General features: G+C 39.6%; 201 protein-coding genes, 13 pseudogenes and 2 riboswitches (2 of these 216 only partly in view). Of the genes and pseudogenes, 147 read left to right on the top strand and 67 right to left on the bottom strand.

What is annotated here, in order from left to right; translation table 11 throughout:
* Positions 1-335, bottom strand: a pseudogene (locus NSU19_RS06185) (multicopper oxidase domain-containing protein) (its annotated part extends 259 nt beyond the left edge of the window); the annotation flags it as partial.
* A gap of 160 nt (positions 336-495) precedes the next feature.
* On the bottom strand, positions 496-1,365 hold the full coding sequence (locus tag NSU19_RS06190) for a C39 family peptidase (RefSeq protein ID WP_094245385.1): 870 nt from the start codon (positions 1,363-1,365) through the stop codon (positions 496-498).
* Positions 1,366-1,642: 277 nt separating this feature from the next.
* Here NSU19_RS06190 and NSU19_RS06195 point away from each other — a divergent pair, with 277 nt between their 5' ends.
* Complete coding sequence (locus tag NSU19_RS06195) at positions 1,643-2,893, top strand: IS4 family transposase (RefSeq protein ID WP_339192832.1); 1,251 nt, start codon at positions 1,643-1,645, stop codon at positions 2,891-2,893.
* Positions 2,894-3,250: 357 nt separating this feature from the next.
* The gene (asnB, locus tag NSU19_RS06200) at positions 3,251-5,149 is read left to right on the top strand and encodes an asparagine synthase (glutamine-hydrolyzing) (protein WP_339199281.1); all 1,899 of its coding nucleotides are present in this window, start codon (positions 3,251-3,253) and stop codon (positions 5,147-5,149) included.
* Between the two features lie 232 nt (positions 5,150-5,381).
* Here the strand turns inward: asnB and NSU19_RS06205 are convergent, their stop codons facing one another.
* The 5 genes from NSU19_RS06205 to NSU19_RS06225 all read right to left on the bottom strand — a co-directional run bounded on the left by NSU19_RS06205 (position 5,382) and on the right by NSU19_RS06225 (position 10,142).
* Positions 5,382-6,956: an IS66 family transposase gene (locus NSU19_RS06205; RefSeq protein WP_339199974.1), complete on the bottom strand. Its 1,575-nt coding sequence runs from the start codon at positions 6,954-6,956 to the stop codon at positions 5,382-5,384.
* A 447-nt stretch (positions 6,957-7,403) separates the two neighbouring features.
* The gene (locus NSU19_RS06210) at positions 7,404-8,981 is read right to left on the bottom strand and encodes an IS66 family transposase (RefSeq protein ID WP_094245431.1); all 1,578 of its coding nucleotides are present in this window, start codon (positions 8,979-8,981) and stop codon (positions 7,404-7,406) included.
* A 61-nt stretch (positions 8,982-9,042) separates the two neighbouring features.
* Positions 9,043-9,399, bottom strand: coding sequence for an IS66 family insertion sequence element accessory protein TnpB (gene tnpB, locus NSU19_RS06215; protein ID WP_003352857.1), 357 nt, complete (start codon positions 9,397-9,399; stop codon positions 9,043-9,045).
* Positions 9,393-9,713: a hypothetical protein gene (locus NSU19_RS06220; protein ID WP_003352856.1), complete on the bottom strand. Its 321-nt coding sequence runs from the start codon at positions 9,711-9,713 to the stop codon at positions 9,393-9,395. Before NSU19_RS06220 ends, tnpB begins: the two co-directional genes overlap by 7 nt.
* A 105-nt stretch (positions 9,714-9,818) precedes the next feature.
* Positions 9,819-10,142 carry a hypothetical protein gene (locus tag NSU19_RS06225; RefSeq protein ID WP_066247376.1) on the bottom strand — a complete coding sequence of 108 codons (324 nt, stop codon included), beginning with the start codon at positions 10,140-10,142 and terminating at the stop codon, positions 9,819-9,821.
* Between the two features lie 335 nt (positions 10,143-10,477).
* Between NSU19_RS06225 and NSU19_RS06230 the strand changes: the two genes are divergently transcribed.
* The gene (locus NSU19_RS06230; RefSeq protein ID WP_339199283.1) at positions 10,478-10,702 is read left to right on the top strand and encodes a hypothetical protein; all 225 of its coding nucleotides are present in this window, start codon (positions 10,478-10,480) and stop codon (positions 10,700-10,702) included.
* Positions 10,703-10,793: 91 nt separating this feature from the next.
* Here the strand turns inward: NSU19_RS06230 and NSU19_RS06235 are convergent, their stop codons facing one another.
* The 7 genes from NSU19_RS06235 to NSU19_RS06265 form a co-directional block, all read right to left on the bottom strand.
* Positions 10,794-11,039, bottom strand: coding sequence for a DNA-binding protein (locus tag NSU19_RS06235; RefSeq protein ID WP_117017593.1), 246 nt, complete (start codon positions 11,037-11,039; stop codon positions 10,794-10,796).
* A 90-nt stretch (positions 11,040-11,129) separates the two neighbouring features.
* Positions 11,130-11,432 carry a contact-dependent growth inhibition system immunity protein gene (locus NSU19_RS06240; protein WP_063389303.1) on the bottom strand — a complete coding sequence of 101 codons (303 nt, stop codon included), beginning with the start codon at positions 11,430-11,432 and terminating at the stop codon, positions 11,130-11,132.
* A 618-nt stretch (positions 11,433-12,050) separates the two neighbouring features.
* Positions 12,051-12,512, bottom strand: coding sequence for an Imm30 family immunity protein (locus tag NSU19_RS06245; protein ID WP_339199286.1), 462 nt, complete (start codon positions 12,510-12,512; stop codon positions 12,051-12,053).
* 84 nt (positions 12,513-12,596) lie between these two features.
* Positions 12,597-12,878: a hypothetical protein gene (locus NSU19_RS06250; RefSeq protein WP_094245393.1), complete on the bottom strand. Its 282-nt coding sequence runs from the start codon at positions 12,876-12,878 to the stop codon at positions 12,597-12,599.
* A 7-nt stretch (positions 12,879-12,885) separates the two neighbouring features.
* A complete protein-coding gene (locus tag NSU19_RS06255) occupies positions 12,886-13,323 on the bottom strand; it encodes a hypothetical protein (RefSeq protein ID WP_232515500.1) in 438 nt (145 codons plus the stop codon).
* A gap of 325 nt (positions 13,324-13,648) precedes the next feature.
* Positions 13,649-13,942: a hypothetical protein gene (locus NSU19_RS06260; RefSeq protein WP_066249852.1), complete on the bottom strand. Its 294-nt coding sequence runs from the start codon at positions 13,940-13,942 to the stop codon at positions 13,649-13,651.
* Positions 13,943-13,992: 50 nt separating this feature from the next.
* Positions 13,993-14,328, bottom strand: a complete 336-nt coding sequence (locus tag NSU19_RS06265; protein WP_339199289.1) for a hypothetical protein — start codon at positions 14,326-14,328, stop codon at positions 13,993-13,995.
* A gap of 257 nt (positions 14,329-14,585) precedes the next feature.
* Here NSU19_RS06265 and NSU19_RS06270 point away from each other — a divergent pair.
* Positions 14,586-15,747: pseudogene (locus NSU19_RS06270) on the top strand (IS3 family transposase).
* A gap of 178 nt (positions 15,748-15,925) precedes the next feature.
* On the opposite strand, the gene NSU19_RS06275 reads toward NSU19_RS06270, so the two are convergent.
* Together NSU19_RS06275 and NSU19_RS06280 are read right to left on the bottom strand one after the other, a co-directional pair.
* Entirely contained in the window at positions 15,926-16,459 is a 534-nt protein-coding gene (locus NSU19_RS06275) for a hypothetical protein (RefSeq protein ID WP_066249858.1), read from the bottom strand.
* A 12-nt stretch (positions 16,460-16,471) separates the two neighbouring features.
* A complete protein-coding gene (locus NSU19_RS06280; protein WP_339199291.1) occupies positions 16,472-17,980 on the bottom strand; it encodes a hypothetical protein in 1,509 nt (502 codons plus the stop codon).
* Between the two features lie 512 nt (positions 17,981-18,492).
* Between NSU19_RS06280 and NSU19_RS06285 the strand changes: the two genes are divergently transcribed.
* The 7 genes and pseudogenes from NSU19_RS06285 to NSU19_RS06315 all read left to right on the top strand — a co-directional run bounded on the left by NSU19_RS06285 (position 18,493) and on the right by NSU19_RS06315 (position 25,297).
* Positions 18,493-18,978, top strand: a complete 486-nt coding sequence (locus tag NSU19_RS06285) for a PTS glucose transporter subunit IIA (protein ID WP_063386461.1) — start codon at positions 18,493-18,495, stop codon at positions 18,976-18,978.
* A gap of 35 nt (positions 18,979-19,013) precedes the next feature.
* On the top strand, positions 19,014-20,429 hold the full coding sequence (treP, locus tag NSU19_RS06290; RefSeq protein WP_339199294.1) for a PTS system trehalose-specific EIIBC component: 1,416 nt from the start codon (positions 19,014-19,016) through the stop codon (positions 20,427-20,429).
* Positions 20,430-20,546: 117 nt separating this feature from the next.
* On the top strand, positions 20,547-22,232 hold the full coding sequence (gene treC / locus NSU19_RS06295) for an alpha,alpha-phosphotrehalase (RefSeq protein WP_339199297.1): 1,686 nt from the start codon (positions 20,547-20,549) through the stop codon (positions 22,230-22,232).
* 23 nt (positions 22,233-22,255) lie between these two features.
* On the top strand, positions 22,256-23,002 hold the full coding sequence (gene treR, locus NSU19_RS06300) for a trehalose operon repressor (protein ID WP_063386458.1): 747 nt from the start codon (positions 22,256-22,258) through the stop codon (positions 23,000-23,002).
* Positions 23,003-23,314: 312 nt separating this feature from the next.
* On the top strand, positions 23,315-23,632 hold the full coding sequence (locus NSU19_RS06305) for a hypothetical protein (protein ID WP_339194802.1): 318 nt from the start codon (positions 23,315-23,317) through the stop codon (positions 23,630-23,632).
* 71 nt (positions 23,633-23,703) lie between these two features.
* Positions 23,704-24,207: pseudogene (locus NSU19_RS06310) on the top strand (transposase).
* Between the two features lie 262 nt (positions 24,208-24,469).
* Complete coding sequence (locus NSU19_RS06315) at positions 24,470-25,297, top strand: hypothetical protein (RefSeq protein ID WP_339199300.1); 828 nt, start codon at positions 24,470-24,472, stop codon at positions 25,295-25,297.
* A gap of 725 nt (positions 25,298-26,022) precedes the next feature.
* On the opposite strand, the gene NSU19_RS06320 is transcribed toward NSU19_RS06315, so the two are convergent.
* From NSU19_RS06320 to NSU19_RS06335, 4 genes are all read right to left on the bottom strand, one after another.
* A complete protein-coding gene (locus NSU19_RS06320; protein WP_063386457.1) occupies positions 26,023-26,418 on the bottom strand; it encodes a hypothetical protein in 396 nt (131 codons plus the stop codon).
* Positions 26,419-26,438: 20 nt separating this feature from the next.
* Entirely contained in the window at positions 26,439-27,341 is a 903-nt protein-coding gene (locus NSU19_RS06325; RefSeq protein ID WP_339199302.1) for a transposase, read from the bottom strand.
* 159 nt (positions 27,342-27,500) lie between these two features.
* Positions 27,501-27,917: an immunity 70 family protein gene (locus tag NSU19_RS06330; RefSeq protein ID WP_181556890.1), complete on the bottom strand. Its 417-nt coding sequence runs from the start codon at positions 27,915-27,917 to the stop codon at positions 27,501-27,503.
* Positions 27,918-27,927: 10 nt separating this feature from the next.
* Positions 27,928-29,586 (bottom strand): hypothetical protein, encoded by a 1,659-nt coding sequence (locus NSU19_RS06335; RefSeq protein ID WP_339199304.1) that lies wholly within the window; start codon positions 29,584-29,586, stop codon positions 27,928-27,930.
* 1,090 nt (positions 29,587-30,676) lie between these two features.
* Between NSU19_RS06335 and NSU19_RS06340 the strand changes: the two genes are divergently transcribed.
* The 5 genes from NSU19_RS06340 (at position 30,677) to NSU19_RS06360 (ending at position 37,079) form a co-directional block, all read left to right on the top strand.
* On the top strand, positions 30,677-31,804 hold the full coding sequence (locus NSU19_RS06340; RefSeq protein WP_094244858.1) for an IS110 family transposase: 1,128 nt from the start codon (positions 30,677-30,679) through the stop codon (positions 31,802-31,804).
* A 188-nt stretch (positions 31,805-31,992) separates the two neighbouring features.
* Positions 31,993-32,991 (top strand): LacI family DNA-binding transcriptional regulator, encoded by a 999-nt coding sequence (locus NSU19_RS06345; RefSeq protein ID WP_066249868.1) that lies wholly within the window; start codon positions 31,993-31,995, stop codon positions 32,989-32,991.
* 96 nt (positions 32,992-33,087) lie between these two features.
* Complete coding sequence (locus NSU19_RS06350; RefSeq protein WP_339199307.1) at positions 33,088-34,530, top strand: sucrose-specific PTS transporter subunit IIBC; 1,443 nt, start codon at positions 33,088-33,090, stop codon at positions 34,528-34,530.
* A 79-nt stretch (positions 34,531-34,609) separates the two neighbouring features.
* A complete protein-coding gene (locus NSU19_RS06355) occupies positions 34,610-36,091 on the top strand; it encodes a sucrose-6-phosphate hydrolase (RefSeq protein ID WP_339199309.1) in 1,482 nt (493 codons plus the stop codon).
* Positions 36,092-36,107: 16 nt separating this feature from the next.
* A complete protein-coding gene (locus tag NSU19_RS06360; protein WP_339199311.1) occupies positions 36,108-37,079 on the top strand; it encodes a carbohydrate kinase in 972 nt (323 codons plus the stop codon).
* A gap of 698 nt (positions 37,080-37,777) precedes the next feature.
* Here the strand turns inward: NSU19_RS06360 and bioA are convergent.
* The 3 genes from bioA to NSU19_RS06375 are packed head-to-tail and all read right to left on the bottom strand — an operon-like array spanning position 37,778 to position 40,426.
* The gene (gene bioA / locus NSU19_RS06365; RefSeq protein ID WP_339199313.1) at positions 37,778-39,151 is read right to left on the bottom strand and encodes an adenosylmethionine--8-amino-7-oxononanoate transaminase; all 1,374 of its coding nucleotides are present in this window, start codon (positions 39,149-39,151) and stop codon (positions 37,778-37,780) included.
* Entirely contained in the window at positions 39,141-39,863 is a 723-nt protein-coding gene (gene bioD, locus NSU19_RS06370; RefSeq protein ID WP_339199315.1) for a dethiobiotin synthase, read from the bottom strand. Before bioD ends, bioA begins: the two co-directional genes overlap by 11 nt.
* The gene (locus tag NSU19_RS06375; protein WP_339199317.1) at positions 39,863-40,426 is read right to left on the bottom strand and encodes a biotin transporter BioY; all 564 of its coding nucleotides are present in this window, start codon (positions 40,424-40,426) and stop codon (positions 39,863-39,865) included. Before NSU19_RS06375 ends, bioD begins: the two co-directional genes overlap by 1 nt.
* 215 nt (positions 40,427-40,641) lie before the next feature.
* Here NSU19_RS06375 and NSU19_RS06380 point away from each other — a divergent pair, with 215 nt between their 5' ends.
* The 9 genes from NSU19_RS06380 to NSU19_RS06420 all read left to right on the top strand — a co-directional run bounded on the left by NSU19_RS06380 (position 40,642) and on the right by NSU19_RS06420 (position 49,845).
* Positions 40,642-41,445: a transposase gene (locus NSU19_RS06380; RefSeq protein ID WP_339199319.1), complete on the top strand. Its 804-nt coding sequence runs from the start codon at positions 40,642-40,644 to the stop codon at positions 41,443-41,445.
* A 357-nt stretch (positions 41,446-41,802) separates the two neighbouring features.
* Positions 41,803-43,056, top strand: a complete 1,254-nt coding sequence (locus NSU19_RS06385; protein ID WP_339199321.1) for an MFS transporter — start codon at positions 41,803-41,805, stop codon at positions 43,054-43,056.
* 46 nt (positions 43,057-43,102) lie between these two features.
* On the top strand, positions 43,103-43,876 hold the full coding sequence (locus NSU19_RS06390) for an IclR family transcriptional regulator (protein WP_339199323.1): 774 nt from the start codon (positions 43,103-43,105) through the stop codon (positions 43,874-43,876).
* A gap of 92 nt (positions 43,877-43,968) precedes the next feature.
* Positions 43,969-45,237, top strand: a complete 1,269-nt coding sequence (locus tag NSU19_RS06395; protein WP_339199326.1) for a M20 family metallo-hydrolase — start codon at positions 43,969-43,971, stop codon at positions 45,235-45,237.
* Positions 45,219-46,004, top strand: coding sequence for a dihydroorotate dehydrogenase electron transfer subunit (locus NSU19_RS06400; RefSeq protein ID WP_339199328.1), 786 nt, complete (start codon positions 45,219-45,221; stop codon positions 46,002-46,004). The genes NSU19_RS06395 and NSU19_RS06400 overlap by 19 nt, the downstream gene beginning before the upstream one ends.
* Entirely contained in the window at positions 46,001-46,924 is a 924-nt protein-coding gene (locus tag NSU19_RS06405; protein WP_339199330.1) for a dihydroorotate dehydrogenase, read from the top strand. The genes NSU19_RS06400 and NSU19_RS06405 overlap by 4 nt, the downstream gene beginning before the upstream one ends.
* 18 nt (positions 46,925-46,942) lie before the next feature.
* A complete protein-coding gene (gene allB / locus NSU19_RS06410) occupies positions 46,943-48,343 on the top strand; it encodes an allantoinase AllB (RefSeq protein ID WP_339199332.1) in 1,401 nt (466 codons plus the stop codon).
* Positions 48,344-48,358: 15 nt separating this feature from the next.
* Positions 48,359-49,645 carry a CapA family protein gene (locus NSU19_RS06415; protein ID WP_339199334.1) on the top strand — a complete coding sequence of 429 codons (1,287 nt, stop codon included), beginning with the start codon at positions 48,359-48,361 and terminating at the stop codon, positions 49,643-49,645.
* A gap of 47 nt (positions 49,646-49,692) precedes the next feature.
* Positions 49,693-49,845, top strand: coding sequence for a hypothetical protein (locus tag NSU19_RS06420; protein ID WP_339199336.1), 153 nt, complete (start codon positions 49,693-49,695; stop codon positions 49,843-49,845).
* Positions 49,846-49,872: 27 nt separating this feature from the next.
* Here NSU19_RS06420 and dcd read toward each other — a convergent pair.
* A pseudogene (dcd, locus tag NSU19_RS06425) lies at positions 49,873-50,319 on the bottom strand (dCTP deaminase); the annotation flags it as partial.
* Positions 50,320-50,339: 20 nt separating this feature from the next.
* Entirely contained in the window at positions 50,340-51,539 is a 1,200-nt protein-coding gene (locus NSU19_RS06430; protein WP_339199338.1) for a GTP-binding protein, read from the bottom strand.
* Between the two features lie 408 nt (positions 51,540-51,947).
* Here NSU19_RS06430 and NSU19_RS06435 point away from each other — a divergent pair.
* The 4 genes and pseudogenes from NSU19_RS06435 to NSU19_RS06450 all read left to right on the top strand — a co-directional run.
* Positions 51,948-52,118 (top strand): annotated as a pseudogene (locus NSU19_RS06435) (NAD(P)-binding domain-containing protein); the annotation flags it as partial.
* A 266-nt stretch (positions 52,119-52,384) separates the two neighbouring features.
* Positions 52,385-53,413, top strand: a complete 1,029-nt coding sequence (locus NSU19_RS06440) for an amidohydrolase family protein (RefSeq protein ID WP_235600398.1) — start codon at positions 52,385-52,387, stop codon at positions 53,411-53,413.
* Positions 53,414-53,465: 52 nt separating this feature from the next.
* Positions 53,466-54,176 (top strand): iron-sulfur cluster assembly protein, encoded by a 711-nt coding sequence (locus tag NSU19_RS06445; RefSeq protein ID WP_339199341.1) that lies wholly within the window; start codon positions 53,466-53,468, stop codon positions 54,174-54,176.
* A gap of 56 nt (positions 54,177-54,232) precedes the next feature.
* Positions 54,233-54,805 (top strand): DJ-1/PfpI family protein, encoded by a 573-nt coding sequence (locus NSU19_RS06450; protein ID WP_063386439.1) that lies wholly within the window; start codon positions 54,233-54,235, stop codon positions 54,803-54,805.
* 397 nt (positions 54,806-55,202) lie between these two features.
* Here NSU19_RS06450 and NSU19_RS06455 read toward each other — a convergent pair whose 3' ends face one another.
* Positions 55,203-56,333 (bottom strand): sugar diacid recognition domain-containing protein, encoded by a 1,131-nt coding sequence (locus tag NSU19_RS06455; RefSeq protein WP_339194820.1) that lies wholly within the window; start codon positions 56,331-56,333, stop codon positions 55,203-55,205.
* Between the two features lie 134 nt (positions 56,334-56,467).
* Here NSU19_RS06455 and glcD point away from each other — a divergent pair, with 134 nt between their 5' ends.
* Positions 56,468-57,880, top strand: coding sequence for a glycolate oxidase subunit GlcD (glcD, locus tag NSU19_RS06460; protein ID WP_063386437.1), 1,413 nt, complete (start codon positions 56,468-56,470; stop codon positions 57,878-57,880).
* A complete protein-coding gene (locus NSU19_RS06465) occupies positions 57,880-59,196 on the top strand; it encodes a (Fe-S)-binding protein (RefSeq protein ID WP_339195704.1) in 1,317 nt (438 codons plus the stop codon). Before glcD ends, NSU19_RS06465 begins: the two co-directional genes overlap by 1 nt.
* A 648-nt stretch (positions 59,197-59,844) precedes the next feature.
* Here NSU19_RS06465 and NSU19_RS06470 read toward each other — a convergent pair.
* Positions 59,845-60,183 carry a thioredoxin family protein gene (locus NSU19_RS06470; RefSeq protein WP_144597540.1) on the bottom strand — a complete coding sequence of 113 codons (339 nt, stop codon included), beginning with the start codon at positions 60,181-60,183 and terminating at the stop codon, positions 59,845-59,847.
* 255 nt (positions 60,184-60,438) lie between these two features.
* Between NSU19_RS06470 and tnpA the strand changes: the two genes are divergently transcribed.
* From tnpA to NSU19_RS06540, 14 genes are all read left to right on the top strand, one after another.
* Positions 60,439-60,855, top strand: a complete 417-nt coding sequence (gene tnpA / locus NSU19_RS06475) for an IS200/IS605 family transposase (RefSeq protein WP_094246129.1) — start codon at positions 60,439-60,441, stop codon at positions 60,853-60,855.
* A complete protein-coding gene (locus NSU19_RS06480) occupies positions 60,856-62,136 on the top strand; it encodes an RNA-guided endonuclease TnpB family protein (RefSeq protein WP_094246128.1) in 1,281 nt (426 codons plus the stop codon).
* Positions 62,137-62,709: 573 nt separating this feature from the next.
* Positions 62,710-62,943: a UPF0236 family protein gene (locus NSU19_RS06485; RefSeq protein WP_240326833.1), complete on the top strand. Its 234-nt coding sequence runs from the start codon at positions 62,710-62,712 to the stop codon at positions 62,941-62,943.
* On the top strand, positions 62,894-63,085 hold the full coding sequence (locus tag NSU19_RS06490) for a UPF0236 family protein (RefSeq protein WP_240326831.1): 192 nt from the start codon (positions 62,894-62,896) through the stop codon (positions 63,083-63,085). The genes NSU19_RS06485 and NSU19_RS06490 overlap by 50 nt, the downstream gene beginning before the upstream one ends.
* A 283-nt stretch (positions 63,086-63,368) precedes the next feature.
* On the top strand, positions 63,369-63,632 hold the full coding sequence (locus tag NSU19_RS06495) for a hypothetical protein (protein WP_339199347.1): 264 nt from the start codon (positions 63,369-63,371) through the stop codon (positions 63,630-63,632).
* Between the two features lie 18 nt (positions 63,633-63,650).
* Positions 63,651-65,147 (top strand): TIGR02677 family protein, encoded by a 1,497-nt coding sequence (locus NSU19_RS06500; RefSeq protein WP_339199350.1) that lies wholly within the window; start codon positions 63,651-63,653, stop codon positions 65,145-65,147.
* Between the two features lie 47 nt (positions 65,148-65,194).
* Positions 65,195-66,325 carry a TIGR02678 family protein gene (locus NSU19_RS06505; RefSeq protein ID WP_117017513.1) on the top strand — a complete coding sequence of 377 codons (1,131 nt, stop codon included), beginning with the start codon at positions 65,195-65,197 and terminating at the stop codon, positions 66,323-66,325.
* Positions 66,315-70,466, top strand: coding sequence for a TIGR02680 family protein (locus NSU19_RS06510; protein WP_339199352.1), 4,152 nt, complete (start codon positions 66,315-66,317; stop codon positions 70,464-70,466). The genes NSU19_RS06505 and NSU19_RS06510 overlap by 11 nt, the downstream gene beginning before the upstream one ends.
* 12 nt (positions 70,467-70,478) lie before the next feature.
* A complete protein-coding gene (locus tag NSU19_RS06515) occupies positions 70,479-71,771 on the top strand; it encodes a TIGR02679 family protein (RefSeq protein ID WP_339199356.1) in 1,293 nt (430 codons plus the stop codon).
* Positions 71,772-72,562: 791 nt separating this feature from the next.
* A complete protein-coding gene (gene hsdR, locus NSU19_RS06520; protein WP_339199358.1) occupies positions 72,563-75,808 on the top strand; it encodes a type I restriction-modification system endonuclease in 3,246 nt (1,081 codons plus the stop codon).
* Positions 75,809-77,290, top strand: coding sequence for an N-6 DNA methylase (locus NSU19_RS06525; RefSeq protein WP_339199361.1), 1,482 nt, complete (start codon positions 75,809-75,811; stop codon positions 77,288-77,290).
* Positions 77,287-78,735 (top strand): restriction endonuclease subunit S, encoded by a 1,449-nt coding sequence (locus NSU19_RS06530; protein WP_339199364.1) that lies wholly within the window; start codon positions 77,287-77,289, stop codon positions 78,733-78,735. The genes NSU19_RS06525 and NSU19_RS06530 overlap by 4 nt, the downstream gene beginning before the upstream one ends.
* A 914-nt stretch (positions 78,736-79,649) precedes the next feature.
* A complete protein-coding gene (locus tag NSU19_RS06535; protein WP_327848799.1) occupies positions 79,650-79,904 on the top strand; it encodes a hypothetical protein in 255 nt (84 codons plus the stop codon).
* A complete protein-coding gene (locus tag NSU19_RS06540; RefSeq protein WP_339199367.1) occupies positions 79,894-80,280 on the top strand; it encodes a retropepsin-like aspartic protease in 387 nt (128 codons plus the stop codon). The genes NSU19_RS06535 and NSU19_RS06540 overlap by 11 nt, the downstream gene beginning before the upstream one ends.
* Positions 80,281-80,765: 485 nt before the next feature.
* Here NSU19_RS06540 and NSU19_RS06545 read toward each other — a convergent pair whose 3' ends face one another.
* A complete protein-coding gene (locus NSU19_RS06545) occupies positions 80,766-81,629 on the bottom strand; it encodes an SDR family oxidoreductase (RefSeq protein ID WP_066249957.1) in 864 nt (287 codons plus the stop codon).
* Positions 81,630-82,910: 1,281 nt separating this feature from the next.
* On the opposite strand from NSU19_RS06545, the gene NSU19_RS06550 reads away from it, so the two are divergent.
* The 3 genes from NSU19_RS06550 to NSU19_RS06560 are packed head-to-tail and all read left to right on the top strand — an operon-like array spanning position 82,911 to position 83,897.
* Positions 82,911-83,078, top strand: a complete 168-nt coding sequence (locus NSU19_RS06550; protein WP_235600397.1) for a hypothetical protein — start codon at positions 82,911-82,913, stop codon at positions 83,076-83,078.
* The gene (locus NSU19_RS06555) at positions 83,063-83,524 is read left to right on the top strand and encodes an SRPBCC domain-containing protein (protein ID WP_066249963.1); all 462 of its coding nucleotides are present in this window, start codon (positions 83,063-83,065) and stop codon (positions 83,522-83,524) included. Before NSU19_RS06550 ends, NSU19_RS06555 begins: the two co-directional genes overlap by 16 nt.
* Positions 83,517-83,897 (top strand): VOC family protein, encoded by a 381-nt coding sequence (locus tag NSU19_RS06560; RefSeq protein WP_066249966.1) that lies wholly within the window; start codon positions 83,517-83,519, stop codon positions 83,895-83,897. Before NSU19_RS06555 ends, NSU19_RS06560 begins: the two co-directional genes overlap by 8 nt.
* A gap of 65 nt (positions 83,898-83,962) precedes the next feature.
* Here NSU19_RS06560 and NSU19_RS06565 read toward each other — a convergent pair whose 3' ends face one another.
* The gene (locus tag NSU19_RS06565) at positions 83,963-85,006 is read right to left on the bottom strand and encodes an LLM class flavin-dependent oxidoreductase (protein ID WP_063386411.1); all 1,044 of its coding nucleotides are present in this window, start codon (positions 85,004-85,006) and stop codon (positions 83,963-83,965) included.
* A 578-nt stretch (positions 85,007-85,584) separates the two neighbouring features.
* Between NSU19_RS06565 and NSU19_RS06570 the strand changes: the two genes are divergently transcribed.
* Positions 85,585-85,779 (top strand): hypothetical protein, encoded by a 195-nt coding sequence (locus tag NSU19_RS06570; protein WP_063386410.1) that lies wholly within the window; start codon positions 85,585-85,587, stop codon positions 85,777-85,779.
* 85 nt (positions 85,780-85,864) lie between these two features.
* Here NSU19_RS06570 and NSU19_RS06575 read toward each other — a convergent pair.
* Both NSU19_RS06575 and NSU19_RS06580 read right to left on the bottom strand, forming a co-directional pair.
* A pseudogene (locus tag NSU19_RS06575) lies at positions 85,865-86,009 on the bottom strand (ectoine/hydroxyectoine ABC transporter ATP-binding protein EhuA); the annotation flags it as partial.
* Positions 86,010-86,535: 526 nt separating this feature from the next.
* Positions 86,536-87,786: an IS4 family transposase gene (locus NSU19_RS06580; RefSeq protein WP_339197272.1), complete on the bottom strand. Its 1,251-nt coding sequence runs from the start codon at positions 87,784-87,786 to the stop codon at positions 86,536-86,538.
* Positions 87,787-88,350: 564 nt separating this feature from the next.
* Positions 88,351-88,440: riboswitch (cyclic di-GMP riboswitch) on the top strand.
* A 514-nt stretch (positions 88,441-88,954) separates the two neighbouring features.
* Here NSU19_RS06580 and NSU19_RS06585 point away from each other — a divergent pair.
* From NSU19_RS06585 to NSU19_RS06605, 5 genes are all read left to right on the top strand, one after another.
* Entirely contained in the window at positions 88,955-90,232 is a 1,278-nt protein-coding gene (locus NSU19_RS06585; RefSeq protein WP_339199370.1) for a HAMP domain-containing methyl-accepting chemotaxis protein, read from the top strand.
* Positions 90,233-90,658: 426 nt separating this feature from the next.
* Positions 90,659-90,796 carry a hypothetical protein gene (locus tag NSU19_RS06590; RefSeq protein WP_311067083.1) on the top strand — a complete coding sequence of 46 codons (138 nt, stop codon included), beginning with the start codon at positions 90,659-90,661 and terminating at the stop codon, positions 90,794-90,796.
* A gap of 218 nt (positions 90,797-91,014) precedes the next feature.
* Positions 91,015-91,323 carry a hypothetical protein gene (locus NSU19_RS06595; protein ID WP_063386406.1) on the top strand — a complete coding sequence of 103 codons (309 nt, stop codon included), beginning with the start codon at positions 91,015-91,017 and terminating at the stop codon, positions 91,321-91,323.
* A gap of 616 nt (positions 91,324-91,939) precedes the next feature.
* On the top strand, positions 91,940-93,514 hold the full coding sequence (locus tag NSU19_RS06600) for a class I SAM-dependent DNA methyltransferase (protein ID WP_063386404.1): 1,575 nt from the start codon (positions 91,940-91,942) through the stop codon (positions 93,512-93,514).
* A 244-nt stretch (positions 93,515-93,758) separates the two neighbouring features.
* On the top strand, positions 93,759-94,523 hold the full coding sequence (locus NSU19_RS06605; RefSeq protein WP_339199374.1) for a hypothetical protein: 765 nt from the start codon (positions 93,759-93,761) through the stop codon (positions 94,521-94,523).
* 131 nt (positions 94,524-94,654) lie between these two features.
* Here the strand turns inward: NSU19_RS06605 and NSU19_RS06610 are convergent, their stop codons facing one another.
* Positions 94,655-94,948, bottom strand: coding sequence for a YxcD family protein (locus NSU19_RS06610; protein WP_066251682.1), 294 nt, complete (start codon positions 94,946-94,948; stop codon positions 94,655-94,657).
* On the bottom strand, positions 94,936-95,370 hold the full coding sequence (locus NSU19_RS06615; protein WP_117017355.1) for a hypothetical protein: 435 nt from the start codon (positions 95,368-95,370) through the stop codon (positions 94,936-94,938). Before NSU19_RS06615 ends, NSU19_RS06610 begins: the two co-directional genes overlap by 13 nt.
* Positions 95,371-95,720: 350 nt before the next feature.
* Between NSU19_RS06615 and cydD the strand changes: the two genes are divergently transcribed.
* Positions 95,721-97,454: a thiol reductant ABC exporter subunit CydD gene (gene cydD, locus NSU19_RS06620; RefSeq protein ID WP_339199377.1), complete on the top strand. Its 1,734-nt coding sequence runs from the start codon at positions 95,721-95,723 to the stop codon at positions 97,452-97,454.
* The gene (gene cydC / locus NSU19_RS06625) at positions 97,451-99,172 is read left to right on the top strand and encodes a thiol reductant ABC exporter subunit CydC (protein ID WP_339199380.1); all 1,722 of its coding nucleotides are present in this window, start codon (positions 97,451-97,453) and stop codon (positions 99,170-99,172) included. The genes cydD and cydC overlap by 4 nt, the downstream gene beginning before the upstream one ends.
* 185 nt (positions 99,173-99,357) lie before the next feature.
* Here the strand turns inward: cydC and NSU19_RS06630 are convergent, their stop codons facing one another.
* The 3 genes from NSU19_RS06630 to NSU19_RS06640 form a co-directional block, all read right to left on the bottom strand.
* Entirely contained in the window at positions 99,358-100,377 is a 1,020-nt protein-coding gene (locus NSU19_RS06630) for a cytochrome d ubiquinol oxidase subunit II (protein ID WP_063386398.1), read from the bottom strand.
* Positions 100,374-101,714, bottom strand: a complete 1,341-nt coding sequence (locus tag NSU19_RS06635) for a cytochrome ubiquinol oxidase subunit I (RefSeq protein ID WP_144597509.1) — start codon at positions 101,712-101,714, stop codon at positions 100,374-100,376. Before NSU19_RS06635 ends, NSU19_RS06630 begins: the two co-directional genes overlap by 4 nt.
* Before the next feature lie 370 nt (positions 101,715-102,084).
* Positions 102,085-102,276, bottom strand: coding sequence for a hypothetical protein (locus NSU19_RS06640; protein ID WP_339199383.1), 192 nt, complete (start codon positions 102,274-102,276; stop codon positions 102,085-102,087).
* 145 nt (positions 102,277-102,421) lie between these two features.
* Here NSU19_RS06640 and NSU19_RS06645 point away from each other — a divergent pair, with 145 nt between their 5' ends.
* The 10 genes from NSU19_RS06645 to NSU19_RS06690 all read left to right on the top strand — a co-directional run bounded on the left by NSU19_RS06645 (position 102,422) and on the right by NSU19_RS06690 (position 115,198).
* Positions 102,422-102,718: a DUF3219 family protein gene (locus NSU19_RS06645; protein WP_094245447.1), complete on the top strand. Its 297-nt coding sequence runs from the start codon at positions 102,422-102,424 to the stop codon at positions 102,716-102,718.
* A gap of 57 nt (positions 102,719-102,775) precedes the next feature.
* The gene (locus NSU19_RS06650; RefSeq protein WP_339199386.1) at positions 102,776-103,756 is read left to right on the top strand and encodes an ATP-binding cassette domain-containing protein; all 981 of its coding nucleotides are present in this window, start codon (positions 102,776-102,778) and stop codon (positions 103,754-103,756) included.
* The gene (locus NSU19_RS06655; protein ID WP_339199388.1) at positions 103,746-104,522 is read left to right on the top strand and encodes an ABC-2 family transporter protein; all 777 of its coding nucleotides are present in this window, start codon (positions 103,746-103,748) and stop codon (positions 104,520-104,522) included. The genes NSU19_RS06650 and NSU19_RS06655 overlap by 11 nt, the downstream gene beginning before the upstream one ends.
* Before the next feature lies 1 nt (position 104,523).
* Positions 104,524-105,312 carry an ABC-2 family transporter protein gene (locus NSU19_RS06660; protein ID WP_327863096.1) on the top strand — a complete coding sequence of 263 codons (789 nt, stop codon included), beginning with the start codon at positions 104,524-104,526 and terminating at the stop codon, positions 105,310-105,312.
* Between the two features lie 400 nt (positions 105,313-105,712).
* On the top strand, positions 105,713-106,501 hold the full coding sequence (gene fdhD / locus NSU19_RS06665; RefSeq protein WP_063386392.1) for a formate dehydrogenase accessory sulfurtransferase FdhD: 789 nt from the start codon (positions 105,713-105,715) through the stop codon (positions 106,499-106,501).
* 12 nt (positions 106,502-106,513) lie between these two features.
* On the top strand, positions 106,514-109,459 hold the full coding sequence (gene fdhF / locus NSU19_RS06670) for a formate dehydrogenase subunit alpha (protein ID WP_144597505.1): 2,946 nt from the start codon (positions 106,514-106,516) through the stop codon (positions 109,457-109,459).
* Complete coding sequence (locus tag NSU19_RS06675; RefSeq protein ID WP_063386390.1) at positions 109,452-109,922, top strand: DUF1641 domain-containing protein; 471 nt, start codon at positions 109,452-109,454, stop codon at positions 109,920-109,922. The genes fdhF and NSU19_RS06675 overlap by 8 nt, the downstream gene beginning before the upstream one ends.
* 304 nt (positions 109,923-110,226) lie before the next feature.
* A complete protein-coding gene (htpG, locus tag NSU19_RS06680) occupies positions 110,227-112,101 on the top strand; it encodes a molecular chaperone HtpG (RefSeq protein WP_339199392.1) in 1,875 nt (624 codons plus the stop codon).
* Between the two features lie 385 nt (positions 112,102-112,486).
* On the top strand, positions 112,487-113,302 hold the full coding sequence (locus NSU19_RS06685; protein WP_327874004.1) for a metallophosphoesterase: 816 nt from the start codon (positions 112,487-112,489) through the stop codon (positions 113,300-113,302).
* A gap of 1,401 nt (positions 113,303-114,703) precedes the next feature.
* Positions 114,704-115,198 carry a hypothetical protein gene (locus tag NSU19_RS06690; RefSeq protein ID WP_339194877.1) on the top strand — a complete coding sequence of 165 codons (495 nt, stop codon included), beginning with the start codon at positions 114,704-114,706 and terminating at the stop codon, positions 115,196-115,198.
* A gap of 130 nt (positions 115,199-115,328) precedes the next feature.
* On the opposite strand, the gene NSU19_RS06695 is transcribed toward NSU19_RS06690, so the two are convergent.
* The 3 genes and pseudogenes from NSU19_RS06695 to NSU19_RS06705 all read right to left on the bottom strand — a co-directional run.
* The gene (locus NSU19_RS06695) at positions 115,329-116,549 is read right to left on the bottom strand and encodes an MFS transporter (protein ID WP_339199395.1); all 1,221 of its coding nucleotides are present in this window, start codon (positions 116,547-116,549) and stop codon (positions 115,329-115,331) included.
* Positions 116,550-116,754: 205 nt separating this feature from the next.
* Positions 116,755-117,945, bottom strand: coding sequence for an FAD-dependent monooxygenase (locus NSU19_RS06700; RefSeq protein ID WP_339199397.1), 1,191 nt, complete (start codon positions 117,943-117,945; stop codon positions 116,755-116,757).
* A gap of 95 nt (positions 117,946-118,040) precedes the next feature.
* Positions 118,041-118,312 (bottom strand): annotated as a pseudogene (locus NSU19_RS06705) (cupin); the annotation flags it as partial.
* 357 nt (positions 118,313-118,669) lie between these two features.
* On the opposite strand from NSU19_RS06705, the gene NSU19_RS06710 reads away from it, so the two are divergent.
* The 8 genes from NSU19_RS06710 (at position 118,670) to NSU19_RS06745 (ending at position 127,352) form a co-directional block, all read left to right on the top strand.
* A complete protein-coding gene (locus tag NSU19_RS06710) occupies positions 118,670-119,443 on the top strand; it encodes an IclR family transcriptional regulator (RefSeq protein ID WP_063386385.1) in 774 nt (257 codons plus the stop codon).
* A gap of 219 nt (positions 119,444-119,662) precedes the next feature.
* Complete coding sequence (locus NSU19_RS06715) at positions 119,663-120,688, top strand: TRAP transporter substrate-binding protein (RefSeq protein WP_339199400.1); 1,026 nt, start codon at positions 119,663-119,665, stop codon at positions 120,686-120,688.
* A 13-nt stretch (positions 120,689-120,701) separates the two neighbouring features.
* Entirely contained in the window at positions 120,702-121,193 is a 492-nt protein-coding gene (locus tag NSU19_RS06720; RefSeq protein WP_066251662.1) for a TRAP transporter small permease, read from the top strand.
* A gap of 1 nt (position 121,194) precedes the next feature.
* Complete coding sequence (locus tag NSU19_RS06725) at positions 121,195-122,469, top strand: TRAP transporter large permease (RefSeq protein WP_066251657.1); 1,275 nt, start codon at positions 121,195-121,197, stop codon at positions 122,467-122,469.
* 767 nt (positions 122,470-123,236) lie between these two features.
* Complete coding sequence (locus tag NSU19_RS06730) at positions 123,237-124,352, top strand: cupin domain-containing protein (protein ID WP_066251654.1); 1,116 nt, start codon at positions 123,237-123,239, stop codon at positions 124,350-124,352.
* Between the two features lie 46 nt (positions 124,353-124,398).
* Positions 124,399-125,247, top strand: coding sequence for a fumarylacetoacetate hydrolase family protein (locus NSU19_RS06735; RefSeq protein WP_063386379.1), 849 nt, complete (start codon positions 124,399-124,401; stop codon positions 125,245-125,247).
* Positions 125,248-125,258: 11 nt separating this feature from the next.
* Complete coding sequence (locus tag NSU19_RS06740; protein WP_339199403.1) at positions 125,259-125,660, top strand: thioesterase family protein; 402 nt, start codon at positions 125,259-125,261, stop codon at positions 125,658-125,660.
* 102 nt (positions 125,661-125,762) lie between these two features.
* Positions 125,763-127,352, top strand: a complete 1,590-nt coding sequence (locus NSU19_RS06745; protein ID WP_339199407.1) for a class I adenylate-forming enzyme family protein — start codon at positions 125,763-125,765, stop codon at positions 127,350-127,352.
* A gap of 346 nt (positions 127,353-127,698) precedes the next feature.
* Here NSU19_RS06745 and NSU19_RS06750 read toward each other — a convergent pair whose 3' ends face one another.
* The 3 genes from NSU19_RS06750 to NSU19_RS06760 form a co-directional block, all read right to left on the bottom strand.
* Entirely contained in the window at positions 127,699-128,025 is a 327-nt protein-coding gene (locus tag NSU19_RS06750; protein ID WP_339199409.1) for a hypothetical protein, read from the bottom strand.
* Positions 128,015-128,353 (bottom strand): ATP-binding cassette domain-containing protein, encoded by a 339-nt coding sequence (locus NSU19_RS06755; protein WP_339199412.1) that lies wholly within the window; start codon positions 128,351-128,353, stop codon positions 128,015-128,017. Before NSU19_RS06755 ends, NSU19_RS06750 begins: the two co-directional genes overlap by 11 nt.
* Before the next feature lie 164 nt (positions 128,354-128,517).
* Positions 128,518-129,664, bottom strand: a protein-coding gene (locus tag NSU19_RS06760) for an IS3 family transposase (protein WP_339199415.1) whose coding sequence is annotated in 2 segments (ribosomal slippage) — positions 128,518-129,393 and positions 129,395-129,664 — 1,146 coding nt in all. Because the reading frame shifts where the segments join, the coding sequence is not laid out codon by codon here.
* A gap of 43 nt (positions 129,665-129,707) precedes the next feature.
* On the opposite strand from NSU19_RS06760, the gene NSU19_RS06765 reads away from it, so the two are divergent.
* A complete protein-coding gene (locus NSU19_RS06765; RefSeq protein WP_186439253.1) occupies positions 129,708-129,884 on the top strand; it encodes a hypothetical protein in 177 nt (58 codons plus the stop codon).
* Positions 129,885-129,931: 47 nt separating this feature from the next.
* On the opposite strand, the gene NSU19_RS06770 is transcribed toward NSU19_RS06765, so the two are convergent.
* On the bottom strand, positions 129,932-131,107 hold the full coding sequence (locus tag NSU19_RS06770; RefSeq protein ID WP_339199417.1) for a transposase: 1,176 nt from the start codon (positions 131,105-131,107) through the stop codon (positions 129,932-129,934).
* 139 nt (positions 131,108-131,246) lie between these two features.
* Between NSU19_RS06770 and NSU19_RS06775 the strand changes: the two genes are divergently transcribed.
* Positions 131,247-132,620, top strand: coding sequence for an IS1380-like element ISGsp2 family transposase (locus NSU19_RS06775; RefSeq protein WP_327847978.1), 1,374 nt, complete (start codon positions 131,247-131,249; stop codon positions 132,618-132,620).
* Between the two features lie 194 nt (positions 132,621-132,814).
* Here the strand turns inward: NSU19_RS06775 and NSU19_RS06780 are convergent, their stop codons facing one another.
* The 5 genes and pseudogenes from NSU19_RS06780 to NSU19_RS06800 form a co-directional block, all read right to left on the bottom strand.
* Positions 132,815-132,976 carry a hypothetical protein gene (locus NSU19_RS06780; protein WP_339199421.1) on the bottom strand — a complete coding sequence of 54 codons (162 nt, stop codon included), beginning with the start codon at positions 132,974-132,976 and terminating at the stop codon, positions 132,815-132,817.
* A gap of 231 nt (positions 132,977-133,207) precedes the next feature.
* Entirely contained in the window at positions 133,208-133,699 is a 492-nt protein-coding gene (locus tag NSU19_RS06785) for a hypothetical protein (RefSeq protein WP_066246766.1), read from the bottom strand.
* 45 nt (positions 133,700-133,744) lie between these two features.
* Positions 133,745-133,897: pseudogene (locus tag NSU19_RS06790) on the bottom strand (transposase); the annotation flags it as partial.
* Positions 133,869-134,111 carry a hypothetical protein gene (locus NSU19_RS06795; RefSeq protein WP_311067102.1) on the bottom strand — a complete coding sequence of 81 codons (243 nt, stop codon included), beginning with the start codon at positions 134,109-134,111 and terminating at the stop codon, positions 133,869-133,871. The pseudogene NSU19_RS06790 and the gene NSU19_RS06795, both read right to left, overlap by 29 nt.
* Positions 134,101-134,562: an ATP-binding cassette domain-containing protein gene (locus NSU19_RS06800; protein WP_339199977.1), complete on the bottom strand. Its 462-nt coding sequence runs from the start codon at positions 134,560-134,562 to the stop codon at positions 134,101-134,103. The genes NSU19_RS06795 and NSU19_RS06800 overlap by 11 nt, the downstream gene beginning before the upstream one ends.
* A gap of 652 nt (positions 134,563-135,214) precedes the next feature.
* Between NSU19_RS06800 and NSU19_RS06805 the strand changes: the two genes are divergently transcribed.
* From NSU19_RS06805 to NSU19_RS06865, 13 genes and pseudogenes are all read left to right on the top strand, one after another.
* Positions 135,215-135,376 (top strand): hypothetical protein, encoded by a 162-nt coding sequence (locus NSU19_RS06805; protein WP_161939838.1) that lies wholly within the window; start codon positions 135,215-135,217, stop codon positions 135,374-135,376.
* A 269-nt stretch (positions 135,377-135,645) separates the two neighbouring features.
* A complete protein-coding gene (locus NSU19_RS06810; protein ID WP_311067105.1) occupies positions 135,646-136,344 on the top strand; it encodes a helix-turn-helix transcriptional regulator in 699 nt (232 codons plus the stop codon).
* A gap of 933 nt (positions 136,345-137,277) precedes the next feature.
* Positions 137,278-138,030 (top strand): IclR family transcriptional regulator, encoded by a 753-nt coding sequence (locus NSU19_RS06815; RefSeq protein WP_063389445.1) that lies wholly within the window; start codon positions 137,278-137,280, stop codon positions 138,028-138,030.
* Positions 138,031-138,202: 172 nt separating this feature from the next.
* A complete protein-coding gene (locus NSU19_RS06820) occupies positions 138,203-139,099 on the top strand; it encodes a hypothetical protein (RefSeq protein WP_339199425.1) in 897 nt (298 codons plus the stop codon).
* Positions 139,087-139,794, top strand: coding sequence for a hypothetical protein (locus NSU19_RS06825; protein ID WP_063389443.1), 708 nt, complete (start codon positions 139,087-139,089; stop codon positions 139,792-139,794). The genes NSU19_RS06820 and NSU19_RS06825 overlap by 13 nt, the downstream gene beginning before the upstream one ends.
* Positions 139,776-141,134: an FMN-binding glutamate synthase family protein gene (locus tag NSU19_RS06830; protein ID WP_063389442.1), complete on the top strand. Its 1,359-nt coding sequence runs from the start codon at positions 139,776-139,778 to the stop codon at positions 141,132-141,134. The genes NSU19_RS06825 and NSU19_RS06830 overlap by 19 nt, the downstream gene beginning before the upstream one ends.
* Before the next feature lie 23 nt (positions 141,135-141,157).
* On the top strand, positions 141,158-141,907 hold the full coding sequence (locus tag NSU19_RS06835) for a hypothetical protein (protein ID WP_339199428.1): 750 nt from the start codon (positions 141,158-141,160) through the stop codon (positions 141,905-141,907).
* Entirely contained in the window at positions 141,885-142,493 is a 609-nt protein-coding gene (locus NSU19_RS06840; RefSeq protein WP_339199430.1) for a hypothetical protein, read from the top strand. Before NSU19_RS06835 ends, NSU19_RS06840 begins: the two co-directional genes overlap by 23 nt.
* Positions 142,494-142,528: 35 nt before the next feature.
* Complete coding sequence (solA, locus tag NSU19_RS06845; RefSeq protein ID WP_339199433.1) at positions 142,529-143,686, top strand: N-methyl-L-tryptophan oxidase; 1,158 nt, start codon at positions 142,529-142,531, stop codon at positions 143,684-143,686.
* Between the two features lie 31 nt (positions 143,687-143,717).
* Positions 143,718-145,100, top strand: coding sequence for an ammonium transporter (locus tag NSU19_RS06850; RefSeq protein WP_339199435.1), 1,383 nt, complete (start codon positions 143,718-143,720; stop codon positions 145,098-145,100).
* A 428-nt stretch (positions 145,101-145,528) separates the two neighbouring features.
* Positions 145,529-145,798, top strand: a complete 270-nt coding sequence (locus NSU19_RS06855; RefSeq protein WP_339199438.1) for a hypothetical protein — start codon at positions 145,529-145,531, stop codon at positions 145,796-145,798.
* Entirely contained in the window at positions 145,786-146,439 is a 654-nt protein-coding gene (locus tag NSU19_RS06860) for a transposase (protein WP_339199441.1), read from the top strand. The genes NSU19_RS06855 and NSU19_RS06860 overlap by 13 nt, the downstream gene beginning before the upstream one ends.
* Positions 146,340-146,555: pseudogene (locus tag NSU19_RS06865) on the top strand (transposase); the annotation flags it as partial. The gene NSU19_RS06860 and the pseudogene NSU19_RS06865, both read left to right, overlap by 100 nt.
* 139 nt (positions 146,556-146,694) lie before the next feature.
* On the opposite strand, the gene NSU19_RS06870 reads toward NSU19_RS06865, so the two are convergent.
* Positions 146,695-146,922, bottom strand: a complete 228-nt coding sequence (locus tag NSU19_RS06870; RefSeq protein ID WP_339199444.1) for a hypothetical protein — start codon at positions 146,920-146,922, stop codon at positions 146,695-146,697.
* A gap of 194 nt (positions 146,923-147,116) precedes the next feature.
* On the bottom strand, positions 147,117-148,337 hold the full coding sequence (locus NSU19_RS06875) for an acyl-CoA dehydrogenase family protein (RefSeq protein ID WP_082830405.1): 1,221 nt from the start codon (positions 148,335-148,337) through the stop codon (positions 147,117-147,119).
* A 432-nt stretch (positions 148,338-148,769) separates the two neighbouring features.
* Here NSU19_RS06875 and NSU19_RS06880 point away from each other — a divergent pair, with 432 nt between their 5' ends.
* The 8 genes from NSU19_RS06880 to NSU19_RS06915 all read left to right on the top strand — a co-directional run bounded on the left by NSU19_RS06880 (position 148,770) and on the right by NSU19_RS06915 (position 156,320).
* Entirely contained in the window at positions 148,770-149,999 is a 1,230-nt protein-coding gene (locus NSU19_RS06880; protein ID WP_027725928.1) for an IS110 family transposase, read from the top strand.
* 616 nt (positions 150,000-150,615) lie between these two features.
* Positions 150,616-151,032, top strand: coding sequence for a hypothetical protein (locus NSU19_RS06885; RefSeq protein ID WP_066251087.1), 417 nt, complete (start codon positions 150,616-150,618; stop codon positions 151,030-151,032).
* A gap of 87 nt (positions 151,033-151,119) precedes the next feature.
* On the top strand, positions 151,120-152,094 hold the full coding sequence (locus tag NSU19_RS06890) for a DUF3445 domain-containing protein (RefSeq protein ID WP_339199447.1): 975 nt from the start codon (positions 151,120-151,122) through the stop codon (positions 152,092-152,094).
* A gap of 71 nt (positions 152,095-152,165) precedes the next feature.
* The gene (locus tag NSU19_RS06895; protein WP_339199449.1) at positions 152,166-153,122 is read left to right on the top strand and encodes a PDR/VanB family oxidoreductase; all 957 of its coding nucleotides are present in this window, start codon (positions 152,166-152,168) and stop codon (positions 153,120-153,122) included.
* 29 nt (positions 153,123-153,151) lie between these two features.
* The gene (locus tag NSU19_RS06900; protein ID WP_339199452.1) at positions 153,152-153,883 is read left to right on the top strand and encodes a hypothetical protein; all 732 of its coding nucleotides are present in this window, start codon (positions 153,152-153,154) and stop codon (positions 153,881-153,883) included.
* Positions 153,884-154,056: 173 nt separating this feature from the next.
* Positions 154,057-154,644 (top strand): dimethylamine monooxygenase subunit DmmA family protein, encoded by a 588-nt coding sequence (locus tag NSU19_RS06905; RefSeq protein ID WP_339199455.1) that lies wholly within the window; start codon positions 154,057-154,059, stop codon positions 154,642-154,644.
* Positions 154,645-154,715: 71 nt separating this feature from the next.
* Entirely contained in the window at positions 154,716-156,035 is a 1,320-nt protein-coding gene (locus NSU19_RS06910) for a hypothetical protein (RefSeq protein ID WP_339199457.1), read from the top strand.
* 33 nt (positions 156,036-156,068) lie between these two features.
* Complete coding sequence (locus NSU19_RS06915) at positions 156,069-156,320, top strand: hypothetical protein (protein ID WP_327847659.1); 252 nt, start codon at positions 156,069-156,071, stop codon at positions 156,318-156,320.
* A 216-nt stretch (positions 156,321-156,536) separates the two neighbouring features.
* On the opposite strand, the pseudogene NSU19_RS06920 reads toward NSU19_RS06915, so the two are convergent.
* Positions 156,537-157,664 (bottom strand): annotated as a pseudogene (locus NSU19_RS06920) (IS110 family transposase).
* Between the two features lie 617 nt (positions 157,665-158,281).
* The gene (locus NSU19_RS06925) at positions 158,282-159,046 is read right to left on the bottom strand and encodes an IclR family transcriptional regulator (RefSeq protein WP_094245469.1); all 765 of its coding nucleotides are present in this window, start codon (positions 159,044-159,046) and stop codon (positions 158,282-158,284) included.
* A gap of 601 nt (positions 159,047-159,647) precedes the next feature.
* On the opposite strand from NSU19_RS06925, the gene NSU19_RS06930 reads away from it, so the two are divergent.
* The 4 genes from NSU19_RS06930 to NSU19_RS06945 all read left to right on the top strand — a co-directional run bounded on the left by NSU19_RS06930 (position 159,648) and on the right by NSU19_RS06945 (position 165,168).
* Entirely contained in the window at positions 159,648-160,940 is a 1,293-nt protein-coding gene (locus NSU19_RS06930) for a homocysteine synthase (protein WP_327873741.1), read from the top strand.
* A 1,370-nt stretch (positions 160,941-162,310) separates the two neighbouring features.
* The gene (locus NSU19_RS06935) at positions 162,311-163,168 is read left to right on the top strand and encodes a 3-hydroxyacyl-CoA dehydrogenase NAD-binding domain-containing protein (protein ID WP_339199464.1); all 858 of its coding nucleotides are present in this window, start codon (positions 162,311-162,313) and stop codon (positions 163,166-163,168) included.
* Positions 163,158-163,883: a 3-hydroxyacyl-CoA dehydrogenase family protein gene (locus NSU19_RS06940; RefSeq protein ID WP_066251107.1), complete on the top strand. Its 726-nt coding sequence runs from the start codon at positions 163,158-163,160 to the stop codon at positions 163,881-163,883. The genes NSU19_RS06935 and NSU19_RS06940 overlap by 11 nt, the downstream gene beginning before the upstream one ends.
* Positions 163,884-163,968: 85 nt before the next feature.
* Positions 163,969-165,168 (top strand): thiolase family protein, encoded by a 1,200-nt coding sequence (locus NSU19_RS06945; RefSeq protein WP_063389429.1) that lies wholly within the window; start codon positions 163,969-163,971, stop codon positions 165,166-165,168.
* Between the two features lie 155 nt (positions 165,169-165,323).
* Here the strand turns inward: NSU19_RS06945 and NSU19_RS06950 are convergent, their stop codons facing one another.
* On the bottom strand, positions 165,324-166,553 hold the full coding sequence (locus NSU19_RS06950; RefSeq protein ID WP_027725928.1) for an IS110 family transposase: 1,230 nt from the start codon (positions 166,551-166,553) through the stop codon (positions 165,324-165,326).
* 423 nt (positions 166,554-166,976) lie between these two features.
* Here NSU19_RS06950 and NSU19_RS06955 point away from each other — a divergent pair, with 423 nt between their 5' ends.
* From NSU19_RS06955 to NSU19_RS07020, 14 genes are all read left to right on the top strand, one after another.
* Positions 166,977-168,461 carry an aldehyde dehydrogenase family protein gene (locus NSU19_RS06955; RefSeq protein ID WP_339199467.1) on the top strand — a complete coding sequence of 495 codons (1,485 nt, stop codon included), beginning with the start codon at positions 166,977-166,979 and terminating at the stop codon, positions 168,459-168,461.
* 121 nt (positions 168,462-168,582) lie between these two features.
* The gene (locus NSU19_RS06960; RefSeq protein ID WP_339199470.1) at positions 168,583-169,383 is read left to right on the top strand and encodes an enoyl-CoA hydratase/isomerase family protein; all 801 of its coding nucleotides are present in this window, start codon (positions 168,583-168,585) and stop codon (positions 169,381-169,383) included.
* Between the two features lie 266 nt (positions 169,384-169,649).
* Positions 169,650-170,525: a PaaX family transcriptional regulator C-terminal domain-containing protein gene (locus NSU19_RS06965; protein WP_066251023.1), complete on the top strand. Its 876-nt coding sequence runs from the start codon at positions 169,650-169,652 to the stop codon at positions 170,523-170,525.
* A gap of 22 nt (positions 170,526-170,547) precedes the next feature.
* Positions 170,548-171,522 carry an MBL fold metallo-hydrolase gene (locus NSU19_RS06970; protein ID WP_311067109.1) on the top strand — a complete coding sequence of 325 codons (975 nt, stop codon included), beginning with the start codon at positions 170,548-170,550 and terminating at the stop codon, positions 171,520-171,522.
* A gap of 207 nt (positions 171,523-171,729) precedes the next feature.
* A complete protein-coding gene (locus NSU19_RS06975) occupies positions 171,730-172,665 on the top strand; it encodes a Phenylacetic acid catabolic protein (protein WP_066251026.1) in 936 nt (311 codons plus the stop codon).
* A complete protein-coding gene (locus NSU19_RS06980) occupies positions 172,665-172,991 on the top strand; it encodes a metal-sulfur cluster assembly factor (RefSeq protein WP_066251029.1) in 327 nt (108 codons plus the stop codon). The genes NSU19_RS06975 and NSU19_RS06980 overlap by 1 nt, the downstream gene beginning before the upstream one ends.
* Positions 172,988-173,218: a hypothetical protein gene (locus NSU19_RS06985; protein ID WP_063388948.1), complete on the top strand. Its 231-nt coding sequence runs from the start codon at positions 172,988-172,990 to the stop codon at positions 173,216-173,218. Before NSU19_RS06980 ends, NSU19_RS06985 begins: the two co-directional genes overlap by 4 nt.
* Positions 173,219-173,223: 5 nt before the next feature.
* Positions 173,224-173,859, top strand: a complete 636-nt coding sequence (locus NSU19_RS06990) for a Phenylacetic acid catabolic protein (RefSeq protein ID WP_066251115.1) — start codon at positions 173,224-173,226, stop codon at positions 173,857-173,859.
* A gap of 9 nt (positions 173,860-173,868) precedes the next feature.
* Positions 173,869-174,654 carry an enoyl-CoA hydratase-related protein gene (locus NSU19_RS06995; protein ID WP_339194940.1) on the top strand — a complete coding sequence of 262 codons (786 nt, stop codon included), beginning with the start codon at positions 173,869-173,871 and terminating at the stop codon, positions 174,652-174,654.
* Positions 174,655-174,671: 17 nt separating this feature from the next.
* Positions 174,672-175,472 carry an enoyl-CoA hydratase/isomerase family protein gene (locus NSU19_RS07000; protein ID WP_339199473.1) on the top strand — a complete coding sequence of 267 codons (801 nt, stop codon included), beginning with the start codon at positions 174,672-174,674 and terminating at the stop codon, positions 175,470-175,472.
* Between the two features lie 109 nt (positions 175,473-175,581).
* On the top strand, positions 175,582-177,165 hold the full coding sequence (locus tag NSU19_RS07005; protein ID WP_339199476.1) for a benzoate-CoA ligase family protein: 1,584 nt from the start codon (positions 175,582-175,584) through the stop codon (positions 177,163-177,165).
* Positions 177,166-177,198: 33 nt separating this feature from the next.
* Positions 177,199-177,648 carry a thioesterase family protein gene (locus NSU19_RS07010; RefSeq protein ID WP_063389426.1) on the top strand — a complete coding sequence of 150 codons (450 nt, stop codon included), beginning with the start codon at positions 177,199-177,201 and terminating at the stop codon, positions 177,646-177,648.
* A gap of 35 nt (positions 177,649-177,683) precedes the next feature.
* Complete coding sequence (locus tag NSU19_RS07015; RefSeq protein WP_339199479.1) at positions 177,684-179,252, top strand: long-chain-fatty-acid--CoA ligase; 1,569 nt, start codon at positions 177,684-177,686, stop codon at positions 179,250-179,252.
* Positions 179,253-179,395: 143 nt separating this feature from the next.
* On the top strand, positions 179,396-181,174 hold the full coding sequence (locus NSU19_RS07020) for an adenine deaminase C-terminal domain-containing protein (protein ID WP_066251041.1): 1,779 nt from the start codon (positions 179,396-179,398) through the stop codon (positions 181,172-181,174).
* Positions 181,175-181,634: 460 nt separating this feature from the next.
* Here NSU19_RS07020 and NSU19_RS07025 read toward each other — a convergent pair.
* Positions 181,635-181,862 (bottom strand): annotated as a pseudogene (locus NSU19_RS07025) (hypothetical protein); the annotation flags it as partial.
* 832 nt (positions 181,863-182,694) lie between these two features.
* Here NSU19_RS07025 and NSU19_RS07030 point away from each other — a divergent pair.
* The 4 genes from NSU19_RS07030 to NSU19_RS07045 are packed head-to-tail and all read left to right on the top strand — an operon-like array spanning position 182,695 to position 186,433.
* Positions 182,695-183,084 carry a GntR family transcriptional regulator gene (locus tag NSU19_RS07030; RefSeq protein WP_063389422.1) on the top strand — a complete coding sequence of 130 codons (390 nt, stop codon included), beginning with the start codon at positions 182,695-182,697 and terminating at the stop codon, positions 183,082-183,084.
* On the top strand, positions 183,077-183,976 hold the full coding sequence (locus NSU19_RS07035; RefSeq protein ID WP_063389421.1) for an ATP-binding cassette domain-containing protein: 900 nt from the start codon (positions 183,077-183,079) through the stop codon (positions 183,974-183,976). Before NSU19_RS07030 ends, NSU19_RS07035 begins: the two co-directional genes overlap by 8 nt.
* On the top strand, positions 183,951-185,909 hold the full coding sequence (locus tag NSU19_RS07040; protein ID WP_339199482.1) for a DUF6449 domain-containing protein: 1,959 nt from the start codon (positions 183,951-183,953) through the stop codon (positions 185,907-185,909). Before NSU19_RS07035 ends, NSU19_RS07040 begins: the two co-directional genes overlap by 26 nt.
* Before the next feature lie 17 nt (positions 185,910-185,926).
* Positions 185,927-186,433, top strand: coding sequence for a sigma-70 family RNA polymerase sigma factor (locus NSU19_RS07045; protein WP_339199485.1), 507 nt, complete (start codon positions 185,927-185,929; stop codon positions 186,431-186,433).
* Between the two features lie 63 nt (positions 186,434-186,496).
* Here the strand turns inward: NSU19_RS07045 and NSU19_RS07050 are convergent, their stop codons facing one another.
* Complete coding sequence (locus tag NSU19_RS07050; RefSeq protein WP_339199488.1) at positions 186,497-186,862, bottom strand: DUF4395 domain-containing protein; 366 nt, start codon at positions 186,860-186,862, stop codon at positions 186,497-186,499.
* Positions 186,863-187,060: 198 nt separating this feature from the next.
* Here NSU19_RS07050 and dat point away from each other — a divergent pair, with 198 nt between their 5' ends.
* The 3 genes from dat (at position 187,061) to NSU19_RS07065 (ending at position 189,966) form a co-directional block, all read left to right on the top strand.
* Positions 187,061-187,900, top strand: coding sequence for a D-amino-acid transaminase (gene dat / locus NSU19_RS07055; protein WP_339199491.1), 840 nt, complete (start codon positions 187,061-187,063; stop codon positions 187,898-187,900).
* 78 nt (positions 187,901-187,978) lie between these two features.
* Positions 187,979-188,905, top strand: coding sequence for a dipeptidase (locus NSU19_RS07060; protein WP_066251054.1), 927 nt, complete (start codon positions 187,979-187,981; stop codon positions 188,903-188,905).
* A 122-nt stretch (positions 188,906-189,027) separates the two neighbouring features.
* Positions 189,028-189,966, top strand: a complete 939-nt coding sequence (locus NSU19_RS07065) for an alpha/beta fold hydrolase (protein WP_339199495.1) — start codon at positions 189,028-189,030, stop codon at positions 189,964-189,966.
* 572 nt (positions 189,967-190,538) lie between these two features.
* On the opposite strand, the gene NSU19_RS07070 is transcribed toward NSU19_RS07065, so the two are convergent.
* The gene (locus NSU19_RS07070; protein ID WP_339199498.1) at positions 190,539-191,096 is read right to left on the bottom strand and encodes a DUF420 domain-containing protein; all 558 of its coding nucleotides are present in this window, start codon (positions 191,094-191,096) and stop codon (positions 190,539-190,541) included.
* Between the two features lie 171 nt (positions 191,097-191,267).
* Here NSU19_RS07070 and NSU19_RS07075 point away from each other — a divergent pair, with 171 nt between their 5' ends.
* Positions 191,268-191,684, top strand: a complete 417-nt coding sequence (locus tag NSU19_RS07075) for a universal stress protein (RefSeq protein WP_339199501.1) — start codon at positions 191,268-191,270, stop codon at positions 191,682-191,684.
* Positions 191,685-192,388: 704 nt separating this feature from the next.
* Here NSU19_RS07075 and NSU19_RS07080 read toward each other — a convergent pair.
* On the bottom strand, positions 192,389-193,780 hold the full coding sequence (locus NSU19_RS07080) for a polysaccharide deacetylase family protein (RefSeq protein WP_339199505.1): 1,392 nt from the start codon (positions 193,778-193,780) through the stop codon (positions 192,389-192,391).
* Positions 193,781-194,776: 996 nt separating this feature from the next.
* On the opposite strand from NSU19_RS07080, the gene NSU19_RS07085 reads away from it, so the two are divergent.
* Together NSU19_RS07085 and NSU19_RS07090 are read left to right on the top strand one after the other, a co-directional pair.
* Entirely contained in the window at positions 194,777-195,340 is a 564-nt protein-coding gene (locus NSU19_RS07085) for an FAD-dependent oxidoreductase (protein WP_339199508.1), read from the top strand.
* Between the two features lie 891 nt (positions 195,341-196,231).
* Positions 196,232-196,615, top strand: coding sequence for a DUF4183 domain-containing protein (locus tag NSU19_RS07090; protein WP_311067116.1), 384 nt, complete (start codon positions 196,232-196,234; stop codon positions 196,613-196,615).
* Between the two features lie 75 nt (positions 196,616-196,690).
* On the opposite strand, the gene NSU19_RS07095 is transcribed toward NSU19_RS07090, so the two are convergent.
* Both NSU19_RS07095 and splB read right to left on the bottom strand, forming a co-directional pair.
* Positions 196,691-197,053 (bottom strand): DUF4183 domain-containing protein, encoded by a 363-nt coding sequence (locus tag NSU19_RS07095; RefSeq protein WP_339199510.1) that lies wholly within the window; start codon positions 197,051-197,053, stop codon positions 196,691-196,693.
* Between the two features lie 135 nt (positions 197,054-197,188).
* On the bottom strand, positions 197,189-198,205 hold the full coding sequence (splB, locus tag NSU19_RS07100) for a spore photoproduct lyase (RefSeq protein WP_339199512.1): 1,017 nt from the start codon (positions 198,203-198,205) through the stop codon (positions 197,189-197,191).
* Between the two features lie 232 nt (positions 198,206-198,437).
* On the opposite strand from splB, the pseudogene NSU19_RS07105 reads away from it, so the two are divergent.
* Positions 198,438-199,000: pseudogene (locus NSU19_RS07105) on the top strand (FAD-dependent oxidoreductase).
* A 92-nt stretch (positions 199,001-199,092) separates the two neighbouring features.
* Here NSU19_RS07105 and NSU19_RS07110 read toward each other — a convergent pair.
* The gene (locus NSU19_RS07110; RefSeq protein WP_339199515.1) at positions 199,093-199,722 is read right to left on the bottom strand and encodes a transposase family protein; all 630 of its coding nucleotides are present in this window, start codon (positions 199,720-199,722) and stop codon (positions 199,093-199,095) included.
* A 166-nt stretch (positions 199,723-199,888) separates the two neighbouring features.
* Between NSU19_RS07110 and NSU19_RS07115 the strand changes: the two are divergent.
* Positions 199,889-200,269: pseudogene (locus NSU19_RS07115) on the top strand (cell wall hydrolase); the annotation flags it as partial.
* Positions 200,270-200,613: 344 nt separating this feature from the next.
* Positions 200,614-200,772 carry a DUF1540 domain-containing protein gene (locus NSU19_RS07120; protein WP_339199517.1) on the top strand — a complete coding sequence of 53 codons (159 nt, stop codon included), beginning with the start codon at positions 200,614-200,616 and terminating at the stop codon, positions 200,770-200,772.
* An 82-nt stretch (positions 200,773-200,854) separates the two neighbouring features.
* Here NSU19_RS07120 and NSU19_RS07125 read toward each other — a convergent pair whose 3' ends face one another.
* Positions 200,855-202,300, bottom strand: a complete 1,446-nt coding sequence (locus tag NSU19_RS07125; protein ID WP_339199520.1) for an N-acetylmuramoyl-L-alanine amidase — start codon at positions 202,298-202,300, stop codon at positions 200,855-200,857.
* 205 nt (positions 202,301-202,505) lie between these two features.
* Positions 202,506-202,687: riboswitch (cobalamin riboswitch) on the top strand.
* Positions 202,688-202,790: 103 nt separating this feature from the next.
* On the opposite strand from NSU19_RS07125, the gene NSU19_RS07130 reads away from it, so the two are divergent.
* The 14 genes from NSU19_RS07130 to NSU19_RS07195 all read left to right on the top strand — a co-directional run bounded on the left by NSU19_RS07130 (position 202,791) and on the right by NSU19_RS07195 (position 215,440).
* Positions 202,791-203,765, top strand: coding sequence for an ABC transporter substrate-binding protein (locus NSU19_RS07130; RefSeq protein WP_339195713.1), 975 nt, complete (start codon positions 202,791-202,793; stop codon positions 203,763-203,765).
* Complete coding sequence (locus NSU19_RS07135; protein ID WP_339194959.1) at positions 203,728-204,789, top strand: iron ABC transporter permease; 1,062 nt, start codon at positions 203,728-203,730, stop codon at positions 204,787-204,789. Before NSU19_RS07130 ends, NSU19_RS07135 begins: the two co-directional genes overlap by 38 nt.
* A gap of 1 nt (position 204,790) precedes the next feature.
* Positions 204,791-206,254, top strand: coding sequence for an adenosylcobinamide amidohydrolase (locus NSU19_RS07140; RefSeq protein WP_063389405.1), 1,464 nt, complete (start codon positions 204,791-204,793; stop codon positions 206,252-206,254).
* Positions 206,251-207,234: an adenosylcobinamide-phosphate synthase CbiB gene (gene cbiB / locus NSU19_RS07145; RefSeq protein WP_339199523.1), complete on the top strand. Its 984-nt coding sequence runs from the start codon at positions 206,251-206,253 to the stop codon at positions 207,232-207,234. The genes NSU19_RS07140 and cbiB overlap by 4 nt, the downstream gene beginning before the upstream one ends.
* On the top strand, positions 207,194-208,273 hold the full coding sequence (gene cobD, locus NSU19_RS07150; RefSeq protein ID WP_339199526.1) for a threonine-phosphate decarboxylase CobD: 1,080 nt from the start codon (positions 207,194-207,196) through the stop codon (positions 208,271-208,273). The genes cbiB and cobD overlap by 41 nt, the downstream gene beginning before the upstream one ends.
* Entirely contained in the window at positions 208,267-208,836 is a 570-nt protein-coding gene (locus tag NSU19_RS07155) for a bifunctional adenosylcobinamide kinase/adenosylcobinamide-phosphate guanylyltransferase (RefSeq protein ID WP_339199528.1), read from the top strand. The genes cobD and NSU19_RS07155 overlap by 7 nt, the downstream gene beginning before the upstream one ends.
* Positions 208,833-210,335, top strand: coding sequence for a cobyric acid synthase (locus tag NSU19_RS07160; protein ID WP_339199530.1), 1,503 nt, complete (start codon positions 208,833-208,835; stop codon positions 210,333-210,335). Before NSU19_RS07155 ends, NSU19_RS07160 begins: the two co-directional genes overlap by 4 nt.
* Position 210,336: 1 nt before the next feature.
* Positions 210,337-211,134: an adenosylcobinamide-GDP ribazoletransferase gene (gene cobS, locus NSU19_RS07165; RefSeq protein WP_339199533.1), complete on the top strand. Its 798-nt coding sequence runs from the start codon at positions 210,337-210,339 to the stop codon at positions 211,132-211,134.
* Positions 211,092-211,715, top strand: a complete 624-nt coding sequence (locus NSU19_RS07170; protein ID WP_339199535.1) for a histidine phosphatase family protein — start codon at positions 211,092-211,094, stop codon at positions 211,713-211,715. Before cobS ends, NSU19_RS07170 begins: the two co-directional genes overlap by 43 nt.
* On the top strand, positions 211,667-212,101 hold the full coding sequence (locus NSU19_RS07175) for a bifunctional adenosylcobinamide kinase/adenosylcobinamide-phosphate guanylyltransferase (RefSeq protein ID WP_311067123.1): 435 nt from the start codon (positions 211,667-211,669) through the stop codon (positions 212,099-212,101). The genes NSU19_RS07170 and NSU19_RS07175 overlap by 49 nt, the downstream gene beginning before the upstream one ends.
* Before the next feature lie 73 nt (positions 212,102-212,174).
* Entirely contained in the window at positions 212,175-212,684 is a 510-nt protein-coding gene (locus tag NSU19_RS07180) for an ECF transporter S component (RefSeq protein ID WP_311067124.1), read from the top strand.
* Positions 212,650-213,369, top strand: a complete 720-nt coding sequence (locus NSU19_RS07185; RefSeq protein ID WP_063389397.1) for an AIR synthase related protein — start codon at positions 212,650-212,652, stop codon at positions 213,367-213,369. The genes NSU19_RS07180 and NSU19_RS07185 overlap by 35 nt, the downstream gene beginning before the upstream one ends.
* Positions 213,370-213,698: 329 nt before the next feature.
* Entirely contained in the window at positions 213,699-214,058 is a 360-nt protein-coding gene (locus NSU19_RS07190; protein ID WP_311067331.1) for a MerR family transcriptional regulator, read from the top strand.
* 86 nt (positions 214,059-214,144) lie between these two features.
* On the top strand, positions 214,145-215,440 hold the full coding sequence (locus NSU19_RS07195) for a hemolysin family protein (RefSeq protein WP_311067126.1): 1,296 nt from the start codon (positions 214,145-214,147) through the stop codon (positions 215,438-215,440).
* A gap of 594 nt (positions 215,441-216,034) precedes the next feature.
* Here the strand turns inward: NSU19_RS07195 and NSU19_RS07200 are convergent.
* From NSU19_RS07200 to NSU19_RS07210, 3 genes are all read right to left on the bottom strand, one after another.
* Positions 216,035-218,680 carry a DUF2309 domain-containing protein gene (locus NSU19_RS07200; protein ID WP_339199540.1) on the bottom strand — a complete coding sequence of 882 codons (2,646 nt, stop codon included), beginning with the start codon at positions 218,678-218,680 and terminating at the stop codon, positions 216,035-216,037.
* Entirely contained in the window at positions 218,673-220,172 is a 1,500-nt protein-coding gene (locus NSU19_RS07205; RefSeq protein ID WP_339199980.1) for an NADH dehydrogenase subunit 5, read from the bottom strand. Before NSU19_RS07205 ends, NSU19_RS07200 begins: the two co-directional genes overlap by 8 nt.
* A gap of 349 nt (positions 220,173-220,521) precedes the next feature.
* Entirely contained in the window at positions 220,522-220,890 is a 369-nt protein-coding gene (locus NSU19_RS07210) for a DUF2294 domain-containing protein (RefSeq protein WP_311067132.1), read from the bottom strand.
* Between the two features lie 771 nt (positions 220,891-221,661).
* Between NSU19_RS07210 and NSU19_RS07215 the strand changes: the two genes are divergently transcribed.
* The 4 genes from NSU19_RS07215 to NSU19_RS07230 all read left to right on the top strand — a co-directional run bounded on the left by NSU19_RS07215 (position 221,662) and on the right by NSU19_RS07230 (position 227,583).
* Positions 221,662-223,017: an aspartate kinase gene (locus NSU19_RS07215; RefSeq protein WP_339199543.1), complete on the top strand. Its 1,356-nt coding sequence runs from the start codon at positions 221,662-221,664 to the stop codon at positions 223,015-223,017.
* A 419-nt stretch (positions 223,018-223,436) separates the two neighbouring features.
* On the top strand, positions 223,437-225,164 hold the full coding sequence (locus NSU19_RS07220) for a methyl-accepting chemotaxis protein (protein WP_339199546.1): 1,728 nt from the start codon (positions 223,437-223,439) through the stop codon (positions 225,162-225,164).
* Positions 225,165-225,374: 210 nt separating this feature from the next.
* The gene (locus tag NSU19_RS07225) at positions 225,375-225,836 is read left to right on the top strand and encodes a MarR family transcriptional regulator (RefSeq protein ID WP_063389390.1); all 462 of its coding nucleotides are present in this window, start codon (positions 225,375-225,377) and stop codon (positions 225,834-225,836) included.
* Between the two features lie 94 nt (positions 225,837-225,930).
* Positions 225,931-227,583 carry a bifunctional diguanylate cyclase/phosphodiesterase gene (locus NSU19_RS07230; protein WP_339199548.1) on the top strand — a complete coding sequence of 551 codons (1,653 nt, stop codon included), beginning with the start codon at positions 225,931-225,933 and terminating at the stop codon, positions 227,581-227,583.
* Positions 227,584-227,716: 133 nt separating this feature from the next.
* Here the strand turns inward: NSU19_RS07230 and NSU19_RS07235 are convergent, their stop codons facing one another.
* Both NSU19_RS07235 and NSU19_RS07240 read right to left on the bottom strand, forming a co-directional pair.
* On the bottom strand, positions 227,717-227,815 hold the full coding sequence (locus NSU19_RS07235; protein ID WP_063389388.1) for a YjcZ family sporulation protein: 99 nt from the start codon (positions 227,813-227,815) through the stop codon (positions 227,717-227,719).
* A gap of 75 nt (positions 227,816-227,890) precedes the next feature.
* Complete coding sequence (locus NSU19_RS07240; RefSeq protein ID WP_339199550.1) at positions 227,891-229,690, bottom strand: DNA ligase D; 1,800 nt, start codon at positions 229,688-229,690, stop codon at positions 227,891-227,893.
* Between the two features lie 33 nt (positions 229,691-229,723).
* Here NSU19_RS07240 and NSU19_RS07245 point away from each other — a divergent pair, with 33 nt between their 5' ends.
* Complete coding sequence (locus tag NSU19_RS07245; protein WP_063389386.1) at positions 229,724-230,251, top strand: HAD family hydrolase; 528 nt, start codon at positions 229,724-229,726, stop codon at positions 230,249-230,251.
* Here NSU19_RS07245 and NSU19_RS07250 read toward each other — a convergent pair.
* Positions 230,248-230,686, bottom strand: the 3' portion of a protein-coding gene (locus NSU19_RS07250) for a Ku protein (protein ID WP_063389385.1). The gene runs 404 nt beyond the window's last position; only the last 439 of its 843 coding nucleotides appear in the window; its start codon lies off the right edge, out of view; it ends in the stop codon at positions 230,248-230,250. The genes NSU19_RS07245 and NSU19_RS07250 overlap by 4 nt on opposite strands.

The raw sequence follows: 230,686 nt of genomic DNA on the forward strand, positions 1-230,686 counted from the left end.
TTCAAATTGATTTTAACAGTCTCCCCCTGTTTAATACTCATTTGCGCTCCGGGAACCGATCCATCGTACGTATAGACCGGAAGTTTTACTTTATCATTTATTTGTAATAATGCTTCCTTAGCAGTAAGATTAATCTCTTTACCGGATAAAACTTCTGTATTTGTTACCAAATTCAGTTGCTCATTGACTTCAGAGGTTTTGGATGTTTTTTCCTCATTTTTATTCATGTTTGACATATCGTGTCCTTGCATAGAACTGTGCGAAGCGTTATTTGAGCAGGCTGCACTAATCGCAACGACTCCCGCTAAAATGGTTCCAAACAATAATTTTTTCATGTATTTTCCTCCATAAACTTTCATCATAAAAAATAAATGTGCAAAATTTATGGAGAAAGAGTTATATAAATAATTTTCCACAAAGTAATTTAGAGAAAATAATTATTCGATGTTAATGGAGGATATGAAACAAAAAAGACAAACCACTATCTATAACCGGTTAATTGTGGTTATAGGTAATAGCTTGTTTGCCCATTTGTATCCAAGCGTTTATAAATTCAGACTTAGGTGCTTTTTTATTTTTCGTACCTGTCAACGGGTCATTAAAATAAATATATTGCTCATCATATCCGGTGATTAACACGGAATGCTCCCAGTATGTAATTTTTAAAGGACCTTGCGGGGTCTGCCATTCAATAAATTCAGAAGGAGGAAGTACACGAAAGGTTGTGTTAGTAATAACCCAAACTGGAGTACCTTTAGACAAATATTTATATATTTCTTCAAATGACTGTCCTGTTAAATCAATGATTTGGTTAGGTAAATAACTCTCGGCTAATTCTTTTATAGGTTTATGATAGACACCGTATCCCGGTTTCTTTTTTGTATACATGTCACCAACAAACCCTTCATTTGGATGTCCATAAAATACTTTTCCATTATGTATTCGATAAGGAGTTGGGTTTTTCTTTATTTGCTTCGCTAGTGTCATCTTGTCTACTTTGATTCCCGCGTGATTCAAAAGCATTGCCAGACTTGTTACCTCGCACCCCCTTGGTAGTTCTGGAAGTTGCGAGAGAAGGGGGGCATCAATGAGAGCTGATTTAACCGGGACTTGTTCTTTTGAATTAGATGACGAATTTCTCTCTTCAACTTTATTTTTATATGATGTTTTCTGTACTTGATTTTTTATAGCATCGATCATATTTTCAGAATTTACATAATGGACAAATAGAGTTAAAAACAATAGGAAAAAAGCGGTATAGAACCCTATAGCTAGTTTATATAACTTTTCATTGGTTGGCTTTCGTAAAAGAAAAATAGAAAGTGAAACAATCATAAAGGCTAAAAAAAGTATAATCCCTAACATGACAGCTGCACCCCTTTGTTAAACTTGCTGTTTTTATATTATCAACTAAATATGCAGAAACAATGGAGGTGATTCTTATCATGTAATTATGTAACAATTTCGAAAAAATCCATAATTTTTCCACATTTTATTGTTATAATCAGTAGCATTGCATTAAGTTAATTTTAATTTGTCAAGCCCAATTTTATGTTAAATTTCATCTTTTTGGATATAAAAAAACTCCTTATAATTAGGATTGGCAGTCCTATCCAAATCCTAAGAATAAGGAGAAACCATTATGGATAAGAATACCACAGAATCCACAATAAATGAACTATTTAAAGAGATCGATCCAATAACTTTTTCAAAACTAATTAATGTGATTGACGTTGACAAATACATTAAAAAATTAACGGCGTATAAGTTTTTACAACTTTGTATCATCGCTCAGTTAAACGAATTGGAAAGCTTAACAAAATTGGCCAAACATTTGAAAGACAAGGAAGAGTTGCAGACATATCTGGAATTTGATGCAATTAGTACTTCGCAACTTTCTCGCAAATTAGGCCAATTATCCCCTCAACTGTTTGAAAAAGTATTTAAATATCTGGTCTTAAAGATCCAAGGGCAAATGAAAAATGCCCCGATCATCCGAAACATTGGTCGTCTTCTGGTCATTGATTCTACCACGATGAGCATGAGTTTGAGCCAATATCCATGGGCAACTTTTCGTAAGACAAAGGCTGGTGTTCGACTCCATTTAAAGGTTGTTGTAACGAAGGATATCACTGTTCCGGATCAAGGGATTATCTTACCCGCGAAACATGCCGATCGCACACAGATGGACGAACTCATTGAAATCGATCCAAATGCGATTTACTTGTTTGATCGAGGGTATGTCGATTACAAACAGTTCGACCGCTTATGCCGAGAAGGGGTGCGATTCATTACCCGGCTTAAAAAGAACGCAGAGATTGAAGTTTTATCGGAACGGATTCCCAATCCAGAACGTTTGATTTATAGGGATCAGATTGTCATTTTAGGAAATGACCGTAATCATACCAAAATGACTCATCCTCTCCGATTGATCGAAACGGTCGACAGCGAAGGGAATCCCGTGATCATCATAACCAATTGCTTTGATCTTTCTGCGGAAGAGATTGCAGATTTATACCGATATCGCTGGAAGATAGAGACCTTCTTTAAATGGATGAAACAGCACCTTAAGATAAAAAGATTTTATGGAAAAAGTCAAAATGCCGTTTACAATCAAATTTGGATCGCCCTAATCACCTATTGCTTACAGGCCATGCTCCAATTAAAAGTGAATCACGATGGTCCTTTATTAGAGATCAAGCGAACTTTACAGAATCTGCTTTTTAAAGGTTTTGACTGTTTTGTTCGCTCCCTTTTTAAAAAGCCAATTCGAACGTCCAACGGTCGGAAAAAATACCATTGGGAAAAAGATTTTGAAACCATCGTGTACCAATTTGAAGAAGGGGAGGTGGAACACCTAGACGATTTAGTTTATGATCCAATGTTTCTGTAATATATTACCAAATTGTGGAAATGGACTGCCGATTAAGACGTCATTGTCCTTTTAAGCTTGCTTAGAAAGATTGTATGTCTGAATATTCAGTTACATGAAATAACTGGAATTTTTATTGAGCTTGACAAACATTAAATTTTTTTATGCAACGCTACTGTGTTATAATATATTAAAGGAATGAAAATATCGCAAGCAGGTTTCAGGAGGAATAATTAAAGTTCATTATAGGAACCTATAGATGGTATAAAAATAGAGTTTGTTACATTTAAATAAGATCAAAATATTATATTTTGCTAACCCAAGTCTTGATACAATCTATAAAATTTAAATTTGATAAAGTGAGGGAATAGCAATATCATGTGCGGTTTTATTTGTAGTATTCATGATCATCCAAGAATCATTGATGAAAAATGGAAAGAAACGTTTCAAGAAATGAATGATATCATTACTCATCGCGGTCCTGATGATGGTGGTTATTTTTTTGATGAATATGTGAATTTTGGATTTCGACGTTTGAGTATTATCGATCTTGAGACAGGGCACCAGCCATTGTCCTATGAAAATGAACGATATTGGATCATATTTAATGGGGAAATCTACAACTATGTGGAATTGCGAGAAGAATTGCTTGCAAAGGGATATAAATTTACTACTCATTCCGATACAGAAGTCATTATTGCTCTTTATAGTGCTGAAAAAGAAAAAGCTGTAGAAAAGCTTCGAGGTATGTTTGCTTTCGTCATCTGGGACAAACAAGAGAAAACGATTTTTGCGGCACGTGACCCGTTTGGCATAAAACCATTTTTCTATATGGAACAGGGCGACCGTACGTTTTTTGCTTCCGAGAAGAAAAGTATTTTGCTCGCTCTTAAAAATGATTTATTAGACTATGATTCACTGCAGCATTATTTAACATTCCAATATGTACCTGAACCAATGACGATGTCTGATGGTATTAAAAAGTTAGAACCGGGTCATTATATTAAGAAAAAAATCGGTGAAAAATTAACCATTCATCGCTATTGGAAAGCCAAATTCCAACCTATCATCAAATCAGAAGATGAACTTGTCAAAGAAATTCGCAACGCGCTGTTCGATTCCGTGCAAGTGCATATGCGCAGCGATGTGCCGGTAGGTTCTTTTTTATCAGGAGGAATTGATTCATCCTTCATTGCAGCGATTGCGAAACAATTTAACCCTCATATCAAGACATTTTCTGTCGGCTTTGATCGGGAAGGATTCAGTGAAATTGATGTGGCAAAAGAAACAGCGGACAAGTTAGGCGTTGAGAATATTAGCTATGTCATTTCACCAGAGGAATATATGGAGGAATTGCCGAAAATTATGTGGCATATGGATGATCCACTTGCCGACCCTGCTGCAGTGCCGCTTTATTTTGTCGCCCGGGAAGCAAGAAAGCATGTAACGGTCGTTCTTTCCGGTGAGGGAGCAGACGAGCTGTTTGGGGGTTATAATATTTATCGTGAGCCGCAGTCATTGGAACTCTTTGAGCGAATGCCAAATGCAGTTAAATCAGCCTTGAGAGTGATTGCAGGAATACTCCCGGAAGGAATAAAAGGAAAAAGTTTTATTGAGCGTGGTACAACACCCATGGAAGAACGATATATCGGCAATGCGAAAATGTATAGCGAGGCAGAAAAACAAAAGCTGCTAAAAGGATATAAGAGGGGATTAGAATATACAAATATTACAGCTCCTTTTTATAGAGAAACAACCCATTATCCTCCTGTAAACCGGATGCAATATATTGATATTCATACATGGCTGCGTGGCGATATTTTATTAAAAGCGGACAAAATGACAATGGCCCATTCATTAGAATTGCGGGTTCCATTTTTAGATAAAGCAGTGTTTGAAGTAGCGGCAAAAATTCCTCCAGAGATGAAGACAGCAAATAATACGACGAAATACATTTTGCGCAGAGCAGCGGAGGGTATTGTGCCAGATCATGTTTTACATCGAAAAAAATTAGGGTTTCCCGTGCCAATACGTCATTGGTTGAAAAACGAAATGTATGACTGGTCGAAAAATATTATAAAAGAAAGTGCAACAGATCATTTATTTAATAAAAATCTATTGTACCGTTTACTAGACGAGCATTGTAGCGATAAGGCAGATCACAGCCGAAAAATTTGGACCGTTCTTATCTTTATGATTTGGCACCAAGTATATGTGGAAAAGAAATACGATTTTACAAATGTATATAAAAAAGACAAGCAGCTGCTATCAATCTAATTTGATTAATTTGTGATTTCCTGTCTTCTTATTTGCACCCAAGCTTCTAAAATTCAGCTTTTGGGTGCTCTTTTATTTTTCGTACCTGTCAACGGATTATTAAAATAAATATGTTAATCATCATCCCATCAAGGAATTACAAGATCAGATTATTACATGCAATCAATGAAATAATTGTAAGCGTAAAATAGTCCACACCTACCTTTAGATGTGGACTATTGTTATGATTTATTTAGCTTTTATTAGGAACACGACATTCTTCTGGAATTGTTGTGGACCAAGGAAGGAGTTGATCTAATTTTTCTTTGTCAGTCAGATTAATATTTGGAAGCTGTTCAAATAAATATTTAAGGTAATTGAATGGGTTTAATCCGTTTTCCTTCGCAGTCTCCACAATGCTATAAATGATTGCGCTGGATTTAGCCCCCTTTATGGTATTGCTAAACAGCCAGTTTTTCCTCCCGATTACAAACGGTTTAATGGATCGTTCTGCGCGGTTGTTATCAATTTCTAAACGACCATCCTCTAAAAAAGCTACTAAACGGTCCCATTGATTACGACAATATTTAATGGCTTGCCCAAGTGCACTTTTTGGCAACACTCTTGGGGCTTGTTCATGAAGCCATGCCAAAAAAGCCTCCAATACCGGTTGGCTGCGTTCTAAACGTTTCTTATAACGTTCTTCAGGACTAACGTCCTTTAAATCCCGTTCTATCGAGAAAAGTTGATTACAGAATGCAAGACCTTCTTTGGCTTTAACGTGAGTAGTTTTAGCCGATTCAGGAAGAGCCTGCAAAGCTTCTGTGAATTTACGTCTGGCATGAGCCCAACAACCGACCAGACTGACATCAGGGATTCCGTTATAACCGGCATACCCGTCCACATGTAAATATCCACGGAAACCTTCCAAAAATCGTAAAGGATGTTTGGATGCACGGGTTCGCTGGTAGTCATACAAAACAATTGGAGGCCCCATTCGTCCTGTCCGATAAAGCCACATAAATGATTTGGAAGTCGCTCGTCGGTCAGGTTCTGAAAGAACCTGTAAGGTGGTCTCATCCGCATGGAGGATATCCTGATTCAATAGATGGTTACGCATTCGGTCGTAAACAGGACTCAACCAGGTGTCGGCTCCATACAAAATCCAATTGGATAAAGTTTGCCTGGAAATGAATATGCCAAATCGCTCCAGATGTTTTTCCTGGCGATACAAAGGCATACTTTCAACGTATTTCTGCGTCATCGTATAAGCCATTGACGATGGAGATGCCAGACTTCCCGGAAAAACAGGAGCCGGCATTTTCGCCGTGACAATAGGCGTTTCTATTTCATGGCGTTCACAATGACGGCAACTATAAACATATTGGACATGCTTTTTCACTTTTACTTGTGCTGGAATAACTTCTATTTCTCTGCGTACTTGCGTACTCATTTCGTGTAGAGGTCCAGCGCAACACGAACAAACCTGTTCCTCAGCTGGCAAACGGTATTCCACCGTTTCAGTAGGCAGGTTTTCTAGTTTTTCATCTCGACGATTTCGCTCCTTCTTGCGTGTATATGTAATGGTTTCAATCGTCGGTTCTTCATCATCAGGATTTGCGGTAGCTTCAGCTTCATTGAAAAGGGACAGTTGGTCTGAATTGGTCTTCTCACTGGAAGAACCAAAACGACGTTGTTGACTTAACCGAAATTGCTCCTCATACCATTTTAGCTTCGCTTCCAAAGCTTCCTTTTCTATTTCAAGCTTTTCGTTACGCGCTTTATAGTATTCAATTGTTTCCTGAATTTTTGTGTCCGTGTTTTTCATAGTTCCAGTATACGCAAAAGAATCCGGCTTGACCAGTCGGATTCTCAAGTTTTTTAATTTCATAGAATCGTGCGTGCTTTCACTGTGGGATGGGCTTGTTTTTGTTCGATGGATAAGCCATCTAATAACCAGCGTAGCTGACGAGGACTGATATCCATCGGCACTCCTTCTTGTTCAGATGGCCAGTTGAAAGTTCCTCTTTCTAATCTTCGATAATGGAGCCAAAACCCATTATTATCCCACTGTAGAATTTTAAGTTTATCCCTTTTCCGATTACAGAAAACAAATAAACAAGGGGAAAATGGATCCAAATCGAAGCATTCTTTGACGATGACTGCGAGACCATCAATCGATTTCCGGAGATCGGTGCTTCCACGTGCAAGGTACACTCGTTCAAAAGTAAGCGTAAAATAATCCCCACCTTTTAATGATAGGGATTAAATACTATTATTGTGATAAGTTATTAAAAACCCGACAATTCAAAGGAATTGTTTTGGACCAAGGAAGTAGTTGATCAAGCTCATCCATATTGCTTATATCCATATTGGGAAGCCTTTCAAATAAGTAGCGAAGATAATAAAATGGATTTAATTTATTCTCTTTTGCTGTCTCCACAATACTGTAAATGATTGAGCTGGCCTTAGCTCCTTTCGGAGTATTGCTAAAAATCCAGTTCTTCCTTCCGATCACAAATGGTTTAATGGATCGTTCACTTCGATTATTATCGATTTCTAATCGTCCATCCTCTAAAAATGCCACGAGTTTTTCCCATTGGTTGAGGCAGTATGTAATGGCTTGACCTAATAGACTCTTTGGTAAAACATTGCTTTTCTCTGTTTTTAGCCATGCTGAAAAAGCCTCCAACAATGGTTGGCTGTGTTTAAGTCGTTTTTTATATCGTTCTTCTGGTGTACATTCTTTCAAATCACGCTCGATGGCAAATAGCTGATTACAGAAATTGAGTCCTTCCCGAGCTGTGACTGCTGAATGACGTTTGGATTCAGGAAGTACGTTTAAAGCCTCATCGAACTTTCTGCGGGCATGAGCCCAACATCCAACTAATGTTACGCCGGATACCTTATGGTATCCTGCATATCCATCGACATGCAGGTATCCTTTAAACCCTTTTAGGAATTCTTTGGCATGTTCTCCTGCTCTAGTTTCCTGATAGTCATAAAGGACAAGTGGTGGATCCTCTCTTCCAGTCCGATAAAGCCACATGTAAGATTTCGATGTGCTTGACCTTCCAGGTTCATGTAAAACCTGAACAGTTGTTTCATCCGCATGTAGAATGTCTTTAGAGAGGAGATGCTCTTTCATTCGTTGATAAATTGGCGCAAGCCATTTTTCGGCACCATAAAGCATCCAATTGGCCATGGTTTGCCTGGATAAGATCACACCTAATCGTTTGAACTGTTGTTCTTGGCGATATAGAGGTAGCCCCTCTACATATTTTTGATTCATAATATATGCCATGCTTGACGGTGAAGCTAAACTTTTTGGATACACAGATTTTGGGGCAGGTGCTGTAACGATTGGTGTCTCTATTTCATTACGCTCACAATGACGGCATCCATAGACATATCGAACGTGTTTTAAAACTTTGACTTGAGCCGGAATAATCACTAATTCTTGTCGTACTTCTGTGCTCATTTCGTGTGTTTTTTCACCGCAACACGAACAGACCTGCTCTTCTTCGGGTAAACGATATTCAATCGTTTCCATAGGCAGGTTTTCAAACGTAGCTTGACGTTGACCACGTTTCTTTTTACGACGATATGTAATTGTTTCAACAGTTGGCTCTTCGGCTTTTACATTAGACTCTACCTCTGCTTCATTGAATAAAGGTAGTTCTAATTGATTAGGATTTGTTTTTTCGCTTGAAGAGCCAAATTTTCGTTTTTGACTAAGACGATACTGTTCTTCATACCATTGTAATTTCGCCGTCAATTCAACGATTTGCTGTTGAAGTTTTTCAATTAATTCAAATGGGTTTTGGTTAGGATTCTTTAAATTTTTCATCATGTAGTAATAATTCGACGGTTTTAGCTATTTTCCTCCAAGGTTTTTGTTAAAAGTAAAAAATTCATATAACTGTTCTAGCCTTTACTTCTGGGTGTGCTTTCTTTTGCTCCATTGCAAGACCATCCAATAACCAGCGTAATTGCCGATAACTAATTTGTATCGTTCCAGTGTCATTTTCATTTGGCCATTGAAATTTTCCTTTTTCCAATCGACGATAATAAAGCCAAAAACCATTATAGTCCCAGTGAAGAATTTTTAATTTATCTCGCTTTCGATTACAGAACACAAAATAGCTTGATGAAAAGGGATCTAAATCAAATCCCTCTTTCACCAAAGCAGCTAATCCATCAATGGATTTTCTCAAATCAGTACTTCCTTTTGCCAAGTAAACTCGTTCAGCTCTTGTACCAACTAACATGTTGATTTCAACGTCCTAACCACTTCTGAAAGAAAGGCCGGATCGAAACCAGGTTTTACTTCAATTGAAATCCCACTAATTTCAATCCGTAATGAATTTTCAACTGTTTGTGAATGATCTTCTAGGGTAACGGATGCCCATTTTGTAGACTTTCCTTGATTTTTTATTGGATTTTCAATTTTTCTTAACCAGTATTTAAACTGGTGAATACTCCATTGATTTTCCTTGCACCAGTTTACTTGAGTTTGACCGCTTTTACGATAGTCAGCGATTCGTTGTTCCCAAACCTTTCGTAATTCAGGATTCTTAGGCATAAAAAAACCTCCTTCAATTTCATCTTGAGGAGATTATCTCATGAAATTAGCACATCAAGAAGGTGTGCAAGATTTGACGCTTACGTTCAAAATTTGCGTTAGATATCATCGATTTTGAATCACACGCACTACATCGGAAAGTAGATTCAAATCGGTGCCTGGACGTACTTCGATGGACAGTGCACCGTAATGAATAAGCACAGATTCCTGACCCGTATGATGGGAGGAGATTTCTTGGACATCCACCGTCAACCATTTTGATTGATGCTCGTTCGTAGAAATTTCTTCCTCACGAAACTTTCGAATCCAGTAGTACATCTGATGTATTTTTACATCATTGATGCGAGACCACTCAGCAGCACTCAATCCACTTGTTTTCCAAGCATCATACCTGGATTTCCATTCTATTCTTTTGTCAGCATCATTCATAGCATAACCTCCAGCATTTTTTCTATGGAGATTATCTCATGTAACATTCACAACTAGAAGGTGCTGAGTATTTGACGCTTACAAATAATTAATAAATGAGTGATGAACCGTCAACTTAATAGATTGGCGGTATTTCTAAAGAAGAGGGATATTTTTTATTATTTCCTCTACATAAATTCTGCAAATTTATTTATTAAGATATATTTATCTAGTTATTAGAATCGTTATAATGCTCCCATAAGGTGAGACACATGAGCGTGATAAATAAGTTATAATGATACATGAAAAAAAGAAACCGATATACCGCAGAATTTAAAGCTAAGGTGGTTCTTGAGGTGTTGCGTGAAGAGCAAACCGTCAATGAAATAGCCGCCAAATATGAATTAAGCCCAGTCATGGTCAGTCGTTGGAAAGCAGAATTTCTAGAACGATCCTCGATGGTCTTTGAAAAAGGCTCAAGCGAAGTGGATAAAATCCGTAAAGAATATGACGCGGTTCTTGTGAAATACAAAAATCGCATTTTTCTTGTGCGTCCGGCATGGATCCATTCTATAGGGTGAGAGGCACGAACCATGAAGGCAGTTGTAGAGTTAGCTTTAAAATAGAAAAACCTTGAAAGGCTTGTAACCAATCAAGGTTATTTAACGCTTTTTAATTGCTATACTTGTTTATCCAATCTATAATGTCTTGTTCTACATGTAGATATTCATTTGGACTATCTTTTAAATCAATTCCGGAAACAATTTGTAAAAGTTCCCAAACAGTTTCTTCTGATATATTTGGCTCATCCTGCATGACATATTTTGAAGCCCAATCTGCTACTTCTTCTCGTGTTAGCTTTCCTTGTAAAATCATTTTTAATTTATTAATTATTTCTTCTTTTGTTGGTTGTTTCATTTTTTCACCACTTTCCAATATAATTCCCATTGCTAGAAAAAAACCTTGAAAGAGTTTTTACTCAATCAAGGTACTCAAGAATTTGTAGTTCTATTCTGCTTTTACAGCTTCTTTTAATTGTTCTACTACACTTTTTAGCCATTGAATTGGAGTTAGCTCAAGATCAGGAAAATATACTCCGTCTGCACAGTGTTGAATGTATTCATTCTTTTCATCATCCGAATACTCACTATTGATGAATTCTGTTAAAAATACAATAGCAGATTTAAGATATTCTTTACTTTCCTCTGTTAACAATTCTTGTAATGCCTCTTCAGGTGAATCTGCATCTTGATGAAAAGTCCCAGCCAAGAACTGAAAAACTGGATCTTCTGGATTATTTTTGACTAACAAGCATTTTTCCCTCCATTCCATTATTTGGTTGGATAACCAGTTAAAATAAAATTCCCTGCTTCATCCTTCTTTAATACTATGTTAGCATTCCCTCATCCTTAAACACACGTAAGAGAGTGTATCCTTGTGCCTTTAATTTCATCTTCTTGGTAGGCAAGGCTGATCCATCTTTGGCTTACCCTTGTGTGGAAACTCGGATATATCCAATCACATTCATGATACCTTCCCCCCTCCGTTACGCAAATTCAGATTAACGTAACGCTTGTTAACAATGACGAGTATTATACGACCGTCTTTAGTGAAAATACAATACAAAAATAATTTGCCAGCTCTTATTGTCACAGTCAGTTAAAAGTTTATACCCTCTTTCTCGCCACGAGAAAGCTTTCTCTCGTGTTTTAAAGCGTACTCGAAGGGTATTAGTGGCGTTATCACTTTACCATGCATTGCAGCCAAACTCATAGTAGGCGGAACCATTATGAAGTCTGAATTAAAATGTTGGTAAAAACGATATATAAATTTTCTCGTAATTGCACTTTATTATTTGATACATCTGTTAGTTTTAAAATAAAAAAACTTGAAAGGCATAAAGCCAATCAAGGTTTTCATAATTAGTTCTTAAATATTATCTAATACCTCATCTACTGACTCACCAAACAATTCTGGATCTTCTTTCTTTATATCTCCTAACAAATCTTTAATAATATTTCTTGTTTTGATGTCGATATTCTCCAAAACTTTTACATAAATTGTACGTACATGGGGGTGATTTAATATTCTGTAATGTAAAATTTCTATCCATTCCCTCCCATAACTTATAACCGTTGGCACAGAAGTAGCAATTAGTTTTAACCCTTCCTCTATTTTATTCTTATATAAATGCTCAATAGTATGCACCAAGTTAAACATTACCTCATGGTGTTCAGTATTATCATCAAAAGCTAAAATTAAATCTTTAATAATTGATACCTCACCATATTCATATATATTTTTTAAAGCTTGCTCAAATTCTTCCACTTGTTTTTCTGTCTTAAGCAGACGGTTATCGTATACCTTTTTTATTTCCGACTTAATATCCAAAAATATTCCCTCCTTAGCTGTTAGATTTAAATTAGAAAAAACTTGAAAGGCTTGTAGCCAATCAAGGTTTTTGTTCTAAATCAGTTACCTCCATCTCCAATTTATTTCCCAGTCTTCATACACAGCCGGCAAATAAATTCCTCTTTTATATTGATGATCATTCACAATAAACCAATTTTCATCCTTCAGCCATTCTTCATTATATTCACTCTCTTTAAAATCGTTTTCTTCATCCATCAGAGCCTTAAAAAACTCTTTAAACTTTACTATATTTTGATTAGGTATAAGTTTACCATACATCCACATGCCTTCAGTGTTGATATCTTGTATTTCGCCTAGACATTCATCTTGGAAATATAAAAACATAATATACTCACTCCTTAGGAGAAATTTTTATGAATTTGCTAGGTATCTCTCCTCTGATCAAATATTCATTGTCTCTTGTAGTCCAAGTTAACGCTCTATTTTTCCAAAAATCAGAAGAAGAGCTATCTCTCTCAATTAATTTTCGAATCTGTTTTGGGGATAAAATGGCTACATTTTTAACTTCTCCTGATCTAATCGCTTTTCTCAAAGAAGAAATATCTAATTCTATTAAGTAATCCCCATAATTTCCAATAATACCTTTATTACCAGTGAAACTAATATAAGGGCTATTTGATTTTGCTCCCCTTCTGTAACCTCCTAAAATATGCTCTATAACAGTAACTTGTCGATTTTTGTATATACCTTTACTATTTGCAGGAACTAAATTACCTGAATCTGATATAAATGGCTTACCAATTCCATTAGATCTTTTAGGTGAATGCAATAAACTATCTCCTCTATAAAGTTTACCAGTACCCTTATTATTGTTTTTAATTTGGCTTCTCTATTTCTCCTTCAACGGTTCATTATGTAAAAAATGACCCCAACTGTACTGGAGTCATCTTTAGCTGTATATGCATTTTGAACTGTCTATTTTTTGATGTCATAACTATACGAAGATAATAATTTTTAAATACTTAGTAAATTTTTTGTTTATACTACCCAATATTAAATTTAGAGGAAACATATTTTTAAAATTCCTGGTCCTTCCCCCCATTAAATTCTTTGGAATAAATATGTTCCGTGTAGATATTAAATAAAAAAACACTTTAATTCGTCTTCTGTTGCAACATTACTTCTAATTTATCTAACTCAATTACTAGTGGTTCATCGTAACTCTCAACTAAGTTGGTATCAAAATACGCTCTCAAGGCTCCTTTTAGCTTAGAATCTTTCCTTAATTCATCAATATTGCTATTGGTATTTACAGTTTCTGATAATTCTTTCAACTTATCTATTAATGTATCTAAAAATTTATGTTCCCTCTGACTTTTTTTTTCATAAACTAAATCCATAACCTTTTGTATTTGAATTTTAATATTATCCATTTCTTCGTTTTGCATAACAAAACCTCCTATTTTGAAGGTATTGGCCTAATTTCCTTTATCCATTCTCAAGAATAATTTAAAGGTAATAAAATTTGGTCAGCATCCCCTTTTAGAATACTACCGGTTTTAGTAATTTGTTTTTCAGCTCTGCCAATATTCAATATAGTTCCTTTTGGAATTTCAATTACGGCTTCATAGTTCCTCGTATTTTTCCATTCTGGGAGTAAAGCTAAGTCAATTTTAGTTTGTATCCTATTTACAGCCGGAGAAGTTGTAGCAAATGTTCCGCCTGCATCTGCATGCCCGCCAAATACTCTATAGACTGTAACATTCTCTTTTGTAATCACTGTTCTATAATTTGAATCTTTAAATGTAGTAGCAATACTCGAAGGTAAAGGCATTTTTTCAATTTCCTCTACCTGATTGTCAATACGAGTTGAGTAATCTTTTCCTTTTTCAACTGTTTTTTTACCAGTACCCTTAGGAAATTATAAAAATGTACTTTATAAATGGGCGGCAGTTTCACTAACCATCACCCATTATATCAACTGACTTTCCGTTCAGGCATGATATAAGCGTGATGTTAGTCTAAAAATTGGACACGGAGAACAGGGAGATTATAATAAACTTAATTACAATAGGTTCGAGGTGTTCAATCATGAAAAAGAGAACATTTGATCAAGAATACAAGATTCAAGCTGTTGAGTTATGCTTGGAGGGGGACAAGTCCATCGCCCAAGTGGCAAAAGAACTAGGTTTGGCTTACAACACTCTTCATCGTTGGGTCAAAGAATACAAAGAAAGCAATGGAACAAGCTTTGTAGGTTCAGGCAACATCAAGCCACAAAATCAAGAAATCATCGAGTTACGCCGTCGCAATCAAGAGTTGGAGGAGGAATTAGCGATCCTAAAAAAGGCGTTAGGCATCTTCACCAGAAGTAATTTACGCCTTCATTTTTCAACACCATAATGAATTTCTTGTTGTGAAGATGTGCCAAGTTTTCGGTGTTTCAAGAAGTGGGTATTACGACTGGCTCAAGCGTGTGAAAAGTAAACAGAAAGAACGAAAAGAACAACTCACTCAACAAATTCGAAATGAGTATCTAAAGTCCCGTAAGATTTACGGAAGCCCAAAAATTACGCAAGAACTACGCAAACAAGGGATTCGTGTTTCTCAAAAGAATGTCGCTCGCATCATGAGCGAAGAAGGCTTGAGATCCATTACCGTCCGTAAATTCAAAGCCACTACGAACAGTAACCATCCTTACAACGTATATGCCAATCTATTGAAACAGAACTTCCAAGCAACGGCTCCTAATGAAATATGGATGGCAGATATTACGTACATTCCTACCGACGAAGGCTGGTTGTATTTAGCGAGTATCATGGATTTATATACTCGTAAGATTGTAGGATGGTATATCGATACACGAATGACGAAAGAGTTAGTCATCAAAGCGTTACAACGGGCTCTAAACAGCGAAAAACCAACGGGACGAGTGATTCATCATTCGGATCGTGGAAGCCAGTATGCTTCGAATGACTATCAGCGACTTTTACAGGAACATCATTTTCAAGTGAGCATGTCGAGACGTGGGAACTGTTACGATAACGCTTGTATAGAGTCATTTCATAGCCTCATCAAGAAAGAGTGCATTTATCTGAATCGATTCCGTACGCGAAAAGAAGCGAAACAAGCCATTTTTGAGTACATCGAATGCTTCTACAACCGCAAAAGAAGTCATTCAGCCCTTGGCTATGTATCGCCATGTGAATTTGAAGCTGCATATTACGCTAACCAGAGAAAAGTAGCTGCCTAAATTCAGCTATTTCTCTCTGTTTAACGTGTCCGTTTTCTTGACATAACACCACATAGAGTTTAAAATTTACTTTATCTTTTAAAAACTCCAAAACTAATGCTCTCATTGTCTTCGTTGTTCAAATAATCTACAACCATTAAAGTCTCTTGCTTAATGCCAATCCAAGTATAATTTCTTTTTAATAACTATCTTCAAATAGGCAATGAAATACTGTTACCTTTTCCTCTCTAAGTTCTAACGAAATATTAGGTACTTCTATTTCTAATAAGCTTTTTTCAAGAACTTCTATCCCCTCATTCTCTAATAATTTCAAAATATCTTTGCCGATTCGTTCTGTTTCTTCATCGAATGGCTGGTATTGTTCTTGCATTTCAATCTCTCCATCAACATATTCATACCTAACATATTTTATTGCTGCGAATGGAGCAATTGCCGAAATATAAACCAATAATCCGTTTAAATAAGTGTGTTCTCTGATATATGCTCTAAATTCATCCGTACCAATTTTTATCTTAGGATGGATCGAAGGCATAATATATAATGTGAAACATTTTGAATAATTAAAATCTGTTAAATTCTCAACGTTTATTCCTTTTATTTCATGAGTGATTTTATTAGCCCAAACATTAGTATCGACATAATTCAATAAAACATATCCAAAATCACCATGGTGATATAATTGTTCAATTGTATTTAATACATTTTGTTTCATGATATACCTCCGTTATTTTACTGGGTAACCATGGATGTTTCCTTTTTTATCCATATGAACTTTTACTCTAGTTTCTCCATTCACCCCAATTGGTTTGTGAAAGTCATAAATTTTAACACTACCATCTGGCTTAACTACAGTTCCCTTTACCCATGCTTCTTGAGTCAATTTAACTCCATCTTCTCCTTCTGGCCATTGAGTTTTCTTACCAGGCATACTATTAGGATGACCTAAAACATGCTTTCCTTGCTTACCAGCATCTACTTTTGGTGCTCCCGGAACGCCTGCATCCACCGTCCCTTGGCTTGGTAGCTTAACAGTTTTACCCGTACCCTTAGTGCCAAGTTCAACGCCATCGTTGCCTGCTTTACTTCCGCCTAAATTTACCCCCGTCTTCTCACTTAGATAAGCTCGAACTTTATTCTCCAATCCTTTGGTGTTTTCGGGCGGAACCTTAACATTCCCAACCCCTTCTATGGCCAATCCCATTTGCCGGCTTGGCAGGAGGTGTCTTAAGTTTGTTGCGGCGTTGTCTACGAACCGACCGACTTGCAACGAACCTTTTTTTGCACCGGTTTTTAAATGCTGCGTCATTTCTTTCGTCCATGCCTTGGCACTCCTGATGCGGGCCAATATGCTGTTTTCCGCATGGACAACCAGGTCGCAGGCACGTTGTGATTTCTGGTGCAATCCAGCTTTCAAGCTTGTAAATAGCTTGGGATCCATTGCTTCTAGAAGAGGTGCGAACCGGGCGGCACTGCTGAATTTCGAAAGCGCGCTGATGCCAGGGACGATATCCAATGGGGCGAGGGCACCGCGGAATACTCTTTCGCCTGTTCCCAGTTCCCTCCCTGAAATCCAGTCTTTTCCGGAAACGGCCGAGCTTAATTCCAGTGTACCATAGGCCATGCCCAATGCCATCCCTGCCGGCGGACAAATAAATGAGACGCCGACAATCACGACGAGCGCCGCTATTTGCCCCCAGAATTCTTTATTCAACTGTCCTTCTTTGATCGATTCATACTGAAAAGCATGGGAATTCAATGTCGTCTGTATATATTCTTTTTTCGAAAAGTCATGGCGGGTGTTCAGTTCTTTCCATGAGGCGTATTCCCGTTCCATTAGCCTGGCATAGTAGTTGCTGCCGCTGAACAGATCTTCCAGTCCAACTTCCGCTTTCGGCACTTCGATCGTCTCCTGTGAGCCATAAGTTCCTGGAACGACGATTATTTCTTTAACACCGATGTGGTTTTTCGTCTTGATCTTTGATATCGATAAGTCGCGCATCGCTTCGACAAAAGCATCGATATCTTGATAAAACGGCTCATCGATGGTGCGGTCGACAATATCTCCGATGCGGCCGCTAAAGCGGTGCATGACAAGAAAATCCTCATATAAGCTTTGATATTGGCTTTTGCGATCGGTATGGGTGAAAGAGATGACACCATCGCTGTCATATTTGGCTATGTCTGACTGGGCGTCTTCCAAAAGATCGCTGATATCTTTTAAGTTGTCGATCATGCCTTTTCCCCATGCGCCAAGGCCGATCAGATCGCCAATGCCTTTCTTGGTCCTTTCCCATTCTAAGGTATATAGTTGACATTCACTGTATCCATGCCTCCGATTGAAACGAAATGGATTCCATCAAGTGGAAAAGCTTTTTGTTTCATTATAAGACAGATAAAGGAATTTTTAGTAAATAGAAATGAAAAAAGGGAATTTTAAGAAAAAACTACCAAGAGGTTTCTAGATTATTTTCTTATTTAGGTAATAGAGACTGATTATATTGTCTCGAATAAAAATGCCCTTTATGGAATATAGGACCAAAGCCGTATAAAGCAACTTTTATTATTTCCACTGTAAACTTGACAGGGGGAAGTTCAAAATTAGGAACTCTTTTATTAAATAAAGTACTTTTTCAGTGGTGACGATGTATACGGGCAACTTTTTTATTGACGAACTTGTATATACAGGTTAAAATAAAAGCATCTTGTATATACAAGTTTTGAAAGCGGTTAAAAGGAGAGTTCACAATGTTAAAAAAATGGTTTCGAAAAAAAGAGGAAACGCTCTTAGCACCTTTAACCGGAAAAATAGTCGAGATCGAACAAGTTCCTGATCCAGCATTTTCCCAAAAGCTCATGGGGGATGGAGTGGCTATTGATCCTGCAGACGGAATTGTCGTTTCGCCGGTCAATGGGGAAGTTATTCAATTTTTCCATACGAAGCATGCGATTGGTATTCGTTCTGAGACGGGACTGGAGCTATTGATCCACATCGGTTTAGACACCGTTATGATGAACGGTGAAGGATTTGTTGGACATGTGAAGGTCGGTGACAAAGTCAAGGCGGGCGACAGTTTACTGACATTCGATCTTGCATTGATCAAAGAAAAAGCAGCAAGCACGATCACACCGATTGTCATCACCAATATGGATGCCGTTCAATCACTCGAAAAGAAGTCGCTCGAAAGCGTGCAGGCAGGAACGGATTCATTTATGGTTGTCGTAGCAAAATAACACTTGTTTTGTAAACGATTACGGGGGGGATCATCATGAATATCAGCAAACAATCAGTTGAAAAGATTGTTGAGTCTGTTGGAGGAAAAGAGAATATTGTAGCGGCAACACATTGTGTTACCCGGTTAAGATTTGCATTAAAGGATGAGGGAAAAGTAGATAAAGAGGCTTTGGAAAGCATTGATCTCGTCAAAGGCTCCTTTTCGGCAAACGGTCAATTTCAAGTCGTGATTGGACAAGGGCTTGTCGATAAAGTGTACAACGAAATGGTGGAGTTGACGGGGATTGACCGCGCGACAAAGCAAGAGATTAAAGATGCAGCGGAAGCGAAGCTAAACCCGCTTCAGCGTGCGATTAAAACATTAGCTGATATTTTTATTCCGATTTTGCCGGCGATTGTGACAGCAGGTTTGTTGATGGGAATTAATAATATCCTGACAGGCCAAGATATTTTTTATGAAGGCAAATCATTTGTGGAAGTGCATAGAGAGTGGGCCGATCTTGCCAGCATTATTAACTTAATTGCCAATACGGCGTTCGTCTTTCTGCCAGGTTTAATCGGTTGGTCAGCGGTAACGAAATTCGGCGGCAGTCCATTGCTTGGTATTGTGCTAGGCTTAATGCTTGTTCACCCAGATTTGTTAAACGCATGGGGCTGGGGAGCAGCGAAAGAAGAAGGAAACATTCCTGTATGGAATTTGTTCGGATTGGATGTTCAAAAGGTAGGATATCAGGGTCAAGTATTGCCTGTGTTAGTGGCATCGTACGTGCTGGCGAAAACAGAGCTGTTTTGGCGCAAACGAATTCCCGATGCGTTTCAGTTGCTGTTAGTCGCTCCGCTTTCACTGCTATTTACCGGTTTTTTAGCGTTTATTGCAATCGGACCGATTACATTTGCAATCGGCAACGGGATTACAAGTGTATTTGTTTCAGTGTTTCATAATGTTCCAGCAATTGGCGGGCTTCTATATGGAGCGATATATGCCCCTCTTGTTGTCACGGGGATGCATCATACGTTCTTGCCGGTTGATTTGCAGCTGATCACCAACACTGGCGGAACATTTTTATGGCCGATTCTCGTTCTTTCTAATATCGCTCAAGGTTCGGCGGCGTTAGCGATGATGTTTTTAGCAAAAGATGAAAAACTGAAAGGGCTGTCATTCACATCTGCCGTTTCAGCTTATTTGGGTATCACGGAACCGGCCATGTTTGGAGTGAATTTACGCTACCGTTATCCATTTATTTCTGCGATGATAGGAGCAGCAATTGGCGGAATGTTCATTACGCTTAATAAAGTGATCGCATTTTCTATTGGTGTTGGCGGTCTTCCTGGGTTTTTATCAATCGTTCAGCAAAAATGGGCGCCGTTTTTCATTGGAATGGCGATCGCGATTGTGCTGCCATTTGCCCTTACATTTGTGTTAGGAAAAATTCGCAAAGATTATAATTAATAGAACTGTGTTCTAAATAATAAATATGAATAATCAAAGATTCATACCATTGGTGAATAACCGCCAATGGTATCGTTTTTCCCGATAGTCTCAAAATTATAAACGAGGTGATATTCATTGAAGCAGCCATGGTGGAAAAAAGCCGTTGTTTATCAAATTTATCCGAAAAGCTTTAAAGACACGACGGGAAATGGAATAGGAGATTTGCAAGGGATTATCGAGAAATTAGACTATTTAAAGACATTAGGGATTGACGTCATTTGGCTGACGCCTATTTATGCTTCGCCGCAGCGAGATAACGGCTATGATATTAGTGATTATTTTAGCATTCATCAAGATTATGGAACAATGGAGGATTTCGAGCGTTTGCTTGCTGAAGCCCATCGGCGCGGTATCAAAGTGATAATGGACATGGTCGTAAACCATACCTCGACCGATCATGAGTGGTTTCAGCAGGCGCGTTCGTCAAAAGAAAACCGCTACCGCCATTTTTATATTTGGAAGGATCCTAAACCAGACGGCAGCCCTCCAACAAACTGGACGTCCAAATTTGGCGGATCGGCTTGGGAGTATGATGAGCAAACGGGACAATATTATCTGCACTTGTTTGATGTAACTCAGGCGGACTTAAATTGGGAAAATGAAGAGCTGCGCAAAACGATTTATGAAATGATGCATTTTTGGTTTCAAAAGGGAATTGATGGCTTTCGCTTAGATGTCATTAATTTGATTTCGAAAGATCAACGTTTTCTCGATGATGACGAATCCCTGCCATTGGGTGACGGCCGCCGATTTTATACAGACGGTCCGCGCATCCATGAGTTTTTGCAGGAAATGAATAGGGAAGTATTTTCTAAATATGATATTATGACAGTCGGTGAGATGTCATCGACCACCATTGACCATTGCATTCAATATACTAATCCAGCACGAAACGAATTGAATATGACGTTTAACTTCCACCATTTAAAGGTAGACTACCCAAATGGTGAAAAATGGGTGGCAGCTCCATTCGATTTTCTGGCTCTAAAACGAATTTTATCTACTTGGCAAGTGGAGATGAATAAAGGCGGAGGCTGGAATGCGCTCTTCTGGTGCAACCATGACCAGCCGAGAATTGTGTCGCGCTATGGCAATGATGGAGCATATCATAAAGAATCGGCGAAGATGCTGGCAACAGTTATTCATATGATGCAAGGAACACCATATATTTACCAAGGTGAAGAAATTGGCATGACCAACCCGAAGTTTGAGCGAATTGAAGAATACCGAGATGTGGAAACATTAAATATGTATAAAATTTTGCTTGAGCAAGGAAAAACAGAAGCAGAGGTGCTTGAAATTTTAAAATGTAAATCGCGCGATAATTCACGGACACCTATGCAATGGGACGACAGTCCGCATGCCGGATTCACAACTGGGACTCCTTGGATTCATGTCGCGCCGAATTTTAAAGAGATTAATGTGAAAAAAGCATTAGAGGATCCAACATCGATTTTTTACCATTACAAACGTTTGATTGAATTGCGAAAGAACTATGACATTATTACAACAGGAAACTATCAGCTATTGTTAGAGGATCATCCGCAAATTTTTGCTTATGTGCGCAATGGAGATGGTGAAAAGCTTCTAGTAGTGGCCAACTTTTTTGGCGGCCAAACAGAATTTGTTTTGCCGAATGAGCTTGATATAAACGGATATACAAGCCGTATCCTGCTTTCCAACTATAATGACTCTTCTGAACATGTACAAGAAATCATGTTGCGTCCATATGAAGCGATTGTGTATCATTTAACAAAATGATACTATACAATTCGGTGATGACTATGAAGGAAAATAAATTTATGGCGATTTACAACGACCTTTTGCTTCATATTCGCAAAGGCATTTTTCAGCCGAACGAAAAGCTGCCTTCTGAAAATGAATTGTCCCAGCGGTATCAAACATCGCGTGAGACGATTCGCAAAGCGCTCAATCTTCTATCAGAGCATGGCTATATTCAAAAAATAAAAGGAAAAGGTTCGATTGTGTTAGATGTAGGAAAATATGATTTTCCTGTCTCTGGACTTGTCAGCTTTAAAGAATTGGCGCAAAAAATGAACAAGCCGGCAAGAACGATCGTACATGAACTGGAATTGATCGAGCCTGATGAATATATTAAAAGACAATTGGAAACCGAAAATAAGGAAAAAGTTTGGAAAGTGATTCGTGCTAGGGAAATAGAAGAAGAGAAAATTATTTTAGACAAGGACTTTCTTTGCCAAAAATTCGTTCCAACATTGACGCGCGGCATTTGTGAAAATTCGATTTATGAATATATCGAAAATGAATTAAAGCTTCGCATTAGCTTTGCGAAAAAAGAAATGTTTGTCGACCGAGTGACAGCTGAGGATCAAAAATATATGGATTTAAACGGCTACGAGCATGTAGTAGTGGTGAAAAATTTTGTCTACTTAGAAGATGCGAGCTTGTTTCAGTATACCGAATCGAGACATCGGCTCGATAAATTTCGGTTTGTTGATTTTGCGCGGCGTACTCATCACCCGGGGATGTCCGATAAGTCCTTAAAATGAAGCCAGTGGAGAAAAACGAGTTGTTTTTCTCCACTCAGCTTGTAGACTTTGTTGACAAGCTGACCTTGAAAGAGTGTCGAACACTCATTCAAGGTGTTTATAATTACTTATATTGCACGGCTCCTAGAAATCTAAACTGATGTTTTTCATTGATATTTCCATTATATTGAAAGTTCTTCCTATTCTCAATCATTCTGTGTGTTTATTGTGCTGGTCAAACGATATCAATGCCAAAATTGTTAATCGGTATTCTCGGAGCCTTATGAGTCGATTCAACCTAATAAACACCAAACGAATAGGTATCGTGAATACTTGTTTGAATTATGTCAGGATACAACTATACAAGATGTAAGTCGAAAACAAAAGATTCCGTATTCGACCTTAGAGAGAATGTACTACTCGGTCGCTCAAGAAAAAGCTGCCCTTCATCAAAAACAAATTCATGAAGCTTTAGATAAGGATGAACTGGTTTTAAGTTTAGATGAGGTGTCTGTACGAAAAGGTCATCGATACGAAACCGTTTTGACAGAGGCGAAATTAGGCTGTGTCATCGGAATGCATAAAGACCGAGATTGTGATTCCACCATTCAACTATTCAATCAGAATGTCCTTTCCTCCCAAACGGTTTAAACCATCGTTTTTGACATTTGGGAGCCTTATCATAAAGCGTTCAATCCGTCTTTCCTTTAGCGACGATCGTCATTGATCAATACCAAGTTGTTCAAAAAGTCACACAAGCCTTAGACAAAGTTAGAAAAGGATTTGCAAAACTAAAACTAAAAAAAGCAAGATTCCTCCTGTTGAAAGGATATGAATCACTACAGGATCATCAGAAAGCACGCTTGGAAGAAATCTTAGAAGAGTACCCAGAACTTGCTTGTGCTTACGATTTAAAGGAACTATTTCGAGATTTCTATAAATTGACCGATTACAATGATGCCCATGATCTTTTAGAAGAATGGATTCAATTAGCACGGAATAGTCCTTACTAATCTTTTTATAAAGTGGCCAACACATTAGAAAAGTGGAAAGCACCCATACTCCAATATTTCTTATCTCCACACACGAATGCCCGAACAGAAGGAACCAATCATAAAATCAAACATATAAAACGGAGGGCTTATGGATATCGGAATCTAAAGCGTTTTCGACTTCGTTTATTTTTGGAATGTACAGGGAATACGAATGTTGATCAAATTGCTTAAGGGCTCTTCTTCAGCAGTTAACATGATGCAAGGTTTGTGTACAAATCACAGAAAATGGTGAAGAGACCAAAAATAATGACTTATAATACATTATGTTCGTAAAATTCAAATTTTCTCTTTTCTATTAAAATTTGATTTTTTTTATAAACTTATTTACAAGATTTTCTATATTTCACCAATTATTTGATAAAATAAAAATAAAACAAATATTTGTGAAAAATTTGTTTTTTATATCATATAAAAATATAAACGGAGGATGGTTATGCAAACTATAGATGAACATCGTAAAGAAGTACATATTCTTGAAGAAGATTCTCACAACTATAAATTCATATTAATAAAATACCCAAATAATCCGAATGAAAAAGCTGTTTATCAGTGTATAGCTGGTCACTTTTTTGAAATGAAACCTGACGAATTTCTAAAAAATAAACAATGTCCAATTTGTGAGATTGATGAAAATATTAGTCGTAAAACTAAAGAATATAACTTATATTTGCAAAAAGTAAAAAAATATAATGATGGGAAATGCGAACTTACTAACGATACTAAAAACGTTGTGGTTCATCATTTGTATAGTATAAGAAAATATCCTGAGCTTGCTTACCACCCTGATAACGCGATTTTACTCAATAAAACATTACACAAAGAATATCATCGGAAATATTCTCCATACAATACAAATGGCTATACTTTTCTTGCTTGGTTAAATGATAATATAGAAAAATTTGGTATTGCCGAAGATTCGATCAATAGACTTTCAATAAAAGTACAAAAGCTAATGAATGTATTGGAAAATGAGATTGCAAGTAAACGTGGTAACAAACTTGAAAACTCTACTCCTAAAATATTAAATTCCTCTGTTACTAATATGAAAGAATTACAAAAAATGGAGAGGAAAGCAAATAGATTAATTGAAAATATAGAGGCATTTGAAACAATTGAAATTATAGAAAACGAAGTCTACTTATTAAACAGTTATCTTGAAGCTTTTGTTATTTATAGAAATGATTTTGGCAATTGGAACGAATATAATCCAATATCTGGTTCAATACCAAAAAATGTTTTTGAAGCAGTAATGGATGTCTAGACAATTTATTATAAAAGAAAAAGTGTGAATAATTTTATCAGACGTCAATTAAGGGGGCTGAAAATGTTAACATAACCAAATAAAAACATCTACTTTGCATGTGAAGTATTATTAAAACAAAGAAAATGCTAAAAGAATTTTTAACTCTCTTGATGAAAAAAACAAAATACTTTCAAAAAGTTCCCGATTCATCATTTGTCTGAAAATCCAGAGTGGAATTTTATTTTTATGTTTTAAATTTATTATTGGTCCTGAATCTATTTTAAATATAATGACTGCCATTTAATTATCTTAGCAACAAGGGTTAAGTGTGGAAAATGGGTAACAGTCTATAGATTATTTTCCTAATCAAAAATTTATTAGACATCCAGGAGTTAATCGAGGTGGAGTAATCCTCTCGCTATAGTAATCGGTGGTAGCGAAGAAAAAGTTACGAAAAAAATTTTTATAAAATGGTGGGAAAACAAGGGTAAGGTTTTTGGCGAAAAAAACGGTAGTAACTGATAATTTTTCAGCGGGTTATATTTGATGAAAATTGTAAAATAGGGCATCTTTTTTATACACATTTTGTGCGTACAAGATAACTCTAAAAATTATCATATAGAACTTGAATAGATTACATGCACAAATTGTATCACTAGCAGCTCGTTCGGCACTACGTCACTAGTAGAAAATCCTCAAAAGAGAATTTATATTCCCCTTTTGAGGGTTAATTCAATGATATTTTACTTCAATCCTATTCTTACTTCACCGTCATGAAATATCTCAATAACATATCCTGAAGATGGTGAAAATATCCATGTATCAAAACTTACAGCAGTAACATCATCTATAACTTCAAATACTTTATTTAACTCAGATTGAATTATAGGTAATGTCCTTTCATCCCAAATAACATATATAACGTTGCTGTATTCATCAATGTTTTGGTTCAAAAAGGAGATGATCTCATCAACTGTATTCATTTTAGCATGATAAGTCACTTTCTCCCATTCAATACGCCCCCACTCAGTAAATGGAAAAGAATTCTCAAAATCTCTTAGTACTTGCTCTCCCTCACTATCAGATAAGACGTGTACATTCTCACCTAGTGCTTCAATACATTCATCAAATAAACTCATTCAAATTCCCCCTTATCTATTCAGCTGTTACGATCGCCAAAGATTTCATTCTGTTCCTTGTATTTGGCTAGTCGAGGTAAAAAATTTTCTCGAATCCGTTTTAAAGGTTTTTTCCATTTCTTGCGTTCTGCTCGTTTTTCCTTCCGAACTTTTGTATCAGATTCCTGTTCGATTTCCTCTGTTAGGATTTCGACTTTTTCTTCTAATTTTTGAGCGATGGCTTCCAAGTTCTGTTCCGTGATTTCTGGATCTTCTTTCGCCTCTTTTTGTGCTGTTCCTGCTTCTAATTGGGTTAATTCTTGAATGTACTGAAGTGTTTCTTGAATTTTTTCTCTTACCTTCGCTTCAAATTTCAAGGTTGATTTTTTCCACACGAAAGAATACTTATTGGCATTGGCTTCAATTTTAGTACCATCCAAAAAGTAGTTTTCCATCGTGATGTAATTTTCTTCAATCAGCTTCAGAATCATCGCTTCAAATAACTCATCCATTAGGACCTTCATCCGTCCGCCTCGGAATTCGTTGATTGTCCGGAAATCTGGTTGTTGCATCGCTGAAAGCCACATGGCAGGAATATTTTCTTTAACGAGTTTTTCGATTCCTCGACAAGAATAAACCTTTTGAGAATAAGCATACAGAATGATTTTCAGCATCATTTTGGGATGATAGGAACTTCTGCCGCCGCCTTTATAATGAGAAAACAATTGTTTATCTGGTATCGCCTCCATTTCGTCCACGACACGTGCCACGTGATGTTCGGGTATGAGCGATTCAATATCATAAATCATTTGAACTTGACGGTTGTCATATGGTTTGAAAGTAGGGGCTAAATTTCTTTTGGCAGGAGTTTTTTCTTCTTTTCCATCTAGAGGAAGTGTCATTTGTGTGTTATAATTTTCAGGAGTAATCATTTGATTGCTCATAAAAAATCGTCCTTTCTGTAATGTTGTGTCGCAACTTCATTTTACTAGAAAGGACGATTTTTTTGTGCATTTTTTTAAAAGTGAAAAAATGAGGGGCTCCAAAAAGTCAGTTACCTGACTTTTTGGACAGCCCCTTCAAAAATCATAGTTTAAACTTTCTTAAATACTTTCTATTTCAATGTCTGACTTTATTTTTAAAGCTTTATTTAATGCTTTTTTTAAAATAGTTATTAAATCTTCCCCATCACTTGTAACAAAATAGTTAGATAAGTCTGTAATTTCATCACTTATATTATCTCCCCATGGAGGTGTTTTTGAAAGGTCTTCGATATCCCAAACGACTTGTGATGGACTGTAATTTTTCAAACTTTCTTGAATTTCATCTATTTCTTTAATAACATCTTTAATATATTTATACTCAAGTTTACCATTATATAGTTTGTTTAATAAAAGAGGATACTTTGTTCCCCAACCATTTGGCTCTAAATGATAGCTTACTGTTGAAAAAAACGAATGTAAAAAATCACCATGACCAATTGGATACCAGTAATATTTTACTTTCAAACCTACAGCCAATTCTGTCACCTCACTCATTAGTTTTAAATCTAATATTTACTTTACCATTTGTTTTTTTCATTATTCTATCATACAAATCATCTAGTATTTCTTCCGATACGTTTTGTCCCCGTATATCGATAATAACAGTTTGTTTAGTACCTCTCGGCAAATCACTTAATCGTTTTTCAACTTGGGTAGAAATATTGTTTACTAATCTGCTTCTACCACTTGGGGTAGTAATTTTATAATTTTTTACCTCTATACTAAATCCTTCTCTATAAAAATCTGGTCTTGAGCTTCCTTTTGTCCCATAAGGTACTTCTTTTCCGTTTTTGAAAGATTTTTGAGCACTATATTCTGGATATTCTTTTCCTATGTCAATTTCTGATTGTCTCCAAGACGGTCTAGCATTACCCATACCCTTAGTGCTAAGTTCAATGCCATCGTTGCCTGCTTTACCTCCGCCTACATTTATCCCATCCATCTTACTTAACCAAGCTTGAATCTTATTCTCCACCGGAACCTTAACATTCCCAGCCCCTTCTATGGCCAATCCCATTTGCCGGCTTGGCAGGAGGTGTCTTAAGTTTGTTGCGGCGTTGTCTACGAATCGGCCGACTTGCAACGCACCGTTTGCTGCGCCGGTTTTCAAATGCTGCGGCATTTCCTTCGCCCATGCTTTCGCATTTCGAATGCGGGCAACGATGTCTTTTTCAGCATGGACAATCAGGTCGCAGGCACGTTGTGATTTCTGGTGCAAGCCAGCTTTCAAGCTTGTAAATAGCTTGGGATCCATGGCTTCTAGAAGAGGTGCGAACCGGGCGGTGCTGCTGAATTTCGAAAGCGCGCTGACGCCAGGGACGATATCCAATGGGGCGAGGACACCGCGGAATACTCTTTCGCCTGTTCCCAGTTCCCTCCCTGAAATCCAGTCTTTTCCGGAAACGGCCGAGCTTAATTCCAGTGTACCATAGGCCATGCCCAATGCCATCCCTGCCGGCGGACAAATAAATGAGACGCCGACAATCACGACGAGCGCCGCTATTTGCCCCCAGAATTCTTTATTCAACTGTCCTTCTTTGATCGATTCATACTGAAAAGCATGGGAATTCAATGTCGTCTGTATATATTCTTTTTTCGAAAAGTCATGGCGGGTGTTCAGTTCTTTCCATGAGGCGTATTCCCGTTCCATTAGCCTGGCATAGTAGTTGCTGCCGCTGAACAGATCTTCCAGTCCAACTTCCGCTTTCGGCACTTCGATCGTCTCCTGTGAGCCATAAGTTCCTGGAACGACGATTATTTCTTTAACACCGATGTGGTTTTTCGTCTTGATCTTTGATATCGATAAGTCGCGCATCGCTTCGACAAAAGCATCGATATCTTGATAAAACGGCTCATCGATGGTGCGGTCGACAATATCTCCGATGCGGCCGCTAAAGCGGTGCATGACAAGAAAATCCTCATATAAGCTTTGATATTGGCTTTTGCGATCGGTATGGGTGAAAGAGATGACACCATCGCTGTCATATTTGGCTATGTCTGACTGGGCGTCTTCCAAAAGATCGCTGATATCTTTTAAGTTGTCGATCATGCCTTTTCCCCATGCGCCAAGGCCGATCAGATCGCCAATGCCTTTCTTGGTCCTTTCCCATTCTGAAGGTATATAGTTGACATTCACTGTATCCATGCCTCCGATTGAAACGAAATGGATTCCATCAAGTGGAAAAGCTTTTTGTTTCATTATAAGACAGATAAAGGAATTTTTAGTAAATAGAAATGAAAAAAGGGAATTTTAAGAAAAAACTACCAAGAGGTTTCTAGATTATTTTCTTATTTAGGTAATAGAGACCAATCATATTGTCTTAAAATAAAAATCCCCCTTAAAATTTGAAGGGGGATAAATGATTCTGTTTTGCAGGTAATCTTGACGGCAGCTTGTCGTCGATTTTTTGGTTTTATAATATGTTTGTTGGCGTATTTTTTGTTTAAGATAAAAATAAATTTTTTGCATTCTATTAGACTATGATTTATCCTACTACTACACCTTGACAGGGTGGAGGTCACTGGTTCGAACCCAGTCGGAATCATCGAGATGAAAAGTCATAAATCCTTGAGATAAGGGCATTGACCTATTTAATGTTCAAAAGTTGAGAGTCGATCGAGTAGTGGAAACAAAAGATTGATTATTGAATCACCCGCCAAAGTGATGGAAAGGTGCGTAAAAATGTTAGGGGAAAGTAATGGAATGGCGTTTAAAAGTGATTGAATCCCTAGCCAAAGTGATGGGAAAGTGCTTAAAAGTGACTGAATCCCTAGCCAAAGTGATGGGAAAGATCCCAGAAGTGATTTAAATCCCCAGCAAAAGTGGAGGAATCAATCGATCCTAGAAGTAACCTATCAAATTTGCAGCAATCGGTGAATGACCGAGTGCTTTATTATTCGGAACACAAGGATTTTAAATCTCGAATGCTTATTTTGTTACCCCATGCATTAAAAATGGGTTTAATATTATAATAAAAACATCCATGAGTAATTTTACTCCCCACCCATGCATGAAAATCCATCATTCCTTCCCATAATGGATATGAACGCAAACAGTTTTGAAAGACGTTCTCTTTAATGGTGGTTCGACCCTGTAATAAAAACTGTTTGAGTCCATTTGGTGTTCCACCCATTGTCAGCCCTTTTCGTGTGAAAAGGTGACTACGAACAGAAAAATGCCTAACGTGCAAATGGACTCCCTGTTTGCGAATTTATCGATGGAAGGAGTAAGAATCATGGATGTTCTTTATCATCGTTGTGCAGGATTAGATATCCATGCCGAAACAATTGTCGTTTGTGCTCTTCTTGGAGAGGAAGAACACGTTCAAAAGGAAGTTGAAACATTTCCTACTTTCACGAAAGACTTGTTTCGTCTTCTGAAATGGTTAGAAGATCGTGGTGTCACTCATATTGCGATGGAGAGTACGGGCGTTTACTGGAAACCTGTGTTCAATATTTTGGAAGATTACTTTGACATTACACTTGCCAACGCTCAGCGAATCAAAAATGTACCGGGGAGAAAAACCGATGTTTCCGATGCAGAATGGATCGCCAAATTGTTGCGTTACGGATTGATCGAGAAGAGTTTCGTACCTCCTGAGAACATTCGAGAATTACGGGATTTAACTCGCTTGCGCAAAAAATGGATCGGGCAGTTAACCGCGGAGAAAAACCGCATTCAAAAAGTGTTGGAATGTTCCAATATCAAGTTAAGTTCCGTGATTTCGGATGTATTTGGTGTATCTGGGCGAAAGCTACTGGAACGTTTAATGAAACAGGGATACATCGAAGAAACCGAAGTCGATGCTTGCATTCACAGGAGTATGAAGAGGAAAAAACAACAAATTCAGGATTCTCTCTTTGGTACATTGACCAACCATCAACTGTTCATGATTCGCCAATCGTGGAAGCACATCGAATCGTTGGAAAGTTTACTTCGAGACATCGAAGAACGAATCGACCAACTCTTACAAGTATACAAACAAGAGATGGAGCTTCTTGTGACCATACCGGGGGTCAAGAAGGAAACCGCTGCCGTGATTATCGCTGAAATCGGAGTCGATATGGGACAATTTCCAACGTCTCAACACCTCGCTTCATGGGCGGGAGTCGCGCCGGGAAATCATGAAAGTGCTGGAAAACGAAAAAGTACCCGAACGACGAAGGGGAATCCGCATATCAAATCGGCGTTATGTGAGGCGGCTTGGGCTTTGTCTCGATGTAGGAATCAACGTTTGGCAGCGAAATATTGGTCATTGGCGGCACGCAGGGGAAAGAAAAAAGCACTCGTTGCGATCGCGCACCGAATGCTTACCATCATTTACTGCATCATTTCTCGAAAAGAACCGTTTCGAGAGCAGTAAATAAATTAGTATAACCAAAAAGGTTCAGAAATATACGAGATACCTAAAAATAAGGTAGCTCTGCTTTCCTATTGCCTTTTTTTGGTCGTTAATAGGGTATCCAATTTGATTGTGGGGTATACCGCTTCAGCCATGGTTAATTGATTTTCACAGAAAAAAAGAGAACTCATTTTTGAGGTGGACTAGGAATGAATAAAACTATTGCAGATATAGCAAAAATTTCGGGAGTTTCCAAAAGCACTGTATCTCGCTACTTAAATGGTGGATCTGTTAGTGAAGCAACAAAAAGAAAAATTGAACTTGCCATTAAAGAAACAGGATATACACCTAATCCTTTTGCACAAAGTTTAAAGGCTAAGAAAACATATTTTATTGGAACGATTGTTCCGCGATTAGATTCCTATGCAGCATCGCATACTTTAATTGGGATTGATGAACAATTAAAAGAGTTGAATTTTCAATTATTAATATCCAATACGAATCAGCAAATTGAACGTGAAATTGAAACGATTTATAGCTTGGCTAGTCAAAAAGTTGCGGGAATTATTTTACTTGCTACTCAAATTACACAAGTACATTTAGAGGCATTTGAAAAGGTGAACATCCCGATTCTTCTTGTTGGTCAAGAACATCCTGATGTACATAGTCTGATTCATAATGATTTGGAAGCAGGCTATGCAATTGGAAAATATGTATTAGAGAAAGGGCATCGAAAAATTGCTTACTTAGGTGTTACCGAAAAGGATGTAGCAGTTGGAGTAAGAAGAAAGGAAGGATTTAAAAGGGCAATAGCAGAAGCGGAAGGATGTGAGGTTCGTTATTTTGAAACAGGTTTTAATATGTTTGCTGCTCAACAAAGAGTAACAGAAATGCTAGAAGGATTTCAGCCAACTTGCATTGTGTGTGCAACGGATAATATTGCTCTCGGTGCTTTAAGGGCAGCACAATTAAAAGGATTGAGCATTCCAAAGGATGTTTCTATTACAGGTTTTGGAGGATATGATGTGACGGAAATTATTCACCCAGGGCTAACAACAGTAAAACTGTTTTTTAAAGAGGCTGGAAAGATGGCAGCGCAAAACATTGTAAAGCTTGTCAATGAGGAGTCAGTTCCAAAAAGAACATTATCAAAATATGAAATTATTGAACGAGAAAGCGTTGACAGCATCATTCCTAATGACTTATAATCAGACTGGAACCGGTTCCATTTCATAAAGTTTGGAACCGGTTCCTAAATCGTGAAAAATGGAACCGGTTCCACTAAATAAATGGGGGAGGAAGCTATGAAATACGATCAAATCGCAAAAGAAATTTTAGAAGCTCTTGGTGGAAAAGATAATATTTCTGCTGCAGCTCACTGTGCGACACGTTTACGTCTAGTTTTAAATGATGAAAGTAAAATAAATCAAGAAGCGCTTGACAAAATGGACGATGTAAAAGGAACTTTTTCAACGGGTGGACAGTTCCAAATTATTTTAGGGTCAGGTACAGTTAACAAAGTTTATCAAGAATTGACCAAATTAACTGGACTTCAAGAAATGTCTACAAAAGATGTGAAAGATGCTGGAGCGAAAAAATTAAATCCAATTCAACGTTTAGTGAAGCTACTTTCTGATATTTTCGTTCCGATTATTCCTGCCATTGTTGCTGGCGGTCTTTTAATGGGAATTAATAACGTATTAACGGCAAAGGATCTATTTATTGAAGGTAAGTCCCTCATTGATGCTTATCCAGAAATAGCGGACTTAGCAGCACTTATTAATACATTTGCCAATGCGGCATTTGTCTTTTTACCAATTTTAATTGGTTTCTCCGCTACACAGCGCTTTGGTGGTAACCCGTACTTAGGAGCTACTTTAGGTATGTTAATGGTTCACCCTGATTTATTAAATGGTTGGGGTTATGGTAGCGCCTTAGCGAACGGTGAAATTCCAGTTTGGAGTATTTTCGGATTTGAAATTGAAAAAGTCGGTTATCAAGGGACCGTATTACCTGTATTAGCATCATCCTTTATTTTAGCGAAAACAGAACAATTCTTACGCAAATATATTCCGTCTGCACTTGATAACTTATTAACGCCATTATTAACGATTTTTATTACAGGCATTTTAACGTTTACAGCAGTAGGACCGATTACTCGTTCTGCAGGTAACTTATTAACAGACGGACTTGTTTGGTTATATGATACTACGGGACTCATTGGTGGTGCGTTATTCGGTTTAGTTTATGCCCCAATCGTTATTACAGGTATGCATCATAGCTTTATTGCAGTTGAAACACAATTGTTAGCAGAATTTGCTAAAACAGGTGGTTCGTTTATTTTCCCTGTTGCAGCTATGTCAAACGTAGCTCAAGGTGCAGCAACATTAGCTGTTTTTATGATTATTAATGATAAGAAAATTAAAGGTATTGCATCCGCAGCTGGTATTTCGGCTCTTTTAGGAATTACAGAGCCTTCTATGTTTGGTGTTAACTTGAAGCTACGTTATCCATTTATTGGTGCTATTACAGGTGCAGCTGTATCAGCCGCATTTATTACGATCTTTAAAGTAAAAGCTGTTGCGCTTGGAGCAGCCGGTTTACCAGGTATTATTTCAATTCGTCCAGATTCCATAGCTCCATACGTAATTGGAATGGTTATTTCATTCATCGTTGCATTCGTAACAACCATCATTTTAGCGAAACGTGCAGCGAAAAAAGAACAAGCAGCAGAAAAAGCATCTTAATAAATTAAATATTGGGGTCTGATCCTTAAAAAGAGGTCAGGCCCTGTGTTTACATCGTGAAGGAGTTTGAGGTTTAAAGATGGAATGGACGAGAAAACAACGGTATCGCCGAATCGAAGAAGCGACAAAAGAAGAATTGAATGCATTAAAAGAAAAAGTCAACAAAAGCATTTGGCGTCAGAAATTTCATATTCAACCAGTAACGGGTCTTTTAAATGATCCAAATGGTTTTTCTTATTTTAACGGAGAATATCACTTGTTTTATCAATGGTTTCCGCTAGGTCCTGTTCATGGATTAAAATATTGGTATCACACAAAATCAAAAGATCTTGTCAATTGGCAAAATGTCGGAATTGGTATTAAGCCGAACGATTATTTTGATTCTCACGGAGCTTATTCAGGTAGTGCTATTTGTCATGACGGTAAGCTCCATTTAATGTATACAGGAAATACAAGAGATGAAAATTGGGTTCGTCATCCATATCAATGCTTAGCGGTAATGAATGAAAATGGACGTATTGAAAAATTACAAGAGCCGGTTATTAAAGAAGTTCCAAAAGGTTATACCGATCATTATCGCGATCCGAAAGTTTGGAAGGAAAATGACACATTTTATGCTGTTATCGGGGCACAGAGGGAAAACAAAACAGGTTGTATTGTTCTTTATTCATCACCTGACTTAAAAAATTGGACATTTGAAGGTGAGGTTCAAACAAACTTAAAGGAATTTGGATTTATGTGGGAATGTCCCGATTATTTTGAACTAGATGGAAAAGGTGTGCTGATCTTCTCACCACAAGGGTTAGAGCCAAAGGGAGATCAATTTCAAAATATCTATCAATCCGGTTATCTTTTAGGGAACACACTAGATTTAAAGACAAAAGTTTTTGAACACGGTGAGTTTGTTGAGTTAGACCGTGGATTTGACTTTTATGCACCACAAACGACAATTGACCATAAGGGACGTCGCCTTTTAGTTGGGTGGATGGGTCTTCCCGAAATCGAGTATCCAACTGATAAGGATGGGTGGGCTCATTGTTTAACATTACCGAGAGAGTTGACCGTTCAAAATGGAAAGCTTATTCAGTGTCCTGTAAAAGAACTAGAAGCATTGCGACAAGATTCGGTAAATGTGAAAGATATTCTCGATGATGAGAAAAAAATGTATGAAGGATTCAATGGGACGACGTATGAACTTATTTGTGAATTTACGAACATGGAAGCAGATGAAGTCGGGATTGAATTCCGGTCATGTAAAGATGAAAAAACGGTCATCTCCTATAACAGAAAGGAACAAAAGGTGACATTAGACCGTACCCATTCAGGGGAGGTTCCAGCTAAAGAATATGGAACAACAAGAACGTGCAGCGTTGAAGGGGATACGTTAAAGCTTCATCTGTTTGTTGATACGTCTTCTGTCGAAATTTTTATCAATGACGGCGTTGAAGTATTTACGAGCCGAATTTTTCCAAGACTTGAAAGCACAGATATTCGCTTCTTTGCACGAAACGGAAAAGTTACATTAGACACAACGAAATATAACTTATCCACTATGAATTAAAAGGGAGGTGTAGACAATGGGGCGCTTATTTTCAATTGGTGAAGTGTTAATTGATTTTATTCCAATGCAAAAAGGCAAAGCATTAAAGGATGTTCAATCTTTTAAACGTGCACCTGGGGGAGCCCCAGCAAACGTTGCAGCAGCTGTTGCGAGATTTGGAGCAGAATCTGCAATAATCACAAAGCTTGGAATGGATGCCTTTAGTGACTTTTTAATTGAAGAGTTACAAAAAATCGGTGTGAAAACAGATAAAATAAAGCGAACAAAGGAAGCGAATACAGGATTAGCATTTGTTTCACTGCTCGATGATGGTGAACGTGATTTTTCCTTCTATCGCAATCCTTCTGCAGATCTTTTGCTTTCAGAAGATGAAATTGAAGAAAGTTGGTTTGCTAAAGGAGATATTTTACATTTTTGCTCCGTCGATCTAGTCGAAAGCCCAATGAAAAAAGCCCATGAAAAAGCAATTCGACTTGTTAAAGAAAATGGGGGAATCATTAGCTTTGATCCCAACGTTCGCCTTCCACTATGGAACAGTGCAGAGGATTGTCGACAAACGATTTTAGAATTTATTCCGAAAGCACATATCATCAAAATTTCCGATGAAGAATTAGCGTTTATCACAGGAATCACTAATGAAAAAGAGGCGATTGAAAACTTATTCACAGGTGATGTAAAAGCCGTTATTTACACAAAAGGAGCTAATGGAGCCGACCTTTACACGAAGAATGCCAAATATGAATCAACTGGTTTCAAAGTTGAGGTTCAGGATACTACAGGTGCAGGAGATGCCTTTATCGGTGGCTTTTTATATAAACTACTCGAAAAAGAAGTAAACCATGATAACTTAATAGATGTATTAAATGAACACCATCAAGAAATCCTCACCTTTGCCAATGCAAGCGGTGCGATCACAACAACAGGAAAAGGTGCCATTTCATCCTTACCGACAAAAGAAGAAATCCTTAACTTCATTTCATGTAAATAAAAACATATTAAGATTAGCAGCACAGACCACGGTCAAGGTCTGTGCTGCTATTTTTTTAGTAGAAGTGGAGAAAAGGTCGTGACAGCCTAAAGAACGATAGGTTCGCAATGAAAAAACTGGCCTACTTCACGGATCTTATAAGAATCAGATTTAATATGTTGGATCCATGAGATTGTGTATAAGAAAAGGGAATCATTAAGGTTATATGAAGGCTTCTACAAATAATGGAGGAGGAATGTTTATGCAAAGTGTCATTGCCTTTGATGTTAGTAGGGGAAAGAGCTATATGGTTATCTATAATCTTGCTCAGATTTGTGTTTATGAGGGGGAAATATTACATAATCGCCTACAATTACGAAATCGCATCAGCAACTTCGTAATTGTGTAGGAAAAGTATAACATATTTGACCTGGCGAAAAAAAGCAAGAATCGTTGGGTCTATTTGGCATGCGTAAATTTATTTAGTTAGGGGCTTCTAATAAGTCGATTTTCCGGCTTATAGACGCCCCTTTAATGTTTTAGAAACGTTGATATATCAATGCTTATGATGTTTCGTTTTCAGTGGATTTTGACTTTCTGGATAACCCCTAAATAAATCCACTGAAACAAATAGTTTTACTAAAAACTCTTGACTAATTGTAAGAAGGGGATGTCTCAAAACATGAGACATCCCCTTGCAACGATAAAGTACCTTCATCTTAAAACTGCTTGATGCTAACCATTTCCGCAATCGAATCAAAAATAATATCAACAGCGGTCTTTAGCTCATCATCGGTCATCGCCAAAACAGGGATAAACGTGATGACAGGACCTAATGGTCGGATAATGAGCCCGCGCTTTCTAGCTTCTAAAATAATTTTATGCTCAATCTGCTCCGAGCGGTCGAATATTTCTTTTGTTTTCTTATCCTTGACGATTTCGATGCCAATCATGAGTCCTTTTTGACGAATATCACCGACGATCGGCAGTTCATAAAGCTTTTGCAATTTACCTGCCAACGCATGAGCTTTTCGTTGGACATCCAAAACTAAGTTTCTCTTTTCGATCAACTCAATATTTTTTAACGCAACAGAACAAGATAATTGATTTCCCGTATATGTATGACCATGGAAAAATGTTTTATTTTCATGAACATCTCCTAAAAATGCAGAATAAATTTCTTCTGTTGTCAATGTTGCCGCAAGCGGTAAATATCCTCCTGTGATGCCTTTGGCTAAGCAAACAATATCAGGCTGGACATCTTCTTGTTCGCAGGCAAATAATGTTCCGGTTCTGCCGAATCCAACAGCCACTTCATCGCAAATAAGCAAAATATTGTATTTGCGGCAAAGCTTTTCAACGCCTTTTAAAAACCCTTTCGGATGTACAATGATACCTGCCGCTCCTTGAACGAGCGGTTCGACAATCATACCCGCGACTTCTGAATGATGCTGTTCAAGCGTTTCCTCAAGCCTTGTTAAACAATAATTCACAATTTCCTTTTCATCGCCATATTCGTCCATCCTATATACATATGGGGAAGGTACTTCAATTCGTTCAAACAATAGCGGCCTAAAGATTCGATGGAATAAATCCATTCCGCCAACACTTACAGCACCAATGGTATCCCCGTGATAAGCTTCTTTTAATGAGATAAATTTGTTTTTATCCTTGTAGCGGACAGGGTCAATGTTTTGCCAGTACTGGTATGCCATCTTCAGTGCAATTTCAACGGCAGCAGCCCCTGTATCGGAATAAAATACTTTTGATAAATTTCCTCCCCAAATTTCCACTAGTTTTTTTGCTAACAAAATGGAAGGAACATTCGCGGACCCTAAAAGCGTAGAATGAGAGATTTTTTCAATTTGTTCATAAAGCACTTCGTTTATTTCAGGATCACTGTGTCCGTGAACATTTACCCATAAAGATGCATAACCGTCTAAATATTTTTTTCCTTCGACATCATAAAGGTAGCTTCCCTTTCCTCTTTCAATGATGAGCGGCTTTTCTTCGATATAAGACTTCATTTGGGTAAAAGGATGCCATACATATTGTTTATCAAGTTGTTCTAACTGTTCGTAGCTATACTTCAATTTCTAATCCCCCTGACAATACATTCTTAAGTTCTTGCTTGGATATCAATGTTTTGGCTAATTGAGTAAGACTGTCTTTAGACAACGAGTCCATTGTTGGCAATTTAGTGATAATTGGAAGATTCAACATCTTATGTATAGTCCGTACATTATCAACATGAATCATATTGTATTGGTCAAAATGGTTAAATATAAGCCCGAGGATTTTAATGTCGTGCTTTTCGGCATAATTTACAGTTGTGAGTGTATGGTGTATAGCCCCTAATCCAGCCAGAGACACGAGAATTGTTGGCAATTCACATTCTTGAATTAAATCTTTTGTCATATAAAATCCATTAGAATGTTCAATGAGCGGAACCGCGAGTCCGCCTGCTCCTTCTACTAGAACAACATCGTATTGATTTTTTAATTCTAAAATTTTATTTTTTATTTCATTTGGCAGAATCGTAGTATTTGTGATCTCTGAAGCTAAATGAGGGGAAACAGCAGGCTCCATATAATACATCCCCGTAGAGCCTTTTTCTTCTCCAATCACTTCTTCATACCAATATTGATCGGCAAAAGAATCGCTCTCTTCTACTACACCTGTTTGAATGGGTTTAAATATTTTTGTTTTCACTCCCATTTCTTTCAATACCAGAAATAGAATGGAAGTGACAATCGTTTTGCCAATTTCTGTTCCGGTCCCTGTGATAAAAATCGCTTTTCCCATTAAGATGCAACTCCTTGTTTATGAATCAAAAAGTTCGTCCGTGGAAGAATCTGCGCTGCGATGATGGAACATAGGATACATAAGAAAATATCTCCCGGTATAGGAATCACAAAACCAAATAATAATGTTTGAGCAATCGTTAACGACTTATCGAAAATAAATTTCATTGCTGCATATAACCAAAGACAGCCAAGAAGATACACTACAAGAAGGCAGGCGAAATTAGCGAGGAAAATAGAAAATGTTTTTACCAATTGCAATCTCTTAATCAACCAGCCATTGACGTATGCTCCTAACACAAAACCTAGTAAATAACCAAATGTAGGTTTAAAAATGTAACTTGGACCTCCTCCTTCCGCAAAAACAGGCGCACCTGCCAGTCCAATCAAAACGTAAACAAGCTGGCTTAACATTCCGAGTTTTGGGCCTAACAAACACCCAGCTAAATAAACAGATACAATTTGCAGCGTAAATGGGACATATGGAATAGGGATTTTAATAAACCCACCGATCGCCGTTAACGCCGCAAAAAGAGCAATTAACACCATCGATTTGATTTTCATGCTTTTCCTCCTAATACAATATTTGTTATTTATTATGCAAGAAGAATGATAGAAATGTCAACCTAGAATTTTATTTGGTTAACATATTAAAGAAGAAGGAGCATTCCTGTTAGAAGTTTTTTCGGGGACTTGAATAAAAAAAGCCCTCTTGGTATGATTCGGGGGTGTCAATCGGATGAATTGACCCCTAATTTGGATACCAAGGAGGACTATACATGAATTCTATCTCAAACAAGAAGATTAATCAAGTCACCGATCAAACACGTTGCTTTATCCCACATATGGAGAAGCTAGCCTCCACTTCATTACCGATGCCCCAAACAGTTATTGCGGATGCAGGCTATGGTAGTGAAGAAAACTATGTATATGCAGTTGGTGATGAGAAAGAGCCCCGGTTTGAGTTTCTAATTCCTTATGGGAGCTATGTAAAAGAACAAACACGTACATACAAAAAAGACATTAAAAATGCCAAAAACTGGACCTATTGTGAAGAGGATGATTGTTTTATTTGCCCGAATGGAAGGAGAGTAACGTTTAAAAAATACCAAAACAAAAAGAATCCATCTGGCTATGAACAAAGCTTCAAAATATACGAATGTGAAGATTGTACCGATTGCCCATTGAAAGCGAAATGCACAAAAGCGAAAGGCAACCGACAAGTTCACTGGAATCCCATCTTCGAAGAAATGAAAGCAAAGGCCAAAACAGCCCTTGAATGTGAAGAGAAAGCCGCTATCTACGCTCGACGCAAAGTCGAGGCAGAAAGTGTGTTCGGTCACATCAAGGGCAATCGGTCGTTCCGCAGATTTTCTTTGCGGGGCCTCGACAAGGTACATGTTGAGTTTGGGATTGTGGCATTAGCCCACAACTTCCTGAAAGTAGCCGGCATCCGCCAGCTACTTTCAGATAAAAATCGAAAAAATATAAAAGCAAGTGGAGAGAAACGAATTGTTTTTCTCCACTTGCTTCATTTTAGGGACTTATCGGACAGTCCCTTTCTTAGTGTAGCACCCCTATAAAACAGAAGAAAATCTAATTTCAAAATCTTTTTTAACCTAATAATTTTGTCTCATCACCATATTCTGTGATGTTCACACAATTCCGGTAATAAGTTAGCGAGATTGATACTCAATCTAGAGTAGCTCCTTCGTCAGCTTGATTCCTTCCAACTTGCCGATACTGCCCTTTCTCTTCGCAATGTTAAAAAAGTATGTAAGATTTTATTACATTAATATTACAAAAAAATTAACAAGAGAGTATATTAATTTACATATTCAAGACCTATTATTTTTTACTCTAAAATAGAACGATGTTCCTCTTAGCGGAACAAAATGAGTAATGAAATAAAGAGGTTCAAATTGTGAGGAGGGAATGTGATGGAACAATTGGAAATGAACAAAAATTTATCGGAACAAATAGGTATAGAGAGCAAACCTAAGATTACAAAGTATCAGTGGAAAACATTGTGGGCATCCACAATTGGCTATGCAATGGACGGACTGGATATGATGATCCTTGCATATACATTGCCTCTGATCATGGCCTTCTATGGGCTGAATCAAGCTGAAGGCGGCGCTCTCTCTACCATCACTCTGCTCGGATCGGTACTGGGGGGGATCTTTTTCGGCACTTTGGCAGATAAGTTTGGCCGAGTTAAGGTTTTTTCATGGACTATCTTAATTTTTTCGGTTTTCACTGGTCTTTGTGCTGTTGCGCCTAACGAGCAGGCCTTTGCATTTTTCCGTTTTATGGCCGGGCTTGGTCTTGGCGGAGAGTTCGGTATTGGCATGACCATTGTCAGCGAGAGCTGGCATAAAAAATATCGTTCAAGAGCAACATCGATTGTTGCAGTCGGTTTTCAGTTTGGAACCGTTCTGGCTACACTAGCCGTGTTATTTATCGCACCTGAATTTGGTTGGCAAGGTGTCTTTTTGGCAGGGGTATTGCCTTCATTGTTAGCATTCTGGTCTCGTAAAAATCTAGAAGAACCGGAAATTTGGAAGGTTTTAAAAAAGGAAAATAAAAATAAAATTGCGATTGGACAACTTTTTTCTTCTGCTAAACAAACAAAAACTACGATTGGCCTTATCATCGCGACGACTGTTCAGAACTTTGGTTTTTATGGAATCATGACCTGGATGCCGACCATGCTCGCTACTGAAATGGGTTACTCTTTTAACAAAACGACCGTTTGGACAGTAGTCACTATTATTGGCATGATTATCGGCATTATTACATTTGGCATTTTGGCAGATAAAATCGGGCGCAGACCGTCCTATATCATTTATTTATTTTCAGCTGCGACAATTGTTTGGATTTATTTTCATCAAACTTCTACAACGATTCTTCTGCTCTTGGGAGGAGTGCTCGGATTTTTTGTAAACGGCATGATGGGCGGATATGGCGCTCTGCTTGCCGAACATTATTCAACCGAAGCAAGATCGACAGCTGAAAATGTCATTTTTAACATCGGCCGGGGATTTGCCGGATTTGCGCCATGGATTATCGGTTATCTGTCATTAAATTACTCCTTAAGCTTTGCTTTAGGGCTAATTTCTCTTACGTATATAATCTCAGCGTTAAGTTTTATCTTTTTAATCCCTGAAACGAAAGGAACAGAATTGAAGTAGTCGGATCGGTTTCCGTTATTTATTTAGTAAAAAGGGGTTAATGTTTATGGAATGGTTAGATCGAATGATATCGGTCATGGACATAATCAGTGAAAAATCGGTAGAAGGTATTGGTATAACGGAATTATCCAAGCAAACCCTTATAAGTAAGGGAACTCTTCATCGGATGTTAAAAAACATGGTTGAACATAAACTGCTTACCCAGGACGCTGTTACGAAACGATATATGCTGGGGCCAAAATCAATGTTATGGGGTAGCGAATTTCTTCGCAACCAAGATCCAACAGGCTTGTTAACTCAGTATTGCAATGAAATTGGCAATAAAACCAACCTATATTCTTATATTTGCAGATTCCAATCCAATCAAGTCTATTGTACCTATACACATCAACCATCAGATGTACGCCATAAATATTTTGTCCATCTCGGCCAGAGAATGCCGCTGCACTGTACGTCAGCGGCAAAAGCAATACTGGCTTACCAGCCTCCTAATTTAGTAGATGGCCTTCTGCAAAAAGAAGATTTAATGAAGTACACCGAATACACAAAGCAGGATATTGAATTGATAAAAAGGGAATTATCCGAAATTCGCCAGGACGGTATTGCTTTTTGCAATCAAGAATTGGAAGTAGGTGTTTATGCTATGTCCGTACCGCTTTTTCATGAAAATCATAAAACGGCCATAAGTCTTAGCTTGGTCGGGGAATGCCAATATATTCAAGAAAACCGAATGCAATTCATCAAGGAACTGAAAAACATTTCCGAACAGGCAAGCGAGCATTTAATATCTATGAATCTATTAAGTTCCAATCGGATCTAGAGAAAAAGAATAGCAAAAACAAGTAGGAAAAGAGGGGTGGGAAAAACAATGGAATTATCTGAAACATTGGGGGACAGATATGAGGTGGTTTTTTGAAAATTTCCAGGGTTATGCAAACATTAGAAAAAATCAACGAGTTTGGAAAGACGGATTGCGGTATATCAAGATTAGCTTATTCAGATGAAGAACAACAGGCCAAATTCTATTTATTGGAGCAATGTCGGAATTTAGGGATGAAAATAAGCGTCGACCCGGTTGGCAATATGATCGCCCGTTATGAAGGATTGGATCATACATTGCCTGCTGTAGCTGTTGGTTCCCACTTAGATACTGTTTACAATGGGGGCAAGTTTGACGGTGTGCTGGGTGTTGTTGCAGGACTTGAAATTGTTAGGAGCATTGTGGAACAAGGGATCACGACGCTTCATCCAATTGAATTGATATGTTTTGCTTGTGAAGAATCATCCCGATTTAATTTTTCAACATTAGGCAGCAAAGCGATGATCGGCAGCTTAAACCTCGAAACCCTTAAACAGTTGAAAGATCATGATGGCATTTCCTTAGCACATGCATTTCAAAAGCAAAATTTACACCTCGAAAACTACCATATGGCGGAAAGAACAGAAAGAGAATTAAAGGCGTTTTTTGAACTTCATATCGAACAAGGCGCCAAGCTAATCGAAAGCGGAAAAAGAATAGGAATTGTTACTGGCATTGCAGCTCCATTGCGATTAGCCGTAAGTATTGAAGGGAAAAGTTCCCATTCCGGGACAACGGCGATGGGGCATCGCAAAGACGCTTTATTGGCTGCTGCCGAATTATCTTTAGCTGTGGAAGAAGCGGCATTTGCTGAAAGCGATTTTGAAACAGTGGCAACGGTGGGAGTGTTGGATGTTCATCCTTGCGCCATGAATGTGATTCCGGGATTAGCGGAATTAAAGATTGACATTCGAAGTACTGACATTGAATCTCGTAATCGGGTTTTCAAAAAAATTCAAGAAGAGATAGCATTCCTGCAGAACAAGCGGGGAGTTGTGATCAAGATAGATTGGATGATTGAAGAAGAACCGGTCATGATGGATCAAGGCATCGCTAAAACGATTGCTTCAATCTGCGAGGAGCAAGGATTGAGTTATATGTTTATGGCAAGTGGAGCTGGCCATGACTCAATGAATATGGCAAAACGCTGGCCTACTGCCTTAATTTTTGTCCCGTCAGTCGATGGTTTGAGCCATCATCCTGATGAATACACGAAACAAGAGGATATTGCAGCTGGAATAGCACTTTTAGAGCAAGCGGTCTTAACCAGCGCGATAACTTTAAGCAAGAAAGGAGATTCAGTATGGAGTCGCACCAAGTGAGAATCCTCTCAAATGAAAAAGTAAGTGAACGCTATTGGCATATGATTGTTGATGCAAGTGATATAAAAGAGAATGTGGAACCCGGCCAGTTCTTTCATTTTCTTTGCAGTAATAGTATCTATCCATTCCTGAGACGGCCGTTTAGTGTATACCGAATCGATTCGGATCGCAATACTCTTGAATTTCTTTATTTAGTAAAAGGTTTGGGAACAAAGAAAATGACTGAGCTGAAGGCTGGAGAAAAAATTGATATATTTGGCCCGCTTGGAACCGGATTTCATTTAAAAGAATCCGATTCCAATATCCTCCTTCTTGCCAGAGGTGTTGGCATTGCGACATTGGCGGCATTAGCTTATAAAGCTGTCGGCAAAAACAAAAAAGTCATTGCAATACTAAGCGCCAGATGCCGAAATGATCTCTTGGCTGCTGATTATTTAACCAGTTTTGGCGTTCAAGTGTATAAAGTGACTGATGAAGAAGGAACAAGCGATTTGCACAACGTTAAGGAATTAATCAATCAACTTCTTATTGAAAATGACATTCATGCTCTTTATACATGCGGTTCAAAAAGATTAGCTCGATTAATGCAAAGTATCGGAAAAAGGGAAGGATTGTGGGGAGAAATTGCTCTCGAAGAAAATATGGGATGTGCAATGGGAGTTTGTTTTGCATGTCTTTGTCATATACATGATGGCCATGAAGCGAAAAGTGCCCGAGTTTGTGTTGACGGTCCTGTATTTCCTTTAGAACAGGTGATCCTACAATGAAAAATGCGGCAGTGAATATGAGTGTAGATATTGGTGGATTAGTTTTGAAAAATCCGGTTATGCCAGCTTCAGGTACATTCGGCCCTGAGATGGAAAAGGTGATTGATTTTAATCGCTTAGGTGCGATTGTTCTTAAAAGCATTACGATGTTTCCGCGTGCTGGAAATTCAGCTCCACGCGTGTGTGAAACACCGGCTGGAATGATAAACTCCATTGGGATCCCAAGTAAAGGGATAGAGTATTATTTGGAAAACTCCGTCCCTTCTTATTCAAAATATGACTCACCCCTCATTTCCAGCTTATCAGCTGATTCCATTGATGAATTTGCCAAACTGGCTGAAATTGTAACAAAAAGCAATGATGTGGATGCAATAGAATTAAATATTTCCTGCCCTAATTTAAAAGGAAACGGCCTTGCATTCGGTATGGATGCAGACATCACGTTTAACCTTGTAAAGAAGGTTCGTGCTGTAACGGAAAAACCAATCATTACAAAGCTTACGCCCAATGTAACAAACATACAAGAAATAGCTGTAGCGGCTGAAGAAGCTGGGAGCGATTGTTTAAATGTCGCTAACACTTTTTTGGCGATGTCCATTGATGTTCATACGAGAAAGCCGAAGATTGGGAACATTATGGGCGGGCTGTCTGGACCCGCAACGAAACCGATCATTGTCAGACTAATTTATCAAGTTTCCCAAGTCGTTCACATTCCGATTATTGGATGTGGCGGAGTTATGTCAGGAGAAGATGCCATTGAAATGATGTTAGCTGGGGCAACTGCTGTTCAAGTCGGAACGGCAAATTTCATTCAACCTGATGCGATGATCAGAATATTGAAAGAAATTGAATCATATATGGAGCAATATCAAATAAAAGATATTCGTGAAATCATCGGACAAGTAGTAATAAATCAATAACAAGGGGTGATGGAATCAATGGAGTTCGATTTACTAATAAAAAATGGAACGATTGTGACCCCAGAAGATGCTTATAAAGGCAATATTTATATAAAAAATGGAAAAATTGCCGCTATCACAAACGATGAATTGCGGAGCGATGTAGGGGAAGTCGTGGATGCAAACGGAAAATTTGTATTTCCTGGTTTTATTGATACCCATGTGCATTCGAGGGATCCCGGTGCTACCTATAAAGAGGATTTTTACCATTCTACTCAAGCTGCCGCAGCCGGAGGTGTTACGACTGTTTTTGAAATGCCAAATACGAATCCGCCGGTAAATAATGTGGAAAATTTTCGGAAACAGGTTGCAAATTTGAAAAGTAAAGCTTTTGTTAACTTTGGCGTTTGGGGAATTTGTCTTGGGCATTTAAATATGAAAGAATACGAAAAGCTTCACCATGCTGGTGTCATTGGTTTTAAATTTTTCTGGGGATATGCTGTACATTCGGAAACATTCCAATTGATATATAACTATAAACCGGGGATGAAAGATGTAATCCCGCCATTTGCAGACGGTGAAATATATGAAATGTTTCAGGAAGTGGCAAAAACCGGGCAAATATTTGCGATTCATGCGGAAAATCATGATCTCATCCAGCGGCTGACACAAAAAGTTGAGGATCGGAATGGACGCACTTACATGGATCTGCTCGAAGGCAGACCCAGTCTTGCCGAAGAATTGACAATACAATCGGGGATAGCTATGGCAAAAAAAACCGGGGCGCGACTCCATATATTGCATGTTAGTACTGCCGAAGGGATAGAATTAGTTCGCCAGGCGCAAAAAGAAGGCTATCCAATTACCGCAGAAACATGCCCGCATTATTTGTTTTTATCAGCAGAAGATTATGATCATATAGGGCCACAGATGAAAGTTTATCCTCCGATTAAATATAAAAAAGACCAAGAAGCCCTTTGGGATGCGTTGCAAGATGGGACCATTTCTCATGTTTGTTCTGATCACGCTCCACACACTGAAGAAGAAAAAGCAGGAGATTTATGGTCAATCCCGGCAGGTATGTGTGGAGTTGAAACAATGGCTCCGCTAATGTTAAATGCAGTCAACGAAGGAAAAATTTCAATCCATGATATTGTCCACCTTCTTTCGGAAGGGCCGGCAAAATTATTTAATTTATATCCTAATAAAGGTGTTATTCGTATAGGCGCCGATGCGGATATCACGATTGTTGACATGAATAAAGAACATACAATTAAACGCAATGAGCTCCATAGCAAGAGTAAAGTTACCGCTTTTGATGGGTTTAAAGTGAAAGGGGTTCCCGAACAGACAATTGTAGGAGGTACGATTGTTATGAGGGATGGCGAAATAATTGGCCCGCCAACAGGAAAATTCATTGCACCAAATGCATCAAACTGATAAGGAGATTGGCGAATGACAGGTATGAGTTTTGTTGCGACAGGAGACAGTTTTTTAACAAGAAGGTTGTCTAAGAAAGATTATGATCGTCATCTTGCTGAATTGATTGGGAGAGCGGAATTTCGTTTTACAAATTTAGAAGTTACCCTTCACCATAACGAAGGGTATCCTTCTGCGCTAAGCGGTGGTACGTGGGCTATGGCCGATCCGGAACGGCTGGATGACTTAAAAAAGTATACATTTAATTGTATGACATGGGCCAATAACCATACGCTTGATTATTTATACGGCGGTTTGAGTGCAACGGAACGATATTTGAATGCATCTAATATCGTACATGCAGGTGCAGGAGAAAATTTGGCTGCTGCAAGTTCCCCTAAATATTTAGACTGCGAGTCAGGAAGAGTAGCTATAATTGGAGCCACTTCCACGTTCCATGATTTTTGGCGGGCTGGTGAACAACGCTCTGATATGAAAGGACGTCCTGGGGTCAATCCGCTTCGCTACAAGACTACGTATTATGTAAAACCGGAACATATGAAGGTTCTCAGGGAAATTGCTGATGTTACGGGAATGAATGCGGAAAATGATCTGGCAATTAAAGAGGGGTTTTCTGCTGAAAATGATCAGTTTAAATTTGGGGAATATACATTTTGCATAGGCGACAAAGAAGGAATGGTTAGAGTTCCCTATGAAAAGGATTTAAAGAGAATAACAAAAGCCATTCACGAAGGAAAGCGCCAGGCTGATTACGTCATCATTAGTATTCATTGCCATGAAATGAATAAGGATCGCAAAGATCAGGCGCCTGATTTTCTGGAAGCCTTTGCCCGTCATTGTATCGATGAAGGTGCTCATGCAGTGATTGGCCATGGCCCCCATATTCTTAGAGGCGTAGAAATTTATAAAAACAGACCGATTTTTTACAGTTTAGGGAATTTTATTTTTCAAAACGATTCTGTGCAGAAATTGCCTAGCGATTTCTATGAACAATATGATTTACCATTGACGGCTACTGTGGCGGATGCACTTGATAAACGAAGCAACAATAATACAAAAGGTCTTGGGGTTAATAAGGCAGTATGGGAATCTGTGGTTGCCTTTTGGGAAATGAAGGAAGGTGCTCTTACAAGTTTAACTTTTTATCCAATAGAATTAGGATATGGATTAAAACGATATCGAAGAGGCTGGCCTAAATTATCGGATAATATCGAAATATTGAAAAGGTTGGAAATATTATCGAAACAATATGGAACCAAATTTGACATTAAAGATGGAACAGCCAAAGTAATGTTAAATTAAATGTTTTTGTAATTTCCTGAGTAAGAAATATATAAAGGGTGAATAAAATGGATAAGGTAGAAAAAGTGAAAGTTTTATCACAATTATTTGACCTTATTAATTATTATTATGAGTATCGTGATCAACCAGCTGATGATCATTTTATTCAAAGTTGGCTCTCTGCTTCGGCCAGTTTTGCCCAAATTTTTGTGTCAGCGTGATCAACATTTGCAGTTGGTTAATCTTCATTTAGAAATGATAATCTGACAAATTCTTCTTCCTATCGTTAATTCAATCGGTAGGCGATTCGCGTTAAACAGTTCCAACGTGATTTGTCCTTTAAATCCCGGGTCAACCCAACCGGCATTTTGAATAAATAGCCCTAAGCGGCCGATCGAGCTTCTTCCTTCTACGAAAGCAGTAAGATTTTCCGGCAGCTCGATGGTTTCTATAGTAGTCGCAAGCAAGAAAGAGAAGGGGGGAATGACAATTTTCTCGTTTTCAGCCACTACTTCTTTATATTTCGCTTTCGCCTCTAATGATAGATGAGCATTGGCGTGCTCATCCATCACAAGAAAATGATTTCCAAGGCGCAAATCTACTGAAGCAGGTTGAATTTGCTCTTTTGTTAAGGGATCAATGACCAATTCTTTATGTTGAATTTTCTCAAGAATAGTTTTTCCAGATAAAATCATTCCTTCTTTCCTTCCTCCAGTTACACTTTTTGTAAATTCCAAGGGAATGGATCTGGAAGAGTAGACCAGTCTTGATCAAACTCAGCGTCGGTTAGTAAACATTTATCCAATTCCTTTATGATTTCTTCAGGGCGTAAATCTATTCCAATAAATACTAATTCTGTTTGCCGATCTCCGAACTGATCATCCCACTCGTCCAGCAAATGAGGGTTTTCCTTTAAAATTTGCTGCTGCTCTTCTTTCGGTAAAGAAGCGACCCAATAAGAGATCGGTTCAATACTAACAGAAGGTCCTGCCTGTGACATCAAAAGGGCAAGGTTATTTCTAGTTGCGCACCATGTAATTCCCTTTGCCCTTACAATATTTTCGGGCATGGAGTGAAGCCAATTGTAAAAGCGCTCGGAATGGAAAGGCAAACGTCTTGAATAAACAAAGGAAGAAATTCCATATTCTTCAGTTTCCGGTGTATGCTGATCATGCCCTTGCTCTAACTCCTTGATCCATCCAGCTGAAGAGCTTGCTTCCTCAAAATTGAATAGTCCAGTGTTTAAAATCTCTCGAGGATCAATCTCACCTTTGACAGTACGAATAAGTTTCGCTTTTGGCTGCAATGTTTTTAATACCTTTTCCAGCTTTGCCAATTCTTCTTCAGACACCAAGTCACACTTATTCAAGATGAGCACATCGCAAAATTCAATTTGGTCAATAAGAAGGTCTGCGATTTCACGAGTATCGTCTTCACTTAACGCTTGCTTTCTATCTAATAGCCGATCACCTGACTGGTAATCCTTCCAGAATCGATTGGCATCTACAACCGTCACCATCGTATCCAATCGACAAAAGCGCGTCAGATCGATTCCTAGTTCTTCATCAATATATGAAAAAGTCTGAGCAACTGGGATTGGCTCACTAATTCCAGTCGATTCAATAATGATATAATCGATATGTCCTTGTTTAGCGAGCCTTTCTACTTCGATTAATAGATCTTCCCTTAATGTACAGCAAATACATCCGTTTGACATTTCGACTAGCTTCTCCTCAGTTCTTGAAAGCTCTCCGCCTTGTTTGACTAATTCAGCATCAATATTGACCTCGCTCATATCGTTCACAATAACGGCTACCTTGAGCCCTTGGCGATTTTGTAAAATATGATTCAGAATGGTAGTTTTCCCTGCTCCTAAGTAGCCGCTTAAAACGGTCACAGGTATTTTTTTATTCATTGTCATCTTCCTTTCAACAATTAAAGTTTTTCTTTGACCTCAGATTGGTTCGAGATAATTGAAAACCAATTTATATAAATCGTAATCATTACGATTTATATAATATTTAAACATATTTTTTTCGTAAATGCAAAATAAACTGTGGGAGTATTGATTTAGAATGCCGCAAGCCGAATATTAAACGATATACATAAAAGCAGAACGGTTGGTGCAATCCATCCATAGCTGCCAAAAAATACTTCAGAGAAAGGTCTTCTACAAAACAATCGTACAATACACATCATGAACAATTTCTGGAAGTTTGAAATCAATGTGCACAATGCTTTTATAAATGGAAAAAAGATTATCCATTCACAAATTCCGTTTTAGATGGTATAGTTTTTACTATTATCAAAGAGTGGAAAAGAGATGAACCCTTTTATTCTAATCGTAGGAGCGGGTTCTGTCGGGATTGGAATGGGGATATTATTAAAACGATTAGGAATGAAAAATTTCGGAATTTTAGAGCGTGACCGTATTGGGTCATCGTTTATGCAATGGCCGAAGGAGATGAGATTTATTACGCCATCGTTCACAGGATAAGGATTTGGTGCATTAGATTTAAACGCTGTTTCGCTGTCTGTTTTTGATTATAAAAAATTTGTTTAATCACCCAAAAAATTGCTGGAGAAATGGTTGTTTTTTTGTTTAAGTGTATATATCAAATTGAGGATGAACCAAGTATAATTTGATTAAAATTTTCTGAATAAAAAGAAAATAAAGTATTATTACCTGATAAACATCAATGAATATTCGTGAAAAATGATAGCGTTTTCAATTATTTAATTAATCTCATGTGAGGGGGAATGAAATTGTTTAAAGCATCTAATGGTGAAGAAATTTTTATTATTGATGCACACATTGCCTTATGGGATGGAAGCAAGGAGAATCAATTGAATATCCACGGAGAACAATTTATTAGTTGTTTTTATGATTATCACAAAAATCTAAGTCCGAAAGAATATTGGTGGCCGAAAGATGAGTTTGTAAAGTATTCTCCAGAAAAACTTGTGAATGACGTGTTTATGGAAGGATATGTGGATATGGCGATTTTTCAGCCAGTTTTTCTAAAAGAGTTTTATAAAAATGGCTTTGGTAATTTTGATGCAAATGAGGAGCTTTCAAAAAAGTACCCTAATCGTTTTATTTGCAATGGAACATTCGATCCCCGGCATGGCGAACGAGGCTTAGAAAAATTAGAAGAAAACAAAGAAAAATACAACTGGCAAGGGGTCAAGTTATATACAGCTGATTGGTATGGTAATTCAAAGGGCTATAAACTATCTGATGATTGGTCAAAAAGATATCTTGAAAAATGTCAAGAACTGGGGATAAGAAACATACACATTCATAAGGGGCCGACGATCACTCCTTTAAATCGGGATGCATTTGACGTAGCAGATGTTGATGATGCAGCAAGCTGTTTCCCTGAACTGAACTTTATTGTCGAACATGTAGGGCTTCCAAGATTAGAAGATTTTTGCTGGATTGCTACACAAGAGAAAAATGTCTATGCAGGTTTGGCAGTTGCCATTGCTTTAATTCATGATCGACCTCGTTATTTTGCTCACATTATAAGTGAATTGTTGTATTGGCTTGATGAAGACCGAATCATTTTTGGAAGTGACTATGCTATATGGGAACCGAAATGGATCATTGAAAAGTTTCTTGAATTTGAGCTTCCAGAGGATATACAAGAAGAGACTGGAGTTACATTTGATTTGGAAGTGAAGAAAAAGATTTTAGCAGGAAATGCAGCGAGATTATATAACATTGATATCGAAAAACAAAAAGAAAAATTAAAAAATTGTCAATTATCCAAACGGATAGCGTGACGAATAGAGAATAGTTGATGAAAAAACTTAAAAGGGAGGTGAAAGCGAGGTAATGGATAAAGAAAAGCAAGTGTATAGCATGCTTGAAAAAGTGTATGATCCTGAACTTGATCAGCCGTTAACAGAGTTGGGATTTATCGACCATATTGTAATTAAAGACAATCATGTTGAAGTAGTCATTCGTCTTCCAACTTATTGGTGTTCTCCTAACTTTGCATACATCATGGCTGAAGATATAAGGAAATATGTATCTGAGATTGAATGGGTAAAAACGGTTCAAGTTCATTTACTCGATCATTGCGCATCCGATGAAATTAATCACGGAGCATCAGCAGGAAAATCGTTTCGCGAAGTCTTCCATAATGTATCTGACGGAGATCTTGAAGAATTGCGCAAAACTTTTGATATAAAAGCCTACTATGCAAGGCAAGAGAAACTGATGAAATATCTACTAAAAATAGGAATGTCAAAGGAAGAAATTACGTCTTTATCTCTGCAAGAACTGAATGAACTGTCCCTGCCTGAAGAGGGGAGGCTGTTAAGAGAAAAATATTTGGAGAAGAAAAAAGTATTCCATCACTCAAGTACATTTGCCATAACAACTCCAGAAGGGAAGCCATTGACTGAAGAAGAGTTTTCAGATTACTTGAAAGGCGCCAAGCTGACAAGGTTGAGCATGGAGTTTAATGCGCATTATTGCCGGGGATTGTTGGAGGCACGATATAATTTGTCTGCTGCTTATGAAGGCAGTTTGGCAAAATGATTCATAATTTTTACAGCGTACAAATAATTTCATAATAAAAGGAAAGGTGATGTAAGATGAGTAAAAATGTTCTTATTATTACTGGCGATGCTGCTGAAGCATTAGAAGTGTTTTATCCTTATTATCGTTGTATTGAAGAAAATATTAATTGTACAATTGCCTCACCTGTTAAAAAGAAGCTCCAGACGGTTGTCCATGATTTCCTTCCTGAAATGGAGACTTTTACAGAAAAATGGGCATATAAAATCGAATCTCATGCATCAGTAGATGAGATTAATCCTGCCGACTATGATGGATTAATTATACCAGGAGGGCGTGCGCCTGAATATATTCGTATGAATCCAAAGGTTCAGGAAATTGCTGCTCACTTTTTAAAAGAAAATAAACCTCTTGGGGTGATCTGTCATGGACAATTAGTCTTAACAACTGTAAGAGAATATATCAAAGGAAGAGAGATGACAGCTTACACTGCTTGTAGACCAGAAGTGGAAGCAGCAGGCGCTACTTATGTGGAAAAAATGCTTCATGTGGATGGGAACATTGTATCGGGCCACGCTTGGCCGGATTTACCGGGATTCATGAGAGAATTCTTTAAATTGTTGAATGTAAGAGAAAAGTCTGCTGTTTAAAACATAAAAGGGCTGATGTATTTGAAAATGCAACCCGAATATCGGATACTTGAAAAAAGTTCGATATTCGGGATTTTTTGTTTCATCAGGAAAAATACGTTTATCATCGAATCCAAGATGTAAGCGGAGGAAATCCAATGAGGATGATTTTGAGTGACGTTCAAATGAGACAGTTAGAGAAAATCATTGGAATGTCAAACATGTGTCCAGACGTTCTCCACATTTAGAGCAGTTCTTAATTACTTGTCTAAAAGGAAATTGCCCATTGAAAGACACTATGGAATTAATGCTTGGTGTATGGCAGCAATCCCAAAGTTTTCCTGCCGGTCGTCTCCCCGAACAACATTTGCCGATTGTCTTTTTTCATTCACTCCCGTTTCGATCAAATTATACGGACTTAACGGTTTAAAGAATTTAATAACAGTAACGATATATAAAATATGACAATTCCTTCTGTTGTTTTTGGGTTAATTCCTGTCAGCTCTTCGATTTTATTTAAACGGTAGTGCAGTGTATTAATATGGATATTCATTTCCTCTGCCGTTCTTTTGATCGATTGATTATTGTTCATATAGTGTTGTAACGTTTCGATTAGAATTTGATCTTTTTCCATCATATGAATGGTTCGCTTCAAAAAATCCTTTTGCATCTCTGTTGGGATATCATCCAAGATGATTTCTAATATAAGATCCTCATAAAATACAATGCCTTTATTTTTTCGCGCTACCTTTAATGCTTTTTGTGCTTCTTTAAAAGATTTATTGATCATGTGTTTGCAAGCTGTTTTTCCTATGCCAATAGCTAAAGTGCTTTTGTATCTGTTTTCGAATCTTTTTTTTAAATCGTTTAACTGACTGTAAAAATAATTTTGTTTATAAGAAGCATCCATCTTTTTTAATACTAAAAAGCGCTCTTGCCCCCATCGAACAATAAAATGTTTTTCTTTCCCGAAGATAGAATAAAACAATTCTATAATTTCTTTTTGAATTCGATGAATATCGTAATTATTTAATGTGTGTATCTCCAATTCCATGAGTGTGCAAACATGAGTGTCATACACAGGAATGCCTAACATAAACCCGCGCTCTAAAAAATCTTTATCCACAGATGAAGCATTGATCCATTCATAAAGATACGATTCTATTCCTCTTATTTCCCATTCGTTTCTTTCAGTATAATATGCTTCTTGTATAATGAGCTCTGTCATTCTTCTAATTAAGTCCGCATAAGGCTCCACTTGTTTCGGTTCGCCAGTTATTCCGATCACTCCAATTACCTTCTTATGAAACATAATGGGCATATTGATTCCTGCTTTGACTCCTTTCAGCACTTGTGCTTTGATTTGATCAATGTAAAGCTTTTGTTTGGACTTAATAACAATCGTAGCTCCTTCATGAAAAGAGCCGATCCGACTCTCATCAGTGGAGGATATGATGATCCCATTAATATCAACTAATATAATATCCTCTTTGACTACGTCCTGAACCTCTGAAATAATTTTAGCAGCCAGCTTTGGGGATAATTGCAACTCGTATCACCACCCTTTTGGTTAAAAAGACAATAAAATAGGCATTTTTGGTATGTTAATTATATCATCATACATAGATAATATGACTCTCATTCTTTATAATAAAACGAAAAGAATAAAAGTGAGGGGTTTGAATGATTGCTCCTGATATAAAGAGGGAATTCATAAATATTGTAGGAGAAGAAAATTTTGAAGATTCGGAAGTTGAAAGGTTAGTATATTCGTATGATGCGACTCCAAATTTTCAATCGATTCCGGATGCGGTCGTTTCGCCTAGAAATACAGAGGAAGTATCTAAAATATTGCAATTATGTAATGAAAATAAAATACCGATTGTTCCGCGGGGCTCTGGTACGAACTTATGCGCCGGCACTTGTCCTGTTGAAGGAGGAATCGTTCTTCTATTTAAACATATGAACAAAATTTTAGAGATCGATGAGGAAAACTTAACCGTCACATGTCAACCGGGAGTTATCACACTTGATTTAATCCATGCGGTGGAACAAAAAGGTTTGTTTTATCCACCAGACCCAAGCTCAATGAAAATATCTACAATTGGGGGAAATATTAACGAAAATTCTGGAGGATTAAGAGGACTGAAATATGGAGTAACTCGTGATTATGTGCTGGGGCTAGAGGCGGTTCTTCCTAATGGGGAAATTGTTCGAACAGGAGGAAAGCTAGCGAAAGATGTGGCAGGGTATGATTTAACACGCTTATTTATAGGTTCTGAAGGAACGTTAGGAGTGATTACAGAAGCGACATTAAAGCTGATCCCACTGCCTGAATCAAAAAAGACAATGCTTGCTTTATTTCAAGATTTAGAAGCTGCTGCGCGTTCCGTATCGAAAATTATTGCCAATAAAGTAATTCCGGCAACTTTAGAGTTTTTAGATCAGCCGACGCTAAAAGTAGTGGAGGACTATTCACAAATCGGACTGCCAACAGACGTTCAAGCCGTATTACTGATTGAACAAGATGGAACGCCTGAAAATGTGAGTAAAGATATGAAGGTCATGGAAGAAATATGCAGGAGTGAAAACGCCGTATCTGTACAAATTGCCCAGTCAGAAGAAGAAGCTGAAGCTTTACGAACAGCGAGACGCACCGCTTTGTCCGCCTTAGCCAGACTAGCACCAACTACTATTTTAGAAGATGCGACTGTACCAAGATCAGAAATTGCCAAAATGGTCAAAGCCATTAATGAAATAGCCGCAAAACATAACGTAAAAATATGCACGTTTGGTCATGCGGGAGACGGAAACCTTCATCCTACCTGCACGACAGATATTCGGAAGAAAGATGAGATGGAACGGGTGGAAAAAGCTTTTGCTGAAATATTTGCAAAGGCCATTGAACTGGGAGGAACAATTACTGGAGAACATGGAGTAGGAGCCATGAAAGCGCCTTATTTAGAATGGAAGCTAGGAAAATCTGGCATCGATGTGATGAAGTCGATCAAAGCTGCATTGGATCCAAACAATATTATGAATCCTGGGAAATTATTTGCAAAGGATACACGAAAACGAGTGGTGATCTCAAAATGATGACAGAATCAGAAAAGCAAAATATCCAAAGAGATTTCAAGGAACGCATGGACGAAGATGAGCTGTTAAATTGTATGAGATGCGGTTTTTGTTTGCCATCTTGCCCAACTTACATTGTGTCTGGATATAAAGAAAGCCAATCACCAAGAGGAAGAATTGCCTTAATGAAGGCAGTTTATGATGGGGTCCTTCAACCGGATGATGAATTTGAAAAGTCTTTAAACTTGTGTTTAGGATGTCGTGCGTGTGAGCCGGTTTGTCCATCGGGTGTGAATTATGGACATTTATTAGAAGAAGCAAGAGACATAATTAACCAAAATAAAAAGCATTCTTTACCTGCGCGGGCAGTTCGAAATGTAGTTTTTAAACAACTATTTCCTAAAAAAAGTAATTTAATCAACATAACTAGCTTAGTTGGATTTTATCAAAAATCTGGACTTCAAAAAGCGGCACGTAAAATAGGATTTATGAAACTGTTTCCATATCATCTCCGGGAAATGGAAAAAATATTACCTGATGTTCCTGAGAGAAAGACACTGAAACAGCGATCTGAATATTTCCCGCCAAAAGGAGAGAAAAAAGCAACTGTTGCTTTCTTTTCCGGATGTTTAATGGACACGTTGTTTCTCGAAACAAATCATGCAACCATTCAATTATTGCAAAAAGCCGGGTGTGAAATTGTTATTCCTAAAACACAAGCATGCTGCGGAGCTTTGCACGGTCATAGCGGAGAAAAAGAACTAGCGAAAGAATTAGCAAAACAAAATATTGAAGCGTTTGGAAAAAACGAAGTAGATTATATTATAACAAACGCAGGTGGCTGCGGCGCTTTCTTGATTGAATATGATCACTTATTAAAAGATGATCCGCAATGGTCAGAGCGCGCTGAAAAATTTGTTGCAAAAATAAAAGACATTACGTCCATTTTATATGAGCTTGATTTTCACAAACAATTTCGCCTTTCACTTCCTGAACAAGTCGTCACATATCAAGATTCCTGTCACCTGAGAAACGTCATGAAAACGTCAAAAGCTCCTAGAGAATTGCTTCGTTCAATTAAAGGAGTAACATTCACAGAAATGGAAAATGCCGATAGCTGCTGCGGCTCTGCAGGCATTTATAACATTGTCGAACCGAAAACATCCATGGAAATTTTAGATCAGAAAATGGAAAAAATGAAAAAAACCAAAGCCACTACAATAGTAACAGCTAATCCAGGATGTTTCATGCAAATGAAGCTAGGAATTGAAAGAGAAGGATTAAAGGATGTAAAAGCTGTTCATATTGTGGATCTATTGTTAGAAGCAGCGAAATAACGAACAAGCACTATATTTGATGTAATTTTGAAACTTAATGTGAATGTTTAATTGCTAAGCTGCAGTTTTTTGTTCAGATGATTATGGGGGAGGACTTTCTCTAAGAAGCGGACTTGTTTGAAGTAGCTTCTACTCAAGTGTCTCAGACCTTCGGAAGCATCTGTGTCTGATTTTAAGTTAAATTCAACATAAAATGAAGAAAAGAAACGGAATGTACCGCGCATGCATTCCGTTATTTCAACCGCCATCAAGATAGATTTTACGGTTGGCAAAACATTTAGATTTTCCATGAAAAAACTAAACATCTCTTTTTATTCCAGACCTCATTTTTATCATTGGAGATTTTTCTTGCGGCGTTGGCAAGTTTGCTTTCGTTTGATGATCCAGTCTAACTTTAAGCAGGCTCATTCCCTTTTAGAACAAGAACATTTTTTGGGGCTGTCCAGAAAGTCAAAATCCACTGAAAATGAAACATCATAAGCATTGATATATCAACGTTTCTAAAATATTAAAGGGGCGTCTATAAGCCGGAAAATCGACTTATTAGACAGCCCCTATGTGTAGAAGACTCCGCTCATGGAATACATTAGTTAGCATTCCGCCTCTGTGAAACGTCTCAGCCAAAAGGTGCCTTCACCCGCAAACAAGTTACGATTGCTCCGCTAAAAAATAAATTTTCTTCACTTTCTCCTTAAACTGCTCAACATGAACAAACCGCGCTTCTCGCAAAACCTCTTTTCCATCGACATACAAAATTAAAACAGGTGCGGTAAATATGGATAAGTGACCGGCTATGCTCGGAATATCATCGACGTTGATAAAGCCCATTTGAATCTTTGGAAACTCAGCCAGCACTTTTTCCACCTTTGGCAGCAAAGCATGACAAACACTGCAATTTGTTTTGGATATATATAAAAATGCCAAATGATGACTATTAATAAATTGCTCGACATCTTCTATGGAAAATAAATCATGGTTTGTCTGCAAAATTCATTTCGTCCCCTTTCATGATCAAAAAACTTACTTCATTATACCATAGGAAGGTATAAAGAAATTGAACAGATGCTTCACACGTTGAGAAGCAGGAGATTCACTTGGAGGGGCTTTAGGATAGACAAGCGAGAATCCTCCCCTTTTTAAAGGGGAGATGAATCGCTTTTTTTATATTTTATAAAGACTATATGTGGTTTATTAAAGATTGAAATAATTGGTTTTTTTGTATATTTTTGATATACTATATGTATGAAGAAAACAAATTTAATTCACGCAAGAACTTGTGTTTATAATGTCAATTATCATATTGTATGGTCTGTGAAATATCGAAAGAAGGTTTTGACACAAGAGGTTGAGTTATATCTCAAGAAAATTTTTAAAGAGATTGCAGAAGAAAAAGGTTTTCTGTTGCAGATGGTAGAGGTGGGTGAACAAGATCATATTCATGTATTTGTATCAGCTCATCCAAAAATAGCACCTTCTTATATTGTCAAAATGTTAAAAGGGATTTCAGGGAGAAAAATTTTTCTGCAATTTCCTGAAATCAAACAAAAATTATGGAAAGGAGTATTATGGAACTCTAGTTATTATATTGAAACCGTTGGCTCTATTAGTGAGGATGTCATAAAACGCTATATTGCTAACCAAAAGAAAGGTGGTGACTAAATGAAAAAGGTATCGTATTTCACCTATAAAGCGAATCGAACCAATCAAATCATCTTATATCACTTGTGTTATGCCAGTCGTAAGTTATGGAATGTGGGGAACTATGAAAAACGGAATTGGTCGAAAGAACAAGGTGTACCGTTCCCGAATTGGTATGAACAGAAAAAACGATTAAAAACACATTTTTGGTATAAACAATTACCTGCTCAATCAGCACAAGAGGTCTTAAAAGTCTTGCAAGAAGCGTGGGTGTCTTTTTTCAAACTAAAGGAAAGCAATGGAATAGATAATCCACAACCACCACGATTCAAACATCAAAACTTTAATGTCCGTTTTCTAAATAACAGTTTCAAATTGGTGGAGAACAATACCAAAATTCGTTTACCCATTCCAAAGGCTCAAAAAGCCTTTTTAAAAGAAACGTATGGATTGGAAGAAAGTTATCTTTATATCCCGATTCCGAAACATATCGAAATCGAAAAGATAAAACTGATTGAAGTGAAACCCATCAGTCGAAAAGAATATACGATTTATCTGATTCAAGAATACAAAGATGTACCATTGAAACAAAAGAATAGCACGAAATTTTTATCGATTGACTTAGGGATTGCCAATGCGATGACTTGTTATGATTATCAAGGAAAAGCACACATCATTTCAGGAAGGCAATGGCTATCCGTTGAACGCTACTTTCATAAACAAATCGCCCATTTTCAAGCGATTGGTTTCGCTCAACAATGTGCTAAAGGAATACAATACCCAAAACCTTCCAGACGTGTGTTACAACTTTATCAAAAGAAAAGAAAACAAGTGCATCACATGTTGCATTGTATGACAAGAAAAGTGATTGATATTGCTCTGCAACAAGGAGTCGAAACGATTGTGATTGGTGACATTACAGGTATACGAGAACAAGCGAAATTCAACAAGAAAACGAATCAAAAATTGCATGGTTTTCCGTATGCGAAAATCATTCAAATGATACGGTATAAAGCGCAGGAGCAAGGAATAGATGTTCGTTTATTAACCGAAGAATACACCTCTCAAGCATGTTCAGTATGCCAAATGTTCCCTTGTGAAGAAAACGCAAAGCCGAGTAATCGGATTCATCGAGGGTTATATGTATGTAACGACTGTCATACAACCATCAATGCGGATGTGAATGGTGCTATCAATATCAGCAAAAAGTATCTGAAAGAGATTAAGGCTTTATCTCAATCAGTAGTGGTGTTGGACACGCCGACTGTGTATACGTTTAACGGACAACAGTTCGTTGCGTAGAACAGGAAGCTCGTCATTTCAATGACGAGTAGTTCACATCGTTATAACGATAATATACAAACGTTAAAAGTGATGGTGCCAAACAAAACGATCTGCTAAAGTACTCATGATGAGGTTAGATCAACAACAGAAATACATAAAGGAAAGGGATGAACTTCTCACGCGGTTTCTAAAGGAATCCATGGAGACACGCAAAATGATCACTGTGGCCAAAGAGGAAGAGCAAAAGAAGAAAAAGTGTTTTGGTCTCTTCATCTCTTTTGTGATTGTTCATTTCGCATGCATCCTCTTTTCCCTCAAGTTCAGTATTCATGCGAGAATCAAAATTGTACATTTATTAAATTAGCATTCATATGCATCTTCGCTCTGTATGAGTAAAATGTTTGTTGGAGAAAGATAAGATCCTTTCCGTTAGAAGCAAGAGTTTCTCTTAAATGGTAGGGGGAAAGGCAAAATAAATGCAAAAAGGACTCTCTTCCTGTATTGTGATAAGTGCACAAACCAAACACAAGGAGAAAAGAGTGTACTATGTAAGAGTTTATCACAGGTGGGCAAACATTAAAAGAGATCGAAATGGAATTATTTTCGATGATTCAAGAAACCTTCGGGGAACTGCTTCAACAGGTGTTGGAGTACATCGATCAAGAACTAGCAAAACATCGGGATAAAAATCGTTATTACTTGAAAGATAAACGAACGGTACGAATCCAAACATTATTTGGGGAGGTGGAGGTCAGACGCAATTATTATTTGGATCGTGAGAAAACAAGCATACACCTGTTTATTGGATCATTTTCTATGCTTTGATGGAACAAAGGAGATCAGTCTATTGTTGGAGGAAACCCTCATGGAATTAGTCGTCACCGATCCTTTCCACCTCCAAGCTGCAGAGGCGTTTGAAAAGATGGCAGGGTATGCGGTAATGAACCATGAAACGATTCGCCAGTAGTTCTACAGGCGACGGTGGAGATGCATCGTCGGGTGAAGATGAGGCGCCGTGTGTTGTTTGCGGAGGCAGACGGACTGCACGTGAAACGGCAACAAAGCCGCCGAAAAGGGAATAAGAAAAGATCTTGTTGGTTCTTCAAGGCTGAGAACGAAACGGAAAACGGGTGCCCTTGGTAAACAAACGTCACTATGTGCATCAGACGAAATGAGCCGGTGTAGGAAGGGCTTGAAAGGTTTATGATGGAAGAATACAGCTATGACCCGATGATGGACTGGTTTTCTGAATGGAGATAGAACCGCGTGGATCATCGCTTGCCGGGAGTATTTCGGAAAACGGCAGGAACACCGATTTACAAGCATTAAAAGTGTTGAAAGGATTTAAAAAAACAAAAGAGGCACATACAAACAGGATGAGATGGTTGGCGAACGCTTACAAAACAGATCGTAAAAACGAAATATACCCAAAAAATCAAAACAGCAAAAAAATCCCCATCAAAATCTTGTCTCAATCTCTCTGCAAATCTATTACAATAGAAATAAAAACATAATTCATAAGGTGATGCATAATGGATTCTTCATGGCTGAAGCCGATTTCTGAGGCAAAGTATTTGGCAACGGACAATGCTTATCGCTATCGGGCGATTTTACGATATTTTTATATGCAGCATGAACGAATGCGGCAATATTTGTTTCCTGAAGAAGTATTTGCATTTTTAAAAGAGCATGAGGAGTTTCAGAACTATACGGAAGACGATCTCCAGCAGGATTTAGATCAGCTTGTCAAATGGAAAAACTTAATTGCTCGGCAAGAGACGGTGAATATTCGCACAATCGAAGAATTTAAAAAGAAACGGTTTCGTTATCAATGCAGTCCTTACACGGTTGAAATTGAGAGGATGATCCGCACGTTAGAGAAGCTAGGGGATTCATTCGGAGGATCTTTAGAAAAAACGCGTTTTGACCGTTTATACTCTTCACTCGTTCGAATAGAAAATATTATACAAAACGATTTTCAAGAAAAACGAGAAGAGATTAATCAAATTTGGGAAGAAACATTCGATTATTTCAAAAAAATCATTCAAAATTCTGCGGATTACATCGCTTACCTTAACAGTGAGAACACGGAAGAACGAATGATGTCGGAAGCCTTTCTTGTATATAAAGAAAAATTTACGACATATTTACGCGATTTCATCGTTGCCTTACAGAAAACATCGTTAAAAATTGAAAAGTTGTTGGAAGATATCGCAGAAGATGATGTTCACAAACTAGTCGCAATTGTTGCTGATTATCAAATGACGATTCCTCGATTAGAAGAAATGGAAGTGACGAAAGAACAACTTGAAGAAGATTTATTCGAAAAATGGAAAGGTCTAAAAGAATGGTTTTTAGGCAGAGAAGGACGTGAAAGTGAATTGTATTTTCTTCAGCACCAAACGAATGAAGCCATTCGCCGCATGACCCGGGTCGTGCAAAGGCTGGGGGAACGTCATCACAATTTCCGCAGCCGCAAGAAAGATTTTCTCCATTTAGCAAAGTGGTTTTCCGAGCTTCCGAGTTTAGTAGATGCCCACCGACTATCCTCTGTTGTTTTCGGCTGTTTCCATACAAAGCATCTCATAACAGAGAACGATGCAACAGAAAACTTTTATCGCGATATTTGGGAAGAAGAGCCGACAGAATGGACGGTAAAGCCTCGCGTTCGCCATTACCGTGAAAAGAAAAAGCCGGAAGCGATCGAAACACATGAAAAAGAGAAACAGGAGATGAAGGAGAAATTTTTGCTGGAGAAAAAACGTGAGAAAGAAGAGTTAGAGAACCTCATTCAAGACAATAAAATCGTATTACGAGAGTTGCCGGTGATCGAACCGCACATTCGAAAAACATTGTTAAGCTGGATAGCAAAATCAATGACAAAACAAGACGGAGTCGTAAAAACGGAAAACGGATGGAAAGTGAAAATCTTGCAAAAGGATTCTTCCTCGATTCAATTGAAAGCTGCTGACGGAACACTTACGATGCCGAATTATGAACTTTATGTCCTCGAAAAGGGAGAGATGTAACATTGGAAAAGACGGAGCAAGGGTTTGATGAAAAAGCGAAAGAAGCCATGACAGCCCTGTTTGAAAACTTCTGGATTGTCCGGGAAGAGGAACCAGAGCTTTATCAAAAGATTAGAGAACGTGAAAAAGTATTGAAACGTTACTTGCAAGAAAAGTTTGGATATCGGCTAATCATTCACCGCTATTTTGCAAAGCTCGAGAAAATCCCGGCTGAGCCAGAATCGTGGATGGGTATTCAAGATTTTCAAGATATATTAGATTATGCCCTGTTTTGCTGCTTATTAGCATATTTAGAGAGCAAAGCCGTCGATGAGAAATTTCTTCTGTCCGATTTATGTGAAGAGATTCAAGCGATGTATCCCGGGGAACTGCCAATCGATTGGACGAATTATCAACATCGGAAGTCGCTCATTCGGGTGCTGAGGACGTCGGAGCAAATTGGTATCGTAAAACGCGTCGATGGGGATCTTGAAGGGTTTGCAAATAAAGAAGACCATGAAGCACTCTATGAAGTTCCCGTTGTATCCCGCTATTTTATGAGATCATATCCGAAAGACTTGTTTCAATATGAAACGATAGAGGAGATTTTAGAAGAAGAATGGAAAGCGTCCCCGCAAGACTATCGCCGCCATCGGATATATCGGCAACTATTTTTATCGCCAGCCATTTATCGAAGACAAAAAGACGATCCTGACTTTTATTATTTAAGAAACTTTCGCCATCGCTTGCGGGAAGATATTGAAAAACATACTGATTATCACTATGAACTTTTTAAAAATGCGGCACTTTTAACTTTACCGGAACGTCAAAGCCGCTATACGCTGTTTCCAGATCAAAAAGGTACTTCGGAGATTATTCTTCATTTTTCCAAAATTATTCGCCAGCATCTTGATGTTCACATGCCTGATGAATATGGACAAATCCGCTTAACACCAAATGATTTTTTAGGTCTGTTAAAAAAATGCCGTGACGAATTTTCCGAAGGATGGAGTAAAACATACCGCGACATGACAATCTCTCAGCTTTCTGATGAAGTATTGAGTGCATTAAAGGAGTGGAAAATGGCAGAACGTGAAGCGGAGACTGGGATGATTATTCTCTACCCCCTTTTAGGTCGATTAGTCGGAACATATCCTGATGATTTTCTAATGAAAGGAACGAATGAAGATGACGAGTAAATGGGAGTTATATCGAGCGGGAGTGTTAAATTTTTGGTATTATGATGAAGAATTTTTTCATTTCGCAGACGGAAAACTTCTATTGCGTGGAAGCAACGGCTCCGGCAAATCGGTGACGATGCAAAGTTTTCTTCCGGTTCTGCTTGATGGAAAAAAGAGTCCTGATCGCCTCGATCCGTTCGGTTCCCGAGCTAGAAGAATGGAAGATTACTTGCTTGGGGAAAAAGAACTCGTCGACAGGGACGAACGAACAGGCTATTTATTTTTAGAATATAAGCGAAAAAACTCTGAACAATATATCACAACGGGTATCGGCTTACGGGCAAAACGGCAGAAAAATATGGATTTTTGGGGATTTGTCGTTTTTGACAATCGGCGCATCGGCAAAGACTTGCGTTTATATAAAGAAGAAAAGACAGACGGGAAGACGCAAAAAATTCCTTTAACGAAACGGGAGTTGATCACTGTTATTGGTGAAGGCGGTACGGTTGTTGATTCGCAACGTGAATATATGGAGTTAGTGAATAAACATATTTTTCGATTTGAGTCGCTTGATGCGTTCCACGAATTGATTGAATTACTCATTCAATTACGCAGTCCGAAGCTTTCAAAAGATTTTAAGCCAACTGTGATCTACGAAATATTAGAAAGCTCGCTGCCAGCACTTACAGATGAAGAGCTGCGACACTTGTCAGAAACGATAGAAAATATGGATCAAGCAAAACAACAATTAGAACAGCTTGAAAAAGACGAGAAGGCTCTAAAGCATCTTTGCCAGCATTATTCGACTTACAATGAGTATATGTTGGCTGAGAAAGCGAATGAATATGTAAAATCGGAAAAAAGCTTTAAAAAGTTAGCTGAAGAAAAGAAACAGTTTGTCGCACAACATCGTGAATATGAGGAAACACTTGCGACATTGAAAGAAGAGACTCAACAATTATCGATTGAACAAGAAGTGCTGCGTAAACGGGAACTTGATTTATCCAATCATGAAGTGTTTCAGGCAGAAGAAAAGCGTAATGAAACAGCGGAAAAACTGCAGAATGTAAACAAAGAGCTCAAAAAGAAAGAAAGATTTATAGATGAAAAACGAGAGCAAGAACGGAAAATTGAACAAAACTTAAACATGTATGAAGAACGTTTCGAACAGTTATTGAAAAAGCTAACAGAACAGTTAGAAATGATGCGGAACGATGCGTTAGAAAGCTCTTTTTCCGAGCATACAATCAACGAAGAAGATTTTCAGCGGAACCGAGAATATGAATTTGATTTTACCGTATGGAAGCGGGAAGCTAATGCACATTTTGATCGACTGGAGCAAATTAACGGACTTTGGAAAGAACATGATGAAATTCAATTACGTTATGAAGAAACGTATAAAGAGCTCGGCGAATTAAATAGGGAATTAGACCAACTAAAAAATGAAGAGAAAAAATGGTATGAACTGGTTGAAGACGAAAAATCCCGTTTGCAGGAAAGCGTGTTTGAATGGAGCAAAATGTATCCGGATATAAAGGTGGATGACGAAGCATTTCAAGTATTTTTACAAAGGTTGAATGAGCTATATGAGCGCTATCATTTCGAAGAGGTGAAACAACCGTTTACGAATCAATATTATCAATCTTTAGAATCGTGGAAAGCGGAAAAAATTAAAAAACAACATGAAATGAAATTGATAGAAAATGAAATTCGTGAAACGGAAGAAAAATTACGCTATTGGAAGGAACAAAAAGATCCTGAACCAGAACGAGACATGCAAACGGTGCAAACAAGGGTTTTGTTAAAAGAGAAAGGAATACCTTACGTTCCGTTTTATGCAGCTGTGGAATTTCAGGAGCACGTTTCTGAAGAGTTGCGGGAACGGATCGAATCTACATTAAATCATGCTGGATTGCTCGACGCTTTAATTGTTGAAGCGGATTTAGATATCCAATATGATCGAGTAATCATGCCAAACCCGGCAATGATGGCACACACGCTAGAGGATTATTTAAAACCTGATGTAGAGAATGACTCAGGTGTTTCTAAGGAACGAATCGAAGCGGTATTGCGCAGTATTATCGTATCGGACGAACCGCAAGAAAAGGATTATTTTGTCATAAACGAATCCGGACAATATTCACTAGGACTTTTAAAAGGACATGCCCCTGAAAGGGAAAAGGCAAAGTATATTGGAAGAGCCGCACGGAAACGGCTGCGTCTTGAGAAAATTCAGCAATTTGAGGAAGAATTACAGCTTTTAAACACTCAACTCAGAGAAAAACGAGAGCAGCTGGTAGCCATTGATGAACGAATCCGCCACATTACGGAAGGGTTTCAATTGTTTCCAACTGACAAAAATGTCAAATATGCCTATGACCAGTGGGAGCAAACGAAACTCCTGGCAGCAAGCAAAGAACAAGAAACAGTAAGGAAAAATGAAAAACTCGGACAAATCGCTCGAGAATGGCAGCAAGTGAAAAATACTTTGCGCAACAAGACAGAAGGACTGGACCTTAAGTTTTCAAAAAAAGGGTACGAAGATGCTTTGTCTTATATGAAATCATATTTAAAAGAGTTAAATGACGTACAAATTACTCATGGAAACATTGTGCACACCGATGAAATGATCAAAAATCTAAATGATCAGCTTGAAGCATTACAAAACGAAATAGACGAAGCGAAAGGCGAAATCAATGTTCTTCTCGATCAACAACAGCGGGTATCACTTGAACTTGAGCATATCGAATCGATGTTAACGAAAATGGGAGCGGAACATATTCGCCAAGAGATTCAACAGATTCGAGAACGATTAACGTTTTTAAAAACGGAAATTCCTGAGAAAATTAAGAAGCAAGCAGACATCGGGAATCAACTTTCAAACATGGAAAACAAATTAAGCAGTTTAGAGAGAAAACTGGAATTTGCAAAGGTTCTTGTCCAAGCATGGGAAGAGCTATTTGCCAAAGAATTGGAACGAGGGCTAGTGTTTGTTGACGAAAATGAAACAGGCTCACTTTTGGACAAAGCAATAGACATTTCCAAGAAATATGGTTCTGTATTAAAAGAGAATACACGACTTTCTGTCACCGAACGATTAAACCGAATATTTTTCCAAGAACAACCGAATTTAATCGAATATCGTCCGGCACAGGAACCTGCCGATTGGAACAAACAAAATCCGTTCGTCGAGCTTTCATTAGATGAGGAATCGGAGCTAAAAGCGAACGATTGGAAGGAAAAAGCAGGACGCATCATCATTTTACTAGACTACAAAGGACAACGCGTTACACCATATTATGTATTAAAAGAGATTGAAAAAGATATATTGCTGCAAAAAGAATATATTAACGAACAGGACCGCGAATTGTATGAAGATATTATTTTGAAAACGATCGGGCGAATATTGCGAAGCCGCATACAGCGTGCCGAACGCTGGGTAAAAGATATGAACGCATTAATGGAAAAACGTGATACTTCTTCAGGTCTGACATTTTCAATTCAATGGAAGCCGAAGACCGCGGAAACCGAAGAAGAAATGGACACGAAAGATTTAGTCGAATTGTTGCGAATGAATTCGCGGCTGCTAAAGGAAGAAGATTTGCAGCGGGTTACGATGCATTTCCGCTCAAAAATCAACCGAGCGAGAGAAATGCTTGAAGAACGTGGGCAAGGCAATACGCTTCACCAAGTCATTAAAGAAGTGCTCGATTACCGAAAGTGGTTCTCGTTTACGCTTTATTACCAAAAAACAAATGAACCAAAGCGGGAATTAACGAACCAAAAGTTTTATAAATTTAGCGGCGGAGAAAAGGCGATGGCGATGTATATTCCACTTTTTGCTGCGGCATATTCACGTTATCAAGAGGCTGCAGAGGATGCTCCATATATTATTTCGTTAGATGAAGCGTTTGCCGGTGTTGATGAAAATAACATTCGTGATATGTTTGCTTTAGTCGAAGAGCTTGGTTTTAACTATATCATGAACTCTCAGGCGCTTTGGGGAGACTACGACACGGTACCATCGCTTTCTATTTGCGAGCTAGTTCGCCCGAAAAATGCACCGTACGTTACGGTTATTCGTTATCATTGGGATGGAAAAGTGAAACGACTTGCGTCAAATCTGGATGAAGAATTTACTTTTACATCATCCATATAGGAAGGATGGTTCATGTTGGAACAAAAAGTAGCGGATGCTGTTGAGTTTTTTCGCGGTGAACCTGGCTTTCACCGCCTTTTTTTGCTGATGAAAAAGAAATATCAATCACTCGGGAGAATCGGCGGAACGGTCAAATTAGACGGTTTTTCCTTTGAAGAAAAAGAAGCGCTCGGGGCGTTTTTTGGGAAGGATTTTCATCAAGAATCTACTCCTTCGGTTTCATTAAAAATGTTTGCCGAACAATTAGAGAAAACGCGCTTTGCCGGTATACCGCTCGTTACGTTACTTGAGAATTATTTTGGTGAAGACATTACAACCAATCAAGAGAAGAGGGAAACAGATCGGAAGAAAAAAGAAGAATTTTTTCAAAACCTTATTCATCAATATCCCGAACAAGCAAGGCTTCTGTCTTTTATAGCTGAATCAGCTCCCCAAAACCGCTTTATTCATATCGCCTATTCGCAAGATCGGGAACATTTGGAGACTGTTTTAAAGAATGTGTGCACTGCGCTTCAGTATTTGCCGAAAAAAGGTGATTATGAACGTCTTTCAATTTTTTCACAAAAAGTGCTAAAAGATCCGCACGCATTTGACTTGCATACGTTTCAAGGAAAAGTATTTCTTCATGTACTTCAATTTTACTCTGATCAAGACTATGACTTATCATCAGTCGAGGAAGTCAATGAGCTCCTGCAATCATTTGGCATTTTACGGGAAGATATTTTAAACTTTGTGACATGTGCGGGAATTTTGACAGAAACGGAACAGGGAATTCATTCTGTGTTTGCTTCTGCTGTAAAAACGAATACAGTACTCAATGTGCCATTGCGGGAAATATTGAAGTTAAAACGTGCATATCCTGCTAAGGGGCAGACCGTATTTGTCGTTGAGAACTCAGGCGTATTTTCCGCTTTGTTGGATTTATTTCCTGACGCTTTCCCGCCGCTGATTTGCACAAATGGGCAATTTAAACTAGCGTCACTGATGTTAATAGACTTAATCATCCAAGAAGGTTGTCAAATATATTATTCTGGAGATTTTGATCCTGAAGGACTAAAAATGGCACAGCGATTAAAGGAGCGGAATCAGGAGCATATTCATTTATGGCATTTCCAATTAGAAGATTACTTAGCGTCATCTCCAGAGGTTTTGCTGTCGGATGACCGAGTAGCGAAACTAGAAACTGTTACGATCGAAGAATTGCAGCCGATCAAAGAGAAAATGCGGAAAATAAAAAAAGCTGGCTATCAAGAAGAAATCCTGAAGAAGCTTTATGAAGGTATTTGTCGCCACATGTGGGATTAGGCTGGAAACATGATTTGCGAGTCTGTTCCCATTCGATTTGCTAACAATGTGCGAATGGGGACAGGTGGTTACATAGTAAAGAAAATACTCGTTTGGATAGACGTACTTACTTTTCGAGTTTATATTAACATATTTCATTATTTGAGGTTTTAAGCTTTTTGTTGGTTTTAAATTAACTCGAATGTCTATTTCTTTTTCTATATGATGAGCTTGCTCATTTTGGTGCAAGTGGTCCATAATTCCTATGTTGAAATGGAAAGAAAAGCGAATTATTTTGCAGCTGCTCTAATTTTGCCGTGGAAGCTCTTCCTATACTCATATAAAGCTAGAGGGGTTTATTAATTGAAAGAAATTTTGGATGGTTTCTATAAATGCGATGATTGTAAGAAGTTATCATATATGTTTAATAAGTTACAATTCAATACCAATGCCAGCAAAAGCAAATGTACCAAAGGAAATAAAAACACTCAGTTGCCATTAAGTTGGACCGCCAAACTCTAATGGAGAAAAGATTTGAATGTACCAAAATAAGATTAACCTAGATTTAGAAATTTTGCATCAACTCCTTCAAGGAAATTCAAAAAATTTGCGGTTAAAATAAACCAGATTTTACAAGCTCAAGCATCTGAAAGGATCGGATTTGAAATTGGCTAGTATTTTTAGACCCATTCATTTTTACACAATTATACAGACTTAACTCTATTAAATAGATGTATGACTGGAATGATATATATTGTAAAATTTATGATAAAATAGCACTATATACATGTTCTTATGGGTGAGGTGTGTATATGTCGCACAATTTTCGCTTTTTAGAAGAAAAATGGGAAGTTCTCGCCCGTGTTGGGGAAACGGCAGAACGAAATGTCTATCAAAATCCAAATGTGGCGATAAGTGAGCTTAGAAAATTTGCTGAAACTATAACAAAATATATTTTAGCGTTAGAAGAAATAAAGGAAGAACGCAGAACTGATCAACAGGAGCGTCTGAGAATTCTTTTTTATGAGCAAATTCTGCCGAAGGAAATATATGACTTATTTACGGTCATTCGTTTGAAAGGGAATCAAGCGGTACATAATCCGAGCTATGGTGAAGTAAATGAGGCAAAAGCTTTATTGCATATGGCGTTTCGAATTGCGGTTTGGTTTATGGAAGTGTATGGCGATTGGTCATTTCAAGCTCCAGAATATATCGAACCGACACCGCAAACATCTATATCAGAAGATGAATTGAACCATGTAGTTAAGTCATACGAAGAAAAGCTTGCTCATTTGGAAACAGAGCTTGAGAAGATCCGAAAGGAACAGCTATATATTAGCAATGAAGAGAAACAAAAACGACGTGAGTACTCACAACGCGCCGTTGCCAACTTTGAATTGACGGAAGCAGAAACCCGTATTCTTATTGATCAGCAATTGCGTGATGCTGGCTGGGAGGCTGATTCAGAAAAGCTGCGTTTCTCAAAAGGAGTTCGTCCGGAAAAAGGAAAAAACATGGCGATTGCGGAGTGGCCTTTAAAACATGGTTACGCTGATTATGCTTTATTTATTGGCCCCGAGCTAGTAGGGATCATTGAAGCGAAACGTGCTAGTAAAGATATCCCATCTGACATTGAGCAAGCAAAAGAATATGCAAAACTTATTGTTCGGCATGGTCATGAAGTGATCCATGAACCATGGGGAGATTACTATGTTCCATTTTTGTTCGCAACCAATGGCCGCCCCTTTTTAAAACAGCTAGAACAAAAGTCAGGCATTTGGTTTTTAGATGCGCGGAAATCAACGAATCACCCGCGACCACTTCAAGGATGGTACACTCCTCAAGGACTGAAAAATCTATTAGAAAAAGATACGGAACGTTCGGAACAATTTTTGCGTGATGAAAAATTTGATTATCTTAAATTACGAGACTATCAAGTCAAAGCTATTCAAGCGGTCGAAAAAGCATTGGAAGAGAAAAAACGCAACATTTTAATCGCCATGGCAACCGGAACAGGGAAAACAAGAATGGCGATTGGTCTCATTTATCGATTGATCAAAGCAAAGCGTTTTAATCGTATATTATTCCTTGTCGACCGAAAAGCTCTTGGAGAACAAGCGGAAAGCGCTTTTAAAGAAAGTAAGCTGGAAAATTTCCATACGTTCACTGAAATTTATAGCTTACAATCGTTATACGATCAAAAACCAGATGATGAAACAAAAGTACATATCGCTACCGTACAAGGAATGTTAAAACGCATTTTCTACAACGAGAAAACAGAAGACATTCCATCGATTGATCAATATGATTGCATTATTGTCGATGAAGCCCATCGAGGCTATACACTAGATAAAGAGATGAATGACATAGAAATTGAAATAAGAGATCACAATGATTATGTAAGCAAATATCGAAAAGTACTTGATTACTTTGATGCCGTTCGCATCGGTTTAACAGCAACTCCTGCGCTGCATACTACAGAAATTTTTGGACCGCCGGTTTTCACTTATTCTTATCGAGAAGCAGTCGTCGATGGATATTTAGTCGACCATGAACCACCATATCAATTTGAAACGGTATTAAAAAAGGAAGGAATCACTTGGGCCAAAGGTGAAAAGGTCGACGTATATGATACGGTTTCCGGCACAATTTCACAAGAATACCTTGAAGATGAAGTGAATATTGAGGTTGCACATTTTAATACAAAAGTTATCACAGAAAGCTTTAATCGTGTTATTATACGAGAGTTGACGAATTATATTTCTCCTGACGATGAAGGCAAAACATTGATATTTGCAGCGACAGATGATCACGCAGACTTAGTCGTACGTCTTTTAAAAGAAGAATTTGAAAAAGTATACGGTGAAGTCGAAGACAATGCGATTATGAAAATTACAGGCTCCATTAAAGATCCATCAGGTGCGATTCGACGCTTTAAAAATGAAAAATATCCAACTATTGTTGTGACGGTGGATTTGCTAACGACAGGTGTCGATGTTCCAGCAATTACAAATCTCGTCTTCTTGCGCCGCGTTCGCTCTCGGATTCTTTATGAGCAAATGCTAGGCCGAGCAACGAGAAGATGTGAAGAAATCCGAAAAGATCACTTTAATATTTTCGATGCGGTTGGAATCTATGAGTCTTTAAAACCATATACAAGCATGAAGCCTGTTGTCACTCGACCAAATATTTCACTGACTCAATTAGTAGAAGAATTAGAAGGTTTAGAAAAAGAAGAACACCTTCAACATCAACAAGAACAAATTATAGCCAAAATCCAACGAAAAAAACGCCAATGGTCAGATAAGCAGCACCAAGACTTTAAAGTATTATCTGGTGGAAAAACAGTTGATGAATTTATAGATTGGGTAAAAAACTTGAATCCTGCTGAATTAACTGGACAGTTAAAAGAGTATAAATCGATGTTCCGTTATATGGATGAAAATCGCTATCGGGAAAATAAACAATATATTTCTACGCATGAAGATGAACTTATTGGAGTTAAACGCGGATATGGAAATGCGGAAAAACCGGATGATTATTTACAATCATTTGGAGAGTTTATCCGAAACAATATGAACAAAATCCCTGCGCTAATGATTGTATGTCAACGTCCAACTGAATTAACGAGAGAAGAGTTAAAAAAATTATTGCTTGAATTGGACCAGAAAGGTTTTTCCGAGAAAAAATTACAAGCAGCTTGGCGCGAGGCGAAAAATGAAGACATCGCAGCGGACATCATCGCCTTCATCCGCCAGCAGGCTTTAGGCGATCCGCTTATTAGTCATGAAGAACGAATTAAACACGCCATGAAGAAAATTTACCAAATGAAAGCGTGGCCGCCTGTTCAAAAAAAATGGCTGGAACGTATTGAAAAGCAATTACTGCAAGAATCTGTTCTTCATCCGGACCCTGAAAAGGCTTTTGAATATGAACCTTTTAAGAGCCGTGGAGGCTTTAAACAATTAAATCAAATTTTCGATGGACAATTAGCACAAATTGTTCGCGAAATTAATGATAATTTGTATAACTATCACCAAAAGAAGGAGCAAGCGTAGATGAACAACAGAGAAATCGTCCAAAAACTATGGAATTTATGTAACGTTCTTCGTGATGACGGCATTACGTATCACCAATATGTGACAGAGCTAACGTATTTGCTGTTCTTAAAAATGATGAAAGAAACCGGTCAAGAATATATGATTCCTGAAAAATATCGTTGGGATTCGTTAGTAGAAAAAGACGGGATCGAACTTAAAGAGCATTATCAACAGCTGTTGCTTGATTTAGGAAAAGAGGAAAATGAATTATTAAAACAAATTTATACAGATGCGACATCTAATATTAGAGAACCAAAGAACCTAGAAAAAATTATTCAATCGACTAATAACTTAGATTGGTACAATGCGAAGCAAGAAGGATTAGGGGATTTATACGAAGGGCTGTTAGAAAAAAACGCGAGCGAAGTGAAATCGGGAGCGGGGCAATATTTTACGCCTCGCGTCCTTATTGATGTTATTGTCGAACTTGTCAATCCCGAGCCGGGAGAACGCTGCCATGACCCTGCTGCGGGAACATTCGGCTTTATGATCGCGGCAGATCGCCATGTTCGTAAACAAACCGATGATTATTTTGACTTATCTCAAGAAGAAATCGAATTTCAAAAATACAAGGCATTCTCAGGAGTAGAGCTTGTCAGAGACACGCATCGTCTAGCGGTCATGAATGCGTTGCTTCATGATATTCATGGGGAAATCTTGTTAGGCGATACCCTCTCTTCACTAGGTGAAAGTTTGAAAAATTTTGATGTGATTTTAACGAATCCGCCTTTTGGAACAAAAAAAGGAGGCGAGCGGGCAACACGAACTGACTTCACCTTTACAACATCGAACAAACAGTTGAATTTCTTGCAGCATATTTACCGCGCTCTCAAGGCAAACGGCAAAGCTCGCGCCGCGGTTGTCCTTCCAGATAACGTCTTGTTTGAAGGCGGGGTAGGAGCCGACATTCGCCGCGACTTAATGGATAAGTGTAATTTACATACAATTTTACGCTTGCCAACTGGCATTTTCTATGCCCAAGGAGTGAAAACGAACGTTTTATTCTTCAACCGCGGGACATCAGATGTCGGCAACACAAAAGAAGTATGGGTGTACGATTTACGCACGAATATGCCTTCCTTCGGCAAACGGAATCCGCTAACGAAAGAACATTTTGAAGGATTTATCAAGGCTTATACGGCAGAAGATCGCAGCCAAGTCAAAGACGAGCGCTGGAATGTGTTCACACGTGAAGAAATTGCGAAAAAAGGCGACAGCTTGGATATTGGTCTAATTGCTGATGAATCCTTGTCCGTCTACGAAAACCTGCCGGACCCAATCGAATCTGCAGAAGAAGCGGTGGAAAAATTAGAACTAGCGATTTCGTTACTAAACGAAGTCATTGCCGAGTTAAAAGCTGTCGAACAACCTAACACCTACCAAACAGATTTTAAAGAAATGCTAAAAGTCGCAGAAACATCTGAGGTGCTTGAAAAATGAGCAAAAAGAAACAAAAATCGATAGAAGAACTACTAGAAGAAGCATTAGTGCCGGAAGAAGAACAGCCTTATAAAGTGCCGGAGAATTGGGCATATTTTTACTTCACTTCAATATTAGATATTCAGGGCGGAACACAACCTCCTAAAAGTCAATTTATAAATGAACCAAAAGAAGATTATATAAGACTAGTTCAGATCAGAGATTTTGCGTCAGATGATTATTTGACATATATTCCATACACAAGTAAGTTAAGATTAATTGAAGAAGAAGACATCTTAATAGCAAGGTATGGAGCTTCAATTGGCAGGATTTTAACAGGACTAAGCGGTGCATACAATGTTGCATTAGCTAAAGTAGTTTATCCAAAAGAACATATTTATAGAAAATACTTATATTGGTTATTACAAACAGAACATTTTCAAGGACCTTTGAAAATGATCTCTCGTTCAGCCCAAGCAGGATTTAATAAAAATGATTTGTCTAACATTAAATTACCATTACCTCCTTACAATGAACAAAAACGCATTGCTGAGAAGATTGAGCGGCTTTTTGCGAAAATTGATGAAGCGAAGTGGTTAATTGAAGAAGTAAAAGGGTCGTTTGAACTTCGCTGGGAAAGCATTTTAGACAAGGCATTTCGAGGAGAGTTAACTAAAAAATGGCGGTCTAAGAGCTCAATCATTAAAAGTGCTGATGATATTTTTAAAGAAATTCAAAATGTCTATAAAAAAAAGAACAAAAGAGATGAATACGAAATTAATCCACCTTTTCCAATCCCTCAAAATTGGAGATGGGTTAGATTAGGTGATATTGTCGATATTAACCCAGCTAGGAAGAAATTAGAGGATATTGAAGATATTCAAAGTTGCTCATTTATTCCTATGCCTTCTGTAAATGATAAAACAGGTGAAATAGAAAATCCAGAGATTAGGAAGTATGCTGAAGTCAAGAAAGGTTATACATTTTTCCTTGAGAATGACATTCTTTTTGCCAAAATAACTCCATGTATGGAAAATGGAAAAACTGCCATTGCTCATAATTTAATAAATGGTTTTGGATTTGGATCAACTGAGTTTCACGTGATTAGAACAAACCCTTATATTAACACTAAGTTAATATATTACTTACTCCGATCTAAAAAATTTAGGATGGAAGCTAAAAAGGAAATGACAGGAGCAGTAGGACAACAACGTGTACCTAAATCATTTTTAGAGAATTATTTATTTCCATTGCCACCAAAAGCAGAACAAGACAAAATTGTTGAGTTATTAGATCATTTACATGTTAAAGAAGTCGAAATTAGTAAAATAGAGGCATTAGAAGGAGAAATAGATTCACTACGTCAATCTATCCTTAACAAAGCCTTCCGCGGCGAGCTTGGTACGAACGATCTAACCGACAAACATGCGATTGAGTTGTTAAAGGAAGTGTTAAAATCTAAATAAAATATTTATGTAGGAGGGGCTGTCTAATAAGTCGTTTTTTGGCTTATTGACGGCCCCCCTTTTATGTTTTAGAAACGTTGATATATCGATGTTTATGATTTTTTGTTATCAATAGGGATTTGACTTTCTGGACAGCCCCTCTTTTTTCATTGCGCAAAGTTGTGAAGCGGGATAGTACACTCATTCAACATTGTCTTCGTCATTCTGTTATTTGTACTACGCATATTAACTACAACAGACCACATACTTACTTTCTTGCTAACACATTTGCTAACGTAATTATTTTTTTAAGTTAAATTTAATGAACGGAGTTAATTTTCAACAGCTAAAAAACCTTGATAAATCAAACTTCTTTTGCATATAATTTACAGGCTTTCTTATTCAAGGAGAACGAAAATAGGGAGAACGCTGGATTTTTGAACTTCCCCTCCTCATTGTCCGATCTGCCCGACTTGCTTCGGACGGACAACTAACATGTCATCGAAACGAAAACAATGGATTCATGGCTATACTGGGTTGAGCTTTCCATAGAAAGACATCGCTGCCAAGCCTGTTTCCTTACAGTTACTGTTTCCTATCCGGGGCTTCCGTCTCACAGTATCGCAACGGAATCGTTTCAATATTGTGGGTCGCCCAGTTACGTATCGGAAAAACGATTCAAGAAGTCGCTCGCTTGTTATAACTCGCTTACACAACAGCAGAACGCTGGTTTTATCAATATACTCCGACTCTTTGACCAACATCGAATCCTACAAGTAGTATGTACGATCGTTAAATGCATAAATGTAAAACATTCGGCGAAATGAATTTTTATCTTTCCGCTAGTGATGCATATTGCATCAGAGGTGCCTATTCTTTTTTCAGTTTTCGGGTAGTGATATAATCAATTAAAAGAACAAGTTGAGGTGATGGAGATGGAATGGCAGGAAGTGCGTTCACTGTATCCGAACCAATTTGTGAAATTACAGGTATTGAAGTCTCATTTACAGGGTGATCAGGAGATTATTGAAGAGGTGGCTGTCATTGAAACGGTTTCGGATGAGGATGCAACTCGTGAGTTACTGCAATCAAAAGGGGATCAGCTTGTTTATCACACTAGTCACAAGGAGATTGTCTTAAAAGTTCGTGGAACGATTGGTCTGAGGGGAAATTTTCGTTATGCAGATTGAATATCGTGATGGGTTGTTGTTTACATCGATAGAAATTGTTTATCAAGGAAGGTCTAAGTTGATTGATAATATGGTCATTGATACTGGTGCTGTCAAAACACTGATTTCTCAAAATGTAGTAGAGGATATTAATTTACGAGTAGAGATGGGCGATCATATTGTTACTTATTACGGAATCGGAGGAAAAGAGCACGCATTTACGAAGAAATTGGACTCTATTAAATTAGGTTCTTTTCAACTGAGAAAGTATGAGATTGATTTTAGTGGGATGGACTATGAAGGGATTAACGGTTTGTTAGGATTAGATATATTGCTAGACGCTGGACTTGTTCTAGACCTAGACAAATTAGAAATGTACCGTTCCGGTCCAAAATAAAGGATAGGTGTCTGTGATTCAAAAAAGAATTCGTGCCACTGTGCATCATCCGAAATATGTCAAAGTGCGGTAGATATCAGTAAAGAGAGCCTTTGATAAAATCATCCGACTCTTTTTTTGATTTATATTCAGAAAATTCTGTTTAAAATTCCGATCTTTTTCCTCTTCATTCCGCATTTAGCAATTGGTGAAGTAAAGATTCACTGACTTCGAAATCTGAATTATATTGAAATACCTAATCACAACATCTTCTGTTAACACTAAGTCAAATATGATTATACTTGCAACCATCTTTATCCTGTTCAATTAAAAACTCGAAACGGAATGTCCGTCCCGAGTTTTTAATTGAGCTTGATTCCTAAAAGTTTAAGCTATGTCACTCTTGACATCTCTTGTTTTTTTGCTACCGAACTAAGATAAAGCAGGTCATGAGTTTGCAGCCATTGGATGTTCTGTTTTTTCATTTTATGTCATTTGGTCAATTTTTAATTTTTCAGGGCTTGTTTTACGGTTTCCTTCAGAGGGGTCAAGGATCCGATCAGTTTTTGCAGATCATCTGATGTTTTGGACGCTTCTCCTTTGGAAATCGCGTCATAGATCGCTGCCGTAATTTCAGCAAACGGCTCAGGGACACCAGCGTTTACGAGGAAATTTTTCTCTTCTTCGAATGAGACAGGCTGATGCACGACTTTTTTGCCGGAAACCTCGGAGAGAATTTGGGCAAGTTCATCAAAGGTCCACGGTTGATTGGAAACAAGGTTATACGTTTTGTTTTCATGCCCTTCCTCTGTTAGCACCGTTGCGGCAGCCAAAGCAAGTTCATTGCGTGTTACTGAATTAACGATCCCGCTTCCCGCATTCGTAACAATTGCTCCAGATTCTATGGATGCGCGCAGCCCCTCATTTACAAAAAAGTCCGTATATAAGGCATTACGCAGGAAAGTATACGGGGTATTGGTCGTACGGATGGCATATTCCGTTGCTAAATGAACGTATGCAAGGGGAATTAATGACTCCTCAGCAAAGGCATACCCTGTGTAAGCAATATGTTTGACTCCCGCATCTCTGGCAGCTTTTACGACATTTGCATGTTGAACGATACGAAGCGTATTATCAGAATCCGGACCTGAGATAAAGAGCAGCTTGGAGACACCTGCAAAAGCCTTTTGAAGAGATTCCGGTTGATTATAGTCGCCATGGCGAACTTCCACGCCTTGATCGGCAAGAGTAGAGGCTTTTTCAACATTACGCACGATGGCAATGATTTGACTGGCGGGAACTTTTTTGAGCAAATGTTGAATCACAAGCCCACCGAGTTGACCAGTAGCACCAGTAACCGCAATTGACATAAACATTTCTCCTTTTTTTCTAAAGATTTTTTGAATAAATAACATCATCTAGGTGGCGAAGCCAAAAATAAACGAAGGCGGCCGCAATTGAAGACTGGATTGAGGAATGACTGTTTATTATGTATTTCGGCCATTCTTGCCCACCATTATAATTGCATCAGAAATGTAAATCAAATCTTATGCCTGTGCTGCTAAACAAGGTGAACGCCTCCTATCATTTTTGTCGCGCCTATCATAGATAAGGCCGTGCAATCAAAATTCTTACAAGTCAACTCCTCTTTTTAGCTTTTTAATAGTTTGCCCCTGTTGTTCAACTCATGAAAAAGTTATTTTCTCTTTCCCTAAACTAGATAAACCTATGATGCTTCGTGTTTTTTTTATATATGATAGAGATTTTTTGTCCTCTTAAACAGTTTTTGTTACATTCACATAAGGACAGGGGATCTGGGGTAAGTTCTTAAATTGAGGAAAAAATACTCCAAAACAACGGTTTAATATTCTGAATTTTCTGTTAAAATGTAGGTGAGCAATTCATAAAATTTTTTGAAGGAGAGGGCTCAACATCAGATTGCCGATCCATATTGAAATCGGTGGAGGTATTGAAACGGGGAGCTTTACTGAAAATATAGCTGAAAGCGACAAATCGATGGAAGTCTTTCAAAATCGTAAGTTATAGATCTTCTAGATAAACCTGATCCGGTTTTACGAAGTTTACAGGGGAGCCGATTGCCACTTGCCCTTTTTGTGGTGAGTTACATGTCTATTTCGATAATCCTGATTCGGTTTATTTTACGAAGTTAGTTGGAGTGAGGATTTCCATTGGTTCTCAATGTCGTATGCTATAAGTCTATTTCGATGATTCTGATTTGTTTTTACGAAGTTTGCAGGGGCAAGGATTTCTATCGGTTCTCTTTGTCATGAGTTATAAGTCTATCTCGATAATCCTGATTCTGTATATTTTGTGAAGTTTGAAGGGGCTACGATTCCTACTTGGACTCTTTGTCCCTTGAGGTTGGTGATGGCAGAAATGCAGAGCATCCGTTCGTTCATTTTGTCTGATGGAAAGAAAAAGGTTTGATCATTTAATAGAGTGATTATCCTCAAATAATGACGAAAAAGCTGGCTGCATCCAATACAAATGAACGGCCTCATCCAACTGACTTATTTGCATAGTTGCGAAGTACAACCTGTCGTGCAGTATCCATGCCGCTCAGGATGCCGTCAAAAAGATTTTGATCCTATCGTGTTTCTTTTTTCACTGAAAAGAGGGGAGGAATGAAAATGCCAGGGGCCGTTTTTCGACAGGCTGTTCAGGATGCGACGGGAATTACCTGGGAAGAATGGGTTGCCACCTTGAAACAGGCTGTGGATCCTTCTTGGTCTCACGAACATATGAAGGAGCACATATGCGAACAATTTCAGGTGTCGGATGAATGGGGGAATGGCTGACCGTCAAGTATGGACAGCTGCTCGGCAGGATTCCTGTTGGTGTCACCAAAGATGCGGGCGTTCAAATCGGCGTCCGAAAAACGATAAAGGTGGAGAAGGAAAAGGTTTGGGACTATTTGACTTCGCCGCATGGCTTGCTCTTATGGATCGGGGACGTCTCCGAGTTTCGGCTGCAAAAGGGTTACGAATTTAAATCTAAGGAAGGTATCTGCGGGAAACTTACGGTAGTTTTGCCATTTCGAAAGCTCCGCATGAAATGGAAACTTCCGGAATGGGAAAAGCCTTCCCGGCTTCAATTGTATTTGCTGCCCACGGATTCGGGCAAAACGACGATCGCCATCCATCAGGAAATGCTGGATGATGTCTATGTAAGAGAATTGATGAGACGCTTCTGGGCAGACAAGCTGGAGCAAATTAAAAATTATTTGGAGGGGCGCAATGAATAGATACAGTCATATCGATTTAAGAGTAAATTCATGGGAGAAAGTGCGCACGTTTTATGAGAATCTTCTTCCTGCATTGGGTTTTACCCGCACTTTCCATTCGGAAAAATGGAAAGTGTTTGCAGCGGAGGGAGAGCTTCCGAGCGTTCCTTATTTCGCTATCACGGAAGATCCCAATCATAAGCCAAACGAGAATTTGATCGGGTTTTGGGCGCATGACCGGGAGGAGGTGGACCGGATTGCAGAGCTTGTAGTTCGATATGGGGGCACCATCGACAGCGGCCCCTGGCAGTTCCCGATCAGCCCGACTTATTATGCGGTTTATTTTCAGGATCCTTGCGGAAACAAGTATGAAATGGTCCACCGATTAAATTGATTCAGCACCCGTTGTTGCCCAGCCGAAACCTTTTCTTGCTGCTAGCTTCTTTTAGCGGATATCGGTTACGGTTTCCGATTTGTGCGGGCAATTTCCCGCTTGACGGCCGGTGCCACTTTAGTACCCAGCAGTTCGATGGCACGCAACACTTTTTTGTGCGGCAGCGTGCCGACGGTCAATTGCAGAAGGAAGCGATCGTGGCCGAAAATTTCATGCTGGAACAAGATTTTTTCGATCACTTGCTCAGGGCTGCCGACAAAATTGGCGCCCCGTAAGGAAAGAGAGAACTCGAACTGCTCCCGGGTCAATGGCGGCCAACCGCGTTCCCGTCCCAGCCGATCCATCATCGTTTTAAACGCTGGAAATGCAATGTCAGCTGCTTCCTGCGACGAATCGGCGATAAAACCATGTGAATTGATACTGAGGTGTGGCGTTTCGTGCCCCGCCTTTTGCGCTGCCTCCCGGTGTAATTGAGCAAAGGGCGCGAACCGTTCGGGCAGACCACCGATGATGCCCAGTGCCATCGGAAGACCGAGCATGCCTGCACGGACGGCCGACTCCGGGGTTCCTCCAACGGCTATCCAAACCGGAAGCGGATTTTGCAGGGGCCGCGGATAGATCCCTAGATTGTCCAGCGACGGACGATGCTTTCCCGCCCATGTGACCCGTTCGGATTCTCGCAGTTTGAGCAGCAGATCAAGCTTTTCTTCAAAAAGCTCGTCATAATCTTTCAGGTCGTAGCCAAAAAGGGGAAAGGATTCGATAAACGAACCGCGGCCGACCATGATTTCAGCGCGGCCTTGAGTGAGCAGGTCCAAGGTGGCAAATTGTTGAAACACCCTCACCGGATCGTCAGAGCTTAAGACGTTTACTGCACTGGTCAACCGAATGCGTTTGGTGCGGGTCCCGGCAGCGGCAAGCACTACCGCTGGAGCCGATACGGTGTAGTCGGGACGATGATGTTCACCAATGCCGAACACATCCAGTCCGACTTGATCGGCTAGTTCAATTTCCTCCATCAAGTTTTGCAGCCGTTCCCCCGGGCTGATCAATTGACCGGTTTCCGGATCAACCGTCCGTTCTCCAAATGTGTAAATGCCGATTTCCATCCGTTGGCCCCTCCTTTGATTACTGTTCGTTCATACCGATGTTAGATTTATCTTACCCTATTTATTCGACGCCAGGCAATAAAAAGGGCTTAAGGCAGCAATCGCCTTTCCTCAAGGGTGTTTTGCTATGGATGGGAAGTTCGTTTCGGGCGATTTTATCGTAAAAAAAATTTAGCTGACAGGGAAGACGAGATGCCCCAAGATTTTTCCCTAATTCGCTTATGGAGAGGGAATGCTGGTGTGTTTGTCGCTGCCCCAACGTTTTTGATTCATTAGCGGAACGGGAAAACCGCACGGTGCTTTTCATATCCGTTGTTCGCTTCCAGACTGGGAATAACGCCTGTCTATTATCCAAAAGCATTTTTCTCCCGGAAACGGGCATTTTTGCGGAACCCCAAAATCATGACGTATCTTTATAGAGGCTTCTTTAGAATGCTGAGAGCGGAGGGATTCTTTCTTCCATCTATTTAAAATAAATCTTGACGTTTGCCGGATATCCAACATATGCCCATACAAAAGCCGTGACGAATGCATAAAAAATATTGAGATGTAAATTGTTACAACGGGAGGTATGGAAAATGTACCCGGAACGTCAATTTTTCGGAAGGAGACCCTTTTTCTTCGGAGGGCGGAACCCCTTTTTCTTCGGTGCGCCGTTTTTTGGCGGCTTGCTCGGCGGCTTTTTAGGTAGTGCACTGGTAGGACCGCGGCCATATCCGTTTTATCCGCCGTATTACGGAGGATTTTATGGCGGTTATCCGTACTATTGGTAAACGAAAATTTTTTCGACGAGCTGTCTTAAACGGTCATTTTAGAATGACTTTAAGGCGGCTTTTTTTATCCGCAGATTGCAAGATGTAATTCGGGATCAAAGGCAGATGTCGATTCATCATATAACATCGCTTTTGGTTCCATAGCAAGCTCTTGTGCGCTGTTGTTGTCCTCCGGAAAGTTGACTTGGGTAATAGTTCATTTTTTCAGCTAAAATCAACTTTTTTAAAATAATTCTCCGCAGTTTTACGAGCGGCTTCCTAGGAATTGTTGAGGGCTTTATCTGTACCAGCCATTTCGTCACCATTGGAGCATCGAAGGAGCCATTCTTATTTCTTTTCAAAGAGCAGCTACATACTTTTCATTAAAAAAATAATGTCCAACTATTTTAACTGTTCCTGATGTAGAAAGACATCTTATTCTATTGGGATATGCCCCGTATAGATTAAAATTCATAACTGTACCAAGCTTAAGGTTAAGGCAAAAATTTATGTTCCATTTTTCTCTGCCTTTCTTTTCTTAAACAGAGTATATTTTTCTATTTTAAGTGGTACAAAAATAAGTCCATAATCAGAGGTCATTCCCCGTCTGTATGTAAATCCAGTAGCGTTGCATAAAAAAATTTAATGTTTGTCAAGCTCAATAAAAATTCCAGTTATTTCATGTAACTGAATATTCAGACATACAATCTTTCTAAGCAAGCTTAAAAGGACAATGACGTCTTAATCGGCAGTCCATTTCCACAATTTGGTAATATATTACAGAAACATTGGATCATAAACTAAATCGTCTAGGTGTTCCACCTCCCCTTCTTCAAATTGGTACACGATGGTTTCAAAATCTTTTTCCCAATGGTATTTTTTCCGACCGTTGGACGTTCGAATTGGCTTTTTAAAAAGGGAGCGAACAAAACAGTCAAAACCTTTAAAAAGCAGATTCTGTAAAGTTCGCTTGATCTCTAATAAAGGACCATCGTGATTCACTTTTAATTGGAGCATGGCCTGTAAGCAATAGGTGATTAGGGCGATCCAAATTTGATTGTAAACGGCATTTTGACTTTTTCCATAAAATCTTTTTATCTTAAGGTGCTGTTTCATCCATTTAAAGAAGGTCTCTATCTTCCAGCGATATCGGTATAAATCTGCAATCTCTTCCGCAGAAAGATCAAAGCAATTGGTTATGATGATCACGGGATTCCCTTCGCTGTCGACCGTTTCGATCAATCGGAGAGGATGAGTCATTTTGGTATGATTACGGTCATTTCCTAAAATGACAATCTGATCCCTATAAATCAAACGTTCTGGATTGGGAATCCGTTCCGATAAAACTTCAATCTCTGCGTTCTTTTTAAGCCGGGTAATGAATCGCACCCCTTCTCGGCATAAGCGGTCGAACTGTTTGTAATCGACATACCCTCGATCAAACAAGTAAATCGCATTTGGATCGATTTCAATGAGTTCGTCCATCTGTGTGCGATCGGCATGTTTCGCGGGTAAGATAATCCCTTGATCCGGAACAGTGATATCCTTCGTTACAACAACCTTTAAATGGAGTCGAACACCAGCCTTTGTCTTACGAAAAGTTGCCCATGGATATTGGCTCAAACTCATGCTCATCGTGGTAGAATCAATGACCAGAAGACGACCAATGTTTCGGATGATCGGGGCATTTTTCATTTGCCCTTGGATCTTTAAGACCAGATATTTAAATACTTTTTCAAACAGTTGAGGGGATAATTGGCCTAATTTGCGAGAAAGTTGCGAAGTACTAATTGCATCAAATTCCAGATATGTCTGCAACTCTTCCTTGTCTTTCAAATGTTTGGCCAATTTTGTTAAGCTTTCCAATTCATTTATCTGAGCGATGATACAAAGTTGTAAAAACTTATACGCTGTTAATTTTTTAATGTATTTGTCAACGTCAATCACATTAATTAGTTTTGAAAAAGTTATTGGATCGATCTCTTTAAATAGTTCATTTATTGTGGATTCTGTGGTATTCTTATCCATAATGGTTTCTCCTTATTCTTAGGATTTGGATAGGACTGCCAATCCTAATTATAAGGAGTTTTTTTATATCCAAAAAGATGAAATTTAACATAAAATTGGGCTTGACAAATTAAAATTAACTTAATGCAATGCTACTGATGTAAATCATCAATATTCTGGAAAAGCTTTACCCGATAAGCCACAAAAATAAAGCGGACGGAAGAAAAAGAACAAGTTTTCTTCGTCCGCTTTTTGTATAGTTTTTTATTAAAAGTGGTTGGCTTTGTGTCATAGCTTCTGTCATGTAGAGAATAAATTGAAAAATTTACTGCCTTCCATAGGTCTTTTATCTTCACCAATAAAGAAATCAAGAAACTGACTATTATATGTTGGCTTGTTACTAATCAATTGATCCTAAATTTCTTGTGATTAACAGGCTAATTGTCATACATTCGATTAAAACTTTTTACCTATCGATTTTAAATATAGTTCATTTTAACTATACCATTTTGACTATAAAATTTGTTATACAATTAAGTAAGAGGTATTATTTGATAAATTCCTACAAATTTCTACAAAAATATAATTTTGTTTCGGCAAACTACTCGAAAGGGTAGGACGCAAAGCTAAAGGGGCTAAATCTATTTTAATTAGACATGCCAGCCAGCTGCCCTTCCTATAAAGAATGGTTTTGATTCTTTTTAAGAAGGTTATTAGCGGATGTATTGTCTATTCAACTGCCCTCTTTAGAATTTTTAAGGGCAGTTTTTTTATTTTTTCATAGGAAAGGAGGCTTGGTGATGGAGTAAAATAAAAATACATATTTTTTGGCAAAGTTCATTCTATTGGCCCATTGCAAAAACATCTCAGTCGTTCTAAACCCTCTGTGTCAAAAGGGAGTATGAATTTCCCAGGGAATATTCCTGAAATTGATTTGCTTCAACGTCTTCCCGGAATTTCATCTACTGATCAAACAGATTAGTGGTAGTAATAGTTAAGGAAGTAGATGTAGGAAATATTTCATGCATTAAAAGAAGTAATCGACATCAACGAAGAGCAACTCCAACCCTACACCTACTATTCCCCAAAACTATAAAAAATTTTTTTTATCACAAAATTATCCAATGGATTCAATTTTGTTTGAAATTGGTAAAAATTACTAAAATAAAACGGTGTAAGGAGGACAATAATGAAAAGTCTGCGATTAAAGATTATTAGTGGATTTGTCGTTGTTATTTTATTATTTACTACCGCAGCAATTTTTGGTTTAAATCAACTTGGGCATTTCACTGCAGATGGAACAGGAACAGGAACAGGAAATACATTTGTGCTAACTGTTATTATTATTTCTGTTCTTGTCAGCTTGACGATTGCGATTGTTCTTTCAAATCGGATTGTAAAACCAATTTTCCAAGTAGTAGATCGTATGAAAATGGTGGCAGAAGGAGATTTGTCTGCAAAACTGCTTGAAACAAAATCGAAAGATGAGATTGGTCAATTAGTTCAATCAATGAATGAAATGATTTTAAACTTGAGAAATGTTGTTGGGGAAGTAAGAAACACTGCAGAACAAGTAGCTGCATCTTCTGAAGAATTAACAGCAAGTGCCGATCAGACAACAGTTGCAACAGAACAAGTTGCTTCTGTCATTCAACAAGTAGCAAGCGGAGCTGAAACACAGACGAATGGAATAGAACGAAATGCTGCTTCTTTAGAAGAAATTGCACAAGGGGTTATCCGTGTTGCAGATAGTTCTAATCAGGTTGCAGAGCTTGCAAAACAAACTTCTCAGCAAGCTGAAGATGGTGAAAGTTCCGTTGTACGTACAGTTGACCAGATGAATTCAATCTATAAATTGGTTAAAGAGACTGATAGCATGGTAAAGTCTTTATATGAACGTTCAAAAGAAATTAGTAAAATTCTTGATGTAATTAGTGGAATTGCCGATCAAACGAATCTTCTCTCTTTAAATGCGGCAATTGAAGCAGCAAGAGCGGGAGAGCATGGAAATGGTTTTGCAGTCGTAGCCGATGAAGTGCGGAAACTAGCTGAACAATCTCAGGCATCAGCAAAGCAAATAGCAGATTTAATCTTAAAAATCCAAAGCGATACAGAAAACTCTGTTAAAGCTATGACAGAAGTAACACATAACGTCGAAAATGGTCTTGAGATCACGAAAGAAACATCTGAAAAATTTGTTCAAATCGTCCAAAATATGAAGGATATTGCACCGCAAATTGAGGATATTTCTTCAATAGCTCAACAAGTCTCAGCGGAAGTAGAAGAAATAACATCTACAGCGGATGAACTTACAACAATAGCAAAAGAAAACGCAGCAACATCCGAACAAGTAGCAGCGTCTACAGAGGAACAACTAGCTTCGATGGAGGAAATAACCTCTTCAGCAAAAATGCTTGCAACAATGGCAGAAGGAATGCAAGAATTAGTTCATAAATTCAAGCTATAAAATGGGGAATACAGCCCCATTTTATAGAACATAAGCATTCCGGATGCTGCCGTCTGTTGTTATACCGTAGTTTATAGAATATAAACCTTCGAGATGATTCAAATAAATCTGAGAATGAATATAAAACAAATATTTAGGCAATGAAAGAATCGTTGCCTCAGCTGATTTTATGGACTTCAGAATTTTGAACTTCAGCTTTTGAATGCTCATTTATGATGTTGTGAAATCTTTTCCGTATCGCCCAGCACCTTGCCTCCAAAAATTCCATTCGTGCCGTTCTGCATGAGTGATTCGTTTATTTCGACCTTTCTAACTTTCCCGCCGCATCTTTTTGAAAAAAATCCATGTTTTCACTAGAATATTTGACCAGTAAATTATTTCATTATGAATACTATATTGACAAAAGCAAGAAAGGTGGTGAAACGAATGAGTGTATGGTATCCAGACAAAGAAGAGAATAGACGCTCCGATTCAGAAAAACGTGCGAACGCAAAGGCAAAAGCTGATGTAGATTTTAAAAGTGACGTTGATGTGGATACGGACAACGAATTAGAGAATAATTAAAAAATATTGATCGTAACACAAATATTGCAAAAGTAAATAATAGCGGCAACTCAAAAGTGGAAATTGATATTCATGTTGATTCCGATTCAGATGCAAAAGTTCGGTCGAAAGCAGAATCTGATCAAGATCAAAACCAAGAGCAAAGAGATTAATTGAGCATAATTAAATGTGGGTGAGATGTCTTTTTTGTCCCACCTATAATATAGGGTGAGAATGTTATGGAACATTTAGATAAAGGAGAGTTCTCTTGGTTACGGAATGCTTCTACTCAAAGCCCTCAATCAAATAAATCTTCCATTGATTCGAGCGGTAATTCAGATGTAAATGTTGATGTAAATATTCAAGTTGATACGATACCCATTGCATTTGCCGTTCTTTACTATTTATTGGCTACTAAGCAATTATCGCACGAAGAGTTTGAGTTTGCTTTACGTAAATTATTGGAGACAACAAACAAGTATAAAAAGCTGAACCGTGACGGTTCTTCAAGAGTCAATTTGTTACATCCTAATGTATGGGGAAGGTAAAATAATAAAGGAGATTTTACTTTCCTTCATTTTTTTAAAGGGAAACATGACAGGTAACCTAGTTTTTTAAGTTTTATCGTTTGGGATTTATTTTAGCATTTGATCATTTCTGAAACTGTTATGATGATAGGGACGGTACGTTTTAAAAAAATGTGAAAATGCAAAAAATTGTAAGACTGTAAAGCATCTTCCTTTATTTGAATTCAGCCCGGGTTACGATCTAGTTATAAAATGGTGAGCACGTAAATGATCGAGAAGATTGGAAAAGAAAGCTGCTGTATGGATGCAGTGAAAGTTTAAAGATTTTGTAAATTAAATTTTTTTATCCCTTCAGCAAAAAGCACTGGCACGTTTTTCTTGATTAAAGCAGCATATGTAGAAAGGGTATTATTTTTTCAACCAAATTCAGAATTGATGAAGAACATAAATGCCCAAAAGTTTGCAGGAAGAGGATATCAATCGACAGTTCATATTGTGAAAATTCGAAAATTTATTTTGTTTCTTATTGCGGCCAAAGCATGGGCCGCTCTTTTGTTTTGAAAAAGAGGAAGACAGATTATGCTAAAATATTTTTAAAATACAATGAATCGACAGAAAGATTTAGAGGGGGAAAACCATGGCGGTTAAAGCAGAGATTGATTTCCAAAAAGAATTATTTGAAGCAGCTAATAAAATGCGCGGAAGCGTGGCTCCAGCTGACTATAAACATTATGTACTGCCGCTTATTTTTTTGCGCTATCTTTCGAATAAATATGAACAGAGCTGCAATGAGTTGGAGCAAATATTTGCGGAAAATGAAGAAATGCAGCAAGGTTTCGTTTCAGATTCTCATCAATATAGAGATAAAAATGTGTTTGTCGTCCCGAAGGAAGCAAGCTGGCACTATATAATGAAAAATGCTAAACAGCCGAATATTAAAGAAATTCTCGATAATGCGATGAAGCGAATCGAGGAAGAAAACCCAGAATTGACAGGGGTGCTGCCGCAAATTTATCAAGGCTTGAACTTACCGGTAGAAAATGTTGCTGGATTAATTGAAATTTTTTCACGTGATGTGTTTAGTGGCAGCTCGGAAGACAGCATAGATATACTCGGTCGTACTTATGAGTATTTTATTAGTTCATTTGCTTCGTCAGAAGGGAACAGAGGCGGCGAGTTTTTTACCCCATCCTGTATTGTGGAATTGCTGGTGGAGATGCTTGAACCGAAAAGAGGTATCGTGTTTGATCCAGCGTGTGGAAGCGGTGGAATGTTTATTCAAAGCGGGAGGTATGCGCCGAATAAAAAGTCTCTTTTATTTTACGGACAGGAAAATGTCGTCACGACAGTACGTCTTGGAAAAATGAACGTATTGCTTCATGGCATCAATGCGGAAATACGGCTGGGAGATTCGCTGTTGAACGATCAATTTCCTGAATTAAAGGCTGATTATGTGATTGCCAACCCGCCGTTTAATCAAAAAGATTGGGGGGCGGACAGAATATCGAAAAGCGATCCGCGCTTGATCGGGCCTGTTACAAACAGCAATGCAAACTATATGTGGATGCAGCATTTCTTATACCATTTAAATGATGCAGGATCAGCAGGGTTTGTGATGGCAAATGGCGCAATGACAACTAATGTTAAGGAAGAAAAGGAAGTGCGGAAAATATTGGTGGATGAAGGGTACATCGATTGCGTTGTCCAATTGCCGGAAAAACTGTTTTTCACAACAGGCATACCGTGCTGTTTGTTCTTTTTAAGCAAAAACCGCGATGGAAAAAACGGTTACCGTGCTCGAAGAAACAAAATTTTGTTTATCGATGCCCGAAAAATGGGAAAGCCCGTCAGCCGCAAGCAAAAAGCATTGTCTAAAGAAGAAATTGATAAAATCGCATCAGTTTATCGAGCATTTAAATATGAACATGCAAAAAGCTGCGAAAATATTGAAGGTTTCTGTAAAATTGCAAAACTTGAAGAAGTACAACAAAACGACTACAAACTGACACCAAGCATGTACGTCGGAACAGAGGCAGAAGAAGAAGAAGACATTCCTTTTGAGCAAAAAATAGCCGAACTAACGAAACGGTTGCTCGAACAATTTGAAGAATCGAACAAACTACAAGAAAAAATCAAACAAAACCTGGAGGAGCTGATGTATCGGAATGGGGAAAAGTCAAACTTAGTATTCAAAAGGGAAAAAAATGAATGATCTGAGAAAATGTGAAATTTTTTTATCGGTGCTTTCGAAAATTTCCTAATAAAGATTAATCGAGGAAAAAAGGTGGTATTAAGACCTTTCTGTCAGAGAAAAGTGTATTATAATCATTATAAAAGCAGAAGTTAATATGAAACTTTTTCTTCACAAAACCAAACATTTGTTCTATTATTTTATGTAGAAACGTTTAGAGGATAGATATTTGTTATTATAAAATGAATCATGATGGAGGTTTAATATGATGGAAGAAGCGTTAAAATTAATATTATCAGAGCTAAAAGAAATGAAAGAAGGACAATCCCGTTTAGCAGTCGAACAACAAGGTGTAAAGGAACAGCTGAAAGAGCTAAAAGAAGGTCAGTCTCGTTTAGCAGTTGAGCAAAAAGGTATGAAGGAGGAGCTGAAAGAGCTAAAAGAAGGTCAGTCTCGTTTAGCAGTTGAGCAAAAAGGTATGAAGGAAGAGCTGAAAGAGCTAAAGGAAGGTCAGTCTCGTTTAGCAGTTGAGCAAAAAGATATGAAGAAGGAGCTGAAAGAGCTAAAAGAAGGTCAGTCTCGTTTAGCAGTTGAGCAAAAAGATATGAAGAAGGAGCTGAAAGAGCTAAAGGAAGGTCAGTCTCGTTTAGCAGTTGAGCAAAAAGGTATGAAGGAAGAGCTGAAAGAGCTAAAGGAAGGTCAGTCTCGTTTAGCAGTTGAGCAAAAAGATATGAAGGAAGAGCTGAAAGAACTAAAAGAAGGACAACACCGTTTGGCAGTCGAACAACAAGGTGTAAAAGAAGAGTTGAAAGAGCTAAAAGTAGGGATGAAAGAACTAAAAGAAGGACAATCCCGATTAGAAGTAAAAATGGAAAATATCGAACGAAAAATTACAGGAATCCCTAAAACTTATGAGAATTTAGAACAATTTGTAGCACGTCAGCAGCGTGTGATTGAGGAATTGTCAGCACGTTCAGTTGAATACGGGGTAGAGATTAAAGAGATTCATCGCATTTTAAAAAATCAATAAAATAGAGTTTTTTTAGATTCAGAGTGGATTTTAATTGGAAACATGAAAAAGCGCCGAAACATTTTTCATAATGTTCCAGCGCAATCCATAGTCAGCCGAATTTGTGCTGATTATTTTTAAAGATTGTTCGTTTATCTTCCTTTGACGATGGCAATCATTCCTTCTTCATCATCCAACACAAGTTCAATCCCAGCGTACGGGTCTTCGTTTAAAAATTCATCGAGCCAAAGACGCAGAGCTTCGATGATGTTTGCGGTAATAAGTACTTGCTTTCGGTCGTTTACATACGCTTCGGCAGAAAAGCCGTAATCGTCGTCATACATCAGCTCCACTACAACTTCTTCCGGCTTTATTTGTTTTTTTCGGGAAATGTACACGCAGATGGCGTTAATAATATCTTGCTCCGGAATGATCAGCTTTTCCATGGATTAGCAGCCTCTTTTTCTTTTTTATGCTTGATCAGGACGAAAATTTTGCGAATGATCGAGATGAGAATAACGATTGCGAGCAAATTAATGAATAAACCTAAAATTGAACCGAATATACCCATGTTTGCTAGCAGTCCGCCAAATAATAATCCGGCAAGCCCTCCTAACATTAGGCCTTTGAAAAATCCTCCTGATGAGAATGTGCCTTTGGAGGCGGCAGATTGATTTTTTGGAGTGTTTGCCTTTTTATCTTGGAAATTCGAACTGTTCGTTGTAGTATTTTTATTCAAATTGAAGCTTTTTTTTCCTGATTTGTATGACTTCGCCTCTACTATCGTTGGATGATCTTGAAAAACAACATTTCCAACAGGTGAAAAAATAAGCGCGAAAGTAAACAAAGCTGCTAATAATTTTTTCAATTTCGACTTCCCCCTGTATGAAAGTATTCGTATTTTTGTGAACTCAGTTTCAATGTTATATACGATAGAAAATCAAATTAGTTTCACGATTTGATATCTTTCTATAATAAACGAATAAAAATTTTTCTTTCATCTAAGCATGTTATTCAACAATTACAAAGTTGTAAACAAGGAATAGAAGACTTTAAAAAAATGGTGAGGCCGTTGTTTTACTTGAATATATTTTATCATGTATACTTGTTTGAAAGAATTTGCGAACTGTAAAACGTTTGGACTGCCATGTTAAAAGAGTTTCTTCAAGTTTCATCAAACGTATCTATGGACGTGTTTTTTTTGGGAGGCATGAAAGGATGGTTCAGCTAAAAAAATTGGCTTTTAAGCAGAAAACAAAATTGATGTTGCTAATCGTGCTTGCTTTAATCTCTGGTGCTGCCATTATTGGACAAGCTTATTTTTTTGCGGCGATTGTCGATCGCATTTTTTTACAGAAACAGTCTTTTGCTGATGTTTTCCAGTTGCTTTTAGGTTTGTTCATTGTTCTTTTGGCCAGAACTGCATCCCATTATTTCAGCGGTTTAACAGGAATTAAAATAGCGTCCAAAGTGAAAAAAGATCTTCGCCAATCTTTATTAAATAAATTTTCAAGCAACCCGCTGCAAGTATCGCTGCAAGGGAAAACAGGACAAAAAGCAAGTGTATTGCTGGATGCGGTAGATGAAATCGACAGCTACTTTAGCATTTATATTCCAAAGGCAGTTCAAACGTCGATCATACCTCTTCTCATTCTTTTCGTTGTGTTTGCTAGCCATCCATTTACTGGATTAATCATGGTGATCACAGCGCCATTTATACCGATATTCATGATCATCATTGGCTACAAAACGAAAAAGAAATCGGAGGAGCAAATGGAGAAAATGACCGCTTTATCGGGACATTTTCTTGACACTTTGCAAGGGCTGACAACCCTTAAGCTGTTCAACCGTGCGAAACAGCAGAAAGAAGCGATCAGAAAAAGCAGCCATGGCTTTCGTGATGCGACGATGGAAGTATTGAAAATTGCTTTTACCTCTTCTTTTATGCTGGAGTTCATTTCCATGCTTAGTATGGGATTGATTGCCCTTGATGTGGCGATTCGCTTAATTATTTTTCAAAACATTTCTTTTTTTACCGCGTTTTTTATGCTGATTCTAGCTCCTGAGTTTTATAATGCACTGAAAGATTTAGGAAGCGCCTTTCATGCAGGCAGAGGAAGTATGGGGGCGGCAAGAAAGATTGAAGAGGAGCTAAACGCAATCGGAAAGCCAGTAAAATGGGGGAAGGCAGTTTTGCCAAAAGGTGAAGGACCGCCGATCATTCGTATAGAAGAAGCGGGATTTCGTTACGAGGGAGATAGGTTTGCCTTAAAAAATATAAATGCTGAAATCCGCCCGTTTGAGCAAGTGGCAATTGTCGGAAAGAGCGGCGCTGGGAAATCGACTTTATTACATGTGATTGCAGGTCTTGTTCCGCTTACTGAAGGGGAAATTTATGTGAACGGAATTCGGCGGTCTGATTTGAACGAAAAGAGCTGGTTCAATGAAATCAGCTATATTTCGCAAAATCCGTATCTTTTTTCTGGAACGATTGCGGAAAATATCGCCTTGGGAGGAAAACTCGATGCAACGAGAGAGGAAATCGAACAAGCAGCCGAAAAGGCAGGGATTTTAAAGCTTGTCCAATCACTTGAAAATGGTTTTGATACACCTATTGGAGAAGGAGGAAGGGGAATTTCCGGAGGGGAAAAACAACGAATTGCACTGGCACGAGCGTTTTTGAAAAAACCATCCATTATATTGTTTGATGAGCCGACGACCGGACTGGATCTTCAAACAGAACAAATTTTGCAGGATTCCATAAAGGAATTAGCTCAATCTTCCACCGTCATTACCGTCGCTCATCGGCTTCATACCATTATAAATGCGGATAAAATTCTTTTTTTGGAAAATGGAGAACTCATCGCATCCGGAACACATAAAGAATTGCTGAAATCAGTTGAAGCGTACAGGAAAATGACAACGCTCCAACAGGGAGGCATGGCAAAATGAAAGATTTGCTATTTATTACAAAGCTGACATTAACAGAAAAGAAAGATCTTTTTTTGTCCATTCTCTTCGGATTTATAACAGGAATCGCGACAGTGAGTTTGTTTGCTTCAAGCGGCTATTTGATTTCTAAAGCAGCTCTTGCACCGCCAATTTACACGCTGACTGTTTTCATAGCGTGTATAAAACTGTTAGGGTTTATCAGTGCCGGCAGCCGTTACGGGGAGCGTTATTTTTCTCATCGCGCCACATTCAATATATTAAGCCGGTTGCGAGTTTCTTTTTTTGAAAAGCTGGAGCCATTGGTGCCCGCGATTTTTCTTAAATATCGGAGCGGAGATCTCCTCTCCAGAATTGTCGGCGATGTGGAAACGCTGCAAAACTTCTTTTTGCGTGTTTTTTATCCGCCGATCGTATCCACTCTCATATTTTTATGGACCATTTTTTTCACTTCGTTCTTTTCCTTTTATATTGCCTTGGTGTTATGTATCGGTTTGATTTTCACCACTGTCCTAATTCCGGCTTACTTTGCTTTCAGACTAAAAAAAGTAGAGCGTCATGTTCGGCAAAGCCGCGGGAATTTATCGACAGAAGTGACGGAGTTTTTTTATGGGTTTCGCGATTTAAAAATTTATCAACAGCTTGAGCATAAACAAGAGAAGCTTACCCAACGCTCCGATGCTTATTTGAAAGAACAGGAACGTGAAGCAATCCATAACCTCTTCAGTCAATCTGTCAATACGTTTGTATCTTTAATTGTCTCTTGGATTATTCTTTTGCTTGGCGTCTATTTCGTTGCAGGCGGTCAATTAGATGGTATTTTTCTTGCCATGCTTGTAATGATTTCATTAACTGTTTTTGAACATGCGGCACCGATGGCTGCTTTTCCAAGTTATTTAGAGGACAGCCGCCAAGCTGCTGCAAGACTATCAGACGCCACGCATCAAGACTCTTCTGTAAAAACGTCTGATGAGAAAGAAATGAAGGAGCTTCCCGGTCAACAAGCTCCATCAATTGTCATGGAGAATGTCACCTTTCATTTATTTGGTGAAATTTTAAAAAATGTTTCAATTACATTTCCGGCAGGATCGAAAACAGCCATTGTCGGACCTAGTGGTTCGGGCAAATCGACCTTGCTGGCCCTTTTATTAAAAATTTATAAAAACTATCAAGGGGTGATTCGGATCAACGGCATCCCGATCGATCAATTAGATGACGATAGCCTTTGGAAAAATGCGAACGTTATTTTGCAGGACAACCACTTTTTCTACGGTACCGTTCGCGATAACCTAATGATTGCTAAAGATGCAGTGCTTGACGAAGATTTGGAAGATGTGCTGAAAAAGGTGAAGCTTGACTATCTTTCTTTGGCCGATCCGTTGTTAGAAAGAGGAGGAAATTTATCGGGCGGGGAAAAGCAAAGACTGGCGATCGCCAGGGTATTGTTGAAAAAAGCTCCGCTATGGATACTTGATGAACCGACATCATTTTTGGATGCTTTAACGGAACAGTCTATTTATCATCATCTGTTTGAAGCTGCTAAAAATGATACCGTCATCCTTGTCAGTCATCGTCTGGCCGGACTGGAAAACATGGATCAAATTATCGTTATGGACGAAGGAGCTGTTGTAGAAGCGGGAACCTACAAAGAATTGATGAACAAAAAAGGATACTTTTATCAAATGAAGCAAATTGAACAAAGTGTCTTTACAGCAAATTAAAGAAAGCCGACATGGAGCAAACTGTCGGCTTTTTTTCGATTGATTTCTAAGCTTGCTTCAATTTTTATCCTCTTTTGGATATGAGCTCATCTTTCACTGCTGTCCAAAATGATAAAGCTGCAGCAGCGAATAGCACGAGAAAGGGGGCAAACGTAATTAAAAAAGTCTTCATCGTTCCACACTCCTTATTTTGCGTTTTGCCCTTTCACATAATCTTTATCGAACAGAAACAGTTTTATTAGTAAATAAAGGGAAGGGAGCAAAAGGGCTAATCCTAAAATAAAAACGATGATCAGGGAAATGGCCATAGCTTCGTTTGTAAAACTGTCATAAATGGACAAATATGGATAAAGCAAGTACGGATAATGGGAGATTCCATATCCAAAGAAAGCTAACAGAAATTGACCTACTAACAATCCGAATGCCAATCCATAATTTTTTCTTTTCCAAATGAGCCAGACAGTCCCGACATATAAAAGAAACGATAAAGCGAACATCCACCATAAATTAAGGATGCGTTCAAAATGCTCTTGGTTGTGATAGCTCAGTTCATAAATGATGCCGCAAGCTGTTATGATTAAAGGAAATGCCCAGAAAAGAGCATATTTTCTCATTAAATTCGTTGCGTCTGTATCACCAGTTTGATTCGCGTACCATGTAAGAAAAACAGCTGAAATATAAAGGACGGCCGTAATACTTAAAACGACGATGCTCCAAGATAATGGGCTTTTAAATAATGCTACGTAGTTTAAAACTGGATGCTCATCCACCATCGAGACAAATCCGCCTTCAGAAATGGCTAAGACGACAGATAATGATGCAGGGATCAATAATCCAGACAATCCATACATAAAGGCATACCCTTTATGCCCTTTTGATGAATACGTTTCAAATGCGTAATAAGACCCGCGAATGGCAAGCAAAATAATCGCAATGCTTCCCGGAACAAGGAGAGTTGTCCCATAATAAAATGCGGTTTTTGGGAAAAAACCGACAATCCCAACAAAGAAGAAAACGAAAAATACATTGGTTACCTCCCAAACTGGAGACAGGTAGCGTTGAATAATTTTGGACAATATATGCTGCTTGCCACTCAAAATGCTGTAAGCATTAAAGAATCCAGCGCCGTAATCAATGGATCCAACGATCACATAGCCGAACAAAAAGATCCAAAGGACGGATATCCCAATAATCTCCAAGCTCATGACTGCTCACCGCCTAATCGATTTTCAAGCTCTCTTTCCACCGGATTATTTTTAAACAACCGGCGAAGAATCACAATCGTGCCGATTCCTAAAATCAAATACAAAATGGCAAAAAGAATGAGCATAAGACCTACATGGCCGCTTGAAGTTGCTGCTTCACCCGTTGTCATAATTCCGCGAAGGATCCAAGGCTGACGGCCAAATTCAGTCAACCACCAGCCAGCCTCAATCGCGATAAAAGATAGAGGCCCTCCGAGCACAATGAGCATGCGGAACCATTTTTGGTTGATGAAAGCCCATCCGCGCTTCACTCCAATCCAATAGATAAGTGCTAATAAAATCATGAAAACGCCAATGGCTACCATAATATCAAAAAAATAATGAATATAAAGCGGAGGAGATTCAAAATTTGAAAATTGGTCTAGTCCGATAACTTCTGCATTTGGATCTCCATGCGCCAAAATACTGAGCAAATATGGGAATTTAAGTGCATATTTAATGTTTTGTTCGTCATCTAAAATACCAAACATGACTAGAGGAGCATTTCCTTCTGTTTCAAAATGCCATTCCGCAGCCGCCAATTTCTCTGGCTGGTACTCAGCTAAATATTTGCCGGAAAAATCTCCGATAACAGCTGTTGCAATGGAGAAAATCAGTCCTATTTTCATAGTTAAAAACAAGGCTTTTTTATGATAAACATGGTTGGAGCCTTTTAATAATTGGCATGCTGCAATAGATGCCAGCGTAAAGGCGGCTGTCATAAAGGCGGTTGCGACTACGTGTGCGACTTTTGTCGGCATGGCCGGGTTAAAAATCGCACCCAGCGGATTGACATTGATGAGTTCACCATTTACAATGTCAAACCCTTGCGGCGCATTCATAAAAGAGTTGACGATGGTAATAAAAAAGGCAGAAAAGGCGGCGCCAAGGGAGACAGGAATCAGAAAGAGCAGGTGCTTCCGCTGATTTTTAAATCGTTCCCAAGTGTACATATAAATTCCGAGAAAGATTGCTTCAAAGAAAAAAGCAAATACTTCCATAAAAAGTGGCAATGCGATCACATTTCCGGCAAGTTCCATAAAATTCGGCCAGAGCAATGACAGCTGGAGTCCAATCGCAGTTCCTGTTACAACGCCGACAGCTACGGTGATGACATACCCCCGCGCCCAACGTCTAGCCATTAAAAGATAATGTTCGTCATTTTTTTTGATCCCAACCCACTGGGCAATCATGATCATCAACGGAACGCCTACCCCAATGGTTGCGTAAATAGCGTGAAAAGAAAGTGTAAGGATAGTCAGCATTCGACTGCTGAATACGGGGTCTTCAAATAACAATTTTATTTCCTCCTTTTGAATGGGATAAATCTTTGAAACCGGTCATGAGTATATGATCAGGATGAACCAATACAATATGATTTCATTTTACTTTATAAAAATGTGCTCTTTGTCAATTCTCTTTGACAAATGTATATAGAGAGAATGAAAAATATGTGAACATTGGCTCTTTTCGCTTAGTTTATGCCATATTATAGCATTTTAGGCAGCCTGTACCATTTGCAAAATCTGAAAAAATCAGCATTGCTCAACATATGTTTGTACAAATATTTAAAGAATATACATGATTTTCAAATCATATCGGATTATCTGCCGGGTTAAGAAAATATTGGGTTAAGTCCTGTGAAAAAAAATACATGTTTTCCCTGGCTTAAAAAGCCTGAAAGCAGCCAATAAGATTCTGTTTATGTTTGGCTGCGAAATTGGCAGAACGTTTGAATCCATAATCGAACGGATTGTTGCTGCCGCCTCTAAATGTATATTTTTTGGCAAACAAAAAACGGCTGCATTCATCTTGACTATATAAAATCAAAAATGTTACATAGTCCGTTCTAAATCGCACGGGTTTTTAGCTGCTGTTCATCTGGGTAAATAGAGTCAAAACAGCTTCGAATTTATGTTGTATATTCATAAGCATGCTAGTTTGTGGGCAGGAAGCGTTCGTGCTATGATTTTTTATAAACAGCTGCCAAGGAGGGATGGATCGTATGGTGAAGAAAGTAATATTGAATGGTGTAGAGATACAAGTAGAGGAGTATGAAGAGGAAGTGGTTCATCAACCAAACGGTGAGCCATTACATAAAATTCGTTTTGCTTTTAAGGTGAGAAGCGATGAATATCATGATATTACGACGCTGCTGTATCAGCAAACGTTTGATGTGTCAGTTCCTGAAAGAGACCTGAACTTTAGGGGGACGATACAAAATTATTCCACTTCTGTGACGAATTTGTACAAAAAAAATCAGGTTGGTGATTTTCGATTAGAATTAATTGAGACGATTTAACAATGATTGTTTCAATGGCGTAATCCCATGGTGTTCGAAGAAACAGAGGGAGGCACTATGTCAATTCAAGTAGAGCATTTGTACAAGCAATTTCGAGTTCACGTTCGGCAAGCAGGGTGGACGGGGGCTGTACGCAGTTTGTTTAAGAGGGAAATTCGTACTGTGGAAGCGGTGCGAGACATTTCATTTACTATTCCTTCGGGAGAAATTGTCGCATTTTTAGGGCCGAACGGAGCGGGGAAAACAACGACAATTAAAATGCTGGCCGGTTTGCTTTATCCAAGCTCCGGGAGCATTCAAGTTGCCGGATATGTACCGTTTGAACAAAAAGCGGAATTTAAGAAGATCATGAGTTTAGTCATGGGACAGAAAAGCCAGCTCATATGGGATATTCCGCCAATGGAAACGTTTCTCGTCAATAAAGCGATATACGAAATAGAAGACCGTGCGTTTCGGCAAACGTTGGATGAGCTTGTCGAGCTGCTGGAGTTAGAAGAGCTCTTGACGAAACCAACGCGGAGTTTGTCTCTCGGACAGCGGATGAAATGCGAATTGGCAGCCGCGCTTTTGCATCGGCCGAAGGTTTTATTTTTGGATGAACCGACGATCGGCTTGGATGTCCATACGCAGGAAAAAGTCCGCCGCTTTATAGGACAATATAACCGCGAGCACCGAACGACAGTATTGTTGACATCGCATTACATGGGCGATGTGACAGCGCTGTGCGATCGGGTGCTCATTATTAATCATGGGAAGCTGTTGTATGATGGTGAATTGGACATGTTGACGGAAAAATTGACGCCGTATAAATTGCTAGAGGTTCAGCTTTCGTCCATTCCCGATATTTCATGGGATGCATACGGCGAATTAGTCGATGCAAAAGAGGGTAAAGTAACGCTTCGTGTGCCAAGGGAACGCATTCACGAGGTATCCTCCCGATTTTTGCAGCAGTTTGATGTTCGCGATTTAAATATAGAAGATCCGCCGATGGAAGAAGTGATAACGCTCGCGTTTCAGGAGGATGCACATGTTTCGTAAATACTCTGTTCTTCTTCGCATGAAATATGTGGAGATGTTTGCCTACCGGCTGGCGACGATCGTGTGGATGACAGGAGCCATGGTTCAGCCGCTGATCACGATGATGGTCTGGATGAATATTGATCCTGATCAGGAGAATGCGTTTATTTTTTACTTTGCGGCATTGATTTTTGTTGAACGCATGACAAGCGCTTGGGACGTTTGGGAATTGGAGCGGGAAATAAGGGAGGGAACCTTTTCTTATCAAATTGTCCGTCCGTTTCACCCGATACATTGGGCCATTGCTGAAAATATCGTGTATAAAGCGTTATTTTTCGTCATTTTAATTCCGGCATGGGGCCTATTGGCGGTCTTTATTCCGGCGCTGCGGCTGGATCAAATAAGTGCGGCGCAGTGGCTGTTATTCTTTTGTGCGCTTTTATTGGCAGCGGTCATTCGTTTTTTATTCAGCTACACATTTGGTCTGTTAGGTTTTTGGGTGACAAAAGTGACGGCTTTGTACGGCATGTTTGAAGCGGTGTCTCTCTTTTTGTCGGGCCGCATTGCCCCGATGTCGCTCCTGCCGCCGTTTTTGAAAACGATCAGCTTTTATTTGCCTTTTCGATATATGGTCGGGTTTCCAATCGAAATTTTGACCGGAAGCGTCCAAGGGATGGATATTGTGTACGGATTTGGATGGGCTGCAGTTTGGTGCATGTTTTTTATGCTTGCAGTATTGTTGCTTTGGAAGGCTGGTCTAAGGAAAAACCAAGCTGTGGGGGGATAATGTGAAAAGACATTGGCGCATTTTTTGTGAATTTTTTCGGACTTGTTTAGTAGAGGAGCTCGAATATCGCAGTGAATTTTTAGGGAATTTCCTGTCGAGTTTGTTTGGCATTGGGATGGCTATTTTGACAATTCAAATATTTTTTTATCAAACAGATAACCTCGGCGGTTGGAAATATGCGGATGTTCTGCTGCTTCTTGGTATATTCAATACGCTGCAAGGATTGATTGATTTTGCCCTGCGGCCCAACATGTCCCGTCTGCTGCAGCATATTCGCATGGGAACGTTTGATTATGTATTGACAAAGCCGGTCGACAGCATGTTTTATGTCAGCTTCCGCCATTTAGTGTTTTGGCGCTTAATTGATGTGCTTCTTGGCATCGGCTTGATCATCTATGCGTTAATACAAAAACATTATATGCCGACAATAATGGATGCAGTGATGTTTTTTATTAGTATCGGATCTTCGCTTGTCCTGATTTACGCGCTGTGGATGATGCTGATGACCACCTCCTTTTGGGTTATTCGTATCGATGATCTATCGTTTGTTTTTAATTCATTTTTTGAAACAACACGGTTCCCAATCGGAATGTATAGAGGCTGGCTTCGCATCGTGCTCACATACATTTTGCCAGCTGCCTTTATTACAAGCACGCCGGCGTTGTCTTTGCTTGGAAAATGGAACGGGATGACAACAATCCTATCCGTTGTACTTGCCGGGCTGTTCTTATGGATATCGCGCCGATTCTGGCGGTATGCGCTTCGATCGTACACAAGTGCAAGCAGTTAAATATTCCGTGCATTGAAAAATGGCAGCAGAGAATGTGAAAAATTTGCTAATAATTTCAAACGGTAGATGTTGGTTAAGGAATGACCGAATAGCTTATTAGATGGATAGATGAAAAAGCAGAGGGTTTCAGTTTTTCAGTAGTTCTTCCCAAGCTGTTTGTCACGATAAAAGACATTGATCACTGGATGATTTTTTCGAACAAGCAGTCTGCCAAAGTCATCGATGTCGCTTGAAAGATATATATTTCTCCCCTCATTTTTCCCAGCCTGACCTCGCTTAGGTTTTCCAGTGAAACAGTTTACTTGTATGGACAAATAGAGAAAAAAAGAAGAAAAGGATTTTTTCTGCTTCTGTCGAATATTTTATTTTAGAGGTGTGATTAAAAAGGAAGGTTCCCATTATGGAAAAAGAAATTATTTGTAAAAGAGAAATAATCAAAATTGATCATCAAAACAAGAAAGTGGTGATAGATGAAATTGCGATAGAGTATCCGTTAACAATTTTTGTGGACAATGAGGAATTCGCCACATTAGTATGCTCGCCGTCCCATGTAGAGGAGCTTGTTTTAGGCTTTTTAGCTTCAGAAGGGATGATCCGCATAAAAGCAGATGTGAAAGCGCTTCAAATTGATGAGGATAAGGGGTTTGCCTATGTTCATTTGCATCAGCCGATAGGGGATAAGAAAGAGTTTGTTTCCAAACGCTTTATCGGCTCCTGCTGCGGAAAAAGCCGACAGTTTTATTTTTATAATGATGTGAAAACAGCGAAAACGATTATGAGCAGCATGACGATTTCTGCCGCACAATGCTTTCAGTTAATGGAAATGTTAAATGAAGCTTCATCGGCTTTTAAGCGTACTGGAGGCATTCATCATACGGCATTATGTTCAAAAGAGGGATTGATTAAGACATTTTCTGACATTGGACGACATAATGCTTTAGATAAATTATATGGCTTCTGTCTAAACGAAAGCATTTCTTTAAATGATAAAATAATCGCTTTCAGCGGGCGGATTTCCTCAGAGGTAGTGCTGAAGGTTTCGAAAATTGGGTGCGGTATACTTCTATCAAAATCGGCTCCAACAAATTTGGCACTTCAATTGGCAGAAGATTTAAACATTACGACTGTTGGGTTTATACGGGAAAATAAAATGAACATTTATACACATAGCAACAGAATAACAAAATAACAGGGGGAACGTATCGTGGGAAATGTAACGATTACGGTCAACGGGGGAGAAATAACCGCAAGGGAAAATCAATATCTTCTGCAGGCTTTGCTCGAACATGAAATGGATGTACCGCACGTTTGTTATCATGAAAGCTTGGGCGCAATTCAAACATGTGATACTTGTATGGTGGAAGTGAACGGGGAGCTTGTACGAGCCTGCAGCTACAAAGTCCAAGAAGGACTCGTTGTTGAAACAGAGACTTCTAAAGTAAAAGAATCTCAAAAATTAGCGATGGATCAAATTTTAAAAAATCATGAATTATATTGCACAGTTTGCGATAAAAACAATGGAGATTGTACAATTCATAATACGGTTAAAGCTTTAGGCATTGAACATCAAAGTATTCCGTTCCAACCAAAACCGTATGAAGTGGATTATTCAGGATCATTTTATCGATATGACCCAAATCAATGCATATTATGCGGACGCTGTGTAGAGGTGTGCCAAGATGTTCAAGTAAATGAAACATTGACGATTGATTGGAGCAGAGAGCAGCCTCGTGTGATCTGGGACAACGATGTGCCGATTGATCAGTCCAGCTGCGTCAATTGCGGCCAATGTGTAACTGTATGTCCGTGCAATGCCTTAATGGAAAAATCAATGTTAGGGGAAGCCGGCTTTTTAACAAATGTAGAACCTGGTACATTACGATCGATGATTAATTTGACGAAGGAAGTGGAAACAGGATACGGTTCGCTAATGGCCATCTCAGATACAGAAGCTGAGCTGCGCAAGGAAAGGATCAAGAAAACGAAAACAGTTTGCACATACTGCGGAGTTGGCTGTTCATTTTATATATGGACAAAAGACAGAAAAGTTTTAAAAGTTGAACCAACACCGGAATCGCCGGCAAACGGAATTTCCACTTGTGTAAAAGGGAAGTTCGGCTGGGATTATGTCAATAGTGAAGAACGGCTGACAAAACCGCTGATCCGGGAAGGCGACCATTTTAAAGAAGTTGAATGGGATGAGGCGATTCGATATGTTGCAAAACGGTTTAAAGAAATAAAAGATGCACATGGCCCTGATGCTTTAGGATTTATAGCTTCTTCCAAAGCAACGAATGAAGAATCGTATTTACTGCAAAAATTTGCCCGTCAAGTGATAGGAACGAATAATGTTGATAATTGCTCAAGATATTGTCAATCTCCAGCAACGGTCGGACTATTTCGCACTGTCGGCTATGGCGGTGATTCAGGATCTTTTTCTGACATAGCTTCCTCTGATCTTGTCATCATTATTGGCGCCAATACAGGGGAATCGCATCCGGTTTTGGCATCAAAAATCAAACGAGCGCAAAAACTTTATGGACAAAAGCTGCTCGTGTTTGACTTAAGAAAGCATGAAATGGCGGAGCGGGCCGATATGTTTATCAGGCCAAAGCCGGGAACGGATCTTGTTTGGCTGTCAGCTGTAACGAAATACATCATTGACCAAAATTGGCATGATGAAGAGTTTATCAAAGAACGAGTGAACGGCTTTGAACAATATAAAAGTAGCTTAGAGCCGTTTACGTTAGAATATGCGGAAGAAGTGACGGGAATTTCCAAGGACACGCTGATCAAGGTTGCTGAAACGATTCATCAATCTAAAACAATGGTCATTTGCTGGGCGATGGGAGTCACTCAACAGCAGCGCGGAAGTGATACGAGTACTGCCATTTCCAATTTGTTATTAGTGACAGGCAATTACGGCAAACCGGGCACTGGAGCCTATCCGCTGCGCGGCCATAACAATGTTCAAGGGTGCAGCGACTTTGGAAGCATGCCGAACTTTTTCCCGGGATATGAAAAGGTAGCGGATGAAAAAGTCCGCAGCCGTTATGAAAAAGCTTGGGGCGTGACATTGCCTAAAAATCCGGGAAAAGACAATCATCAAATGGTTAAAGCGATTCATGAAGGCGCTCTGAAGGCATTATATGTGACTGGCGAAGATATGGGGATTGTCGATGCCAATATCAATCAAGTCGGCGCCGCTTTTGAAAAGCTGGAATTTTTCGTTGTGCAGGACTTATTTTTAACAAAAACGGCCCAATATGCAGATGTTGTGCTGCCGGCCAGCCCAAGCTTAGAAAAAGAAGGAACTTTTACCAATACAGAACGCCGGATTCAGCGATTGTATGAAGCATTGCCGCCTCTTGGAGATTCGAAGCCTGATTGGCAAATTTATTGTATGCTGGCGAAAGCACTGGGCTTCAATTGGGATTATCAGCACCCTGGAGAAATTATGGAAGAAGCGGCGTCGCTCGCACCGCTTTTTGCCGGTGTTTCCTATGACCGTTTAGAAGGATTTTCAAGCTTGCAATGGCCTGTTGAGAAAGATGGAACCGACTCGCCGCTTCTTTATGAAGATCGATTCCCGTTTGCCGATGGAAAGGCACAGCTTTATCCGCTTCAAGTCGATTATTTATATGATGTAGATGAAGAGTATGATCTTCACGTGAACAACGGGCGCTTGCTAGAGCATTTCCATGAAGGGAACATGACGTATAAATCACAAGGAATCAGCCGGAAAACCCCGAACGCTTTTATAGAAATTTCGAAAGAATTGGCTGAAGAACGCCGTATTCAAGAAGGAGCCATTGTCAAGCTTATTTCTAAATACGGCTCTGTAAAAGGCCCTGTTCACATAACGGATCGCGTGCAAAAGCATGAAATCTTTATCCCATTGAATGATACGGGCGAATTGGCTATTAATCGTTTAACAGGCAATCATGCTGACCGCGATACAAACACACCGGCATATAAAGAAATTGCCGTAAAAATGGTCGTATTGAAGGAAAAAGGAGACTCCCCAATTCGTCCAAACAACCATCGAAACGGAAAAAGAAATCCGCAAATTGGGGTCAAAGTAGAGAAGAAATGGGAGCGCAGCGATTACACGTTTCCCGGAAGCAAGGTGAAAATACATGGCTAAACCAATTACAACCATCAAAAAAATCGAAGTGTCACAAGAAGAAAAAAGAAAGCAAAATTTATTAGAAATCGAGCAAGCGTTAGCAGACAATAAAGAGGCAGTTTTAGAAGGCATAGCATGTTTACGGAAGCTTCACGATGCAGGTGTTCTGGAAATCGCCAATGCCCTTTTAGCGCGGAAAGATCAAGTACTAGAAAACGTGGTTAAGGAAGTCAGCAGAAAACCGAACATTGATGTTTTAAAAAATATCGTCAATCTGTTGATGCTGCTGGGAACAATCGATCTCGAAAAGCTGCAGGTAATGACGACAAGAATGAATGCTGGAATACAAGAAGCTGCGGCAAGCGTCAATAAAGAAGAAACAACTTCTTTTTTCCAATTGCTATCGGCTTTAAAAGATCCTGACATCAACCGATCGATTACTATGCTTCTTCATTTTTTAAGAGGAATGGGGAAATCTTAAAGGATTGGCAATAAAAGTGAAGCTTGAAAGTTGCGAGGGAATGCTTTTGTGCCGAAAAACATCCTGATTGGTAAAGAAATTTGCAACCATTATGTGGAAAGACAAAGCCCTTCTCATTCGAAAACGACTGTTGCCTATCGTTCGTAAAGAAAAACTCAAGAAAAGTGCAAAGCGGTCAATCATTCGGAGTTGACATAAAATTAAATATTTGTTATTAAAAAAATGATGATTAGCACTCGATTGATTAGAGTGCTAATTTTTATCTTAATTTTGCACATACGCTTTTTAGAAAGGAGAGGCGGTCATGGAAAAAAAAGAGTTTCAAGCCGAGTCGAAAAGGTTATTAGAAATGATGATCAACTCCATTTATACAAAAAAGGAAGTTTTTTTGAGAGAGTTAATTTCAAATGCAAGCGATGCGATTGATAAAATTTATTACAAAGCACTGACTGATGATTCGTTAACCTTTCAAAAGGATCAATACTACATAAAAGTTATTCCAAATAAAGAAAAGCGGACGCTCACAATCGTTGATACAGGCATAGGCATGACAAAAGAGGAATTGGAAGAAAATCTTGGTACGATTGCAAAGAGCGGGTCGCTCGCCTTTAAAAAAGAAAACGAATTAAAAGACGGCTATGACATTATTGGACAGTTCGGCGTTGGCTTTTATGCCGCCTTTATGGTTGCGGATGTTGTCACTGTCATCAGTAAAGCGCTGGGCAGCGATCAAGCATATGAATGGGAATCAAAAGGCGCTGATGGTTTTACAATCGAACCATATGAGAAGGAAGAGGTCGGAACGGAGATCATACTAAAAATCAAAGAGAATACTGAAGATGACAACTATGACGAATTTCTTGACGAATATCGGTTAAAACAAATCATTAAAAAATATTCCGACTTCATCCGCTATCCGATCAAAATGGATGTCAAAGTACAAAAACCGAAAAATGAGAACGAGAACGAATTTGAAGAGGTTGTTGAAGAACAAACAATCAACAGCATGGTTCCGATTTGGCGGAAAAATAAAAGTGAACTGACAGATGAAGATTATGAAAACTTTTATGCCGAAAAGCATTATGGCTTTGACAAACCGTTAAAACATATTCATATTAGCGTAGATGGGACGGTTCGCTATCAGGCGATTTTATATATTCCGGAAAAAACGCCATTTAATTACTATACAGCAGAATATGAAAAAGGGCTTGAACTGTATTCCAACGGCGTGTTAATTATGAACAAGTGCCCGGATTTACTGCCTGACTACTTCAGCTTCGTTAAAGGAATGGTTGATTCTGAGGACCTATCGTTAAATATTTCAAGAGAGATGCTCCAGCATGACAAGCAATTGAAAATCATTGCGAAAAACATTCAAAACAAAATTAAACGCGAACTAGAAAACCTATTAAAAAATGAAAGAGAAAAATATGAAAAGTTTTATGAAGCATTTGGCAGACAATTAAAGTATGGCGTTTACAGCGATTTCGGCGCAAATAAAGAAACATTGCAAGACTTGCTTATGTTCTACTCTTCAAAGGAGAAAAAACTTGTCACCCTGCAAGAATATGTATCAAGAATGCCTGAGGAGCAAAAATATATTTATTATGCAACGGGCGATTCGTATGAACGAATTGAAAAGCTGCCGCAAACTGAGCTGGTTGCAGATAAAGGCTATGAAATTTTGTATTTGACAGAGGATATCGATGAATTTGCGATCAAAATGTTAATGACATATAAAGAGAAAGAATTTAAATCAGTCTCCAGCGGCGACTTAGGAATTAGCGAAGAAGAAAACAAAAAAGAAACTGAAAAAGAACATAAAGAGCTGTTCGAACAAATGAAAAGCATTTTGGGTGATAAAGTAAAGGATGTGCGAGCATCAAAACGGTTAAAAACACATCCTGTTTGTTTATCAACAGACGGCGAAATCACTATTGAAATGGAAAAAGTGTTAAATGCTATGCCGAACAGCCAAAACATTAAAGCGGAGAAAGTGCTTGAAATTAATACAGATCACGAAGTCTTTCAAACGCTAAAAGCAGCGTATGAAAACGATCAAGAGAAGCTGAAGCTGTTCACAAACATTTTATATAATCAGGCTTTGCTAATTGAAGGCCTGCCAGTCCAAGATCCTGTTGAGTTTACAAATGACATTTGTAAAATTATGGTTTCTTAAAAATCCAGGGCACATCTAGCGATTTGTCAAAGCTTGAACAATTTGCAGAGTTCAGCGCCACAACCGGAAAAACTTAGCTGGCTGAAAGGTGCACGATTTATAGATAAAGAAGCACAAAGAACCGATTGACTGATGCAAAAGAGCAGCAAGGCAGCAGCGGATGGATTTCGCAGATATGAAAATGAATGCTTGTTTTAGCTTTTAACGTATGGACATGCGCAAAATAATTAAGAAAGGCAAACCTGTCTTTCCGGCAGAGGCGGAAGGCAGGTTTGTTAATAGTTTGAGCTCTTTTGCAGCTAAGAGTTTTTTTTCAAATTCCTTTAACTCCCACTAGGATCGTTTGAGAAAGTTCGTTATACTTTGGGGAGAGAGGAGTTTGGTTATGCTATTTTTTGTTATATTATTTTTTCTTGGACTTTTCATATTTTTTTTAATAAAAGGAAGTAAAAATACAAAGGATGTAGCTGTTAAGAAAATCACAGTTCGCTGCCCCGATAGGAAAGCTTCTGCAAAGAATATAAAAATACTCCATCTATCTGATTTACACCTAGAAAACTTATCGATCAGCCCAAAGGAATTAGATGAGCTGATTTCAGCAGAACCAATTGATCTTATTGCACTGACAGGTGATTTTCTCGACCGGAAGAGAAGCATCCCAAAACTTTCCGCATACTTGGAAGTATTGAGAAAAACAAATCCAACGTACGGCACGTATGCTGTGTTCGGCAATCACGATTATGTTTTAAAGGAAGAAGACTTTGAAACTTTGAAAAAAATGCTGCAGCATTACGGGATAAAGACATTACAAAATGAGCACGTGACCATTCAGCTTGAAGAAGAATGCTTGAATATTATTGGCATTGATGATTACACGACAAACCGCAGTTATGTTCAAAAAGCTTTTCACGGAGTAGAAGAAGGAATGCGATTAGTGCTGACCCATGATCCAAGCGTTATTCTTGAAATGGAAAACATTCCGTTTGATTACTTGCTGTCCGGTCATTTCCACGGCGGACAAATCAATTTGCCAAAGCCGTACCATCTTTTTTACAAAGGCAAGCTTCCAAGAATGAACATTATTAAAGGACTCCATTACCATAACGAGCGGCCGTTTTATATTAGCGAAGGCCTAGGACAAACAGGAGTGAACATCCGAATTGGCAGCCGCCCTGAAATTACGTTTCATCAATTTTCATAGTATTTTTAACATATCTCTAAAATTGTAATGTTAAGATTGTGAAGTTTTCCCTACAATGTTGAAGATGATTCAATAGCTAAAGCAGGATGAACTCCTGCTTTTTTCTTGTGCGCCCGGCATGGGTGTAATCTATAGGGTGAAAGTCCCGAGCTGCGAAGGCAGAAGTAGCAGTTAGCTTAACGCAAGGGTGTCCGTGGTGACGCGGAATCTGAAGGAAGCGAGCGGCAAACTTCCGGTCTGAGGAACACGAACTTCATATGAGGCTAGGTATCACTGGGTGAGTTTGCAAGACAAAACAAAGCCCTTTCTGCCGAAGGTGATACAGAGTAAATGAAGCAGATGGATGGAAGGAAAGATTACACTCTTACCCGGGGAGGTCTGGCTGGCACGCCAAGTAACCTTGGTAACCTATCTAGTGATAGATAGCTGAACAGTCAGAAGTCAGCAGAGGTCATAGTATTAGTTGGTCTAGAACAACTAAGAAGGACCGAACAATTAAGAGAGAATAGCCCTTGGCATTCAGTGAGTCATGATGAACACAGAAAACGTAGTACCTCACTTGAGGGAGGAAGCGGTGAATCCCGTGGGAGATCTCTTGGAGGGTGGAGTGACCACTGGCATAAAGAGAACAGCTATTCACGGAAGTTATAAAGACTTGCGTCAATTATCTTAATTGAACCGCCGTATACGGAACCGTACGTACGGTGGTGTGAGAGGACGGGAGTTAATCGCTCCCTCCTACTCGATTTTGCAAAAAAGAGTTTTTTTTCTTGTATCTTTAATAAAGTCAGCTTTCCGTTTATTTGTTATTTATAAAAGGTTAATCACAGAATCTACTAAGATCCACATTTGCTAATAACTAAAGTTAAATTTACGCTTTTCCTCTAATAGAAATGCATGAATCGATGAAAAAATATAAAGCAATCACACCTTTTGCTCCCATTGTAAAATTGAATAAACAATACTTGCTGCTTTTCCATTGTTCAGCGTGTTGATCAATCGGAATTTTCAACGATCTTGAGTTCACAAAAAATTTTTTGTGAGCGCTTATTAGTTTTTTAACTTCATCCTTTCATTCGTTTCTCCGGTTTTTTTGTCGATGACTTTATTTCTGAACGCCTATAAACATGGTATACTCTTCCTATAAGGAGGCGGAGAAAAGATTTTTTTCACGATTGGGGTATTTAATGGAGAAAAAGCAAAAACTATTTCTAATCGCAAGCTTTAGCAGGAGCTTTAAAGGGAGAAAGTAAAGATTTCAAAAATATTTGCGGCTGCAACGTTCTTATTGCCGTTTCCCTTTGAATTGGCTGGTGATTAAATTTGTCGCCTTCTTTTTACATAGCGACGCAGTCATTGAAGCGATGACAGAAGAAATGATTTAGGAACGGAGGTTTTTTAATGCTGCCAAAAACGATCGATCAATTGGATCAAATTCGGGAAGAATGCCGTAAATTAGTGAATAGACGTTCATCTGTTTCTGCTATTGCTGCAGCTGTTCCAATTCCGGGTATTGATGTGACGGTGGATGCTGCACTTGTGAAAGATCTGCTAAATGAAATTAATCAAAAGTTTGGTTTATCAAAAGAGCAAGTTGATCAATTGGATGCGAAAACAAAAGAGCTCATTATCGTACTGGCAACTTCATTAGGAAATGAACTCATCGGAAGAACAATTGGCAAAAAATTGGTGCTGAGCTTGGTGAAAAAAGCTGCAACCCGGATGGCGGCAAAACAGACGAGCAAACTTATTCCTCTCATTGGAATAGGGGTTTCGGCCGGGATTAGCTTTGCAACGATGAAATATTTAGGAAATAAACATATTGATGATTGCTATAAATTAGTTAAACAATATATCGAACAGGAGGCGTCATCAGAAAATTTTGCTGCAAAATAGTGAGTCTGGTTAGCTGCAATATTTCTAACAATAACCCCCAAAAAGCACTGATGATGATTAATTCAACTAGATAAAATCTCAGAGTAAATAGGATTAAAGCAATGATAAAGCCCCCATTGCTTAAAGGGGGCTATTGTTGAAGAGAAGATTTTCGATCGTGCTCCAAACTTTTCGGCTTTCTGGCAAAACGATGCTGTACAAAGAGGCAATATAAAACTAAACCTACCAACACATAAAGCGAAGTGTAAAAATATAAAGATGTAAATCCAGTAAACACAACAACTGCTCCAGTTAAAAACGATCCGAGGCCGATGCCGATGTCGAAGATCGATAAAAAGGTGCTGAGAGAAGCCGCTCTTCTCTGTGGAGGGACAATTTGTATAGCCATTGTTTGGAAGCTTGGAAACAAGGTTCCCCATCCAAGACCGATAAATACTGCACTTAACAAATAGATGAAGGATGTATTTGCCATGCTCAATATAAATAATCCGAAGGCAAATGAAACGATACATGGGATAACAATGACATTTGCGCCGTATCGGTCAAACCACCTTCCGGTAAACGGCCGGGAAATGAGCAAAACGATTGCATACACGACGAAGAATAAATTCGAACCGGCGCCAAGATTCATTTTTTCCGCAAAAACGGAGACGAACGATAATACAGTCGAATAAGCAAAAGCTAAAAAGGCAGCAATCAACGCAATGCGGAATGTTGATACCTCTACAAGTTTTTCAAAGCTGAAATTCACTTTGAAAAGTTCTCTTTTATTTAGTTTCGGCTTCATTTCATGCAGGTTAACTATTCCCCCGGTCAAAAGCGCCCCAACGGAACAAATAAGGGCAATGACGAGCATGACAAAAGAACCCCAATGATCTAACGAGGTAAGCCCTAAAAACGGTCCAATCACCATGGCGACATTGGAAGATAAAATAAAATATCCCATTCCTTCTCCTTTTTTCGATTCCGGAACGATATCTGCCACAATCGCACCTGTTGCGGTTGTCGCAATCCCAAAACCAATTCCATGAAGAAAACGAATGATCAATAATAAGACAATCGAGCTCACAAACAAATAAGAAATAGATGCGATCAAGAAAATGACCAAGGAAATAATCAACATTTTTTGTTTTCCAAGTTTCTCCATAAATTGGTCGACGAACGGGCGAGTCACGATTGCAGCAAATAAATAAACCATTGCTATTAAGCCAGCCTCAGCTTCGCTGCTTTTTAAATCTTGAATGACAAAGATCGGCAAGGTGACCAGCAAATAATAATAGTTCATAAAAAGAAAAAAATTACAAATTGAAATACTAAAAAAATTTTTCGTCCATAATTTTGCTTCTTCCATATTTGTCCCTTCTTTGAAAAAAATCATTTTTTCAGACTTTTTAAACAACAAACTAATTGTACACCTTTTTTTAAAAAAATAAAAGAATCGTGCAAATGGTATGAAGAAAGCGGTGAAACGAAGGCTATCCATTGTTTTTCACCGCTTTCTATTAAAATATTTTTTATGAGATCAAATTTTTACGTCAGGCTTCTCTATTCATATATTAATTGATTTGTTTAGTCGTTTTGTCATAGCTATAAAGGAAATCGGCCACTTCATAGTCTTGTGGAGTTCTTTGTTCAAAAATAGTGTTTCTGAGCAATGTTGCAACAGGATCTTCAGTATGAAGAATTTCACCCCATGTCCGAGCGCTCGTTTGTACTTTTGCTGTACGCGGCAGCCGCTCTTTCTGAAAATCGGCGAATGCTTGCTCATAGCTGTCCGGATATTTTTTGAGCATATCTGCAAGATAAGAAGCATCTTCAAGCGCCTGGCAGCCTCCTTGAGCTAAATATTGCAGCATAGGATGAGCTGCATCGCCAAGCAATGTAACCTTCCCTTTTGTCCAATTGTTAATTGGCAGCCTGTCATACATCGGCCAGCGAATTTGCCGTTGTATAAATGTTAAGGCATTTTTCACATCCGGATGGCATCCTTTAAATCGTCTGTCCATTTCTTCAGGTGTGCCCCAATCATCGGAATTTGCCTTATAATTGTAAGATTTAAACACGACCACTTGATTATAAAGCTCTCCGCGTCTTACTGGATATTGTACTAAATGCAAATAAGGGCCGATCCACATGACGACATCGTCTAAGTTTGCGTTTGAAATTTCGGAAATCGGTATGGTTCCTCTGTAAGCAACATATTCAGAGCAAATGGGTTCGTCATCAACGAAATATTTTCTAAGCTTTGACCAAAGTCCGTCTGCTCCGATGACGGCATCAGCCGTGAACATTTCTCCGCTTTGGCTGTAAACAGAAACAACGTCATGTTCTTGCTTGACAGTCTCAATTGTTTGGTTGTTTTTGAAGCGGACCATACCTGTTTTCTTGCAAGCTTCAAGCAAAATTCGGTGGAGATCCGAACGGTGCAAAACGAGATACGGATGTTTGTATCGGGCTTTGAATGCTTCGCCAAGGTCCATTGCTGACAACTCTTTTGCCGTATAAACATCTTTTAGCACAAGACGTTTTGGAAATACAGCAACTTTTGAAATTTCCTCCATGACTCCAAATCGTTTCAGCACAGCGGTTGCATTTGGAGCCAATTGAATGCCTGCTCCGACCTCACCAAACTGAGGAGCTCTTTCTAAAACTAATGAAGTTTTTCCGGCTTCCGCTGCCGCTAGAGCAGCCGAAAGACCGCCTATCCCCCCGCCGACAATGATTAAATCTGTTTGACTGCTTTTCATATATTGATCCCCCTTATTAGAATGAAAAATGAAATGAATCGACAATTGCTTCAAGTTCACTTTTTACAAAATTCAATTTATAAGGCTGGTGTAAACTATCTTTTACTTCTTGATAACCGTTTTGACTGCTCAAACGTTTCTTCAAGTATTGGCAAATCATTTGTTGAGAATAAAATAGCTTTCTTCTTCTGCAACGTGTTCATGCCACGACCAGTTCGGGACAACGAAAAAATCTCCTTTTTCCCAGTTAAATCGAGTGCCGTCAATGATCGTATAACGGAGCATGATAAATCGATGTGTGCATATGTCTATGGGCGTTCGAATGGAACCCTTTCGGAAGCTTTTGCATCCATGCAGCAATAGTCGGGAAAATTGTATGGCCTAAAAGCATTCCTTAGGCAATACATTTTGCTTAAATTTTTAACGGCGCCTACTCTTGACCTGTGTTACTAGAAAACGTGACTAATGAAAAATTGGAAGCGCATTCAATGTTTTGAAAAATGGTAGTGTTAGCCTTTCACTTTCGGGTCATAAAATCCACTATTAGATAACATTGTTATTTAATAATAAAAATAAATAAATATTTTAAAATTGTCAACTTTAATAAAATAAAAATTTTTCAGTTATTTTATTGTGTTTGATTTTTTCAAAGTTCCTTGTTACATTCATGTTTATAAAAGAATTTGGATATTGGGTTAAAAAATGGATTAAAAGGGGAAGAGAAATGCAGCAGCAAAAAAACGTACAAATCATTCAATCGTTGCAAACTGGCGTGCAAATTTTAGAGATTATTGCAAACAATGATCATCCGTTAAAATTTACGGAAATTCAGGAGTTGTCCGGCATTACAAAAAGCAACCTCTATAAATATTTGAACACATTGACGCAGCTTGGATTGTTGTATCGGGATAAAAGACATGGAACATATTCATTGGGAGGAAAATTTATTCAATACTGTTCGGCTGCAATTGGCAGCAAAGATGTGATCGGCAGGGTGACGCCGTACTTAAGAGATATCAGCCGCTACACAGCCCAAACATCGCTGCTTACAGTTTGGACGCATGAAGGGCCGGTTATCGCAAATATTTGGAATGCCAACTACGGTCTAAATATCGGAGCGCAAATTGGAACACGGCTGCCTTTAATGTCTGCCACAGGGAAAATTTTCGCTGTTTTCAACAAAACGCCTGAAATTGAGATTAAGGAATGGAAGTTAAAAGAGTTAAGCAAATTGACGGAAGAACAACGGAAGGAATTTGAAAAGGAGCAAGTTGAAATTGAAAAAACGTACTTTGCTTACGCAGCAGAGCCTTTAGTGGAGCACGTTTCGTCATTTAGTGTGCCGATTTTAGATTTTAATCATGATCTTGTAGCCTCCATAACATTGGTAGGCTTCACGAAGCTGATCCCGCATAAGCCGACGGATGAAGTGAGCCAATACGTCATAAAATGCGCTCGCGAATTATCTGAATCCTTTGGATTTAAAAGCGGGAAGTAGCTTTCTAGCTGGAAAGCTGCTTTTTTATTTTTAATTATTAGAAAATAATAAATATTAAAAATGGTTTGACATAGAGAGCAGATAAATTATAATATAAATGAAACGAATTCACTATTTCAATAATAAATGTTTTTTAATGTTTATTATTGAAAGCGTTTCATTTTTTGGTACCTGCAAACTTTTATTAACAAAGTTGATTTAAAAAAGGGGGATTTTTACATGAAGAAAATGAGAATTATGAGGTTGCTTGTCATGCTGTCCATTTTAGTCATCATTCTTTCAGCATGCAGCGGCAATAACGCAAACGGGGATGAGAAAAGCTCTGAAAAAGGCGGTGACGTATACACTTTTAAAGTAAGCCATGTGACACAAGAATCTCACGTCTGGCATCAAACTGCTTTGAAATTCGGGGAAGAGCTGGAAAAGCTTTCAGACGGAAGAATGAAACTGGAAATTTACCCTGCTTCTCAGCTCGGACTGGAAAAAGATATGGCACAGCAGCTTGAAACTGGCTCATTAGATTTTGGTTTTCTGACAAACGCTTATATGAGTACGCGCCAAGATTCATTAAACGCTTGGTTTATGCCATTCACGTTTAAAAATTTAGAAGAAGCGGTGAAAATGAGAGAATCGGAAGCTGCAAAGCAGATGTTGGAGGATCTGAATTCACAAGGGCTTGTCGGACTTGATTTTATTTTTGCCGGAAACCGCCACATTTTGATGAAAAACGGGCATGTCTCTTCTCCGCAAGACTTGAAAGGGAAAAAAATTCGCATTATTGGCAGCCCGGCTATTCAGGAATTTTTGGAAAAAGTCGGCGCTGGTCCAACCGCAATGCCGCTTTCTGAAGTATATACTTCTTTGCAAACTGGTGTCATCGATGGAATTGACATTGATTTAGATGCGTTAGTAACGGAAAAATATTATGAAAATGCTGAAAATTTAACGTTGACAAACCATATAACGTTCCCATCTGTTATTGTGATGAGTCAAAAAACATATGACAAGCTAACGACTGAAGATCAAGAAATTGTGAAAAAAGCATTAAAAGCAGCAGCAGATTGGGGTGTTCAACAAGCAATTCAACGAGAGAATAAGAACTTGGAGGAATTAAAAAAGCATGGAGTTAAAGTAAAAGAACTTACCGATACCTCTGCTTTTGATTCGATCGCAAAAGAAGTGAAGGACAAATATGCTGAAAAATCACCGGTTATTAAAAAGTTTTTAGAGGAAGCGAAACAATAACGGAGGAGTTTTTATGAAGTTTATCCATAGTCTGAGTGAAATCTTACACAGTATTGAAAAAATTTTGGCGATCATTTTATGCATTTTAATGCTCGTTTCATTATCTTTAGGTGTTTTCTATCGCTATGTCTTAAGCTCTCCTTTAAACTGGTCAGACGAAACCGCCATTTTTTCGTTAGCATGGTTAACTTTTATTGGGGGAAGCATGAGTATTAAACGGCAGAATTCTGCTGCCGTTACTCTTTTTATGGATAAAATGACTGGAAAAACAAAAAAAGTTTTGTTTGGCATCAGTTTGCTTTCCGTCCTTCTTTTCGCCTTGTATATTTTCTATTTATCTGTCATGTGGTTGTCATCATCTAATATAATGATTCAACGCTCCAATTCGATGCAATTGCCGATGATTATTCCATATTTGAGCGTACCTGTTAGTTTTTTCTTTATTAGCATTCATTCGCTCGATTTGATTTTAAAAAATTTCCAAGGCAAAAAGGAGGCATTGTAATATGGCTATCGCACTGTTAATCTTTATTATTCTCCTCCTTTTACAAGTACCGATTGCTTTTGTACTTGGAATCACGACGATTCTCTATATATTGTTAACTGGAAATACGGGTTTGTTATCAACAGCGCCCCAACGGTTATATTCAGGCCTTGAAAGTTACGGTCTACTTGCGATTCCGCTGTTTATGATGGCAGGGGAGTTAATGAATTCCGGCGGCATAACAAAGCGTTTAATTCGCTTTGCTACGACTCTTGTTGGGCATTTTAAAGGTGGATTGGCATATGTGAATGTCGTTTCGAATATGCTACTTGCATCCATTATAGGGTCAGCTACAGCTCAAATTGCTATGATGAGCAAAATTATGGTGCCTTCAATGGAAAAGGAAGGATATTCAAGGGAATTTAGCGCCTCCACGACAGCAGCCGCAGGTCTTTTAGGTCCCATTATTCCGCCAAGCATGCTGTTTATTATCTATGGCGTTTCGTCAGGAGCATCGATCGGTTCAATGTTTTTGGCAGGAATTATGCCTGGAGTTTTATTGGGGATTGCCTTTATATTACTAATTGCATACACAGGCTACAAGCAGAAGTGGCAGACGCATGAACGCGCTAAAATATCCGTCATGTTCAAATCTTTCTTGAATGTGATTCCTGCACTGTTAGTACCGTTTATAATTATTGTCGGTATTTTAAGCGGTGTTTTTACTCCTACGGAATCAGCAGCGTTTGCATGTGTTGTAGCGTTAGTTATCGGTTTTTTTATTTATAAAGAACTGAAAATTAAAGATCTTCCAACTATTATGATTAATACAGCTATTTCAAGTGCTATCATTACCATGCTCATCGCAATGGCAAATTTATTTGGTTGGATGCTTTCATTTGAGAGAATTCCTCAAACAATTGCATCCTGGATGACTTCTTTAACTGAAAATCCGTTCCTGTTTCTTCTATTAGTTAATATTTTTCTATTAATTGTAGGAATGTTTATGGACGGAATCGCTGCATTGATTATACTTGTACCGATATTTACGCCAATCATTGCAAACTATGGAATTGATCCAATTCATTTCGGAGTAATTATTTGTATAAATTTAACAATTGGTCTCCTTACACCTCCAGTTGGAGCGGGGCTTTACCTTGCTTCTTCGTTGGGAAATGTCAAGCTGGAAGCCTTAACGAAAGCCATTTTGCCATTTTTGGTCGTGTCCATTATTGCACTGTTCATCATTACTTATTGGCCGCAGATGGTTCTTTGGCTTCCGAATATAATCAAATAATTGCCCATTAGCTCTAGTTTCAAAGATTTCTGGACATTTCGATAAACGTTTGATTTTGGGACAAACCCGTATTCAAGAAAGAGCGGGTTTGTTTTTGTTTATTGGAAAGACAAAAAGCTGGAAGTATTAGAGAGTTTTTCTTTAAAGATGCATTTTCCTTTGTGCAGAAAAATAGATGCAGCGAGGAATATCGGTTTTTCTTGAAACTGCTAAACAGTTTGCACAAATTGAAGGAAAAACCATTCCTATATTTGTCGTGTATGAGGTTCATTCACAAGATTAAAAGCGCTTTTTACCAATCATTTGCAAAGGGGTAGAGGAAAATCTAAATTTCGAGCCGTCTCATATTATGACAACTATCAAGCATCCATCACATTATGCAGGTCATATGCAGAAGCTGGCGTTGATGGAAAGTATCGGTCAGAGAAGAAATTTGGAAAAGATTATAATCAAAACAAATGAGGCTTGCATGAAAGTTTAATAGAACGAAACTTTCTGTAAGCCTTTTTTTAGCGTGATGACAAATATTAAGCAGATGAATTGAAATGAGGAAAGAATGCACGGGCACTGCTGAGTGAGGTATCCGCCCAGTTTTTAGAAAATAAATTCTGACTATTGACAATATTAATTTTATTTTTTAATATCGAATTAAGTAATTAAGTTCCCTATATCAGGAACAAATAAAAAATTTTATTTTTTTAGGATTGATGGAAACGCATACATGATCATTAGTTTTGGATCAATTTTATTTTTCGGGAGGGTTTCCTATGAGCAAAAAAGAAGTCATCACGGACACAGAATTAAAAGAATATTACGATGGGATGAAAAATAGTTATTTAGGTCCGCTATGGTATGATTTAGGACACATGGTGACAAAAGAGCCTGTTCATGATGTGGAGCCATATTTATGGAAGTGGAAAACGATCCGCGATTATGTTATGAAGGCGGGAGAAATTTTAGAACCTGGAAAAGATGCTGAGCGGCGCGTTGTTTATTTGCAAAATCCTAATCTATTAAAACATGGATTAGTCGGATATGGAACACATACGTTGTACGCCGGAATCCAGCTATTGCTGCCGGGAGAATTTGCTCCTTCGCACCACCATTCTCAAGGAGCGATCCGTTTTATTATTGAAGGTTCTGGAGCTTATACAGCTGTGAATGGGGAAAAAGTGTACATGGAACGGGGAGATATGATTCTTACTCCTGCATGGACATGGCATGAACATAAACATGAAGGAACTGAACCGATGATTTGGCTGGACGGTTTGGATGTAGGACTTGTGAAAAATTTGGCTGCTTCTTTCTTCGAGCCTTATGAAAATGGATTTTATCCTGAACAGCCGCCTGAAAATTATTCAACTGAAAAATTTGCAAAAGGTGCGTTTGTCCCGAAAGGCAAAAAAGAAAAGCCTGGGTATCCGTCTCCTATTATTGGCTACAAATGGGAGCGCGCTAAATATGTTTTAGAGCAAATGAGTAAATCGCCAAAGGAAAACGAAGATCCGTATGATGGCTATGCGATTGAATACATCAATCCGACAACAGGAGGATCGGCAGATGAAAGAATCGGTTCGATGATGCAAAGATTGCTGCCGAACCAGCATACGAAAGCGCATCGCCATGTGCACAGCGCCATTTACCATGTTCTTGAAGGAAAAGGATATACAGTCATTAACGGACAAAAATTTGAATGGGAAAGAGGAGACTTCTTCATTCTGCCGCCGTGGAGCTGGCATGAGCATGTCAATGAAGGATCGGAGGACGCCTATTTGTTCTCATTCAATGATAAGCCGGTTATGGACATTCTTGGATTAGAATATGAAGAGGCCCATCCGGAAGGACATCAAAAAATTGAAAAAGTATTTACTCCAGGCCCGTAAATAGATTAAAAATTGTGCAGAAGCGATTTAAGTGAGGAGTGTGCCTATGAAAATTGCCATTTTTAATGATAATCGATTAGGAATCGTAGCAGGCCAAAAAGTTTCAGATGTAACAACTACCGCTGACTGGGATCAAACAAAGCCGCATGAATCATTAGTAAGGCTGATGGAAAATTTTGATTCATTAAAAGATACACTGGAAAAGGCAGCTCAAGAAGGAAAACAGTACGATCTTGAAGAAGTAGTTTTTAGAGCGCCTGTCCCTTCACCAAGCAAAATATGGGCTGCTCCTGTTAACTATAAAAAGCACCAAGAGGAGATGAACAAACAATTTAACAACGCTCCGAGAACGATTGAAGAACTTGCGCTGTTCTTAAAAGCTCCGTCATCTGTTTCAGGTCCGTCCGATCCGATTTTGCTTCCATTTAAAGACAGAAGAACAGATCATGAAGCAGAACTCGGATATGTCATCGGCAAAAAAGCGAAAAATGTTAAATATGAAGATGCAAAAGATTATATTTTCGGCTATTTCGCCTTATTGGACATTTCCATCCGGGGAAATGAAGAGAGAACATGGAGAAAATCTTTTGATACATTCACACCGATCGGTCCATGGATCGTGACGGCTGATGAGATTGAAAATCCAAATGATCTTTCATTGAAGCTCTGGGTCAATGAAGAATTGCGCCAGGACGGAAGCACGAAGCATTTAATTTATGATTGCTACAAATGTTTGGAAGTCGCCTCGACTTATTCGACATTAAACCCTGGGGATATTATCGCAACCGGAACTCCTGAAGGTGTCGGACCGATCCGTGATGGAGATGTCGTCCGCATTCAAGTTGGAAGTGTGGGGGAATTTTCCGTAAACGTGAAATTTGCAGATGAGAATTAGAAGGTGGAAACATGAAAAATATTTATACGTATAGAGTAGTGTGGGGAGATACAGACGCTGCTGGCATCGTGTTTTACCCGAATTTTTACCGATGGATGGATCAAGCCTCGCATGAATTGCTGCGCTCCGCAGGCTTTCCTGTGGCGAAGCTGCAATCGGATGAAAAGATCATTACACCGCTTTTGGAAGCATTTTGCCGGTTTAAATCACCTCTTCTTTATGATGATGAGGTAGCTGTCCATTCTGAAGTAGTAGAAGTTAACAACAAAGTTTTCAAAATCAAGCATACGTTTAAAAAAGGGGATCAAGTTGTAGCAGAAGGCCATGAAGTGAGAGCATGGACATCTGTCGCAGAAGATCGGCCAAAAGCAGTGCCTGTTCCTGAACATGTCAAAAACATCCTTTTGTCTTAATTTTAAGCTGAAGGCAAAGGTTGTTTTTGACAAACTCAATCGGAAAACCGCCATTTATGTAAGAAGGCGGTTTTCCGTCTACTTTTGATGGGAGGGATTTGAATGGCAGCAAACCGGATGACTGAAAATGTGCTGATTCATGAATTGATTGAGGAATCGGCAAAAAAATTTAAAGACCGTGTTGCTTTTGCAGAAGGGGACAATTTCTATACTTTTGAAGATTTGAATCAATTGTCATTAAGATTGGCGAGGCATTTTATACAGCTAGGTTTGAAGAAAGGCGATGCCATCTCTGCACAGCTGCCCAATTGCTGGGAATTTGTTGTCGTACATCTTGCTGCATCGAGAATTGGGTTAGTGTTTAATCCGCTCAGTCCAAACTACCGGAAAAAAGAGCTGCAATATATGCTTTCACATTGTGAAGCGAAAGCGTTTGTAACAATTGACAATTGGAAGGGATTCAATCATGAACAACTTGCTCATGAATTGAAGGCTCAGCTTCCTCATTTACAGCATGTTTTGGTGGCAGGGGAAAAGAAGAATGACCGCAGCATAAGTATCACAGCTTTGCTTGAATCAGAACCTGATTCCGTTTCTGATCAAGACATACATGAAAACTTACCGGCTTTTGATGATCCGTGCATCATATTATTTACATCAGGTACAGAGTCCAATCCTAAAGGAGTTCTTCATACATTCCGGACATTTGTTCCGTGCCATCTGCTAAATGGCAAGGAGTATCAAATAACGGACAATGATACCATTTTATGTTTAACTCCATTATGCCACATGTTTTCACTGCCGATGATTATCATTAGCCTTCGATATGGAGCGAAGCATTTACTTTATCGAGAATATAAATCAAATGAAATTATCGACTTATTGAAAAAAGAACAAGTATCTTTTTTGACTGCTGCACCCGCACATTTAATTGACTTATTAAGACAGTGCGAACAGCAAAATGTAAGCGGTTTAAATCCTCGGCTTATTTTAACTGGGGGAACAAAAATACCGGCGAAAATGGTTCAAGATCTTAGGGCTACATTAAACTGCGATGTTGCTGCTCAGTGGGGCATGAGTGAAATTTGTGCAGGAACCTTTACTCGTCCGGGCGATGAAGCTTCGTTAACATGGGAAACAGTTGGCAGACCGGCACCGGTCGGGGAAGTCATCATTGTAGATGAGCGGCACAAACCGCTTCCGACGGGCGAAATAGGAGAAATCGCTTTTAAAGGAGAAAGCTTATTTATTGAATATTATAAAAATCCGCAAGTAACCGCCCAGTCGTTTACGGAAGACGGCTATTTTTTAACAGGGGATCAAGGCTGGCTTGATGAAAAAGGATACCTTCATTTCGTCGGACGGACGAAAGATACGATTAACCGCGGCGGATTAAAATATCATGCTTCAGAAATTGAAGAAGCATTGCAAATGCATCCGAAAATCAAACAAGTGGCAATCGTCAGTGTTCCGGATCCTCGTCTAGGCGAACGGGGCTGCGCTTTCGTCTCTTTGCGAGAAAATGAAACGATTGATCTGGAGGAAATTAAAGAATATTTGCAGGAAAAAGGATTTGCAAAGTATAAGTTTCCAGAATATTTAGTGATTAAAGATGAACTGCCGACCACTCCGTCCGGAAAAATTTCAAAAGGGCTTGTCAGAGCAGAAGCAGCATCCTTATCTGAAAATTAAGCATGTATCAAGGCAGACAACGAACAAAGGCTGTCTGCCTGTTTTAAACGACATGGTTCGGTCAAACGTGAGCAGAACTCACAAAAGATCAATAAAAAAGTCTGAGAAACCTTTTTTAAAAAGCTGCCCCAATGTTTGCACCAGCAGATCTTATTTTCTGAACAAAAACGCATAAGGGCTACTTTTAATAGGTGCTAGTTCATGTTTTGTGAGCTAGTTCTCTTTTTCATTTTAAAAGTTTAAACCCCATTCTTTTTTTGCCGCGGATTTTATTTCGTAATAGCATTTTGCTTTTTTTGAAGAATATGTTTATATTTTTCATCATCTGTCATTTACTTCAATTTGATTAAGTTGCGATATTTTCATCATCTATTACAATAAGACCATATGATAATTCTTTACTATAAAAAAGAGGAACCCAAACAATTAAATCCACTTTTTCTTTGCTATTACTTACTGATAAATTGGTATATGTCTGGAAAAGGGGAGCTTCATATACTGTAAGAACCATATCTGATTCGTTTTTCGCATAATCACCTAATGGGTTTTGTTCGAATCCTTTCGCATATGTTTTCACCAATTGGCCATTGGCATAAGTGTGAATGCCGAAATATAAAGCAAATATGCCAACAATTCCAATCATTATTTTTAAAAAAACTTTTTTATAATTCAATGATAACATCTCCCATCTTTTTTAATTCCTCATCGTGTGTAACCAATATAATGGTCTTTCCTAATCTATTAAGTTCTTTTACATGTTCCATCACTAGACTGGCGTTATATTTATCCAAGCTTCCTGTCGGTTCATCTGCCAATATAATACTGCATTTTTTCATAAACAGACGCGCAATGGCTACTCTTTGCTGTTCTCCACCGGACAAAGTATATATTTTTCTTTTTTCGTAACCATTCAATCCAACTTTTTCTAATACTGCTGAGACAGTGGTATTGTAATGCACCCCTTTGTCAAGACACAAATTGATAATATTTAAGTTATCCATTCTCTCCTTTCGCTATGAATGTGGTGCGTGTGCGATAAAGGCTTGACATGGAGCCTCTACGGGCACGATTTTTTGCGCTGGAGCGATGGACAGATAACATCGCATGGCTAAAACAGCCTATCATGCCCGTCTCTCCATATAAAGCCTCTCATCACGTTCGATGGTTAGGATGCTTGAACCATCTTAGGTTGCTTGTACACTGTTGCTGGCGTCAAATAGTCCAAGGATTGGTGAGGTCGGTCTGTATTATAGAACGTAACATAGCGTCGAATGCCTTTTCGCAACTCTTTAGGATTATCGAATTCATTGAGATAGATACATTCATACTTTAAAGCTCTAAAGAATCGTTCCGTACGACTATTGTCTGTTGCTCGTCCTTTGCCATCCATTGATACCTGGATGCCATACTCTTTCAACAGCCCGAGATAGTCAGCGTTTGTAAAATGGCTGCCCTGGTCACTATTGATGATGGCCGGCTTACCATGACGCAATGCCCGCTTCAGACAGTCGATGACAAATCCTTTCTCCAGCGTACTAGATAACTCGTAATCGATCACTTTGCGGCTGAACCAGTCGATGATGGTAAACAGGTACATAAAGCCCCGTCCCATACGAAGGTAGGTGATATCCACTCCCCATACATGGTTCGGACGGGTGATCTCCCATCCACGGAGCAGGTAAGGCCGGCAGTACTTGGCATGTAGCCTCTTACTAAGGTTGGGTTTTGGGTAAATAGCTTGTATACCCATAAGGCGCATGAGACGGCGTACGCGTTTACGATTCACATCAAATCCTTTCTCACGAAGTTTCGCAGTCATGCGCCTGTAGCCAAAGTAGGGATGAGCTGTATAAAGCATATCCATTTCGTGCATGAGCATGATGTTTTCTGAGCTTTCTGTTTGCCCCTTTGATTGGCGATACACGCTAGTACGATGAATACCTAATAACTGTGCCTGACGCTTGATGCTGATCGATGGGTGATTGAATTCGACCATAGCCTTTCGTTCGTCAACAGACTTATTTGAGCCCAGATTTTTTTTTCAGCCAGTCAACTTCAACCGTTAACTGACCTACCAATTTCTCTAAATTTTCTTGTTTGGCCTCATATTCTTTACGGATTTTATCCACTTCGCTTGAGCCTTTTTCAAAGACCATCGAGGATCGTTCTAGAAATTCTGCTTTCCAACGACTGACCATGACTGGGCTTAATTCATATTTGGCGGCTATTTCATTGACGGTTTGCTCTTCACGCAACACCTCAAGAACCACCTTAGCTTTAAATTCTGCGGTATATCGGTTTCTTTTTTTCATGGTATCATTATAACTTATTTATCACGCTCATGTGTCTCACCTTATGGGAGCATTATATATTGTTTCTATATTTCTTGTCGATCATAGAATGTTTTCTTCAACAGATAAAGTTTGGGCGAGGGAAGTGGATGACTTCTTTGGTTACAAAGAAAAAGACGGGCGGTATATTAAACGGTTTGCATTGAAACATTTTTCGGTAGAAGGAGAGGAAAACATATGACAGAAGAAAGTTAAAAAACCAAACCGAAAAATTCATTAATTATTAACTCAACTTTCGCACACAGAAATATTTAAGCATTGCTTGATATAATTAGGTATAGTGGCCAACCATTTATTCATTTGATTTTTAAAGATGTCCATGTTCAAAGAAACCTCGGCTTCCGCCAAAGTTTGGAAAAGGTCAATAAGTGATTGAAGGGCAGTAATAAAATCTATGTCTTTTACATCTTCGCAAAGGATGTAAAAAAGGTTGCCAATCGTCTTAGGATCCTCCTCTTTTCGCATTTGCCAAGCAATGAGAATATATCGTGTAAAAACAATGGTTGTATGGCTAATTAACATGTCGTAGGAACGTCCCTGGAATTCTTTCTCTAAATTTAAAAGGGATTTATTGCATTTGAAGAAGACTTCAATGTCCCAACGCATGCCGTAAATACGAATGATCTCTTCATTTTCTAATGTTGTATCTGTGCTGAGAATGGCAAGCCATTCGCTCCGTTTATTACGGTTTCGTACAAATAGAATTTTTACTGGAATTCCATTGTCTAAAGTAGCATAAACGGATCCGCGAATGTCTTTTTTACCCATGTGAGGTTTTGCCAATTTGTAAAGTTGATTCAGTGTGAAACGTTCACCATTGTAAACGTATCGCTGCTTTAATTGCTTCACCAAGCCAATGACAAATAACCCTTTGTTCGTAATCTTCTCAATTAAAGGCGCTTGTGTAAACCAGGAATCCATGAGAACATAGTCAGCTATAATCCCTTTTTCAAGCGCATGATCAAGTAAAGCTGAAGCCACGTCCGGTTTTGATTTCAGAGCTTCCTGGCGACGCTTATAGCCAGATGTTCGTTTATCAATATTGGTATTGATTTCTTGCAGGCGATTTTCCTTTTTCGGTGAACTTAGAAGAGCAAAATCAACGGGAATAAAAGTAAAACTATCGGTCCAGCCAAGGGTAAGCATTTGAAACCCTTTCAAGTACTGATGGGTAGAGTGATCAAAAACCTTAGCCAACAGTTCAACCGACTTACTACGGTTTCTTGAAAAGACAGAATCATCAATCACAAAAGCTGTGACACGATCTTTTGAAGTTAATGGTTGAAGCAGACGGATCATTTCACTGCTTAATGAAAGCAGAAACTTTCTCCAATGATAGGTTGGTGTATTTAAAAAGCGATAGACTGTATCCTTTCCGGGCAGATCCTGAGATCGTTTACTCATAAAAGCACGAAACCAGTTCTTATATTGGAAGACTAAAAGAAAACCTGAATCCGTGACAAAACATCTTTACAATGGTCGCAAACCGTTGATACGATAAGGGAAAACGACGTTGACGATTCTTCATCAAGTAGGTGATGTGATGAAAGATTTCCCGATTCGGTTTGTATTGACAGATGAAGCGATTACCCCAAGTGCTGGGCTTGCTCTCGTTGGCTACTTACTCCATCGAACGAAACTGGATAAACGGGTAAACGCACTTCGGCTTCCAACGGTTCGTCGAGAAGTGCACATTTCCCATAGCGATGTCATTCGCTCGATGATTGGCTTGCTTGCCACAGGAAAAACGGATTTCGATCATATCGAAGCGTATCGTCAGGACGATATCTTTTCGGCATCGATGGGGATTCAGCACGTGCCTTCCTCTCCAACCTTGCGACAACGACTCGATCAGCTCGCTTGTCTTCCGATGACCGAAACGATTCTTTGGGAGGAGTCCATACGTCTGTTGATTCAACGACATGCCACTTTGTCCCCTTGTTGGACCAAAGGAAAGACGACATGGCTTCCCCTTGATATAGATGGTTCCCCATTTGACAACTCCGATACGAAAAAAGAAGGAGTCAGTCGAACGTATAAAGGATTTGACGGTTTTACACCGTTGTTTGCGTATGCAGGGAAGGAAGGGTATCTCGTTCATGCCGAGTTGCGTCCAGGGAAACAACATGTGCAAGACAACATGCCCTCGTTTTTAGTCACCGCTATCCGTCGAGCTCGTCAACTGACTTCATCTCGTCTGCTTGTTCGCATGGATGCAGGAAACGATGCAGAAGCGAATGTGCACGTATGCCTAAAGGAAGACGTGGACTTTGTCATCAAGCGAAACTTACGCCGAGAATCGACAGCGCTTTGGTTCCAGATCGCTTCGCAAAAGGGCAAACGTGTCGATGATGGACAAAGCGAAGGAGTACAAACCTATGAGCTATGCCTTCCACAGAAGGCAGCGATCGATGGAAACACGTATACGTACGTTCAAGTCACCCAAGTGACGGAACGGACGATGGAACGCAATGGACAGCTGATGCTCGTTCCTGATTATGAAGTGGAAAGCTATTGGGTGCGGCTCAAAGGATACGAGCATGTTCGAATGAGCGATGTGCTCGCGTTGTATCATGACCATGCGACATGCGAACAGTTTCATAGCGAACTGAAGAGCGACTTAGATTTAGAGCGGCTTCCATCTGGGAAGATGAAAACGAATGCGCTCGTGTTGGTCATGGGAGCCTTCGTTTACAATCTTCTTCGTCTGATTGGACAAGATCTATTAAGCGATCCGAGACATCCGTTGCACCACAAAGTGAAACGCCGCCGCATCAAGACGATTATTCAGACGGTGATCACGATGGCAGGGCGACTCGTCCGTCGATCACGACAGATCTGGATGAAACTGACGCGAAGGAGTGGCTATAGCGAGCCCCTACTGAACGTCTATCAGAAATGGAGAGAGGCAAGATAACGAACGAATGTTCGGGCACTGATGTCCAACGTCACTCCCTGTGCTTTTTTGTCTATTTTTTTGGTTCGTATACCTAAAAAAGAGATTTGTTCCATTTTCGGAAATAGAGATGACATAGGTCATAAGCATAAAAGGGGTTTTATGGATTATCAATCCATCAAAATTACAACAAAATCAAAGTCGATTTCAATTCATCACGGATTCAGGAGAAAAATCAGTTTGAAAACAGTAAGACAAGAATACCCGGAAAGTTTCGTAATATTCGCTTTTCTTAAATGATATCCAATATTTAATTCGGAAAATCCTTGTTTAATTTCTTTTGGTAATTGCGCAAAGTAGTCTTTATTCGTTATCATAGTGGTGACACCTTTCTTTTGGATTTGGTTTCGTCACCAATATTTTACCAAAAGAATAGGTGTCTTTCTTTATGTTTTAAAAAATGTCAAATGATAATTTTGTACTTCCCAAGACCATTTACATCAAGCATTTAAACAAGATTTTGGACTGCGAAAGCTGAGTTATTAATATTAATATTTTCTTGAAAAGAGAAAGAGAGACTTGTTTAATTCAAGTCTCTCTTTTATTTGCTAATAATCATCCGAATAAGGACCTTTCATCAAAGGGATATGTTTTATGAATTTTTTCAATTCGATTCCAAAGTAATTTTCTATATCTCGTTTTAGATTTTGCTCTAATTGAATAAATTCCCTTACGATATAGTCTAAATCAAAAACATTGTACAAATCTTGCTCTGCCCAAATAGATTTCACTCTTGCTTTATTTGAAAATGGAATTAAAGACAGAATAGCACCATCTTCATAATCGTCATATTCAATCGTATAATAATGGAATTCTGGAATATGTTCATCTGTGACTCTGTTTTTCCATTCGTATAATGCTTTATAGAATTCTAAAATAGCAAGTTCTGTTTCAAAGTATAACTCATTATTGATTTTTATTGTAAGTGTAGCTTCTACCGCTAATATGGTAGGAACATCACGTTTATCTTTATTTGAAATAATTCCATTATCAACTACAAAATTGTATTCAAAAGTTATTTTACTGGAAATGCTGTCCATATCTTACCATCATATCCTATCACTATTCTTATTTTTGTTTCACCTTTTTACAATGTCTTCCTTTACCACATCCGTGATATGACTAATCGTTGTTGGGGAGTAGGCATTTCCTAGAATTCGTTCAATAAACTTGCTAATTTCACGCGTACTCATGCCACTTTGATACATGTTAATGATCGCTTCCTCGAGCCAGCACTGATAAATTGGTATATGTCTGGAAAAGGGGAGCTTCATATACTGTAAGAACCATATCTGATTCGTTTTTCGCATAATCACCTAATGGGTTTTGTTCGAATCCTTTCGCATATGTTTTCACCAATTGGCCATTGGCATAAGTGTGGATGCCAAAATATAAAGCAAATATGCCAACAATTCCAATCATTATTTTTAAAAAAACTTTTTTATAATTCAATGATAACATCTCCCATCTTTTTTAATTCCTCATCATGTGTAACCAATATAATGGTCTTTCCTAATCTATTAAGTTCTTTTACATGTTCCATCACTAGATTGGCGTTATATTTATCCAAGCTTCCTGTCGGTTCATCTGCCAATATAATACTGCATTTTTTCATAAACAGACGCGCAATGGCTACTCTTTGCTGTTCTCCACCGGACAAAGTATATATTTTTCTTTTTTCGTAACCATTCAATCCAACTTTCTCTAATACTGCTGAAACAGTGGTATTGTTTCTATATTTCTTGTCGATCATCAGAATGTTTTCTTCAACAGTCTTATTTTCTACTAATGCAAAGTTTTGAAAAAGAAATCCGAGCTTCTCTCTATATGCCTTAAGAATATCATCGTTTTTCGAAAGATCTAAGCCGTCGATAAATACTTTCCCTGCATCTACCTTTTCAATCCCTCCTTTCTATGATCATTCTGTTTCCCTATGCCGAATTTTGGTAGAATGAAAGGGAGTCATAACTATATTTGAGGACCAGAATTCGTTATGAGATGTTGATTCAAAAATCTATTGCTGATTAACTATGTCCTGGTGCTATCTCCGAAAGATTTTCATGTATAACGAGGACGGAGAAACGCAGCAGGAGCTTTTATCATCCTTAAAGCTTCATATCGACCAGATTGTTCAGGAGATTAAGCCTGCTCATCATGTTGTAAAACCAAACTGTGGACAAATAAAAGAACCAAGTTCCTCAATTCATGCCAGTACTAGCTCTATTTAGAGACTATCTATATTTCGGAGAATTTAATGCAGATGGTATTAAAAAACAGTGAAGCATTTCCATTTGTATATCTTCAACTGATTGATGTAGTTGGGAACAAGTTGTTTTCTCGATACCTCAAATTGGCAATTTTTAAAGGACATATGATTCAACAGTTTATGTATGAATTTGAATGTATTTATACAACAACTCAAAGAATTATTTTAGATAGCAAAACTCTGCTTGATGACTTCGAATGGGTATAGCAGCCTTTGATTGAGCTCGTCTATTTCTTTCATTGTTAAGATCAATAATCAGAAGGCTTTCCGGGCATAAAGAACATTTGATATGCTGCATTTTTCAGTCAGCACGCTGTACCTGTTTCATCCAAAGCATCTGCACCGGAACAACAGCTTGCTCATTCCAATCATTGGATTGCATGATATTGTTGCTGCAATGATTCAACTGCTAGTTCAGTTTCAAGGCTGCAAAAGCGGTTGTGATGATTAATATAGAGCGCGCTGATTATTCAAACGGATATATAGTCCATCGGTAACCTTCATGAAATGACCTATGACGGTTCTTTTGGACCAATGGACTAGGAAACTTACGCAGATTGTCGAACTTTTACATCTATTTACACTTTATTTTTGTTTGACAAGGTAATCGGTTACCACTTTTGATTACATTATATATTCCTATAAGACGAAAATCAACAAAATTTTCCTTTAGGACTAAAAATGTTTCTTTTAGGAAGATTATAGAGAGGTTGACAGAAAATGAGCGATTTCAAAAAGGAATTGGGCAGTCGGGTAAGACGAATTCGTAAAGAAAAAGGTTTGACACTTGAGGAAATGGCAAAAGCTACTGGTATTACGAATAGCGCACTAAGCAAAATTGAAAGAGGAGCAGTTTCAGTTTCTGCTGAGAATCTATCATTAATAAGCAGAGTTTTAGGAGTGAGTAATGATTACTTGCTATACGGCGAGGCTTATTTGACTAGTGTTCCGATTTCTGAAACTAATGATAAATTTACGTCAGATTCTTGTTTACAAGAAATGACTGACCGTGCTTCAGTTGAAGACGATAAAATTAAAAAATCTCCATTGTTTAAAAGATTTCAGGATTTGACCATAAAATGTTTGATAGGCGAAAACAGTTCGGTCAGCTTAGATCCTGAAGCACTAATGAATCTATTTAAAGCTTCAGCTGCTCTTTTTGCCGATCCATCTATAAAAGTTAGTGAAAACGAAATGATCGATCAACAAAATGACAAAAACGAACTTTCACCAGAAGAGCAGGAACTAATCGAAATCCTCCGTCAATTGGATGACGGCGACAAATTTGAAATTATGACTATTGCCAGAATGAAAAGAGACATAACTAAAAGGTATGGCAAACGAAAAAAGGGGATGTCATCTACATCGATTTCCGAAGGGGCTGCCGCATCTGAAAAACGTTATGATAAGTTTGCTTAATTTTATATTCCAAAATGGTAAGTATGTTACCATTTTTAAAAATTGAGCAGGTCTCGTATTTTCCCTTAACAGGTAGACAGTTAAATGTAATGATTTTATGCTCCTAACCGTCTACATGGGAGGGGATTTTTTTAAAGCAAAGAAAGGATAAACGTTTCAATTTTTATCAAAGCATTTATTTTATAATGAAGGTTTGGATTTATTTAGGCATTTTGTAACTGAAAGACAATATTATACAAAACCGACAATTTAAATATGTAAGTGAATTTCGAAACGGATTGACCTTATCCTAAGCGGAATTTGTTGTCAATACGAACTTTTCACGAAAGTGTAATCGAGTACACTAAAACCATTCAACTAAAGAAGAACTATTAAGGGCATCCTGGCTGGTGTACTATTCGTTTTGGCTGGTATTTTCATTACGACACGAGAGAGACATGAGACATGGGGCTGTCCAGAAAATCAAATCCCATTAAAAACAAAAATCATAAACATCGATATATCAACGTTTCTAAAACATTAAAGGGGCGTCAATAAGCCGTAAAAACGACTTATTAGACACCCCCATTTTATGAGACCTTCAGAACTAGCTGCAATTTGCGCTTTTTCAACAAGTGCATCCAAATGACGGATTATTTTGTCGTATATTGCTTGGATAATAAATTCGCAAATTGTTACATGATCCGATATACATCCCCAGTTCGCCTCTAGAGAACCACAGAAAATGGAGAAGAGAAAAATTAACTCAACTTGCTCGTTTATTAAATTCCTCCCTCAACCTCTTCCGGTAAAAAATCTCATTATATGGGAAAAAATATAAAAAGTATGTTGGCCGATCTGACAAAACAACGTTGTATCATTTTTTATTTCGTTAATATAAAAGCAAACATTCCATTCTCATTATGTAAATTTTTTTACATAGGAGGGGTTTAGATGTCAGAGGTGATTCGGAAAACGATTTTATTATTGCAAACTATTCAGCCGAACGAAAATAAAGAAGAGTGGAGTACTACGGAAATCAGTAAAAAGCTCGGTATTCCCGTTCAAACGGTGCACCGATTGCTGACTTGTTTAGAAGAGTATGGATTTGTGTATAAAAACAAACAAACGAGAAAATTCCGTCTAGGCCTTACATTGCTTCAATTAGGTCTTTCCATACGAGACAATCTATCGGTTCGTAATGCTGCAGTACCAATTATGGAAAAGCTGGCCCAAAAAACAAAGGAAAGTGTGTACTTGACCGTACCGGAAGGATGTGAAGGCGTGTTTATTGATTGTGTTGATTCGCCGCATTGGCTTAGAATTGTCGAACCGATTGGAATGCGTCTTCCATTATGCGTAGGTGCTTCGAAAAAAGTGATTTTAGCATACTTGGAAGAGAAAACAAGAAGCCAAGTGATTAAAGATCTTGTAAAAAATGGAAGGATAAAAGACGTGGATCATCTTCACCGACATTTAATGTTAATTCGAAAGCATGGATATTGTATTTCTTTCGGGGAAACAACAGAAGGAACCGCCAGTGTGGCAGCTCCTATTTTCTCTTGGGAAAATAAAGTGATCGCCTCTTTAAGTGTTGCCGGACCGGAAACGCGTTTTACGAAAGATGAGTTAGCCGGTTTAATATCTACCACAATCAGAGCCGCAAATGAAATTTCCGAAGAACTAGGCTGGGTACCAAACAGATGACCAAAGGATGAAAAAGTCCATCCTATGGAAGAAAAGGTAACATAGTTTTCGTAATTTTCCCAATATTCGATAAAACGAGCTTTTTTTTGGGAAAAAATTATGGAATATTGTATATAACCACAACCTCTCACAAAAAGTTCCAAAAATTTTTCAACGACTGGAGGGAAAAAAGATGTGCGGGATCGGTGGTGTCATCTTTAAAAATCCAAATCACAAAAGGAAAACAGGCGAAGTTATATTGGCAATGCTGGACAGTTTGTTTCGAAGAGGTCCTGATTCAACAGGAGTTGCCATACTACATCCAAAGGAAGAGAACGTCTTATATGTTGATGTGAATTATGAAACAAGGGGCAACGGGGAGAAAATCATTTCCTTCTTAAAAGATAAAGCAGATGTGCTGTATTCATCTGATCATGGCAATTACGTCAGAACAAAAATTGTCCATTCAGGAGATATCCAACATATTGTACAAGGAATCAGTCAGTTGGACGAAGACATTTCAGTCGCAAACATCGGAGAATCGATTGAAGTGTTGAAATCTTTAGGGGGAGCTCATCTTTTAGATGCGCAATTTAAACTTTCCGTATATGACGGGCAAGTTGCTGTAGGCCATACAAGAATGGCGACAGAAAGCAAAGTCGATATTTCCCATTCGCAGCCGCTCTGCTGCAATTCTTTCAAAGATTTAACGATTATTCACAATGGCCATGTGACAAACTACATTAAATTGAGAGCATACTACGAAAAGAAAGGCTATCAATTTATAACCGGAAACGATTCGGAAGTGATTGCCGTTTATTTAGTAGATGAAATGAAGAAAGGAGCCAGCTTAAAAGAAGCAATGACAGCATCTGTTCATGATTTAGACGGCTCTTTTAGCTATATTGCTGTTACGCCGACAGCAGTCGGTTTAGCAAAAGAACCTTTTAGTATGAAGCCGATTGTGCTTGCGGAAACTGATGATTTCATCGCTTTTGCTTCTGAAAGCTTAGCAATTACAAATGGCTTTGGGGAAAGCTTGCCAGTAAGAGAACCAGGGGCAGAGGAGGTATTGGTATGGAATCTGTGAAAGAAAGTATAGTAATTGATTGCAAGAGTGAAACGGTGACTTCAATTAACCAAATGATTCGGGATTTTGCGAAAAATAATATAAAGGAGGTCATCATCGAAAACCCTCTCGCACGCCATAATCTTGGAGTATGCATAACAGATCCGATTCATCTCATTTATAACGGAGATGTCGGCTACTATGCAGTGAGTTTATGTGATAAGGTGACAGCGACCATAAACGGGAATTGCGGCTGGGCAGTTGGTGAAAATTTAATGAGCGGAGAAATTGTCGTAAATGGAAATGCAGCGTCTTCCTGTGCAGCTTCGCTGAGAGGCGGTATCGTAGTTGTCAAAGGAGAGGCAGGCGCCAGGGCGGGAATCAGCATGAAGGGAGGGACTTTAATTATTGGCGGTAATACCGGATATATGACCGGTTTTATGATGCAAAAAGGAAAAATGATTATTTGTGGAGATGCTGGGAAAGCGCTGGGAGATTCCATGTATGATGGAGTGATCTATGTTGGCGGGAAAATTGCGGAGCTGGGGAATGGAACAAAGGTAGAGGAAGTGTCGGAAGAGGAAAAAGATGAGATAAAGAGTTTGCTTGATTTCTATCAAATAGAACCGCCGCCCTCTTTTCAAAAAATTGTTCCTAACGGCTTGCTTCATCATTTTAATAAAAAGGAGTTTCGCGTATGGAAAGAAATCTTATAAGAAAAAGCAAGGTGTGGAGTCCGGAAAAAATTGAAGAAATTCAAGAAAAAGCTCAGATTGGACGATATCGCATCCGCGGCCAAGCTACAAAAAGAATGGACTTACCTTCCTTTGACGATCTCGTCTTTACTCCGGCAGGACTGTCAAGGGTACCGCTGGAAGGGTATCGGGAGCGATGCGATACAAAAGTTGTTATAGGAGAAGGAAAGGTGAAACGTCCCCTCGTACTCGAAACACCGATCATGATTGCAGGGATGAGTTTTGGGGCGATTAATGCTCATTCTAAAAAAGCGCTTGGCATTGCAGCGACTAGATGCGGCATCAGTACATGTACGGGCGATGGGGGCATGCATCCGATAGAACGTGAATATTCGGAGAAATTGGTCTACCAATTGCTTCCGAGCCGCTACGGTTTAAATCCTTATGATTTGAAAAAAGCCGATGCGGTAGAAATTGTCGTGAGCCAAGGTGCCAAACCAGGTACGGGCGGAACGCTTCTTGGACATAAAGTTTCTGAAGAAGTGGCAAAAATGCGGGATCTTCCTGCAGGAGTCGATCAACGAAGCCCGTGCCGGCACCCCGATTGGATGGGGCCAGATGATTTAGGGGTAAAAGTAGAGCAAATTCGGGAAGCGACTGATTATGAAGTGCCGATCTTTATTAAAATTGGGGCCGGACGCGTTTATGATGATGTAAAGCTGGCGGCAAAGGTTGGGGTGGAAGCAGTCGTCATTGATGGAATGGAAGGAGGAACCGCTGCCTCACCGGAAATCCAATTGGATCATACAGGGATTCCGACCATTTCCGCTGTAGTTGAAGCAGCTCAAGCACTTTACGATATCGGTATGAAGCACGAAGTAAAGCTAATTATCGGCGGCGGAATCAGCAATGGCGCTGATGCAGCGAAAGCCATCGCACTAGGTGCGGATGTCGTTTATATGGGTTCAGCAATGTTAATTGCCCTTAATTGCCAGCGGCCAATTTATATAGAAGACTACCATGCCTTAGGGACAGAACCTGGTGCATGCCATCATTGCCATACGGGTAAATGCCCGGTCGGTATTGCGACACAAGATCCTGAGTTAATGGCGAGATTAGATCCTACAGCTGCCGCTGAAAGAGTGGAGAATTATATCAATTCGATCACGATGGAAATGCAAATTTTTGCAAGATCGTGCGGAAAAAGCAGAGTCAGTGATTTAGATCCTACCGATTTGCGCTCGTTAACATTAGTCACCTCCTATATTACAGGAGTTCCTCTAGTAGGATTAGGGGGCAAAAAACCGTATTTTGCAAGCCTTGACCATGGGAGTTCATTTAAAGATCTTTTAAAAGTGTAAAAAATAAGGGATGGTGATGATCATTGATCGGTATAGTGGAAAGCAATAACAAGGTGTTGGAGGAGACGTTAAAATATATCGAAGGTAAAAAGATCAAATTGGCGTTAGCCTCCTTTTCGGATTTGAACGGTTCTTTACGTGCGAAATTAATTCCTTCCTCCCGTTTACAGTCAGTCTGCCAATCAGGGGCTGGATTCGCCGGTTTTGCTGTAGGCGATCTCGGCCACGGACCGCATGATCCCGATATATTGTGCATCCCTGATTTGCGTTCTATGACTATATTACCGTGGAATAAAGAGATTGCTTGGTTTGCCGGAACTTTAACGGAAGATGGAACTCCTTGGCCGTTTTGTACGAGAACGATTTTGTTAAATGTGCTGACGCAAGCAAAAAGCATGGGATATACGATGAAAACGGGAGTGGAACCGGAATTTTTCCTTGTGAAACAGGGAGAAGACGGGAAAATTGCCCCGTTTGATGAACAGGATAAAGAATTGAAACCATGTTACCAACAGCAGGCGCTTATGAGAAATATCGAATTTTTAGGCACTTTGATTGAGTATATGAATGAATTGAAATGGAATGTCACACAAGCAGATCATGAAGATGCCAATGGACAATTTGAAATCAATTTTGATTTTTCAGATGCGGTGACGTCTGCTGATCGGCATACATTTTTTAAATATATGATTAGAACCATGGCAGAGGAACGAGGACTAATCGCCCAATCTGACCGGGAATGGCTGCCATATGCACTTAAGCTTATGGGATGAGCGGGAAGAACGAAATGTATTTGAAGATGCTCATGATCCAAAAGGCTTTGGATTGTCTGCAGTCGCGTATCATTTTATTGCAGGTATTCTCAATCATGCAAAAGCCTTGACTGCTATTGTCTGTCCAACTGTCAACTCTTACAAGCGGCTAGGAGCGTTAAATTCCTCATCTGGATCTACATGGGCTCCTAATTTTATTTCTTATGGAGGGAATAACCGCACACAGCTTATTCGCATTCCTGATGCTGGAAGGATTGAGTTTCGGGCCATGGACGGTTCCTGTAATCCGTACCTGGCGACTGCTGCGATTTTAGCAGCGGGATTGGACGGCATCGAAAAGCGGATGGATCCAGGAGATCCATTTAACGGAAATTTATACATGTTCCATTCGATAGAAAATGAATTTGACAAATTGCCTTCTACATTGAATGAAGCGATTGAAGCATTAGAAAGCGATGAAGTGTTAGTCAAGGCACTAGGGGAAACATTTATGGAGACCTTTATTAAACGAAAAAAGGCTGAATGGAAAGAATATCATGACTATGTCAGCGAATGGGAAGTTGAAAAATATTTAAAAGGCTACTAAAAACAAATCGTATTGATTTATATGGAGGAATTCGTATGAATTATGACGGGATGTACGATGTGATTGTTATTGGAGCAGGTTCTGCAGGAAGTGCTGCAGCCTATTATTTAGCCCAAAATGGTCAAAGCGTGTTGATGATTGATCAATTTTCTGTTCCAAATTCCTTTGCAAGCCACGCCGGGGAAACAAGAATGCTGCGATTTGGTTATGGCCAAGGGGAAAAATATGTTGATTTAGTTAAAGAAGCATACCGGTTATGGATGGAACTGCAAGAGCAAACAGGAAAAACGTTATTTTATCAAACAGGCACTTTAGTTGTCGGCGAACGCGATTCATCTTTTGTCAATGAAACGATTCAAAGCTCTATTCATCACAACCTCCCAATTGAAATGTTCACAGCAAGCATGGTGATGAACAAATGGCAAGGCATTCAAATTCCCGAAGATTTTACTGCCTGTTTCGACCCCCAAGCAGGATTTTTGTTATGTGAAGTATGTATTCAAACTTATAAAGAAGAAGCTTTAAAACTGGGAGCCAAACTGTTGGAAAACAATCCTGTCTTAAAGCTGTCCATTCAATCGGATATGGCGGAGGTCATTACGGAGAAGGGACGTTTTCAAGCAGCCAATTTAGTGATCACAGCTGGTGCATGGATTCCGAAATTATTGCCGGAACTCGATTTTCCGATCCAAGTGATCCGAAAACCTGTTGCATGGTTTGCACCGTTGGAGGATGGACTATATGATTTTGGTCAATTTCCTGCTTTTGTCTTTGACACAAAAGAAGGTCATTATTATGGTTTTCCGAATTTTCGGAAAACAGGTGTAAAAATAGGACGTCATGACATGGGGATTGAAAGTGATCCAGATTCCGTGAACAGACTATTTGGTTCTTACTGTGAAGATGAACGTGATGTACGAAGCTTTCTTGAAAAATATATGCCGCAGGCTGCCGGCGAGCTGACCAATGGTAAAATTTGTTTATATTCACTTACTCCTGATAGCGACTTTATTATCGATTTTCATCCAAACTTCAGCAATGTGTTGTTAGCCGGCGGATTTTCCGGACATGGGTTTAAGTTTGCCAGCATCGTTGGGAGCATTTTAGCAGATTTAGTCACGCTTGGAAAAACAAAACATGATATTTCCTTTTTTCGATTAAATCGTTTTGAACAAATCGCTACCGAAAGCTAGAGTAATGAAAAAAGTAAGGAGGAGGATTCCTATGGATGGTTTCGTAAAGAAAAGAGCTTCAATATTTTTCGTTTTTCTTCTTTATCTTTTATTCCTTTTTCCGATTTCAGCCTTTGCGCAAGAGAACGAGCCGGTGGTTGATACGGGGGATACAACTTGGTTGCTCGTAGCAGCGGCTATCGTTATTTTTATGCATGTGCCTGGTTTGGCTCTCTTTTATGGAGGGCTTGTAAACGAACGGAATGTTGTATCAACGATGATGCACAGCTTTGTCAGTCTTTTAACTGTGACCATTGTTTGGGTGCTATGGGGATACAGCCTCAGCTTTGGACAGGATGTAGGGGGAATCATTGGAAAACTGGACTACCTGGCATTTAACGGAGTAGGAGGAGAGGCTGCTTTTGGTTCATTAACCATCCCTCATTATATATTTGCCATTTTTCAAGGTGCATTTGCTGCTATAACGGTTGCGATTATTTCCGGAGGAATTGCAGGGCGTATTTCTTTTCCTGCATGGGTAATGTTTTCGGTTTTATGGATCACCTTTGTTTATGCACCAATGGCTCATTGGGTATGGGGAGGCGGATGGCTTTTTGCCATGGGCGAACTTGATTTTGCTGGAGGTACGGTTGTTCATATACTTTCCGGTGTTAGCGCATTAACAGCTGCACTCGTAATTGGGCCGAGATATGAACATATGAAGAAAAATGATGCTCCTCATAATATTGTTTTATTTCTTATTGGAGCGGCCACTCTTTGGTTTGGCTGGTTCGGTTTTAACGCAGGAAGTGCACTTAGTGCAAATGGTATTACCGCTCTTGCCTTTGCCAATACACAAGTTGCCGCAGCAGCCGGGGGCTTGGGATGGCTGATCATAGAATGGATGGTTCGCAAGCGCCCGACGCTAGTAGGAACTGCCACTGGGGCAATAGGCGGTCTTGTTGGCATAACTCCAGCAGCAGGATTTGTCACAATCCCTTCAGCTTTGATTATTGGACTTGCATCCGCCCCTATCTGCTATTTTGCTATCCATTTTGTGAAAGCACGTCTAAAATATGATGATACGTTAGATGCTTTTGGAGTACATGGCATCTGCGGAATATGGGGATCCATTGCAACAGGACTTTTTGCTACTAAGTCAGTGAATCCGGCAGGGAATAACGGTTTGTTTTATGGAAATCCTGAACAGCTGTTCCATCAGGTTATAGGAGTGATTGTGGCTGTTTTGCTTGCGGCAGTAGGAACATATATTGTTTTGAAAATTGTTTCGCTGTTTACACCGTTGCGTGTGAAAAAAGAAGACGAGCTGCTTGGCCTTGATTTAAGCTTTCATCAAGAACCGGCTTATTCAGATGTTGATCAGTCGATAGAAGAGAAGGGTAAATCAAACGATATTGCTTCTCAAATGTCCTAGCATGGCAATGTATTTTTCATTGGTTGTCAAAACGGCAAAGCTATGACCAATTCAATTGTATACGCATAAAAGAATCCTCACCTGATAAACAGTGTGAGGATTCATGTTTGTTTTGATGAATTTGTAAAAACACAACAAGTAAATTTCGACAAAGAAAAACAGCCGATTATTGTTAATTTTTTATACTGTAAAGAAAAAGGTTAAAAATCTGTCGTCATGTGATCGTTTTGTTCTCTTATTTCTTTAAAACTATTTTAAGCAAAAAATATACAAAAGGGTGTGGAGCTTGTTTCTGAAATATCTTTCGACTAAATCGGAAGGCAGGGCTCCCTCCCATAGCCATCAAGTTAAGAATTTGATCTTTTTTCAGCGCCAAAAACATGGTATCCTTTCTAACGAAAATCGTCGTTGGAAAGGATTATTTTTTGATGGCAAAAAAGATGAAGGCATGGATAAAAACGATTCGTCAACTCTTCTCCTATGAAGAACTGACCCGTCTGGCACGGAAAGTCGGATTCATTCAGCGGCAGCGTTCATTAACAGCGGAAGCCTTTCTGACGCTATGTGCTTGGGGAGACGGATCGCTCGCCTGTCAGTCGCTTCAGCGGTTGTGTGCCGATTTGGCGCTCTGGCATGATTGCTCTCTCTCGAATGAAGGACTGAATCAGCGGTTTACGCTCGTGCCGTGGCGTTTTTAAAAGAGGTCTTTTTTACTCTCCTGATGCATCAACGTCCGGCACTCTCTTCCATCACCGAAACGTATCGCGCTTGTTTCACCCGTCTGCGGATCTTAGACTCTACCAGTTTTTTACTTCCGACCGACTATGGAGAGGACTATCAAGGTTCGGTTTCATCTGGCGCCAAAATCCAATTTGAGTATGAGCTGTTATCGGGAACCTGTCTTCAGCTGTGCGTCCAACAGGCCAATGATTCCGATGCCCGTTTTGCTTATCATACCCAGCACACGATTTTACCGAATGACCTTTGCATTCGGGATCTGGGTTTTTTTTCACTCGCCACGCTGGCGGAGATCGATGCTCGAGGTGCTTATTATATTACCCGGTTGCGTTCCGATATCAAAGTCTATATCAAACAGGACGGGGAGTGGCACGAATGGGATTGGGAATCGATAGGAAATCGATTGGGCGAGGGGGAAGCCGTGGAAGTGGAACACGTGTATATCGGACACCAACGCCTGTATGTTCCGCGTCTGATTTTTCGCCGTCTCACGGCGGAAGAATGGGAAAAACGGCTGGCGTACGTGCGGAAAAAGGAAAAAAGAAAGGGAAGGCGCTGTCACGCCAAACCCTTGAACAAAAGAAATATCACATCTTACTGACCAATTTACCACAAGAATCGTTTGATGCGCAACAAGTTTATGAGCTGTATTCGCTGCGCTGGCAAGTGGAGCTGTTATTTAAGGGCTGGAAATCCTTATTTGATCTTGACCGTGTCAAAAAGATGAAGAAGGAACGATTCGAATGCCACTTATATGGGACATTGATTGCCATTTTAGTCACGCAGGCTCTTCTGTTCCAAGCCCGAAGGTATTGGCATCAACGGGAGGGAATCGAGATCAGTGAATGGAAAGCGCTTAATATCCTCCAATCGTATTGGCATCGGTTTCTTTTGCATCCCCAAGCGATGGAAACCGCCCTTCCATCTCTCCTGTCTCTGTTAAGGAAACACGCGAGGAAAGACCGAAGGAAAGGAGAGGAAACGGTATCGGATCTTTTAAAGAAATTGGGGATATGGTAGTGTGGGTCATGGATATAAATGCCAAATAACCCTCTTCTTGAGGGTTATTTGACATGCCCAGCATTTGGTTTTCTCTTCATCCTTTGATTGATTTTTCGAACATGCGTATCATCCTAAAAAATTTTATACCGCTAACTTGACGGGTATGGGGCTCCCTCCTCTCGTCAGGCGATTTATTCGGCTAACGATTCTCTTTTTTTGCATTTCAGAAACAAGTTATTGGCACAAACAGTTATATTTCAGATCAAGTGATACAAATTATTCAAACCAAGGAACACCAATTAACGTGCGGCCAATCCATTCGCGCAATATTTCGTTTGTGGGTCCCATGACTGCACCTGCTCGACCGTCACGTAAAAATTTTTCCACTTGCCCGGTTAGATATCCTCTTCCTCCAGAAACTTGTAATGCTTGATTTGTAACTTGTATGACTATATCTGCTGCATGAGTTTTGAGTTCCCAAAGCGGGTATAAGCATTCTGACAATTCTTTTCCACTATTTAAACATTGATCCATCCCTTCAGCTGTACGATAAAGCATGCTTCTTGCACTATCGATTAAAATTTGCGCTTTTGCCAATTCGTGGCGAATGACTTGGTAGCCGGCAACTGATTTTCCTGTATCTTTATGGACTTTTTTCTTTGCCTGGTCAATTGCTGCATTCAAGGCTCCTTGAGCAATACCAACCCAGCAAGCACTTGTGCCTAATAAAAAGAGCGGATCAATGACGTTTTCATTATAAACATTCATTCCGCCTTCAGTCCCAAGACGATTTTCAATAGGGACAAAGACATCTTTAAACTTCATCGGTCCGCTTGAATTTCCGCGAAGCCCCATAGCTGAAAAAGGAAAATATTCGATTCCCTTCTGATTATGATCTACAATTAAAAACATTAATGGATCGTCTTCTATGCTATTTGGATAATTGGTGCAAACAATATACCAATCCGCCTCGCCCGCACTGGTGACAAATGATTTTTCCGCATTTAACAAATATCCGTTTCCTTTGCGGGGAGCCGAACTAACAACATTCCAGAAGTGGCTTCCAGTCGCTGGTTCACTAAAGGCTAATGCGCCAATCTTTCCCTTTAGCACCCCAGGAATATAACGCTGCCGCTGCTCTCTAGTTCCAGCTGTATAAAGCGTTTGGACGGCAGCAGTGTGCATAACCCAACACATAGTAGTGGAAGCGCAATATTGAGAAAAACTTTCGGCTAACAAAGCAAATCCAGTTAGTCCAGCGCCAAGGCCTCCGTCGTCAACAGGGATTGTAACTGCTCCAAATCCAGCATCCGCAATTGCTTGTAAGCTTTCCCGAGGATAACGGCATTCCTTGTCTGAAATAGAAGCACGGGGCAGCAGCTCCTTTTTGCCTAATTCATGTGCTTTTTCAATTAGTTTTTCGAATCCTTCTGGGTAAGACCACCATTTTGGAATTTGCATAATTTCTTCCTGCAGTTCTGTCTGATTGACTACCATTGACATCACTCCTCGTATACTAAGTTTCAGAAAGTTTTTTTATCGAATTTCCAGTCCGATACGCTCCTTGACAATCGCATATCTTGGGTGGTTACCTTTGTGGGAGGGGCGCGCCCCTCCCACAAAGGGTTCAGCGTACCGGGGTTGGACTTTTCGCAATGTTCCTGGATAATGGTCTTAGGATCATCGGGGATACTCTTCTCACTCCTGTAGCTTCGACTACTTGTAAAGTCTGTCTCCCCGGCCCCTGTTTGGACGTCTAACCCGCAGGCTGTTCCCGTTGGTTTTCCCCATGCTGGAAGGAGCAGCTTCCAGGGCAGCCCATGGTCCAACGTGAGTTCTCATATGCGAGGGTGACTGGTCAACAGGCGCGATCCGGGGGCATCCCGAAGAGTCCTACCCCTCGATCCTACAACAATAGGAGGTGATCTCATGAAACTCTACGTCGGGATCGACGTGAGCTCACGCGACTTAGCCACCTGCATTATGGATCATGAAGGAAATACGTGCGCACGCTTCAAAGTGGATAATCATCTTCTGGGCGCCACCTTCCTTCGGGATCAAATCCTCCTGTGGGCTAACAAGCGAAAGCCAACCGAAATTCTGATCGGGATGGAAGCCACCTCGGTCTACAGTTGGCATCCAGCTATGTTTTTCCACCAGCAGGAGGCCTTGCAGGCTTGGAACGTCAAGGTGTTTACGATCAATCCAAAGCTCATTCGCAAGTTTAAAGAAGCCTATGTCGACTTGGAGAAAACGGATGACATCGATGCTTGGATCATTGCGGATCGGCTTCGCTTCGGCCGTCTGAAGATGACGGCTGTCCTCAAGGAGCAGTTTCTCGCGCTTCAGCGACTGACACGCATGCGATATCATCTCGTCCACCAGTTAACCCGTGAGAAACAGTATTTTCTCCAGCACTTGTTTTACAAATGCAGTTCCTTTACCCAAGAGGTGGACAGTTCGATCTTCGGACATGCCATTCTCGAACTGCTGCTTGAGTCGTGGAGCCTCGATGACATCTGCCAAATGGATGTCAAGCAGTTGGCCGACTTCCTGCGCCAAAAAGGGCGCAATCGCTTTGCCGATCCGGAATGCATCGCCAAGTCGATTCAAAAGGCGGCCCGTTCGTCGTATCGGTTGTCCAAGTGTGTCGAGGATTCCATCGACTTGCTGTTAGGGCTGTCGATTCAATCAATCCGCAGCCTGCAATCGCAGCTCAAAGAGCTCGATAAAGCCATTACCCGCCATCTTGAAGGCATTCCGAACACACTGCAAACCATCCCAGGCATCGGACCGGTTTATACCGCAGGCATCCTGGCCGAAATCGGGCAAATCGAGCGGTTTCACAATCAGGCCGCCTTGGCAAAATATGCCGGCTTGACATGGTCCAAGCACCAATCGGGCCGTTTTCAAGCCGAGGACACCTCCCTCATTCGTTCCGGCAATCGCTATCTCCGTTACTACCTAGTGGAGGCTGCCAACTCGGTACAACGGCATGATGCGACGTTTCGTGCGTACTACCGGAAGAAGTATGAGGAAGTGCCCAAACACCAACATAAACGAGCCCTCGTCCTCACCGCTAGAAAACTCGTGCGTGTGATCGATGCGCTGCTACGCAACGGTCAAATCTACACGCCAAGAAAGGGGGAAGATCGATAAGAGGATCGATCTGGTATACCAATATCAACCTTTAGACCCAGTTTATTACATGTACTAATACTGGGTTTCTTCAGTATTGCCTTTTTTCGGATCATCGGACAAGGGAATTTCCAATTTCTATGATTTTTCACCTTGACATATTACCGCAGGACTTTTTAAAGGTTACTGTTAAGAATGTTAACAAAAATTACAATATTATGAATATTGTGCTTTTATTTTTACATAGACGATTCTTTCAAAGAAACAGAGATTTCCTAAATAGTGGGAATAAATCAAAAACCTTGTCATTACATTTTACAATGATTCGGTACTCTCCCTGTCTCCTTTCCGTGTAAAACATCGTTGCTGATCTCATTATTGGCGCTAATAATGTTAAGTTCTCAAAGAAATAAAATTTCATTGCCTGCTCATGTTGAATGATCCGAAAGGAAAAGCTCTAATTGTCAGAACATTTTACAGATTTTTGCGAATATTCCCGCCATTTGAGAAAAAACGGTTGTGAGAACGTTACGGTTGTTATTATGATAGGATCATCAGAGTTATAAAATAATACATTTTTTGTTACAAAACATAACATAACTCTGATTATAAAAATTGAAAAAGGAGAGTGGAAAGAATGAGTGAATCAGCGGTAACAGCTATGGATCATCAATTTTTAAGTCAAAAGCCAGGAATTCAGCTAATAAAAGCTGGAACGTATGAAAAAATTGAGTTGAACAATGTTTTGAGTATACCGGCTTTGAAAAGTCAAATTATTGACGTTCCGATTAGCCCATTAGAGAAGCCTTTAACAATTGGATATTTCTCTATGCAAAAGTCGGAAGAGTTTGAATTTTTGTATACTTACTTAGAAGTAAAGGTAATTATAAAGGGGCAGATCATCGTCAGAGATGAACAAGGAAACAAATATGTAGGGGAAGCGGGAGATGTTTTTATCTTTACCCCTGAAACGAAAGTGATCTTTGATGCTGAAAGCGATGGAGATGCGATTTATACGGCACATCGATTGCCGGAGCCAACATTTTTAAATTAAACAAATGAAAGAATTTCCCCTTGTCGTAACGCGGCTTCATGGGGAGGTTCTTTCATCCAGTTTTGATCGTGAGGAGGAGAGAGGGCAGTGAGTGTAAAAACGACTAACCAACATATGATCAAAGAAATTCCGCTTATTAAAAGGTTCCCATTTCCATTTCAAAAGGACTCTTACAGGTATTCTAATAATGCGAGGCCTCTAGAATCCGGGAAACTTGCAGATATTACTCCCGAATATTTTGAAGAAATAGATAAAAAGCGTCAAATACTATTAAACCACCATGAACGTGCTTTTCAATCTTTAGAACATTCAATCGATGGACAGTGGGAAGTGCTGGAATTTTTAATAGATGAACTTGCCATTATTTACCCTGAGTATTTCTCGGTTATAAAAAATGGTCATGAATGGACGTTTGAAAATAAGCTTTTGGATGAGAAACATACATTTACTTTTGGCGATCTATCGACATTGCCCTACGAGCCTTTAGATTTTATCGGCAGACACGTTCAAGAGGATCTCATTTTTATGGGGCAAAGAGACGGTGATTTATATATGGATGCAGGACAATTGTGTTTTCCTGCCAATTGGTCGATTGCCTTTGATATTGGCATGACTTACACCGAGTTCCATTCTCCTGTACCGGTTTTTTTCGACAGCGGTTTAGCGAAAAAAGTCCTCAATTTTCTTTTGAGAATCGAGGCAGGGAAACCGTGGACACGGTTAAACTGGACTTTAACAGTGGAGCCAATCCTTGACACGTTCCCTGAGAATTTTGATGAATGGGGTCCAAAAAAGGAAAAGGTAACTTCAGAAAATGCCGGTCAGCTTGTGCACTTAAGAGTGGAGGATCAAAGGCTATTTCGTATGCCGCGAAGCAATGGGATTTTATTTAGTATTCATACTCATTTAATATCACTTGATGAGCTGAAAAAAAATGAAGATTGGTTGAAACGTTTTTTTCGAGTTTTAAAGGATTTACCTGACTATATGGTTGAATATAAAGGATTTAGTTTATACAAAGGAGAAATCATTCGCTATTTAGAAAAAAGCTTGACAGATTGAAATTGGGAAAATTGGAAGAAAATAGCGTGTGAAGAAGCTGTTTTTAAAAAACATGAAAGGAGGAGGATTACATGATGGCGCGAACACTTGAAGTGATTGTAGAACAAATTACGCATGAAACAGCTGCGATTAAAAGTTTTAAGCTAGTGTCAGCAGACCGTTCGCCATTGCCTCGTTTTAGTGGGGGTTCTCATATTACGACTTATTTGCAAACTGAAACAGGCTTAATCGAACGCCACTATTCTCTTACAAGTGATCTGGACAATACAGGCTACTATCGAATCGCCGTTCGCCGCAATGAGGATTCAAATGGAGGATCAATTTATTGGCACGATCATGTGAAAGAAGGGGATAAGATCTCCATTAGTTATCCGAAAAATTATTTTCCGCTAAGCTTTCAAGCAAAACGCCATTTATTTTTTGCAGCTGGGATTGGCATTACACCTTTTCTTTCGATGGCGAAGGAATTAAAAAAGAAGAAGGCTCCATTTGAAATACATTATGCCGCTCCTTCAAAGGAATTATGTGCCTTTTATCGCCATCTCTCCACTTTTTTTTCAGAGGAAACTCATTTTTATTTTTCAAAGGAAAACAAGAAAATGTCAACAAAGTTAATGGAAAATCAACCGATAGGAACCCATGTTTATTTCTGCGGTCCAGAGGCCATGATCAAAGAATTTGCCGATGCTGCCAAAGTCATTGGTTATTCTGAAAAAAGCATCCACTTTGAACTCTTTACACCGCCAAAATCAGGACCGATGCAGCCATTCCGGGTAAAACTCAATAAAAGCAACAAAGTGATTGAGGTGCCTGAAGGGAAAAGCTTGCTGGACACTTTATTACAGCTTCATATTGATGCGCCATATTCATGTAAAATCGGGGGATGCGGCAGCTGTCAGCTGCATGTTTTAAAAGGAGAAATTGACCATCGAGACTTTTTTCTTACCGAAATGGAGAAAAAAGAAAGCAATGTCATTTTAACATGTGTTTCAAGGGCAAAATCCGGCAGTCTTGTTTTAGATCTTTAAGAGCATACAAGAAAGGAGCAAATGGAATTGTGCACACAACAAAGGTTATCGGAATCGATGATTTTGAATTCAAGATAAACGACGTGAAATGTTCTTTTGAGGAGTTGCTGCCGGGATTTCATCAATATGATCGACTAGGAATAGTCGTACGGGAACCGGCAGGAAGTGCTGGTGCTAGCGCCTTGCTTATGGCAGCTGTCACCAGATTTTATGATTTTTATCGTCAGGATTTAACAGATGAGGAGGGCGGACTTCGAATTTATCCTGATTATTTCATTTTCCATGTCGGAAAACAGCACTTAGATCATTATTGGATGGATATATGGCCGCCCCATAAAGAGGTTATCGTAGAGGATGACCCTGAACAAATTTTAGAAGCGATTAACGATCGGGGCATCACCCGGCTGATTGTGGAAGATATCAAACCCGCTCATGCGACTTTTTTACAAGAAACCATCAGCAGTGCGCAGCAACGAATCGTCAGTGCGATAGCATATTCACCGTCAGGACGGGTTCATTTCGGCGATGTGAGTATTGCAAGCTGTCCAGCAGCAGAACGCTTCGTTTTTGACTCGTTTAATAGATCTAAGAAACTTTTTCAACAAACGGCTGCCCAATTAAAACAAAAACGGGAGAATCTATTTGTCAATGGGCGTGTTATTGAAACTTATCGCCGGATTCCTTTAACAGATGCTCTTTATATGCTTACTCGCTCGAACGGTCCGGGCTTCACAACTAGCCGTTATCTTTCTATGTTGTAATTTGATAGAAATCAAGTTACGGCAATGCTTTGTTTGCTTAATATTGATTCGAACTAGCTGCAGCTTATCGTTGGAGAATATCCTGATATTCGAAAAATTCGAATTGAGAAAATTACAAATTGCTTATTCGATTCGACCATGTTGAAAAACAAACAAGGAGGGAGGTTGAAAAAATGACTAAAACAGCAGATGGGAAAACAAGCGCTTCTGAAGCAGATGAATTTTTTGCGCAAAATCAGCAAGCTGGCAATCTATTTCAATTCATCACTGGGAAGCAATTTTTGTTTATCATTGATGAACCGATGATTTTGCCAACGTTGATGTTTATTAAAAAAATTCCAGAACAGACGAAGAAACAAATCTATATATTGAAGAAAAATGATAGCAGCCTTCATTCGTATCAGGGGACAGAATTTTTTCCGAATGAAGCGACTGTCCTTTCATCAACATCCAGTGAGGAAATTTACAAAATATTTGAAAGTCAGTTTATCGGTACAAAGCTATTTCTTTCAGTTCAATGGTCAATGTTAAAAGAGCTGAAAAAACTGGCATTGCGGGCCGGTTTTAATGAAGATGAGATCCAGGCACAAGGATGGGGGGAGAAAGAGGAAAGGGTATTTTGTATAAAGTGTTATCATCTGAACAAGCTGACAGCACAAAAACAAGTAACGTGTGAAAAGTGTCATGCATCGTTAGAGGTTTCAAGACACTATTCTGGGCTCCATGATGCATATTTAGGTTATTTAAAAATAATTTCATGAAACAGAAGAAGGAGGGCATGAAAAATGGTAGGTTAAAGGCTTTGAAATCTTTAGAATAAGGGGATGATCATGTGGAGGGATTTGAACACTTTGCCGCAATCCAAATAGAAGTATTCTATTGGTGGTGCATTGCAATCATGCTGCAGATCCATGCGGGGTTTTTGACTCTTGAAGTCGGCATCTCCCGTGTAAAAAACGTATTGGCAACGGCTTTGAAAAATATTATGACGTTAGCAGTCGTGTTACCTGCTTTCTATTTTGTTGGCTGGTGGATATACAATGCGTTTCCAGACGGTTTGATTCCGAGAATGAGTGAAGCGGCATTAGCTGCATTGCCTTGGAGTGAAAATATGGGTCCGAATATAACGGATCATGCGAGTGGAGTTTTCTGGGGTGCTTTTGCGCTGTTTGCAGCTACGACAGCTTCCATCTTATCCGGCGTGCTGATCGAACGGGTTCGATTAAGTGGATTTCTTATTCTTGCCGCTATTCTTGGATCAGTTATTTGGAATTTAGCTGCTTCTTGGGGCTGGCACGGAGAAGGATGGTTTTTAACGCAATTTGGCTATCATGATGTTGCCGCTGCAGGCGTTATTCATGCAATAGCTGGGTTTTTTGCATTAGGAGTCGTGGTCAATTTAGGACCTAGAATCGGCAAATATACAGGGGATGGGAAAATTGTTAATATTCTGCCGCATAATCTTCCGTCCACTTTATTAGGACTGATGCTCATTTATGTTGGTTTTTTCGGCTTCCTCGGAGGCTGTATAATCGCTGTTACAAATGGGGAATGGATGACGATTTACGGTACTCCCACCAATTTATCGGCTTTTGTATTCAATGCTTTAATGGGATTAGCGGGAGGTTTAATAGGGGCATATTTAGGTTCAAAAGGGGAACCGTTTTGGGTCGCTTCAGGCGGGCTGGCCGGGGTTATTTCAGTAGGTTCGGGTTTAGATTTATATCATCCAGCGCTTGCATTTGTTATAGCTGTCATTGGAGGATTGATGTGTCCATTCATTGGAAATTTTCTCGAAAGGAAGGGGATTGATGATCCTGTAGGTGCTATTACCGTCCACGGATTTATCGGGATCTGGTCAGTCCTTGCAGTCGGGATATTTGCCTCCGGCTATCCCAATATAAACGGCCCGGAAATCACTTTTATTGGACAACTCGTATGTGCAGCGGTTGTGATCCTTCTAGGATTTCTCCCAGGCTACTGGACATCACTGCTTTTGAAAAAGCTTAATATGTTGAGAATACCAAAGCAAGCAGAGATGCTTGGTATTGATTTAACTGAAATACCTGCAACAGCTTTTCCGGAAGGAATTCCATCTACTCAAGAAAATGGAAGATTAAAAATGATCATGTCAAAGAGCAAAACTAGTTAATAAAAGGATAAAAATGTAAAGGAGGAATAGTAAATGAATACAAGTCCAATAACAAATTGGGAGCATGTCGGTGCTTATTTTACCTTTGGCCCGCATTCTATAGGAGTTGTGTTATCGATTATAGCTGCGATCGGCATCTGTGTTGCGTTGATTTACGCAATGTTTCGACATGAGAATCAAGCTTTTTCGGAAGTAAATCTATTAGCTTCGAAAGCAGTTGATGAAAAATTGGATTTTCCGAAAGAGGGTACGTACGCAGATCCATTAATGGAAAATGTAAACTAGTATAAGAGCAGGTTGCTGTCCTGATTTATCAAAATAGGAGTTTTCATACTCAAACTCTTTTTTCTGTGAAAATCAATTAACCATGGCTGAAGCGGTATACCCCACAATCAAATTGGATACCCTATTAACGACCAAAAAAAGGAAATAGGAAAGCAGAGCTACCTTATTTTTAGGTATCTCGTATATTTCTGAACCTTTTTGGTTATACTAATTTATTTACTGCTCTCGAAACGGTTCTTTTCGAGAAATGATGCAGTAAATGATGGTAAGCATTCGGTGCGCGATCGCAACGAGTGCTTTTTTCTTTCCCCTGCGTGCCGCCAATGACCAATATTTCGCTGCCAAACGTTGATTCCTACATCGAGACAAAGCCCAAGCCGCCTCACATAACGCCGATTTGATATGCGGATTCCCCTTCGTCGTTCGGGTACTTTTTCGTTTTCCAGCACTTTCATGATTTCCCGGCGCGACTCCCGCCCATGAAGCGAGGTGTTGAGACGTTGGAAATTGTCCCATATCGACTCCGATTTCAGCGATAATCACGGCAGCGGTTTCCTTCTTGATCCCCGGTATGGTCACAAGAAGCTCCATCTCTTGTTTGTATACTTGTAAGAGTTGGTCGATTCGTTCTTCGATGTCTCGAAGTAAACTTTCCAACGATTCGATGTGCTTCCACGATTGGCGAATCATGAACAGTTGATGGTTGGTCAATGTACCAAAGAGAGAATCCTGAATTTGTTGTTTTTTCCTCTTCATACTCCTGTGAATGCAAGCATCGACTTCGGTTTCTTCGATGTATCCCTGTTTCATTAAACGTTCCAGTAGCTTTCGCCCAGATACACCAAATACATCCGAAATCACGGAACTTAACTTGATATTGGAACATTCCAACACTTTTTGAATGCGGTTTTTCTCCGCGGTTAACTGCCCGATCCATTTTTTGCGCAAGCGAGTTAAATCCCGTCATTCTCGAATGTTCTCAGGAGGTACGAAACTCTTCTCGATCAATCCGTAACGCAACAATTTGGCGATCCATTCTGCATCGGAAACATCGGTTTTTCTCCCCGGTACATTTTTGATTCGCTGAGCGTTGGCAAGTGTAATGTCAAAGTAATCTTCCAAAATATTGAACACAGGTTTCCAGTAAACGCCCGTACTCTCCATCGCAATATGAGTGACACCACGATCTTCTAACCATTTCAGAAGACGAAACAAGTCTTTCGTGAAAGTAGGAAATGTTTCAACTTCCTTTTGAACGTGTTCTTCCTCTCCAAGAAGAGCACAAACGACAATTGTTTCGGCATGGACATCTAATCCTGCACAACGATGATAAAGAACATCCATGATTCTTACTCCTTCCATCGATAAATTCGCAAACAGGGAGTCCATTTGCACGTTAGGCATTTTTCTGTTCGTAGTCACCTTTTCACACGAAAAGGGCTGACAATGGGTGGAACACCAAATGGACTCAAACAGTTTTTATTACAGGGTCGAACCACCATTAAAGAGAACGTCTTTCAAAACTGTTTGCGTTCATATCCATTATGGGAAGGAATGATGGATTTTCATGCATGGGTGGGGAGTAAAATTACTCATGGATGTTTTTATTTTAAATTTAACAATAAGAGAGTATTAAGTTTTGTGTCAGCCACAGCCTTGAAAGCTGTGGGATTCTGAAATGAGGAGATTAATCAATTATTATTGGGAGAATAGTACCGACAAGATGATAGCAGAATTTTCTGTTATCAATAAAAGAGGGTTTTGTATGTACACAAAAGAACCGGGCGTTGATTTTTTAACGCTCGGTTTTTCATATAAGGATAAAAATAACATCTGACCTTATAAATGACAAGAAGGCGAACACCGTCTTTTTTACTGAAACATATGAAATAGTAAAAATCAATTCCTATTTTTTAAATTCCATCTCACTTCTACTTTAAAAGGGTGCAAAAAGCTCTTTTTTATTCTTCTTTCCATCCGAAAACGGCGGAAATTTCTTTTCCTTTTATAAGCAAATATTCGCTTAGCTCATGTTCGATAGTGTCTGGAATCGATTTTTCAAAGCCGACAACAATAATAGACCCTAAAATTTCCCGCTCAAAATTAAAAATCGGAATGGCGGCAGAAGCGATGCTTGGCGCTAAAGCTTCCTGCGCAAACGATATTTTTTGATCGGCAATAAGCTGAAACTCTGTCATTAGCTCGTCTTTCGCCTGTTTGCTTAGCTTTGACAACTCCGATTCCTTCCAAACGTTTACACTTGGATCGTTTTTAAATGCCGCAAAAAGTTTTCCGGCTGCCGAGGAGATCGGAAGGATTGTTCCGACCTGTCCGCCTAAGTTAAGCCCTAAATGACTATGGATCATTTTGACGATCATTGGGCCGTTTGTTGTCCATACGGCAAGGAGAGTCGTTTCTTTCGATTTGGCATTAATTTCATGCAAAAATGGCGTGATTTTGCCGATGAGGTCCTCTTGATTGACAGCTGCCATTCCATATTGAATGAGCGTGCTCCCTAAAGAGTATAAGCCGCTTCCTTTATCCCGATGAAGGACACCGAGATTCGTAAGGGTATTTAAATATTTATATAAATTGCTTTTTGCTATATTAGTATAATGATGAATGTCGTTAAATTTCATCGGACTGCCGTTTTTGGCAATCAGGTCAATAATTGAGAATCCTACAAGCAAAGACTGAATTTGTGCATGTTTTTTATTTTCTGTCATTGCTAAAACCATCCTTCAACTGATAGGCATACTTCATCTTATTTTACCACTTCAACAAAATTTTTTCTATATTTTCAAAAAACTACTAAGACTTTGTCAATGAAAATATAAACTAGCAATAGATGAAGTGTGAAAGGATAAAAAATTTGTCCGGGATGCGAGAAAAATCCTCTCAAAAAAGTCTGAAGAGAAAAATGAAGTTCCTCGCCATTTGCTTAATGATGGCAAACTGTTTTTTTATTGCATCAATTTAAGAAATTTCATTTTCGGACTGCTCTCAGTATATTCTTTATTCCTTTTACTCATCCTGCATTCCCTTTAAAAAAGAATAAGTAGATTGGAAAATTATTATCAAATGAAAATACGAGGAAAGGTTACTTATAAAGCATTCCATTACATGAAATGATATCCAAAAAGTTTATCTTCCAATTGAGATTTTATGCTATACTGAAGAAGTCTAAAAAATTTTTGAAAGTTTTGATAAGTAATTGACATCCGGCTGAACAAGCAGTACATTTTATTTATATATAATTAAACCTATTATTTTAGTAGGTTTAATTTTGCGAATATATAAGTTTAGAATTGAAGGGAGAAATAAACTATGTCAAACGAAAGAAAACTTCAGCCCGAAACGCTAGCTGTGCATGCAGGACAGGTGCCTGATCCGACGACTTTGTCGAGAGCTGTTCCGATCTACCAAACGACTTCGTATGTATTTGAAGACAGTCAGCATGGGGCAGATTTATTCAGTTTAAAGAAAGAAGGAAATATTTACACAAGGATCATGAATCCAACGACTGATGTATTTGAAAAGCGTGTAGCTGCGCTTGAAGGCGGAATTGGGGCGCTGGCGCTTTCATCTGGACAAGCTGCTGTTTTTTATTCGATTTTGAATATTGCTGGAAGCGGCGATGAAATTGTTTCTTCATTTAGCTTATATGGCGGAACCTATAATTTGTTCACACATACTTTGCCGAAGTTTGGCATCACGGTAAAATTTGCCGATACGACGGATCCGCAAAATCTTGAAGCAGCGATTACTGAAAAAACAAAAGCAATATTTGCCGAGACGATCGGAAACCCAAGAGGGGATGTGCTTGATATTGAAGCGGTGGCAGCAATCGCTCATAAACATTCAATTCCGCTTATCGTTGACAATACAATTCCAAGCCCTTACTTGCTCCGTCCGATTGAATTCGGCGCAGATATAGTTGTTCATTCGGCTACGAAATTTATTGGAGGACACGGAAATTCAATCGGAGGCGTCATTGTCGACAGCGGCAAGTTTGATTGGAAAGGAAGCGGCAAATTCCCTGAGTTCACCGAGCCGGACCCAAGCTATCATGGTCTCATTTATGCTGATGACATTGGTGAAGCTGCTTATATTACGAAAGCGCGCATTCAGCTGTTGAGAGACCTTGGAGCTTCACTTTCTCCATTCAATTCATTTTTATTCTTGCAAGGGCTTGAAACGCTTCATTTGCGAATGCAGCGCCACAGTGAAAATGCGCTTGCAGTTGCGAATTATTTACTTGAGCATGAAGCGGTCGAATCTGTCAGCTATCCAGGCTTGAAAAATCACCCTTCATTCGAACTTGCACAAAAATATTTGCCGAAAGGTCAGGGAGCCATTTTGACATTCGAAATTAAAGGCGGCGTTGATGCAGGAAGAAAACTGATCGATTCGGTTCAATTATTTTCAAACCTTGCCAACATCGGCGATTCGAAATCGTTGATTATTCATCCTGCCAGCACGACTCATCAGCAATTAACGAGCGAAGAGCAGCTGGCAACAGGTGTTACACCTGGTCTTGTCCGGTTATCAGTCGGTACGGAATCGGTTGATGACATTATTTACGATCTGGAACAAGCGATTCGAGCAAGCCAAGCTTAAGATCGTATCGCCAGTTAAAAATTTTGCAGGGATTGCGGCATAAGCCCACTTCACACTGAAAAGCAGCAGGCAACCTTCAGCTGCTTTCATATCGAAAGAAGTAGAGGAAAACGACTGTTTTTCTCTACTTTTATTTGTGCGCCCGGCATGGGTGTAATCTATAGGGTGAAAGTCCCGAGCTGCGAAGGCAGAAGTAGCAGTTAGCTTAACGCAAGGGTGTCCGTGGTGACGCGGAATCTGAAGGAAGCGAGCGGCAAACTTCCGGTCTGAGGAACACGAACTTCATATGAGGCTAGGTATCACTGGGTGAGTTTGCAAGACAAAACAAAGCCCTTTCTGCCGAAGGTGATACAGAGTAAATGAAGCAGATGGATGGAAGGAAAGATTACACTCTTACCCGGGGAGGTCTGGCTGGCACGCCAAGTAACCTTGGTAACCTATCTAGTGATAGATAGCTGAACAGTCAGAAGTCAGCAGAGGTCATAGTATTAGTTGGTCTAGAACAACTAAGAAGGACCGAACAATTAAGAGAGAATAGCCCTTGGCATTCAGTGAGTCATGATGAACACAGAAAACGTAGTACCTCACTTGAGGGAGGAAGCGGTGAATCCCGTGGGAGATCTCTTGGAGGGTGGAGTGACCACTGGCATAAAGAGAACAGCTATTCACGGAAGTTATAAAGACTTGCGTCAATTATCTTAATTGAACCGCCGTATACGGAACCGTACGTACGGTGGTGTGAGAGGACGGGAGTTAATCGCTCCCTCCTACTCGATTATGGACTTATGGACATACTCTGCATATTACCGTTTCCCGAAACCAGCGCTCATAGCAGTATGAAACTAGAAAGAAAACTGCCGCGGTTTAGCTGTCGTCAAAACCACCCTCGCTGTAAAATTCTCTCGTTTCATTTATAGGTAAAAATGATACATATGTTGATTTTAGGGGGGTGTCTAATAAGTCGATTTTCCGGCCTTATAGACGCCCCCTTTAATGTTTTAGAAACGTTGATATATCGATGTTTATGATTTTTTGTTTTTAATGGGGATTTGATTTTCTGGACACCACCGTTTTAATTTTAATTTCCAGAAAATAAATAACATTTTAATTTTTTTCGTTGACAGAACCTGTTGTTTTTATTAATATTTTGTTAAATAAACGATAGTAAAAAAAACGTAATATAACAGAGAGGTGACACCGGTGTCCGACAAATATGTGGTGCATTGTTCCTTTTGCGATTCTACAAATGTTAAGAAAATAGCTGTTTTCGGCACTGCTCAGCTCGTTTCTCAATATTACTGCAACCAATGTAAAAGCGTTTTTGAATTTATAAGATGGCAAAATGATTTGAACAAAGGGGTGTAGTCTGTTTGACGATCCAAACGGTTGGAGTTGTAGGAAGCGGAACGATGGGCTCTGGCATTGCCCAAACGTGTGTGCAGCATGGATTTCGTGTATTGCTTTATGATTTAAATGATGCGATCGTTCAGAAAGCATTTACTCAAATTAAAAAACGCCTTAACAGATTAGTAGAAAAGGGAAAAATGGAGGAACAAACGTTTCAAGATTCAATATCACGAATTGAGACTTGCACCGATTTATCGCTGATGAAAGCGTGTGATCTTGTGATTGAAGCAGTTCCGGAAAAAATCAATATTAAAAAAGAAATTTTCCAAGCGCTGGATGAACATTGTCCAGAACAAACCATTTTAACCACCAACACATCATCGTTTTCTGTCACTGAAATTGCAAGCGTTACCAAAACAGGGGAAAGAGTGGCAGGTCTTCATTTTTTTAATCCGGTTCCGCTAATGCCTTTAGTAGAAGTCGTAAGAGGGGTGAAAACATCTGAGGACACGTTGAAAAAGCTTGCACAATTTGTCTCTTCTCTTCATAAAGATCCGGTTGTTTGCGAAGACACACCGGGATTTATTGTAAACAGAATTGCCCGTCCTTTTTACAATGAAGCATTGAAAATTGCAGGTGAACGTTTGGCGAAGCCCGAACAGATTGACAGGATCATGAAAAAGGCTGGACGTTTTAAAATGGGTCCTTTTGAACTGCAAGATTTAATTGGTATTGATGTGAATTTTTCCACAACGGAAACCGTCTACAATAGTTTTTTCGGAGAGGAAAGATTTCGTCCGCATTATTTGCAGCAGCGCATGGTTCAGTCAGGTAAGCTTGGCAGAAAGGCCGGTGAAGGATATTATCGCTATGAAAACTAAATCATTCACTGTAAAAGTAGCTGGAGAAGGCTCTTTAGCCGATTCGATCATAGCGCAATTGCGCGAAACAGGCCATCAGCTCGAAGATCAATCGGCTGTTCATTCAAATTTTGATATTGTGATCGAAACGACAAATCTCGACATCGACCAAAAGAAAAAACTGTTGGTCGAAATCGAAAAAACATTGCCAAAGGAAACGGTCATTTTGTCTACATGTCTTGGTGTAACAGCAACAGAAACCGCTTCTTGGCTCCAACATCCTGAACGATTAGTCGGATTTGCCGCATTTTTCCCTTGGGAAGATTGTGAACTTGTCGAACTTGCACCGGCTTTGCAAACCGAAAAAGAAAATGTTGAGAAAGCTAAGCAGTTTTTTGAAGAAGTTGGAAAAGAGGTCGAAGTAGTGGAAGACGGCGTAGGATTAGTATTTCCTAGAATTTTATCATTAATTATTAATGAAGCTGCTTTTGCTTTAACAGAAGGTGTTGCAAGTGCAGAGGACATAGACAAAGCAATGATGAAAGGAACGAATTACCCGATGGGCCCCCTTCGCTGGGCGGATCATATCGGTATTGATGATGTTTATGCTGTTTTAGCCGGACTGTTTAAAGAAACAGGGGAGGACCGCTACCGGCCTGCTCCATTTATCAAAAAGATGGTGTATGCCAAATGGTTCGGAAAGAAAACGGGAAGAGGCTTTTATCAATATGATTAAAAATTCCGGTTGATGATGGTAACTTCGGGAAAAGTTCAAAATGAATCAAAATGCCTGAAAAAACGGTCAAAATGGGGGTAAGAAAATGAAAGAAGCTGTGATTGTTGATGCTGTCCGAACCCCGATCGGCAGGTTCAACGGGGCATTAAGAGAGGTCCGCCCGGACGATTTGGCAGCTCACGTCGTAAGAGAGCTGCTCAAGCGAAATCCGATTGATCCTTCCGATGTGGAGGATGTAATTTTTGGCTGCGCTAATCAAGCCGGAGAAGATAATCGCAATGTGGCAAGAATGGCCGTGCTTCTTGCGGGTTTGCCTGAAACGGTTCCAGGCGTGACCGTCAACCGTTTATGCGGATCGGGTCTGGAAGCAATTAATCAAGCAGCGCTGGCGATTCAAGGCGGATTGGGAGACGTCTATATTGCAGGCGGAACCGAAAGCATGACAAGAGCTCCATATGTCATGATGAAGCCGCAGCTTTCTGGAATGAGGGACACGCCAACATTTTATGATACAACTCTCGGCTGGCGGCTTGTCAATGATAAATTAGCGGAAATGTATCCGCCGATCAGTCTTGGCGAGACGGCTGAAAATGTAGCTGCGCGCTATCAAATTTCGAGGCAGGAGCAAGATGAATTTGCGTTGGAAAGCCATAAAAAAGCCGGAAAAGCGATACAAGAAGGGCGTTTTCAAGATGAAATTGTTCCGGTGACAATAACAGGGAAAAAAGGGGAAGAAACGATAGTAGATGCAGATGAGCATCCGAGGCCTGATACGACTTTGGAAAAGCTGAATAAATTAAAGCCTGCTTTTGTTCAAGACGGAACAGTGACCGCTGGAAATTCCTCTGGAATCAATGACGGCGCTTCCGCACTTTTAATCATGGAGAGATCGATAGCAGAAAGACTTGGCTTTAAGCCGCTGGCACGGATTGTCGGCTCCGCTGTCGCTGGGGTGAATCCATCTTATATGGGGATTGGCCCGATTCCAGCAACGAAAAAAGTGCTGCAAAGAACTGGTTTATCTATCAGCCAACTGGATTTAATCGAGATTAATGAAGCATTCGCATCCCAATCCATTGCCTGCATTAAGGAGCTGGGATTTGATATGGAAAAGGTGAATGTCAACGGTGGAGCAATTGCTTTAGGTCATCCTCTCGGCTGCAGCGGGGCGAGAATTGTTACCACTCTCGTTCATGAAATGAAAAGAAGAGACGTTAGATATGGACTCGCGACGATGTGCATAGGCGTCGGGCAAGGAATCGCCACGATTGTCGAAAAAATATAGAAAGTCCTGCGGTAATATGTCAAGGTGAAAAATCATAGAAATTGGAAATTCCCTTGTCCGATGATCCGAAAAAAGGCAATACTGAAGAAACCCAGTATTGGTACATGTAATAAACTGGGTCTAAAGGTTGATATTGGTATACCAGATCGATCCTCTTATCGATCTTCCCCCTTTCTTGGCGTGTAGATTTGACCGTTGCGTAGCAGCGCATCGATCACACGCACGAGTTTTCTAGCGGTGAGGACGAGGGCTCGTTTATGTTGGTGTTTGGGCACTTCCTCATACTTCTTCCGGTAGTACGCACGAAACGTCGCATCATGCCGTTGCACCGAGTTGGCAGCCTCCACTAGGTAGTAACGGAGATAGCGATTGCCGGAACGAATGAGGGAGGTGTCCTCGGCTTGAAAACGGCCCGATTGGTGCTTGGACCATGTCAAGCCGGCATATTTTGCCAAGGCGGCCTGGTTGTGAAACCGCTCGATTTGCCCGATTTCGGCCAGGATGCCTGCGGTATAAACCGGTCCGATGCCTGGGATGGTTTGCAGTGTGTTCGGAATGCCTTCAAGATGGCGGGTAATGGCTTTATCGAGCTCTTTGAGCTGCGATTGCAGGCTGCGGATTGATTGAATCGACAGCCCTAACAGCAAGTCGATGGAATCCTCGACACACTTGGACAACCGATACGACGAACGGGCCGCCTTTTGAATCGACTTGGCGATGCATTCCGGATCGGCAAAGCGATTGCGCCCTTTTTGGCGCAGGAAGTCGGCCAACTGCTTGACATCCATTTGGCAGATGTCATCGAGGCTCCACGACTCAAGCAGCAGTTCGAGAATGGCATGTCCGAAGATCGAACTGTCCACCTCTTGGGTAAAGGAACTGCATTTGTAAAACAAGTGCTGGAGAAAATACTGTTTCTCACGGGTTAACTGGTGGACGAGATGATATCGCATGCGTGTCAGTCGCTGAAGCGCGAGAAACTGCTCCTTGAGGACAGCCGTCATCTTCAGACGGCCGAAGCGAAGCCGATCCGCAATGATCCAAGCATCGATGTCATCCGTTTTCTCCAAGTCGACATAGGCTTCTTTAAACTTGCGAATGAGCTTTGGATTGATCGTAAACACCTTGACGTTCCAAGCCTGCAAGGCCTCCTGCTGGTGGAAAAACATAGCTGGATGCCAACTGTAGACCGAGGTGGCTTCCATCCCGATCAGAATTTCGGTTGGCTTTCGCTTGTTAGCCCACAGGAGGATTTGATCCCGAAGGAAGGTGGCGCCCAGAAGATGATTATCCACTTTGAAGCGTGCGCACGTATTTCCTTCATGATCCATAATGCAGGTGGCTAAGTCGCGTGAGCTCACGTCGATCCCGACGTAGAGTTTCATGAGATCACCTCCTATTGTTGTAGGATCGAGGGGTAGGACTCTTCGGGATGCCCCCGGATCGCGCCTGTTGACCAGTCACCCTCGCATATGAGAACTCACGTTGGACCATGGGCTGCCCTGGAAGCTGCTCCTTCCAGCATGGGGAAAACCAACGGGAACAGCCTGCGGGTTAGACGTCCAAACAGGGGCCGAGGAGACAGACTTTACAAGTAGTCAAAGCTACAGGAGTGAGAAGAGTATCCCCGATGATCCTAAGACCATTATCCAGGAACATTGCGAAAAGTCCAACCCCGGTACGCTCAACCCTTTGTGGGAGGGGCGCGCCCCTCCCACAAAGGCAACCACCCAAGATATGCGATTGTCAAGGAGCGTATCGGACTGGAAATTCGATAAAAAAACTTTCTGAAACTTAGTATACGAGGAATGAAAAATATGAAAAAACACTATCAGCTTTTTATTAATGGACAATATGTAGACAGCTCAAACGGAGAAGTATTCGAAACGCATAATCCTGCAACCGGCGAAGTCATAGCAACGGTAGCCAAAGCAACAAAGAAGGATGTTGACAAAGCGGTGGAGGCAGCCCGTGCTGCATTTGAGTCGGGCAAATGGCCGAGAATGACGGCAGCGAAAAGAGCTCGCCTGTTAAACCGTATAGCGGAAATGATGAGAGAGCGATTTGAAGAATTGGTTCGCGTTGAAGTATTAAACAGCGGAAAGACCGTTGCTGCTGCCAAGGGTCAAATTATGCAGGCGATTGAAGATTTTGAATTTTATGCCGCTGCATGCTTAACTCTCCAAGGTGATGTCAATCAAGTTCCAAACGGCTTTTTTAACTATACTCTTAAAGAGCCGGTCGGGGTATGCGGTCAAATTATTCCTTGGAATTATCCGCTCATGATGGCCGCTTGGAAAGTGGCGCCTGCATTGGCTGCCGGCTGCACTGTTGTCTTGAAGCCTGCTAGCTACACTCCAATTACAGCCTATATGCTTGCGGAAATATGCCATGAAGCAGGTGTTCCGGCAGGAGTCCTGAACGTTATTACAGGCAGCGGGTCTGAAATCGGACCATATATGACGGAGCATCCTGGAATCGACAAAGTTGCGTTTACAGGCGAAACGGAAACCGGAAAGGACATTATGAAGCGCGCTTCTGAAACGTTAAAACGGGTAACTTTGGAATTAGGAGGAAAATCGCCGAACATCGTCTTTGACGATTGTGATCTGGAAGGAGCCGTAAACGGTTCGCTTTATGGAATTTTTTACAACACAGGACAATCTTGTGAAGCAAGATCCCGCTTGTTTGTTCATGAAAACATTTATGATGAATTTATGGAAAAATTTCTCGAAAAAGCTTCCCGTATACGAGTAGGAAATCCGTTTGATGAAGGCGTGCATATGGGGGCCGTCATTTCCAAAAGTCATCAGCAAACAATTGATCATTACGTGAAATTAGCGGTGGAAGAGGGCGGAAAAATTTTATACGGCGGCAAAATACCGGAAGGCGGAGAGTATGAAAAAGGGTATTGGTATTTGCCGACGGTTATCGGGGATGTCACAAATGATATGAGAGTTGCACAAGAGGAAATTTTTGGGCCTGTCGTAGTTGTTATGAAATTCAGCGACGAGCAAGATGTGATCCGACAAGCAAATGATTCCATTTTTGGATTAGGTTCGGCTATATGGACGAACGATCATGGAAAGGCACACCGTGTTGCGGCACAAATAAAGACAGGAATTGTTATGGTGAATTCGCCAATTTCTGCATTTCCTGGAACACCTTTTGGAGGCTATAAGCAATCGGGATTTGGCCGGGAGCTGGCATTGGAAACATTGAATTTGTACACGGAAACGAAAAGCGTCGTTTCTTATATCGGCAGCAAACCATTAAATCTCTTTGGACTCTAATTATATGTATAAAAAAAGATCGTTTAAAAAAATATAATTTCTATTGAATTATTAGAATATTTAGTATATTATGTTTATGAAACGATAAAATATTAAACGTATAAATAAAGGAGGAATTGCAATGTCAGATACAGTAGCAATAGAAAAGAAAAATTTAACGGTGGTCAAAAACAGCGGAGTGGCGGAAATCCATCTTCACATCAATAAAACGAATGCCTATGGGCTGGAGTTTTACCAAGAATTCAACGCAGCGATCGATGAGCTTCGCTTCGATCCAAACATAAAAGTGGTCGTGCTGATGAGTGATGTGCCGAAATTTTTCTCGGCAGGAGCGGATATCAATTTCTTAAAAGCAGCGGATCCGCGCTATAAAACACAGTTTTGCCTGTTCTGTAATGAAACGCTGGATAAAATCGCCCGTTCGCCGCAAGTATATATCGCCTGTTTGGAAGGGCATACAGTCGGCGGAGGATTGGAAATGGCGCTAGGCTGCGATCTGCGTTTTATGGGAGATGAAGCAGGAAAAATCGGCTTGCCGGAAGTATCGCTTGGGGTGCTGGCTGGAACGGGAGGAACGCAGCGGCTCGCGCGGTTGATCGGGTATTCGAGAGCGCTGGATATGAACATAACTGGGGAAACACTGACACCGCAGGAAGCGCTGGACATTGGTCTCGTCAACAAAGTGTTCCCGCAGGCGGAAACGAGAGAGCGGACGCTCGAGTATGCGAGAAAGATAGCTGAAAGCGCAAGCTATGCGGTTTCCAACATCAAGCTGTCGATCATGAACGGAAAGGAAATGCCATTGAACGTAGCCATCCGCTACGAAGGAGAGCTGCAAAACTTGTTGTTCCGCTCAGAGGATGCAAAAGAAGGATTAAGTGCATTTTTAGAAAAGAGAAAACCAAATTGGAAAGGGATATAAAAAAGAAGGACGAAGCATATCGGCCATAAACGGCCGGTATTTTTTCATCCAGAAAATAATGCGGAAATTTAAAGACAAGTCATATGCCTTCCTCAAGGAGGAGGCAGTTTTTTTTCTGATCGGCAGAGTCGATTTAAACAGCTTCAGACTTATAAAAAAATAGATTAAAAGGCTCCCTATCTTGAAGAAAAAACTTGTAAAAATGGAATTCCATCCAGCATAATAAAAATAAAAGCAAAATTCAGGAAAAAGACGGGTGTAAGAAAATGAAGCCAAGATCATTAATGTTTACACTATTCGGTGAGTACATTCAGCATTACAGCACAGAAGTTTGGATTGGCAGCTTAATTCAAATGATGTCCCATTTCGGCATTTCTGAATCTTCGATACGGGGAGCCACGTTAAGAATGGTTCAGCAAGGCTTTTTTAAAGTTCGCAAAATTGGCAATAAAAGCTATTATTCTCTTACAAATAAAGGGAAGAGAACGATGATGGACGGGTTTGCCCGCGTTTATTCAATGAGAAATTACAAATGGGATGGGAATTGGAGAATTTTGACCTATTCGGTCCCGGAAGAAAAAAGGGAGCTTCGCAATCAAATTCGAAAAGAGCTGAGCCTCATGGGATTCGGCTTGATTTCGCACGGTACGTGGGCAAGTCCAAACCCTATTGAAGATCGGGTGATGGAGTTTATAAAAGATTACCATCTCGAGCCGTATGTGATTTTATTTACTTCCAGTTCAGTAGTATCCCATGATAATCATGAGTTGATTCATAGAGGATGGAATTTTGACGAAATTGCCAAAGAGTATGAATCATTCATTGATCAATATCGGCAAAAGTATGATGATTTTAAGGAACGCATTTGGAATAATGAATTATCAGATCAAGAATGTTTTATTGAGAGAACGAAGCTTGTTCATGAATATCGCAGCTTTTTCTTTATCGACCCGGGGTTTCCGAACGACCTGCTGCCTGCTGACTGGAGCGGCTTAAAAGCTAGAGAGCTATTTTTCAATGTACATCAGCTTTTGTCTGTACCTGCTATTCGATATTTTGAAACTTTATTTGAAAAAGCTCCCGATTGTGAATTGGAAGCGAATCGGGACAGAGCGATCAACCCTTTTATGGACATTGTTTAAAATAAAAGCAAGTAGGTGCATAATGGTGGTCAATATTGAACAAATCGGGAAAAATATATATCGCATTCCGGTTCCAATCCCTTTTCCGATGAAATACATCTATTGTTATATGGTGCGCGATGCAGACGGATGGAGCCTTGTTGATGCAGGATTTCATAATACCGAAGCGATTGAAGCTTGGAAGCAAGTATTGAAACAAATGAATGTTCGTTATGAACAGATTCATTCGATTTATTTCACTCATTTTCATCCTGATCACTTCGGGTTGGCAGGGTGGATGCAGGAAAGAACAGGGGCAAAAGCTTATATAAGCAAAGAAGATTTTGCCATGGCGCAGCGTGTTTGGGGAAAAAACAGCAGCCAGGCGGAGCAAATTGGTGAAATGTGCAGAAAAAACGGTACACCGGAAGATCTTGCGGATGAAATTGAAGAAAGTATGAGAAGTTTGGCAAAGCATGTAACGTTTCCGGAATTGACGATTCTAGAGGATGACGAGGTCATTCTAGGCGAAAGAAAATGGGAAGTTATACCGACACCTGGTCACAGTGATGGACACATTTGCTTTTATCAAAGAGAAGAAAGACTGCTGCTTGCAGCCGATCATATTTTGGATAAAATTACTCCGAACATTAGCATATGGCCCGGTTCAAGCAAAAATCCGCTTGGAAACTACATATCTTCGCTTGAAAAAATACAGCAATTGAAGGTAGACCTGGCGCTTCCTGCCCATGGGGCATTGATCGAACGAGTTGACGACAGAATATCAGAAATCATCCAGCATCATCAAAAGCGCTTGGATCAAATATTTCGACTTGCGAAGGATGGCCGTACCGCCTATGACATTGCCCAAGATTTATTCCAGCACAAAAGCTTGAATTCGCATCAATGGCGGTTTGCGATCGCAGAAACTTTGTCGCACTTGGAGTATTTAGTTTTCACAGGGCAAATTAAAAAAGAGAATCGTAACGATATTGCCTTTTATAAACAAAATAAATAATGGATAAGTGCATAGCAAAAAGCTATGCGCTTTTTTTTGCGGTCGTAAAAACGGCAAGAACGAAAGAAAGGAGAAAAACCTTTTATTTTTTAAATTAACAAAAAAATTTGATTTTTCTATTTTTTCTTGACAAAAGAGGCGTTTGTAAAATAATATTATGTTAAACAGACGAAATAAATAAAAACGTAATATAAAAGAGGTGAAAAAATGGATCAGGCAGCCCTTTTAAAAGAAAAAATTCAAAACGGTTTTATTGTTGAAGGCGTCGGTGACATGAATGAGGAATATTTAAAGGCATTAAAACAGACGTTGATTATTGTCGGAGATACAGAATTGTTAAGTGTGCCGCCGCTCCTTACTGTTTATGATCAAGCGCCCACTTTAAATAACAAAATTACAGCACTCGCCATTATGCAGGATGAAATCGGTCATGCACATATTGCTTTCAGGCTACTGAAAGATTTGGGCGAAGATACAGACGAATTATTGTACAATCGAGCCCCAAATAAATGGAAAAACCCTTATGCCTTTGACTTTGAACTGTCAAATTGGATTGAGCTTGGAGTGTTTAATGCGTTCTTTGACCGCGCCGGCTACACACTGCTTGGGGATGCGTTTGAGCATACATCTTACGGGCCATGGAAACGCGCATTAGTGAAAGTTGATAAAGAAGAATTGTTCCATCTTAGAAATGGTGAAATCATTATGAGAACAGCCATGAATGATCCGAAATTGCAAGAGGAAGTTCAAAAAGCGGTTGATTGGATGTTTTTAATGGCGCTTGAATTTTTTGGTGTAGAAGACCGTTTAAAATCCAGATCCGCACAGCTTGAATACCGCTTAAAAGGAAGAACAAACGATGAGCTCCGTCAAAAATGGCTGTCGACAGCAGTTCCATTCTGTGAATCAATTGGAGTAAAAGTTCCAGCTCATTATGATGAAGAACAAGGAAAATATGTGCTCGATGTCCCATTCCCTTGTAAATTTGATCCAGTCAATAAAAAATGGCTGTTCGACCAGCCGGACACATGGGAAAACGTCATTAAACGATTTAAACAAAGAGGGCCGCAAAATGAACGGTTTGTAGGAAGAATTCAAAAAGGGGCAAAAGAATTAGAACAGCTGAGAAAAGAGGTGGTATGATGCAAAAACAAGCTGTGGATACGAAAAAATATTGGGAGGCGCTGAAAGAGGTGATGGATCCTGAATTCCCAATAAGCGTTGTCGATATGGGGCTCATTTACGACATTCAAATGAATGACGGGGAAGTGCATGTGACGATGACATACACAGCCGTTTCCTGCGCCTGCATGGAATGGATTGAAAGCGATATAAAAAATCGGCTTCTTGCAGAAGAAGAAGTAAAGGAAGTACACATAAATGTCGTATGGGATCCTCCATGGACGGTCGACCGTCTTAGCCCAGAGGGAAGGGAAAAATTAAAGTATTGGGGTGTAAGTGCAAAATGATCGCAGAAAAAATAACCTATGATATTTTTGCCCGCATTAATCGGGGAGACAACTTAATGCATATAGGCACGGTAGAAGCAGAAAACAGCGAGCTGGCAAAAGTGTATGCAACGTTTACGTACGACGAAGAGGATTGGACCGAAATGGTTGTCGTGGAACGAAACAAGCTGAATTGGGTGAAAAAACCTGATTGGCTATTTTCAGAGAAAGGAGCTGAAGCATTGTGAGCGTAATGGAACAAGGAACGCATTCTTTGATTGAATTGCTGGAGACAATAGCGGATAACAAATATGTGCTTGGCGACCGTTTAGTGGAAGTTGGTGTAAGCGGTCCGAATTTGGAAGCGACCTTGTCTGCTATAGCTATGGCTCAAGGAGAACTGGGGCATGCAAGACTTTTGTACAATTGGTGTTTTGATTTAAAAGGGGTAAAAGGCAAGAAGCCTGACATTCAAGCACAAACAGGAAAAGCTTTTCAAACAGCTGTAAACGTTCAAAACTGGATTTCTCTCATTGCTTCGCTATATGCAATCAATGCCGCAATCGATATCGTCTTTCAAACGGTGTTAAAAACAAGTCATTCCAAGGTTGCTTCACGGATTCAAAAGCTTGTCCGCGAACAACACGATCATATCATCTATGCAGAAAATTGGGCAAAACAACTTCTTCTTGATCAAGGAGCTGTCCCCTACAGATTTCAAGAAGCATTAAGGGAGGCGGCAGAGGAAGCAAAGGCTTGGCTTGCAAAAGTTGAAAAAAGTGAAGAATTGAAAAAGGAAGGTTATTTCCCGGAAACTCCTTCGTTCACGGAAAAATTTGAAAAACGGCTGCAGCAATTAAATGCGGAACAGCTTGTTCAAGCAAAGTGAGTGATGCTCATGTCAGAATCAGGCGTTCTTTTAGAAATTCAAAACAAAGTGGCTATCATTCAATTAAATAACGCAAAACGTGCCAACGCATTAAGCAAATTTTTAGTAAAAGATCTTTCTTATGCGATAAACACGATAAAAGATCATTCGAATGTAAGCGCAGTTATTTTTACGGGAGGTGAAAGCAAAGCGTTTTGTGCAGGGGCGGATTTAAAAGAAAGGCAGTCCATGAGCGAACGAGAAGTGGAAGAATATGTCACATTGCTCAGGAAAACATTTACAAATATCTCATCTTTGCCAATGCCGACGATTGCGGCTGTAAAAGGATTGGCTCTTGGAGGGGGATGTGAACTTGCTCTTGCCTGTGACATTCGTGTCATGGAAAAAGGGGCGCTCATCGGGTTGACGGAAGTTTCTTGGGGAATAATCCCGGGAGCCGGCGGCACTCAACGGCTGGCGCAATTAGTAGGAATCGGCAGGGCCAAGCAGCTTATTTTTACAGCTGAAAAAATAAATGGCGAAAAAGCTTATGAAATAGGACTTGTCGAGTATATTTGTGAAGCTGGCGAGGCTGAATTGAAAGCGCTTAACATAGCGGAAAAAATCTCGGAAAATTCAATTCATTCTGTCCGTTTAGCGAAGCAGGCTGTCGACAGTTTTGCTCGAGAACTAATGGAAAAGGGTCTGATAGCGGAATGGGATTGTTATCAAAAAACGATTTATCATCCGGATCGTTTAGAAGGATTGGCGGCTTTTCAAGAAAAACGCAAACCTGATTTTTCAAATAATAAATGAACAATGGAAGGAGAATAATGATGACAGTTGAAACAACTGCTAACAAAAATTTAACGGTGGTCAAAAACAGCGGAGTGGCGGAAATCCATCTTCACATCAATAAAACGAATGCCTATGGGCTGGAGTTTTACCAAGAATTCAACGCAGCGATCGATGAGCTTCGCTTCGATCCAAACATAAAAGTGGTCGTGCTGATGAGCGATGTGCCGAAATTTTTCTCGGCAGGAGCGGATATCAACTTCTTAAAAGCAGCGGATCCGCGCTATAAAACACAGTTTTGCCTGTTCTGTAATGAAACGCTGGATAAAATCGCCCGTTCGCCGCAAGTATATATCGCCTGTTTGGAAGGGCATACAGTCGGCGGAGGATTGGAAATGGCGCTAGGCTGCGATCTGCGATTCATGGGAGATGAAGCAGGAAAAATCGGCTTGCCGGAAGTATCGCTTGGGGTGCTGGCTGGAACGGGAGGAACGCAGCGGCTCGCGCGGTTGATCGGGTATTCGAGAGCGCTGGATATGAACATAACTGGGGAAACGCTGGCACCGCAGGAAGCGCTGGACATTGGTCTCGTCAACAAAGTGTTCCCGCAGGCGGAAACGAGAGAGCGGACGCTCGAGTATGCGAGAAAGATAGCTGAAAGCGCAAGCTATGCGGTTTCAAACATCAAGCTGTCGATCATGAACGGAAAGGAAATGCCATTGAACGTGGCCATCCGCTACGAAGGAGAGCTGCAAAACTTGTTGTTCCGCTCAGAGGATGCAAAAGAAGGATTAAGCGCATTTTTAGAAAAGAGAAAACCAAATTGGAAAGGGATATAAACGTTAGCTTTTCATATATATTGTGAAGCCTCCTGAATATATATCTTCTTCAGGCGGCTTCAATGCCGCTTCATCTATTCAAAAAATTGATATATAGGATGGTGAAAAAATGGATCTCCGCGGATTAGGTTTGCTTTACAATGCGGCAGTGCGGTTCATTGATGAAAGTGTAGAGAAAGGTTTGGGCGATAAAATAGCCATTTGTTATCGCGATGAGCGCATACACTATAATGAATTGCAGGAGAAAGTCAATCAGACAGGCAACATGCTCCGTGAGCTCGGTTATAAATTGGAAGACCGCCTTTTAATGGTTTGCCACGATACACCCGAATTTATTTATTCATTTTTTGGCGCCATAAAAATTGGTGCTGTCCCCATTCCGGTCAACACCATGATGAAGCCATCCGATTATGAATATTTTTTAAACAACAGCCGGGCAAAGGGCTTAATCATCCATGAAGATATTTGGGAAAAGATTGAAGTTTACAAAGAACGGTTTTGCTTTTTGAAGGATATCATTATCATTCCGGACAGTGAAAGCGAACAATCAGGCACACATTTAAATTTCCTCCAACTGATGAATAGGGCAAGCAAAAAGCTTGATGCAGCCATGACGAACAAGGATGATCAAGCCTTTTGGCTGTTCAGCTCCGGAAGCACCGGTAATCCAAAGGGCGTCATCCATTTGCAGCATGATATGGAATATGCTTTCAGCACATATGCGAAAAAAATATTGCATATAAGTGAAGAAGACCGATGCTTGTCCGCATCTAAACTGTTTTTCGCCTATGGCCTTGGCGGAGGAATGTACTTTCCTTTAGGAGCAGGAGCTTCAACTGTATTAGTGAAAGAACGCGCAACTCCGGAAGCAATGTTTCAGGCGATTGAAACGTACAAACCGACCATTTTCTTTGGGGTTCCGACTTTATATGGAGCGATGATTGATTATGTGTCGCGAACGGGAAAACAATTCGATTTGAGCTCGCTCAGAGTTTGTGTATCGGCTGGAGAAGCGCTTCCGAAAGCATTTTACCGCAAATGGAAAGAAATGTACAATGTCGATATTTTAGACGGAATTGGTTCAACAGAGGCTCTCCACATATTTTTATCCAATCGGATTGGAGATGTAAAGGAAGGAAGCTCCGGAAAAGTCGTTCCTGGTTATGAAGCAAAAATTGTCGACGAAATGGGCAGGGAATTGCCTCCAAATGAAATGGGAGATTTGTTGATTCGCGGAGACAGCATCGCACATGGATATTGGAACCTTCATGAGCAAAACAAGAAAAAATTCGTCGGAGATTGGCTTCATACAGGTGACAAATATTATAAAGACGAAGAAGGATATTTTTGGTATTGCGGGCGCTCCGACGATATGCTGAAGGTTGGCGGGATTTGGGTATCGCCTGTAGAAGTCGAAAATTGCCTTCTTCAACATGAAAATGTACTGGAAGCTGCAGTTGTCAGCGTGCAAAATGAAAATAATCTTGTCATTCCAAAAGCATATGTTGTTTTGAAAGATAGAACGCCCTCCAAAGAAATGGAAGATGAATTAAAAAACTTCGTGAAGCAGCAGCTGGCCCACTACAAATACCCGCGAATTATAGAATTTATTGACGAACTTCCGAAAACAGCAACAGGAAAAATTCAGCGTTTTAAACTTCGGGAATTATTAAAATCGAATTCAGCTCAATAGTTTAAGACATAGCATTGAAAGGAGTACGTACATTTGAAAAGAAACGAATTTCAGCTCAGGGTGAACTTTGGAGATACGGATGCAGCCGGCATTGTATACTATCCGAATTATTTTAAATGGTTTGATATTGCAGGGCATCAATTTTTTAGAAGTATCGGCCTTGCTCCGGCTAAACTCATCAAAGAATACAGCATCATTCTTCCGCTGCTTGATGTCCGCTGTACGTTTGAGCAGCCGTTATATTATGACGACATTATCACTATTAAAACAGAAGTAATGGAAGTGAACCGGAAAACAATAAAACTGAAGCATGAAGTATATCGTGAAGATACAAGAACCGGGCACGGATATGAGCTCAGGGGGTGGGTGAAAGAAGAAAACGGAAAAAAATTTGCAGTGCCCATACCTGAAGAGGTGAAAAAATTGCTTCAAGAAGACGGGTTTGGTGAACAGGCTCAGATCAATCCATGGCTCAGCGCATAAATGAACATTGAAAAAATGTAATGGAGGAGAGTAGCGTGGATCTTAACGTATCCATTCATGATGTGTTTGAAAAAGCATATAAGCGCTATCCTGATAAAGAATTCATTTACGATGGCTATAAACGTTTAACTTACAAAGATATCAAACAAATGTCCGATTCCATCGCCTCCGCTTTCCACCAGCTCGGTATAGGGAAAGGAGACCGCATCATTGCATGCCTGCCGAACTGGCATGAGTTTCTTGCCATATATTTTGCAATTGCAAAAATAGGCGCCATATTAGTTCCATGCAATACGCGATATCGTGTTGAAGAATTGTCTTATATAGTGGCCAATTCTGGTGCAAAAGCAATTTTTGTGGTAGAAGAGCATGGCCATTTCCATACGGTAAAATCTTTAATGGAAAGTAATGAAAGCGCTTTGGAAATGGTGTTTACGGTGCGGTTTCAAGAAGATGGTCGCCATTCCTTTGAAGATTTGCTGAAAATAGGACAGTCGAAGCTGCCGCCGGAAGTGTCCATCGATCCGAAAGAAGATGTGTTTTCCATTTTATATACTTCAGGAACAACAGGACTTCCGAAAGGTGCCATGCTCACGCATTTAAATTTTGTCCATAATGCCGCATGTACAGTGGAGGCGCTTCAATGCGACGAAAATGACGTATTTTTAGTGGTCGTTCCTGTCTTTCACGTGTTTGGCATGGTTCCAAGCATACTGGCAGCTGTGACTGCCTGTGCCAAAATGGTGTTTATGGAGCAATTTAAAGCGGAAGCTGTATTAAAAATGATTGAACAAGAAAAGATTACGATACACCATGGAGTTCCGACAATGTTTATATTGGAATTAAATCACCCTCAATTCAAATCCTATGACTTATCTTCGTTAAGAACAGGTATTATTGCGGCAGCACCATGCCCTGTCGAAGTCGTGAAAAAAATTAGAAATGAGATGGGATGCAATATAACTATTTCCTATGGTCAAACGGAAACATCTCCAGTTGTGACAATTACAAGCTTTACAGACAGTGACATCATTCGTTCAGAAACGGTCGGCAGAACGATTCCAGGAGTTGAAATTAAAGTTGTTGATGTGAATCGCCAAACTTTACCGACTGGAGAAATTGGCGAACTTGCTGTGCGCGGGTTAAATGTCATGAAAGGCTACTTTAACATGCCTGAAAAAACGAAAGAAGCCATTGATCAAGATGGCTGGCTTTATACAGGTGACTTAGTGACGCTTGATGAACAAGGTTATGTCCGCATCGTTGGACGGAAGAAGGAAATGATCATCCGCGGCGGCTACAACATTTATCCTCGAGAAATTGAAGAAATTCTTTATAAGCATCCGAATGTAGTAGAAGTAGCCATTATCGGGCTGCCTGACACTGTTTTAGGAGAGATTTCATGTGCGGCGGTAAAATTAAAAGACGGAGCTTTGGAAACGGAAGAATCGATGAAAAATTATTTAAAAGGAAAAATTGCTGACTACAAAATACCGGATAAAGTTGTTTTTGTCGATGAGCTGCCGATGACGCCGAGCGGAAAAATTAAAAAAGTAGAACTTCAGCAAAAATTAAAAGAAGATTTGCAAACAGAATTGCGATAATTTCATGCAAGGAAGATCAAACGGTAGACATATGTTTGATCTTCCTTCATCATAAAGTTAATCAACCTTCTGGAAAATTTGACATCCGATTGATGACCTACGGCTTCTTCATAACATTTTTTAAAAGAGTAGGAGTGAAACTGTTGAGACAAAAAGCGTCAAGATCGGAATTAATTGAAGTGGCTCAAGGACGGAGGCCCGCAGATTTAATTATCAAAAATGGTACGGTGATCAACGTCTATTCAGGAGAATTGTTGAAGCAAAATGTCGCTGTTTATCAAGACTCCATTGCATATGTCGGCGAACGGGATGTCCTTTCCGATGAACATACAAAAATTATTGATGCAGAAGGGATGTATGTTTCACCAGGTTTTATTGAACCGCATGCACATCCGTGGGTCATCTACAATCCTGTTAGTATGACTAGGAAAGTTCTTCCCCTTGGAACAACGACAACGGTAAATGACAATTTGTTTTTTTATTTGCATATGGGAGCTGCTGGATTTAAAAAAATGGTCAAAGACTTGAAAGACCTTCCGGGCAATTTTCTTTGGCTTGTCCGGCTTGTCTCGCAAGCGAATTTCAAAGGAGAAAGGGAATGGTTTAATCAAAAGGATGTCCAAGAGCTTTTAGAATTAGAAGAAGTTGTCGGAACAGCGGAGGTCACAAGATGGCCGCTTTTGTATCAGGCTGATTCCTTTTTGCTTGATACAATTGAAGTGGCAAAACAGAAAGGGAAAGTCGTGGACGGTCATACAGCGGGCTGTTCATATGAAAAATTGATTTCCATTGCTGCGAGCGGAGTCAGCGCTTGTCATGAAGCAATAACGGCAAAAGAGGCGCTGGACAGGCTGCGGTTGGGAATGTGGACGACTTTACGCAACAGCTCGCTTCGCCCTGATTTCCCTGAAGTTATAAAAATGATTACAGAAGGGAAAGTCAGTACACATCGAATTACGATGACAACCGACGGTCCACACCCTGGGTTTATCGAAAAAGAAGGCTTTGTCGATGGATTGATCAGAAGAGCTGTAGAATTAGGAGTGCCGGTCATAAACGCGTTGCAAATGGCTACGATCAATGCAGCCGTTTATTTGCGATTAGATGATTATATCGGCGGGATTGCTCCAGGAAAATTGGCAGACATTTTACTTCTTCCAGATTTGAAATATTTTCGGCCGGATATCGTCATTTCAAGAGGTGAAGTCGTAGCCGAGCAAGGAAATTTGCTTGTGTCGACACCAAAACTAAATTGGAATCAATATGTTGTCCGGGAGCCATTTGCGTTTTCGAAGCAACTTTTGGACGATTTAAACTTGTACCGTTACCCATATTCAAGTACTGAACAAACTGTTCCGGTCGCTTATTTTAAAAGCAATGTCATTACGCAGCGAAAAGATGTTAAGCTTCCAGAAGCAGAGGGATTCGCAGATATTTCCGGTGAAGAAGGCTTATTGTATGCATCGTTAATTGACCGGAACGGAAAGTGGGTGTCGAAAGCGATATTAGAACGATTTGCCGTTCATCTAGATGGGATGGCGTCAACTTACAATACTACAACAGAATTGCTTGTGATCGGAAGAAATCCAAAAGCGATGGCCCAGGCGGCTAAAAGAGTGCATGAACTAGGAGGAGGAATCGTCATTGTTGATGGCGAGGACATTGTGGTTGAAATACCTCTTCCATTTACCGGCATGATGACGGACGATTCATCATTTGATCAAGCTGTTCGATATCATGATGAGCTGTTAGCAGCCGTGCAGCAAAGAGGATTCCCATTCCATGACATTTTATATACGCTATTGTTTTTAACTTGTGATTTCTTGCCCGGTCTTCGTCTTATTCCATTTGGTTTGTATGATGTTAAGAAAAATGAAATGCTGCTTAAAGCGGAACCAATAAAAGATCAAATCGCGAAGTAAAACTAGAAAAAGAGAGCTGAGCCGTTTCCTCCAGGGGGGCAGCCCAAAAAGTCAGAGTTAACTGACTTTTTGAAGCCCCTTCATTTTAGGAACTTATCGGACAGGCCATTTTTCCAATCTTGTTTATATCCTTCAGAAGTCTTATGAAGGACTTTTCTTATGCTCTCTTTCTGAATTCGGTTCTTCAAAAGTTTTTCAGCATATACAATTGCTTCTTGTTGGACCTCATTGCCTCTATGAAGGCCATTTACAAATTTTATTCGATTATTTTTGTCCTTCACAGCAGTATTTCTCCAAAATCCTTCATTTTAGGAACTCAACGGAGAGCCCCTTCTTACAATTAGTCAAGAGTTTTTCGTAACTATTTGTTTCAGTGGATTTATTTAGGAGGCAGTGGTACCCCTTCCTCCTAAATAAATTTACGCATGCCTAATAGATCTAACGATTTTTGTTTTTTTCACTAGATCAAATATGTTATATTTTTCCTGAACAATTGCGAAGTTGCTGATGCGATTTCGTAATTGTACGTTAAAATGTGTGTATTAAGATGGAAGAGACACTTCAATAACTTATTCACACAAGCGATGGACGCAACTTTATGACATTTGTTATAAGGTTGCGTTTTTAATTTGTCGTAATATTCTACAAAATGATTGTTTCCAATGCGTCGTTGGCGTTAACGATTCCTTTTTCTTATCCACGATCTCATGGATTCAACATATTAAACCTGATCTTATAAGGTCCGTGAAGTAGGCCAGTTATTTCAATGCGAACCTATCGTTCTTTAGGCTGTCACGACCTTTTCTCCACTTCTACTAAAAAAATAGCAGCACAGACATTGGTCGTGGTCTGTGCTACTAATCTTAATATGTTTTTTTCGGGTTTCACATTGTTGAAGCCTCATTTGAGAGCAACAAGGATAAATACATGCTGAATCTCCTACTATTTGTTTTTTTATATAGTAAACTCCTTTTCTGGTGCACTTTAATCAATCGGGAAGCAGGCTGGATGGACGAAAATGGACAAGAAACATTCTGGGAATGTCGGTACAGTTTGGAAAAGATGTACTTATCGTTTGTTCCAACATTTGAAAATCGGCAGGAAGAATCGTTTAAAAAATAGCAGATGCGGAAAACTCAGTTCATCATTATCTTACGGTTCGTTTCAAAAGAAAAAATTTCCTGGGAAAAGCTTGAAAACTATAATCCAATTTTTCGGTTGAAGGCGGTGCTTCTCATCGTCTGTCCATTGGTTGGCGAACAAATAAAAGTTTTGAACATCTGCCAGTTACAAACAGACAGAAAATAGTTTAGAAGAGATGTACTCACTGTTTTAAATAGCACAATCATATAAATCAAACTTTGAAAAAGGACAACAGTCTTTCACAGCGTAAAAAGCTGTGCTTTTTTGACGCAAAAAAATTTTTCCAGAAAGTATTGTCATTTTTTTCATAATAAAGTATGATTTATCTGTATTAAGAATTATAATACAGTTAATACAGATGTGGGGGCTGCGGGAAAATGCTTGATATAGATTTTCGAAGCCGAAAACCGATCTATGAACAGCTTGTCGATCAAATAAAAGAGATGATTGTAAGCGGAGTGCTGAAAGGGGGAGAACAACTTCCCTCCGTCAGAGTGCTTGCACAGCAATTGACGGTGAATCCAAATACAATTCAAAAAGCTTACCGTGAGCTGGAGAGGATCGGATATATTTACTCGATTCAGGGAAAAGGAAATTTTGTTTCGGAGAAGATTGAGGCATCTAATCAGGAAGAGCTGAAAATGGTTAAAGAAAATTTGCAAAAATTAGCACAACAAGCATTATTTTTAGGGATGCAATCTGATGAGCTCCTGCAGATCATGGAGGAAATTATCAAAGATCATCAAGGGGGAAAAAGAGATGATTGAAGTCAAAAAGGTATATAAAACATTTCAAAATGCGACTGTGTTATCTAACATCGATTTACAAATTGAAAAAGGATCCATCTTCGGGCTTCTAGGTTCAAACGGCGCTGGAAAAACGACGCTGTTGAAGCTGATCGCAGGTTTGTATAAACAAGATAGGGGAGACATTTTAATTGATAAAAAACCTGTATTTGAAAATGAAGACATTAAGCAAAGATTCATATTCCTTACAGATATTCCTTATTTTTTCCCTCATTATACGATCAAACAGATGGCGAATTTTTATGAAAACATATATCCATCCTTCAGCAGAGAACGATTTCAAACATTGCAGGATGTATTTGATCTAGATCTTAAGCAAAAAATTTATCGCCTGTCAAAAGGAGTTCAGCGTCAAGTGGCATTTTGGCTCGCTTTTTCCGCAATGCCTGAACTGCTCATTTTAGACGAGCCGTTTGACGGTTTAGATCCGGTCATGAGGAAAAAAATGAAAAATATAATCATCCAAGATGTGGCAGCGAGAGAAATGACTGTGATCGTCTCTTCCCACAACTTGCAGGAAGTAGAGGATATAAGCGACCATATCGGCATTTTGCATAAAGGTGAACTGCTAATAAAACGGAATTTGGATGACCTAAAGTCGAATATACACAAAGTGCAAATTGCCTTTCAAGGAAGCGTTCCTTCGGAAATGCTGCAGCAGCTTCAAATTGTCTATCAGGAACAAAGAGGCAGCGTGCATTTATTCATTGTAAAAGGAAATGCTGATGAATTTTCCAGCTATATAAAAAGCTTTAAGCCTCTTTTATTCGATTTGCTCCCGCTTACATTGGAGGAAATTTTTATTTATGAAATGGGGGAAAAAGGATATGCAATCGAAAACATCCTTATTTAAAAAAGAGCTGTTAATTCAAAATTTCCGTTCTGTCGGTTGGGTAGGACTTACGTTTTTGATCGGTCTAATTCTATCAGTACCGATGGAAATTGCGGTGTTGTTTTCCGGGAGAGAGAATTATAATGAAGAGAACATATATGAAAGTTTGTTTTCCATTGCACAAGAACTTCAATTACTCATGTTAATCGTGATACCTGTGCTTATGTCCATTTTTTTGTTTCGGTTCCTGCATGTAAAGCAATCCAGCGATTTTCTTCATAGTCTTCCGATAAATCGGAAAATGCTTTTTTGGCATCATTGGCTGACGGGTGTTGTGTTTTTAATCGTACCTGTCATGATTACTTCTCTAATATTGGCCGTTTTAATACAGGTGTTTGATTTGTCGAGTTATTTTCGTGATTTGAACCTTGTTAGATGGTTTTGTACTTATTTAGCATATACGTTATTATTGTTTTCTATCGGCACCTTCTCTGCCATGCTGACAGGAATTAGCACGATTCAAGCTGTATTGACATTGATTATTTTATTGTTTCCTTTCGGGGTTTATCAACTTATAGTGTACAATTTGCAATACATTTTGTTTGGATTTCCGAGCGGCTATTATTTGAATAATAATCTTTGGATCGAATTTTTTTCACCGCTTACGAGGCTGATTTCTCTCGAATTCCAGCCTTTCTCTTGGTGGGAAATCGCCGTTTATTTATTGCTAGCAGCCTTGTTTTGCTGTATTTCCTTGCTTCTGTACACACGGCGGCCAGTCGAATATGTGTCACAAGCCGTTATTTACTGGAAGCTTAAACCAGTTTTTAAATATGGCGCCACTTTTTGTACGATGCTGCTCGGTGGGATGTATTTTGGCATTATTGACTATAGCGGAAGCTTATTATGGATTTGTACCGGATATGTAGTTGGTACACTCATCGGTTATTTTATAGCTGAAATGATCTTGCAGCAGACGTGGCGAATCAAGCCTAATTTCAAAGGATTGTTTATTTATTCTATTACAGTGATACTTGTATTCATTTTGACCGGTTCTGGTGCGGGAGGATATGAGAAAAAGGTTCCGAGAGTTGCAGAAATACAATCGGTATTTTTCAGCAATTATTGGTATTACGAGGACGAGATGATTAAAAAGTTTATCTACCAGGAACCGGAAATAATCGAAGCAATTCAAAAGCTGCATACAGAAATCGTTGCCGAAAATAGATCCAAAGATGTTTCCGAACCTGAATCGTTGTTTATCGTCTATTATTTAAAAAATGGAAGCAAATCGATCCGCCAATATGAAGTTGATCGGAAATCGTTCGAACGATATTTGAAGGAGATTTATGAATCGAAGGAATATAAAAAAGCAAACTATGAAGTTCTAGACGTAAACGATCAAGATGTTGAACAAATAGTATTTCATTCTAACTATTCAAACTACTATGTTGAAAAAGTGGATATTGCCAATAATTCTGATCAACTCGCAAAAGCATTAAAAGCATTAAAAAATGACATCGCGAATCTTACATATGAAGATATGATCGATGAAAGAAAAGACTGGGGAGAAATTGAAATCACTTTAAAAAATAATAAGCAATTATTCATTCCATGGAAAAAAAGCTTTAAAGAGTTCGATGAGTGGATGAAGAATAACGGAACGGTTAAAAACGCAAGAGTGACAGCTGATGATGTCCAATATGTACTCATAACGGAGAATAACATCAATCACGATTTGGATTATAAAAATATGCTGAAAGAAATTGAACAAGATCCGCAAACGGTCAAAATTGTAGATAAACAGTTGATTGAACAATGCTTGCAAGATGAAACAGAATCGACTTCAGGAAAAAATATTATGTTCATTGTTTATAAAAATGGAAATTATGAGGTTGGCAGCTTTGTTCATCCAGAAATAGCTGAATCGATCAAGAAACAGGCAAAAAAATAAAAAAGGATTGGAGAATTATGAATGATATAATATCCGCTCAAGAGAGCTTTCAAGACATCTATTGTATGTTTTATAAAAAAGTGTACCGGATTGCTTTTTCCATAACGAAAGATGTACATTTGGCAGAAGACGTATTGCAGGAAACATTTTTGAAATTTTATCAAAAGGCTGAACAAATTGAGGATATGGAAAAAATCTCTGGTTGGCTCAGTACAGTAGCAGCGAGAACTGCGATTGATTTTCTTCGGAAGGAACAGAAAACGCCGTGCCCCCTAGACGAATTATTGATCAGTCAAGGGGGCAATGTGGAACAAACAGCAGAATATGAATGGCTGAAAGAGACCATTTCTCAAGAAATTCGGAAACTAAAACCGAAATACCGTGAAATTTTAGAATTGAAATTGTATTATGATTTAAAAGAACAGGAACTAGCTCAACAGCTAAAGCTTTCGAAAGGAACAGTTAAAACTAGGCTTCACAGGGCAAGACGCACGCTGAAAGTGTCGCTGAAAGATGCGATGTAAAGTTCGGGTGCTCTTGCCCCTTTTTTACGTCTTTTCCCAGATTTTTAAAATCAGGGGAGAAGCTTATGAATTTTTCGCTTTTCGATATTGATACTGTTTCCATTGGAACCGGATAAAGCAGCCGATGCAAAATCCTAAAATCGCAATGAAAGCCGCTGAAAAAACTAAAATCGAAAAAATATATCCTAAAACATCAATATGAAAAGAAAATCCGATAAATGCTAGCAGCAAGCAAGTGCAGGCAATGATTTGATTGAATTGCTGATCAGATCTATCTTCTAAATGATAGGACGAATGCGGTTTTCGCAAAAACGTTTTAGCGGCCGCCATAATCGGATTGACGCCAAAAATAAGTCCAATCAAACCAGCAATAAGCGGAATAAGAAGAAAAAGCGGCTCGTTTGTGATCCAAGTGATCAAAACAGACAAAACAATTGTCCATTGATTCGTTCAAACTAGAGGACGAGGGATGCCGTCCATGGAAATCCCACCTTTCCATATATGTTTTATGATATTTATATCATAAATGTGCAGGCATTGCATCTTTTTTGATTTTGATCAAGCCTCCATTCATATAATTATGTTACAATGGTTGGTAGATATTATGGAAATTAGGGGGATATGAAAATGTCAATCGGTTATGTAAATGGTCGCTTTGTTGACCTCAATGAACCGGTGATCCCGATTGATGAAAGAGGACACCAGTTTGGAGACGGAGTGTATGAGGTGATCCGCGTTTATAACAAAAAGCCGTTTATGCTGCGCGAGCATTTAGAGCGGTTACAGACAAGTGCTGAAGCGATTAAATTAAAACTCGATCAAACATTGGAGCAATATGAACAGCTGATAAAAGAAGCAATTGAAAAATCAGCATTAACAGATTGCGACGTCTATTTGCAAATTACGCGCGGAGTGGCCGTTCGAAATCATTTGTTTCCAGATGTTTCTGTTTCAACAACGATGACCGTAAGACCTGCAAAGCAATTGCCCCGTCATTTGCGGGAGAACGGCGTTTCTGCTATATTCCATGACGATGAGCGGTGGGCCAATTGCTATATTAAATCGCTTAACTTATTGCCGAATATTTTAGCTAAACAAACCGCCCATGAAAAAGGAAGCTATGAAGCGATTTTAGTCCGTGATGAATATGTGACGGAAGGATCGAGCTCCAACGTATTCATCGTCAAAAACGGAACAATTTATACGACGCCGCTATCAAAGCATATATTGTCAGGAATTACAAGAATGGCGGTAAAATCGATCATTGAAACAGAAGGTTTAACATTAGTAGAAGAAAAGTTTACGAAAGAGGATGTACTTGAAAGCGATGAAGTCTTCATTACGAGCACAACTTCTGAAATTTTACCAATCGTGACCGTAGACGGGCAAAAAATTGGCACGGGAAAACCGGGTGAGATCGCGACAACACTTTATCAAAAATTCCAAGAAAACATCGCAAACGAATAACGAGCCTATTGATCGTATAAGCCTGCAAGAAATCTTTCCTGCCAGGCTTTTTTTTATCATAAAAAACAGGGGGAAAACATGAATATTATTGATCTTCATTGTGATGCGCTGATGAAGCTGGCGAATGCTAAAGGAAAGCTGAAGTTTGCTAACGCCTCGTATTTGGATACGAATAAACAAAGATTGATCAAAGGTAAAATTAAGGTTCAATGCTTTGCCGTCTTTATCGATCAAAAAATAAAAACTGAATACAAATTCCAAGCGGCGCTTGAACAAATCGATCTGTTTTTTACAGAAGTGCTTGGAAACAATCCGGAAATGAAGCAAATAAAGGATTGGTCTGATTTTTATAAGCTTGAGGAACATGAAATTGGGGCGATGCTGACTCTCGAAGGTGTTGATGCGATTGGAGGAGATCTCTACAAACTTCGACTTCTTTATCAGCTGGGAGTTCGATCGGTTGGATTGACATGGAATTATGCCAATCTGGCAGCTGATGGAGCACTTGAAGAACGAGGCGCTGGTGTAACAGCATTTGGCAAGGAAATCATAAAAGCAAACAATGAGCATCGAGTTTTCACTGATGTCTCCCATTTATGCGAGCGTGCGTTTTGGGATGTAATCGAGCTTGCGGATTATCCGATTGCGACCCATTCAAACGCCCGCGCCTTATGTGATCATCAGCGCAATTTAACCGATGAACAGGCAAGGGCAATGTTTCAAAAAGGCGGTACCATTCACATCGTGTACGCCCCCCAATTTTTAACAACTAATGATCAGGCAGCAATCAAAGATGTAATCAAACATATCGACCATTTTTGCATGCTAGGTGGAGTGAAACAAATCGGACTTGGCTCTGATTTTGACGGAATTGAGCAAAAAGTAATAGGATTGGAAGATGCGGCAAAAACACAAAACTTGATCAATGAACTGCTGAAATATTATAATGAGGACGAAGTGAAAGGATTTGCGTATCAAAATTTTCTCAATCATTTACCGAAATAGGTGCAAAAGCAAACTGTTAAGATTGCTTTTTTTTTGAGTTTAAATCCCCAAAAACATACTTGACTTATCGGAATTATAAACATTATAATAAAAAAAACGAACGATTAAAGGTGGTTAATTTTATGGAAAAAATGTACTATATTCCGAGCCAACAGGCATCGTTAGCTGCCACATTGCATATACCGAACGCTCCATCTAAAAACGAAAAATTTCCGGTTGTTGTTATTTGTCACGGTTTTGTAGGAAGCCGAATAGGTGTCAACCGATTGTTCGTCAAAGCAGCCAACCATTTTGCTTCGCTCGGCTTTGCCGTTTTGCGGTTTGATTACGAAGGCTGCGGCGAAAGCAGCGGTATTTACGGAACTTATGGCCTCGACCGCTTTATTGAACAAACGATTCATGTTATCGATTTTGTTGAAAAGCTTCCTTTCATTGACAAACATGAATTATATTTGCTTGGCCATAGTTTAGGAGGAGCAGTGGCGACACTCACAGCTGTACGGGATGACCGCGTGAAAAATTTGGCGATTTGGGGAGCGGTCGGTCGGCCATTTGAAGATATAGCGGCCATAGTTGGAAAGGAAGGTTTAGAAGAAGCAGAATCAAGCCAATATGTTGATTATGAAGGCTATTCCTTAACGAAAACATTTTTCCGCTCGCTTGAACAGTACACACCTTTACAAGAGGCAAAATCGTTTACAGGTGACGTATTCGTTGCCCACGGAACAGAAGATGAAGTCATTTCTCCTTCTTATGCTTGCCTGTATGAAAAAAGCTTCAAAAAAAGGGCTAACAGCGTTGAAAAATCACTCATTATCGGCGGAAACCATACATTTTCGTCTATTTGTCATTCAACCGAATTGTTTCAACAAACAGGAGAATGGCTTGAACGGCAAAGAAAGTTAAACGATGATCGAAAAAAAAGATTATTTAATGAAAGAGTTTCTAAACGAAAAAGAAGGTTGACCGGACAGCTCGGTCAACCTTCTTTTTGTGCGCCCGGCATGGGTGTAATCTATAGGGTGAAAGTCCCGAGCTGCGAAGGCAGAAGTAGCAGTTAGCTTAACGCAAGGGTGTCCGTGGCGACGCGGAATCTGAAGGAAGCGAGCGGCAAACTTCCGGTCTGAGGAACACGAACTTCATATGAGGCTAGGTATCACTGGGTGAGTTTGCAAGACAAAACAAAGCCCTTTCTGCCGAAGGTGATACAGAGTAAATGAAGCAGATGGATGGAAGGAAAGATTACACTCTTACCCGGGGAGGTCTGGCGGATATGTGAAGTACGCTTCATAACCTACTTAGTGATAAGTAGCTGAACCGTCAGAAGTCAGCAGAGGTCATAGTATTAGTTGGTCTAGAACAACTAAGAAGGACCGAACAATTAAGAGAGAATAGCCCTTGGCATTCAGTGAGTCATGATGAACACAGAAAACGTAGTACCTCACTTGAGGGAGGAAGCGGTGAATCCCGTGGGAGATCTCTTGGAGGGTGGAGTGACCACTGGCATAAAGAGAACAGCTATTCACGGAAGTTATAAAGACTTGCGTCAATTATCTTAATTGAACCGCCGTATACGGAACCGTACGTACGGTGGTGTGAGAGGACGGGAGTTAATCGCTCCCTCCTACTCGATTTAATAATAAGGAGAAATCAAGATGTATACAAGAACACCAGTAAATGAGACGTATAGCCAAATCGGCATCGCCCAGCGAACAATTTTCCGGTGTTTTTCTACCTGTCTTGACATTCCCCAGAAAAAGGCAAACAATGCAAGCGGAACAATGACGGCTGCTAATATGCTATGGGAAGTTAGAATAAATAAATAAAATGTTTTCATAAATCCTTCACCGCCATAACGGGTCGGTTCAGATTGCAAAAAATGATAGGTTAAATAAGAAATACAAAATAAGGTGGTCGTTGTAAACGCTGCGATGATAAAGTTCCGGTGTACTTTAATATTTTTCTTTTTAATTGCATAAAGAGCAGCGAGCAGAAAGACGAACGTAAAGCTGTTAAAAATCGCATTAAGTCTTGGGAAAATCGTCAAATCAAAATGGACTTCGCCTCGATATCCGATTGGAGAGAAAAATAACAGTAAAATAATGGCATTTATAATAACTGACAGTGTCACAACAATGCCGGTGTAATTTTTTTTGTTGTGAGGCTGTTCATAGTTTTGGATGGAGTCCATTTTTTTCCTCCTAACATAAATTTTCTCATTGTATATTTTATCATTTTAAAATGGATTTAAAAGTGACAAAGTGGTGAAAATCGAAATTTTGACAAATCTCTACTTAAATTATAGAAAAATTTTGATAAAATGGAAATAAAGAAAAAAATAGTTCTTTTGGAGGGGATGAGGATGTACAAAAAAATATTAGTTCCAATGGATGGGTCTGCCCATTCTACACGCGCGCTTGAGCATGCTGTAAAACTTGCCAAAACAGTTGGGTCTGAAAAAATCACGATTTTGCATGTCAATAATTTAAGATTTACAGAACAGTATTATTTTGTTGATATTTCCAAATTAATTGATGAAGAAAACGAAGCGATTTTAAAACCAGCGATTGATTTCCTTACTGAAAGCAACGTACCGCATGAAACACATATTTTCCAAGGGGAACCAGCAACAATTATTACGGATTATGCAAAAGAACATGACTATTCCATCATTGTAATGGGAAGTGCCGGAAAAGGCGCACTGAAAGCAACGTTGTTGGGAAGCGTCAGCCGAAAAGTAGCCCAAGAGGCTCAATGTCCAGTCTTAATCATTAAATAAAAATAAGAAATTTGTCCATTTTAGTTTACATACGAGCTAAAATGGGCTTTTTTTGTTTGCTATAAAGTGAAAGGGAAAAATTGTTCAAAGCTTTTGATCATTACTGGATAGGATGAAATGAAGAGGGGATGGGCTCTAAAGAGAATAACAATATGCCTTGCATTACAGCAGAAGCTGTTTGGGGAATACTTTACAATTGCTGCAGCAAGAAAGGCGGTTTGCGGCATGCACTGCCCATGAATAACAGCAATATAAACGTATTTGTGCATTAAATGAAAAACGTAGAGCAGCGACGTCTGGTTTATAAGCAATCAACTTTCTGCAAGGAAAAGCAAATCAATTGCTCTATTGTGTACATCAATCGGCACCAGCTGTTACGGCTTGATAAAAGAAAGGGACCCAAAATGCTGACCTTTTTGGATCCCTGCTTTTATGGCCAAAAATGAGTGCAAACGTTAAAATACTGGAACATCTTTTTATGGGAATCGCTTTAAAATCCCTTTTCCTTTTCACACATTTCCACTGCAAAGCTTCTTTAGCAGGACAGACCATTTTTTTCATTAAAATAGGCATCAAACGTTTCAGCTTTCAAAATTTCTGTTGAACGTTTCCATAGATTTGGGAAGAGGATCGCATTCAACACTATAAGAATAGCCATTGTATGCATTTCATATTTCGGTCGCCAACTGCATGTGACGAGGATTTCATTTTTTTGATATCTCTGATACAGTTACAAACTCATAACCTTGTTGTTTTAAATATGGCAAGATTAGCTTCAATGCCTCTACTGTGGATGAATGAATATCGTGCATTAAAATGATGGAACCGTTTTTTGTCTTGGCTTGAACGATTTTAAGTACTTTTTTTGGGTCATCCGTTTTCCAATCTAATGTATCTACAGTCCATAGAATGATAGGCTTTTCAATAGCTGATCTGACCTTTTGATTAACAGCCCCATATGGAGGGCGGACGCAATTCGCTTTTAAGCCCGATGCCTTGAAAATTTCTTGATCGGTCATATTTATTTCTTCAAGTATTTTCTCTTTTTTTATAGTTGTAAAATCTTTATGGCTAAAGCTGTGGTTGCAAATTTCATGTCCTTCCGAACCTATTCTTTTTACAATATTAGGATAAAAATTAACTCTTTGACCAATCACAAAAAAAGTGGCTTTTGCATGATACGATTTTAATAAATCCAAAATTTCTGTTGTATATTTTGGGTGAGGGCCGTCATCAAATGTTAGAGCAACTATTTTTTTGCTTTTGATCGGCTCGTCTTTTTGGATGGGAGGTTTTTTCGGCAATGGTTCTGCTTTTTTTGGTTTGTTTTCTTCCATCCATAATCGCTTTCGCCACTCCTCTGTCAATAACTCTTTTCCTTTCGTTAAAGGAATGGAAATTTCAGGACTTTCAGCACCTTCTGTTACTTCATTGCTATGAAACTTGAAAACAATGAATTTGTTTGTCAAATAAATATTGGAAAAATCGTTATATGGGTGATTGAGCCACTTGTTAAGCTTCTTTTTGCTAAAGCTTTTTTTATATTTTTTTGATTGAAGAAACTGGTCCGTCAATTGAACATGCAGCTTTTCTTTTGTTTTTTCATCGATTTCAAGAATGTCTTGGCTGTTTATAAAACGTTCTGCTGCCAAATCGACTATGAAGATTTTAAAGTCTTTACTTTCTTTTTCCCCATCTGAATGGCTTTCCGAAGTAAAAACAAAAGAATAGACGCTGTCTGTGACCGGATAGAGGCGAAAAGTCAGAGAAAAATTCGACGAATCTTTAAACAAGCGCCATTTTTGGGATTGAATTTGTTCGTGAAACCGTCTTTTCTCTTCTTTGACGTAAGACTGGATGGATGCATTCAGTTTGCTGCTTTGAAATCTCGGATAGTGTATGGCGGAATGGAATTCTTTTTTATCCTCAATATCTGAAATTAAGTCAACTCCATCATATTGCGATTTTTCTATTTGTTTGCTTCCATTTGCTGGGACAGACTGTACCCTTAATGTTTTGTAATAAAAAGACATTAAAAAAATGAAAATGATCGAAATGAAAACGATGCCGCTTATTTTCCATACAAACGATTTCACTAATGTTCACTGCCTTCTTTAAATAAATGCCGTATGTAAAATGTCAACGAATATAGAGTACTATCAGGATGAAAAGATGTCAAAGCCGTTTTCCATTTTTAATAAATTTTTTTAAAATTGGCTTTTATATCCATACATTTCTGCGATCCTTATGAAATTCGAAATATCATCATAAATATATTGTTTCAGTCCGTTTTCTTGAGCTTGATTCATATACTTGATGATTCTTTATCTTCTTGTCATTTCATTCATTGCTTCGGTTTGGATATGCGCTTCACCAATCTTTTTTGAAAGCTTCGTAAAGAGGTATGGATCTAGTGTAAATGTTAGTTGTCGTTCGAAACCTTTATCTCAACCTGTTTCGTGACGATCTAGCGGTGAATAAAGAAGCCGAGAGAATGCGTAAAATATTTATCAAATATTCAAGATGTTGAATGGTCGAGTTGCTGCTATCAGAGCCGTTGTAATGTTCATTTCATAAATAAATTTTTTGTTGTTAAACGAAAGCTTCCCTATTTTTTTCAAGTAAATGATGATTTATTCCATTAAAGTTTCAAACTAATATATTTAGACGCTCTTTCTTTAATATATGGTTCAGTCTGCTAAAAAAATTCACCTGAATTTGCATAATATGGATTATGACTAAGTTTCGTTTGTAATGCCAATCGCCAAAGGAGTGTCATATACTGACTTTAATGTTTTTCTTACTCCGGCGAACTTATGTAGCAGTTTTGTGGAACATTGCACATTGGGTTGTCGGAAGCCGCATAGCGAATTTTAATAGCGTTTTTTACTGTATGCTTAAAATAGATCAACAGGGGAATAAGCGGTTTTACTTCGGGATCTCCAGCCTACAAAGGTTTTATATTCAGCTGGAGAAGGGAGATCATATATGGATTTTTTAATTTTCAGAATTGGTAAGCAAGTTTCTTTACATTTGTTTTCGATTGCGTTTACAATGAAATTATAAACATTTTTGGCAAAGGAGGAGTTAAGATGTACGATGTGATTATTGTTGGTGCCGGTCCTGCAGGGGCAAGTGCTGCACTGTTTACAGCGAAGGCTGGAAAGAAAACATTAGTTTTAGATCACGATAAGTCAATGACGAAAAGGGCATGGATCGAAAACCACTATGGTGTTTTGGAAATTACAGGTCCTGATTTAATTGATATTGGGAAAAAGCAAGCTGAAAAGTTTGGGGCAGAAATAAAAAACGAGCAAGTGGAAACAGTTGAAACAAAACAGGATGGACTTATCGTCAAAACCGATGGCGGTTCGTATGAAGCGAAGCATGTTATTTTGGCGACAGGAGTATTGACGGATTTAGCCGAGAAAATCGGATTAAAAACAAAAGACGGAACAGAGCCTCGCATCAAAACAATATTCGATGTGGATTCAAATGGAAAAACAAATATTGACGGAATTTGGGCAGCAGGTACAGCTGCTGGCGTAAGCGTACATACAATTATTACCGCCGGTGACGGTGCAAAAGTGGCCATCAATGTCATCAGCGAGCTGAATGGCGAACGGTACGTCGATCATGATTTATTGAAAAATTAACTTCAAAAAAGACAGGACATTCATTTGTCTTGTCTTTTTTTATGTGCGCCCGGCATGGGTGTAATCTCTAGGGTGAAAGTCCCGAGCCACGAAGGCAGAAGTAGTGGTTAGCCTAACGCAAGGGTGTCCGTGGTGACGCGGAATCTGAAGGAAGCGAGCGGCGAACTTTGGGTCTCTCGGAACACGAACTTCATATGAGGCTAGGTATCACTGGGTGAGTTTGCACAACAAAACAAAGCCCTTTCTGCCGAAGGTGATACAGAGTAAATGAAGCAGATGGATGGAAGGAAAGATTACACTCTTACCCGGGGAGGTCTGGCTGGCACGCCAAGTAACCTTGGTAACCTATCGAGTAATCGATAGCTGAACAGTCAGAAGTCAGCAGAGGTCATAGTACTCTTTCGAACTCGAGACGAAAGAGGAAGGACTGAACAATTAGGGAGAACGAAACACTAGGCGTTCATCTTCTGTGTGGAAGCAGACAATCCGACAGGACTTACTTGAAGGAGGAAGTGGTGAGTCCCACGGGGGACTTCAAGAGGGGGGAGCAGAAAATGGCACAAATAGAAGAATTCGTTCACGTGGAGAGGATATCTATGTTGATGGACATGATTTTGTCACGGGAGAATCTCCTGGCGTTTTATTTTATATGAAGAAAAGTTCGGAAAAAGTGACAATGTTTTGACGAATCTAAAACTGAAATATTTTGCTGCTTTATAATCACTATTGCCATTCGCTGAAGCAAGAGCAATTAATAAAAAAGCCCTTGAATTTTCCATTGGAGCCCTTAAAAATAGGGAATCGGCTATACATAGAATTTATGTATTTGTCTATAGCTTCCGCCGCATTTTTACATACGATGAAATAGATCGTATGAAGGGAGGGGTTTGATTGGCTCTGCAATTAATGAAATTGGTTGTCACTGCGTCCACAACAACGAATGTCGTTCCTCAAGATCAAAGATTTTTCTACGTCACGACTGCAGAGACTGCTCCGGGAAGTACGCTCACCATTGATGCAGCCAGCTTTTTTCAAGATGATGGTTCAGCTGTTACAGAATTGCCTGCACTGGCAGCTAACAACAGTTATTATAATGTTTATGTCAACGGAGTGCTTCAAATGGGCGGACTAAGTACGTATACGCCGGGAGCAACGACGGTCGGTTCGCTTGCGATCAATGTGCCTGCAGGTGGAGATCCAATTTTAGCTGACACGCCAATTGTACTGGAAGTGGTCAATTATTCACCTCAATCGACAACTGTTGTGTCAGCTTAACAAAATCAGGATCCGAAAGTCCTTCTTTTGGATCCTGATTTTTTTATCCCGTGCAGGCATCACCTATTTCCTCAATTATAAATATATGGAAATAAATTCCAAAATAATAGGAACACCTTTTTGCGGGACATCGCTTGATTTTAATCTTAACATTCCTTTTTTCACTTCATAAATGTTCGGCGGTTGTAAAACACCGTTAATGAAAAGCCGGATATAGGATACATCTTTTGGATCCAAGATCCCTTTATTCGTAAATTCTTTGATTTGATCGGCGTCCGTATAAACGGTCTTTTTTCCATCAGCTAAAGCATAATAGTAAAATGTTTCAGCTTTTAAAGGCTTTTGTTTCATATGAAGCCGAACGTTCATGTGGAGGCGGGAGGCGGAACGGACCCAATCATATAAAACGGGAACATCGATTGTGTGATTTTCCTTCATATTTGTATCACCTCGTAAACTGTTTGTTTTATCATATGTTCGTTCAAGAAAAGGTGAGCTAGCAAAAGAAAATGTTTTTGTTGAATTAACCATTTCTGACCGTCGATTTAAAAAAGGTTTGTATTCCTTACAGTTTTACGTAAAGTATTCGATGATGGCGTTAGGAAAATAATAGTGAATATATTGTTCCATCATCTCTTTCAGCTCCCTTTCCTCTTCTGTTTGATAAACATATTTGCCAATTCCATACCGCCCCCACTTGTATTTTCTTTTTTTCTCATCCATTTCCAGTTTCGTTTTTGGATACCTTGCTTCGATAACTTTTTTGGCAGGTTTCGTGAATCGGTGTTGAATCAATTCAAATGTTAAGTTATCGTCTTCGATTACGTCACCCAGTTTTTTGAATAATTTTCTATATCCTTCTTTCCATCCATCATGCCGATATAGCGGAGCAACAACAAAACCGATAGGATATCCTGCTTTTGCGACTTTCAAAGCGGCGCTGATTCTTTCATCCAATCTTGATGTTCCCGGCTCCAGATGACGAATGACCCAATCGCTGTTGATGCTGAATCGGAAGCGGGTGTTGCCGTTATGTTTGGCATCCAATAAATGGTCTACGTAATGATATTTCGTTGTAAACCGCAATCTCCCCAGCTTTGTTTCTCCAATAAATTCGATCGCTTTTTTGAGTGAATGTGTTAAATGATCTATCCCGACGATATCAGACGTACACGAAGCTTCAAATCTGGTTATTTCTGGAACTCTCTCTTCTATATACTGTTTAGCTTGCTGAAAAATTTCCTCTAAATTTACATAAACGCGAATGTAGGGTTTGCTTCCTAACGTTGTTTGCAAATAGCAGTAATGGCAATGCCCCATGCACCCGGTTGCCAGTGGAATGGCGTATTCGGCAGAAGGCTTGCTCGTATCAAATTTCAATGTTTTTCGAACCCCGATGACTAAAGTCGACTTCGCATTGCGGTATTTCTGGAGAGGTGTTTCTCCGGGGATATTACGCACTTGATTGTGGGAAGTTGTATAGCGAATGTCGATTCCCATTTTTTCGAATTTTTCTTTCCATTCCACTCCAAGCGGGTATTCAAGGGCTCTTGGTTCAATGTATACGAGTTGTGGAATAAACGGCTTCATGATCAATCACCTCTATGTTATTATGCCGATATTCCTTCCGTTTTACTGATTTTCACGAGATTTTATCCCGTCCTCTTTTCAAACTGCTTGCGGAAATAATAAAATGTTGAGAGGGCGATTCATACAAAAGCGGTTCCCCTGCAAGGAAAAGGCAGATGAAGATCTTTACAATTCGTTTTAATTACGCTTACGATGGAAATACAATAGTTATCCTAAAAGGGGGAATTGCAACATGTATGATGTAGTCATTGTCGGGGCTGGTCCTGCGGGTGCAAGCGCCGCTTTGTTCACGGCAAAAGCCGGTAAAAAAACGCTTGTGTTGGACAACGATAAATCCGTGACGAAACGAGCTTGGATTGAAAACCATTATGGGTTATGGAAATTTCTGGACCTGATTTAATTGAAACAGGGAAAAAACAAGCGGAAAAATTCGGTGCGGAGATTGTGGCAGAAAATGTGGAGACAATTGAAAAACAAGCGGAAGAGCTTGTATTCAAGACGGAAAAAGGATCCTATGAAACGAAACACGTCATATTAGCTACAGGAGTACTGACTGATTTAGCTGACAAAGTCGGGCTAAAGACAAAAGACGGGACTGAACCCCGCATTAAAACAATATTTGATGTCGATGCACTAGGGAAGACAAACGTTGACGGAATTTGGGCTGCGGGTACAGCTGCAGGTGTCAGCGTTCATACGATCATCACTGACGGCGACGGCTTCAAAGTTGCGATCAATGTTATTAGTGAGCTGAACGGCGAGCGTTACGTCGACCATGATGTTTTGGAAAAATGAATAAAAAGGAATGAGGACAAGGCATCAAGCGACTTTGTCCTTTTTTATTTCATTGCAAAAGCGAACTTACCTACCAAAGCGATTCTTCTTTCTCAACAAAAGAACAAACAAATGGATACAACAGCCAACCAGCGAAGGAAAGCAGCAAAAATAAGGCAATTGTGTACTGGAAAGGGAGCCCGAATGCTTGCAGCAAAAGCGGAGGCGACACAACTGCCATTCCGTTGATGTTCCATACCAAGCACACTCCCGGTTTGGGTATCCATAAGAACTGTTTCATATCGGTGACCCTTTCGGACAGCGATCTCATCAAGGCTAAGGATTAATTCATTGTTTTCTAAAACACTTTCAAGAGTTTCTAAATGCTCCTTCTCTTTTTCTTTAGCAACGGAATAAAATATTCTTTCAACAGTTGTATAAGGTATTTTTTCCTTTCGACTCACTTCTTGGATAGTAGAGCCAATGCACATTTCGTACAGATATTCTCTGTACCGATTGGTCTGATGCTTATTAGGACTGATAGATTCAAATGTTTGTGAAAATACCTCATTACAGTTGTGACAACGGTATCTATACACTCTGACAAATAAGAAAAGGGGCTTACCTAATACGGACAAGTCACGAACCTTTCTTGTCCGCCAGTCATGGACATGACTAGAAAAAAAACCGCAGTAAGAACAGCGTTCTTCTGTAGTATTTTCTCGACATGTAACAAATTGCAATCTTCAAGAAACACTTGTTTAACAACTTCAAATTCTGGCAAATCTAGTGATACGGAAAACACTTTAGAACCTCCTGTTATGTTAAGTCACGCTAACATTATTGCCAGGAATTCGTGAGTGTTTTCCTTATTTTTTGGGTTAAATCACAAAATGTGGTGATGAATCTGAAAAATTAATTATTCCAGAGACCATCACTGAACAGGAAAAAGATTTTCTGGCAAGATTAGTAGAAGCGGAAGCGAAAGGGGAGCCTTATAAAGGAAAAGTTGCTGTTGCTACGGTTGTGTTGAACAGAGTGGAAAGCAGCCTCTATCCGGACACAATTACAGAGGTTATTTATCAACCCGGACAATTTACAACTGTGCAAAACGGGGAAATTTACAAGCCGGCCAGTAAAGAATCTAAAAAGGCCGTTCATGAGGCCTTGGCTTTCCAAGGGTTGGGAAGAGGATCCCTTTATTTTTACAACCCTGAAAAAACTGATGATCAATGGGTGCGCTCCAAGTCAATAACGACTGTGATCGGTAATCACATTTTTGCAAAATAAAAGAAAGCCGCCGCAAATGGCGGCTTTTGTCATTCCAAATCACTAAATGAATGTTGCGGATGAATGAAATTGCATGGCGAATGGAGGACTGAGGCGTTACAAATGTTTGCATTTTCTTTTTCTGAGGCACCTTTTGGTATGGAGCAGATCACCTTGCTTGTCCATCGACAAAATAAATCGAATTTTGGCTTAAAATGACATGATAATCATGAATTCATTAAACAGCCAACAAAACATGCAAAAACGATTGTCTTTGCGGTTCGAAATATTGCCATGGACATTTCACAACCAACAAGTATCAAATCACTTTCCAAAGGAAAATATATAACTGGGAGGTGACAAACATGGCGCAGGACGTTTTGTGTGAGGTAAATAACTGCAAATATTGGGCGGAAGGGAATAAATGTGCAGCTGATGCCATTTATGTCGTAAGTCATTCAGGAAAAACGGCAAAAAATCAAAAGGAAACTGATTGCAAGACGTTTGAACCAGAAACATTTTAATAAAATAGAGAGCCGGAAGTTGGCTCTCTTTGTATTTTTGATAATCTTTTCATTTTTATACAACATCTTTTTGGAATTCAGATTATATTTGTTTGCTTATGGCTGATTGAGCAGCGTTCAATTGTTGAATTGCAAACTGCAAAATGGATAGGTAAATGGATAAAATCATTTCTCCGTAACGGCTGCCGGGAACGGCCCACTTCCCATTTAAATCTTTCCAGGTCGGGGCAGAACCTCGTTCCACATAAATAAATCTGGGATCGACAAGGGGGAACCCGGCTGGAAGAGGCTTCGTTGTGGCGTATGCATATAAATGTTGAAGATGGGCCAGAACCCCTTCTCTCGGAGTAGAAAAGCTTGCTCCTGTAACATTTGGACCGGTAGCTCCGATTCCGGCAAAATTGTTTTGATTGCGATTGACTACTCCCGTAAAACGGAAATAGTTCGTTTCATGAATTGCTTGTGCAAATGCGATGTCGCCGCGAATTCCGTAGGATTTGCTTAATTGTTCATACAAATCGCCCAGCTGAGGTGCGCTAGGATTTGTTTTTCCTACATATAAATCCAAGATTGTTCCCGATACGAGCGTTTCTCCTAAAATAGGGATATCCCTTGAATCGGGAGAAGGGGTTTTCGGTTGAAGTGTTGATGAACGAGATGAATCTGTCTTTTGGCCTGATTGTGCCGTTCCTTGTTCTGCAGGAGTTAATATAAATGCATCCTTGTATCCTAATTGAACAAGCCTTGCCAACTGGTCTTTTGCATTTTGCAAATTTTTAAATGCCCCTGTTTGAACGCGGAAATAACTTGTTCCGTCCACCATCGCAGCGGAAAGGAAACTATCAACATTTTTTCCTTTCAGTTCATTTATCAGCTTTTCTGCATTTTCTCGGTTTTTAAAGGAACCGGCAATGACTTTGTACATCCTGCTGCCTGCAGCTGGCGATGGCTGCGGAGTTGGGGTGGTGCGTGTCGACTTTTTGGGCAAATTAAGCGCTTTTCCGATTCCATCGGCTAAGCTTGCTGCATAGTCGCTCATAAAGTCAGACGATGTTAAAAGTTTGATGTCATTCGAATGGTCAATAAACAATGTTTCCAAAAGAACCGCAGGCATTTTTGTTTCTCTTAACACGTGAAAATTGGCGCTTTTTTTGCCCCGATCCTTTACGCTATATTTCGGACCGATAACGCTCATAATTTGATCATGGATGACGGACCGGTATTGGATCGTTCTTGGAGAGGCCCCTCCGTTATAAACATAGCTTTCAAAACCTGTTCCTCCGCCGGCATTAATATGAATGGAACAGAAAAAATCAACATTCTCTCGGTTAGCCATGGATGATCTTTCTGACAAACCGACTGTTCGATCGTCTGTGCGCGTCATGAGAACGTTGACTTGGTAATGTTCAAGTAAATGTTGTCTTGCCAAGAGGGCAATAGTCAACGTAAAATCTTCTTCCTCATAATTTCTATAGGTTGCGCCGGGATCGCTTCCTCCGTGGCCAGGGTCTAAAAGAACGGTTGTCACTGCAATATCCTCCTTCGTTTTCAAACATCCAATTCGCTTGTCTACAAATATTTTATTCAAGTAATGGAAAGGAAGTTCAAAAAAATTTTATTTTTAGCGAAAACTGTATCGAAATCCAAAACATTTAGGTCAATTTGTCGATTTTTTTCATTTTCTTCCTACCAGAATTCAATCAAATCATGTATAATACATTTCGTCATAACATTATACCGAAAAGCAAACAGGTGCCGGCACATAGCTGCCAGCTTAAAAGGGAAGTTTGGTGAAAATCCAACGCGGTCCCGCCACTGTGAATGGGAGCAACCTGGGAAAACCACTGTTTCAACGGGAAGGTCCAGGAAGCGATGACCATGAGCCAGGAGACCTGCCTGTTTGAGCACACCTAAAACCCTACGCGGATAGGGAGGTGTTTGAAAACAATACATATGTACGTTTTCAGACATCTTCTTATCGAATTCAAGAAGATGTTTTTTATTGGAGGAGGAAAATGATGAAAAAATTATCTGCACTATTTTTAGCCTTATTACTTCTATTTGGAATTGCGGCTGGATGCGGCCAACAAAATACATCAGAGCCGTCTGAAAACAAAAGCAATCAAAAGACGGAAGAGACGGCTTCACAATTTCCGGTGAAGGTCAAGGACGGTTTAGGAAATGAGGTGACGGTAAGCGAAAAACCGGAGCGGATTGTTTCGCTAATTCCAAGCAATACTGAAATTGCCTATGCTTTAGGGTTGGGTGAACAAATTGTCGGTGTAAGTGATAATGACAACTATCCGGAAGATGTTCAAAACAAAGAAAAGGTTGGCGGGATGGAATTTAATGTTGAAAAAATTATTTCTTTAAAACCGGATCTTGTTTTAGCGCATGCTTCCAGCGCCCATAACTCGCAGGAAGGGCTGAAGCAGCTGAAAGATGCGGGAATAAATGTTTTTGTAGTCGAAGATGCCCAATCATTTGATAAAGTGTATGACTCCATCCAAACAATCGGCAAAATTACAGGGACAAGTGACAAAGCCGAAGATATTGTGGCTGAAATGAAAACGAAACTGGCGGATATTCAAGAAAAAGGAAAAACGATTCCGGATGATCAAAAAGTGTCTGTTTTTGTCGAAGTGAATCCCGCACCACAAATCTATACGACGGGAAAAGGAACGTTTATGGATGAAATGCTAACGATCATTGGAGCAAAAAATGCAGCGGGCGATCAAGAAGGCTGGCCGCAAATGACGGAAGAAGCCGTTGTAAAACTGAACCCAGACGTCATTGTGACGACATACGGCTATTACGTCGATAAAGCTGTTGACCAGGTGTTGGCACGCAAAGGATGGGAAAATGTATCAGCGGTGAAAAATAAACGGGTTTACGATGTGCATTCCGACTTGGTGAGCCGCCCAGGCCCAAGATTGGTTGAAGGAGTAGAAGAACTTGCGAAAGCAATTTATCCGGATGTCTACAAAAAATAAACATGTGGTCGCCTATACGGCGACCGCTTGTTTTCTTATTTTTTCCGTCTTTTTAGGAATTTCTATCGGAACGTTTCACATCACGTTTAAGGATATTTTCCAAATAATTTTCAATCAACTGTTCTATACCGGTTTGGCGCCGGACATTGATGAAAGCATGAAAAGCATTGTGCTTGATATTCGACTTCCTCGTGTCGTTTTAGCCGGACTTGTCGGAGCCTCGCTTGCAATGGCGGGGGCTTGTTATCAAGGGCTTTTGCAAAACCCTTTGGCAGATCCTTATACGCTCGGTGTTTCATCAGGTTCTTCTTTAGGTGCTGTACTTGTTCTTTTTTTCGGCATTCAAATTCCTTTTTTCGGCTCATTCACTTTGCCGGTTGTCAGCATTTTTACGGGTTTTTTAACGATTTTGGCTGTGATTTTGTTCGCCAATTTCATTGAAAAAACGATGAGGATTGAAACGATTGTGCTGACCGGAATTATTTTAAGTTCCTTTTTAAGTGCTTTCATTTCATTAATGATTGCCCTGACAGGCGAAGAATTGCGACAAATTGTCAACTGGTTGTTAGGAAGCGTTGCGATGCGCGGCTGGGGATACGTATTGATGCTTTTGCCGTTTTTTTTAATCGGGTCCATTTTGATTTTTGTAAACGGAACAGAATTAAACGCTCTGTCCTTTGGCGAAGAAAAGGCGAAGCAGCTTGGGGTCCATGTAAAAAGGAGAAAGCTGTTTATTTTAGCATCATCCTCTTGTTTAGCCGGTGCGGCCGTTGCCATCAGCGGAACGATTGGGTTTGTCGGTCTTGTCATCCCGCATGTAAACAGGCTGCTTTGGGGAAGTGATTATCGCCATCTTCTCCCTCTGTCCGCCATTTTTGGCGCCGCTTTTTTAATTTTGGCGGATCTCGTTTCAAGAACGATCGTGTCGCCGACAGAACTTCCGATCGGTGTGATCACGGCTTTAATCGGCGCTCCCAGCTTTGCCTTTATTTTAATGAAACAAAGAATGGAAAGAAGAGGGTAACATGCTGCAAGTCAAGAACATTTCGGGAGGCTATCAAGAGCGAAAGATTATCGAAAACCTTTCCTTCTCAGTAAAAAAAGGGGAAATATTTGGCATTTTGGGGCCAAACGGGAGTGGAAAGACGACACTATTAAAAATGATCAGCGGGATTCTTCCGGTTAAAAGCGGCACGATCGAGCTTGCCGGCAAACCTCTTTCTGCTTATTCTCCGAAAAAATTGGCGCAAAACATCGCTTCATTGCCGCAAATCCCAACGCAAATGTTTGATTATACCGTTTGGGAGACAGTGGCGCTCGGCCGTTATCCTTTTCAAACGGGTTTCTTCAAGCGGTTGACGGGAGAAGATGAACAAATCATCCAAAAGACCATGGAGCAGACGAATATTTCCCACTTAAAAAATAAAGCGATCAATGAATTAAGCGGCGGGGAAAAACAGAGGGTTTTTTTAGCGCAGGCTCTTGCACAAAACCCCGTTTTGCTTTTATTAGATGAACCCACGAACCATCTTGATATTTCCCATCAAAAAATCATGCTTGATCAGTTGAAAAATTGGACACAATCAAATGGATTAACGGTTGTCTCAATTTTTCATGATTTGAATTTAGCAAGCCTTTATTGTGACAAACTGCTGTTATTAAAAGATGGAAAAGCGGTTGCCGTTGATAATCCATCTGTCGTGATGAACGAAAAAACGATTGAACAGGTGTATGGTGTTTCGATTGTCAAACAATCACATCCGGAGCTTGCCCGCCCGCAAATGCTGCTTATACCCGAACAGAAACAGGAAGAAACATATAAAGTGACAAAAAGGGACATTGTTCAGACGAAGGAACTCATCTATTTAAAAGCGGCATCGCCGCTCAAAACCCTTTCATCTGCCATTATTGGCGGAGGATTTGGCTGGCACAGCACTTTTGTCAACCGTCATGTCGATAAAAGCTACAATTGTCAAGACAGCCGTTCGGAAATGGCCGATTTTCTGCAGAAAAACGGGTTTGATCAACATGCAACAGTCGCCATGATGACCGCGGCTTGTTTGGAAGATGGGGTAGTCAGCGAGCTTGAAGCAGAAGGAGTCTCCGTTGTCATTGTTGTGACAGCAGGACTTTCCAATGCAGTGGATGCAGCAAATAGTATAAAACGGAATGGCATAGCTTCAGGGACGATCAATACATGGATTTTGATAAACGGACGGTTATCTGATCAAGCATTTATTGAAAGTGTGATGACGGCAACAGAAGCCAAAACGAAGGCGCTGGCTGATGAAAAAGTGTTGGATCCTGTCTCCAATACGATTGCAACAGGTACTTCCACAGACAGCATATTGGTGGCTGCCACGCAAAAGGGCATTTTTCATCAGCACGCTGGCACGATCACAACACTTGGAAGATTGGTCGGCAGGGGGGTATATGAGAGTACAATTCAAGCGATTCAGCTAAATAAAAAAAGAAGGGGAAGGACATGACAGAACATGTAATTGCGATCATGCTGGCGTTTGTAATCGATCAAGTCATCGGGGATCCGAAAAATGCCCCCCATCCCGTCCGCTTGTTTGGCTGGTCTATTGCGTTTTGCGAACGGCGCCTCAACAAAGGGCGCTTTAAGAAAGAAAAAGGTATGGCGATGATCATGCTGGTCGGTTTATTTTTTATGCTGGCCGCTTTTTCAATTGTGTCATTTTTCTCTAGGCTTCACCCAGCAGCGGGCATTTTTGCGGAAGCGGTGATCATTTCTTTTATGATAGCGGAAAAAAGTTTGCGGGAAGCAGCTTTGGCAGTTTATGAACCGCTTTGCCAAAAAAATCTCGTTTCGGCAAGAGAAAAGCTGTCATGGATTGTCGGCCGCGATACGGCAGATTTGCCAGAATCGGAAATCGTTCGGGGAACGGTGGAAACGGTAGCGGAAAATACGAGCGATGGCATTACCGCACCGCTTTTTTGGGCGCTGTTCGGCGGAGCTCCTTTTGCGGTTTTGTACAGGGTCGTCAATACTGCGGATTCGATGGTAGGCTATCAAAACGAGAAGTTCGCTGAATTCGGGTTTGCTTCCGCCAAGCTGGACGATTTGTTGAATTACCTTCCGAGCCGTCTGACAGCTTTCATCATGGTACTTGTCAATCATCCGGCAAAAGGGATTCAAAAGCGGGAATGCTTTTCCATTCTGAAAAGGGATGCGCGCAAACACCCCAGCCCCAACAGCGGATTTCTTGAAAGCGCCATGGCTGCTTTGCTGGGTGTATCATTAGGGGGAATCAACCGTTATCAAGGGAAAATTTCTAATCGCCCTAAATTGGGAGACGGGGTTTATTCGCTAGAAGCAAAACATATTCCGGAGGCCATTGATATTATGAAGAAAACAGACAGGTTTTTCTTGCTATTTTTCATGATCGGAGGTGTATGCTTCGATGCTGCCATCACATGGAGCCAATCCATCTTATCTTTATAAATCATTGAACATCCGGATGCCGGAAAACATCATCGATTTCAGCGTCAACATCAATCCTTTCGGCCCGCCTGAATGCATCCGCAAAAATTGGCATCGCTTTTTTTCATTTGTTTCCGATTATCCAGACCCTGATATAAGGGAATTGCGAGCGGTAATTGCCGGAAAGGAAAATGTTTCGCCTGAAAATATATTAATTGGAAACGGTGCCGCAGAACTTATTTTTATCATTGCAGCCGCCTTGCTGCAAAATGAAGACGTTTTGATCGTGGAACCGGCATTTTCAGAATACCGAAAAGCATGCGAACCGTTCTCAAAGAGGATTTCATCCTATGTTTTAAAAGAGGAAGAGAATTGGGAGTTGAACGTTGAGGAGCTAAAAACGGCTCTTTCCGGGAAAAAAGCGGTTTTCCTCTGCCACCCCAACAATCCGACAGGCAAAGTATTTAACCGGGAAGCATTATTGGAAATCATTCAAGATGCCAAAAAGAAGCATGCGTTTGTGGTTCTGGACGAAGCATTCTATGATTTCGCCTTGGAAAACGTATCAATTCTGAATTGTTTATCATCTTTTTCCAATGTGATCATTTTGCGTTCTTTGACCAAAATGTATGCCATTGCAGGTTTAAGACTCGGCTTTTTGTTTGCCGATGAGACGGTCATCCAGAGACTAAAAAAATTTCAGGTGCATTGGAGCGTCAACGCCATTGGACAGAGGGCGGGAATAGAAGCATTAAAGGACGAAGACTATGTTAAAAAAACAAAAAGAATGATCTCTCAAGAACGGAAGCGAATGTTTGAACATCTCCATGAACTTGGTTTTGTGGTGGCGGACAGCTCTGTCAATTTTTATTTGTTAAGAGAGCAGCCAAAAAAAGATATGCTGCCTTTGATCCGCTTTTTATTGGAAAGAGGTATAGTACCTAGACATACATACAATTTCAACGGGCTGTCCGGCAAATACATTCGTTTGGCGGTTAAGAGAAAAGAAGAAAACGACCGGCTTCTTTCAGCGCTTAAGGAGTGGAAGGACAAGTGTTAATCTTTGTGACCGGCGGGGTGAGAAGCGGGAAAAGTTCGTGGGCAGAACATTATTTGACGGCTAAAAAGAATCAGGCCAACCGCCTTGTTTATATTGCAACCTCTTTTCCATCAGACGAAGAAATGACAAAACGAATATTGCAACACCAGCTAAAAAGAGCCCAAGGCAAAGAAAAATGGCTGGCAATTGAACAGACAAATGATGTCGGCAAGTTATCGAAAAAACTGCAAAAAAATGATTTTGTGCTGCTAGACTGTTTAACAACGTTGTTGACGAACGAACTTTTTTTTCATGAACAACATGGTGAACGATGGCAGGCCGCTTCTTTTCGCCAATATGTGTTGGAAAAAATCATCCGTGATCTATCTGAGCTGCAAAAAAGCTGCGAGCTATTTTGCATCGTCTCCAATGAGGTCAACTGGGAATTTCCAGCGCGGTCAAATGCAGTGTTCCAATATGTTCGCCTTCTCGGCCATCTCCATCAACAAATCGTTGAACGTGCGGATTTGGTGGTCAGAATGGAATTCGGCATTCCAGTTGCTATGAAGGGAGAACTACAATGAAAGGGATCATGATTCAGGGAACGGCTTCTGATGTTGGCAAAAGTTTCATTGCAACGGCATTTTGTGCTATTTTTCACAAACTTGGCTACAAGGTTGCTCCGTTTAAATCACAAAATATGTCAAACAACTCATATGTCACATTGGATGGAAGGGAGATCGGCAGGGCTCAAGGAATTCAGGCAGAAGCCGCCGGCACGGCGGCCTCCGTCTATATGAACCCGATTTTATTGAAACCGAAAAGCGATTGCACTTCGGAAATCGTCTTGCTTGGCAAAAGCTATGAAACATTAGGCGGTCAAGCTTACCGCGAAAAATTTTATCTAAAAGGGCTGGAAGCGATTCAGCTTTCACTGGAAAAGCTGTCGGAACAATATGATTTTCTCGTGATGGAAGGGGCAGGAAGTCCTGTTGAAATCAACTTGAAAGACAGGGAACTTGTCAACATGAAAGTGGCCGAACTGGCCGACGTTCCGGTGATACTGGTGGCAGATATCGATCGGGGCGGCGTGTTTGCCAGCATTATCGGGACGCTTGAACTTTTTTCCGAAGAAGAACGTAGCCGGGTAAAGGGGATTATCATCAACAAATTCCGAGGAGATCTCAGCTTGTTTCAACCCGGTGTGCAATGGCTGGAGGAACGGACGGGCATCAAAGTATTAGGGGTGGTCCCTTATGTTTCAGGACATATGATCGAAGGCGAAGATTCTTTGTCGCTTGCCAAACGATTTGCCAACCAAAACAGGAGAGAAATTGACATTGCGGTGGTAAAGCTCCCCTATATATCCAATTATACGGACGTTGAGCCGTTTTTATTTGAAGAAGATGTTTCCATTCGACTTGTGTACGGCCCGGATGAATTCGACGAACCGGATGCCCTCTTGATTCCGGGAACGAGAAGCACGATTCACGATCTGCAACAATTGAAAAATAGCGGCTTGGCTCAAAAGATTAAAGCATACAACGAAACGGGCGGAACGATCATCGGCATTTGCGGCGGTTATCAAATGCTTTCAAGATACTTGTATGATAAAGCCGGATCGGATACAGGGGTGAAAGGACGTTATGAAGAAGGATTCAACATCCTCCCAGTGGGCACAACCTTTTATCATGAGAAAAAAACGGTGCGGAACAAAGGAATTATTCATCCGCAATCAGGTTTTCCCCAGTTTTTCGTGGAAGGGTATGAAATTCATTTAGGCGTAACCGAACCGATTGTTCCGCAAGCAGTGCGGCCTTTTATCAAGCTTTCGGACGGGACGGATGGTGCGGTGATCGACTCTGGAAGGGTTATTGGCACATATTTCCACCATATTTTTTTCAATGACGAATTCCGCACGGAATGGCTCAACAGGATTCGAGAACGGAAAGGACTTGAAAAAAAGCAAGTAAAATGGTTGAAAAAGGAAAAAACAAAAAAGTATGAACAGATTGCCCGACATGTCCAAAACCATATTCATATGGATGATTTGCTCAACATCATTCAATCGTGGGGGAAATGAAATGAGAACGGCCAGACAAATAATGGAGGGTTTTTTTCTTGCGCTCCAGTTTTTCACAATCATTCCGGTTCAAAAGGAGTTTGCAATAGATGAGAAACGGATCAAATTCGCGGTGTTAAGTTTGCCGATGATCGGGTTTTTCATCGGTTTGACAGGGAGTTTGATCATCTATATGGCAAAATCTTGGACACCGCTGTCCAATTGGGCTTGCGCTCTTTTTCTTTTATTCTATTTTGTGGCGATAACGGGCGGTATTCATCTTGACGGTTTTACAGATACAGCGGATGCCTATTTTTCTTATCGCGACAAGGAAAAAAGGCTGAAGATTATGGAAGATCCCAGAGTGGGAACGTTTGGGGTGTTGGCGCTGCTGTTTTTGTCAGCTTTTCGCTTTTTGTTTATGGCGGAAATCATCGGTGCAATCGACAATTTTTGGTTTGCTGTGTTCATTCCGTTTTTTTCCCGTCTCATCGTTTGCGCTCTAATGATTGATGGTCCGGGAATGGCGAAACGGGAAGGGCTTGGGTACTTGTTTGCTAAAACGCTTGCCAAAAAAGATTTCGCCGTTCTGATCGGTTATTTGTTATGTTTTTTCATCGCCGTCCCCATGATCCCGGGTTTACCAGCCGTTTATCTTTTGATGGCCTTCTCGTCTATTTTCCTTTATTTGTACGCCCGCCGGTTTTTCCTTCAATCGTTCGGCGGCTTAACAGGAGATTCCTTTGGAGCAGTGATTGAAGGGAGTGAGACAGTTTTATGGATGGTAACGTGGTTGTTACTCTTATACGTCATGGGTTGACAGAAGCAAATAGACAAAAACGCTATATCGGCTGGACGGATGAAGCGCTGTGTGAAGAAGGAAAAAAAGCTTTGGAAAAAAGCCATTATCCAAAAGCTCCTGATCTGATAATAGCAAGCGATTTGCAACGCGCCGCAGAAACGGCCGGCATCATTTACCCAAAACAAAAATTCGTTGCCTTAAAAGAACTCAGGGAAATGAATTTCGGCGATTGGGAACAGAAAACCTATTCCGAACTGAAAGGAGATGCCCGCTATCAAAGCTGGCTTCGCGATATGCTGCATCTTGAAGTGCCAAACGGAGAATCGTATCCAACCTTTTCAGAAAGGGTCAAAAGAGGCTGGGAAAAGACGGTCACCTATTTTTTTGATGAAACCATTTCCCACATTGCAATGATCACTCATGGCGGCGTCATTCGCGAGATCCTTTATCGGTATGGACCCGAAGGATCATCATATTGGCAATGGCGCTTGGATCATGGAGCGTATTGTTCATTGACAGGAAAGCGAACAGATGTAAGGAGGGGAAAGCGGTGCATGTTGTTGTCGGCGGAGCGTTCAACGGAAAAAGAAAATGGGTGAAAGAGCATTACCGGCTGCAATCCGGCGCTTGCAAATGGTTTTGCGGCTACGTAAAGAAAACCAAAGTGTCTGAAATTTATGAGACGGAGCATTTTCAAAAAATAACGGTCATTGAAGGAATTGAACAATATATTTTTCATCTGATCGATCAATCGTCGGACTGGCAAAAAAAGTGGGAAAAGATGATTTTCAACTGGCATGAGTGGGAAGTAAAAAAGAGAGGAACAGTCATTATTATTGCCAATGATATTACAAAAGGCGTTGTTCCAATTGACCCATTGGAACGCAAGTGGCGGGATGCATGCGGGAGCTGCCTCCAACAATTGATTGCGAAAGCAGGACGCGTTGATATCATTTGGTATGGAATCAGTGAAAGATTAAAATAAAAGTACGGTTAAACTTCTTTCATTCGTTATATTAATGGGAAGATTGCGCAATTAAAAAGAAAGAGGGAACAGAATGAAACAATATGCGTATTTGATAATGTTTATTGCACTTTCCGTTGTCGGAGCATTTATTAAAATCCCCGCGTATATTTCGAGTGTTGCCCTTGATTCATTTCCAGCCCTTGTGGCCGCTGTCGTATTAGGGCCGGTTGCGGGAGCAGTTGCGGCTTTCTTTGGTCATATCATGTCAAGCTATCTCGCTGGTTCTCCGTTAGGAGCGTTTCATGCAATGATTGCAGTCGAAATGTTTTTGCTCGTTTGGGCATTTGGGGTGATTTACAGAAAAAACAAATACGCAGCAGCCGTTTTCTTTTTTATCGCCAATGGTTTTTTAGCTGCCGTTCCTTTTTCCTTTCTGATCGGGAAAGGCTTTTATTTCGGGTTGCTGCCGGGATTGGTCATCGGTACAGCCATCAATTTAATGATTGGTCATATCGTAACCATAAAACTTGTTCCTATTTTAGAAAAACAAAAAGGGGTTCACCGCCATGAGAGACGTTATCATGATTCCGATATCAAATGATGAAGATCTTGTGATTGCCGCTGACAATTCCGGCGGTGTGGGACAAAAATTGTTCGATTACGTCAAAGTTGATTATGAAACGGTCGCTTATTATGGTTTAAGAGTAGCTTTATCCGAATGTTTAACAGTGGGGGCAAAGCCGCTTGCTATCGTCATGCAAAACCTCATCGGTGAAGAAGAATGGTCTCATTTGCAAAAAGGCTGTCAAACCCTTTTCTCGGAACTTAAGTGCGAACCGATTCCCATAACCGGAAGCACAGAAAGCAATTTCAAGATGGTTCAGTCCGCTTTTGCGATCATGGTCATCGGGAAGGTGAGAAGAGCAGACATCAAGGTTCGGAAAACGCCAAGCCATGCGAAATTTGCCTGCATCGGAAAACCGCTGTGCGGAGGCGAAGTAATCGAAAAAAAACATGAAATCGGGCCTCTGCCAATCATAAAAAAACTATTGGAATTGCCGTATGTATTTGAAATCGTTCCGATCGGCTCAAAAGGAGTTCAATATGAATGGAAAAAGCTTTGTGAAGAAAACAAGTTAGATTATTGCCAAATCACTTCAACAGAAATTGATATAACAAAATCGGCCGGACCTGCCACATGTTTTTTAATCTCGTTTCATCCAGACCGAACCGAAGACATTGCCAAAGCGGCAGGCGGGCATTTTTTCCAACTTAATACAAAATGAGGGTTCGAAAATCATGAGCCCAAACTATTAACTTGTTTCCTGTATTTTGCCAAAAGGAGAAAGTGACTTTCATTTTGCTAACCAATTTTTTTACAAAATGAAATTTATTTTTGAAACAGTTCCTAAATAGGCCTTGAACTAAAAATCAAACTGTGAAAGTAAGTTAGACATAAATGAAAAGTTTTTTGCTTGTTTTCCAAAACTAAAACGTTGACTGTACGGTTAATTTTTTGTAAATTAAAAATAATTCTATAAGCAGGGGTGAATGTATTGGGAAGTATTATAGAATTGGAGAGTTAGCCGAGAGAACGAACGTTTCAAAACGAACGATCGATTATTATACGAAGATCGGCTTATTGCACCCAAGGCGCTCTGATTCCAATTATCGCCTGTATGATGAAGAAGCGGTTGAAGCGATTGAATTGGTGAAGCGGTATAAAAAAATGAACTGTCCGCTTTATGAAATTAAAGATATCATTGATATGTTGCAATCAAAAACACTATCAAATCAAAGCTTGGAAATGCATGTCGACCATATTGCCCAACTTATGCAAAATCTTGAAAAAGAAATAAAAGACATGCAGCAATTGATGGATCATATGAACAGGGAACAGCGCACCATCATAATGGAAAAATTGTCTAAGCAAAGTGCCAATTTGGTGAAGGCGTTGCTGGCAACTTATTATTAATCATATTCCCTTTTAAGAAAATACTAAATAAAAGTAAGATTACAGGAGGTGTATTCCTTACTGTTTAGAAGCGGTAAGGGAGATATTTGGAAATTTTCAATTTGCTTATAGTGGCTTTTTTAATCGCCCTCTCAGGTTTTTTTGTGGCATCGGAATTCGCTATTGTCAAAGTCCGAACTTCAAGAATCGATCAGCTTATTTCGGAAGGAAATAAACAAGCGATTGCAGCCAAGAAGGTTATATCCAATTTAGATGAATATTTGTCAGCTTGTCAGCTTGGAATTACCATCACCTCTTTAGGATTGGGCTGGATTGGTGAATCTACGATTGAGCATTTATTGCACCCTGTGTTTGTTTATTTTCAGCTTCCAGCCTCGGTTACAACCATTTTATCTTTTGTAATCGCCTTTTCCGTTGTGACGTTTTTGCATGTTGTTGTCGGCGAATTGGCGCCGAAAACATTCGCCATACAAAAAGCGGAACATATCACGCTACTTTTTGCCCGTCCGCTCATTTTGTTCGACAAAGTCATGAAACCGTTTATTAAGATTTTAAACGGCGCTGCGAGGCTTTTGACGGGTTTGTTTGGCCTCAAGCCGGCACAAGAGCATGAAATTGCCCATTCGGAAGAAGAATTGCGCATTATTTTGTCTGAAAGCTATAAAAGCGGGGAAATCAACCAGTCGGAATATAAATATGTCAACAACATTTTTGAGTTTGACAACCGTATTGCAAAAGAAATCATGGTTCCAAGAACAGAAATTGTTGCTTTTGATAAAGACATGAAATTAAAAGACTGCATTGAGATTGTCATGGAGGAGCATTATACGCGCTATCCCGTATTTAACGGCGATAAAGATAATATGATCGGAATCGTAAACATGAAGGAGGTGCTCACCGACTATGTCAAAGGAATCCAAGGAGAAAAAACGGTGGGCGAATATGTGCGGCCAGTCATTCATGTCATTGAAACGATTCCGATCCATGACCTGTTGGTTAAGATGCAAATGGAACGCATTCATATGGCCATTTTAATTGACGAATACGGCGGGACGGCAGGTCTAGTGACAGTCGAAGATATTTTGGAAGAAATTGTCGGGGAAATTCGCGATGAATTCGATGCGGATGAAACTCCGCAAATTAAGAAAATTACTGATTCGAAAACGGTTGTCGATGGAAAAGTTTTGATAGAAGAAGTCAATGATATTTTTGGCCTCCAGATTAAAGAGTCCGATGTTGATACTATCGGCGGATGGATTTTAACCCAAAAGATGGATGCGAAAGTCGGAGATGAAATTGATTTTGACCAATATTCGTTTAAAATTTTAGACATGGACGGGTTTCATGTCAAAACGGTTGAAATTGCTGAAAGAGAATCATGAAATTAACGAAGATGTTACTAAAGATTTTCTTTTTTGAAGGACAATAAAAAAACAATAAGATCAATTTAAGATCCACCGCTATCATTGCGGCAGAGATTCTTTACTTTTCTTTTATATATAAAAGAAAATCTTGTTTTTGCAGAAGAGATTTTCAGAAACAAGCTCTTCCATACAAGCCATTTGTTCTTTATTCGTCATTAACATGGTTATCAACTTCAACTTAAGCGATGAATAAATAAAGATTCTAACTAACGGTAAAGGCTGTCGGGAAACACTCCGACAGCCTGATTTTCACTTCACCAACTTTTTGAAAACGTCATGTTTTGCTTTGACATTTACAAAAAAGAATGGAGAGTAGACGGCTTTCTCTTACATAGTGATTACGGGTTCATCAAGTCAATATAACTGCAAAATGAACCCAAGATTATTTTAGAAAAATATGGAAAACTCCTCCGGAGAATTTAAGGAAAAGTGTTTCAATCTGTACTTTTTTCGATCAGGGTTCCTGTACGACAAATATGTCAACTTGACAACCATCAACGGTTTAATACCGCTTCAATCGCTTTTTAGTCTTGCTACTTCACAAGGGTCACTTCAAATTGGCTCGGTATAAAACTCGCCATGAATCCTATCAAACCTCCATTTCAGCCAAGCCCCTGTTTCAGGTTCAATGGAAGAAAGACGGAGCCATCCGTTTTTCACTTTTTGACGGAAAAAGGGATTGTCCCGGAGCAGCCGCTCGATATAAAAACTCGGTGCTTCAATGATCAAGAGTAAACGAAGGGGGGAATGGAACAGCTCCCCGTCGGAAGAAGCAACCGACTGCCACGGAAGACCGGAAAGCAAGTCGCTCCCATTCCCTTGCATCACCCCGAATCCACCTGTAACCGTCTGCGTCGTTTTGCTGCCGCTTCCGTAATAATGCGGTGCAACGGTTGATGCGTAATATTGCAAATTGATCCATTGCCCGACCGTAGCAGGACCGGAGATGATATTTTCAAGTGCTTCGCCGGATTGGTCTTTTCGCCAGTCATAGCTGTGTAAAAACACTTTCCCGTCTAAATGGCAATGTTTTGTAAGCGTCCTGCGGCCGATAATAAAGGCTGCGTTTCCAGCCAATCCCCATTCAGGACGGATTTCGCTCCAATCGACGGAACGGCGGCTCGCCTCAGTCACCGGATTTTTCGACTTGCCGGTGCAAGGGAGATTCGCCAGCCGTTCGGCGTTTGCTTTCCGTTTCACTTCTTCTAGCTTTCCTTTTAGTAAACGGAGTGACTGCTCTGCCTTTTTCGATAAGGTTGGCAAATCGAGTAAGTAGAGTTCGTCGACCGTTGTGATATGTTCCGCTGCCACAAATACGGTTTCATCTGGAATGAAGATCCCTTCCTTCACCAGTCCTTCTCTTACTTCCTGCAAGTTACATAGGCTTGCAAACACGCGGGCATTAAAAGCTCCGGCTGTTCCGCCGCACGCCCCGCAATCAAGGGAGGAGGCATACGGGTTATTCGTTGTCATACTTTCGTGACCGCAGACAACGACAAGGGGGGCAAAAGACGATGTTAACCCGATATTTGTTAACAATTGTTTTACGTACTGAACTTGTTCTTCTGTTGTAAACCCGATGGGCAAACCGGATGATGAACAAGACACTTCATGATGCAATGACAAGTTTGTCGGCGGCTTCCGTTCAGCTGTTTTTTCAGCTTGCTGGAGAAAATGGCCCGCCCATCTAGGGGCAATGCTTCTGGCGATTGTATGCAAACCAAGCCATGGGCCGCTCATTTCTGGAAGCAATAAACTCGCTAATGCATCTTTTTTCATTTTTTTAAAGGTGCCCCCGATGAACTGAAATACATTGAGCCGGCGACGGTATTTTGCAGCATCATCTTGTGCAGATTCGTAAATTTCATGCTTCGGCTCAATGATCGCAGGACAAGAAGGATGGGTATGGTCGCTGTCAAGTTCACGCGTTCGGATCGGCAAACCGAAAAATCCTGCGCAACCGTACGTTTCAAATGGACCGGATTCCTCTAAATGACGGCGAAAAGGCTCGGAACGGACATCAATGCAGAAAAGAAACTGGACGGCGGCCTGCTCTTTTTGTCCAATGTATGGACGGGATGCAATTTTTTCTTGCAGCCGGGATTCGTACGTCTCTTCCCACGCCTCGAGCCAAAGGTGATAACGATTGATCCGCCAAAACCGGTCGGCAAACAATAAACAGGATGTCATTTCATCCTTCGACAATTGCCTCCACTCATCCACAGATATTCCTCCCCAATGGATCCATGCGGCCAAAAGGGGAAGTAAACTTGAAACGTCAGCCTTTTTCTCCTGTTCCAGCGGCAAGTAAGGGGAGACAAATGCCCATTCTAACGAAAGACGAATGGCCAAATAATCAACTAACAGTTGGAGGCCTTCTCCACTTTGCTGAGAACGCCACTTTAACATGCCGGCCCATCCCGGCAATGCAAGAAGATGCGATTCTAAATAGTCTTTCGCCTTTTCATCGTCTATATCAAGCAGCGACAGCGAAAACAACAGTGCTGTTTCCGCATCTTCCGGCCAGTCAGCTAGGCGTTTTCTCTCATTTTTTGAAAGAGCCGGATCGTTTTGGATAAGTTTTTGCCAAGCAGGATAAAATCCCTGTTCCCGGAAGGGCATTGCCCATGCAGCTTGATTATCATCCAAATATAGTTTGCACCATTTGATCATTTGTTGATCAAGCCGTTCGTCTAGCTTGTAAATGCGGGTACAAATCGGCTTCACCACCGCTGCGTTTGTGGAACCGATCCACTCGGCTATTTCCTCCGCCAGCTCGTTCAGTTCTGATGAATTTAACCATTCATGTGGTACGGTTTCGTTCCACAAAAGTGCATGGCACAACTGTTCCGCTTTGTGGCGATGAACGGGTAGAGACTGCTCGGAAAGCCAGTTCTCCAGCTGTTTTTCAACGAAGGAGGGATTGATCTCGCCTCTAGCGAGAGCTTTGCGTACAACCGCCATTGTCGGATACAGGTGAACATGCTGGGTTTGTTGAAAATGCTCGGCTACTTCGGTAAACGGCATATGTTCAAGTTCCATCCACGGATGCCGTGCAATGAACGTTGAAATCGGCCAAAGGGGAGCAATTGCATCGCATGCCTGTTCCACGAGCTGAAGAATAGAGCGGGACACATCTTTCTTATTTCGTTTACTTTGCTCTTCAGGACGTTCAAGTGAAATCACTGTTTTACTCATGGGTCATCTCCTCCTTCATATATGCATGCAAATAAAGGGGATGCCGTTCAACCGCAGACAGACTGGGCTCGCCAAAATGAACAAGCCGCATATAAAATCGGGCAGCAATACCGGAAGAACGTTGTTTAAAGAGCTGTGCCAACGCCAATGCGGAAACAATAAACAAAATGAAAGTAAGCCATTCAAGGACAAGCGGAGGTGCAAAGTGAGAAGCCTCTGCTTTATGCAGCATGGCCATTAGTCCGCTGCGCACTTCTTCTGAAATAAATGCCAGTATCGCTGCTAGTGCCAACCCAAGCCATCGACCTTCTCGGAAAAGCGCAAATCTGCTCCATGCAATCGTCATGGACGAACCAAGGAGCAAAGCGCTCAATAGGCGCGCCGGCTCTTCCGGCGAAACGGCCCAGAAGCCGAATCCAAGTGCCAAGCCAAGCATCGTGCCGACAAACCTATGTCCTTTTTTGTGCACCAATGTTCGTGCCGAATGTCCCGGACGGGGAACAGCCGATCCGGACTGTAAAAATAAAGTCGCTTTAAATAAGCCGTGCAAAATAAGATGAATGACTGCCGCCTCGTAAGCGCCTAATGCACATTGAATAAGCATCATACCCATTTGTGCCATCGTTGAGGCGACTAGTTGCCGTTTATAATCTACTTGAACGAAACTGACGCCGGTACCGATCATGACGGAAATAAACGCGATTAGAAGAAGGAGAGCGTGTGTGACTGTGTCCGTAAACAACGGTGAGAAATGCCAAAGCAAAAGTCCTCCGGCATTGACAAGACCGGCGTGCATCACAGCCGAAACCGGCGTCGGCGTTACCGCAGATTCAAGCAGCCAACGGTGGAAAGGCCATTGCCCGGCAGGAATGATGGCCGCCAAAATAAGCAGCAAGCTTATTCCGGCTGTCTCCCACCATTTAAGATGAGACAACTTATCCGTTGATAAAGCGCCCGATAACTTCCACTCCCCAGTCGCATGAAACAGCCAGACAGACACTGCACATACCGCAAGGGAAGAAACAAAAAACATTGTTCCCATTTGCACCGCTTCAGCTTTTGCCGGCCGCCATTCTTTTTTTAAAGCCGTCAAAAAGACAAGACCGAAAAGAGGCATCGCCCAGCAAATGCTAAACAGGCGTAGATCATCAGTCATCCAAGTGCTGGCGGAAGAGCCGGTTGTCCATGTCAAGAATAGAAAATATAGCCGGTAGACTCGATCCCCATGCAAATATCGAATGGAAAACCGCTGGATGATAAAGCCGAGTGTTGAAATATAGACCGCCATCATCCAGCTAATCGTGTCGAGCCGCCATGGTCCGGCTTTTATTTCCGCGCCAGAATAAATCCACCCGAAGAATGCCGAAGCAATCGGCAAAAGAAGCAGGCCGACGTGAACATGTACATACCAGTCGGGCACACGAGGATGCAGATAAATCAATGCGCTTATGAGCACAATCATCAATGCTGCCAGCCATCCGAAAACCAACATTTCTTGCAAATTTCGTTCCTCCTCTGGTGTGACCTTTTTGAAAGAAAAAAACCGGCTATGTCATTCTAAGCAAAACAGCCTTTTTTAAGAAAATGACTGTCTTTTGCCTAAAAATGACGATAGCCGGTTTACCTTAAACCAATTTCGATTGGCTTAGATCTCCCGTTTCAGTTTTCCCATTGTCGGTTTACCTTCAACGAACCTACTAATAGATTCCGTAGGTTTTTTGAAGGTCTGCCGACTTTGGCAATTCTCTCGTATTTTTTCAAAAAAAGTTGTTTTCATTATACATCATCGTTTTCAAGATTGCACGTATTTTTTTAGAGATTTATAGAAAAAGCGTTTACGTTTATTTAAGGAGTTTCTTTTCCAAATTTTGAAACAATTTAAACACCATAATTCGCTCCCCGGTTTGAGTACTAAGGTCCGTATGGAAACTTTTTACTTGCTCTTCTGTAATTTGAAAAATCATCTCTTTCAGCTCATCAACCCCGGATTCGACTAAACTGGAGCGGATTTGTTTCACAGACAACATCCCTTCTTTAGACTCACAGAGGGCATATTCCGCTGGGGTTAGAATACCTTGCAGCGATACAATAATCATATCCCGCAAAATATCCGTTTTGACGGACACAGATCCGCGTCCAAGAAAATCTTTTTCCCATTTTGTTAATGCTTTGCTGATTTCAGCCTCGATACTGCCTTTCGATTGATTCATGATGTTTCACCTCTCTAACAGGTACATGACAAGGAATTAAAGTTCGAAAATGATAAAACGACTGATACATTCGTATTCCCTTTTTTGATCAATAATCATTATTATAATCATTATCGGCTTTGGCTGCTAGAAAAAAATCATTCTTTGTTTGAATCAATCATTTTGAAATGGCAATTCCATCATCAATTTAGGAATCCAAAAGAGATTGTAAAGCATGGATAAGAACACCGTTTACCCGAGGCCCAGTCGTCACTCATCTTTTAAGGTTTCTAGAGCGTAAAAGGGAGCGCGTCCCCAGTTGTCGAAAAAAGCAGTAGCCATTAACCATCGAACGATAACAATTTTCAACATCCGAGATGTAACCTGTTCAGCGTTTTATCATTGACAAAGATACAGGTTTTCGCTGCAAAAAATATCGGAAAATGTTCCAACCAAACAAAGCTGTACGGCGAGATGTATTCTTTGAGCGCTAAAACAGCGTATTTCAACCATAAAGGATCTGGTGAAACGATTGAAACATGATCTAATTTTTCTTCTTGGGTGATATACTAGAAGATATGAAAGACTTGATTCTTCTTCAAGTCATAGAAGAAGGTTGTTGATGAGGAAAACGCACCGTGAACGCAACTAATTAAAAACCGAGAGTTTAGCTGTAATGATCATTTAGGCACTGAAAAAACTATTGCAACAATCAGCATGAAAAGAGATAATAAGATTTATATGGAATTTTATAAAATATTGCTAAAATTATTGGTAGGGGATGTAGTAAATATGAAAGTTGTAAAATTTGGTGGAACGTCCGTTGCATCTGGGCAACAAATTCAAAAAGTGTTCGATATCGTCACATCTGATCCGAAAAGAAAAATTGTCGTTGTTTCGGCTCCTGGCAAAAGATTTAAAGAAGATGTGAAAGTGACCGACTTATTAATAAAGTGCGGGGAAGAATATTTGAACAATGGCAGCGTAAAGGAAACATATGAAGCTGTTGTGAACAGATATGTTGAAATTGCTAAAGAATTAGGATTATCTAATGATATTATTGATCGAATTTCTGCTGATTTGCAAGAAATTTTACATGGGGACAAATCAAATCCTGCCCGTTTTATGGATGCGGTGAAGGCCAGCGGTGAAGATAATAATGCAAAACTGATCACTGCGTATTTTCAATCGCGCGGAGTTGAAGCCCATTATGTGAATCCTAAAGAAGCAGGGCTTATTGTGAGCGATGAACCAGGCAATGCACAAGTGCTGCCGGAAGCCTATGAAAATTTAAAAAAGCTTCGTGATCGCTCAGGAATTCTGATTTTTCCTGGATTTTTCGGCTATTCAAAAGACGGAAAGCTCGTCACCTTTTCACGTGGCGGTTCCGATATAACCGGTTCTATTTTGGCCAACGGGGTCGGAGCGGAAATATATGAAAACTTTACGGACGTAGATGCGGTCTATTCCGTAAATCCAAATTTTGTTGAAAATCCAAAAGAAATTCGGGAGCTTACATATAAAGAAATGCGTGAGTTATCTTACGCTGGCTTTGCAGTATTTCATGACGAAGCACTTATTCCGGCATTCCGTGCAGGAATCCCGGTAAATATTAAAAACACCAATAATCCATCGGCTCCTGGTACAAAAATTGTACATGAACGAACAGATTCTAACGGCCCTGTCGTGGGCATCGCCAGTGATACCGGTTTTTGCAGCATTTATGTCAATAAATATTTAATGAACAGAGAAATCGGTTTTGGCCGAAGATTGTTGCAAATTTTAGAAGATTTTGGGCTGTCATATGAACATACACCTTCTGGAATTGATGACATTTCTGTCATTTTGCGCCAGGACCAGTTTGATTCGGAAACAGAACGGAAAGTTGTAGAGCGGATCAAAAAGGAACTGGAAGTCGATAATATAGAAGTTGCTTATGATTTAGCGGTAATCATGATTGTTGGCGAAGGAATGCGGAAAAATGTCGGAACGATGGCCAGAGCTGCAACAGCGCTTGCAAACAGCGGTGTGAACCTTGAAATGATCAATCAAGGGTCATCAGAAGTGAGCATGATGTTTGGCGTAAAAGGAACGGATGAAAAGAAAGCCGTAAAAGCGTTATATGAAGAGTTTTTTGGGACTAAATAACTTAATCAAAATTGTCCACGCCTGCAGACAAAATGTATTTTCTGTCTGCAGGCTGTTTTTTTGTTGGAACAGATAAGATATTTATGGAGATCCGGTACTTTTTTTCTGATGAATGAGTGGCTTTTTCTTTGAAAATAGCAAGTTCATTCTCCATTTCAAAAACGAGCGATTTTACTTTTTGCTTTCTAAAAGGGCAGTCTATTTATTGAAAAACATATGGCGACTTTACATATGCGATTTCAAGCGGATTAAAAAAGATTTTGCAGAAAAAGTTATGGTAAACGGTCGTATGCCTCTTAAAAAGCTAGTCGTCTGAAGCATTGATGATGAAACTGGGTCGATTTTACTATTCTTTAAAAATGATGAATTTTGCACCGATATAAATAAAAAAGGGGTTTGGGAAGGGGATCGTAGATCATATGAAAAAGAATAAAACAGTGACAAGGATCACTACTTCCAAAAAGCAAGGCGGATTGAGAAGAAGGCTGCTCAGAAGCTTTGGAATATTAATGCTGCTAACATGTTTAATGGCCGTTATTAATTTTGGGGTAATAAAAAATTTAACAAATCATACGGAAAGCATCATGAAGGAAGATGTAGAAGGACTGATCCAAAACGAGAAAATGCGATACAATATTGCAGAACGCATTTCATTAATAAACCAGTTTCTTCTATATGGGGACCGAGACATTCGTCAAAAATACGAAGAATTGGCAAAACAGAGCAGCGAGATTCAAAAGCAGTTATTGAAATTGAATTCTTCACAGCAAATGAAGGATTTAGTTGCGAAATGCCACCAATGGGAATTGCTTGTCCGACACGAGGTTTTATTTGACTATGATATGGGGAAAAAGAATGATGCTTTAAAGCAAATGAAAGAAAGTGTACAACCGCTTGGGGAAACGATTATTCAAGAATTTGAAAAAGTGACGTCGGATCGACAAAACGATGTAATCAAAAGCGGAAATAATATGATTCAACTTAGCAATCTATCTATCATCATCATATTAGCTGTTTTGGCCTCCATACTTTTAATCGGTTTCATCATGTCCTTTAAAATGGCTCGTTCCATTACGAATCCTTTGATCAAAATCGCCGGCCAAATGGAGCAAATATCTAAGGGAAATCTAATGTTGGAACCGTTATCAATAAAGTCGAAGGATGAAATCGGCGAATTGATGGAAGCTGTCAACGAAATGGGGAATCAGCTTCGAAAGATCGTGCAAGACATTCATCATGCTTCAGATACTATGTCAAAACAAAGCAGCGATTTGCTTTCTTCCTCTAAAGAGCTAAAAGAAGGAAGCAACCAAATCGCTGCGACAATGCAAGAGCTGTCGGCTGGAGCAGAATCGCAAGCTAATTCTGCCTCAGAGCTTTCTGAAGCAATGGGTATGTACATGGATAAGATTTATCAAATACATAGGAATGGAAAAGAAATGTTTGATAAATCGAGAGAAGTGCTGGAGTTGACGGACAATGGCAGCAAGCTGATGAATCAATCGAAAAAACTTTTTGATTATATGTTTACAGGCATGCAAAGCAATATGAAAAAAATTAAAAAACTTGATGAACGCTCAAAACAAATTTCCAAACTCGTTGAAGTTATTCAATCTATAGCTGATCAAACAAATTTGCTCGCGCTAAATGCAGCGATTGAAGCGGCTCGAGCGGGGGAACATGGAAAAGGATTTGCAGTAGTTGCAGACGAGGTCAGAAAATTGGCTGAACAAGTTTCCAGTTCCGTTGTGGATATTCAAAAAATCGTGGAAGAAGTCCATAGCGAGACGAATAAAGTGACGAAAAGCTTTGAATTAGGATTTCAACAAGTAGAATCGGGAATGGATTCAATGAACGAAACGAGTGCCGCATTTCAACAAATTAAAGAAACGATTAAAGAAATTTCCGAAAGAATCAACAATGCTCAAAATGATTTAACTGACATGTTATCAACGAGCGAATCGATTAATGATTCGATTTCCAACATCGCATCGATTTCGGAAGAGGCGGCTGCAGGTATTGAACAAACATCAGCTTCAGCAGCAACGGCAAATGAGTCAGCGGCAACTATTGCTTCACATGCCGAATCCATGTCAAATCTGGCTGAAGATTTGCAATCTTTAGTGAAAAGGTTTCAAGTTCAATAATCAATTTTTACGAACCGTATGACAAAATAAAAGGATGAATGGACTGTAAAGCGTGCAAGCATCTTGCTGCACGCTTTTATTTTTTTCGATAAGAAAAGATTTTGACTGACTGTTTGGTAGAGCGCACTTTTAAAATGACAGCGTTTACATAAACTGTTTTTTCCATTAAAATGAGCATTATAAAATAAAAAAAGGAAAAGGGGATTGGAAATGTTTTTTTCCTATACTCAAGAAGAAATGGAGAGGGCTTTAAACTTGTTTCATACGCTTGCAAAAGCGTATAAAAACGTTTCGGATCACGCCAATCGAGACAGCAAGGAGCATGGTTTGAATCCAACCGAATATGCTGTATTGGAGCTTCTGTACATAAAGGGTCCGCAAAAACTTCAGCAAATCGGGTCAAAACTATTGCTTGTCAGCGGTAATGTAACTTATGTTATTGACAAGCTTGAAAAAAACGGGTGGATTTATCGGGAAAAAAATCCGAAAGATAAACGGTCAGTTTATGCAAATTTATCGGAGAAGGGGCGCCAATATTTTGATGAAATATATCCGATCCGCGCCTTAAGGATGGCGAGAGTTTTTTCCGGCCTATCCGAAGAAGAACAAGTGCAATTGATCGAACTGTTAAAAAAAGCTGCAGACTCCAGCAATAGTGTGCTGTTTCGATAATTTTTATGAATGAAATTCTATGTAATTATTGAATAAAGCTATGTTTATACCGATATAAAAAATGAGAACCCATAGTTGAGGAAGTGTTAAAATAATGGATCGCCTTTTTCAACAATTTTATGACCTCATTTTTCAATTTCACCCTGATATGATCGTTTTTTGTGATCCAAGCGGATTGGTCAAGGAAGGCAACAGAATGGCTGCGCATTTTTTGCAAAAGAAAGGTTCGATTTATCATTTTTTTCATTCTTCATCCAGAAAAGAGATTCAGCATCTTTTTGAACAGGTGAGGATAACCGGCGAACCTGCAACTTTTGAGGCAGTTGTTGAGGAAACGCCTTCGTCCATCTTATGCCTTCCTTTATATAGCAATAATTTTTTTTATGGTTATGCGCTGATTATAAGAGATATTTCAAAAGTAAAGGAAGCGGATGAAAAGATTCAATATTTAACGCAATTTGACGATTTGACAAAGCTGCCAAATGAACAAGCTACTTTCAACCGTTTAGAGTATTTATGCCAAACAGAAAAAAATCCTGCTGCAGTTGTGAAGTTTCAAATTAACCGCTATAAATACATAAACGAAATTTTTGGGAAAGATATTAGTAATGAAGTGATTAAGTCATTTGCAAGGCAGTTGAGAAATATTTTTCCCGATACATACTTTATAGGTCGATTGTCAAATGACGAGTTTTTAGTTATTGTTTACAATGTTGTAAATAAAGATGAGATGATTCGTGATATTGTGCATCGTATCAATAAGCTGGAAGATATACTTGTCATCAACGATTTGGAAATTTATTACGACTACAGCATTGGCATCGTGTTTTACCCGGTTCATGGAAGAACGCCGAAAACTTTAATTAAAAATAGTGAAATTGCTATCAAAATGGGGAAAGAAAAAAACGAGCGCATTGCCCAATTTAATAATCATAACAGCAAATCGATCGAACGAAGAATTTTTATAGAAAATGAGCTTTACAAAGCTGTGAAAAAAAGAGAATTATGTTTATATTATCAACCGATCGTCGATACAAAAGAAAAAAAAATTACCGGCTTTGAAATGCTGCTCAGATGGAAACATAAAGAGCTTGGGATGATTCCCCCTTCAGAATTTATACCGATTGCGGAAGATACAGGGCTTATCGTAGAAATCGGCAAATGGAGCATGGAAAAAGCTTGCCAGCAATTAAAGGAATGGAGAGATAAGGGCTTCCGTGACTTGAAAATCAGTGTCAATTTATCTATTAAACAATTTTACCAGCATGATGTTGTGAAAATGATTACGGATTACTTGACGATGTATGAAATTCCGCCTGAATGCTTTGAGCTTGAATTTACCGAAACCGTCCCAATGTACAATTTTGAATGGTTTTTGGAAATCATCCGTAAGTTAAAGAAACTAAATATAGGTCTGAGCATCGATGATTTCGGAACAGGCTATAGTTCGCTCAGCTATTTAACGAAGCTGAAGCTGGATAAAATTAAAATTGACCGTTCTTTTATTCAAAACATTTATTTAGAGCACGACCACAATGTCGTTGTAAAAACGATCATTGCTCTAGCACAAAATTTGAAGCTTTCCATCGTAGCGGAAGGCGTCGAAAAAAAAGAACAAGTATTTTTTCTGAATCGCCACCATTGTTTTCAAATGCAAGGTTTTTATTTCAGCAAGCCTGTTTCATCTGATGAAGCATTCCAACTTTTGCAAAATTGGCCTGAAAAGAAAAATCAATTGTTCATTTGAAAATCTTGATCGTCGGATTTAGATTGATTACTCTTAAAAAAATATTCTGCTTTTAACAGGTGAAACCGGCAATTTTGCCGGTTTCAACGAGAGAATAAGCTCTGGCATTTTTGAAAAAGTCAAAATGCAATATTTACCATCCCCACCAAGATGCACCAACAATAATGAGAAGGATGAACAGAACGACGATTAACGCAAAGCCTCCGCCGTATCCTCCAGATACTCCAGACATATGAAAACCTCCCTGTGAAATGTTTTATTACAGTTATAAACTATGCTGAAGAAGCTCAAGTTGTATAGGCGGTTTTCATAATAAATGCTCGACAATGGCCTTAATTTTTTCATGCTGATCGATGGAAAAATAATGTTTCATTGGACAAATACCTGATTTTACCCTGTTGATGCAGTAGTCCATTGTAAAAGATTCAGCGTCAAGCTGTTCATTGACTTCATTCCAATGAAGCGGAGCGGCAACCGTTCCATTTTCGACTCCTCTGACGGAATAAGGTGAAATGATCGTTTTTCCCTCTGCATGCTGTAAAAAGTCAATATAAAGGCGGCTGCCCCGGTTTTTCTTCAAGCGTTCAATCGTAAATTCGTTCGGATGCTGTTCGGCTAAATAATTAGCGAAAAAAGACGTAAACCGCCTCGTATCCTCATATGAGAAAATGTTGGTGCCGATCGGAATATGAACTTGAATTCCTTTGTTTCCGGAAAGCTTTGGAAAGGAGGCAATCTCAAACCGATCTAAACATTCCTTCAGCTTGTTTGCAGCATAAACAGCCAAATGAAATTCGTTTTTCGACGGCGGATCTAAATCAAATACAATTTCCGCCGGCTGTTTTTCCTTCCACGTATTAAAGGGGATATGAAATTCAATTGCGAGCTGGTTGCCAAGCCACATAAGCGTTTTTTTGTCATTGCAAATGATATAATGAATCCCGTCGATTGCTTTTGTCTGAATAAATTCCGGGGCATAATCAGGACAATTTTTTTGAAAAAATGCTTCTCCCAACAAACCGTGCGGATAGCGGATCACCGTTAAGGGGCGGTCTTTTAAAAATGGAAGCATATAATCGGAAATTTCCAATAAATAAAGCAAAAAATCTTGTTTTTGTATATCATGTTTCGGCCAAAGAGGTTTTTCAATATGTGTGACAGCAACATCTTTGACATTGGCTTCAGCCATTTTCAGCTGCAAAAAAGTGCAGTCTGTCCAATCATGTTCCAATGCAAAGGAATGGAAAGAAGGTTCTCTTAAACTGCCGCCGTCAATGGAAAGAAACCGTACTTTCATGCAAATGGCCGGCTCTATAGTATATAGATGGTTTTCCTTTTTTCCTTTCTTTTTTATAATCTCCAACAACGCTTGTTTTTGGTTGTCAGGCATACCGTGAGAAAAAACGCCGGCTTGCACAATTGTTCCTTTATGATGAACAGAAATATGCATGTAGCCGTTGTTTGAATCAAATCCAGTGACAAAAAAGAGCGCTTCTTTAAAGTTTTTGATTTTCAGCCATTGTGATGTTCTTTTCTTGTTCTCATATGTGCTTAACATATGTTTGCAAACAACGCCTTCTCCATCATGCTGGACAATTTTTTCCCATAATTGGGAAAACTGATGATATGCTTGAATCATTTGGATCGGGACCGGATTCTCTGGACTAACATGCAGCGGTAAACCGAGTTGTTGAAATAAGGAGGATAGTAGTTCTTTTCGGCTGGAAAGGGGTTTTTTTGTTATATCCTCTCCTTGCAGCAAAAGTATATCGAAAACGAGAAGCTGATATGCTTCGGTCGTTTCATCGCTTTTTCTTTTCCATTTTCTTTTTAAAGAGGCAATATCAGCGGAAAAAGCTGTTTTGAGCATAACAAGCTCTCCGTCCAAAACAAGCGGAAAAAAAGGACGCCATTTTTCTATTTGTTTTTCGATAAAATGTTTAATTTCCGGGAACGATGGGGATAAATCGTTTCCATTTCGGCTCATGAGAGAAATACGGTCTTCGTCAGCTTGCAATATCGCGCGAAAACCATCATATTTTGGCTCATATAGCCATTGCTCCCCTTCCGGAATATGGAAAGATAATGTCGGCATCATCGGTTGCATAGTGTTCACCCTTAAAGATTGGAGGATAGATTTGTGAAAAATGCAGTTTTTTTAGACAGAGACGGCGTTGTAAATGAAGTGATGACCAATCGTGTCCGTTTCGTAAATAAGCCTGAAGATTTTTATTTGCTAAAAGGAGCAGCTGAAGCTGTTGCGCTTTTGAACAGATCCAATTTTGACGTTTTCGTTGTCACAAATCAGGGCGGAATCGGATTAGGATACATGTCAGAAAAAATGCTCCACAAAATCCATGAAAAAATGGTTCGTGAAATTGAAAAAAAAGGCGGAACGATTAAAGAGGTTGCCTATTGTCCCCACGCACCTAAAGAAGGCTGCGCCTGCCGTAAGCCGGAGCCGAAGATGATTGTTGATTTGGCAAAGAAATATAACATCAATATAGAGAACAGTTATATGATTGGCGATCGTGAAGTAGATATCGCTGCCGGAAAGGCTGCAGGAGCTAAAACGATATTAGTAGGCAGCCGCCATCAAGAAAAAATAGCTGATTTTCATTTTCCGGATTTGCTGTCGGCCGCCCGCTTTATTGTCCGGCAAAGCTAAGCTTTTTTGCGGGTCGTTTTCGTTTTTTTGCCTGCTGCACCGCTTTTTTCTTCTCCCTTTTTATTTAATGATTTTGAGCGTTCGATGCTTGCCTCAAGCGCACTCATTAAATCGACTACGTTCTTTTTTGGAGACGGTTCAGCCGTTTTTGTTTCGTTTTGCTGTACTTTTTGTTCAATTTTTTCTTGAATCCGCAAACGGTATTCATCTTGATATTTCTCCGGTTGGAACGTTGTTGTCAGCTGATCGATAAGCAGCATGGCAGCGTCCAGCTCTTTTTTTTCAATATTGGTATTTTGAGGAACCCCGGGAACGTCACGGGCGTTTCGCACTTCATCTGGATAATGAATTGTTTCCATTAAAATGACGTCCTCATATGTCCGGATGACAGCCAATTGTTGTTTAGAGCGCATTGAAATCTTTCCAATTCCAATC

Source organism: Aeribacillus sp. FSL k6-2211 (assembly GCF_037966125.1).
GTDB classification, from domain to species: Bacteria; Bacillota; Bacilli; order Bacillales; family Aeribacillaceae; genus Aeribacillus; species Aeribacillus composti.

Coding starts and splice junctions, on each gene's coding strand:
- NSU19_RS06780 (WP_339199421.1), bottom strand. CDS start 132,976: ATGATAACGAATAAAGACTACTTTGCGCAATTACCAAAAGAAATTAAA.
- NSU19_RS06925 (WP_094245469.1), bottom strand. CDS start 159,046: ATGACAGAAAATAAAAAACATGCACAAATTCAGTCTTTGCTTGTAGGA.
- NSU19_RS06570 (WP_063386410.1), top strand. CDS start 85,585: ATGTACCCGGAACGTCAATTTTTCGGAAGGAGACCCTTTTTCTTCGGA.
- hsdR (WP_339199358.1), top strand. CDS start 72,563: ATGTCGCACAATTTTCGCTTTTTAGAAGAAAAATGGGAAGTTCTCGCC.
- NSU19_RS06645 (WP_094245447.1), top strand. CDS start 102,422: ATGGTGAAGAAAGTAATATTGAATGGTGTAGAGATACAAGTAGAGGAG.
- asnB (WP_339199281.1), top strand. CDS start 3,251: ATGTGCGGTTTTATTTGTAGTATTCATGATCATCCAAGAATCATTGAT.
- NSU19_RS06355 (WP_339199309.1), top strand. CDS start 34,610: ATGGAATGGACGAGAAAACAACGGTATCGCCGAATCGAAGAAGCGACA.
- NSU19_RS06990 (WP_066251115.1), top strand. CDS start 173,224: ATGGAACAAGGAACGCATTCTTTGATTGAATTGCTGGAGACAATAGCG.
- NSU19_RS06650 (WP_339199386.1), top strand. CDS start 102,776: ATGTCAATTCAAGTAGAGCATTTGTACAAGCAATTTCGAGTTCACGTT.
- NSU19_RS07035 (WP_063389421.1), top strand. CDS start 183,077: ATGATTGAAGTCAAAAAGGTATATAAAACATTTCAAAATGCGACTGTG.
- NSU19_RS07220 (WP_339199546.1), top strand. CDS start 223,437: ATGAAAAAGAATAAAACAGTGACAAGGATCACTACTTCCAAAAAGCAA.
- NSU19_RS06280 (WP_339199291.1), bottom strand. CDS start 17,980: ATGATCGACAACTTAAAAGATATCAGCGATCTTTTGGAAGACGCCCAG.
- NSU19_RS06515 (WP_339199356.1), top strand. CDS start 70,479: ATGTTGGAACAAAAAGTAGCGGATGCTGTTGAGTTTTTTCGCGGTGAA.
- NSU19_RS07045 (WP_339199485.1), top strand. CDS start 185,927: ATGAATGATATAATATCCGCTCAAGAGAGCTTTCAAGACATCTATTGT.
- NSU19_RS06685 (WP_327874004.1), top strand. CDS start 112,487: ATGCTATTTTTTGTTATATTATTTTTTCTTGGACTTTTCATATTTTTT.
- NSU19_RS07040 (WP_339199482.1), top strand. CDS start 183,951: ATGCAATCGAAAACATCCTTATTTAAAAAAGAGCTGTTAATTCAAAAT.
- NSU19_RS07140 (WP_063389405.1), top strand. CDS start 204,791: ATGCTGCAAGTCAAGAACATTTCGGGAGGCTATCAAGAGCGAAAGATT.
- NSU19_RS06385 (WP_339199321.1), top strand. CDS start 41,803: ATGGAACAATTGGAAATGAACAAAAATTTATCGGAACAAATAGGTATA.
- NSU19_RS06275 (WP_066249858.1), bottom strand. CDS start 16,459: ATGAAACAAAATGTATTAAATACAATTGAACAATTATATCACCATGGT.
- NSU19_RS07060 (WP_066251054.1), top strand. CDS start 187,979: ATGAATATTATTGATCTTCATTGTGATGCGCTGATGAAGCTGGCGAAT.
- NSU19_RS06320 (WP_063386457.1), bottom strand. CDS start 26,418: ATGAGTTTATTTGATGAATGTATTGAAGCACTAGGTGAGAATGTACAC.
- tnpA (WP_094246129.1), top strand. CDS start 60,439: ATGAAGAAAACAAATTTAATTCACGCAAGAACTTGTGTTTATAATGTC.
- NSU19_RS06735 (WP_063386379.1), top strand. CDS start 124,399: ATGAAAATTGCCATTTTTAATGATAATCGATTAGGAATCGTAGCAGGC.
- treP (WP_339199294.1), top strand. CDS start 19,014: ATGAATATCAGCAAACAATCAGTTGAAAAGATTGTTGAGTCTGTTGGA.
- NSU19_RS07230 (WP_339199548.1), top strand. CDS start 225,931: ATGGATCGCCTTTTTCAACAATTTTATGACCTCATTTTTCAATTTCAC.
- cobS (WP_339199533.1), top strand. CDS start 210,337: ATGAGAACGGCCAGACAAATAATGGAGGGTTTTTTTCTTGCGCTCCAG.
- NSU19_RS07240 (WP_339199550.1), bottom strand. CDS start 229,690: ATGCAACCGATGATGCCGACATTATCTTTCCATATTCCGGAAGGGGAG.
- NSU19_RS06580 (WP_339197272.1), bottom strand. CDS start 87,786: ATGGATAAGAATACCACAGAATCCACAATAAATGAACTATTTAAAGAG.
- NSU19_RS06500 (WP_339199350.1), top strand. CDS start 63,651: ATGGATTCTTCATGGCTGAAGCCGATTTCTGAGGCAAAGTATTTGGCA.
- NSU19_RS06360 (WP_339199311.1), top strand. CDS start 36,108: ATGGGGCGCTTATTTTCAATTGGTGAAGTGTTAATTGATTTTATTCCA.
- NSU19_RS06940 (WP_066251107.1), top strand. CDS start 163,158: ATGAAAACTAAATCATTCACTGTAAAAGTAGCTGGAGAAGGCTCTTTA.
- NSU19_RS06340 (WP_094244858.1), top strand. CDS start 30,677: ATGGATGTTCTTTATCATCGTTGTGCAGGATTAGATATCCATGCCGAA.
- NSU19_RS06400 (WP_339199328.1), top strand. CDS start 45,219: ATGGAGTCGCACCAAGTGAGAATCCTCTCAAATGAAAAAGTAAGTGAA.
- NSU19_RS06895 (WP_339199449.1), top strand. CDS start 152,166: ATGATGGCGCGAACACTTGAAGTGATTGTAGAACAAATTACGCATGAA.
- NSU19_RS06870 (WP_339199444.1), bottom strand. CDS start 146,922: ATGCTGGGCATGTCAAATAACCCTCAAGAAGAGGGTTATTTGGCATTT.
- NSU19_RS06930 (WP_327873741.1), top strand. CDS start 159,648: ATGTCAAACGAAAGAAAACTTCAGCCCGAAACGCTAGCTGTGCATGCA.
- NSU19_RS06560 (WP_066249966.1), top strand. CDS start 83,517: ATGAATAGATACAGTCATATCGATTTAAGAGTAAATTCATGGGAGAAA.
- NSU19_RS06630 (WP_063386398.1), bottom strand. CDS start 100,377: ATGAGCTTGGAGATTATTGGGATATCCGTCCTTTGGATCTTTTTGTTC.
- NSU19_RS06415 (WP_339199334.1), top strand. CDS start 48,359: ATGACAGGTATGAGTTTTGTTGCGACAGGAGACAGTTTTTTAACAAGA.
- NSU19_RS06840 (WP_339199430.1), top strand. CDS start 141,885: ATGCACTTAAGCTTATGGGATGAGCGGGAAGAACGAAATGTATTTGAA.
- NSU19_RS06820 (WP_339199425.1), top strand. CDS start 138,203: ATGTGCGGGATCGGTGGTGTCATCTTTAAAAATCCAAATCACAAAAGG.
- htpG (WP_339199392.1), top strand. CDS start 110,227: ATGGAAAAAAAAGAGTTTCAAGCCGAGTCGAAAAGGTTATTAGAAATG.
- dat (WP_339199491.1), top strand. CDS start 187,061: ATGTCAATCGGTTATGTAAATGGTCGCTTTGTTGACCTCAATGAACCG.
- cydC (WP_339199380.1), top strand. CDS start 97,451: ATGAAAGATTTGCTATTTATTACAAAGCTGACATTAACAGAAAAGAAA.
- NSU19_RS07070 (WP_339199498.1), bottom strand. CDS start 191,096: ATGGACTCCATCCAAAACTATGAACAGCCTCACAACAAAAAAAATTAC.
- NSU19_RS06440 (WP_235600398.1), top strand. CDS start 52,385: ATGAAATTGTTTAAAGCATCTAATGGTGAAGAAATTTTTATTATTGAT.
- NSU19_RS06970 (WP_311067109.1), top strand. CDS start 170,548: ATGGTGGTCAATATTGAACAAATCGGGAAAAATATATATCGCATTCCG.
- NSU19_RS06810 (WP_311067105.1), top strand. CDS start 135,646: ATGAGCGATTTCAAAAAGGAATTGGGCAGTCGGGTAAGACGAATTCGT.
- NSU19_RS06905 (WP_339199455.1), top strand. CDS start 154,057: ATGACTAAAACAGCAGATGGGAAAACAAGCGCTTCTGAAGCAGATGAA.
- NSU19_RS06585 (WP_339199370.1), top strand. CDS start 88,955: ATGAAAAGTCTGCGATTAAAGATTATTAGTGGATTTGTCGTTGTTATT.
- NSU19_RS06980 (WP_066251029.1), top strand. CDS start 172,665: ATGCAAAAACAAGCTGTGGATACGAAAAAATATTGGGAGGCGCTGAAA.
- bioD (WP_339199315.1), bottom strand. CDS start 39,863: ATGGGAAAAGCGATTTTTATCACAGGGACCGGAACAGAAATTGGCAAA.
- NSU19_RS06225 (WP_066247376.1), bottom strand. CDS start 10,142: ATGAATGATGCTGACAAAAGAATAGAATGGAAATCCAGGTATGATGCT.
- NSU19_RS06325 (WP_339199302.1), bottom strand. CDS start 27,341: ATGAGCAATCAAATGATTACTCCTGAAAATTATAACACACAAATGACA.
- NSU19_RS06265 (WP_339199289.1), bottom strand. CDS start 14,328: ATGCCTTTACCTTCGAGTATTGCTACTACATTTAAAGATTCAAATTAT.
- NSU19_RS07075 (WP_339199501.1), top strand. CDS start 191,268: ATGTACAAAAAAATATTAGTTCCAATGGATGGGTCTGCCCATTCTACA.
- NSU19_RS06525 (WP_339199361.1), top strand. CDS start 75,809: ATGAACAACAGAGAAATCGTCCAAAAACTATGGAATTTATGTAACGTT.
- NSU19_RS06715 (WP_339199400.1), top strand. CDS start 119,663: ATGAAGAAAATGAGAATTATGAGGTTGCTTGTCATGCTGTCCATTTTA.
- NSU19_RS07085 (WP_339199508.1), top strand. CDS start 194,777: ATGTACGATGTGATTATTGTTGGTGCCGGTCCTGCAGGGGCAAGTGCT.
- NSU19_RS07205 (WP_339199980.1), bottom strand. CDS start 220,172: ATGTTGGTTTTCGGATGGCTGGCAGCATTGATGATTGTGCTCATAAGC.
- NSU19_RS06345 (WP_066249868.1), top strand. CDS start 31,993: ATGAATAAAACTATTGCAGATATAGCAAAAATTTCGGGAGTTTCCAAA.
- NSU19_RS06785 (WP_066246766.1), bottom strand. CDS start 133,699: ATGGACAGCATTTCCAGTAAAATAACTTTTGAATACAATTTTGTAGTT.
- NSU19_RS07210 (WP_311067132.1), bottom strand. CDS start 220,890: ATGAATCAATCGAAAGGCAGTATCGAGGCTGAAATCAGCAAAGCATTA.
- NSU19_RS06770 (WP_339199417.1), bottom strand. CDS start 131,107: ATGAGTAAACGATCTCAGGATCTGCCCGGAAAGGATACAGTCTATCGC.
- NSU19_RS06595 (WP_063386406.1), top strand. CDS start 91,015: ATGGAACATTTAGATAAAGGAGAGTTCTCTTGGTTACGGAATGCTTCT.
- NSU19_RS06250 (WP_094245393.1), bottom strand. CDS start 12,878: ATGTTTTTATATTTCCAAGATGAATGTCTAGGCGAAATACAAGATATC.
- NSU19_RS06985 (WP_063388948.1), top strand. CDS start 172,988: ATGATCGCAGAAAAAATAACCTATGATATTTTTGCCCGCATTAATCGG.
- NSU19_RS06695 (WP_339199395.1), bottom strand. CDS start 116,549: ATGGAAGAAGCAAAATTATGGACGAAAAATTTTTTTAGTATTTCAATT.
- NSU19_RS07005 (WP_339199476.1), top strand. CDS start 175,582: ATGGATCTCCGCGGATTAGGTTTGCTTTACAATGCGGCAGTGCGGTTC.
- NSU19_RS07000 (WP_339199473.1), top strand. CDS start 174,672: ATGATGACAGTTGAAACAACTGCTAACAAAAATTTAACGGTGGTCAAA.
- NSU19_RS06950 (WP_027725928.1), bottom strand. CDS start 166,553: ATGAAACTCTACGTCGGGATCGACGTGAGCTCACGCGACTTAGCCACC.
- NSU19_RS06815 (WP_063389445.1), top strand. CDS start 137,278: ATGTCAGAGGTGATTCGGAAAACGATTTTATTATTGCAAACTATTCAG.
- fdhD (WP_063386392.1), top strand. CDS start 105,713: ATGGAAAAAGAAATTATTTGTAAAAGAGAAATAATCAAAATTGATCAT.
- NSU19_RS06205 (WP_339199974.1), bottom strand. CDS start 6,956: ATGAAAAACACGGACACAAAAATTCAGGAAACAATTGAATACTATAAA.
- NSU19_RS06600 (WP_063386404.1), top strand. CDS start 91,940: ATGGCGGTTAAAGCAGAGATTGATTTCCAAAAAGAATTATTTGAAGCA.
- NSU19_RS06555 (WP_066249963.1), top strand. CDS start 83,063: ATGGGGGAATGGCTGACCGTCAAGTATGGACAGCTGCTCGGCAGGATT.
- NSU19_RS06955 (WP_339199467.1), top strand. CDS start 166,977: ATGAAAAATATGAAAAAACACTATCAGCTTTTTATTAATGGACAATAT.
- NSU19_RS06510 (WP_339199352.1), top strand. CDS start 66,315: ATGACGAGTAAATGGGAGTTATATCGAGCGGGAGTGTTAAATTTTTGG.
- NSU19_RS06720 (WP_066251662.1), top strand. CDS start 120,702: ATGAAGTTTATCCATAGTCTGAGTGAAATCTTACACAGTATTGAAAAA.
- NSU19_RS06605 (WP_339199374.1), top strand. CDS start 93,759: ATGATGGAAGAAGCGTTAAAATTAATATTATCAGAGCTAAAAGAAATG.
- NSU19_RS06855 (WP_339199438.1), top strand. CDS start 145,529: ATGGCAAAAAAGATGAAGGCATGGATAAAAACGATTCGTCAACTCTTC.
- NSU19_RS06450 (WP_063386439.1), top strand. CDS start 54,233: ATGAGTAAAAATGTTCTTATTATTACTGGCGATGCTGCTGAAGCATTA.
- NSU19_RS07215 (WP_339199543.1), top strand. CDS start 221,662: ATGAAAGTTGTAAAATTTGGTGGAACGTCCGTTGCATCTGGGCAACAA.
- NSU19_RS06550 (WP_235600397.1), top strand. CDS start 82,911: ATGCCAGGGGCCGTTTTTCGACAGGCTGTTCAGGATGCGACGGGAATT.
- NSU19_RS06480 (WP_094246128.1), top strand. CDS start 60,856: ATGAAAAAGGTATCGTATTTCACCTATAAAGCGAATCGAACCAATCAA.
- NSU19_RS06965 (WP_066251023.1), top strand. CDS start 169,650: ATGAAGCCAAGATCATTAATGTTTACACTATTCGGTGAGTACATTCAG.
- NSU19_RS06765 (WP_186439253.1), top strand. CDS start 129,708: ATGGGAGCATTATATATTGTTTCTATATTTCTTGTCGATCATAGAATG.
- NSU19_RS06545 (WP_066249957.1), bottom strand. CDS start 81,629: ATGTCAATTGCGGTTACTGGTGCTACTGGTCAACTCGGTGGGCTTGTG.
- NSU19_RS07095 (WP_339199510.1), bottom strand. CDS start 197,053: ATGAAGGAAAATCACACAATCGATGTTCCCGTTTTATATGATTGGGTC.
- NSU19_RS06725 (WP_066251657.1), top strand. CDS start 121,195: ATGGCTATCGCACTGTTAATCTTTATTATTCTCCTCCTTTTACAAGTA.
- NSU19_RS06565 (WP_063386411.1), bottom strand. CDS start 85,006: ATGGAAATCGGCATTTACACATTTGGAGAACGGACGGTTGATCCGGAA.
- NSU19_RS06745 (WP_339199407.1), top strand. CDS start 125,763: ATGGCAGCAAACCGGATGACTGAAAATGTGCTGATTCATGAATTGATT.
- NSU19_RS06740 (WP_339199403.1), top strand. CDS start 125,259: ATGAAAAATATTTATACGTATAGAGTAGTGTGGGGAGATACAGACGCT.
- NSU19_RS06485 (WP_240326833.1), top strand. CDS start 62,710: ATGGAATTATTTTCGATGATTCAAGAAACCTTCGGGGAACTGCTTCAA.
- NSU19_RS06540 (WP_339199367.1), top strand. CDS start 79,894: ATGCAGATTGAATATCGTGATGGGTTGTTGTTTACATCGATAGAAATT.
- NSU19_RS06195 (WP_339192832.1), top strand. CDS start 1,643: ATGGATAAGAATACCACAGAATCCACAATAAATGAACTATTTAAAGAG.
- solA (WP_339199433.1), top strand. CDS start 142,529: ATGAATTATGACGGGATGTACGATGTGATTGTTATTGGAGCAGGTTCT.
- allB (WP_339199332.1), top strand. CDS start 46,943: ATGGAGTTCGATTTACTAATAAAAAATGGAACGATTGTGACCCCAGAA.
- NSU19_RS06700 (WP_339199397.1), bottom strand. CDS start 117,945: ATGAAAAGCAGTCAAACAGATTTAATCATTGTCGGCGGGGGGATAGGC.
- NSU19_RS06210 (WP_094245431.1), bottom strand. CDS start 8,981: ATGATGAAAAATTTAAAGAATCCTAACCAAAACCCATTTGAATTAATT.
- cydD (WP_339199377.1), top strand. CDS start 95,721: ATGGTTCAGCTAAAAAAATTGGCTTTTAAGCAGAAAACAAAATTGATG.
- glcD (WP_063386437.1), top strand. CDS start 56,468: ATGATTGCTCCTGATATAAAGAGGGAATTCATAAATATTGTAGGAGAA.
- NSU19_RS06535 (WP_327848799.1), top strand. CDS start 79,650: ATGGAATGGCAGGAAGTGCGTTCACTGTATCCGAACCAATTTGTGAAA.
- NSU19_RS06975 (WP_066251026.1), top strand. CDS start 171,730: ATGGATCAGGCAGCCCTTTTAAAAGAAAAAATTCAAAACGGTTTTATT.
- NSU19_RS07225 (WP_063389390.1), top strand. CDS start 225,375: ATGTTTTTTTCCTATACTCAAGAAGAAATGGAGAGGGCTTTAAACTTG.
- NSU19_RS07200 (WP_339199540.1), bottom strand. CDS start 218,680: ATGAGTAAAACAGTGATTTCACTTGAACGTCCTGAAGAGCAAAGTAAA.
- cbiB (WP_339199523.1), top strand. CDS start 206,251: ATGACAGAACATGTAATTGCGATCATGCTGGCGTTTGTAATCGATCAA.
- tnpB (WP_003352857.1), bottom strand. CDS start 9,399: ATGTTAGTTGGTACAAGAGCTGAACGAGTTTACTTGGCAAAAGGAAGT.
- NSU19_RS07235 (WP_063389388.1), bottom strand. CDS start 227,815: ATGTCTGGAGTATCTGGAGGATACGGCGGAGGCTTTGCGTTAATCGTC.
- NSU19_RS06380 (WP_339199319.1), top strand. CDS start 40,642: ATGAATTCTATCTCAAACAAGAAGATTAATCAAGTCACCGATCAAACA.
- NSU19_RS07130 (WP_339195713.1), top strand. CDS start 202,791: ATGAAAAAATTATCTGCACTATTTTTAGCCTTATTACTTCTATTTGGA.
- NSU19_RS06850 (WP_339199435.1), top strand. CDS start 143,718: ATGGATGGTTTCGTAAAGAAAAGAGCTTCAATATTTTTCGTTTTTCTT.
- NSU19_RS06495 (WP_339199347.1), top strand. CDS start 63,369: ATGGAGATAGAACCGCGTGGATCATCGCTTGCCGGGAGTATTTCGGAA.
- NSU19_RS07120 (WP_339199517.1), top strand. CDS start 200,614: ATGGCGCAGGACGTTTTGTGTGAGGTAAATAACTGCAAATATTGGGCG.
- NSU19_RS06825 (WP_063389443.1), top strand. CDS start 139,087: ATGGAATCTGTGAAAGAAAGTATAGTAATTGATTGCAAGAGTGAAACG.
- NSU19_RS06405 (WP_339199330.1), top strand. CDS start 46,001: ATGAAAAATGCGGCAGTGAATATGAGTGTAGATATTGGTGGATTAGTT.
- NSU19_RS06755 (WP_339199412.1), bottom strand. CDS start 128,353: ATGGATAACTTAAATATTATCAATTTGTGTCTTGACAAAGGGGTGCAT.
- NSU19_RS06505 (WP_117017513.1), top strand. CDS start 65,195: ATGACAGCCCTGTTTGAAAACTTCTGGATTGTCCGGGAAGAGGAACCA.
- NSU19_RS07170 (WP_339199535.1), top strand. CDS start 211,092: ATGGATGGTAACGTGGTTGTTACTCTTATACGTCATGGGTTGACAGAA.
- NSU19_RS06590 (WP_311067083.1), top strand. CDS start 90,659: ATGAGTGTATGGTATCCAGACAAAGAAGAGAATAGACGCTCCGATTCA.
- NSU19_RS06675 (WP_063386390.1), top strand. CDS start 109,452: ATGGCTAAACCAATTACAACCATCAAAAAAATCGAAGTGTCACAAGAA.
- NSU19_RS06390 (WP_339199323.1), top strand. CDS start 43,103: ATGGAATGGTTAGATCGAATGATATCGGTCATGGACATAATCAGTGAA.
- NSU19_RS06315 (WP_339199300.1), top strand. CDS start 24,470: ATGCAAACTATAGATGAACATCGTAAAGAAGTACATATTCTTGAAGAA.
- NSU19_RS06335 (WP_339199304.1), bottom strand. CDS start 29,586: ATGGATACAGTGAATGTCAACTATATACCTTCAGAATGGGAAAGGACC.
- NSU19_RS06530 (WP_339199364.1), top strand. CDS start 77,287: ATGAGCAAAAAGAAACAAAAATCGATAGAAGAACTACTAGAAGAAGCA.
- NSU19_RS06730 (WP_066251654.1), top strand. CDS start 123,237: ATGAGCAAAAAAGAAGTCATCACGGACACAGAATTAAAAGAATATTAC.
- NSU19_RS07180 (WP_311067124.1), top strand. CDS start 212,175: ATGAAACAATATGCGTATTTGATAATGTTTATTGCACTTTCCGTTGTC.
- NSU19_RS06260 (WP_066249852.1), bottom strand. CDS start 13,942: ATGCAAAACGAAGAAATGGATAATATTAAAATTCAAATACAAAAGGTT.
- NSU19_RS06690 (WP_339194877.1), top strand. CDS start 114,704: ATGCTGCCAAAAACGATCGATCAATTGGATCAAATTCGGGAAGAATGC.
- treR (WP_063386458.1), top strand. CDS start 22,256: ATGAAGGAAAATAAATTTATGGCGATTTACAACGACCTTTTGCTTCAT.
- NSU19_RS06995 (WP_339194940.1), top strand. CDS start 173,869: ATGTCAGAATCAGGCGTTCTTTTAGAAATTCAAAACAAAGTGGCTATC.
- NSU19_RS06430 (WP_339199338.1), bottom strand. CDS start 51,539: ATGAATAAAAAAATACCTGTGACCGTTTTAAGCGGCTACTTAGGAGCA.
- NSU19_RS07030 (WP_063389422.1), top strand. CDS start 182,695: ATGCTTGATATAGATTTTCGAAGCCGAAAACCGATCTATGAACAGCTT.
- cobD (WP_339199526.1), top strand. CDS start 207,194: ATGCTGCCATCACATGGAGCCAATCCATCTTATCTTTATAAATCATTG.
- NSU19_RS06945 (WP_063389429.1), top strand. CDS start 163,969: ATGAAAGAAGCTGTGATTGTTGATGCTGTCCGAACCCCGATCGGCAGG.
- NSU19_RS06235 (WP_117017593.1), bottom strand. CDS start 11,039: ATGAAACAACCAACAAAAGAAGAAATAATTAATAAATTAAAAATGATT.
- NSU19_RS06610 (WP_066251682.1), bottom strand. CDS start 94,948: ATGGAAAAGCTGATCATTCCGGAGCAAGATATTATTAACGCCATCTGC.
- NSU19_RS07185 (WP_063389397.1), top strand. CDS start 212,650: ATGAGAGACGTTATCATGATTCCGATATCAAATGATGAAGATCTTGTG.
- splB (WP_339199512.1), bottom strand. CDS start 198,205: ATGAAGCCGTTTATTCCACAACTCGTATACATTGAACCAAGAGCCCTT.
- NSU19_RS06875 (WP_082830405.1), bottom strand. CDS start 148,337: ATGGTAGTCAATCAGACAGAACTGCAGGAAGAAATTATGCAAATTCCA.
- NSU19_RS06885 (WP_066251087.1), top strand. CDS start 150,616: ATGAGTGAATCAGCGGTAACAGCTATGGATCATCAATTTTTAAGTCAA.
- NSU19_RS06350 (WP_339199307.1), top strand. CDS start 33,088: ATGAAATACGATCAAATCGCAAAAGAAATTTTAGAAGCTCTTGGTGGA.
- NSU19_RS06655 (WP_339199388.1), top strand. CDS start 103,746: ATGTTTCGTAAATACTCTGTTCTTCTTCGCATGAAATATGTGGAGATG.
- NSU19_RS06915 (WP_327847659.1), top strand. CDS start 156,069: ATGAATACAAGTCCAATAACAAATTGGGAGCATGTCGGTGCTTATTTT.
- NSU19_RS06880 (WP_027725928.1), top strand. CDS start 148,770: ATGAAACTCTACGTCGGGATCGACGTGAGCTCACGCGACTTAGCCACC.
- NSU19_RS07065 (WP_339199495.1), top strand. CDS start 189,028: ATGGAAAAAATGTACTATATTCCGAGCCAACAGGCATCGTTAGCTGCC.
- NSU19_RS06445 (WP_339199341.1), top strand. CDS start 53,466: ATGGATAAAGAAAAGCAAGTGTATAGCATGCTTGAAAAAGTGTATGAT.
- NSU19_RS06775 (WP_327847978.1), top strand. CDS start 131,247: ATGAAAGATTTCCCGATTCGGTTTGTATTGACAGATGAAGCGATTACC.
- NSU19_RS06830 (WP_063389442.1), top strand. CDS start 139,776: ATGGAAAGAAATCTTATAAGAAAAAGCAAGGTGTGGAGTCCGGAAAAA.
- NSU19_RS06190 (WP_094245385.1), bottom strand. CDS start 1,365: ATGTTAGGGATTATACTTTTTTTAGCCTTTATGATTGTTTCACTTTCT.
- NSU19_RS06805 (WP_161939838.1), top strand. CDS start 135,215: ATGCTGCATTTTTCAGTCAGCACGCTGTACCTGTTTCATCCAAAGCAT.
- NSU19_RS06465 (WP_339195704.1), top strand. CDS start 57,880: ATGACAGAATCAGAAAAGCAAAATATCCAAAGAGATTTCAAGGAACGC.
- NSU19_RS07160 (WP_339199530.1), top strand. CDS start 208,833: ATGAAAGGGATCATGATTCAGGGAACGGCTTCTGATGTTGGCAAAAGT.
- NSU19_RS06960 (WP_339199470.1), top strand. CDS start 168,583: ATGTCAGATACAGTAGCAATAGAAAAGAAAAATTTAACGGTGGTCAAA.
- NSU19_RS06375 (WP_339199317.1), bottom strand. CDS start 40,426: ATGAAAATCAAATCGATGGTGTTAATTGCTCTTTTTGCGGCGTTAACG.
- NSU19_RS06420 (WP_339199336.1), top strand. CDS start 49,693: ATGGATAAGGTAGAAAAAGTGAAAGTTTTATCACAATTATTTGACCTT.
- NSU19_RS06220 (WP_003352856.1), bottom strand. CDS start 9,713: ATGCCTAAGAATCCTGAATTACGAAAGGTTTGGGAACAACGAATCGCT.
- NSU19_RS06710 (WP_063386385.1), top strand. CDS start 118,670: ATGCAGCAGCAAAAAAACGTACAAATCATTCAATCGTTGCAAACTGGC.
- NSU19_RS06285 (WP_063386461.1), top strand. CDS start 18,493: ATGTTAAAAAAATGGTTTCGAAAAAAAGAGGAAACGCTCTTAGCACCT.